The sequence below is a fragment of the Vibrio sp. QJM3NY_35 genome, assembly GCF_057785915.1.
This window is the reverse complement of the sequence record NZ_CM173507.1, coordinates 749,728-980,413: the sequence shown is the minus strand read 5'-3', so window position 1 is coordinate 980,413 and position 230,686 is coordinate 749,728. Positions and strand designations below refer to the sequence as shown.

Below are 230,686 nucleotides of genomic sequence, written 5' to 3'. Positions count from 1 at the left end.
AGGGCATCTCAATTGCATTGAGGTGCCCTTTTTATTTGTCTTCAACTTTGTCTTTTTTTTTGTAAAAAAAGAGCCCAACGAGCTTTGTCTAGTCTATGGATTAATATTCCAAAGTAACTCGCCCTTTTGTGTCTCAAGGTCGAATTCGATACAAGCTAATCCAGAAGTCGGAAACATTGGTGGTGCCATGCCTGTCGCGAACTCAGCGGTTAAGTAGCCAACTAGAGGTAAATGAGAAACAAATAAAATGGTCTCTAGTTTTTCTACTTCAGCCATTGCCAAGGTCAAATCAAACACATCGTCGGACATTCCATAAGGCGTAATGTCATCACAGGTTTCTACTTTCGTTCCAGAAAACGCCTGAGAGATCTCTAACCACGTTTCTTGTGCCCTTAAATATGGGCTCACCAGCACTTTATCGAATTGACTAATCCCCTGCTCATTTGCAGCTTGTGCCACTGCAAGAGAAGCCATTTTCCCGCGCTTGGTCAACGCTCGTTCTGCATCCGAATCCGCAAAATGTTCTGCTTCACCGTGGCGCATAATGAATATTTTCATGTTCAATCCTGTCTTCGTAACATGTCGAAAGTCGATATATCCCATATATCAGCGAAACGCTACTTAGGTTTGGCTCTCAATCCAGAGAAACCGCAGTCAATATAAATAATTATATCAAGTCACTTGCCAAAGAGTTCGACTTTCTTAACAATCTTGTTAAAAGAAAATAAATTACTGATAAAAATCGATAAAAGTGATTTAGAAATCGCCAAAAAGCACTTCATATCCCAAAATATGATTACAAGGTTTGCACGCCGAATCATCGGGTACATAATTTAAAAACCACCTTCTCTGGAGATGCTCCTGTGCACTTAAGCCCAAATGATGAACATCAATACCGTTACATAACCTTAAATAACGGGTTACGCGTACTGTTAGTTCAGGACCAAAATGCTCAAAAAGCAGCAGCCGCATTAGCCGTTAATGTGGGGCACTTTGATGACCCTACAGACCGAGAGGGTTTAGCTCACTACTTAGAGCATATGCTATTTTTGGGAACTGAAAAGTATCCAAAGGTCGGAGAGTTCCAAGGTTTTATCAGCCAACATGGCGGCAGCAACAATGCTTGGACGGGAACAGAGCACACCTGCTTCTTTTTTGACGTTGAGTTGAATGCGTTTGAAACCGCACTCGATCGCTTCAGCCAATTTTTCACTGCTCCCCTGTTCAACGAAGAAGCATTAGATAAAGAACGCCAAGCCGTTGATTCAGAATATAAGATGAAACTCAACGACGATTCTCGACGCTTGTACCAAGTTACCAAAGAACTAGTGAACCACAATCACCCATTCTCGAAGTTTTCTGTCGGTAATATCGATACGTTGGGCGACAGAAACGGCGAGACGATTAGACAAGAGATCTTATCGTTCCACCAGCAACAATATTCTGCAGACCTAATGACACTGACGCTGTCTGGCAATCAATCCTTAGATGAAATGCAAGGCTGGGTTGAGGATCGTTTTAGCTCGATTACCAATCACAACCTGCAAGGAAAAAAGGTTGAAGTACCGATTGTTGGCGAATTAAGCACCGGCGTTCAAGTGCACGTTGAGCCGATAAAAGAAGTACGTAAACTCATCTTAACCTTCCCTATGCCAAGCATGGACGAGCACTACGGCGTTAAGCCACTGTCGTTCTTTGCACACCTTTTAGGATATGAAGGGGAAGGCAGTTTGATGATGCAGTTGAAAGAGAAAGGTTGGATTACTTCTCTCTCAGCAGGTGGTGGCGCAAGTGGCAGTAACTATCGTGATTTCACAGTCAGTTGTTCATTGACCATCGAAGGTTTAACCAAAACCGATAACATCATCCAAGCGGTATTCCAATACATCAAGTTGATTGAGCAACAAGGTATTGAAGAGTGGCGTTACCTAGAAAAGCGTGCCGTTTTAGAGTCAGCTTTCCGCTTTCAAGAACCAGCAAGACCACTTGATGTAGTGAGTCACCTGGTGATCAACATGCAGCACTACCAAGAACAAGACGTGGTGTATGGCGATTACAAAATGTCGCATTTCGATGACGAATTACAGCGATCTTTGCTTCCCTACTTAACCGTCGACAACATGCGCGCAACCATTGTTGCCCAAGGTTTCGAGTATGACAGAGAAGCAAAATGGTACTTTACGCCCTACTCTGTGACACCTTTTAGCTCAGAGCAAACCCAATGCTTTATGTGCATCAACCCCGGTTGGCAGTTCGAGCTGCCAAGCAAAAATCCGTTTATTTGCTACGACTTAGATCCGGCAGAGCTCGAAGGCGACGCTAAATACCCGCAACTGTTAGAAGATCTCGATGGCTTTAAGTTATGGCATCTGCAAGACCATCAATTTCGAGTACCTAAAGGTGTGGTATATGTTGCTATCGACAGCCCACACTCGGTTGCTAGCCCGAGAAACATCGTAAAAACTCGCCTATGTGTAGAAATGTTCTTGGATTCACTTGAAAAAGATACCTATCAGGCTGAAATTGCCGGTATGGGTTACAACATGTATACCCATCAAGGCGGTGTAACACTCACTCTGTCGGGGTTTAGCGAAAAGCAGCCACAGCTACTCAATATGATCCTTGAACATTTCCAAGCTCGTAACTTTAGTCCAACACGCTTCGAAACCATCAAGCATCAACTGCTCAGAAACTGGAATAACGCATCGCAAGATCGTCCTATATCGCAGCTGTTTAATGCAATGACTGGGATACTTCAGCCAAATAACCCGCCCTATTCCGTGTTGATTGAAGCATTGGAAACGATAGAGGTCGATGAACTCTCTTCTTTTGTTCAAGCTATTTTGGCGGAACTTCATGTTGAAATGTTTGTGTATGGCGACTGGAAAAAAGCCGATGCACACAAAATGGCTGAAACGCTAAAAGATGCACTGCGTGTTCAAGATCAGGCTTACGAAGAGTCACTGCGTCCGCTAATCATGTTGGGTGAAAACGGCAGCTTCCAGCGTGAAGTGGCGTGTAACCAAGATGATTCAGCAATCGTGGTTTATTATCAATGCCCAGATATTTCGCCTAAAAATATTGCGCTGTATTCACTGGCAAACCATTTGATGTCGGCTACTTTTTTCCATGAGATACGAACCAAGCAACAGCTAGGTTACATGGTAGGCACAGGCAATATGCCGCTCAACCGACACCCAGGTATTGTGTTGTACGTGCAATCGCCTAATGCAGCCCCTGCTGACTTGTTAGCCTCAATAGATGAGTTCCTCAATGCTTTTTATATGGTGTTGTTAGAGCTAAATGACTACCAATGGCACAGCAGTAAACGCGGCCTATGGAATCAGATCTCAACGCCAGATACCACCTTGCGCGGTCGTGCTCAACGCCTATGGGTTGCAATAGGCAATAAGGATCTTGAGTTCAACCAAAGAGAGCGTGTATTGGAAGACCTTAAGGGGTTAACTCGTTCGGACATGATGCGTTTTGTGGTGAGTCAGCTAAAACCTCGTACAGCGAATCGTCTGATTATGCACGCACATGGTAATGCTCATCAGGGCGAAAAAAAGCTATCCGCAGGTGTGGAAATAGGCTCGATTGATGAGTTTCAGTTACGGCCCAAAGATACTGAACTTGGTTAGTCATTCCTAACAGAAAATCAGAAGGTTGATGTGCGAGCATCAACCTTTTTTATTGGATGCAGTTTAAAAGCAGATCTCCTATTACGCTCCTTCGTCGCTTTAGGAGATGACGGTACAGCAGAGTCGATATTCTCCCCAAGGAACTTATGTGCTACCAATGACTACCCATTCCCGACAAGAAGGAACAACTGAGTCGGGAATCTCTTTCTTTTTGCACGTCCCCATAAAAAATAAAGCCCGCATCAATCGTTTGATACGGGCTTCATAATCAATGTACTAGAAAGTTACTTCTAGAGAGAGTTACTTGTAAAAAGACTCATCCAAACCAGCACGTGTCAGTAGGCCATCACATGGCGCGAAACGATCACCGTACTTCACAGCAAAATCGTTCATCATCTCAACCAGTGACTTAATACCAATTTGGTCCATATAACGGAACGGACCACCTAAGAATGGCGGGAAACCGATACCAAAAATAGCACCAATATCGCCATCACGAGGGCTACGGATAATGCCATCATCTAGACAACGAACCGCTTCATTCAACATAGGTAACACACAACGCATTGCGATGTCGTTATCACTTAACTTAGGTTCAGGTTGCAGCTTAAGCAGCTTGTAAACTGACTTATCGACTTCCTTCTTCTTCCCTTTGTAGGTATAGAAACCCTTACCACTCTTGCGGCCTTTGCGGTTGTCGTTCAGAAGAATGTCGAACACATCAGGACCTTGGAAACGATCGCCTAACTCATTCACTAAAATAGGAATGATCTTAGCTCCGATATCAACACCCACCTCATCTAGTAATGTGATAGGGCCAACCGGGAAACCGAAGTCTAATAACGTGCTGTCGAGCTTTTCAATCGGCTCGTTTGCTAGCAGTAAATGCGCAGCTTCATTCATGTACGGAGCAAGAATACGGTTCACGTAGAAGCCAGCCGTATCTTTCACAACAATCGGCGTTTTACCTTGCTTCTTCGCTAATGCAACCACCGTCGAGATCGTCTCTTCTGACGTTGTTTCATGAGGAATAACTTCAACCAGCGGCATTTTCTCTGCTGGGCTGAAGTAGTGAAGACCGACAACGTTTTCTGGTCGCTGCGCCTTCTCTGCAATCTTATGAATTGGCAGTGAAGACGTATTCGTCGCGAAGATAGTGTCTGGCTTCGCATTTTCTTCAATGTCTGCAACCATCGACTGCTTAAGGTCAAGGTCTTCAAACACAGCTTCAATCACAACATCAGTGTGGTTAAAACTCGTAAAGTCGATACCACCAGACAGCTGAAGCATCTTACTTTCAAGGCCCGCCCTGCTCAGAATGCGACGCTTACGCTGCTTATCGAACAACTTGAAGTTGTAGTTAAGCGCGTTCAGCACACCTTCATTTGATACGTCTTTGATACGAACTGGCACTTTCGCCTTAGCAACACTGACATGGCTGATGCCTGCGCCCATAAGACCACCGCCCAGCACACCAACACGCTTAACCGCTTTGGGTTCTGCGTCTGCGCCGTGCTCTTTTTTCATTTCCGTAGTCGCAAAGAAAATCGAACGAAGGGCTTTAGATTCAGAAGTCATAACCAGTTCTGAGAAACGCTTCGCTTCATACTGAAGGCCTTTGTCAAAGCCGTTCTCAAGGCCATAACGAATGACATCTAGAATCGCATCTGCTGCTGGGTAATTTCCGCGTGTTTTCTGATTTGTCTTCTTAGAAGCTTGTTCAAAAATCACTTTACGACCAAGGCCGTTACGTGAAATCAGCTTTTCTTTGGTCGACGCTTGGCTTTTCGATGCTAGACGCTTACCTTTTTTACTGCCCGTATTCTTTTCAACAAAGCTTTTAGCGACTTTAAGCAGTATTGTTTCAGGTACACAAGCATCCACAACACCAAGCGATTTCGCTTTCTTAACGCGCAGTTGCTTGCCCGTTAGGATTAGGTCGAGAGATGGTAGTAAACCGATAAGGCGAGGCAGACGCTGTGTACCGCCAGAGCCTGGTAACAAACCTAACTGTACTTCTGGCAGACCAAGACGAGTCTTATCTGAATCGGTACATACACGGTAATCACACGCCAGTGCGAGCTCTAAACCACCACCTAAACATGGGCCATGAATCGCTGCGACCACTGGGTACGGCAGTTCAGACAGAGTTTGGAACATCTCCTGCCCTTGGCGAGCCAGAGACTGTGCTTCGTCAGCCGTTTTACACGCATCAAGCATTCGAACATCAGCGCCAGCAATAAAGTTATCAGGCTTAAGAGAATGAACAATTAGCCCTTTAACGCGGCTTTGCTTCTCTTTTAACTGCTCAAAGATCGCTTTCATCTCTTCAGCAAAAGCCGCTTGTAGCGTGTTCATTTTCTCGCCTGGTACATCAATCGCTAGCCAAGCAATGTCTTGGTCATCGATGTTAAGAGAGAATGCAGTCGCTTTCTTTTTCGGTGCTTCAGTCACTGGAGTTGAATCCACGTTAGTGACTGCTTCTTTTTCTGTTGTTGCATCAAGAGTCGTAGACATTATTCTACCTCCAAGATCATTGCTGCACCTAAACCACCAGCAGCACATGCTGTATTCAGTGCTAAGCCGCCACCGCGACGTTTTAATTCACGTAATGTTTGAGTCATCATACGCGCACCAGTTGCTGCGAACGGGTGGCCGTAAGCAATTGAACTGCCAAGCACGTTGAACTTATCCATATCAATCTCACCGATCGCTTTATCGCGGCCAAGGTTCTTCTGTGCGAACTCATCACTCGCAAACATTTTCACATTCGCTAGAACTTGGGCAGCAAATGCTTCGTGCATTTCGATCAGTGTAAGGTCTGACAACTCTAAACCGGTGTTCTTTAATACTTGAGAGGTCGCGTACGTCGGGCCCATCAACATATCCGTTTCAACACCAATCGCTGAGAATGCATAGCCACGAATATAGCCAAGCACTTCTAAGCCTAGCTCTTTCGCTTTACCTTCGCGCATCAACATCACCGCAGCGCCGCCATCGGTAAGAGGTGTTGCATTGGCTGCCGTTACACTGCCGTACTTTCTATCGAATGCCGGGCGCAGTTTAGCGTAGCCTTCAACCGTTGAGTCGTGGCGAACGTTGTTGTCTTCCGCTAGGTATTTTTTATAAGGCGCGGGGAATGCCGTCATCACTTCATCTTTAATCTTGCCTTCTTTCCATGCTTGAGAAGCCAGAGAGTGAGATCGATGAGCGAGCGCATCTTGTTCCAGACGAGTGATACCATGAGTTTTTGCCATCTGCTCTGCGGTTTGTCCCATGGATAAACCTGTCGAGTATTCTGCGACTGCCGGTGGTACTGGCATAAGATCTTTAACGGAAAGCGTTTTAAGAATCTTAAGCTTTTGACCCATTGTTTTGGTTTTGCTGAGCGCTAATAAGTTTGCCGCTAACTTTTTCGAAACACCGATTGGCAATACAGAAGAAGAATCCGCACCGCCTGCAATACCGACATCAATCGTGCCAGCCATAATGCTCTCGGTCACGTTAACTGCCGCTTGGAAGCTGGTCGCACATGCTCGTGTCACACTGTACGCATCGGTATTAATATCCATACCAGTACCCAACACGATTTCACGTGCAATGTTCGGTGCTTCTGGCATTTGCACTACTTGGCCGAACACCACTTGTTCAATAAGCGCAGGATCGACATCTGTTCTTGCAAGCATTTCGCTCACAACCATTTTGCCTAGGTCGACTGCAGGCACCTGACTAAATTCTGTGCTCTGACGAGCGAATGGGGTTCGTAATCCAGCGACAACGGCAACACGTTCTCCAGAACGGGTTTTGACTTCCTGTTTGCCCATGGTTTCTCCTTAATGTTAAGAGGTCTGACCTGAAGCATTGTAAAGAAGTTGTTAATTAAATCAAACGAGCGTTTAAATAAACGTGATACGAGTATCTCACTGTTTGAAAATATAACTGCGCATTCAGGCGAACCTTTTGGGGGGAAAGGTTGTCGTAAGAGACTAAACTATTGTAAGCAAAGACTGTTATCGCTGTGTAGGGAATGGTTTTCTTGAGGCAAAAAAAAACCACACAAAGCTGTGTGGTCGGAATGTATATAAAGCAATTAACTTAACGCCAATTGAAATAATCAGTTTCCTGATTAGGAGAAAGTAAAGTCAGCCTTCAAAAGGAAGTGTCGTCTTGCTCAACATGCTAGCCACGAATGACTAACTAGACGACAAGGTGTACTATAACGGGTTCGAGGCCTTAGATTTTGAAGTAGATCAATTTTAATGTGATTTTACGATTTCCTGCCGATGATCGTTAGCTCTAAAAATATAAAAACGAAGCACAACGTATAGAGGACAGCTATACGCAGAGCAATTATGGAGGCTCGTGTGTCAATAATAAAAATGTTTGGAAAGAAAACAGCCAAGCGTCCGGTCAACTCTGATATGGACAAACAAAGAAAATACGAAGCACTCGTGCGTGCCTATCATCGTGACCTCTTTCGCTACGCCTATTGGTTATGTAAAGACAAAAGCATTGCCGAGGATTTAGTACAAGAGACTTGCCTTCGAGCATGGAAGTCACTCGATAGCCTACAAGATGAAAAAGCCGCTAAGTCTTGGCTGATTACCATCTTGAGACGCGAGAACGCTCGACGTTTTGAACGCAAGCAGTTTGATCTGGTTGATATCGACGATCATGGTAATGATGCTAGTGTCAGTGATGACCCACACCATCAACATCTATGGTTGCAAGCTCAGATCATGAAACTTGAAATTGATTATCGTGAACCTCTTTTCTTGCAAGTGATTGGTGGGTTTAGTGGTGATGAGATCGCAGACATTCTCGACCTCAACAAAAACACGGTGATGACACGTTTATTCAGAGCTCGAAATCAGTTGAAAGAGATGCTGGATACAGAAGAGGCAGAGAGGGGGCAACATAATGGATGATTTGGAATTTCGTCGTCGTGTATTGTCGGAACCTAAACAACGCACACAAGATATTATTGATGCGGCAGCACATAGCGAAGCCAATAGTAACTTTTTAGACGATGTACTATCGCTTGATAAGAAGATCCATTCAGCAATGAACGTGGATGTGCCAGACGATCTTGCTGATCGCATTCTGTTCAATCAGACCTCAAGCGAAGAAAGCAAAGTAGTAAGGCCTACTTTTGCTCGACGAGCGATGGCAATGGCAGCCTCAGTTGCATTCGTTGCAGGTTTACTCGTTGGCCAAGTTAACTGGGGAAATGCGTTAGTCTCTCCAGCTCAAGCAAGTTTGGCTGATACGGCAATGAAACATGTGGTTAATGAAAAGAGCTTCGTCAGTGGAATTGATGAACAAGTCACATCACAACAGATCAATGCCAAGATGAATCCATTTGCTTTTCAGTTTGATAAAGCGTTTCCTTATCACGTTTACTACCTAAATCATTGTGGCTTTGGTAAGTCCAACGCAATGCACATGGTTTTCCAAGGTGAAAAAGGCAAAGTCACGCTGTTTTTAACAGGGATTCCGACTGACAAATCGATCGACTTTGATGAGAAAGGCATGTCAGGTTCGGTAACACCTATCGATAACAGCAGTCTGATCCTCGTAGGTGAAGATGGCGAGGACGTTTCTAAGATCGCCGAAAAGCTAACCAAAATGATCAAACCGATGAGCTAATTCGCTCTCAAAGCCCCGTCACAAAAGGCCCAGCAACTATACTCTTGATATTGCTGGGCTTTATTTATAGATAAACCGCAAAACCATTCACACCACCAATACCTCTAGAGTTAAAACTCTAAAAATAAGCATTTCCCACCATTTTCGTGTCAGATAGGCGTCATTTCCATAATTTTATCCTCAAAATTTCCAATGGTCGGATTTGTATATCGTATACTTCCGAATAGGATCAGCCACCATTGAGCAATTGCTCAAATTAATCGCCCTGTAGAGGCGGATATATAAAGGAATAAATGAATGACTACCAACAACACGCGTCTGTTTAAAAAGTCTCTTTTAGCAGTAACAATCACACTGGCGTCTTCGCAAGCGATGGCAGCAGGTTTCCAACTTAACGCACAATCAGCAACCGGCCTTGGTCGTGCTTTCGCTGGTGACGCAGTAATCGCAGATAACGCGTCAGTAATGGCTCGTAACCCAGCTGCAATGTCAATGTTTGATAAAACTGAGTTATCTCTAGGTTTTGAAACAATCACGACAGACATTAAAGTATCTGATGCGACTTATTCATCACCGTTCAATGCTCCACAATCATCAAACTACGATGACGCGGGCGGTACATCTGTTGCACCCAACATCCACCTTATTGTTCCAGTAAATGAAAAGTTTGCTTGGGGTGTAAACGCATACTCAAACTTCGGTACTTCTACAGACTTTGGTAGCGATTTCACCGGTTCAGAATTTGGTGGTGAGACTGACATCATGAGTCTTAACTTCGGTCTTGCTGGTTCATACCGCTTAAATGACCAATGGAGCTTTGGTGCTGGTCTTGATCTAATTTATGGTAAAGGTACGTTAAAACGAACAACAAGTACTTCAGTTACTCCCGGCGGTAATTCACCTTTTGATGGTCGAAGCCTTGTTGATATCGATGGTGCAGACGGTTGGGGCGTTGGCTTCAATATCGGTACAGTTTATGAGCTAGATGAAAATAACCGCTTCGGCCTTTCTTACCGTTACAGCCCTGAGATCACAGCTAAAGATGAAAAAGGACAAGAGATCACTCTTCCTCTACCAGATATGGCTGAGTTCTCTGGTTACCACAAACTTAAAGATACTAAGTTTGCAGTACACTACTCTTTACAGTGGGTTGGTTGGAAAGCATTTGACAAGATTGATTTTGGCGGTTCAGCAAATGCACTACCTGACGCTCCATACGAGTGGAAAAACGCTGGTCATATCTCAGTTGGTACGACTTACTACTTGAATAACGACTGGGATCTACGTGCTGGTTACATGTATGACATCGCAGCTCAAGATGACCTGAAATCAGTTTCTGTACCAGATTCTGACCGTCAATGGTTCTCTGCTGGTTTTACATACCATATCGACACTGCGTCTAACGTTGATTTCGGCTTCACTTACTTACTGGGTGAAGACGTTAAAAACGTAAACGAGAGCTCTCCTCTTGGTACGTCGATTTCTGCGACAACACGTGCTGATGCAATCCTACTGGGTCTACAGTACAGCCGCAGCTTCTAATAAAAGCTAGGTTATAAATACCCAAAGGGTCGCATTACGCGACCCTTTTTTATTTTCTAAACCACTGACCCGCATCAATTTAAGCTTACAACTGTAGCCTGCGCTAGCTACAAATGACTACAAGTGTACGCTCAAACCTCGCAACACAGCCGAAACATTCAGACTATTTACCTAATAATTAGTTACAATTGATTATTAAATCCCTAAAACACTGTTTTATTCGAATTTCATTTTTAAAGTAATGACTCTAAAAGTAGAATCACGCCACTAAATACTTATGATTCAGCGAACATAATAATGAAAATAAATAAGACTCTTCTATCTGCTGCAGTGGCAGTTGGACTACTTTCGACTTCTACCGTGACTCAAGCGGCAGGTTTTCAGCTAGCAGAATACTCAGCAACAGGCCTAGGCCGTGCATACGCGGGTGAAGCTGCAATGGCTGACGGTGCAGACGCACAATGGCGTAACCCTGCCATGCTGACTTATCTAGAAGGCACTCAGGTTTCTGTTGGTGCTATCTATGTTGACCCGAACATCGATATCGACGGTACTTCTACGTCTATGATGGGCAAAACAACTTCATCAAATTCTAGTGATTTTGCACACAGTGCAGTTATCCCAAACTTTTACGTTTCTCATAAGTACAACGAAAAATTTGCTCTAGGTTTTGCTGCTGGTACTAACTACGGTATGGAAACAGACCTAGGGAAAGACTTTGGTGGCGCTAACCATGGTAACGAAGCAAGTGTTACTACAATGGAGCTAAACCTTAATGCTGCATACCAAGTACTGGAGAGTGTTTCTCTTGGTGGTGGCATTCGTTACATTATGGCTGAAGGTAGCTTTGGTGCAGTATCTACAGCAAACTCGCTTGTTCCATTACCAGCAGGTACTCCTTTAAAATATATGGAAGGTGATGACACTGCATGGGGCTGGCAAATTGGTACAGCGTGGCAGATTAATGAAAACAACCGCCTTGGCTTTACTTACAAGTCAGAAGTTGATCTAACTCTAGAAGGTTATGCACAAGGCTTTGGTTTCAACCAAGCAAACCCGGCGGCGCACAAAAATGGTTCAATGGACCTTGCACTTCCAGCAACAGCAGAACTTGCGAGCTTCCACCAGCTAACAGAAAAAGTTGCAGTTCACGCGAGTGTTAACTGGACAAACTGGAGCAGCTTTAAAGAACTTGTAGCGGATTTCCCTGGTGAAAACAGCGTTGAGATCAAGCAAGAGAACTGGGAAGACAACTACCGCTTTGCAATTGGTACGACTTACCAAATGACACCAAAACTGGCTCTGCGTTCTGGTATTGCTTACGACACTTCGGCAGTAAGCGAAGAGCACCGCACTGCGACTATCCCAGAAACAGATCGTACTTGGCTGAGCATTGGTGCAGGCTACCAATGGTCTAAGCAGCTAACTCTAGATGCTGGTTTCACTTACATCCTAGCGAAAGACGCTAAAATGCATGAAACCGATGCTGCAGCAGATTTATTTGGTGGCAGCTTCGAAGGTGAAGTAACAGGTAGCATCTGGCTAGTAGGTATACAAGCTAACTACCGCTTCTAATCTACCTCCCTAAAAGTAGAAAGCATTAAAAAGGCTCGATGTTGCATCAACATCGAGCCTTTCTTTTATCGATTTTCTAAATCATGTTTCTAGTAATCTTCTAGATAACCATCGATCAAATCTTCTTCTTCAAGGTCGACCTCTTCAGGCTCGATCTCGGCTTTAAAGTCACGGCGTTGAATATATACATCACGCGTTAATGCGTATGGATCTGGAGAATCATCCAACAGCGCTTCTTGTGATACTAATTGAGCACGTGTTTCCATGCCTTCAAATGCCCATTTACCTAAGCTCGTCCAGAAGTTCAAGAAAGATAAAGGAACATACAAGCCATCGACGGTTTCAGTCACTTCTCGCGTTGTTAACGGCCCATAACCCGGCACCATGAAGTACGGACCATTCCCTACCCCATAATGACCAATCGCATCAGAGAACGACTTATCATCGTATTTGGTGATCCCCGCTTCGCTGGCAATATCGATTAAGCCTAACAAACCAATCGTTGAGTTGATCCAAAAACGGTTGAAATGGTCGAGTGCTTTTTCACCGTTGCCCATAATAAGGTTGTTCACCATGCTTGATGGCTCGTCTAAGTTGGCTAAAAAATTGGAGATACCAGAACGCACTGGCACAGGGGTGTAGTCAACATAAGCGAGGGAAACAGGGCGAACCAGATAAGGATCTAGATATTCGTAGTTGATATCCCACATCGCGCGGTTGAAGCCTTCAAAAGGATCATTCGGGTGGGACTCTTCGACGTATTCAGAGGTTTCGAGGTTATCATCGTTAACACTTTCGTCCGGCGCACTTGAACAACCCACCGTTAAGCTTGCGATAAAAAGTAAACTCGAGAGTCTTAAAACACTGACAGACATATCACCTTTTCCATAAGGAATAATAAAAAAGGCCAGCAATCGCTGACCTCAATTGTTTGCGTAAGTCTATACCGTTTATCAACAAATCGGAATAGCTAACGCTTATGCAAAGTGATGATTAATATTGCTTATTGATATCAATGGTCACTGGAGCACCCAGTTCTACCACTTCACTTTCACCGTACCAATCACCGTCGCGAGTTGAAACGTTACCATCTGTATCAAGCCTAGCTCTAACCATGAGAGTTTCTAGACTAGACAGTTCCTGCCCTTCCAACATGCTGTTGCCATCATCAAGCACAACAGTACGAGGGAAAGTCCCTAGTGGGTAACGAGCCGCAGCGATAGGCATTGGAGAACCATCAGCTCTGTGTACTGACACGATTAACACAGAGTTAGGATCTGCGTTCACATCAGCAGAAAGGTCTAGTGTTACAGCAACAGTCTTACCTTGGTCGACACCCATAGCGTCGCCCATTTTTTGCTGAGCACTTTCAATACTGCGCGAAAGCATTTCGTAGCGACTGTCTTGTGGACCAATCATTTGCTGCATGATACTCCAGTACTTCACTGCACCGGGATAGTCTTGACGCTCAAACGCATCAAACGCTAGCAGTGAGAACACGCGAAGGTCGACGTAGTCGTTTTGAATCAATCGGCTCAAAATCAAGCGAGCTTGGTTTTGATCAGTTTCATCAGGAGAAAGCATCAGTGCTTGCGCGAAACCTAACTGAACATCTTCATTCTTAGGTTCAAGCTTGTAAGCTCGTTCCATAGAATCTTTTGCTGTTTCAGCGTCGCGGTTAGCCAGTGCAATACGACCCAATAGCAACCAACCTGTTGAATCTTTTGGTTGGTAATGTAGACGGGTACGAAGCGCTAGAGTCAAATCTTCCAGTTCGTCATCCGTTAATGCACCGCCTTCCGATGACATTAGCTTTTTAGACAATTCAGGAAGGTTTGAGCTCACTTCTTGCCAGTGTTGAACTTTGTCCAATGCACCAAACTTAAAGTACATACCATAAGTCACAACCACGACAAGGATGATCGACGGTACAACCACACCAAGCGTTGAAATCTGAGTCTTCTTCATCTCTTGCTGAGCAGGTACATCATCCAGTAGAGACTGTTTCAAATCAGCGATCAGTTCTTGTTGATTATCAACAAGGCCTTCTTCAGCTTCTACTTCTAGCTCATCGAGACGGTCTTTATAGAATGCTTTATTCAGCTCATCACGAAGCACATCGTCATTGTTTGCCTTTTTATTAATGAAAGGCAGAACAATCAACAAGATTGCTGCTAGCGAAAGGATAATGGTAGAAATCCAAAATAGAGTCATTACTGTTTATCTCCGTCGTTCTCTTCATCGAGTAACGCTTTTAAACGTGCTTCTTTATCTGCATCCCAGTCTTGATCTGACTCTGTTGCTGCTTTCGATTTTGACTTTCTGCTTCGTAAAATGATCAAACCAAATCCAAACACAACCACTGCAAATGGGCCGACCCAAAGGATCGACGTCGCAAGTGTTAATGGCGGATTGTAAGTAACGAAGTTACCGTAGCGAGCAATCATGTAATCAATGATGTCTTGCTTCGACTTACCATCTTTGGTCATCTCATACACTTTTTGGCGCAGGTCGACCGCAAGTTCTGCATTCGAGTCACCAATCGTGTTGTTCTGACATTTAGGGCAACGCAGCGTATTGCTCAGCTCTTTAAACTGTTGCTCTTGATCTACAGTATCAAACTCATGAAATTCGATTGGCGCGGCAGAAACCGTCGCTGATATTGCAAACGTAGCGAATAGAGTAATCAGTGCCTTCTTAATCATTTCGCTTCCTCCAACAGGTCGTTGTACATCGGCTCAAGCGTCGATGCCCAGTTCGTTGGATTTACATCACCCACATGGCGATAGCGAACCACACCATTAGCGTCGATTAGGAAAGTTTCTGGAGCGCCATACACACCAAGGTCTAGACCTAACATGCCGTTGCCATCAAAAAGACTGATTAGATACGGGTTACCCAGTTCTTTTAACCAACCAACCGCTTTGTTGCGGTCATCTTTGTAGTTAAGACCAATGATCTTAACGCCTTGAGCTGCGAGCTTGTTCAGGTAAGAGTGCTCTGCGTAACAAGTAGGACACCAAGTTGCCCATACGTTAAGAAGCAGTGGCTCACCTTTAAAGATCGCTTGATCATGAAACTTACCTGGTTGTTCTAAGTCTTCTAGACCGAACTCAGGAACAGGCTTACCAATCAATACCGATTCAAGCTTAGTCGGGTCATCGCCCGACTGATTGCGCATCAATTGCGTTGCAAAGATTCCAGCGAGAACCATGAACGCAATCAAAGGAATGAATAAAATCTTCTTGTTCATTCGAATTAAGCCTCCTGCTCTTGAGCCGACTTTTTGGTTGGCTTACGGAAACGGTAACGACGGTCACTGATAGCAATAGCACCACCAATCGACATAATCAAAGAACCTGCCCAGATCCAACGTACAAATGGTTTGTAGTAGATACGTACAGCCCAAGATTTGTTGTCGTCTAAACGTTCACCCATTGCGATGTAAAGGTCGCGCGTTACGCCACGGTCAATCGCTGCTTCTGTCATCATAGACTTAGCTGTGGTGTAGAAACGTTTTTCAGCGTGAAGCGTGTTGATGTATTTGCCTTCTTTGGTAATTTCAAAGTCAGCAATATAACCATCGTAGTTAGGACCATCTTTGTCACGAACCCCTGTAAACAGGAAGCTGTATTCTTCAAGCTGGTAGCTTTCACCTGGCGCCAGACGTACATCGCGTTCGATGCTGTAGTTTTGCACCATCGCGATACCAATCACTGTCACGGCTAAACCAATGTGACCGCACATCATTGCCCAGTGGCTACGAGGTAGCTTAGTTAGACCTTTCAGGAATGTATGACGGTGAGTCGCACGCTCATGTAGCTCAAAGCCGTGCATGAAGATGATCCAGAACGCCATTACCCAACCAGCAAAAGCAGTACCACTGAAGCGGTCAGCCAGTAGAGCAACCATTAGCGCACTCAAGCCAAGTGAGAATGCACCTGAAATCAGCATTGGTTTAACAAGCTTAGATAGGTTGTCACGTTTCCAGCGGATCAGAGGACCGATACCAAGCAGGAACGAGAACGGGATCATTAACCAGAAGAACAACATGTCAAAGAATGGTGCACCGATAGATACCGAGCCCAAGCCTAACTGTTTGTGAACTAATGGCAGTAGCGTACCGACTAATACAACGACAAGCGCTGCAATCAATAAGATGTTGTTACCAAGCAATGCGTTTTCACGAGAAACCAAATCGAAGTTACCGCGAACACGAACCGATGCGCCTTTAACAGCGAACAACAGCAGTGAACCACCGATAACGAAGACTAGGAAACCTAGGATAAACATACCGCGGGCAGGATCCGACGCAAACGCGTGAACCGATACCAAGATGCCCGAACGAACTAAGAATGTACCTAGTAAGCTTAGCGAGAATGCAGAGATAGCCAGCAATACTGTCCAAGCTTTAAATGTGCCACGCTTTTCGGTTACCGCAAGTGAGTGCATTAATGCAGTACCTGCCAACCAAGGCATGAATGAAGCGTTTTCTACTGGATCCCAGAACCACCAGCCACCCCAGCCAAGTTCGTAGTAAGCCCACCATGAACCTAGTGCGATACCTACCGTTAGGAATAACCAAGCAGCGATTGTCCAAGGGCGAGACCAACGAGCCCATGCAGTATCAAGACGACCACTCATTAGAGAAGCGATTGCGAAAGAGAACGCAACAGAGAAACCTACATAACCCATGTAAAGCATTGGCGGGTGAATAATCAAACCCGGGTCTTGCAGTAGTGGGTTCAAGTCACGACCATCAACGGGGAAGAAAGGCAATGTACGTAGGAACGGGTTAGACGTTACGATAATGAACAGCAAGAAGCCGACAGTGATCAACCCCATGATAGCCAGCACGCGAGCCACAGACTCTTGAGGCATACCACGGCTAAACGTCGCTACAGCAACCGTCCAACCCGCTTGGATAAGCACCCAAAGCAGTAATGAACCTTCGTGAGCGCCCCAAACCGCAGTAATTCGGTAGTACCAAGGCAGCTGGCTATTCGAGTTACTCGCTACATATTGAATCGTAAAATCATTTGTGTAGAACGCGTAACACAAGATAAAGAACGAAATCGCTAAGAATCCGAACATACCCCACGACAACGGTCGTGCGCTGTTCATCAATAATGTGTTATTTCGAGCGGCTCCATACAGTGGGAGCACGCTGAGCAGCAATGCAAGTCCCAAGGACAGGATCATCGCAAAATGGCCGATCTCGGCTATCATTGAGCATTTCCTTCTTTTTGTTCAGTCGTGTATTGCAAAGGCTCATGGGTTTTCTTCATTGCTTCCGCAACTTCAGAAGGCATGTACTCTTCATCGTGCTTTGCCAACACCTCAAACGCTTCGATTGTCGTTGCATTTTTAAGAACACCCTGAGCAACAATACCTTGGCCTTCACGGAAAAGATCAGGAAGGATACCATCGTATAGAATTGTTACTTTAGGGCCTACATCTTGCAAATCAAAGCTTACACGTAGTGATTCATTGTCACGGCTTACAGAGCCGACTACGACCATGCCACCAATACGTAGGCGTTGACCAACTTCAGGTTTCTTACCATCTTTGCCGTTGACCAGCTCAGTTGGTGTGTAGAACAGATCCATGTTCTGGTTAAGTGCGTAAACCATCAATCCAACAGTCGCACTGATACCAAAAAAGATCGCTAAGACAATGCCCAGCCTCTTTTTACGTCTTGGGTTCATAGAGTGTTCTCCATATTTTTTGCTGCATCGATACGAGCTTGACGATCAATCTTAGCTTGTACTTCATTTAGTAATTGCTTACCACGACGAACGCTTACGACCAGTAAAATGATCATCGCGAGAAATGTGATTCCAAATGCACTCCAGACATACGAGGCATAACCTCCCATGGCAAAGAAATCACTCAAAGATTCAAAATACATAATTACCTACCCTACTACGCTTTTTCAGCCGCAAGCTTGCGAACCCATGGACGGTGACTTTCTTTACTGATGATTTCGTTACGGAAACGAACCATAGTCACCGCACCAAAGAAAAAGGCGAAGCCGAAGATGTTAAGAAGAAGCGGCCATAACATGTCACTTGAAATAGAAGGCTTGTCGAACTTAGTGATCGTCGCGCCTTGGTGAAGTGTGTTCCACCACTCTACTGAAAAGTGAATGATAGGTAGGTTGATGACACCAACGATAGCTAAAATGCCGGCCGCTTTCGCTGCTGTTTTTTGGTCGTCAAAAGCGTGGTGTAGTGCAATCACACCCAAGTATAGGAATAGAAGAATCAGCTCTGAGGTTAAACGCGCATCCCAAACCCACCAAGCACCCCACATTGGTTTACCCCAAACAGCGCCGGTTAGTAACGCAATGAAGGTAAATACAGCACCAATAGGTGCCATCGCCAGTGCAGCCATATCTGATAGCCTTACCTGCCATACCAAACCGATAAAGGCAGCAATTGCCATCGACATGTAAACGCCCATAGACCAAATTGCAGACGGAACATGGATGTAGATGATACGGAAGCTATCGCCTTGTTGGTAATCAGAAGGCGCAAATGCAAGCCCCCACACGGTACCGACGGATAGACACAATAGCGCTAGGATCGAAAACCATGGCAAAAGTTTACCAGCAAGCTGATAAGAGGTTTCTGCTTTGGCATAGGGATGGAGCCATTTCCACATGTTGTAATCTCACTCTTACTTCATATTGCTTATAGCGATTAAAGCTATAATTATAATAATTTTATTTGTCTTGCTTTCAGTTTTACTGACTCTATGAGTCCAATCGACACGTTTGGTTCATATTAGGTATACGATAACGGAACCCTAATCAGTTCACACTCACTCTAAGTGCGGCACTGATCGCAAAAGGCGTCATAGTCATCGCACCCATTAACATTGCCCCAAGCACAGCCAATTGGCCGTTGTACGCAACGCCTAAAGCCGCAGCGTCAATCGCTGACGTCGCGAAAATCAAAATGGGGATGTAAAGCGGCAGAATTAACAGGCTTAACAGGACTCCGCCCTTCTGTAACCCAACGGTTAACGCAACACCAATCGCACCAATAAAACTCAATGCGGGTGTACCAACCAGCAAGGTCAACACAACTGAGAGCCATGTATCAAAATCTAAAGACAACAAAACAGCCAACAATGGGCTGATTAAAATCAATGGTAACCCGGTCAACAACCAGTGTGCTATGACCTTGGACAATACTACCAACTGCAACGGGATGGGCATCAGCATCATCTGCTCAAGGGCGCCATCTTGAAAATCATCGCGGAAAAGACGCTCTAAAGAAAGCAATGCAGAGAGCAAAGCTGCCACCCAAACAATACCTGCAGCAATGCGTGCAAGTAGATTTGGCTCAGGGCCAATACTCAAAGGGAATAGAGTTATAACAATGATAAAGAACCACAAAGGGTTAAAGATATCTGCTTGACGTCGAAACGCGATCAGCAGTTCGCGTCGGATAATCGTGGTCATTGAAGAGATCATATTACTCACCCAACTTTATTTTTCTTAGTTTCGGGCTATCAGCAAACATGTCTTGGTGTGTGGTTAATAACACAATGCCACCGTTGTCTGCATGCTGAGAAAAAAGAGATTCGAGAACTTTCACGCCCTGCTTATCAATCGCAGTCAGCGGCTCATCGAGAATCCACAACATTTGCTTGCTCAACCAAAGGCGAGCCAACGCAACTCGGCGCTGTTGACCTGCTGAAAGTTGCCCTGCAGGTACATCTTCTCTACCCGCAAGCCCAACTTGAGCCAGCGCGTGGTAAAGCTCTTCTTTGCTTGTACCTCCACTGTGAATCGACTGATAAAAGCTCAGATTCTCATAAGCACTAAGCTCGCGCTTTACACCTGTTTGGTGACCAAGAAAAAGTAAATTTTGATGATAAACATCTCGACTCGATTCAATAGACTCACCGTCCCAGCAGATAGTACCGTCATCGCGATCGCCCAAGCCAGTAATAATCCTAAGGAGTGTCGTTTTCCCGGTACCGTTACGACCTTCAACCTGAACCAGTTCACCTGGTTTCAATTGAAAAGACAACGATTCAAACAGAACCCTGTCGTCACGAATAGCAGTTAAATTTGAGACTTCTAGCATAGGTAAATTTAGTCGAGTAATGAGAGCGCTATAGTAGCACACCAACATGGTGACAAAACAGGACTAGGCGTTTTCGATAGAACAAACTACGTAAGAAACTGTTACCACCGCATCACAATTTACACATTTTAATCAACAAACAAGATATTGTCGTAGATACAAGCACTTATAAACATCGTTCTATATAGAGCTGTCAGGTATAAAAAAAGAAGCCGAAGCTTCTTTTAAGAGGAATGCGTGATAAACATCAAGTGCTCGATACACAATTAGCGCTCAATTTATCGACGTCGAGGTGGTTCTCTACGATCACGAGAAGACGCAGGTTGTTCATCAAATGATGAAGGATTACTTCTTAGCGAAGGAATTTTCTCTTTACCAGCAAGCTTATTCTGCAGAGACATCATTAGCTCAGCTTCCGCTTTTGGCAATTCGCATTCTTCGATCAGTTCGTTAATCCCAGCTCCAAGCTGAACCATTTTCGTTGCACGCGTGTACAAACGTCCATCGGTATCCGCATGTTCCAACTCAACAATACGTTCGTTCAAGTGCTTGATCAGATCTTGTTGCTCAGTCACTTTCTGACCAAGACCAACCACAACAGAGCGAACTTCAAGTAATTGCTTACTCGATTTCTGAAGCTCTTTGTCCAAGTTACGAACTTGAAGGCGTGACTGATCAAGCTGCTTTTGAATCGCACGTTTTACTTTGCTGACCAAAATCAGGATGAATAACGTAAAAACCCCTACTCCAGCAATCAGAGCAACAGGGGTTAAAGGAAGCGCTTCAAACATTACAGGTGAGCCATCTCATCCCATTCGTCTTCGCTTAGTAGTTTGTTTAGATCTACTAAGATAAGCAGCTTGCCATCTCGGTTACTTACACCTTGGATGAACTTAGCACTTTCATCAGTACCAACACTTGGCGTTGTGTCGATTTCAGAAGAACGTAGGTAAACCACTTCAGCAACGCTATCCACTAGAATGCCAATTACTTGACGCTCAGATTCAATAACGATGATACGAGTGTTATCTGTGATTTCACCTTGCATCAAACCAAAGCGAGAACGAGTGTCGATAACAGTAACAACGTTACCACGTAGGTTGATAATACCTAGAACGTAATCTGGAGCACCCGGTACTGGAGCAATTTCGCTGTAACGCAGTACTTCACGTACTTGCATTACGTTGATGCCGTAAGTTTCTTCTTCTAGCTGGAAAGTCACCCATTGAAGTACTTCATCATTCGTTTGCTCTTTTCTTACTTCAACTTCACTCATATGAGACATAGATAATCCTCTTGCCGTCGTTACCGACCACTATTATTAACTTGATGCTTTTGTTGTACCAATCGTAGTACTAGCTCAATGCTTTTACATCTAGCCCTGCGTTTAGCATGGCGATTAATGCTTCGACATGGATCAAAGCACACATTTTTTCTTTTACCATCCCAGCGAGCCAAGGGCGTTTTCCCGCCGTTTCTCGCCAGCGTACTTTATCTGTATTCAGCAACTCGGTGCCTTTGAGCTCAGTGCCCGCAAGGCCCCACAAGCTTTCTCCAAGCATCACTATATATTGATAGTTTTCTTTGTATTCGTCACCCGATAGTTTCTCAGACATCACCCATTTTGCGGTATCGACCACATCTAGCTGACTATCACGGTTGGTTTGTAACCCCAAATACCAAGTCGGTTTACCAATAATGTGATTGACCTCTTCTAGGCGATGGATACCACCGAGTTCATCAAGCGGCACCGCAAAGGTCACACCGTTCACATCGAAATACAGTACTTGAAAATCTTCTGTTCGAGTTTGGCTTTCCCAAGAAGTAAATTGGTCTGCACCTCCAGTTTGAGTTTCAAGTTCAACAACTGGCTCGATTGAAGGAGCTTCAAGCTCAGGTTCTATCACCTCGGCTTGTTCAGTTTTTACTAACTCAGCTTGAGCGGGAAACTCAACTTCAACTTGTTGCTCTTCAATTGACGGTGATTCAACCAAAGGCTCGACAGCAGTTGATAAATCGGGTTCTGGAAGATTCCAATCCTGAACCTCTGGCTCTTCGAACACTTGAACAGACTCAACCGCGGCGTCAAACATTTGCATGTCTGCTTGCTGGGCGATTTTCTGGGTATTCTGATCCATCAACTCATCAAGATTCAGTTCATCAACCACATTGGTTGCTTCTAAGCGACTGAGTAGCTTTTGAACATCCTCAAGATTAGGCACTTCGAACTCAGCTGCGCGTATTTCCGCATAGCTTGAATGATGACTCGCCAATTGGCGCTCTGGCTCTGGCTCTGGCTCTGGCTCTGGCTCTGGCTCTGGCTCTGGCTCTGGCTCTGGCTCTGGCTCTGGCTCTGGCTCTGGCTCTGGCTCTGGCTCTTCAGATTGTGATTCGTCGCTCGACTCGTCAACAAAAAAGTCGTCAGATTCATAGCTTTCATCGCCTAACAGCGCAGTAAAGTAGTCATCCAGAGCTTGTTCACTGGAAAGACTTGCCTGCGCCAATGTTGATTCTTTATTCGCGCTCATTTATCGCCAACCTTTCGAGATAAATAAGCAACTGTTTATAAGCAAATACACCACGGCTACCCGATGCAAAATGAGAGGCTGGCAAGCGCTTTAGGCTCGCATCTCGAAACTTAGTATCAATCGGCACCGCAGATGTCCAAACTTGGTTTGGATAATCATCTTTGAGCTGCGTTAATGTTTGCAGTGAGGCTTTGGTTCGCTTGTCATACATCGTTGGGACAATCGTCACCTTAAACGGTGTTTTGCGAGACTTCTGCATGATGGTCAAAGTGCGAATCATACGCTCTAAGCCCTTCATCGCCAAAAATTCCGTCTGTACCGGAATCAAAATACGATCACTCGCAGCCAATGCATTGACCATCATCACACCCAGAATTGGCGGGCAATCGATCAACACATAGTCGTAATCGTCTTTCAAAGCGGCCAAAGCGCGTTTCAAGATCAACCCCATGCCGCTTCGATTTCCCATTACACGGTCTAATGTCGCCAAAGACATGTGCGCAGGAATAATATCGATACCTTCGACTTCCGTTTGTAACAGTAAAGGTCTTACCGTCTGCGCGTTAAACTCACGCAACTGGAACAGATCAAACAGGCTCGATTCCACCGTATCTGAGTCGTAACCCAGATAGGTGGTCAGTGATGCATGTGGGTCAGTATCAACCAACAGAACACGGTGCCCCTTCAACGCAAGTAAACCTGCTAGAGTCACGGTCGTGGTCGTTTTACCAACACCACCTTTTTGATTTGCAACACTCCAAACAATCATTTCGATTTACCTAAGCTAACCCAACTTCAACCAAGATCCTTTCCGCGATGCGGTCTAGAGGTAGGTCTTCAGTAGAAATGCCAGCTTTTGCTACAGCTTGAGGCATACCATATACAACACAACTATCTTCGTCTTGTGCCCAAATCGTCGAGCCCGCAGTTTTCAACATACGCGAACCTTCTCGACCATCTGCGCCCATACCGGTCAGTATCATAGACAATACTTTGTCGCCGTAGATCTTCGCTGCAGAGCCGAATGTGACATCCACACAAGGCTTGTAGTTCATGCGGTCGCCGCCATCGATAATTCTTAGACGTGCAGACCCTGCGCGGCCATCCACCATCATCTGTTTACCACCCGGAGCAAGATACGCCACTCCAGGTTTTAACACATCACCGTCTTGCGCTTCACGAACTTCAATCTTGCACAAGGTGTTCAATCGACTAGCAAAAGCAGCAGTGAATGTTGCTGGCATATGCTGAACTAACACAATGGGATGTGGATAGTTGGCAGGGATGCGAGTCAAAATCTTCTGTAGAGCAACTGGGCCGCCAGTCGACGTACCAATTGCTGTTAATTGATACTTCTTACCTGACGCTCTGAATTTCGCCGTTGATGCAACTGCAGGCTTCGCTGTGGAAGTCGCAGCTGCTGTTGAAATCGGCTGGCGCAATGGCGTAGATGTTGAAGTCGTTGTTGTCGCTCTCGGCGCAATAGGAGCACGACGCATAAATGCACGCTTTGCAGCAATCTGAATCACACGCTGTTGAAGCAATGCAACTGCATCGTCGCGGTTACGTGCAATGTCTTCAAACTTCTTAGGTAGGAAGTCGAGAGCACCTGCATCTAACGCATCTAACGTTGCTCTCGCTCCATCATGCGTTAACGATGAGAACATCAAAATAGGCGTTGGAGACGCGGCCATGATCTCACGAACGGCAGTGATGCCGTCCATGACAGGCATTTCAATGTCCATCGTGATTACGTCAGGTCTTAGCTGTTTCGCTTTTTCAACGGCTTCTTTACCGTTTACTGCAACATCAATGACTTCTAGGCGAGCCTCTGAGTTGATGATCTCGCTAACGCGACGACGAAAAAAACTCGAATCATCAACGACTAATACTTTAATCGCCATATTTATCCTTAAATTAAATTCTTGACGCAGCTGCGTACTGCTTCAACAAGTCCGGCACATCTAGAATCAATGCAATGTGTCCGTCACTTGTAATTGTCGCGCCTGCCATTCCTGGTGTGCCTTGCAGAAGCTTATCAAGCGGCTTGATCACGACTTCTTCTTGACCGATAAGCGTATCGACAACAAAACCAACACGTTGGCTACCAAGTTGTACGATAACAACATGGCCGTGTCCTTTGCGCAGTTCAACAATACCCGCTTTAGGTGCAAGCCAGTTTTGCAAGTAGAACAACGGAATAGACTTATCGCGAACGATGATCGTCAGCTGACCATCAACCACGTTTGTGCGGCTTAAATCTAGGTGGAAGATCTCGTTAACCGATGCCAATGGCAACGCAAATGGGTGACCCGCAACACCGACCATTAAGGTTGGTAGAATCGCTAGGGTTAGTGGAACCTTGATAGTGATCTTGGTGCCCTGTCCCATTTCTGAATCAATATCAATAGAGCCGTTCAGTGTGTTGATCGCTGTTTTCACAACGTCCATACCCACACCACGACCAGATATATCCGAGATCTGCTCTTTGCTTGAGAAGCCAGGAGCAAAAATCAAGTTGAAACACTCTTTATTCGATAAACGAGACGCTGCATCTTCATCCATCAGGCCACGTTTAACCGCGATAGCACGAAGCTTATCAGGGTCCATACCGCCACCGTCATCAACGATAGCCAGTTCAATGTGGTCACCTTCTTGAGAGGCAGACAGAATCACTTTACCCGTTCTAGATTTACCTGCTGCAACACGGTCGTCTGGCATTTCGATACCATGATCGACAGAGTTTCTCACCAAGTGAATCAGGGGATCAGCAAGTGCTTCTACTAAGTTTTTATCAAGATCCGTTTCTTCGCCACGCATTTCAAGAACGATGTCTTTCTTCAAGCTACGAGCAAGGTCACGGACAACTCGTGGGAAGCGACCAAATACTTTCTTGATCGGCTGCATACGAGTCTTCATTACCGCACCTTGTAGGTCTGCAGTAACAACATCTAAGTTAGAGACAGCTTTCGACATTTCTTCGTCGTTGCTGTTAAGGCCAAGGCTGACGAGTCGGTTACGCACCAATACCAGTTCACCTACCATGTTCATGATGGTGTCCAGTGTTGATGTATCAACGCGAACTGTTGCTTCAGCTTGCTGCTTCTTAGCCGGTGCTTTAACTTCAGCTTTTGCTGGAGCGCTCGGTTTCGGCTCAGCTTTAACGGCAACTGGCGCAGCAGGTTTAGGCATAGCTTGAGGTGCTACTGCCTTAACTTCTGCTGGCTTAGTCGCGGCATCCAATTCTTCAATCGAAGGTCCATTACCTGAGCCATGTAGTTGGTCAAGTAACTTCTCGAACTCTTCGTCAGTCATCAGATCATCGCCTTCAGACATCGCCGAAACAGGTGCTGCTGGCGGTGGAGGAGGCGTTGAACTTGCCGCTGTCGGGCTCTTACCCGCACCGTGCAATTCATCTAATAACTTTTCAAATTCGTCATCAGTAATATCACCACTGTCAGCAACAGACTGAGGTGCAGCGGGTGCTGGCGGCGGTGTTGGTGCAGAAGGCGCTGTTGGTGAACCACCTTTACCGTGAAGCTCATCAAGCAAGCGTTCAAACTCATCTTCAGAGATATCATCGACTGAAGATGCATTGATGTTTGAGCTTTCAGCAGTAGGTTCCGGAGCAATAACAGGCTCAGGCGCTGCAACAACAGGTTCAGGGATAATAGGTGCAGGCGCTTCTACTGGTGCCACTTCATCCGCAGACTCTGGTTTACAGAGACGGTGAAGTTCATCCAATAAAGATTGGTCGGCTGGCACTAAAGGTTCCTGATCTTGCACGGCGCGAAACTGTACATTGACTGTATCTAGCGCCTGCAGCATGGTATCCATCAAACCTGATGTTACGCTGCGTTGGCCGTTTCGCAGAATGTCGAACACATTCTCAGCACCATGACAAGTATCCACCAGCTCAGTTAATGCTAGGAAACCAGCACCACCTTTTACTGTATGGAAACCACGGAAAATAGCATTTAATAGGTCTTTGTCGTCAGGGTTATTCTCAAGCTCTACCAGTTGTTCTGATAGGAGTTCAAGGATCTCTCCTGCTTCGACTAAAAAGTCCTGAAGAATATCTTCGTCTAAATCGTAGCTCATACGTTACCTTTAAAATCCAAGACTGGATAACAAATCGTCGACTTCATCTTGAGATGCGACAGCGTCTTCGCGCTCTTCTGGGTTCATAATTGGACCTTCAGGCGCAATCGATGCTTTCTTCTCTGACTCTGGAGTTGGCTCTTTTTGATTCGCACCGAATACCGTGAGAATCTCGACCAAACGTCCTTCCACCTCATTCACCAAGGTAATAACTTTGCTGATTATCTGCCCAGTTAAGTCTTGGAAATCCTGAGCCATCAAGATTTCAGTCAATTGTCCGCGTAGTTCAGTACTATCGCCTTCTACTTGGACAAGCAATCCATCAATGCGGTGACATAAAGCTTTAAATTGTGCCAGCTCAATGCGGCCATGCATCAGTTCATTCCATTGAGGCCTTACTTGAAGTAAACACTCGTGTAGGTTGTCTGCGATTGGCATACAGCGATCGACAGCGTCCATCGTCTTATTTGCCGCAACTTCCGTTTTATCAATGACATACTGAAGGCGATCCCTTGCATCAGGGATTTCGTCATTTGCGATAACGCTGATGCGTTCATCGAAATTGAATTGAGTCAAAGAGTCGTGGAGGTCGCGTGTCAGACTTCCTATTTCTTGAAGCATTGGATTGTCTTGAAGACTAAAGTTATCTTCATAAATGCTTCTCACAAGAGAATCAGCATTTTGCTGCTCATCGTTCTCAAGCAGCTCTACTAATTTTTTTGCTTGTTCTAATGAAATCATCCTGAATTCGGCCTTACTCCGCATACTTTGTGCGCTTAGGCTATCGAGATAAACAGATAACTTATCAGTCAGTGTTTACCTAGAAGTGCCTAAATTTATTGATGCTTATAAGCGATCAAAAATCTTATCAAGTTTCTCTTTCAGCGTTGCAGCAGTGAAAGGCTTCACAATGTAACCATTAACACCCGCTTGCGCAGCTTCGATGATCTGCTCACGCTTCGCTTCAGCTGTGATCATAAGCACTGGAAGGTGCTTAAGTTCTGCGTCTGCGCGAATGTGTTTAAGCAGGTCAATCCCTTGCATGCCTGGCATGTTCCAGTCAGTTACCACGAAATCAAATTCGCCTTTTTTCAGCATAGGTAACGCGGTCAAGCCATCATCTGCTTCTTGAGTGTTGTTGAAACCTAAATCGCGAAGTAGGTTTTTAACAATTCGGCGCATCGTTGAAAAATCATCAACAATGAGAATTTTCATGTTTTTGTTCAAATTAGCCTCCACTGAATAGGATCAGTGTTGTTAGTCGTTCTGTGTCCAAGCACTTAACTTAGTGCGTAAACGCTGCATAGATTGGCTCAGTATTTGGCTGACACGAGATTCGCTGACACCTAACACTTCCCCAATCTCTTTTAAATTGAGTTCTTCGTCGTAATAAAGCGAAAGCACAAGGCCTTCCCTTTCCGGAAGTTGTTTTATCGAACCGATCAAAGCTTGGCGGAATGACTCATCAGCAACCCCTTGAAAAGGCGTATTATCTTGAGAGTCTTCATTCGGAGATATTACATCATCTGAGACGCCTAAATCTTCGATTCCAACCAGTCTTGAGCAATTAATGTCAGTTAAAGCACTGTGATATTGCTCTAAGCTGAGCCCCATGTGTTTTGCCACTTCGGCATCACTCGGGTCGCGGTTGAGGATACCCTCTAATTCCGCGATTGCACTGCTGATTTCTCGATTGTTTTTATGAACCGATCTCGGTACCCAATCCCCACGGCGAATGTCATCCAACATTGCCCCGCGAATTCGAATACCAGCATACGTCTCAAAGCTTGCACCTTTGGTACCATCATAGTTTTGTTGCGCTTCAATCAAGCCGATCATGCCAGCTTGAATTAAGTCATCAACCAATACATTAGGCGGTAATCGCCCCAACAAGTGATGAGCGATACGTTTAACCAACACAGAGTACTTCTCAAAAAAAGCCTGTTGGCTATTGTGATTAGCGTGTTGATCGTAAGTAAGCGCTTTATTCACCAAATGGTTCCTCTATAAATTCAGTACGATTCAGCAGCCTTTCAACAAAGAACTCCAAGTGTCCGCTCGGTGTTTTTGGTATTGGCCAGGTCAATGCTTTGTTAGCCAAAGAACTGATTGCCAATGCAGCTGGAGAGCGAGGAAACGCATCGACTACGATTTTCTGTCTCTTGACTGATTGACGTACTTTATCATCTAAAGGAATACATGCTACGAGTTCGAGGCTCACATTCAAGAAGCGCTCTGTGACCAAAGTCAACTTTGCAAATAATTCTCGGCCTTCGCGGTAGCTTCTGACCATATTTGCAACAACTTTGAATCGCTGAACTTGGTGCTCTCTGCTCAAAAGCTTAATCAAAGCATATGCATCTGTGATTGAGGTAGGTTCATCACATACCACAACAACCACGTCTTGCGCCGCTCTTGAGAAGCTGATCACCATGTCCGAAATACCGGCTGCGGTATCAACCAACAAGATGTCCATCTCGTCTTCAAGCGAACCGAATGCGCGAATCAAACCAGCATGCTGAGCGTGTGAAAGTTCTGTCATGCTTTGTGTGCCCGATGTCGCTGGAATAATTTTAATTCCGTGCGGACCTTCGACAATCGCATCCTTAAGTTCACATTCTCCAGCCAACACATGCCCAAGGTTTCGTTTAGAACGAATACCTAGCATGATATCGACGTTCGCTAGCCCTAAATCGGCATCTAGCACCATGACTTTTTTGCCTTGGCGCGCCATGCAAATAGCCATACCTAACGTCACATTAGATTTACCAACGCCTCCCTTACCACCGGTTACCGCGATAACTTTTGTGAGTGAAGGCTTGGTTAAGCGACGGAGGCCGCTAGCTTGATCATGTATCATATTTTCATTCATATTTATCCGCCGCCTAGAGCCCTTCAGAATCGCTATTCCAGTAATGAGGTTCATTCTCTGTAGATTTTTCTAATAACTCATTGGCCTTAGCAATCATGTACTTTGGCTGAGCTATAACGATATCTTCAGGAACTCGTTGACCATTTGCTATGTAAGCAACTGGTAATGCATTTTGTATTACGACACTGATGAATTCACCTAGACTTAGGGATTCATCCAGCTTAGTCATGATGCATCCCGACAACGGGATTCTTCTAAAGTGTTCAATTGTTTCTTGCAGCACTTTGCGTTGCGCGGTTGCAGGCAACACAAGGTAGCTATTGATAACGGAACCACTCTCTTGCATCAGTGTGTCTAACTGCTCAGATAGGCGAACATCTCGTTGTCCCATGCCTGCAGTATCGACCAGAATCAGGCGACGATTACGTAACTGATATATTACATCGGCCAGTTCGCTAGAATCTTTAGCAACTCTTACAGGACAACCCATAATTCGACCGTAGATCGATAACTGCTCATGTGCACCTATACGATATGTGTCAGTTGTCACTAGTGCGACGTTATCAGCGCCATATTCCATGGCGGCACGTGCAGCTAGCTTTGCAACAGTCGTTGTTTTACCCACGCCGGTTGGGCCAAGTAGAGCCACAATACCGCCGCGTTTTAAAATATCTTTTTGTGTAACAGAGATTTGGTCTGCAACCAGAGCTAACAGAGCCTTCCACGCACGTGCAGGTTTAGTATCTTCAGGAATGTAACACGCCATTTGATCGGCAAGCTCTGCAGATACACCCATACGCTCAAGGCGCTTAATAAGCATCGCTCTGAGCGGTTCACGACGCTCAACTTCTTGCCACATTAACCCGGAAACTTGATGCTCTAACAGACGACGAATTGAGGTCATCTCTTCACGCATCGTTTCCATTTCAGTATCAGAACCTTTGGATTGAGTATTCTCTCGACCACGATCATAACGGGTCGGATCCAAGCGAGGTGCCGGGCGCTCTACTCTGCGGTCTTCAGCAATTAACTTAGACAACCCCGTTTCACGAGCAAATGCAGAATCAAGATTTCCGTGAGACTGTTGGTTACCGTGAGATTGCTGATGGCCATGAGACTGCAAATTGCTTTGACTCTGATGACTATGAGGCTTATGACCCGTGCTTGATTGGCGATTGAGCAATGCTGACAATGAATCTTCATTTTCAGCACGATGCTGTGGCTCATCATCGGCGCCATGACTGTATTGCTTTAGCATGTTCGCAAAGCGTTTGGTCATTGAGCGTCCACCTTCAGCATTCGACTGTAGGCTAACCTTGTCATCGTCTAATTGACGTCGCCCTGCAGGAGCTGCGGGCGCGGCCATTTGCGTATATTGGCTTTGGGCAGGCTGCTGAGGTTTATTTAGTCTCTGGCTTGCTGTTGAAGGGCTAGATTCGCCATCAATAGCGGCAACAATTTCCACGCCACCTGCGACCTTTTTGTTAGACATGATCACCGCCTCTGAGCCAAGTTCTTCTTTAACTTGGAGCAGAGCCGTTCGCATATCTTTTGCAAAAAATCGTTTAATTTTCAATTCGATCGTCCGTTCTAATTAGGCGGCTTAATTACCAACAGCTTGTACGATACGTATCTGCTTTTCGTCCGGTATTTCTTGGTAAGACAAGACTCGTAAGCTTGGGATCGTGTTCTTCACGAACTTAGCCAGAGTCGAACGCAACACGCCAGAGGTCAATAGTACCGCGGGCTCACCTTTCAGCTCTTGCTCTTGTGTAGCGTGGCTGAGGGAGGTCTGTAAACGTTCGGCTAAACCAGGTTCAATACCAGCAGATTCTCCGCCGGATGCCTGCATGGTTTGATGCAAGATTTGTTCCAGTTCAGGAATCAAGGTTATCACTGGTAATTCTGGCTCTATACCATTGATTTCTTGAACAATTAATCGTTTCAATGAGATACGAACCGCCGCAGTAAGTATGTCAGGTTCTTGACTCTTACCTGAATACTCCGACAAAGTTTGGACTATGGTTCGAATGTCACGAATTGGAATCGCTTCATTCAGCAGGTTCTGTAGCACTTTCACAACCACACCCAACTGCAATTGATCCGGTACAAAGCCTTCCACCAGCTTAGGTGTTGAGCGACTGAGCATCTCAAGCAAGTTCTGAACTTCTTCATGGCCAATGAGCTGTGATGCATTGTTGGTTAGCAGCTGGCTAAGGTGTGTCGCCAGTACGGTAGAAGAATCGACAACGGTATAACCTAGAGCTTGTGCGTGTTCACGCTGCTCTTCACGAATCCAAACCGCTTCAAGGCCAAAGGCAGGGTCAATCGTCGGCTCGCCATCGATCATCCCATAGACTTGACCTGGGTTAATCGCGAGCTCCATGTCTGGCTTAATCTCAGCTTCACCCACAGCAACACCCATAAGGGTAATTCGGTAACTGTTTGGTGTCAGTTCTAGGTTATCGCGAATGTGTACTGCTGGGATCAAGAAACCAAAGTCTTGAGACAGCTTTTTACGCACACCTTTAACGCGTTCAAGCAATTCCCCGCCTTGGTCTCTGTCAACCAAAGGAATTAAACGGTAACCCACTTCTAAACCAATAATATCGACAGGTTGAACATCATCCCAAGAGAGCTCCTTCTGAGAGCCCGCTTCTCCATTCGCTTCAACCGTCGCCGGAAGGTTGGGTTGTTCAGCCTTCTTCTTGTTCTTTTTATCGATGTAATACGCCCCCGCTCCTGCAACGATGGCAAGGCTCAAGAATGAGAAGTGCGGCATGCCAGGAACAATACCCATAATGCCAAGGATGGCGGCAGTGATCATAAGGGCTTTAGGGTTGTCGAACATTTGGAAGACAAGTTGCTCACCCATATCTTCATCAGTATTTTGGCGCGTTACCATCATTGCAGCTGCGATCGACAATAATAGAGACGGAATTTGTGCTACCAGACCATCACCGATAGTCAGTAGTGTATAGATTTCGATTGCTTCGCCAAAACCAAGGTCAAACTGAGCCATACCAATGCTCAAGCCACCAATGATGTTGATGAATAAGATTAAGATACCAGCGATCGCATCGCCTTTAACAAACTTAGAAGCACCGTCCATCGAACCGTAGAAGTCAGCTTCTTTGGTTACTTCAAAACGTCTCAGACGCGCCTGGTCTTGGTCGATCAAACCTGCGTTCAAGTCGGCATCGATTGCCATCTGTTTACCCGGTAAGGCGTCTAACGTGAAACGCGCGCTTACTTCCGAGATACGACCCGCACCTTTTGTTACAACCATGAAGTTGATGATCATAAGAATCAAGAACACCACTAGACCTACCGCATAGTTACCACCGATAACCACGTTACCGAAGGCTTCAATCACATTACCGGCTGCGTCGCCACCTTCATGACCATGGAGCAATACCACACGTGTCGAAGCAACGTTCAAGGCCAACCGAAGTAGAGTCGCAATCAGCAGGACGGTTGGGAATGCAGCGAAGTCTAAAGGCCTGCGGGTATATACCGAGACCAGTAGCACAACCATAGACAGTGCAATGTTGAAGGTGAAGAACATATCCAACAAGAAAGCTGGAATGGGCAACACCACCATAGCAAGCGTTGCAAGTACCATAACAGGTGCACCAATCGCAGGCATGGCACGGTTAGGGATTTTAGGTAGCTTGTCCGCAAAAGGCAGGGAGAATTTCATAAATCTAGACAGTTTCGCTATGTTGTAGCTCTCTGAACAAGTGGATTAGGTCTTAGTCAGGGCTGTTTGCTATGGGCTTATAATGTTCAGGCTACTACAGCAAACACTGTACCAACATCTCACGTCAAATTATCGCCATCACCTCTATAAAAGGAAGATTAGCTAGCTCGCTATTATCAGGGTTCATCACGCAGAGCTCAAGCAATTGATCTAATGACGTAAATCAGGTGGGATCGGCATATTAGAATCTTGCAGTTTTGGTCGCTCACCACCTCGTTTTCGGTACTGTTTAAGCTGGAAAACATATGCAAGCACTTGTGCAACTGCCGTAAACAGACCGTCAGGAATTTGTTGTTCTAGCTCAGTGGTGTGATAAAGCGCCCTCGCCAATGGCGGCGCTGGAACGATATAGATGTCGTTTGCACGCGCAATCTCACGGATCTTCATCGCCATGTGGTCGACACCTTTAGCAACCACAATTGGTGCTTTGTCTTGATTCTGCTTGTAGCGCAGCGCCACTGAAAAGTGTTCCGGGTTGGTCACAATCACATCCGCTTGAGGGACATCAGCCATCATGCGACGCTGAGCCGCTTCCCTTTGAAGCATACGAATTCGGCCTTTCACTTCCGGCTTACCTTCAGTGTCTTTGAATTCGTCTTTGACTTCTTGTTTGGTCATCTTCAATTGATCGGCGTGTTGCCAGATCTGGAACGGAATATCAATCGCCACCACAATCAGCAGTGAGCAGCTGATCAACAGGATGAAGTTGAGCAAGATATCCAAGGCATGAAAGATGTTCTGTGGGTACACATCCATACTCAGCTGCATTAAATCATGCTGAGAGGCTTGAATCAGATAAATCGCCATCCCCGATACGAGCGCTACTTTAAGAATAGACTTGAGCAGTTCAACCCAACTTTGCAGGCCAAACATACGCTTGATCCCACTCAGTGGGTTGAGCTTAGACGCCTTTGGCATCGCCGCTTGCATTGAGAAGTTAATCCCACCGACACCCGCAGCGCCGATGACGGCAGCAACAAACAAGGTTATCAGTATCAAAAACAGCGGAAAAAGCAGGTTCACCAGTGCGCCACCAGCGATTTCAAGCAGCTTATTGGTGTCAAAGATTTCGTCGCGACTCAAAGAGAACAGACGTTGCATCGCCTCGAACAAAGCCTTCGCCATCGATTCGCCAAACCACATTAATGCAATCGCACCGACAATTAGTACCGATGCTGACGCTAGCTCTTTTGACCTTGCAATCTGCCCTTTCTCTTTGGCCTGTTGCAAGCGTTTGGGCGTTGCGTCTTCTGTGCGTTCTTGACCATCTGACTCTGCCATTTCAGTCTCCTAGCAATCTAACCGGATTAGACGACATATCTGTTGTTCGCCCTGCATCCAGAATAGCTCATAGTGACTATACAAGCCGCCAAGGATGTACCAACAAAGTAACAGGCCCACGAGTAGCGCAAATGCAAAACCCAAAGAAAAGATGTTTAATTGAGGTGCCGCACGCGTCATTACACCAAACGACAAGTTAATTGTTAACAGCGCGATAATGCCCGACAAGGACATCGCCAATGCCGTTTTGAACATGATACCGAGCCACAACGCGAGCTCTCGAAAATCAACAGAGGTCAACGATCCACTGCCAATCGGCAAGGTCTTAAAGCTAAACACCACCAGCTGCAGCATTTTCAAGTGACCATCGGTCGCCAAGAAAAACATGGTCGCAAGCAGCATGAACAGTTGACCAAGTACCGGCGTGTTTTGCCCGTTAGCCGGGTCGACCATTGATGCAAAACCCAAACTCGATTGCATACCGAGGATCTGACCCAGCATAACAAAGGTTTGAATCATGAACTGGGTAACAAAACCCATGGCCACGCCAATCACAATTTGCTCGAAGACGGTTAGGAAACCTTGGAAAGAGAGCAGTTCAATCTCTTTGGGAACAGCAGGAATCGCAGGCATCACCGCAAAAGTAATCGCCAAGCCTAAATACAGACGAATACGCGGCGACACGAAGCGTGCCCCTGTTACTGTCATCACCATCAGCATCGCTGAGATGCGAGTGTATGGCCAAAAATAATTGGCTAACCACTCTAGTACAAGGCTCGTTGGGTATTCCATATCTGTTTAATACAGAACTTGCGGCAAGCGTTCGATGAGCTCAAAAAAGAACTCCATCATCATCTGAGTCATCCAGTGAGCAAACATCATCAACGCCAATAACGTCACGATCAAACGCGGCAGGAAACTCAGTGTTTGTTCGTTGATTGAGGTCGCAGCTTGGAAAACAGCCACAACCAAACCAATCAGCAGGCTAGGAATAATGATGGCGCAAACCATGATTAATACCATCCAAAGGGCATCTCGGAACAACTCTACGAATATTTCAGGATTCATTATTCCCCCAGCTACAAGGCAAAACTGCCGGCGAGTGTGGAGAGTATCAAGTTCCAGCCATCAACAAGAACAAACAGCATCAACTTAAACGGCAGCGATACAATCATCGGTGACAACATCATCATACCCATGGCCATCAATACCGATGCCACCACCAAGTCGATGATTAGGAACGGCAAGAACAGCATAAAGCCGATTTGGAAAGCCGTTTTCAATTCCGACGTGATAAATGCTGGAATCAGAACCGCCATCGAAACATCTTCAGGGTTGGTCACTTCCGCACCAGAAATCTCAACAAAGGTTTCAAGATCTTTGATTCGAGTCTGTTTAAGCATGAAAGATTTAATCGGTTCTTGGGCAACATCAAATGCCTGTCGCGCCGATATCTGTTCATTTAGATAAGGCTGAACTGCTTGTTCGTTAACTTGATTAATGACTGGCGACATGATGAAGAAGGTCAAGAATATCGCGATACCAATAATGACTTGGTTAGACGGTGTTTGTTGTAGACCCATCGCCTGACGCAAGATAGACATCACGACCACAATACGAGTGAACGACGTCATCAAAATCACCATCGCCGGCAAGAAGCCAAGCATGGTCATTAACGCAAGAATTTGCAGGTTTATCGAGTAGTCTTCACCACCATTAGCATTGGTTGTCATGGTAAAGGCAGGTATGCCGCCACCATTGCCATTTAAGCTGCCCGTGGTCATGGTTGTCGATTTGGCTTGGTCTTGTTCCATCGTGCTGATGGTGACCGACTCTGAACTAGCCGTATTCGCCGGAATTACAGTGCCGTCTTCAGCCTGTGCGAATACCGACACACTGAATACTAGGGTACAGAGAAGAGTAAGCTGAACCAGCAGCACTTTCACCGCGCGGAAAGATCCGGCTTGGTGAAAGTAAGAGGAGTTCAAAAGTCCGTTATTTGTTTGCATCTTTTTTCATGAGCTGGGAAAGCTGACTTGAGAATGTACTTTTTTCCAGCATCTCCTGAGTAAGAGGTTTATCAAGCTTAGAGATCAACTGAATAGATTGTGTGGTAATGCCCACCAAGAACTGCTCATCACCCGCTTGCACGATAGCGATACGCTCTTTTGTGCCCACTGGGATTTGCCTAACAATAGCCAAACCTTGTTGATTGGACATCGCTGGTACTTGCATTCGTTTCAGTAGCCAAGCAATAAATAGGATGAAGGCTATAACGAAAATTAGCGACCCAAAAGTGGTCGCTAAATCAAGAGAAGGCGGCGTTGCTGCAAAGGCAATGGAAGGAGCCGTTAATAGCCCTACTCCCAAGATTCCTCGTAACAAACCTGTCATTCCGAGAAAAGAGCCCGCCAGTATTTGAGACAAGAAGCTCATTAACGCAGCTTCTTAATTCGTTCTGTCTGGCTAATAACGTCAGTCAAACGAATACCAAACTTGTCGTTCACCACAACCACTTCACCGTGAGCAATCAGAGTTCCGTTGACCATCACGTCTAGTGACTCACCAGCGATTCGATCAAGCTCAACAACCGAGCCTTGGTTCAATTGAAGTAAGTTACGGATACTGATCTGAGAGCGGCCAACTTCCATCGAAATAGTCACTGGAATATCCATAATGGTATCCAGCTTACGACGCTCATCTTCAGAAATCGGAGATGATGAATCGGTTAGCTCATCAAGTGGTGCCGCAAGCACATCATCAACATCAATTGACGGCGCTGAAGGGTCTTCACCAAGTGCTGCAGCCCATTCGTCTGCTAGCTTTTGATCTTCACTAGGTTCCATTACCAATTCCTATACTTTTATCTATTTTTCTATTCGTCATCATCGCTGTTTTCGAGTTCAGACATTAAGTCTTTACCTAGAAAAGCGAGATCAGTTTTAACCACATGTGGTCTTTGAATTTTTTCCGAAATCTGTACTGCAAGCTTCTCACCAGAACGTCCCATTTTCACACGATAAGTCGGCAGTTCTTCGACAAACATCGTTGCGTGCTCAGGCATGTTCATTGGGATAACGTCACCAGGGCGCAGCTCCATTAAGTCGCGCAGGGAGATGTCTTGCTCTAGAAGGTTGACGCGGAAGTTAACAGGCACGTCCATGATTTCATCACGCAGTGCGGTACTCCAACGAACATCGGTTTCCATCTTGTCTGATTGAACACCCGCATCAAGCAGTTCACGGATCGGCTCAACCATGGAATAAGGCATGACAACGTGGAAGTCACCACCACCACCATCCACTTCAATGTGGAACGAACTCACAACAATCACTTCGGTTGGGCTCACAATGTTCGCCATACTTGGGTTCACTTCAGAATCCAAGTATTCAAACTCAACCCCCATCACCGGAGACCATGCTTCTTTGTAATCTTCAAAAACAATTTTCAACAGTAACTGAATGATTCGTCTTTCAGTAGGCGTGAATTCACGACCTTCAATCTTGGCGTGGAAACGACCATCACCGCCAAAAAAGTTCTCTACGAGAATGAAAACCAGACGAGCTTCCATGGTGATGAGTGCCGTACCTTTCAGTGGACGGAAACGAACCATGTTTAAACTGGTGGGTACATACAATGTGTTTTGGTACTCACCAAACTTCATCATTTGTACGCCGTTGATCGACACTTCAGCCGTTTTACGTAACATATTAAACAAGCTGATACGCATATGACGTGCGAAACGCTCGTTAATAAGTTCAAGGGTCGGCATTCGACCACGGACGATTCGATCTTGAGATGAGAAGTCGAAATTGACCGCATTGTCATTTTCGGTTTCTAAGACATCTTCAACTTCTTCAACATCATCAACGCCATGTAACAGCGCATCAATTTCGTCTTGGCTTAATAAATCGGTCACAAATTACCTATTGAATTACGAAGTCAGTGAATAACACTTTTTCAATCACAGGCTGGCCAACAGCTTGAGCCAGGCTTGCTTTAATATCTTCTGTTGCCTTATTACGCAGTTCCACGCGGCCTGTTGGTGAGCGCAATTGATCAACCGTTGCCGAAGCGAACGTGGCCAGTAGCGTACTTTCTACAAGTGGAGAGTGGTAACGAGCCAGGTCTTCATTCTTACTGCCACGTACCATGAGCTGTGCTTTTATCTGAACTAGGCGATCTTTTTTGTCACCTGTCACATTAAACAAGAAGGGCTGAGGAATATTAACATACATAACCGGCTCTGCAGCGACCACAGCCGTTGCTGGCTGAGACTGAGATTCAGAGGCGCTATCGTCAGAACCTAAGAAAAAGTACAGCGCACCACCTATACCAAGCAGTAACACAACTACGGCAATAATAATTATAAGGAGCTTGCTCTTCCCTTTAGGTGCATCTTGTTCTTCGGCCATATCTTACTCTAACTTCCTGTTCTTGCGATTAACTGATGGTTCTTTTTATTAACTGGTTTTTTCTATTAACCAAGCGTTCTTAGCCTGATATTAGGCATAATAACTAATTCCATCACGCTTTGACGCGACATTCAATTCAAGATTGCTGCCACTATCAAGGTTTTCATCACCTTGCGTATCATTTGTGCGGTTAGCGCCGGATTGTTGCTCACCATTGTTGTATCTATCTTGTCCCTGACCGGAGTTCTGTTGTTGAACAGACGAATCGGCAAGCTGCAGACCTTGCTGAGCAAGCATCTCTCTCAAGCGAGGTAAGGTTTGTTCAATCACATCTCTCGCTTGCTGATTACTCACCGTAAAGTGCACGTTTGCCACGTCATTATTCATGGTCATGCGAATTTTCATTTGGCCCAGTTCTGGTGGGTCGAGACGAATGTCCAAGTTCTTAAGGTTCTTAGACATCATCATTTGTACTTTTTCAGCCACTTGCTCATTAGCTAGCTCTTTGGTGAGTTGTAAAGGCGCTTGTTGAGCAGCTTGAATTTCAGCTCGCGTAGGTGCTGAACCCACCGCGGCTGCACCTTGTGCACCAGCCGCAGAAGCGATCTGCTGAGCAAAGGTCGAATCTTTAGAATCTTCTTTAGCTCCCGCTTTACCCAAACCAGACAGTGCTGCGGCACCGGCGCCCGCTTTAAGAAGCGTATCAGTCGAACCTGCTTTTGTGGCAGCTGGCGTTGCGTTCATCGCCATTCCTTGCGCGGTTAAAGCTGGATCCAACGTTGCTTGCTGCAGAGGTGAAGCCACATTAGCTTGTTGAGCAGCTGCCTGTTGGGCTGTATGTGCATTATTGGCGTGCAGCATTGCCGCCTTATCCGTAAGAGCATTGTTTGCTGATTGAGAAGCGGCCTGCGCTGTCACTTGTTGTGCCGCCGTCGCTACAGCTGCTGTTGATGCTACCGCAGCTAAAGCTTTAGTTTCGCTTGAATCCGTATTATCCCAATCAATAGCAGCGGGGTCACCGGACGCGCTGTTCACAGCCGGAACTTGACTTAACAAAGCCGTTGCTTGTTGTTGAACGTTAGTGAGTTGTTGATTCAACAGGTCTAGGTTAGAGGTCGCTTTAGCCAAAGCGGCTTGCTCATCAACCGTCAACTTAGCGCCACTTTGTTGCTTCTCAAGCAAGCTATCGACAACAGACTGCTCTGATTCGATTTGTCCATTCAATTGGTTTAGCGCTTTGGTATGGGCATCTACTTGCTTTGCCAGTTCAATATCCACGGCTGACAATGCTTGGCTCTGCTCGGCAGCAACCGCACTAGCTGCATTCTTTTGGCTCAGCTCTCGGCTCATACTGGCTTCAATTTGTTCTGGAGTGACGCCTTTATCCATCAACTGTCGAATTTCAGCATCAGTTAGCTGAGAAACACCCTTACCTCCGGTAAGTACAGCGATTTCAGAATCGACTTCAAGGCTCTTCTCCTGATTTGCAGCCTTAGCTTGTTGTGTCGCCTTATCCGTAACGGAAACTCCTACAACAGAAGCACCAGTTACATTACCTTGGTCTACCTGACCTTGCTGAGGCAAGCTCTTGCCGTTTGGCGCTTGATTTAGAGTTTTGTTTGCCTCATCCAATTGACCAAGCAATTTATTGCCTTCACTCATCGCTGCATTGGCTTGCGATGCCTGCGTAGCACCATCTACAGCTGATGGACCCTGAGTTTGGGATTGAGCAATATGTACTTTAGATTCGTTAGTTGTAGCCTGCGCATCTTTACCATCTGCCTTATCTGCGACAGTCTTATCTGCAACAGTGCTATCAGTGCCCGAATTGGCTTTGAGCTTAGCCTCAGATCCAGACGCAGCCTCTGCTGATGTTTTATCAGAAGCTTTCTCGCTTTCTACTTCTGAAGCTGCTTGCTTGCTTTGCGCTTCGCTCACTTCGTCAGTAGCCTTTGATTCAGCTGAATCACCTTTGTTCGTTTCGGCTGACGCTTCACCTTCGGTAGATGCCTGTTTAGTATCAGATTTCGCGGTGCTTTCTGTATCTTTTGCTGCTTTACTGCCACTTTCTTCAAAGCCAAGCGCTTCTTTAAAGGACTCAAAGAAACCTTTAGAGTCGCCGGTTTCTTCTACCTTGGAAGAGGCAGAACCGGTGTCCAACAACGATGACGTTTTGTTGGTCGCTGAATTTGAGGAAAGACTAACATTCATATATACAAGCTCTATCTACTAGCTTTGCTGCCATGAATCAGGCAACAAAAAGAAAGTCGGATGCTTTTCATGCCTTTGGTGGGCATAACGCGCAATTTTATATAAAGCGGAGCAAGAAACATGCCTATAAGTTCAGTTCTCACAATATCGAGAACAACGCTTACGTCATTCGTGGCTTAGGATCACATCTTCTTTCGGCTGTATAACAGAGTCGAGAACTCATCCATCTGCTTTTGTTCTCTTTGATCTTGCCGCTTTGCTTTCTCTTTCTGCTTTTTCTCCATCAACCACTCGTAGGATTTACGTTTTTTGCGTAACTCCATCCAGTAGCTTTGGCAGTTGTCGACTTGATTTTTAAAGTGGTGCTCGGCTTCTCTCTGTTTGGATAATGTCTCATCCAACTGAGTTAAGAAGCGGTTCAAGTGACCATATTGGCTCGCCGTTAAACCAGCCTTGCCGCGGTCAACGAGCTGCTGACAGTAATCCAGTCGATACTTTTCAATCTGCGCAACTTGCTCATAGTAACCTTGCAGCTCAGAGTTCGCTTTGTTGAGCGCAAGTACCGCTTGGTTCTCTTGATCTTTGGCTTGATCGAGCAAAAATTCTAATGCGTTATCCATGACTAACCTTATTCACCCGTTAGCCACCCAATACATGTTTCAACATGTTGACACACATGTCATATGGGACAGTTTCTTTCATCTTCTGCTGCAAGTACTCATCCAGTTTTGGTTTCAACGTGAAGGCACTATCGATTGCTGGATCCGTTCCTGGCTTGTAAGCACCAATCGACACCAAATCTTGGTTTTTACGGCAGATAGACAGCACTTGCCTTACCGCTTTCGACATCAAGACATGTTCTTCAGTGGTGATTTGCGGCATAACACGACTGACGGATTTCTCAACGTCAATCGCTGGGTAGTGACCGGCATCGGCCATCTCACGAGATAGCACAACGTGACCATCGAGAATTGCTCGCGACGCATCCGCAATCGGATCTTGTAAGTCATCGCCTTCGGTTAACACGGTAAAGAAAGCCGTGATAGAACCTTGTTCATCATTGCCGTTACCTGCTCGTTCCACCAGCGCAGGAAGCTTAGCGAAGACTGATGGCGGATAGCCCTTGGTTGCTGGCGGCTCACCCACAGACAGAGCAATTTCACGCTGAGCTTGAGCAAAACGGGTCAATGAATCCATGAGTAGCAGAACATCTAAGCCTTGGTCGCGGAAGTACTCGGCGACAGCCAACGCGGTTTGACAGCCTTTTAAGCGCATCAATGGTGATGAGTCGGCAGGAGCGGCAACAACAACCGAGCGCTTACGGCCATCTTCACCAAGAATCTCTTCAATAAACTCTTTTACTTCTCGTCCACGCTCACCAATTAGACCGACTACCACCACTTGCGCGGTTGTGCCTCGAGTCATCATCCCCAGCGTGACCGACTTACCCACACCAGAACCAGCGAACAGGCCTATACGTTGCCCTTTGCCCACGGTTAGCAAACCATTAATGGCCTTCAAGCCGACATCGAGTGGCTCAGAAATCGGTTTACGTGCTAACGGGTTGATTGGTTCCGCATTAAAGGAAGCGCGTTGCTCGGTATAGATTGGACCTAATCCGTCGAGTGGATTACCGACGCCGTCGATCACTCGACCGAGCAGTTCCATTCCAACAGGGATACCACTTTCGGTGGTCATTGGTGTGACGCGAGCGCCCGGTAAGATCCCAGTGATTTGCTCACTCGGCATCAAAAATAGGTTATCGCCAGAGAAACCGACGACTTCGGCTTCCATCTGACCAGACATGGTTTCGACTAAACACAAACTGCCGATTGGCGCTTTACAGCCGGTCGCTTCAAGCGTTAAGCCAACAACGCGTACTAATTTACCAGAGGCAATTGGTCGCGATTTTAGCCCCTCGACTTTGTACTGACTGAGACGATTCGCTAACTCAAGCATTACTCATGACCTTGGTGACGATTTGCGCCGCAGAAGTTTTGAATGACGTTCTTTACACGATCTTCCATGCGGTAGTTAACGCTCGACTCACCCGCTTCAATTTGTACATCACCACGGTTGAGTGCAGGCTCTGCGACCAGCGTCCAATTACGGCAGTCCAATTCAGTCTCGCCATACGCAGAGCGAATGATCGCCACATCTTCCGGATTGAGTTTCAATGTGATTGCGTGACCAGAGATCGGCAACGACTCTACCGATTCTTTAACGGTATCTAATATGATTTGTGGGTTGGTTTGTACTTCAACATGAACCACTTCTTTGACCATGGTAAGCACCATGTCGACCAATTGCTTCTCCACCTGAGCGTTCATCAACTCTAATGGTTGAGCGAACTGGTTTGCCAGCCCCATGAAAACGGCCACTTGTTGTTGAATGTATTCTTGACCCGCGGTTACACCTTCAAGCTTGCCGGCTTCGTTGCCTTCTTCGTGACCTGCGGCAAAACCTTCTTCTTTGCCTTTTTCATAGCCTTGCTTAAAGCCCGCCTCTTGACCTTGATGCAGCCCTTCCTGATAAGCGCCTTGTTTAATCAGCTCGATTTGCTCTTCAGTCAGAACCAGCTCTTCATCTTCAATGGCTTCTTCAACCGTTGGCATCCAACTAGGGTCGTAGTTAAAAGCAGTTTCTTTGGCTTGCTTGCTCACGTCAGAGGTGTAGTCAGGCAGCCCCCATTTCTGAGGTTGGGCAACCGTATTATCTTCTTCAGGGCGAAGGAAGCCGCGTTTTCTATCACCTGACATATCAAGTACCTATCTATGAGTGGCTTAACTGTATAGTGAATTCAAGCAGTTAAACTGAGTTAATCTGTGGTTCGAGATTGGATAAAGAAAAGCCCCAACAGTGTGGGGCTTTTGAGATTTCTGTATTAAAGGAACTCGTCGGCGCCACCAGACAGCATAATTTCGCCAGTGTCTGCCATCTTCCTCGCGATACCCAAAATCTCTTTCTGAGCCGCTTCAACATCAGAGACTTTGACTGGCGGCATCGCCTCAATATCGTCTCTCATCATATCGGCAGCACGTTTAGACATGTTCTTGAAGATCTTCTCACGTAGACCTTCATCTGCACCTTTAAGTGCTTTCTGTAGAATATCTTGTGGAACATCACGTAGTAGTCGTTGAACACCTTGGTCATCAACTTCAATAAGGTTTTCAAAGACAAACATCAGATCTTGAATCTGCGTTGCCATGTCTTCGTCTTGGTCACGGATTTGATCCATCAAGACGCCTTCTACATTGTTGTCCATGTAGTTCATGATCTCAGCCGCGGCTTTCAGGCCACCAATTTTGGCTGCTTGAGCACCCGCTTGACCCGCGAACTGTTTCTCCATGATTTCGTTCAATTCAGCAAGCGCCGAAGGTTGAACTTCTTCAAGGTTGGCAATACGCATCATCAGATCCAGACGAACTCGCTCTGGGAACTGAGACAGGATCTCAGCCGATTGATCGGCATCGAGGTAAGACAACACAATGGTTTGAATTTGAGGGTGCTCGTTGATGATAATGCTCGCCACCTGACGAGGATCCATCCACTTAAGCGAATCCAAACCTTTCGAACCTGTGCCGAGAAGGATTTGGTCAACAAGGTTATTCGCCTTGTCTTCACCCAGAGCAGCAACTAACGCATTACGCATGAAGTCTTCGCTGCCCATACCAATGTTGGTGTACTTCTGAATATCATCTAAGAAAGCACGGTGCACAGCGCCTACTTTTTCTTGGGATAGGTCTGTAGCTCGCGCCATCGCACTACCCACACGCTGAACCTGCTTTGGCTCTAGGTGACGAATAATACCAGCAGCATCTTCTTCATTTAAACTGAGCAACAAGATCGCAGCGCGCTCATCGCCTGAGATAGAGCCGATATCCACGCTAGAGACATCAAGCACTTCACCGCCTTCAGTTTGTTGTGGAACTATTTCGTTAGCCATCTACCATCCAATTCTTAACTACTTGAGCTGCTAGCTCTGGTTCATTCGCTACAAGTGCACGTACTGCTTTCAGCACGTCCTCGTCTTTATGAAGGTTTGGTAAGTCGATACTTGAACCAAATTCAAACAGCTCACCACCTTCAATATCACCACCAATTAAGCTGGTTTCGCCGTCGGCACCAATTGGCATGCCATCAGGTCCGTACATCTGTTCATCGTTGTCTGCTGCTGGGTTAAGCAGTTTCTTCATTGCAGGGCGAACAAGTACTAACACCACCACAATGATAACCAAGGCACTTGCAAACCAACGAACCCAATCATTGAAGTTTGGATGCTCCCAGATTGGCACATCAGCAACAACATCTGTTACTTGAGGTGCAAACTGCATGCTTAATACGTTGAGCAAATCACCACGAGTTTCATCAAAGCCCACCGTACCAATCAGTACTTGGCGAATCGCATTGATTTCGCTCGCCGGGATTGGCGTATGAACCACTTCACCCGTATCTGGGTTCAAGGATTGGCGGTCTTTGATCGCAACAGAAACCGTCTGACGATTAACCGTGCCGCTCTGTTTACGTTCATGACTGATGGTGGTGTCTAGCTCAAAGTTTCGAGTCGCTTCTTTGTGAACAGAGCCTTGACCTGTCATCGCGCCGTCTTTCATCTGAGCCACATCTTGCGGGATTGAGGCATCAACGGGAGGCTGGTTACTCAACGCACCCGGAATACCCGCCACCGTATTTCCATTGTTGTAATCTTCTAAGGTGTATTCACTTCGAGTCGCCGGTGTATTCGGATCAAAACGTTTTCTGGTTTGCTCCACAGCACTGAAATCGAGCTGGATATCAACCTGAGCGGTGTAGTTACCAAACCCAAGAATAGGAATCAGGATGGAGTCAATTTTTTCACGCAGCGCTTGTTCTTGATTGCGCTCTAACTCGTGTTCTTTACGACGCGCCGCTGACATAGGGTCTTGAGAGCCTGAGCTCAACAATCGGCCATGCTGATCGGTCACCGTAATACGTGAGGTTTTCATTCCCGGAACGGCACTTGCCACCATATCCACAACAGAATCAACTTCTTGCTGTTTGAGGTTAGTACCTGTTTTTAGAGTTAGGAATACAGAAGCAGAGGCTTCTTGATTATGACGTACAAAAACACTCTGCTTCGGCAAGGCCAATAAAACCTGAGCTTTACGCACCTGTTTCATCTGCTCAATGGCTTTGGCAAGTTGTCTTTCGCGGCTTAATTTAAGGCGTTCTTGTTCTAAACGTTGTGATACACCAAAACCCATGTCTTGCATGAGGATGTCATCACCCGCGTTTCGCTCTTGATTCAAACCCGCTCGTACCATATTAAGCTTTAATGAGTTGTACTCACTCGCCGGTACTGAGATGGTATTGCCTTCAAGCGTGTAATCGATCTTTTGCAGATCTAAGTAATCAAGAACGGGGATCAATTCTTCTGTTTCGTAAGCCCCTAATGGACGCATTTCTGGCTCTTTTACCCAGAAAAACAGCATCACAATCAGCGCTACACAGATAGAGATAGAAAGGACTAACACGACCTGACGAAGTAAATCAAGATCACCGACAGCCATATCGAACTTCGATGAACTGCGTTCACCTAAATCGGGATTTTGCCCTTCTCCGTCTAGCTCAGAGCCTGCAATAAGTGCATGGTCGTTGCTATCGCTTACGGTTAAATCTGTTGTTTGACTATTATCTGCCACTATTTAACTACCTAACTTATACCGGCATATTCATCAGCTCTTTGTACGATTCGACCAATTTATTTCTAATTTGGATCGTCGCCTCAAAAGCCACACTAGATTTATTACGAGCAATCATCACGTCCGATAGGGATACGCTTTGGTCGCCACTATCAAAACGAGCTTGAAGATCACCTGAGGTCTTTTGTAATGAGTTCACATTATTGATGGCATTAGTCAGCATGTTACCAAAATCTGCACCGACCGCTTGCCCCGTTGCTGCGGGACGCGCGCTGGCAGCTTCGACCATCATCGCCTGCATTTCGCCTTGTAAACCATCTATTCTCATCTACTACCTCAGGAGTCAAAATTATGACCATCTATTTAGCTATATTATTGACATAGCAATTAGCGTGCCACACATTTAATTGACTAGATATCGTATTACACTAGTCAGAAAGCTGACACTACTAATCTATCCTCAGTTTGGGATATCTATTCCAGCATCGCGCATTTTAGCCAACTTGTAACGCAGTGTACGAGGGCTAATGCCCAGTTTTTCAGCCATATCTTTGCGTCGGCCATTACATGCAATCAGGGTTTCAAGAATGATCGCATGCTCTTGATCTCTAAGCTCATTACCTAACCCTTCGCTGCTAGCCGCGATTTTATTGATTGGATTTGCTTCGGCAATCGGCTTGATTTCTGGCGCAGCTACGTCAGTGCCTTCGACGATTTGTTGTAGGCTGCTTGCGTCTTGCCAATCGACACCTTCAAGAAGAATGTGCTCACCAGAGATGTTCTCTTGTTCGCTCAATATTAACGCACGCTGTACCACATTGTCTAATTCGCGAACATTGCCCGGCCACGGATAATTGACGAGTTTGCTGATCGCTTGCGCTGACATAACCGGTACAGGCATACCAAGTTTGGTGCAATGACGCTCAACTAAGTGCTTGGCTAAAGGCTCAATATCACCTTTTCGCTCACACAGTGGTGGCCAAGAAATTGGGAATACATTCAAACGGTAGTATAAATCCTCACGGAAATTCCCTTCAGAAACATACTGTTTAAGGTCACGGTTACTGGTCGCTAATACACGAACATCCAATTTGATGCTCTTACGACTACCTAATCGCTCAACTTCGCGCTCTTGCAAAACACGCAGTAGTTTGGCTTGTAGGCTAAGATCCATCTCACTGATCTCATCCAACAGAATCGTACCGCCCTGCGCTTGCTCGAATTTCCCCGGGCAAGCTTGAATAGCGCCAGTAAATGCGCCTTTTTCATAACCAAACAGGGTCGCTTCTAACATGTTGTCTGGGATCGCCGCGCAGTTAATTGCGACAAACGGGCCATCTTTTCGGCTAGAAGCATTGTGAATGTAGCGAGACATCACCTCTTTACCAGAACCACTTGGGCCTAACACCATGACGTTGGCATCAGTTTTCGCAACTTTATCAGCCAGCATCATTAGCTTAATACTTTTCTCATCGGCAACGATGGCATCACCATTGTCGTCAGATTTTACGGGAGCGTAGCGGCTCACCATGTTTAACAATACTTCAGGCGCAAATGGCTTCGCCATGTAATCGATCGCGCCCTCTTTCATTGCTGCAACGGCGTCTTCAATGTTGGCGTAAGCTGTCATCAACAGCACAGGTAAGTTTGGCCAATGCTGCTTGATGTTTCTCAGTAGCGCCAAACCGCCCATGCCCGCCATCTGCACGTCAGATACGACAATATCAACGGAGTTCGATTTTAATTTGACCAGAGCATCTTCCGCACAATCCGCTTCCAGCCATTCATAGCCAGCAAGCGCGAGCGTGTCGACAAGGGCTTCACGTAGGCCTTCATCATCTTCGACAATTAACACTTTGCTTTGAGCCATAGGATTCTCCAGTGTAAATTCAGTTAAAACTTATTAGTCTTCAGAAGAAGCACTTCTTTCAAGCGGTAGACACATGGTAAAGCATGCGCCGTCGCCTTCTTCTGATATCAATTCCAGTCGGCCTTCATGTGCTCGACAGACCATTTGTACAACCGCTAAGCCCAGACCTGTACCTTGCGAACGAGTGGTAAAGAAGGGTTCCATAATTTTACCTTGAAGCTCTTTCGGTACGCCGGGGCCACTGTCTTGCACTGATATCTTAAGCTCGCCGTTTACGGGCCTAAAAAACACATCAATCTGCGATTCCTTGCCCGCAATTTGAACCGCATTCAACACTAGGTTGCTTAACGCTGAGGCGATAGCATTGGCGTTGCCGAACATTTGAGTCTGTTCGCCCTCAACTTCTTGGCAATAATCAATCTGGTTAGTTTTCAATGCCGCTTCCACCATAGGGTGAAATTCGGTGATCAATTCAGCCACAGTAAATGGCTTAACGACTTTGTTGTCACCACCTTTGGCAAACAACAGCATGTCGTTCACTTGCTTCTCTAAGTCATGCAATCTATCCATAAGCTTAGATTGAAAACGTGTTTTTGTTGCCGGCGGCAGATTTGGCGCGGCAAGGTTTGATGCATACAGCATCGCACTTGAAAGTGGCGTACGAACCTGATGGGCAAGCGAGGCCACCATTCTGCCCAATGAAGACAGACGCTGAAGATCACTTACGCGAGACTGCAATAGTCGGGTCTCGGTCAAATCGGTAATCAAAATCAGCTGACCCGTGGTAGAGGCTGAAATCGCCAAACGTACTTTGCGCCCGTTCTTCAATGAGATCTCATGACCGTCATCGTCTTTTGGGTCGAAGGCACTTTGAATCACTGAAAACCACTTCTCGCCAACCAACTCAACACCAAGAATACGGTGCGCTTCAGGGTTCGCCTCTCTCACTTCGCCATGTGTATCTAACAAGATGACCCCTGCTGGCATCACGTCGAGTACTTGCTTATAGCGCTCAACCTGCTGTTCAACAGAATCTAGGTGTGATTGATTTTCTGGTTCGTTAGATACGTGCATGTCAAAAATTTGCCTCAAATACTAAAACAGCCTGAGACGTACAACACGAGTCAGGCTATTTGCTATATTTATCACATAGTTAAGCAAGCAACAACTCGACTATGGTTTATCTGTTCACTTAGCTAAAGTTACCAAATAGCTAAAAAGTGTGTGCTAGTTTTTCGTTTTGATCGAAAACTGGACACTAGCGCTGCAAGTTATATTTACGCATTTTTTCAACCAGAGTGGTTCTACGCATTCCAAGCATGTCAGCAGCACGAGCAACAATGCCACCCTGCGCTTCCAACGCTTGATTGATCATATTCACTTCCATATCCGCGAGGAGCTCTTTCAAGTTAACCCCTTCTGGCGGTAACTCTTGAGGCGCATTGGCATTGTCGGCAATATCATCCTGCTGATCAAAGCTGAAATCTTCTGAGAATAAGTCAGCAAGTGCATCACGCTCTTGTTCCTCTTCAGACCCAAAGCTATTAAACTCTGGCTGGAACTCAGGGATATCACTGTATCGATATTTAGTTGGCAGATGATTCACATCAACCAAGCTATTTGGATACAAGATAACCATTCGCTCAACCAAATTCGCTAGTTCACGAACGTTACCTGGCCAGTAATGCTCCATCAAAGAGTTGATAGCACGAGCCGTGAAACAGATAGGCATGCTGCCTTCCGCTTCCATTCGAGTCATCAGCTCTTGAAGCAATAGTGGGATATCTTCTTTGCGATCTTGAAGCGCCGGCATTTCAATCGGGAATACATTCAAGCGGTAGTAAAGGTCTTCACGGAACGAATCATCGTCGATCATATCTTCAAGGTTGCGGTGGGTTGCCGCAATCACTCGAACGTCAGCTTTGATGGTGCTGTTGCCACCTACGCGTTCGAAACAGCGCTCTTGCAGTACACGCAACAACTTTACTTGCATTGCCATCGGCATATCGCCAATTTCATCAAGAAACAGTGTGCCACCTTCTGCCAATTCAAAGCGGCCTTTTCGTGCGGTAATCGCACCAGTAAACGCACCCTTCTCATGGCCAAACAACTCACTTTCGAGTAAGTCTGGTGGAATAGCACCACAATTCACAGGAACGAAAGGCCCTGAACGACGTTTAGAGTGATAGTGAATGTTACGCGCTACGACTTCTTTGCCGGTACCAGATTCACCAAGAATCAGCACGTTCGCTTCCGTAGAGGAGACTTGTTCAATTAAGTGACGTACTTCTTGAATGCCCGCACTTTGTCCTACGAGGCTGCGAAACAGTGTGTTCTTGCGTGCCGAAGACACAACTTGAACACCTTTGCGGCCTAAGAAATCTTTACAGTGTCTTAATGCATCACTTAATTGCGGGTAGTTAAGAGGAAGTTCAAGCTCACCAACATAGTTAGTTAACTCGTCAACCGGGTGATTGTTTTTGCCAATCACCAGTAAAGGGATGTGATTGGCGTGAACAAGCTGCTCATTCAGTAATGCGTTGAAGCCTTTACCTTTAATGGTACCAATAATGCAGCCAGCCCACTGCAGTGACCAGTCAACTTTACGTGCTTGTTCAGAGCTGATTACTTCGCAGCTCTCTCCTACAAACTCTAATATTGTGCTTAAATTGTGACGATCTTGAGCGTTATCGTCGACGACAAGCAGTTTTGCCAAACCTTGCATAAGTAGGAATTATTGCCTTTATTTTGGTGCGATGCGGAAAAACGGTGAGCAACGCAGTCGATAAAACAGTGAGAAGTATCAATGATTATGGTCTACGAGGACAAATTTAGGAAATCAGCAACGAAAAAAGCCATTAGGCTATCTAATGGCTTCTATTTTATTTGATTAAAAAAATAAGGCAACCAACCAATTAAGGGATATGAGATTGGTTAAAACTGCAATTTTTCTTTAAATACCTACGTCAGCGGACGTCAAGTTGTGATACTCGTTCGGAATTTGGTCCCAAGCGCTCTTAATTTCACGAATAATATCGATAACATCATCAATAGGCTGTGGGTCATTTTTGTGATTTGCCGCAGAAATTTGCGTGATCATGAACTCATAAAGTTGATCTAGGTTTCTCGCAATATCGCCACCATCGTCCATAGATAGGCAACTACGTAGGCTAATAATGATATCTAGAGCTTTACCAAGTCGCTCACCTTTCACTGGGATGTTGCCTGCTTGCATTGCCGCTTTGCCTTGAATCAAACGCTCGATAGCACCGGCCATTAGCATTTGTACAATCTTATGCGGTGAGGCAGCCGTTAGCTGACTATCCACTGATACCTTTTTATATGCCTGTAAAGAACCGCGCATAGTAAACCTCTTCTATAAAAACTTTTTGTATTGTTGAACTGATTTAGCGCCGTGACGGTATTTATGTAGGGTCTTACCTACTCGACTCGTCTCAGACTGCATCAATTCGACTAATTTTCTGGTTCTGGTAATGGCTTCAAACCATTCAGAACTTTGCTTAACGTCGGGATGTGAGTCGATTATTTGAAGCACGTTTTGCAATAACTGTTCTCTGTTATCGACAAGCTGCGTTATTTCTTCAGCATTAATTTCACTAAATTCCAGTTTAGAGATAATTAGTTGATCGAGTTCACAAAGCTCTTGTAGCTGGCTATTCATCTATTAGCCCAACGCATTCATCATACTGCCCAGCTGAGATTGCATCTTACTGGTCGCATCTTGCATGGCCGTGAACTTAGAGTGGGTTCGGCTCTCTAGGCTGTCCATGCGGCGGTCGAGCGCGCTTTGGTCATCAACCAAACGGTAGTTTTGCTCGACCAAGCTCTTTTCTCTAGTACGGATTGAACCCGTGATACCTGTGATACCTTGAATCGCATCTTCCACTTTTTTGGCGAAACCGTTGTTGCCACCAAAGAACTCACCCAACTTATCGAAATTGTTGTTGAGTTGACGATCAAGCATGTCGTAGTTGATTTCTAGCGAGCCTTGCCTTGTGGTGGTGATACCGAATTCAGTCAAAGACTTTAGATTGTCTGGCGCACCTTCGATACTTGATGAGAACACCCCTTTCAATCGGGAGTCGGCGTTACGCACTGTACTGTCACCAGAAAGCGGGCCTTTTTGACCAGTCGTTGGATCAACACCCGCGAGGTCTTTCGACACTTGATAGAACTGGTTATAAGAGCTCACAAAGGATTCGATATCTTGGCGAACACTGTTACGGTCGTACTCCACACCAATTTCTGCCGGCGGCTTATCTTTTGGCGTTTTTCCTTTCACCGTAATATCAATACCTTCAATGGCATCTTCAATCACATTGTTATTACTAGAGAGTTGAGCAACACCATCTAGGACAACCATAGAATCTTGGCCAGCCTGAACTTCAGTCATTCCACTATAGGTATCAAAAGATTGCTGTGCTTGTTCAAGGTCTGCTTGCGCTTTATCAACCTTCTCTAAGAGCTCGCGCTCTTCGGGTTCTAATTTGGCACGCTCAATTTTCTTGGCTTGCTCTGCGGTGAGTTCGCCTTTTTGAACTTTCTCAGCCAACTCCGCTTTTTCTTGTGAAATCTTCTCTTCGATACGCGCTTGCTCAGCCTCAAGCTTTTGTTGGGCTTCTTTCGGTGTCACGTATGAATCGGTCAGAGTACCTGAGGCAGCATTTGACCACCCCGGCACATCGGGTGCCTTCTCTATCGCTTTTTCATCAAGCTCAAGTTCTGGTGTGTAGTAAGAATCTAAAAGCGTACCTGACGCGGTTTCAGTCCAGCCAGGGATATTATCTTCAGGCATCACAGACTTTGCCGCTTGAGCTGCGTCTAGGGCAGCTTGGCCGTCGGCGGCTGCTTGCTCACCGTAGCTGAGACTTTTAGAGTCTCCGTCAACATCTGAAGTAGAATCGGTTTGGGCTGCTGGGATGATATTGCCATCTTTATCGAGTGTTTCATTCGCATTTGGGTCATCGCTAGCGATCACTTCATCGATGAGTTCAACGGCTTTTCCTGCAGGGGTTAGAGCTAGAATATCTTGAGCAGCAACGCGCGCTTTCTCTAGCGCTTTAACACGTTCTTCAAGCGTTTTGTATTCGAGTTTTTTTAAGGGATTGGCAGCATCTGACTCAACATTAATGCTGATCTGCTGATCTGAACCAGACTGGTTCGAGGCAATAATAAGTCTTGGACCTTGGACATCGTTGATAATAGATGCACGAACGCCTGGGTTGCTATCTGCACCGTTGATACCACGAACAACTTCGATAAGTCTCGATCTGTCGCCAACTTGCACGTCAAAGCTGTCATCACCAAGCGAAACCTGCAGCTTACCTGGGCCAAATTTCATGTCCTCTGACAGTACATCAGAAGCCACTTTATGGCTTTGGGCAAGCTGCAACACATCGATGGCATATTTGCCAGCGATCGCTTCGGTAGTCGCGGTTGCAGAGACAAGACCTTCATCGGTACTTTCGACTGTTCGCACAGCAAAAGCTTTTTCCTGACGAAAGTTTGTCATCAGGTTTTTCATCGAATCAAGGGATTCTCTGAGTCTTCCATAGGCACTAATGCTGGTATCGATTCGCGTTCGTTCATTGTCGATTCGTAGCTGTTTAGGTACACGCTCCGAATCAACAATTTTGCTGACCATGGAATTGATATCCATGCCAGACGAAATCCCCATTGGGCCAAAACTCATTAAATCACCTCAATAATACGACTTAAACCTTCACCTCAAATATTCGACTATTCGAGTTTTGGGCTGCTAGGCGTCTTAGAATTTCAAGCATTTCTTCATCAGGGATCTGGCGAATAATATCACCGGTTGTGGTCTCATAAATGGTAACCACATCTCTCCCAGATTCTTCATCGACCTTAAAAGCCACACCTTTATTGAGAGAGGAGATAAACTCGTTTACCTTCTCCACCATTTTGACTCGCTCTTCATCATTTAACTCTTGTCGATGTTGAGCTAATTGAATCGCAGCTTCGGTAGCCTCCTCTTTCGATTTCTCTACCTTGTCATAAGATGTTGCTTCTTTTAGTCGTGAAATGCTCGACGCACTACTACCTTCATCGCTTGCAAATTTAATGCCATTAGGTGAGCCATAAGGCTGGATGTTCGATGCGTTGGATGGAATTTCCATAACACTCTCCCTCCCTCCTTTATGAGCCAAACAGTAAAACTCTACTTGGGTAGAGTTTACCGCTACTTACCTAAGTAAGTTTAGCCCAATAAGCTTAGAGCTGCTGATGGTGATTGCTTCGCTTGAGCTAGGATGGAAGTACTCGCCTGTTGTAGGATTTGAGACTTCGTCATAGCCGTTGTTTCTTTCGCGTAATCGGTATCTTTGATACGGCTCTTCGATGCATTAACATTTTCGTTGATGTTATCTAAGTTGCTGATCGCGTGATCAAAACGGTTTTGGAAAGCACCAAGAGAAGCTCGGTTACTATCAACAGATTTTAGTGCGCCATCAATGATAGATACTGCTTCGTTTGCACCAGCAACCGAGGTTACATCGATGTCGTTAACGGTAACGTCTTTACCAGCACCGATACCAAGTTCACCCGCAAGGCTGCCGCCGAACTCAACATCACCATCAACTTTTTGGCTAGAAGCGAAAAGTTGCAGTTTGCCGCCTTCACCAACAGACGCTTTAACGTCTTGGCTTTGACCGTTGATGTAAGTTGCTAGCTCTTCCATATCGTTGCCTTCTTTCGCAGAAATAGACAACTCTTGTGCTTCGCCAAACTTATCGTTGTATTTGATCGTTAAGTCAGCGCCAGCACCTACACGCCAAGAAGCATCTTTGCCTTCTTCTACGCCGTAGCTCTTGCCACCCATGTCTTGAGTGTCGGTACGCATGTTATTCATAGTTAGCATTACTGCTTCACCTGAGTCTGCGCCGATTTGGAAAGATTGGCTACCGTAAGTACCGTTCAGTAACTTGTTACCACCAAAAGAGGTCGTTTCAGCAATACGGTTAAGTTCTGTGTTTAGAGCAGAGACTTCTTCTTGGATCGCAACACGTTCAGATTTGCTGTTTGAACCATTTGAAGATTGAAGAGAAAGGTCACGCATACGTTGCAGAATGTTGGTTGACTCATTCATTGCACCTTCAGCTGTCTGTGCAATAGAGATACCGTCATTCGCGTTTTTCACAGCCATATCTAGGCCACGGCTTTGCGACGTTAAGCGGTTAGAGATTTGTAGGCCTGCAGCATCATCTTTTGCGCTATTGATTTTATAGCCAGAAGACAAACGCTCCATTGATTTTTGAGTACCTTCAGCCGCGCTATTCAGGTAGCGCTGAGCCGTCATTGCAGACACATTAGTGCTTACATTAATCGCCATAGTTGATCTCCTTTAGGCATTTTTTAATGCACTTATGTGACTCTCACCTCACACAAATACATGTCAATTTGTTTATGTACCAGTGTCTCTCTCACCTTACATTGGTACATATCATTTCTCTCAATCCCTTTAACGGCCCCTTAATTAGAAGCTTTAATAAAAAATGCGATTTTTTTCGTATTCTTTTCAACAACAAAGAAAAGTGTGATCGGCCTTCAATTAATAGAGCAGCATTCGTTAAAGTTTCTTATCCTCGCTCATTTATAAGTGTCGCCTTGCATACAAAAACCAAAGTAGATCCCTGATATCTCGTTCTACTCAATTCTGGGATGACGAAAGACTGCTTCGATGTAGTAATCGATGAAACCATCGTTTCCCAGTTCCGTCATTCCCTACAGTGAGAAACGAACGTGATAGGGAATCTCGCTTTTACTCTCGTTTACCAACATTGCACTTTCCCAAATACGCCTTTGCCAAATTGCAGGCAATAAAAAACCCAGCCGAAGCTGGGTCTGTTTAGCGCTCATCTCTCACCACGAGCTAATTTGTGGAAGCCTAACGTTAACGCTTATGATCAACCATGATTATAGTCAACGTGGCCTTTCAATCGATTAACCTAGTAGGCTAAGTGCCGAGTTCGGCGCTTGCTTCGCTTGAGCAAGAATCGAGCTTGAAGCTTGAGAAAGGATCTGAGACTTAGTCATCTGAGTCGTTTCTTTCGCGAAATCGGTATCTTTAATACGGCTTTTAGATGCGTTAACGTTCTCGTTAATGTTGTCTAAGTTGCTGATAGCGTGATCGAAACGGTTTTGGAAAGCACCTAGCTCAGCACGGTGGCTGTCTACGTATTTAAGTGCCGCATCGATGACTGCTACAGACTCTTGTGCGCCGCCAACTGATGTTACGTCAATAGTATCAACGGTTACGTCTTTACCAGGTTGCATGCCTAGTTCGCCAGCCAAGCTGCCAGAGAATGCTACTTCGCCTTCAACCTTGTTGTTACCAGTAAACATTTGTAGCTTGCCATCTTCAGTTACAGACGCTTTCACAGAATCTTGTTGACCGTTGATGTACGTTGCTAGCTCTTCGATGTCGTCACCCGCTTTTGCGTTGATGTCGATTTCTTGGGCTTGACCGAAGTTATCAGTGAATGAAAGTTTTAGGTCGTTAGAGCCAGCTTGCACATTCCAGTCTTTGTCTTTCGCGTTCTCAGTTTGGTAGCTCTTACCACCCATTTGAGCGTTATCAGAGCGCATGTCTTTCAGTTGAAGCATTACCGCTTCACCGTTATCCGCACCGATTTGGAATGATTTAGTACCATGAGTACCGTTAAGCAGCTTGTTACCACCAAAAGACGTCGTTTCCGCGATACGGTTTAGTTCGTCGTTCAGTGCTGTTACTTCTTCTTGAATCGCTACACGCTCAGATTTTGAGTTTGAGCCGTTTGAAGATTGTAGAGACAAATCACGCATACGTTGCAGGATGTTAGTCGTCTCGTTCATTGCACCTTCAGCAGTTTGTGCAATAGAGATACCGTCGTTCGCGTTACGTACAGCAACATCAAGACCACGACTCTGAACGTTCAAACGGTTCGAGATTTGTAGGCCTGCAGCGTCATCTTTTGCGCTGTTGATTTTAGAACCTGAAGCTAGGCGCTCCATTGATGTTTGTTGTGCGCTGTTTGCGTTGTTTAGGTAACGTTGCGCTGTCATCGCTGAAACGTTTGTATTTACATTCACTGCCATGGTGATTTCTCCAATTGATTTTCCGGTATAGCGGTTTCCGACGTCTCGGAAAACCAAAGTAGTTCTCTCAAAGTTACTTTTAATAACGGCGCGAAATTCAGAAGCTTTAGAAAAACTTTTAAAAAACCACAAAAAAATTATTAAGTTAATATTTTTCAGACACTTAAAAATTACATTTTTCAATAACAACTGCAGACTTCAATTGATAAAAGATCCCAACCTGTTCAAAAAACAGACTAATAACCGTAGAAATGGATCAACGTATAGAAATGATCGATCATCAAAGATCCTCTATGCGGACAGATTTAGTACATTGAGGTGGGCTATTTTCCGCGGTAGCAGGTGAAGTTAATTCAAGGTTGAGAACTAGAGTAGAGGGCTGGAGTTGAGAAGCGGCTAAGTAAAACTAAGTAGATAGCGAAGAAACAGAAAGGTAAAGGTCAGAAAGGAAAAAGCCCCTTTTCCTTTGAGAGAACCGGGGCTAGTTGGCGCGTCAGAGCCTGTGTGGAGATCATCGAGAAATGAACACATTTCCGACTTGCCGTTGCATTCTTACTGTAAAAATGGATAGCAGGTGAGAGATGAGAGAGCTAAACATTCAATAGTAAGTATGCTTGCCAGTTTCCCTTGCTGCATGGCTCACGTCTGAACACGAGCAGCAAGTTCAACCAATAACTATTGCAATAATGACATTGCAGAGTTAGGCAACTGTTTTGCTTGAGCAAGTATTGAAGTACCTGCTTGTTGCAGAATTTGTGATTTGGTCATTTGCGTCGTCTCTTTCGCAAAGTCCGTATCTTTGATTCGGCTGTTTGAAGCGTCTACGTTCTCTTGTACATTTGCCAAGTTATTAATACTGTGGCTTAGACGGTTCTGTTTTGCACCCAAATCAGCACGCTGTGAATCCACGTACTTCATTGCAGAATCAATCACGCTGATTGCGTTCTGTGAACCCGCAACGCTGGTTAAGCTAACATCTTGAACAGAGGTTGCGCGGCCTTCACTCTTAATACCTAGCTCAGACGCTAGACCACCAGAGATAGACATTGGGCCGTCAAGGTCAGGTTCAGCAACGAACAGTTGAATGCGACCATCATCAGTAACCGATGCGTTCACAAGATCAGACTGACCATTAATGTAAGTCGCCAGTTCTTCAATATCGTCACCCGCTTTGGTGTTGATATCTAGAATGATGTCTTCGCCCGCTTTAGTCTTAAATTCAAACTTAAGATCGCTTGCGGTTGGCGGCACTTGCCAATCTTTATCTTTCGCGTTTTCTGAATCAAACGTAGTACCACCCATACGGAAATCATCTGCACGAATGCTAGTCAACGCCATGATCATCGCTTCACCAGAGTTAGAACCAATCTGGAATGAAGCTTCACCGAATGAACCGTTCAGTAGACGACGACCACCAAACGATGTGGTTTCCGCGATACGGTTAAGCTCATCTTGAAGTGCCATTGACTCTTCGTTCAGTGCCGTACGCTCCGCCGGAGAGTTAGTGCCGTTTGATGATTGAATCGCTAGGTCACGCATACGTTGTAATACGTTGGTTGATTCGTTCATCGCGCCTTCAGCGGTTTGAGCAATTGAAATACCGTCATTGGCATTACGCATTGCTACATCAAGACCACGAGATTGAGCCGTTAAACGGTTCGAGATTTGCAGACCCGCTGCATCATCTTTTGCGCTGTTGATCTTGTGACCCGATGACAAACGCTCCATAGAAGTCGCTAAGTCATTAGATGCTTTATTCAGGTAACGCTGTGCTGTCATAGCAGATACGTTAGTGCTTACATTGATAGCCATTTTGCTCTCCTTATGAGTTCGCAAAGTTTCTGCGAAGCGGCCAGCTTTACTCTCATATGGATAAGCACTGACCGTGTATTACTCGATAAACCCTATACAAGGTTTAAGATCTGTATTAATCATTTATAACCAACACAGATACAAGTTGTATGCCAAGTTTAATATCATATAAATAATTTTTTAATTATCTAAAAATCAAAAGCTTACAAACAACGCTGCGCAATTATGATTTTCTACTATTAAAAGATGAAAAACATTCACCTTCCTTATTGCCGTTTTTTGCCGCTATTCTAGAAACATCATGCTTCGAACAAAAAAGCGGCAAATTGTGGCGTCATTCGCACGTATGGCATAGCACATACGGCAAGGAATCAACGCCATGGTGATCGACAAGCCACCATTAAATACCGATTTATCACTAAATATAGTTAAACAAGGTCAGGTCTTTGGTTTTGCCAAACGCTTGTTGAGAAGCTTGTAGTGCTCGAGAGTTTTCATTGAACTCAATGATCGCTTTCGAGTAATCCAAGTCTTCAAAGTTGCTTTTTGCTTTTGCTAAAGACAACTTAAAATCTTCATGTTGTTGCTCTTGAATATCCAAAGTACTCAAGCGTGCACCAACATCGGTTCTTGCCTTGGTCAAATGGATAAACGCAGCGTGGAACTCTTCAGTTACTTGGTGCAGTTTCGCTGTTGCTGATGCATCCGATACCGGGTTTTCAGCCTGCTCAGCAGCCTCTTTGAACGTATCAAAGATAGAGAAAGTCTCTCGTGGTTCTAAGGTGATCGAATCACCTTTAGTGATTTGGCCTTTGATTTGAATATTCAGCCCTTCATAAACAATACCTGTCGAAGGATCAAAATCTTCTGCGGCAACCACTGCGCCGTCTTTTTCAAGCTGATAAGCGAAATTACCCGTCTGCATGTCGACAAAAGTCACTTTATAAGTAGACCCATCTTCATCGCTGTTGGTCGCACGTCCAAGCAGCAACTCAGAGGCAGGTTCAAGCTCGTATTGAGGTTCGTAATCACCGAACGGATTGTCTATTTCCATAAACATCTTGCTACCCGGATCATTCATTGCCATTTCAAAGCTGCTTGCCACACGCATCTTGCGTTGGTAGTCATCACCTTGATATGTCACATTCCCTTCGTTATCTCGAAAGAAAGGCTGATTTTTCGGCTTAGTGCCTGCAAACGTGTAGTTACCCGACTCATCTTGAGAGTTGGCCAAGTGCAAGAAGTTATTCGCTAGCTCTTGGATCTCACGCTTTTTCGCTAAACGGTCTTCAGGGGAAAGCGCACCGTTGATCATTTCCATCACGGTTCGTTTTGCTTCATCAGCAAAGCCTTCTGTGTTAGAAACCAATACTTCATGATGCTCAAGACGGTTTCTGACTAGAGTAATCGCATCGACATACTGTTTAAGCTGTTCTGACTGCTGACCAATGTTCTGTAAATAGTGCGTCGCTAATGGGTCATCACTTGGCGACTGTAACTTCTTACCCGAAGCAAGTTGTGCTTGGTTGTGATGCACCTTGTTCTCTTGACGGCGCAAGTCGTTTTGTACTGACTGATAATTATGGAAGCTAGAGATACGATTCAACATTTATACCTTCCTATCTCAGAGCCAAAATAGTGTTAAACGTATCGTTGGCTGCTTGCATGATGCGTGAAGAAGCCATATACGCTTGCTGAAATTTCATCATGTTTGCCGCTTCTTCATCGAGGTTTACTCCCGAGATAGAAGCAATACGTTCTTGAGCCGACTGTTTCTCTAATGTCGCAATATCACTCAGGCGATTTGCCGTTGAAGACTTCAAGCCCGTATTAGTATTCAAGTTGTGGTAAAGGTCTAAAATCGTAGACTCACCATCATTCAACAGCTTTCCTGTTTGAAGATCTTGTAGCTTACGCAGGTTACCGTTGTCACCTTCTGATGGGACAAGGTTTGCCGTAAACTTATCATTTGCCACCGCACCGGGTGTAAGCTCAAACGTTGTACCGTTGATGGTCACTGGCCCTTGTGGCGGATACGGTTGAGGCTGCATTAAAATGTTGCCCTTCGGATCCGTCACAGCAAACTGCTCACCTTTTGGTGAGACAATCACTTCAAACTCACGCAGTTGACCTGCTTCTAGGATTTTAAATCCCGCTGTACCCTTGGCAAACGTGGTCGATGCCTCATAACTTTGCGCAGCAATGTCTTTCGGGTCTTTGGTTTCCATATGAATCTGCGCAGCAAAATTACGCGTTGGACGCAGTAACAGTTTCTCTCCTAGTTCAGGAGGGTTACGTACTTCCACTCGCATGCCATCAAGATAAAAAGCACTACCGCTAGAGTCGGTCGCCATCTTAACGGTCTCACCGTTCGGCTTAGTCACGACATAATCACTGCCATCGTATTTCAGTCCATACTCACCGCCTTTTAAGGCAGAAGTATCATCAATGTATACCGCAACATCTGCTTTCGATTGTCCGCTAGCCGTGACACGAGATTTTGCCACCAGCTCTGAGTTCACGTCGGTAAACAAGTCCCTACCTACGTTGCCGTTAAGATCCAAACCTTGTTCTTGAAGACTATTGACCTCATATGAAAACGCGGTCGCCAAACGACCAAGCTCATCCATGATTGCTGGGATATGTTCGTCACGCATGTCTAGCATGGCGCCGATTTTTCCGTCGATATCACTGCTGGTGATCGGTTTTAAAGACTTACCTTCAACAATCGCTAGGCGGCGCTGATGTGCATCGGGTAAGCCATCAACCATCTTCAGCTGACTCGCTTCACTACCAGAGACCAAGGTATGGCCATTACCAATATGGACATTAAACCCTTCGGCATTTGAGCGTGGTGTCACCGTAACTTTGGTGTAACCAGAAAGCTCATTAATCAACTTTTCATGCTGATCTCGTAGGTCATTATGAGGCCCAGGAGTTCGCATCATTAAGCGCTGAACATCACGGATCTCGTACGCAAGTTGGTTAACTCGCTCGATACCCATATCTAATTTTTTATTCGTAGAATCAGACTGTTGACGCACCGTTTCATGGAATTCATTTAACGTCTTGCTGAGTAGTCCAGCCTTCTCTAGTACAACTTTTCGAGCACCGACATCATTCGGTGTATCGGCTAATGTTTTAACCGAATCAAACCATTCATTGAGGTTTTCTGGAATCTTCTTCGAAGCAACCGATGACAACATACTCGACAGCATATCGAGGTTAGCTTCGGTGTCGCCTTTATTGGCGGCATTGGTTGTCGATAAGTTAAGTTCGTTGACGGCAAATTGGTCCCAAGAGCGGCGAACATTTTCCACATGCACACCCATACCGTAGCTTTGGCCACCGTACTGACGAGGGTCATTCACACCTTGAATCACAGATTGGCGGCTATAGCCCTCTGTGTTGGCGTTAGAAATGTTATGACCTGTGGTGTTTAACTGTCTCTGAGCGGTAAGAACACTTTGTGCCCCTACATTCAGAAGATCCGACGCCATAATGCCCCCAAAAAACTTAACAAAATCAGGATAAACTGATTAACTACCAGTTTAAAAAGCAATATATGTGCCAATAGAGATAGCCGAGAGATAAAAGACAATAATTTATTGAAGTGTAAGGAGATAACGACAGACTTTGTAGCAAACATTGAGGTGATAGATAAGAAAAGAGCCTGCCAATGGCAAGCTCCCGAGTACATTCAATAACGCTAGTTCATCTCGTCAATCTTGGCTTTCACTCGCAAAACCTTGTCTGCATAGTTAGGGTCAGTTGCATAACCTGCTTGGTGAATACCTTTGATGAAACTCTCTGAGTTACCTTGATGCTGCAATGCCGTTTCGTATCTTGGGTTTTCGTTCAAGAACTTCACATAGTCGTTAAAGCTATCTTCAAAGTTTGAGTAAGAACGGAAAGAAGCCGACTCTTTAACGGCAGTTTTGCCATGGAACTCTAGAGTCTGCGTAGCAACCTTATCGCCCTTCCAACTTCTGTCTGCTTTGATGTTGAATAGGTTGTTACTGTTGCCCAGAGAGTTCTTAACCATTTTAGAACCCCAACCCGTTTCCAGGGCTGCTTGTGCCAACAGTAGAGACGAGTCCACACCAAGCGCACTTGCCGCTTTTTCAGCGTAAGGCTTCATTGAAGTCACAAACGATTCTGGAGAATCAAAGGATATTGGTTGTTTTACCGCTGACGCAGGTTGCACTTCAGATGCTCTATCTTCTGAGCGGCCTGAGTATTGCGGTCGTTGCAATGAAGTATCAAAACCTTCACTGCGAACCTTATCTTCTGTCGCGTCGCTTGCTTGACCAGCGCTTAACTGAGCTACAATCATGTCCGCAAGGCCTAATGAACCTGAAGCACTCAACTCACTCGCCATTTGGTCATCTTGCATCTGACGATAAAACTGCTCGTTCTGGCTGTTCAGCATATCCGACTTAAAGCTTGAGTTAGCATCGCGCATTGACTTAAACAACATCGATGTGAAAATCGATTCAAACTGTTTTGCCGCCGCGGTTAGTGCTTCTTTCTCGCTGCCTTCTTCACCGTTTACGGCTTGTTGACGAAGACGGTCTAAACTACCGATGTCGTGAATAAAGCCGATGTCATTGTTATTCTTAATCATGCTTTATTCCTTAGATAATGATCAATTGGCCTTCAATCGCACCCGCTTGTTTCAGTGCTTGAAGAATTGCCATTAAATCAGAAGGTGCAGCGCCCACTTCATTGACTGCGCGTACCAAATCGTCCAGCGTTAGGCCAGGTTCAAATTTGAACATCTTACCATCGCCTTCCGTGATTTCGATATCAGAATCAGGGACCACTACCGTTTGGCCACCAGAGAATGCATTCGGTTGGCTTACGTTTAGATTTTCTTTAATTGCAACCGTCATACCACCGTGGGTGACCGCCGCCGCTTTTAGGCGAACGTGCTTACCAACCACAATCGTACCTGTACGAGAGTTGACGATGATTTTTGCAGAGCCTTCAGCAGGGTCGAACTCGATGTTTTCGATAGCCGACAAGAATGCTACACGCTGGCTGATTTCACGCGGTGCACGAACTTTTACTGAAGTTGCGTCTACCGCTGAAGCCATTTGTGGGCCTAGGAAATTGTTAACCGCATCAGCCATACGCTGAGCCGTTGTGAAATCTGATTGGATTAGGTTGAAGGTGATGTAGTCACCACGACCGAATGGCGTTGGGATCTCTTGTTCAACCGTCGCACCGCTAGAGATGATACCAACGTTAGGGTTGTTACCGACAATCTTAGAACCGTCGTTACCTTGTGCACTAAAGCCACTTACCACCAAGTTACCCTGCGCTACGGCATACACTTGACCATCAAGACCTTTTAGGAAGGTTTGTAGCAGCGTGCCACCACGTAGGCTTTTTGCCGAACCGATAGAAGATACGGTTACGTCAACTTCCTGACCTTGCTTAGAGAAGGCTGGCAGTTCAGCAGTCACAATAACAGCCGCGACGTTTTTGGTTTTTGGCTTAGTGCCGGGCGGCAATTGGATGCCAAAATTTTGCAGCATTGCGTTAAATGTTTGATCGGTAAAGGGAGTTGTCTCACCAGTACCCGGCAAGCCCGTGACCAAACCATAACCGACAAGTTGGTTACTACGAACACCCGCCACTTTTGCCACGTCTTTGATTCGCGCAGCATGGGCACTGGTGGCAAGAAATAGCATGCCGAATAGTACGAGTGTCAGTTTTTTCATTGAGTAACCTGTCTGTATTGCTTTAATTTATAATAGCTTAGCTAAATGTGGCTGAGTGATAGAGGCTGTCAGTATGTCGTCGTCCTATCAAGCTCTACAGAGATACATTAAAGAATCGTGCCAAGAATCCAGGCTCTTGCATATCTTTCTGCACGCCCGTGCCCGAGTACTGAATTCGTGCGTTAGAAACACGGTTTGAAGCGATGGTATTTTCAAAATCAATATCATCAGGACGGATGGTGCCGCTTAGGCGGATATACTCATCGCCTGTGTTCAGTGTCATCCACTTCTCACCACGAACCACTAGGTTGCCATTGGCTAATACTTCGATCACTTCTACGGTGATATAGCCGCTGATGCTGTTACTTTGGTTGGCTGATGCATCACCAGCGAAGGTATTGGTGTTGCTCAGATCGTAAGAGAAGTTGTACTTGTCGATCGTCAGCTCTTGACCACCAACAGCCAGCGGCTCCATCGATGCATCATTCGACTTAGACATGTCTGCGTTGGCTTTTTTGGTCGCTCGAGTATTCTCATCTAGCGCTACAGTGATGATGTCACCAATACCACGAGGCTTTGAGTCGTCATACATGCTGCCAATGTGGTTCACATTAAACAGTGAGCCCGTTGCCGCTGCGTAATGCTCTGGCTTCTGCTTGGGGTTGATTGGCGCCCATGCAGGGTCACCAGCAATTGGATCGGTTCGCCCACGAAGCGTGTCAATAATGCCAGAGCTCTCTTGGGCCGACTTATCACCTTCCACAGCATCAACCACTGTGGTTGCATTTTCTTCTGCCGGAGTCTCGATCGGGTCAAGAACAGCACACCCCGACATAGACATAAACAAAGCTAAACAAAAAATACGTTTCATGGCGATATAATCTCAGCAGGCAGTGGTAAATGGGTCAATTAGTAAAAACAGATCGATTAATTAAAAAAGTAAACGGCGAATAAACCAATTACAGCTGTTGGTTAACAAAGCTCATCATCTTGTCTACCGACGAGATAACTTTCGAATTCATTTCGTATACACGCTGAGCTTCAATCATGTTTACCAGCTCTTCGGTTACGTTTACGTTCGATGTTTCTAGCATCGATTGGCGGATGTTACCTAGGCCATCAAAACCCGGAACCCCCTCTTGTGGGTCGCCACTCGCGCCAGTTGGCAAGTAAAGGTTTTGACCTACTGGCTCTAGACCACCTGGGTTTACAAAGTCAGTAATGGTAATTTGACCAACCACGACGTTGTTTTGCTCGCCACGTAGACGAACCGATACTTCACCGTCGTTACCAACCGTTACCGAGATCGCGTCTTCAGGAATCACAATTTCTGGTTGTAGAGGATAACCTTGGCCCGACGTTACGATCGCGCCTTCACCGTTCAGTGTGAACTGACCATTGCGGCTGTAACCTGTTTCACCGTCTGGCATTTCAACTTGGAAGAAACCGTCGCCTTCAATCATCATGTCTAGGCTGTTAGATGTCGTTTGTGCGTTACCGTGAGTGTGCACTTTTTGAGTCGCGACGACCTTAGAACCGGCACCCAGCATCAAACCACTTGGCAGCTCAGTATTCTGAGACGATTGACCACCCGGTTGATTAATATTCTGGTAGAACAGATCTTCAAATACCGCGCGGCTCTTTTTAAAACCAATGGTCGAGGCGTTGGCAAGGTTGTTCGAAATCGTTGAGATATTGGTTTGTTGGGCGTCTAAACCCGTTTTACTTACCCATAATGCTGGATGCATAGCAATGTCCTTTAAATTCTATTAGCTCATACGAAGCAGTGAATCAGACGACTTGTCCATTTCCTCTGCTGTGCTCATCATTTTGACCTGCATTTCAAACTGACGTTGTAAGTCAATTAGGCTGGTCATTTCACCTACGGCATTTACGTTACTGCCTTCGATAGCACCTTTTAGCAACGTTACCGCTGCATCTGCTTCGTATGCCTGATCTGGGTTTTTCGAACGGAATAGACCATTCGTGTCTTTAAACAAGCTTTGGTTGTCTGGACGCACAAGCTTAATACGATCAACGACGGCTAATTCTTCAGCTGGAGCGCCTTGAGGAATCACCGAAATCGTACCGTCAGTACCAATTTCTACTTTACTGATTGGGATAGGAAGTGTGATTGGCGCATCGTTCTCACCTAGCACCAAATGGCCACTTGCATTAGTTAGCAGACCGTTTTGATCAACCTTAAGGTTACCGTTACGCGTTAAACCTTCGCGGCCGGTGTTATCCATCACTGAAATCCAGCCATCACCTTGAACGGTAACATCGAGATCTCGGCCAGTGGTAACCACACTACCTTGCGCAAAATTATGACCAGGACGCTCTGTCATGCTGAAAACACGAGTAGGCATGCCTTCACCATACGCTTGCATTGAACGTGCTTGTGCTAAATCAGCACGGAAACCCGTTGTACTCACGTTGGCAAGGTTGTTTGCACGTAGCTGCAAAGCCTGCATATTTTGCTTTGCGCCACTCATGGCAAGAAACAGTGCGCGATCCATAATTTTGCTCCAAAAAATCATCTTCTAGAGTTTATAAAGCAAACACTGTGCCAATATTTTTAACTTTTATTTATCAACAATTTAAATAGAAAACAAACAAAGAGGGGTGATCATTAAAGGATCATTGAGGAAGAATTGTTGCCAGTGGCATTACCGTGCGGCAATAAGGGCGGCAAATAAGAAGACAAACAACAATACCCAATTCAATAACATTGAATTGGGTATTCGCAGATGATTCAAACGCTCGAAACGATTAACGAATCTGAAGAATATTCTGTTGCAGTTGGTTGTGTACTTCTAGAGAACGCGAGTTCGCTTGGAAGTTACGTTGAGCAGAAATCAAATCAACCAGTTCTTGAGTCATATCGATGTTCGACTGCTCTAGCGAGCCGTTGTTGATGCTACCAAATGAACCTTTGTTCGATTCACCCCAGATCTTGTCACCAGAGTCGTTGGTAGAATCCCATTGAGTACCGCCTTTCTTATCCAGACCTTGCTCATTTGGTACACGAACCAAGCCTACACGGCCAAGCATCACGTTTTCACCATTTGAGTAAGTACCTAGAACACTGCCGTACTCATCGAAATCGATTTTTGTTAAGAAACCTGTTGTCGCGCCATCTTCATCAAACTTAGTCAATTCAAACGGAGCGGCAAACTGAGTTGAAGAATCTAAACCAAACTTAAGCACTTGAGTTGGATCAGCACCGTTCAAGTCAATAGGGTTCGCACCAGCACCCAGTGGTTCCGAGTTAATCGGCTGGCCATTGTTCAGGCTTGCTAACGTACCGTCATTGTTGAACTTCATTGTGTGACCAACATGACCTTGTGCATTCGTCGCATCACCACCAGTAATGTTGACCGGCTTTTCACCGTTCTCATCTGACATGGTGTAGTACGTTTGCCAAGTGTTTGGTTGAGTCTGATCTTTGAGGTAGTAAGTCGTTAACTTGTAAGACTGACCCATAGAATCGTATACCGTCGAAGACGTTGCACGGTTATAAGTATCAGCATCTTTGAAGTTAAATGCAGCCGGGTCTTTAAGATCACCGTTTGCAGGAAGGTTAACCCCTACTTCAATGTTTTCTGTCTGTTTTGGCTTACCAAACTCAGCTGGTATGTCTAGAGGCTTTGGCGCGTAAGAAAGAACTTCACCCGAGTTTGGATCAACATCGTAACCTAAAAGAAACTCATCGTTAGCGGTAACCATGTAGTTGTCTTTGTTTAGGTGAAATGCACCATTACGCGTTAATTCGTTAATCTCTGGCACCATGCGGTCTTTCGATACTGCAAAGAAACCTGTACCACTTACACGTAAGTCCATTGGGTTGTTCGTATAAATACTTGAACCTTCGTGGAACTGTTGCGCCACTTGGCTAGCTTGCGCACCGCCACCTGCCGTCGTTTTTGCGTTAGTGAACAACGAGCTTGAGTAAACATCACCGAACTCGGCACGAGACTCTTTAAAGCCAAATGTGTTCGCGTTCGCAATGTTGTTACTGGTTGTATTCAGGTCTAATTGTGCAGCGGATAGGCCGCTTAAAGCTACATATGACATTCCATTATTCTCCTAATCTATCTAGCTAGCATAGTCACTCAATAAAGAGCTACGCTTTACCAACTTCTAGTACTTCAGCAAGTCGTACTGGCGATGTGAAACCAGCCAGATTGAGTAGTACGTTGCCATCGCCCTTACCAAGAAGCACACTGTTCACGTTCGCATAACTGGAAACTTGGAACTCTGTGTTCTCGCCATCCAGCAAACCTGACGCTTTCACGTTGTATTTACCGGCCGGCAATGGGTTACCGTCTTCGTCTTTTCCGTCCCATTCAACACGTGTATCACCAGATGGTTTAGAGCCGATATCAAATGTGCGAACCAATTGGCCAACTTCGTTCTCAACACGGACCATTACATTGTCCATTGCCTGAGGAAGCTTAACCATTGCCGCCATACCGCCATCACCGGGTTTTACACCTGCCGCACCAGGAACCAATACATCACGGCCAACCAAAGAGGATGCCTGAAGTGCTTGGTTAGAGGTCATTGATGAATTCAAGCTTTCAAACTGTGTATTCATTTTGCCAATGCCATCTACGGTCGCAAATGAAGCCATTTGCGCAATCATCTGGTCATTGCTAACCGGCTTGAAAGGGTCTTGTTGTGCTAGTTGCTTAGTCAACAAAGATAAGAAGTCTTCTTGTTTAAGATCCTGCTTACCTGTTGTTTCGTCGGGCTTCTTAGCGCCATCTTGAAGACTCTTCAGCTGGTCAACATAGGACAAGCCGCTTTGACCAACATTGTTGTTGATTCCAGCCATGTGCTACCTCCTTATCCTTATTGACCCATCTGCAGCGTACGCAGCAGCATTTGTTTACTCGAGTCAGCAACCTGTACGTTCGTTTGGTACGCACGTGATGCCGAAATCATGTTTGCCATCTCTTCCATAACGTTCACGTTAGGCTTGTAGATATAGCCTTCGTTGTTCGCTAATGGATGATCCGGGTTGTACTCCGCGCTCAGCGGTTTATCGCTTTCTACAATACCTAGTACTTTCACAGGCACAGTGTGGTCACTGTTGCGTGCTTTATTTAACTCAGCGCCGAACACTGCGTGGCGAGCCTTGTAAGTTTCTTCAGCAGAACTACTTACACTGTCCGCGTTTGCAAGGTTGCTCGAGGTCGTATTTAGACGAACAGATTCAGCACTCATCGCAGAACCAGTCACATTGAATACATTAAATAAGCTCATCTAATTATTCCCCTTTAATCGCTTTAGTTAAATTCTTGAACTTACTTCCTAGGAAGTCGAGAGAGGCTTGATGCCTAATTTGGTTTTGCATGAAAAGGTTTCTTTCCAAATCCAAATCAACCGTGTTGCCATCTCCTGTATCAGGTTGGGTAGGAATGCGATACTTCGTTTCCCCGTTCACCGTTGTTGAGGCAGAAATGTGCCGACCATCTGTACGGCTAAGACCAATGCTTGCCCCAGAACTTGCCGCTTGCAGTGATTTCTTAAAGTCTAATCCCTTTGCTTTATACCCAGGCGTGTTTGCTTGCGCGATATTGGTGGAAAGCACCTCAGCGTTACGCTCACGTACACCAACTGTGTGCTGGTGAATGCCCAAAGCATTGTCAAAAGAAATAGCCATGTAAACCTCAACTCAAGAACTGACTGTTATGAAATAACCAAAGCAATATATATACCAACTTTTAAAATAAGGCGGTCTATCAATACTTTTACAGGTTACTCGTGGGTAAACTTGCAATATACAAGCCAAAAAATAGAGTAAATTGGAATGTCACTCCGACTTAAAGATATAGCTTAAGCAGGAAAAAGAAAACCCAGCACTTGGCTGGGTTTTAAATTTAGACGGTAACCTTACACCTAATATCGGTGCCGCTCGTTACTTTAATTTGTAGATGATGCCTGGATTACAGCGAACCATTTCAAAACGATCGGTTAAGCCTGTTAACGATTCAGACGCACCCAACAGTAAGTAACCACCAGGGTTCAGGCTATTTGCCATCTGGTTAAGTACCTTTGATTTCATATCAGGTGAGAAGTAAATCAGCACGTTACGACAGAAAATAATGTCGAACTTGCCTAACAATGCATAGCTGTCCATCAGGTTCTGAGGGCGGAAGTTCACCATGCGCTTGACGTTATCTTTCACTTTCATACGGCCATCGCCCACATCTTCAAAGAAAGTACGACGGCGCTCTGGAGAAAGTCCACGTCCCAATGCAAGGTTGTCATAAGCGCCAGTACGGCACATATCCAACATACTTGCTGAGATGTCAGTTGCGGTAATCGATACATTTGGCAGCATACCTGGCTTACGAGCTTGAGTTTCAAGAATCGTCATTGCCATTGAGTATGCTTCTTGGCCTGAAGAGCTTGCCGCAGACCAAATCTTAATAGGACGTTTATTTGCCGCTATTTCCGGTAGAAGCTTATCCGCAAGCACAGCAAACGGGTAAGTATCACGGAACCAAAGTGTCTCGTTCGTCGTCATGGCATCGACAGCAGCCACACGCAGCTCACGGTTTCGACCTGTTACTACGTCTCTCAACAAATCAGACAACGAAGCTAACTTAAACTTCGTTACTAATGGGCTTAGACGACTGCGCACTAAATACTGCTTGCTGTCACCTAATACAATGCCACATTGAGATTCTAAGAAACGGCTGAAATCGCGATACTCTTGATCACTTATTGTTATAGCAGTCATTAATGTCTCTTTTAGTTAGTTAACGCAGCTTTTACCGCTGCACCAAGCTCATCCGGGTTGAATTTAGCGATGAAGGAGTTAGCTCCAACACGCTCAACCATGGCTTGGTTAAATACACCACTCAACGATGAGTGTAAAATTACGTATAAATCTTTAAGTTCGGCGTGACGACGAATCTCAGCAGTCAGCGTGTATCCATCCATTTCTGGCATTTCGATATCAGAAATCACCAATGAAATCTGATCGTAAATACTGCCTTCTGATGACATCTGCATCAGCTTCTCGTAGGCTTCTTTACCATCCTTCACCGAGATAACTTCAAAACCAATCGACTCAATAGCACGTTGAACCTGCTTACGAGCAACGGTCGAGTCATCAGCAATCAAGATGCGGCGAACCAGTTCTTTCTCTTGTTCTACTTTCGCAATATCTTCAGCAATCTTGCTGTCCATTGTTTCATCAACAGGAGAAATTTCTGCAAGGATCTTCTCAACATCAAGAATTTCGACCAATTCATTATCAATGTTGGTTACCGCTGTCAGGTAGTTAGCTCTACCTGCGCCATCTGGCGGCGGAAGAATCGATTCCCAGTGCATGTTAATAATGCGCTCTACTGAACTTACCAAGAAACCTTGAATGGTTCGGTTAAACTCAGAGATAACCACAAAACACTTTTCAACATCCGTTGTAGGACGGCCACCAATCGCTAAGCTCAAGTCGATCACAGAGATCGTTTGGCCACGAATGTGTGCTACACCTTTAACCAGTGGGTTCAAGTTTGGCATCTTTGTCAGCTTAGGGCATTGAAGCACTTCTTTTACTTTAAAGACATTAATGCCGTAACGCTGACGCCCCATTAGGCGAAAGGTTAGTAATTCTAATCGGTTTTGACCGACGAGTTGCGTACGCTGATTCACCGAATCAAGAATACCCGTCATGAGCTCATCTCCATATCAAACTTTTTTGTATAAAAAGTGTTAGTCTACTGCAGGCTACGAACCACCAGAGAAACGGAATGACGTATTATAAATCAAATTTGCCACCTCTTTCTATAGCAATGTGTAGAGCTACTTTTAAAACTGTCGCTAAGTTTATCGGCATTTTATCAATATTGTTTAGTTTTTTTGTGCAAGCTGCGACCCCAGAACAAATTGAGATGATTCAGTCTGCAGCGGAGCAACATATCCTTGATACGGTTGAGCAGCCACAAGGTGGCGAACTCTTTGTTAATTCAGCAAATGTTGACTCAAGAATCAAAGCGACAGACTGCCCAGTGCCTTTAGAGACCAGCGCTTCAACGACCACCAATACACGCAGCAGTATTACGGTTTTAGTGCAATGTGTTCCTGATGAGTGGCGAGTTTATGTACCGGTGCGCCTTTCGATGTCGGTGCCCCTTGTCACCACCACTCGCTCACTCGCGAGAGGCGAAATCGTCGGCCAATACGATGTCACCACCGCTATGATTTCTCTTAACAAGTTTCGTCGCCAAGGTTTCACAGCTCCACATCAAGTCATCGGCGCTAAGGTAAAAAAGAACCTAAGACCGGGTGATGTTGTAGAAAGAGGTGATATCTGTGTCGTGTGCCGAAACGAGAAGGTTATCATACAGGCAGTAAAAGGTGGCATGACCATTACCACCAAAGGAACTGCGCTTACCGATGGCTCTATGGGTGATCAAGTAAGAGTGAAAAATGATAAATCACAGCGTATAATTGAAGGGATTGTTACCAGCATGTCTGAAGTCACGGTTTACTTTTAACTCTTTACTTCTAAATTGACGGTATCGTTAGCGATTTCAGCCTCAACTCTAACGCCAAATATAACGGCTGCGGTGTTTGGTCCCTTTTCGACTATTGAGCTAAAAATTGCTAAAGTATTCGAACCCTTGGTCGATATTGACTGTACAGGTTCCCATTTTTGAAGAAAAAGGCTTAACTATGGCAGGCATTGATAATATTCGTTCAGGGCAAACCCTAACGACCACTAACCGATCAGCAGTACGCTCTGATTCTAGTTCTGAGGCATCACGCTCTGATGTATCAACTAAATCACCAGCAAGCAAAGATGCGGTTTCACTGAGCCAACAAGGCAAAGCGATTGGTCAGCTCCACCAAGATATGGCAGCACAGCCAAGCTTTGATTCTGTGAAAGTAGCAGCGATCAAAGAAGCAATTGCGAACGGTTCATACACTGTCGATCCAGAAAAACTGGCAGACAACATGATCAAGTTCGAAGATGAATTAAAAGGCCTTTAAGCCAACACTCACTTTTGATTGAAGTGATTGTCTTAAAGCACACGAGGTTATAAATAGGTTTACGTTATGGCGGCACTAGCAGATTTAGTTAATTTCCAACTTCAAAATGCCAAAGCCTTATCTGAATTATTAAGTTCAGAGAAAACCGCTATTACGAGCCGACAATCAAACGATATTGAGCGAATCGCCAAAGAAAAAGTGGTCCTAGTTGAACAACTAAGATCAACCGATCAGCGAATCGCAGCCCATACCAATATCTCAGAACTGACCGAGAACCCTGAACTTGCTCAGTTAGTCACAAAAATCCAGTCTATAGTGCACGATTGCCAGCAAGCGAACCTTGTGAATGGCGAAGCCTTGAATCGAGCGCACCTTAGCTTCAAAAAACTCAGCAATATGATGCAGCAAAGCCACGGAAAAATTGGCATGACCTACAATGCCGGTGGTCAAACGCATACGATCTCTACGCTGGGAACCAACGTAAAAGCATAGTTAAACCCCCTCTATTCAATAACACCCTTAGTCACCTTCCTACTCGTATCTGTATCTGTATCTGTATCTCAGCCTATCCTTAACATGACATCCGTCAAAGCTCCCACTAGATCGGTAAATGCGCCGAACAAATCGACAGACACAAAAAAGCGGCAAGTATTTTCATACTTGCCGCTTATGATTCATATCAGTTATTGGTTGCCGATACGCTATCTGGAAAACGAGAGCAGCCAATATAACTGGATAATCCTATCGCTAGACGCCCGTTAGGCTAGAACAACGTTTGTTGTCTCTTTTCAGGTACAGGTTGAACTTCACCGTAATTACGTAGCTGTTCCATCTTACGGATATCAAGCTGAAGCTCAGTAACATAGCTATCGCCCACAGGGTAGCTGCGTACCACTTCTGCACCGCGGATTACGCCATCAACCGCACCAGAAGTTCGCTCTGTACCAAGGCGTTGATCTTCCAACTCTGCTCTACCACTCACTCGCATACCATAGACTTGCTCAGCAAGTTCACGATAGGCGTCGATCTTAGAAGCTCTCATCGCACGGATACGTTTTTCTTCATCGTTACGTCCTTTCTGCTCACTGATACTCGCGTAGCCAACGGCAACTAAGTAGTCATCTGGCCTCATGTTTTGCAGTGGCTGACAGCCAACAAGCAGTAAAGCGGCAACAACAAATATTAACTTCTTCATCTCGAACTCCTAAGGGCGAAGAATAACAGTATAAGGCTGGCTGATCGTTGGGTCAGAACGAATGATAACGCCATCTTGAGTTCGAATACTGTTTAGAGTATCTAGGTCACGACCAATACGGTCTGCAGGCAAGAAGCCTTGTGCCGTCGCCACGACAATGCGAGTTTGCATGCCAACAACACGAGCATTGACTAACACACCACCTTCTTGGCGAAGCATAGTGCCTGTCAGTACGTACTGTACGTCTTGTTCTTGAGCTAAGTCTTTCCAATCGCGGCTTAACGCGAAGTCACCTTGGTGAGTCACTTGAATAGAACCTGTTGTTTTGAAATCAACAACCTTGAAGCCACGACGCTGAAACTGATGAATGAAACCTTCTGATACCGAGTTTCCTAGCCAGTTCGTTGTGTCCATGTGTTGCAGGTCAACAAACGACGTAATCGCTATCGGAGTTCTTGCTGAGATACTCGTATTCGAAATGATCAGATCTTCGGTCATACTTTCCACGAAGAAATCCATGGTATGACGAGGGCTATCCATCAACATAAACTGACTGCCTGAATATTCAGACTTGCCGTTATAGATTGGCGAATAAGCGCATGAGGTCAACAACATGACACTCATTACTACGAGCCATTTTTTCATTCTCTTATCTCCAGATAGGTTTAGTGCTCCCTGTTCCAATATGTTCTCACCATTATTCTTTTCAATGGATTACAATGTTGGAACAGTCTTTGCTTTTCATTAATGGTTCAGATTAAGAAAAACGCACTTAAGTCAGCTTCAAGCTTATAGTTATTTGTTAAGCAATATTTATACCCAACTGGTAACGAATAGATGAAAAAAATAATTTCTTACTTATTTTCAATAAGTTCACTGATAACCATAAGCTTCAGTGCTCATGCCTCTTGGTATGAAGTTACCGGTACCGCAGCCATCGTATCCTCAGAGGAAACGGCAAGGGTTCATGCTCTGGAAGACGCGGTATATAAAGCGATCCAGTTCTCAGGTGCTGATATTGGTAGTATCTCCAACCTCACGCCGTACCTCGACGCAAACAAGAAAGAGTTTCAATTTACCAATCATGAAGTGCGCTACATCTTGGTAGAGAAAGAGAAAAAACGCAGTGGCAATATAATGATCACCGCAAGGATCGATATCTATCCTTCGGCAAATGCTTGCCATGAGAGCCAATACAAGAAGACATTTTTAGTCGGCAACATTGATGTGACCTCCCCTCAGCAAGCTGTAATGGGCAGAATCTATAACATTGGTGATGATTTTGGCCATGTCGTGGACCGACAGCTGGCGCAAGAGTCTCGCAGCTTTGTTTCCGTTGGCACGACCAATTACGATATCGACAAGCGTCGACCAGAGGTAATCAAGATGATCGCCCAAGACACTGGCGCGCAGTACATCATTGGTGGCGACATTACCGATTTAACCGCGACCATCGAATCCAAGCTTTTGAAAGACGACATCATCAATCGTCAGTTTGCGTTAGAGATGCAAGTCTTCGATGGCAAAACAGGACATCAGGTTTACAACCGTAGCTATCGTGAAGTGGCAAAGTGGCCATTTGCTAAGACCAGTGAAGTGGACACCCGCAGTGCTCGTTTCTGGGCATCAACCTACGGCAGTATGATGCTGCGTGTTAGCCGCAATATTATGTTGGACTTGGAATCTGAAGTGTCATGTAAGATCACACTTCCAGAGGTGGCTGCAGTATTTGGTAACACGGTGACCATTGATTTAGGTCGAATGCATGGTGTTCAACAAGGTGACAAGCTGCAGCTATGGCACACCGGTTCGTTTATCGACCAACGCGGTTTACCACGTAATAAGGTATCTCAAAGCGATATCACGCTGACGGTTTCTCGCGTTTATGAAAACGAAGCAGAACTAACTATCGACCAACCAAGCCTTGCAGGAAGCATTCAAATTGGTGATGTGATGCAGAAAATCATGTAGTTAGCGACACGCCCGTCTCATAGTTTCTAATAAAGCCTTAGCACTTTTGTTAAGGCTTTATTTTTTTCATGGGTATTAGTTTCGGTTTTGCAGTATTTGGCGTAATCTTATTAATAACATAATCATCACTTAGCAAACTATGAGTCAGAATAATCTAATTGGTGCTACCGGTTACCGCTTTATCTCGAAAGGTAAAACCGCTTTTAAGATCCACATCCATACTCCCGAAGATACGGTGTTGCATCGGTCGGTAGGTTTTGTTCGTATGGGTGAAGACAAAGCACTGAAGAAAACCATTAAATTAAGAGATGAACTAGGCAGACAGCTTTGGGGTAAGTTTTGGCCCAAAGTCCTCAAAGAGCCCTACCTGATGACGCGTCTACCTCATAGTCTAGAACCCAAAATTGTATTTAAGCCAAATCCAACTCAGAGTGATCCTGAACACCGCGACGAGTGTTACATCGCTAAGTGGCGTGTATTCTCAGAAAACGGCGACTACAAATACAAAACCAAGGTGTGCTCCATTAGAAAGCACGGCAGACTTGCCGCTTATAGCCAAACCAAACGCGCTCTGCTTGATGCCCACAAAGACGTGATTGATCTGCTTGTCTTTATGGGACGATTGAACAGCATCGATCTGAAGTAGCCTAGAATGCAATTAGGTTGATTACCTGTATTGTTCACATACAAAAACAGCCGCACATTGCGGCTGTTTTTCTTTTTAGGTTAGGCATCTTGGCGCTTTAGCGTGTTGTCCACACACTAAATAGACAATCTAGCTTCGGCATATCTCTGCCAATGTCGTGAGGCGGCGCTTAGATTCCTTAACATAAGGGTTGGCTTGATCCCATGCGTAACCCGCCAGAATTGAGCACACCATCTGCTTAATCTTTGGGTTTGGATCTTGATAAAAAATCACATCCTGCAAAGTACCTGAGTACCACCCCTCAACATACGTTCTAAAGGTGTTTACGCCAACCATCAACGGATCGGCATAATCGCGCTCCCAATCGACGTGTTGACCGTTAAGCTGCTTTTCAACACATTCAACCGCAAACTGAGCCGACTTCATGGCAATTGTCACACCTGATGAAAACACAGGGTCAAGGAACTCACCGGCATTGCCCAAGAGCGCATACTTGTCTGTTGCAAGGTGTTTTACGTTGGCAGAATAACCACCGATTTCGCCCGCAGGGTTCGGATACTCTGCATTTGCCAGTATCTCAGCCAAACCCGGCTCTTCTGCCGCTAGCTGTTTAATGGCAGCTATCTTGTCTTGTGGATAGGATTCAAAAAACTTAGGCTCACCTATCACACCAAACGAAGAGACACCGTTGCTAAACGGGATCAACCAATACCAAACATCAGGGTTGGTTGGGTGCACAGAGATCAAGATTTTATTGCGGTCATATTCAAGGTCGTTATCAACCTCTGCAATATGATCGTTAATGTGCGTAAAAATAGCTTTGCGTGGAGGAAGCGATGATGGCTCTTCTAAATCAAGCATCTTCGGTAACACGCGACCAAAGCCACTGCCATCCAGCACGAATTGCGCTTCGAGCTGATAGCGTTCTCCATCAAGCACTTGTACGTCTAAAATGGTGCTGTCTTCAGTGAAGTTAATGCCCATCAACTCATGTTGATAATCAATGCAGACCCCCTGCTCCTCAGCCGTATCTGCCAAAACCTTATCAAAGGCGCCTCGTTGAACCTGAAACGTCGTTCCCGGCCCAGCAGAGAACTTGTCTTCAAAATTGAACGCCGTATAAACGCCATTTTTGCGAAAGGCTGCGCCATCTTTGTATTGGAAGTTGGCGTTGATCACTGCGTCAGTCATCCCAGCCTGTTCAATCATTTCCATGCAAGCTGGTAATAGGCTTTCACCAATAGAAAAGCGAGGGAATACGCTCTTTTCAATCACTCGAACATCGATGCCTTTTTTATGAAGCAAAGACGCAGCAATAGACCCTGACGGTCCAGCTCCGATGATCACCACTTGAGTTGATAGTTTTTTCATTATTTAAGCCATGTTTGTTATTTTTATTGCGCGCCAGCTTTCAATTCTAGAAGCGTGTGACCAAGACCGATATCGTCGGTACGAGTTACCACTTCAAAGCCCGCTTCTTCAACAATCTCTAAGAAATCTTCACTGCGGTAAAAACGGCTGTTGCCATTTGCCAAGCAGGTAAAGTAGAGAGACGTCGCGTTTAAGCTATAAGAAGCCGCATCGTATTTCTGTGCATCCCAGAACAGTTCAAGGATATAGACCGTCGCTTCTTCTGACATATGAGAGCGAACACGCTTTAATATACTCAGAATCTCCATTGGCGAGAAGCAATCAAGGAACTGGCTCATCCACCACACATCGGCGCCCGTTGGCAGAGCTTGCTGTTTATCCAACATATTCGCTGGGAATGGCGTTACTCGGTCTTGATGACCATGCTGTGTTGCGTTTGCCATTGCCATCTCTAACTGCTGTGGCAAATCAACAATCGTAACTTCAACGTCCGAGTCGTGATTGCAACACTGCATCGCCCACTTACCGGTGTTACCACCAATATCCACCAGCGACTTAGGTTTCTTGCTGAAGACTTTCTCAAGTAACGCAGGGAACGAACGATCTGAATAGAAGTGATCAAACTTGAACCAGCTCTCTTTTGCTTTCTCTGGCAGTTGAGACAAGCCTTGGTAAATGGTTTCCCAATCTCCAAGCTCTTTCAAGCCAGCAGGTGTGCCCTCTTCAATCGCTTCGGTTAGATGCATCATCGCGGCGTAACAAACATCGGCCGTAAAATCCATGTTTGCGTTGGTCATGCCATCGTGCAGAAGGTAGAAGCCAAGATTGGCCATTTTATAGTGAGGTTTGTCCCAAGTAACAATATGCGCACTTAACGCCATATCGAGCAGGACTTTCACGCCGTACTCAGAGACACCAGTTGATTCATAGATCGACTCTGCTGCCAAACCCTCATTACCCGCGTCATCTAACGCTTTCAAGATACCTAAATCACGAAGTGTACGAGCAGTATGAAAAACAATAGGAGCGAACGACAATTTCTGCGCTTCTGTTTTTGCTTCTAATGCGTTGAATGGATCTAATTTATATTCCGACACGAAAAACCTAACTTTAAATAATAGAGAGTTACTCAGCTGCCATTTGTGCAAGCTTACGTTTAATATCAACGTTTAAGTTATTAACCCAACGGTTGTAATTACGGTGTATTTCACCATCGTCGTACTTCAAATTCTCTGACTCAACGTAAAGAATAGAGTAAAACTTATCACTATAAGGAATTTCAACCACAGCGTGGTGCGAACGAACATACAACTCAGCACGTATCAAGCCAGGCTTTATTTCTGAAACCAACCAGCCTCGATTTTCAGCCGATTCATAAATAGCTGATTTAACCTGTTTACTTTGAAGATTCAGTGCAACTGGAGTATCCTCAACATTCATTACAGGTTGGACGCGTCCACATCCTGCAAGAACGAATATGAATAACATTGAAACCGCTATTTTTAGTAATTTCATTTAAATTCCTTATCTGTGTTTATTTATAAGCGCGCTTAGTATTTAGTTAGACCCAAAGCAAATCAATACTCTATGTCAAATCAATCCCAATTAATGTCGTTTAATATTGAGAAATGGTCTGCAAATTCGGCTGGTCTCAATTCTGTTACCCAATGGCAAGCGTGGAGCACTAATTTAGATTGGCCACAAGATGGCTCAACTGAATTTAAAGCTATCCCTCCAATGATGCGCCGTCGAATGAGTGTGCAAAGCAAACTTGCCGTCCAAACCGCGTTAACCTTATTAAAAGACACCTCGATTGATTATCTTGTCTTTGCTAGCCGACATGGTGAGCTGCACCGAACTGCCACTTTGATTCAGTCGATATTAGAAGGTGACGATGCCTCGCCGATGGCGTTCTCACAATCGGTACATAATACCGCTGCCGGTCTAACCACTATTGCCGCCAAAGCGCCGATTCCACTGACTTCAATCGCCGCAGGGCAAGATACCTTCCATAACGCTCTGATTGAAGCTTATCTTTACCTTCATCAGTATCCGTCACATCGTGTACTCGTCATTGACTTCGACCAGCCTTTGCCTGAGCTTTACCAAGAATACGAAACACAACACTATGCGGATTACGCTCTGGGCTTCGTGCTCACCGCTGGCAGTGAGTACTCTATTGCTAGAGCAGTAGAAGCCAACCAAGCACCTTCCCAGTTACCACAAGGGCTACAAACGCTCCAACATATCTTATTGGGTACAAATAAGTGGGCTATTGCTGGCAAGCACCAAACTTGGTCTTGGGTAAATAACACCGAGCCAGGCCCACAGTCATGAGCAAAGTCGACCAATATTGGCGAGTATTCGCGACAGGGCTGTGCTTTACCATCTTTGGTCTAGGCGGCTTAGTATTAAGCTTCTTAATCTTACCCACTATCGCGCTAACGACTCCCAATACCATTAAAAGAGAGCTTAAAGCGCAGCGATTGATTCGTTTCTCATTCAACGCCTTTTGCCAAATCATGAAGTTAACCGGCGCGATTGATTACCGAATTGATGGCGCGGATCTATTACGTGAAGATCGTAACTGCATCATCGTCGCCAATCACCCTAGCTTAATCGACTATGTGCTGATCGCTTCTCAACTTCCTCAATGTGATTGCCTCGTTAAGGCCGCTATTTGGGAAAACCCTTTTATGAAAAGGATTGTCAAAGCCGCAGGTTATATCCCAAACCAAGCTCCTGACGATCTTTTAGAGCGCTGTGAAGAACGTTTCTCACGTGGCAATGTGCTGCTGGTTTTTCCCGAAGGCACTCGCACAACGCCCGGAATTGAACCATCATTACAACGTGGGGCGGCACAAATCGCGACTCGAACACAAACCGATTTACGCGTGATTCATATTACGGTTTCTCCGACATTCTTAACGAAAGAGAAAAAATGGTATCAAGTTCCTGCGACGAAACCCTTTTTTCATATCGCGGTGAAAGGTAAAATAGAAGTCGCACCATTTATTGAGAATTCAAATAACTTAACTTCGGCAGCAAGGCGCCTTAATCATCACCTTGCACACTCGATTTTCCCTTCCGAAGAAAGCATTTAGCTCATCAATAAAGCAACTGGCGATATCAGCATTTCGAAAATACATCGCATAATGTAGAATCGCCCCCTTAAAGCAGCATTCAGATAAAGCATTAAGTAGGCCAAAGTGGAAACATTACACAACGAACTGAAACAACTGATCATCGACGCATTGAACCTTGAAGACATGAGTATTGATGAGATTGAAACGGAAGCTCCACTATTTGGTGATGGACTTGGATTAGACTCTATTGATGCGCTAGAGCTTGGTCTTGCTATCAAGAAGAAGTACAACATCGTTATCGATGCCGACGATTCAAACACTCGCCAGCACTTTGCATCCGTTGAAAACCTAGCAAATTACATCTCATCTCAAACGAACAACTAGACAGATCTTTATGACACAAGCTAACCAACAAGAAGTATACAACCAGGTTAAAGATGCGCTGATTGAGCTGTTCGAGCTTGATGCTGAAGATATCACGCCTGAAGCACACCTTTATCTTGATCTAGACCTAGACAGCATTGATGCGGTTGATTTGGTCGTTCACCTACAGAACGTAACAGGTAAGAAGATCAAACCTGAAGAGTTCAAAGCAGTACGCACCGTTAATGACGTTGTAGAGTCTGTGGTTGAACTATTGAAGGACGCATAATGCGTCCTCTGCTGACTTTACTGTCGGCAATCATACTTTTCACTTATCCAATAGCGGTTTACTTTGGACTCAACAAGTTTGGCCTACAAACCGTTGGTATCGTCTTGGCCGTTATCTTTGCTGTCCGTATTTTCACTGGCGGTCAGGCTAAAATCAAAGAGCTAAAACACCTAGCTTGGATCAGTGGTAGTGCTGGGATTTTTCTGCTGGCATTAGGATTAACCTTCAAGCAGCATGGCTGGTTAACCTATTACCCGGTCATCGTTAACGTTTGTATGTTGGTTGTGTTCGCTTCAAGCCTTTGGCAACCGCAAACGATTATCGAGCGTCTTGCTCGACTCCAAGAGCCTAAACTTCCGCAAAGTGGCATTGATTACACACGAAAAGTCACCAAAGTTTGGTGTTTGTTCTTTGTTATCAATGGCTCTCTTGCTCTTTACACCTGCTTCCAACCTCTTGAAATATGGACCCTATACAATGGCTTACTCAGCTATTTGTTCGCAGGGTTACTCTTTGCAGGAGAGTGGGTAGTAAGACAGCGCATTCGTCAGAGTTAAATTGTTATGACCCAAACCGTATCTTACATCTCATTGTCTGAACTCCTCAGTCAAAACCGAGCCCCTGAATCTATTGTCTGCTTTGACGACAATAGTGAGATTACTTGGCAAACATTTAACGACGACTTATCTCAACTCGTACACCTTTTATCTTCATCCCCTTTTCAACGAGTTGCGATTTGTACCCAAGACAGCTACCTATTTTCGGTGGCCTTTTTGGCATGTGCTGTCAGCAAAAAACACATCATCTTACCGGGTAACTATCAACCTTGTGCGCTTGCCGAGCTGAGTGAGCATTTTGATTGCCTGTTAGTTGATGACTCGATTGGTGAAGTTGAGGTTAGTGAAGTTAGCAATATCCAAAACTTATTGGACTCAAACCCTAAAGCACAACAACCTCTAATCGATAATCTTTCGCCCATTGATTTGGCAGCTATCCACTTGACCCTGTTTACTTCAGGTTCAAGTGGTACGCCCAAAGCTATAGACAAAACCTTAGAGCACCTAGATATTGAAATCGCTCAGCTAGATAAAAACTGGAGCGATTTACTTAAGGGCAACCGAGTCCACAGCACGGTCTCACACCAACATATCTATGGTCTGTTGTTCCGAATTTTATGGCCACTTTGTTCTGGTGTTCCATTTGCTCGACACAATCTTGAGTACCCTGAACAAATCCTATCTCACGCTAACAAACAGAGCGTGCTGATCAGTAGTCCTGCGCTACTCAAACGATTAAAACACGAGACAGAGTTTGCACAGCTAGCTGGTGTGTTTTCTTCTGGTGGCCCTTTACCAACCGAATCGGCTCACCAAGCACTTAATTTGTTAGGACATTTTCCCATCGAGGTATTTGGCAGCACAGAAACCGGTGGCATCGCATTTCGTCAGCAAGAGAGCGCTCAAACGCCTTGGCAGCTTTTTGACTGTATTGAGGCTAGTCTCAACAGTGAGAATTGCATTAAGTTATTGTCGCCGTACATCGACAAAAACAACTGGTATCAAACCGCCGATGAGTGCGAAATGGTTTCGGATAATCAATTTATATTGAAAGGCCGAACCGACCGAGTGATCAAGATAGAAGAGAAACGAGTATCACTGGTAGAAGTGGAAAAACGATTAGAACAACTACCCTGGATAACCGAATGCGTGGTAATTCCGTTTGAAGAACCTGAGCGCTTAATCTTAGCTTCAGTTTTAGTATTATCAGAGGAAGGCCAAGCAACTCTCGCCACCATGAGTAAAGGTAAATTCTGGTTGATGCTGCGTTCAGAACTTAGAAAGTGGTTAGAACCGATCGCTATCCCAAGAAAGTATCGTATTGTTGATGAGATTCCACTCAACAGCCAAGGTAAGCGATTAACGTCTCACATCGAACAGCTAATAAAATCATAGAAACCGCTGATCGTATTTTACACTGAGACTGTCTTTTTATATTTTTGTCAGAACACCCATTTTCAGCCCAAGGATTCTAAGCACGCGCTATGGATAAGAGAAAACCAAACGTAATTGCTGTTGACACTGCAGAGAAAGAATCGACCCTGACACTCCAAATTACTGGAGACATCACCGATTTTAAGGGGCACTTCAAGAGCTTTCCTATTCTTCCTGGCGTTACACAGATTGATTGGGCACTTCACTATGCAGTCCAAGAGCTGAGTGTCCCTGGTTACTTTAAAGGCATGGAGGTCATCAAATTCCAAGAGCCTATCTTGCCTGACTCAACTATCCAGCTTTCACTGAAATGGGAAGCCGATAAAGATAAATTAATCTTCAGTTACACATCGAATAACGGCGAACAAACCCACTCTTCAGGAAAAATGAAGCTGGGAGAGAAAAGTGAATAGCGCTCCTGCCGAGGCGGCTTTTCAACAAACGCTAAAAGAAAGTAGCTACAACGCTTGCTTCCTAATCCCGTGCTTTAACCACGGTGCCACCATGCCAACTGTGGTCTCATCACTTCTTAAGTTCGAACTGCCGATTATTATTGTTGATGATGGAAGTGAACTCGCAACGAAACAGTTTTTGACTCCCCTTGCTGATAATCCAAACGTAACTCTGGTGACACTTGAGCAGAACCAAGGTAAAGGTGGTGCAGTAAAGGCTGGCATCAAGCGAGCGCAAGAGATCGGCTTTAGCCACACCATCCAAATTGATGCAGACGGCCAACACGACTTAGATGCCCTGCCCGCATTAATCCAAGCTTCACAAACTAAGCCCCAGCGCCTTATCTCTGGTCAACCGGTCTATGACGATAGCGTGCCTAAAGCCAGGCTGTACGGACGCTACGCGACACACATCTGGGTATGGATAGAGACCCTGTCTCTATCGATTAAAGACAGCATGTGCGGCTTTAGAGCGTATCCAATAAACCAAACTCAAGCAGTGCTCAACAAGTATGATGTCGGCTCAAGAATGGACTTCGATATCGAGATACTGGTTCGCCTGTATTGGGAAGGCTGCGACATCGACTTTATTGAGACGCGAGTTATTTATCCTGAAAATGGTGTTTCTCATTTCGACGCGCTGTGGGATAACGTAAAAATCAGTTGGATGCACACAAGACTGTTCTTCGGCATGCTGCCGAGAGCACCAAAATTGATTGCTCGTCATTTCAAATCAGATTCCGCCGAGAGTTTATCTGCTGCCGAGAATTTATCTGCAGCTAAGAGTTTGCCAGCTGAAAATAGCCAAGGTTCCTCGGCAGATTCAAAACAGGTACATTCAAAACAAGTACATTCAGAACAGATAGTTTCAGAGCAACCACACTGGTCACGCACTCAAGAACGCGGAACAGTACTTGGCATCAAACTGTTATTGGCCGTTTATACCTTGTTAGGCCGAGGCGTATTTAATCTGATTTTGCGCGGTGTGATGCGTTACTACCATCTAACGGGCAAACGTGCACGAAACGCCTCAGAACAGTACCTATTTCAGCTTAAGGCATACGCTGAGCAACAAAACATTGAGTTACCCACTGAATTAACCAGCTATAACCACCTGCTCTCATTTGGCCATACAATGCTAGACAAGTTAGCCGCGTGGAAAGGCGATTTCTCAGCCGATAACCTCACCATACATGGTCAAGAGCAATTCGAGAGCATGGTCGCCAACCAACAAGGTGTGCTAATTCTGGGATCTCACCTTGGCAATATCGAACTGTGCCGAGCTTTGGGTCGCAGACACTCGAACATCAAAATCAATGCGCTAGTTTTCACCGAACACGCTGAGCGTTTTAATTCGGTAATGAAAGCGGTCAACCCGCAGTCTGATTTAAACCTAATCCAAGTAACCTCAATGGGGCCTGATACTGCTATCTTGTTGCAACAGAAACTGGAACAAGGCGAGTGGATTGTGATTGTTGGTGATAGAACCTCCACCAGCAAAGAAAGTCGCTCGGTGTGGGCTGAGTTCTTAGGTAAAGAAGCCCCCTTTCCTCAAGGGCCATTTATGTTAGCCTCTATACTTAAAGCGCCCGTGTTTCTATTGTTTGGTCTACGTGATGACACTCAATCAAAACCGCACTTTAATGTTTATTTCGAGCATTTTAGCGACAAGATCGAGCTACCAAGAAAGACTCGCGAACAATCTTTACAGCAATTCGTGCAAAAATACGCAAACCGACTTGAGCACTACACACTGAAAGCACCGCTTCAGTGGTACAACTTTTTTAACTTTTGGACATTGAGCAACCAGCACCATGACGAAAAAGAATCCAAATAGCATCACTTTTGGTGCCGAACGCCTCACTATCGAGGACGTTGTCGCTATCTCACAAGGCGCAAAAGCCTCGATGAACTCAAGTGACGAGTTCACATCAAAAATCGACCGCGGTGTTGCTTTCTTAGAACGCCTTCTAAAAGAAGAAGGCGTAATCTATGGCGTGACAACGGGCTACGGTGACTCATGTACCGTTGCGATCCCGCCGAACCTTGTCGATGAATTACCACTGCATTTAACGCGTTTTCACGGCTGTGGTTTAGGCGAAATTTTGTCTCACGAGCAAGCGCGCGCAGTGTTAGCAACGCGTCTTTGTTCGTTGTCACAAGGTGTGTCTGGTGTGACTCACGATTTGCTCAACCAGATCGTTACTCTGATCAACCAAGATATCTCACCGCGTATTCCTCAAGAAGGATCGGTTGGTGCTAGTGGCGATTTAACGCCGCTGTCTTACTTAGCGGCAGCACTGATTGGTGAGCGCGATGTTATCTACAAAGGCGAAGTTCGCCCTACGAGTGACGTCTACAAAGAGCTAGGGCTTAACCCTATTAAGCTTAAGCCAAAAGAAGGCTTAGCATTGATGAATGGCACGTCAGTAATGACGGCTCTGGCTTGTATCGCCTACAAGCGCGCAGAATACCTAGCTCAACTATCGACTAAGATCACGGCAATGGTGTCTGTGGGCATGCAAGGCAACGATTTCCACTTCGATGAAGCCTTGTTCGCAGTGAAACCTCACCCTGGTCAACAACAAGTTGCAGCATGGCTGCGCGATGACCTGCAAGCAGATCGCCCGCCACGCAACAGTGATCGCCTACAAGATCGTTATTCACTACGTTGTGCTCCACATGTTATTGGTGTGGTTCAAGACTCTCTACCTTGGCTACGCCAAATGATTGAGAACGAACTAAACAGCGCTAACGATAACCCAATTATCGATGGCGACAATGAACGCGTTTTGCACGGTGGACACTTCTACGGTGGTCATATCGCAATGGCAATGGATACCCTAAAAACAGCGGTAGCCAATCTTGCAGACCTACTTGACCGTCAAATGGCGCAGTTGATGGACTACAAGTTCAATAACGGTCTGCCATTTAACCTAACAGGCGCAGAAGGCGAACGTAAGCCAATCAACCACGGCTTCAAGGCGGTGCAGATTGGCGTTTCAGCTTGGACAGCAGAGGCATTGAAACACACCATGCCAGCAAGCGTGTTCTCTCGTTCAACCGAGTGTCACAACCAAGACAAAGTCAGCATGGGCACCATTGCGGCTCGTGATTGTCTACGTGTTCTTGAACTGACTGAACAAGTTGCGGCAGCATCTCTTCTGGCGGGTACACAAGCGCTTGAGCTTCGTAAGCGACACAATGAGCTTGATGAGCACCACATGAGTGAAAACCTAAAGTACATTCGCGACGAAGTGCTTAAAGAGTTTGAATTTATCGTAGAAGATCGACCACTTGAAGGAGATCTACGCCATTTCATTGCTCGTATTCAAAGTCAGCACTGGTCACTTTACTCATAGAGTAGCTAACCTCATAAAGTAGCCAACCCTTTACGCAATATTGTTGAGAGCGATTTATGTCTGAAATCCTTCATCCATTACAATCTGAGGTGACTCTGATTACCTCATTCCAAGATGCCGACCCAATGGGCGTGATCTATCACGGCAACTACTTCCGGTTTTTTGAAGAAGTTAGGCGCATCATGATGGATAAGATTGAGTACAACTACCATGAGATGAAGGACTCAGGCTACATGTGGCCGATCATCGACACGCGTGTAAAGTACATTAAGGCGATACCGTTCAATCATCAGATCAAGGTCACGGCTAAGTTGACTGAGTGGGAAAACCGCCTGCGCGTCGATTATGAAATTCATGATGCCCTAACCGGTGCTCGCATGACTCGAGCACACACAATGCAGGTCGCGGTGACTATTGAAGAGCAAGAGATGTGCTTCGCTTCGCCGAACGTGTTTACCGACAAGGTAGAACACTGGCATCAATTTGGCTGCTTATCCCAATCAACTGAGCAGCAGCCAAGCGACCAACAATCAGACCCATCTCAAGTATCTAATACACAGCAGCAGGTGAAACATGAGTCTGTTTAAGCGTGGCCGTAAGCAAATCAGCATCGCACTGCTAGGGCTTGCCTCAATGATGGCTAGTCACTTTGCTGGCGCTAGCGAGAACACGATTGCTGTCGGTTCTATTTCAGAGCTACAAACCGTGTTAAGCGAAAATAGTATCGTTCGTGGTGAGTTCACTCAAACACGTAACATGGAAATGTTCGCTCAGCCTCTAATATCACAAGGTACTTTCCTGTTAGACAAGTCGAGTGGTTTGCTTTGGACACAAGCTACCCCCTTTCCTGTGAGCTTGGTGCTCACGGATAACAAACTGAGCCAAAGGTTTGCCGATCAACCCGCTAAAATCATCACCGATAAAGAAAACCCAATGGCGTTTTATTTCAGCCATATATTCTTGTCAGTGTTTAATGGGGATACGCAAAAACTTCAGGAACAGTTCGCACTCGATTTTGAGCCTGAAACTGCCACAAGCTCTGATGAAAATACAGAGAATAAGTCATGGACGCTCACTCTCAAGCCTAAAAGTCCGCCGATGAACGCGGTATTTGAAGCCATTACTCTGCAAGGTCAAAATGATATTGAACGCATTGAGCTGAAAGAGATTCGTGGAGACAGCACAGTGATCGAATTTAGCCAGCTAAGCCATCAACCGGAAGTATTGTCAGATGCCGAAGCGCAACAATTTCAACTCTAAGCTCGCCCTTGTCTGGCTAGTGATTGTGGCACTTTTCAGCGGACTGTTGATTAAACAGTTCGCTTTTTCTTCTTCAGTGCCTATCGAAAGCAACATCATGAAATTGCTGCCTGAAAATCAGCAAGATCCTATGGTTGAACAAGCTTTCCAGCAGATTTCCAACTCGATGAGTGAACAAGTGGTGTTTATCATCAGCGCCCCCGACGTCGACCAAGCCATGATTGCGACCGACGCTTTTGAAAAAGCTCTCAACCAAAGAGCCTTTTCAAATCAGCCAACTCTGTTTCAGCAAGTTCAAGGCAAGATCAACGCCAGCACCCAAAGCCAGTGGAGTGATTTCTACTTTCGTCACCGTGCTCAACTACTGACTCAACAACAAAAAGAGACGCTGACCCACTCGCCTGATTCACGAGCTCAATACGTCATTCAGTCTCTGTACAATCCGTTCTCAGGCGTCACTGCAGCCGAACTATCGATGGATCCATTTCTACTATTTCGCGACTACATCAGTGCTATTGGCGTTCAATCAAGTAATTTTGTTTTGAAAGAGGGCTACCTAACCGCTCAATCTAATGACCAAACTCATATTTTGGTGACGGCGACTCTGGCGGGTTCACCTTATAGCTTGGCGATTCAAGAACAACTTCCTGATCTTGATTCAATTGAGCGCGAAGTCGAAAAACAGTTTGGCGTCAAAGTGCAGCATACTGGTGTGGTGTTCTACGCCAATTACGGTACCGAAAGTGCGAAATCAGAAATCAGTACCATTGGCTTGGGCTCATTGGCCGGTGTTATTTTATTGGTGTGGCTGACGTTTCGTAGTGCCCTACCTCTTGCCTTGTCTTTGCTTTCAATCAGTACCGGATTATTGGTTGCGCTGGCAAGCACCGTCGCTATCTTCGGCAAGGTTCACCTGTTTAGTTTGGTGTTCGGTGCCAGCTTGATTGGCGTGTCCATCGATTACTCCTTTCACTACCTGACTGACCGCTTGGCAGCTGGAAGTAAATGGCAAAGTGACAAAGGCTTGAAGCACATTCTCATTGCGATCACCTTGGGTCTGATTACTAGCTTGATTGGCTACTTAGGTTTGTTGGTCGCGCCTTTCCCGGGATTGCAGCAACTTGCTCTTTTTTCGTCGATTGGGCTGATCGCAGCTTACGCCTGTGTGGTGTGTTGGTATCCGGTTTTAGCGGCAAAACCTAGTCAAGAACGCCCTCTCCCCCTGTCGAAACTTTGGCATACTTGGTTAAGCCTCTGGAGCAACCAAAAATTTAAAATTGGCTTACCGTTAACTGTGACAGTCTTGAGCCTGATGTCACTCAGTCAAATTCGTTACGACGACGATATTCGCCAACTTCAGGCAATGCCAGAGCAACTCAAACAGCAAGAGCAAGCCATTACTGAAATCTCAGGATTAGGCAGTGGCCAAAATATGCTTTTGGTGACTGCCGACAGCGATCAAAAGCTACTCAAAAAACTGGCAGAAATCACCACAAGCTTAGATTCTCTAGTCGATAGCCAAGGTATCTCAGGGTATCGCAGCATCAATCAACAGTTGCTAAGCGAACAAGAGCAACATGATAACTATCAGTTAGTTGAACAACTCTATAGCCAACAAAGCCATATATTACAAAGCACGCTAGGTTGGTCTAGTTTTCCACAACTACCAAAATTCGAACCCATCACGGTATCTGGATTTTTAGATTCACCGGTGTCAGAACCCGTTCGACCACTTTGGTTAAAACCGATCGACGGACAAGCGGCGTCAGTCATTTTGATCAAAGACGTCACAAATTCAGAACTGTTCTCTCAATGGCTCGATTCAAGCTTTGCTCAGCAACAAGGTGTTAAATACCTCAATAAAGCCGATGAAATCTCTGCTCTCTTTGCGGAATACAGAGTCAAAATTACCGAGCTATTATTGATAGCGTTAGCCGCTATTGGAATGGTGTTAGGCTGGCGTTACGGTGTGAAGCAAAGCCTGTTAATGCTGTTGCCGTCATTGATTGCAGGCGTGGCAGGCTTAGCGGTTACGGGTATTTTAGGTTCCACGTTGAACCTGTTTAATCTGTTGGGCTTGATTCTGATTTTAGGGATTGGCATCGACTACACCCTGTTCTTTGCTGAGCAGAAGAAGTCGCTGAGCACCTTATTAGCGATCACCTTGTCTGGTCTCACGACATTGCTGTCATTCGGCTTATTATCGTTGAGTCAGACTCATGCCATTCATAGCTTTGGGATAACGGTTCTGACAGGGATCTTTGTCGCGTGGTTACTTTCTCCGCTCGCGATCAACAGTAGTAAAAACGTAGAACGACCAACCTCTCGAGAGGCTTTTAGATGAATAAGACGTTAAAGGTAACCTTCGCCACACTAGTGGGTATTTTACTCACTGCCTGCTCGATGGTTTCTCAGCAACCGAGTGGTGCCAGTGTGTCTATCAACAATGACACCGAGCTAGCACTGCCATTGCCAGCCGAACTGGGGTACTCCCTCACGGCTAGTCAGCTGATTAGCGCTACGTGGGAAACCGACACACAGCAGCTTCCTGTTCAAGTCGAAGTCACACCAGATAAAGTCGTGCTAGCGGGTTTTTCCTCTTGGGGAACGCGCATCTTATCGCTGCAATACCAGGATCAAGAGATCGATACACAAGTTCTATCTGGCCTTGGCGCGACTTTACCGCAACCCGAACAGGTGCTTTTTAATTTAATGCTGACCTTATGGCCGGCAGACGCATGGGCGCAGCCTTTACAGAGCATAGGTTGGCATCTGGTCGATACCGACAAAACAAGAACCGTTTTTGACGACAACCAACAAGCCATCATTCGTATTGAATACCAAGCAAACGTCGGCGAACCAAATACATCTGGAGAGATTGTTTTCAAGCATCTAATCCAAGGCTACACCATCACCATACAAACGTTGAACTCAACGATTGTCGATAACCCAAGTAAGAGCTGAATACTATGCCTATTTATATCCAAGACTGTGGTTTCCACTCAGCGTTAGGCTCAAGTCTTTCAGACATTCATGGTTGTCTGAAAGACGAGCGTGAACCAAACATGGTTGAAGTGAGCGATATGCTGAACGACGGCAAACACACTGTCGTTGGAAAAATCGCAGGTGAGCTACCAGAGGTTCCATCCACCCTCGTGAAGTATGCCACTCGCAACAATCAGCTGGCGTTATCAGCTCTCAACCAAATCAAAGATTCTATTGAACTTGCCAAGGCACAGTTTGGCGCAGACCGTATTGCTGTTGTTATAGGCACCAGCACCTCTGGTATCTCCGATGGTGAAGCGGCTTTCAAACATCAATTGGCACACGGTGAATTTCCTGAGCATTACCACTACTCGAAACAAGAGTTAGGCAATACCTCTGAATTCGTTAGCCAGTATTTATCATTAACCGGACCAAGCTACGCGATCTCAACCGCCTGCTCATCGAGTGGTCGTGTGTTTCTCACTGCGCAACGTTTGCTAGATTCAGGCATGGCTGATGCTGTGTTAGTCGGTGGTGTAGACACCTTATGTAAACTGACACTCAACGGTTTTCATGGCCTAGAAGCACTATCAACGACACATTGTAAGCCGTTTAGCGCCTCTCGTGATGGTATCAATATCGGCGAAGCGGCGGCATTTATGTTGCTCAGCAGAACAAAACTAGTCGGTGTTAATGCAGCACAAGACACGTCAAACATTGCCTTATTAGGCTGTGGTGATAGCTCTGATGCACACCATATTTCAGCGCCCCACCCTGAAGGAAATGGCGCCGAGCAAGCGATGAGAAAAGCTTTATATTCTGCACAGTTACAAGCAGAAGACATCGGATACATCAATGCCCATGGCACCGCAACGCCCCTCAACGATTCAATGGAAAGCAAAGCCATCCATCGTATTTTTGCAAACAAGGTTCCCGTTAGCTCAACCAAGCCGCTTACCGGGCATACTCTAGGAGCTGCAAGTGCGATTGAGGCGGCAATTGCATGGCATATTTTAAAATATGACTTACCGCTTCCCTTACAAAAATGTCAGGATAAAGCTGAAGATATTGAGATTGATTTGGTAAACTGTACCCAGAAACTTAAAGTAAAGAACATCTTAAGCAACTCGTTTGCTTTTGGTGGTAACAACATTAGCCTGATTTTTGGTGTAGTAAATGACTGATATCCCTTCTGTAGACCAACTCCTCCCTCACGATGATCCGATGATATTAATCGATCGTGCTATCAACGTAGAGGCGTTGTCGATCCACTGCCAGGTCGATATTGGTGACCATAATCTGTTCCTTGACGCCGAATCTCAAACGGTACCCGCTTATGTAGGTATCGAGTTTATGGCGCAGTCTGTTGCTGCTTGGTCTGGATACCACGCACTGAAAAACGGCACCACTCCCCCGATCGGTTTCTTACTCGGTTCTCGCCGTTACAAGTCACTGTGTGATGAATTTACTCAAGGTCAGACCCTTGATATCTACGCCGAACAGCTTATGGAAGACAGCGGTATGGCCGTGTTTAGCGCAAGAGTCGAAGACCAAGGCGAGTTGGTGGCTCAATGCCAACTCAACGTTTACGTGCCGACCGAACAAAAATTACAAGAAATGAAAACTAGGAGCCCATCATGACCCGTCAGGTTTTAGTCACTGGTGCCAGCAAAGGCATTGGTAAAGCGATCGCTATTCAACTCGCGAAAGACGGATTTGAAATCGCCGTTCATTACATGGGTGACAAACAGGGTGCTGAAGAGACTCTACAATCGATCACCGAGCAAGGTGGCGCTGGACGTCTTATCCAATTTGATATCAGCAACCGCAGCGAATGTCGTGAAAAGCTAGAGTCAGATATTGCTGAACATGGCGCTTACTACGGTGTGGTAAACAACGCAGGCATTACTCGCGACACTGCATTCCCTGCCATGACGGAAGAAGAGTGGGATGGCGTGATCCACACCAACCTAGACAGCTTCTACAACGTACTTCACCCTTGTGTTATGCCTATGGTTCAAAAGCGTAAAGGTGGCCGTATCGTCACTCTAGCGTCTGTATCAGGCATTATGGGTAACCGTGGGCAAACTAACTATGCAGCGGCAAAAGCGGGGGTGATTGGCGCAACTAAGTCTCTTGCTCTAGAGCTCGCAAAACGCAAGATCACGGTAAACTGTGTCGCTCCGGGCTTAATTGACACAGGTATGGTTGACGAGCACGTGAAAGATCATGCACTTCCTCAAGTACCACTGCGCCGTATGGGTGAGCCGGAAGAAGTGGCTGGTCTAGTCAGCTACCTAATGTCTGATATTGCAGGCTACGTAACTCGCCAAGTGATTTCAGTAAATGGAGGTTTAGTATGACCCGCCGCGTTGTTGTAACTGGCATGTCTGGTGTTACTGCTTTTGGTAACGACTGGCAACAGATAGAGCCTAAGCTAAAGGCCTGTGAAAATGCGACTCAATATATGCCAAGCTTCGAGCAATATGACGGTCTCAACACTAAGCTTGCAGCGCCTATTGATGACTTCCAACTGCCTAAACACTACAAGCGTAAGCAAGTGCGTGGCATGGGCCGTGTATCACGCCTAGCAACGGTTGCTACTGAGAATGCATTGGAGCAAGCCGGCTTAATTGGTCACGATGTGTTGACCAATGGTGAAACGGGTATCGCTTACGGCTCTTCAACCGGCAGTACTGATGCGGTTGGTGCGTTTGGTGTGATGCTGAATGAGAAGTCGACACGAGCAATCACAGCAACCACTTACGTTCAAATGATGCCGCACACAGCAGCGGTAAACGTAGGTCTATTCTTTGGTCTACGTGGTCGCGTGATTCCCACCAGCAGCGCATGTACTTCAGGAAGCCAAGCCATTGGCTACGCCTATGAAGCAATTAAGCACGGCTACCAAACCGTGATGGTTGCCGGTGGTGGTGAAGAACTATGCCCAACTGAGTCTGCCGTTTTCGATACCCTTTTTGCTACCAGTTTAAAAAACGACACACCCAAGAAATCCCCTAGTCCTTACGACAACGAGCGTGATGGCTTAGTTATCGGTGAAGGCGCAGGTACACTTGTTCTTGAAGAGTATGAACATGCTGTTGCTCGTGGCGCAAAAATCTACGCTGAGATCATCGGTTTTGCCAGCAACTGCGATGCCGCTCATGTGACCCAACCTCAGATGGAAACCATGCAAATCTGTATGGAAAAAGCTCTGAAAGATGCGCAACTTCCGGCAGAAAAAATCGGCTATGTTTCTGCACACGGAACCGCGACGGAAAAAGGCGACATTGCAGAGAGTAACGCGACAGCGAATATCTTTGGTGAAGTGCCAATCAGCTCTCTTAAGAGTTACTTTGGGCATACGCTTGGCGCGTGTGGTGCAATTGAAGCGTGGCTCAGCCTTGAGATGATGCACAGCGGCTGGTTCAGCCCAACCCTAAACCTTGAGAATATCGACGAACAGTGCGGCAAGCTCGATTACATCACAGGTTCAGGTCGCGAATTGGATGTTGAATATCTGATGAGCAACAACTTTGCCTTTGGCGGTATTAACACTTCAATCATCTTCAAAAAGATTTAAGCTTATTCCCTAGACAAAGCTCAAAACAAATAAAAAGGGTCAGTAACCAAGTTACTGACCCTTTTTTGAATCTAACAACTGCTCAGTTAAGCGTTAGCTTCACGCTCTGCAATGAACTCAAGAGCCATCTTGATGCGAGCGATTACGCGCTCTTTACCAACAAGCTCCATCACTGCATCAACAGAAGGAGACTGACCGCCACCTGTTACTGCTACGCGAAGTGGCATACCGATTTTACCCATGCCGATCTCTAACTCTTCACATACTGCTGCAATCACACCATCTTTGATGTTTGCTGTCGTGAACTCTTCAAGAGCTTCAACCTTAGCAAGCGCAAGCTCTAGTGGACCTTTAGCTACACCACGTAGGTGCTTCTTCGCTGCGCCCGCTTCAAACTCAGAGAAATCTTCGTAGAAGTAACGAGACTGCTCAGCAAGTTCGATAAGCGTGTTACAACGCTCGCCAACTAGCTTGATCACTTCAGTGATTGCAGGGCCGTTTGTTGTATCGATCTTCTGTGCGTCTAGGTGCCATTGCAGGTATTTTGCCACGTACTCAGGCTCAGAAGTTTTGATGTAGTGGTTGTTCAACCAAAGTAGCTTGTCAGTGTTGAATGCAGAAGCAGACTTGCTGATTGCTTTAAGGCTAAAGAACTCAATCATCTCTTCTTGAGAGAAGATCTCTTGGTCACCGTGAGACCAACCTAAACGAACTAGGTAGTTGTTTAGTGCATTTGGTAGGTAACCTTCGTCGCGGTATTGCATTACAGATACAGCACCGTGACGCTTAGAAAGTTTCGCACCGTCATCACCTAGGATCATTGCACAGTGAGCGAACGTTGGAACTGGCGCGCCTAGTGCTTCATAGATGTTGATTTGACGAGGTGTGTTGTTGATGTGGTCTTCACCACGAACAACGTGTGTAATACCCATGTCCCAGTCATCTACTACTACTACGAAGTTGTAAGTAGGAGCGCCGTCTGTACGACGAATGATTAGGTCATCAAATTGGCTGTTAGCGATTTCGATGCGACCACGGATTTGGTCATCAAATACTACACTGCCTTCTTTAGGGTTACGGAAACGGATAACGCACGCATCGCCTTCTTTTGCTGCTTCGTTTGCTGCAACAATTTTAGGGTGGTTAGCATCGTAGCGAGCCATTTCTTTGTTTTCTTCTTGCTCTGCACGAATTTCATCAAGCAGTTCTTTAGACGCATAGCATTTGAATGCTTTGTCTTCAGCAAGTAGCTTATCAACCATTTCGTTGTAACGGTCAAAACGCTTAGATTGGTAATAAGGACCTTCATCCCATTCCATACCCATCCATTGCATGCCTTCTAGAATTGCATCAACCGCTTCTTGAGAGTTACGCTCAAGGTCCGTGTCTTCGATACGTAGAACGAATTCACCGCCTTGGTTTTTAGCGAATAGCCAAGAGTAAAGTGCAGTACGTGCACCACCAACGTGAAGATAGCCAGTTGGGCTAGGAGCAAAACGAGTTTTAACCGTCATTTAAATACCTTGATTATGTAGGTGATTCTTTTAGTGCTCGCCATTACAAAGCCTGTAACGGACAAATATCACTAAATTTTGGGCGCTATTTTATCACCACCGCTTAAATCTACAATCAGTAGTGAATGATTAATGTGCTGTTGTTGCGCGAAAGCGATTATAGAAAGCCGAATTCCGCCTTCGAAATAGCAAATCTATTGCCTTAGCCAGTAGATTATAGCTGCGGATCCTTTATTCCCTTCTCCCATTCCCAAATTGGATCCACCAGCTAACGCACCACTAAGATCAAATTCTTGAATTTATGTTTGACCTTACCCTTACGGGAAGGTTTATGTTAGGCGTAGATGAGAATTGGAGTATCGATATGAACCACTACACAACCGCACTCAACGGCCTAAATTGCATGGGTTGTGCGAAGAAAGTCCGCACACTGTTTTCTGATCTCGACAATACGACGATTAATGATATATCGCCGACCTATATCGATATTTCGACACCATCGAATTACGTTCAACTCAACGAACAGTTAGCGACACTTGGCTATAGCATGGGTAACAAGCTGCACCTTTCGCTATCCGGCCTCAACTGCGGCAAGTGTGTGAACAAACTGACTCAAGCGCTTGAACAAACCGAGCAAGTCTCAAATCTAAACGTCACCAAACATGAATTGTCGTTGGTTACTCTGCTTGCAGAATCCGAGGTTATTGAGCTAGTCGAGAGTGTGGGTTATCACGCAGCTCCCTACTCTGAAGCCAATAACCTTTTATCTAGTTCAGATTCAGAAAACGAACAAACAGATAAAAAGATTGAAGATACTGAAGATAAAACCACGGCTAGCCAATATACCTATCACCTTGTTCTTGAAGGTATGACGTGTGCGAGTTGTGTTTCTTCGGTAGAGAAAGCGCTGAAAAAGAATGAATTCGTCGACCAAGCGCAGATCAACCTAGCTGAACAGACAGCCTTGGTTTTCACCTCTCAAACAAGAGACATCATTGAAAACGCTCTAATAGAATCGGTGAAAGCCGCTGGTTATGGCGCCGAGTTTGTTGATGATGCGGCAACACAACAACAAAAGCAGCAAGAACACCAACTTCGCACTCAACAGGCCTTCCTGAAAAACTCAGTAAGTGCGCTGGTGATCGGTGCTCCGCTGATGGCATGGGGCGTGTTCGGTGGCAGCATGACCATTGCCACATTTAACGATCAACTGGCTTGGGGCTTGGTTGGTGTCGTTTGTTTGGTACTGCTAGCCACTTCAGGACGCAGCTTCTTCACTAATGCTTGGCAGTCGCTTATGCATAAGCGTGCGACCATGGATACCTTAGTCGCTCTAGGTACAGGTGCGGCATGGTTCTATTCTATGCTGGTTGTCTTGATTCCATCATGGTTCCCAGAACCATCGCGCCATGTCTACTTTGAAGCAAGCGCAATGATCGTTGGCTTAATTTCTTTGGGTCACTACATCGAAGCCAAAGCCAAAGCACGTACTACAAAATCGCTGCAAGCACTGATTAATTTACAGCCTCAAAAAGCGGTCGTTATCGTCGATGGCAAAGAACAAACCATCGCAGTAGAAGCCATTCAGGTAGGCATGCAAGTACGAGTAAAACCCGGAGAAAAAGTGCCGGTTGATGGTGTCGTAGTCTCAGGTGAATCTTATATCGATGAGTCGATGTTGACCGGTGAACCACTTCCCAACGTTAAATCAACTAATGATGGCGTTTCTGCGGGCACTATTAATGGTGATGGTAGTTTAATTATTGAAGCGACTGGGATTGGAGCAAGCACCATGCTGGCTAGAATCATTCAAATGGTTCGCCAAGCTCAAAGCAGTAAACCAGCAATCGCCAAGCTTGCCGACTCTATCTCAGCCGTTTTTGTTCCGGTTGTGGTCGCAATCGCAGCGGTTGCCGCCCTAATTTGGTTTTTTGTAGGTCCACAACCAAGCGCCAGTTACATGTTAGTGGTATCAACCACAGTGCTGATCATCGCTTGTCCATGTGCATTAGGCCTAGCAACACCGCTTTCGATTACTGTTGGCGTCGGTAAAGCGGCTGAGTTTGGCGTTCTTATTAAAGATGCGGATGTATTGCAGTCTGCCAGCAAGATCGATGCTGTTGTGTTTGACAAAACAGGGACATTGACCCAAGGCAAACCAACCGTTCAACAGGCCTTTTACGCTAATCTAACGGAGCAAGAGTTACTGGCTTATGCTTATTCAGTAGAAGTAGGATCTGAGCACCCACTTGCCAAAGCCGTTTGCCAATATGCAGAGAGCTTGGAAGTTTCAGTACTCCCACACAGCGAATTTGAAAACCAACGCGGGCTTGGGGTTCAAGCAACAATTAACGGCAAGAACGTGCAAGTTGGCTCGCTTAAGTACCTCACCCAATTAGGTATCAATACAGAGATTGGCGCGGATTTCATCGAGCTTTGCCGCTCGCAAGCGTGGACGCCTATTTTCATTGTGATTGACCAAAAACTGGAAGGCATATTGGGCATTTCAGACGCGTTAAAAATAGATAGCAAACAGGCGATAGCTCAACTAAAATCCGCCGGAATTCACACTGTGCTATTAACGGGCGACAACGACTCTGTGGCTCAAGCAATAGGTAAAAGCGTCGGTATCGACGAGGTTATCTCGGAAGTGCTTCCAGAGCAGAAAGCTCAACATATTGTTCAGCTTCAACAGCAATATAAGAGTGTTGCCATGGTCGGAGACGGTATTAACGACGCACCCGCTCTTGCTCAAGCGGATATAGGAATCGCAATGGGTAGTGGCAGTGATGTCGCGATTGAAAGTGCGCAAATGACGCTACTCAACTCATCGCCATTATCAGTAAGCAACGCGATCGAGCTATCTCAAGCGACCGTGAGAAATATGAAGCAAAACCTATTTGGTGCCTTCATCTACAACTCGCTTGGTATTCCTATCGCGGCCGGTGTGCTTTACCCATTTTTCGGATTTCTGCTTAGCCCTGTCGTTGCAGGGGCAGCGATGGCGATGTCGTCAATTACGGTAGTAAGCAATGCCAACAGGCTGAGATTGTTCAAACCAACTCATTCTAATATTAATAAAAACCATATTCATGAGGTTAACCATGATTCGTAAAATTATGACTCTTACTGCACTCGCTGCAATCTCAGGACAAGCTTTAGCTACTGATGTTCTAAACCACAAATCTCCATACTGCGGCTGCTGCACAGAATGGACTGAACATATGCGAGATGCTGGGTTCGATGTTACTGAGAAGCTCCACGATGATATGAACCCAATCAAGCAGAAACTAGGGGTAACACAAGAGCTAGCCTCTTGCCACACTGCAGAGATCGACGGTTACGTATTTGAAGGACACATTCCAGCAGATGACATTAAAGCCTTTCTAGAAAACCCACCACGTAATGCGATTGGTTTAGCGGTTCCGGGTATGCCAATGGGTTCGCCAGGCATGGAGTATGGCGATAAGAAAGACGAGTATTCTGTGTATGCGTTTAACGAGAAAGGTCAGGTGTTTGAATACCGTCATTACAACGGAAAATAGAGCGTAAATAGACCTGCGAACAGCAATAAAAATAGAGCCTAGCATTAAGTAAACCCAAGACTGTGGTTTACTTAATGCTAGGCTCTTTGCTTTTGGACAGTAAAGCAAATCTTGTCGCGACACTAACCGGGCTGTTAGTGCCGCTTAATCCCCTCGCTCATTAGCTAGCAAGCTATTGAACAAAGAAGTTCACTCAGCTAATAATCTAATCGACTAAGTAGCCAAGCAAATCAGTTTAGAAGCCGTAAGAAGCACCGAATACGAATGCGTTGTTAGCATTGTCAGCTTGGTTACGGTACTCAAAGTAAGGTTGAACACCTTGACGAGTCCATGTAGCACGAAGCTCGTGGTCCATTGTGTTATCAGCATCGCTGATTACGTATACGTTGTTGTAGCTAAGCGCTAGTTCAGCATTTACTGCGTAACCGATACGGTTGTCAAAACGAGTTTGGTCATCAGCTTTGCTGTCTTCCATTGCGTGGTAACGAGTACGGTTACTAATAGAGATACCGTTATCGAAGTTGTAGCCGATCTTAACCAATGGACGGTACTGAACCGTTTCACCGTTGTTTAGTAAGTGGTGGTAACCCGCAGCAACCCATAGGTTGTCATTGATGTTGTACATCTGCTCAACACCTAGAGTGATGTATGGAGAGTTACCTAGACCGCTGTCTTGGATTGCATCATTGTCGTACTTACCAATAGAGATACCATCGAACTCTGTTAGTAGCGTTGTACCAGAGTCAAACGTGTGGCCCGCTTCTAGAGTTGACGTCGCGTTTGGTTGGAAATCAGAGTGAAATTGAACGTTACCTGTAACGTAAGAAGAACCAGCAAAAGCACTAGAAGCGAAAGCAAGAGAAAGAGCACTTAGAGCGATAATTTTTTTCATAGTAAACTGCCTTAGTTTGATTTTTTCAGCGGCATATCTTCGGTATATCATTCACCTTCACCGCTTGAGTAATTGGTCGCCTCCCTGGCATGAAATCTATGTTGCTCGAATTAATTTGCGTTTCAAAATAAAAGGAACAACAGAGTGATCCCTCTCACTATCAAAAAAAGACAAGTTATTTAACACATTAAAATCAATAACTTAAAAACATAAAAATTGATAAAAAACTCAAGATGAAAAAACGTACAGATCCAGATCACATTATTTCACGCTACGAAATTAGAATGAGTTAGTTCAATCACACTTGATTTAGAGTTTTTTATGGAGGACTTATTTTTTGAAGAGAATAATGAGAAGCGCGTCACTTTGCGATGGAACTCACCTTATGTGCATTGTTGACGATATAAACAAAGACGGTTTCTATATGTTTCAGCTTAAGAGAAGTGTCTAACTTAGTTTGGACGAAAAAAAAGCTCCCACTTTTATCTGAATAAGACAATAGCTAGGGAGCTTTTCTATTAATGTTGCTTATCGATTATTTTACCGAAGTCACTCGACTTACTTTCTCGCCACTTTCAGAGATAGAGCGGATGTAAGTTTCACCAGAAACCGATGGACGTTGTTGCTCATCATACGTTAGCCAGTTTTCACCATCAGCTGAGTATTGAAGCTCTACGCCTGGGAATTGAACGTTCATTGCAAGCTTACCATCAACAACCTGAGCGCCCGGAACTGGCAGTCGGTAATCAATACCCGCTTTTTCAAGCTTAGCCAGCTCACGTTGGCCAACAATATTCGCGAAACGATTAAAGTCACTGTTTAGAGCCTGCTTATTCACTAGGTTAGTTTCTTGAGAATATTCAACGCCCACTTTGTAGTCGTTTTCCCAATCAGCTCTGTGCCATGCGCGCTCTGCTGCTGCCAATACGCGAGGGAACACCATGTATTCATATTGTTCGTCAGTACGTACTGTTTCAGACCAAAGCTGCGCAGATAAACCGTAGAAAGGTTTCGCTTCAATCTCACCTTTACCACTGAAACCATTGCCGTCACGGTCTAATGACGTTTCTGCGTTTTGTGGCATGTTCTCTGGAGCAAAGCCAAACATCTTACGAGTATCCGTTGCACGCGTTGCCCAGTAGTAACCACGTTCTGCTGCGTCTACTTCGTATGGCATATCCATGTATACGTAATCTGGGTTAGAAACAATTACGTCATAACCTTTCGCTGACCAGTCGTAAACTGATGAAGTACCGCCCCAGTAAAGAACATCCCAGAAGTTAACGCGCGTACTTTCTGTTGCAAATGCTTCTTCACCTTCGCTGTATTTCAGGCCATCTTGCCACGCTTGGAAGTGTGGAATGCCCTTCTCAGCAACAATCTTAGACACTTCTTCTGCAAAATGGCTTGGCAGGTGACCGAAATCGCTTACTGTACCGTCAGCAATTAATTTCTGACATTGTGGAGACTGTTGGAACGGCTTATCTTGCTTAGATAAATCAATGTTACCTTTCCATGTCACTTTGTCTTCTGCATTAATATCTTGTAAGCCAGCGCCTAACTTAATGTTTTTCGCTTCATCGCCACCAAAGTGCCAAGTCGTTAGCGGAACACCCGCTTCTTGGTGCATTGCTGCCACTTCAGAGATCACTTTATCAACAAAGTGAGTCGACGATTCCATACATGGGTTAATGAAACTTTGCTTATCGTAGAACTGAACAGTCGTCACGTTCGATGTATCTTGTGGATCCATCAAACGGTATTCGTTCGCTTCCGCTTCTTTACCTTCCGCCATTAGGCGAGTGTAACGTGCTTCCATTGATACCACAGCAGAACGAGCGTGTGCTGGCATATCAATCTCTGGGATAACTTCGATGCTGCGCGCTTTTGCGTAGCTTAAGATCTCGACGTAATCCGCTTTACTAAAGAAACCAGAGCCGAAGTTGTCTGTTGTTGGACCTGAACCTAACTGAGGCAGTAAACAGCTTTGCTCTTCCAAATCGAAGCAACGATTAGACCCTACATCCGTTAGCTCTGGTAAACCCGGGATTTCTAAACGCCAACCTTCATCATCTGTTAAGTGAAGGTGCAGTTTGTTCATCTTGTAGGCTGCCATTTGATCTAGCGTTGCTAGGATGGCATCTTTTGAGTGGAAGTTTCGAGCAACGTCCACCATCACACCACGATAATCAAAGCGCGGCGCATCTTTAATTGACAGTTGTGGTAATGATTCAGCGTTCTGACTATCTATTAGGCCAAAAATAGACTGAACTGCGTAGAAAGCACCCGTTTTATCAAACGCTTTAATCGCAATCCCCTCTTCCGAGATGCTTAGTTCATAAGCGCCAGATTTTGCTAAATCACCCGTAAACTGAGTAGGAACAACGGCAACACTTACAGGAAGGTCACCACTCACATCTACGTTTACCACATCTGCACGTTCTTCAATTGCAGCGAACTGATCAGCGTCGAATGCGTCTTTTGGTAAAGCAATACCACCAGTAATACTTACTGAACCTTCACCCGCTTCTACCGACATTGGCGTTGGTAGTAAAGTAGTTGATACGTCTTGCGTTGCTAGATCCGCATTCTTTTCGAAACGCGTAACAGCAGTCGCCATTACGTTGTTGTCATCAGGCGTACGCTTTAGGTTGTTTCCTTCTAAACCGGTTACGAACGACGCGACATCTTCCGTATTCAATGAAGCAATCATCTTAGGTTCTGCATTTGGTGCCGTTACAAATGCACCCGGCATAAAGTCGGTTTCAAACAGTTGCCAGTATTCACTGGTTAATGGAAGAATCACTTCTTCACCCGCTGCAAAACCATCAAATTTTTCTGTTGGTTCTAGCTTGTGTAAGTCGCCGGTTACGCGAGTGATTTTAAACTGCTCATTATCAACATCTAAGATAAGGCGAATACTGTGGAAGTAGATGGTCCAATCTTTTGAATCAATCGCTTCACCATCGTTAGTTAGCGTCATGTTTACTTTATTACATGATGCCCACTCTGCGCCTAAGTCCTGACAAGCCATGCCTTCGTTTGCACCGTGGTTCGTCAAGATTTCATATTGCACATCAAGGTTATCAGCCAGTGCATTAACCACCTTTTGTTCTGGTGCTTGTGTCACAGCACAACCCGCCAAACCAGCCAGTACCGCTACAGATAGTAAGTTTCTCTTCAACATCGTATTCACCCATTAATTTAAAAATTGAGTCAGAAGCAAAGTGGAGCGCTTCGAAAGTTAGATAAACTATATGGGCTTATTTTTTGCCGTGAATTAAATCAGGCCAATTCAGTGACCAGCTTCAAATCTAAAAAATATTGATAAATTTAATTTTAATAAAATCATCAAGTTACGATTAACGACACTTCCGTCACTTTTATTTTGACGTAATAACTGAGAATTAAATCACAATCTTTTCAAAGGATTTCATAAAATCATGTCGTTGATAGAGAGAAAGGTTTAACAGTTTGTTGGTGTTGTTATACTTTTCGTACAAACAACGTGACATCGTTCTCAAAAAAAACCGTTAAAAAACTCCGTCAAAACCCTTTTTAACGAGTTTATTTCTTTCTAAAGGAGCTCTCTTTGCGCACATTCTTGTACTTTACGTTACTCACTCTCGCCTTTTCCGCAAAGCAAGCGGTCGCCGAACCTCTTTATTGGCAAGCAAAAAAGGATGATTTGACGCTCACTATCCTAGGATCGATACATGTAGGTAACGAGAGCATGTACCCGCTTCCCACACAGATCACTGACACGTTGAAAAAGAGTGACGGGCTAATTGTCGAAACGGATGTCAGAAAGTCAGAGGGCGTTGTATATCCCACGCCTAAAGTGACTACGAGTGATGTATTAAACGAAGAGCAAGAACAAATGCTGGTCGACATAACAAAGTCATTAGACATGCCAACTCAGCAACTACTTAATGCCCCACCTTGGGCGACAGCGATATCGATACAAATGCAACAGTTGAAGAATCTTGGCTACGCATCGGCCGGCGGTGTTGATGCTACTTTGGCTTACAAGGCGACGATTCAAGATGTGCCTGTTATCAGCTTAGAGCCTCTACAATTTCAAATAGATCTAATTTCAGGACAAAAAGATTCTGGTAAAGAATGGTTAACGACTAGCCTCGAACAATTCGATCATATTGATGACGACACTCACTGCTTAATCGAGAGTTGGAAAGCGGGAGATATAGCGAAACTAGAGCAGTTTGCGAAACTGTCGGAAATGCCACATGACCTAGAAAAAGCATTCCTAACCGATCGAAATATCGACTGGGCAAACAAGCTCTTCGCTAATGATTGGAAACTGGATTCAAAGGGACACTACTTGCTCGTCGTTGGTACTTTACACCTCATCGGAGAAGGCAACCTTTTACAGTTATTAGAAGAGAAAGGTTTCATTGTCACTCAACAATCACAAAGCCAACAAGCCGAGTGTCAATTTGAGGTAGATGCAAAAAACTAGCGAGGTTCAAACCCCATTTTCAATGCTCTGAAACGACGAAAGCCTGCTCAATGAGCAGGCTTTCTAAATGTGGTCGGTGAAGAGGGATTCGAACCCCCGACCCTCTGGTCCCAAACCAGATGCGCTACCAAGCTGCGCTATTCACCGAGATATCTAACTGGCTGATTGCCTGTCGATGGAGCGTATAATACGGATTCTGAATTTATCCGCAAGCGCTTTTTCTCATATTTATTGTGAATTCGAATCGTTCGAACAAAAGACATACAACAACACGCTTGATGTGACGAAAAACACACAGTTACCAACAAGTATTTAACTTATGAAACAGGATTGATCCAGATCAGTGAATTGATAACACCAGTTAATACACTAACCCGTGTCATATAACTTTGAGGTATACACATGGACTTTTGGTTAGATCTCCTATTTGGTAATGCGGTGGGACTATCTTCAATGATAGTAATCTTCGGGGCTCTGGGTCTCATGATGTTTTATGGAGGCTTCTTCATCTACAAAGTTATGACTGAAAAATCTCCTCACTAGAATCGCTCAGCCTACATCATTTACTTTTAAGTATTCTTTTATTGTATAAGTAAGTGTCAAAACGCTTTGCACCGGAGCAGACTTATTGTCTTCTCCGGTTTTTTCATTTTTAAACCCAGCCTCAACTTAGGTATACTTATCCTATCCTTCTCCAACTTGAGATACACACTATGTCTCATGATGACGACTTAGATCTATTCCAAGAAATGATGGGCGATGTTAAACGTATCGACCATGACACCGCTGAACACCAGAAAGTACACCGAGTAACAGGATCTCACCTTGCTAAGCGTGAAGCCGCTATGTGGCTGTCTGACGACGAGAAAGACTACTTATCATTAGACTATTCGCCAATGATCAAGCCAGATGATGTCGTTGCTTATAAAAAAGACGGTGTACAAGAAGGTGTATACAAAAAGCTGCGCCTAGGCAAATACCCTATTCAAGCCAAGCTCGACCTTCATAGGAAAACACTGAAAGACGCACGTAACGAAGTACTTTCATTTTTGCGTCAGTGTTTAAGAATGGATGTTCGTACCGTCATCATTGTTCACGGTAAGGGTGAGCGTTCGAATCCACCAGCAATGATGAAAAGCTACGTGGCGAATTGGCTCACGCAAATTAACGACGTTCAATGTGTTCATTCTGCTCAGCAATTTCATGGTGGTACTGGCGCAGTCTACATTATGCTCAGAAAGAGTAATGAGAAAAAGCTAGAGAACAGAGAGCGCCATCAAAAGCGCACCAGTTAATAGGTTGAGGTAGATAAACGGGCGAATAACGATTTTGCATCAAGACCGATATTTCGTGCCTAGACTCACACCAAGTGCTAAAATCGCCTCAGTTAACGAATTCCAACTCAAAGCAACTATCCAAAAGTTGCTTTTTGTTTATCTATATTTCCGTTGTGAAACGCTAAGAGAATATCATGTCACAAGAATCCCAAGCTAAACGCCTTAATAAATACATCAGTGAAACTGGTTTTTGCTCACGCCGCGAAGCCGATAAGCTCATTGATGCAGGCCGAGTTACTATTAACGGTAAGATCCCTGAAATGGGTACTAAAGTCTTGCCAGGTGATGATGTTGAGATCGACAATAAGCCTGTTCGCTCAAAAGAGAAGCCGATTTACATTGCTCTTAATAAACCAACAGGTATCACCTGTACGACTGAGCGTGATATTCCTGGCAACATCGTCGACTTTATCGGCCACCACAAACGTATTTTCCCGATTGGTCGTCTAGATAAGCCTTCTGATGGCCTTATCTTCCTAACCAATGACGGCGACATCGTAAACAAGATCCTACGTGCAGGTAACAACCACGAGAAAGAATACGTGGTGCGTGTAGATAAGCCGATTACGACGGAATTCTTGAAGCAAATGGGCGCTGGCGTTCACATTCTCGATACAGTCACCTTGCCATGTAAGGTTGAGAAAGAGACTAAGTTCTCATTCCGAATTACGCTAACACAAGGCCTTAACCGCCAAATTCGCCGTATGTGTGAAGCGCTCGGTTATGAAGTATTTAAGCTACGCCGTGTTCGTATTATGAACATCTCATTAGACGGTATTCCTAACGGAAAATGGCGCTACCTGAGCGAAGAAGAGATAACTGAGATCTTAGCGATGTGTGAAGGCTCAGTAAGTACGGAAGATGCGTCAAAAATGAATGCGAAAGGTCAACGCATTCGTAAAGCGACTGACGCGAAACTTTTTGACAGCCGTGAAGAGAACCAAGCTTCAACAGCGCGCCGTAATCAAAACGAGAACCGTACTCGCACTTACCGCGGTAACAATGCGGATGAATTCCGTCATGCGCCTAACTCAAAGCGTGGCCGCAATTCATCGAACGTTGAAAGCGGTGGTAATACCGAAAACTGGAAGTCGAACTCTCGTTCAGAGCGTTCAAATTCAGATAGAAACCGTTCGGATCGCAATCGCACAGATCGCGACAATAACGATCGTCGAAGCGGTAAGCCGGCAAACCGCAGCCAAGATTCAAACAGACCGAATAAACCTGCACCGAAGCGTGTTGGTGGTACTTTAGGTCTGAAGAAGTAGTCATAATTCGTTCTCAATGTACAAGCACATTTCAGGATAGACACTCAATATAAAAGCGCCCGCTAGGTTAATCTAGCGGGCGTTTTTGTTTGTCATTCGGTAGTTGTATCATCATGACGACGACAATCTATAAACATAGATCAGCAAACTGACCGCGAGTCAGTAGCGCTAAGTCTTTCGGGTCGAGCTCAATTTCTAGCCCGCGCTTCCCTGCACTCACGCATATCGTTTCAAAATCGGTAGCGCTGGAATGAACAAAGGTAGGCAAGGCTTTTTTCTGACCAAGAGGGCTGATCCCACCCACCACATAACCCGTGGTTTTCTGAGCAATATCAGGATTCGCCATCTCTGCTTTTTTGCCTTTTGCCGCTTTTGCCGCAAGCTTCAGGTTTAGCTTCTGATCAACGGGAATAACGGCAACCGCTAAATCTTTAGCGACGCCATTCAAACAGAACAAAAGCGTTTTAAATACACGTTTGGGATCTTGACCAAGCGCTTCGACAGCCTCTAATCCATAATTCGTGTTATTCGCATCGTGGTGATATTGATGCACGCTATGAGCGATTTTCTTTTTCTTGGCGAGATTGATTGCAGGGGTCATAACAAATCCAAACGATAGATAAACAAAAAGCGACGCCGAGGCGTCGCTTTAGTTAAATTTATCATGGTGCTAGAGTCAATCTAATTTAGCACCTATTGATTCAATTAACTGGGTTCAGTTACTTGTAAACCATTTGGCCTGAAGGCGCGTACTTGTTCACATCAACCGGGCTGTTTGCTTCTAGGTACTCTTTCAGTACTTCAGCATCAACAAAACCAGTATTTACGTAACCTGGGTGGTCAGACAGTTTAGGGTAACCGTCACCACCAGCAGCGTTAAAGCTTGGAACCGTGAAACGGTATGTTTCGTCTAAACGAAGCTGCTTGCCACCGATGAAGACATTCGATACTTCACCGTTCGCTACTGTCATTGAAATGCCAGCGAATTGAGCGTAAGCACCAGAATCGATTGGTTTAGTCGCCACTACATTTAGGTAATCTAGAACTTCTTTACCCGTCATGTCTGTGTAAGTCAGGATGTTCGCAAAAGGTTGTACTGTTAGCACGTCTTTGTAAGTAACATTACCGGCCTCAATTGAGTCACGTACACCACCAGAGTTCATCACTGCGAAGTCTGCTTTTGCACGCTCCATGTGAGAAGTCGCAATTAAACGACCTAGGTTGGTCTGTTGGAAGCGAACGACGTTACGATCGCCTTCAAGCTTGCCATTTGTCTCTGCGATTTGAACTTCTAGCTGTGCCTGACCTTGCTCTTGGAAAGGACGTAAGAATTCAAGTAGCTCTGGGTCTTGTGCGATTTCATCTTGAATAAGAACACGTTGCTTCTTACCGTCAATCTTAACTTTCTTCTTAAGGTTAACTGGAACCAGATCGTAGCTCACCATCTCTAGTTCGCCGTTACGGAATTCGTAATCAGCACGACCTACGTACTTGCCCCACTCGTGAGCTTGAACGATGTAAGTACCGTTCTGTACGTCTGGTTTACACTCATCACCCGGCTTGAAGTTTTTCTTCGCAACGTTAGGGCCTTCCATACATACAGGCTCTTGAGAGTGACCACCAACGATCATGTCTAGGTCGCCTTCGTTTAGGTAACGAGCAAGTGCGACATCACCCGGAGCGTTAACACCACGCTGGCCATTTTCGTAGTGACCCATGTGAGTCACAGCGAAGATTAAGTCTGGCTTCTCTGTTTCTTTAAGTTCAGCGATCAGCTTCTTCGCTTCTTCTTTAGGGTCACGGAAGTCAATGCTCGCGATGAACTCAGGGTTACCGATTTTTGCCGTATCTTCAGTTGTTAGACCGATAACCGCAATCTTGATACCTTGCTTTTCAAACATCTCGTAAGCTTGGAACTTGCGCTCGCCTGTTGCTTTGTCGTAGATGTTTGCAGATAGCATTGGGAAGTTAGCCCAGTCGATCTGCTTTTGTAGTACGTCTAATGAGTTGTCAAACTCGTGGTTACCCAATGCCATTGCATCGTAACCAATTTTATTCATACCTTTGAAATCAGGTTCTGCATCTTGAAGATCTGACTCTGGCACACCCGTGTTGATGTCACCACCAGATAGAAGCAACACGCTACCGCCTTCTGCTTCAACTTCAGCACGAAGTTGATCAACAAGCGTTTTACGCGCAGACATGCCGTATTCACCGTATTTGTTCTGCCAAAAACGACCATGGTTGTCGTTAGTGTGTAGAACCGTTAGCTTATAAGTTTCGTCTTGGTTCCAATCTTGAGTTGATTGAGACGCACACCCAGCTAGAGTAGCTAGGATTGCAGCACTTAGTGCTGTCTTTAGAATAAGGCGTTGCTTCATTGTCATACCTTTGAACTTTTAGGGGAATCCACTGCTTTTTATAATCTATTGCGACCCCTTTCCTGGAGTTCGAACAATAAGACTTCAACATGACTAATCTTAAATTAACATTCTAGATGTAACACGACGATTTCATATTTATGTCGAATTGGTCACGCATAGGTCAACAGTTAAGTGTAACAAAATTATGAGATTACACTCAAACTTCCCCTGCATCACAAGCAATCGTTTACTTACAAAGTGTGATGAACATCAGTAATTTACTGCAAACAGGACTGACCTCACACTCATATACGAGTTTCTTAGGTAATAACCCGACACGTTAACAACTCTTTAAATGAACGGTTTATATTCGGCTGCTTTTACGAGATTAAAAAAAAGCCCAATTCAGAGAACTGGGCTTTCTTAGATCAACTTTGTTAAATAACGTTTCCGTTACTTCACATCCATCTCAATTATTTAATATCAATATGCTCAAAGCCTTTGATAAGGTCATCAAGTGCTTTCATCTGCTTCAAGAACGGCTCTAGTTTGTCTAGAGGTAGCGCAGATGGGCCATCACAACGAGCTTGGTCTGGATTCGGGTGAGCTTCAATGAACAGACCCGCAATACCTGTAGCCAGGCCAGCTTTAGCAAGTTCAACCGTTTGCTCACGGCGACCGCCAGATGCAGCACCCGATGGGTCACGCATTTGTAGAGAGTGCGTCACGTCGAAGATGATTGGGCTACCGTTTGAAGACTTCTTCATTACGCCAAAGCCAAGCATATCAACGACTAGGTTATCGTAACCCATGCAAGCGCCACGCTCACAAAGGATGATGTTGTCGTTACCGCACTCAGCGAACTTATCAACGATGTTGCCAACTTGGTTCGGGCTCATGAACTGAGGCTTCTTCACGTTGATTACTGCGCCAGTCTTAGCCATTGCTTCAACAAGATCAGTTTGACGAGCTAGGAATGCAGGTAGTTGGATTACATCAACCACATCCGCAACAGGCTGAGCTTGAGCTTCTGTGTGGATATCAGTAATGATCTTCACGCCGAAAGTATCTTTCAGCTCTTGGAAGATTTTAAGACCTTCTTCCATTCCTGGACCACGGTATGAATGAACTGAGCTGCGGTTCGCTTTATCAAAAGACGCCTTAAATACGTAAGGGATGCCCAGCTTCTCGGTTACTTTTACATAGTGCTCACAGATCTGCATAGCAAGATCACGAGATTCAAGAACGTTCATGCCTGCAAATAGCGTAAATGGCTTGTCGTTTGCAATTGGCATATCGCCAATGTGAACTGTTTTTTGTTCCATCATATTCTCTCTAAATAATTATTAATTAGTGAACTACCACTGTCTTTTCGTTCATGACGTTCACTTGAGATTTCAGTAACTCAGATGCAGGGTCATCTGGGCATTGGTCGATAAAGTATTGATAATCGGTTGCGGCTACTTGGTGACAGTCTAGCTGCTGATAGATAAAACCGCGGTCACGGATTTCATATGGGTCATCAGGTACAAACGTCAAAGCAAGGTCAGTACACTTCAATGCAAGTGTATAACGCTCTTCTCGCAGCAGTGCACTCTTGAGCAAGGCTAACCACTTACCAATAATTGTTGGGTGGTCGGCAACTTCCAAGTGCTCAGGTTTCACCTTAGCTAATGGGCCATCATGGCCAATTAACCATGCTCGCAGCGTTTGTTCTCCAACGTACTCACCGTTATAAGGATTAATATAGGCTGCAGCTTGCCCATACCAGCTTACTTTAAGTAAGAATTGAGTAGGGAAAGAGACGCCCTCTACAGGAAAGCCTAGCTTGCGACCTAGAAAAAGAAAGATCGCCCCCAGACTCACTGGAATGCCTTTCTTTCTCTCAAGCACTTTATCGATGAACGCGTTTTCCGAAGAGAAATACGCATCTTTATCGCCAGCAAAGCCCCATTCATAAAAGAATAGTCGAATAAAAGATTCAAACTTCTGCTGTTCATCGGTTTCATTAACCAAAGCAAACTCGGCGTCTTTTAACAATCTCGCCAGCTCTTGCTCTGCCCAACTGTCTTGAGTTTCTGGGTTAATCGCTTTATTTAAGATCAATGCACCTTCAGCTAACTCTAGCTGGTCAAAGTCTTCATCAAAAAATTCGTACATAGATAGTTAACCGAAATAAGGAGAGAATTAACCGAAAAATGTTGGTGTCTTGGTCATTGCGATTTTGCCAGCCATCGCTAACCAGCCAAGCGCACCAAAGAAAGAGAATACTCTCAGTAGCTTGTTTTTACCTAGCTTAAGCGCAAAGAAACCTAATGCGATGTAAGCCATAACACAAGTTAGTTTTTCGGTTAACCATGGTGCTGCTGGTGTGAATGGAATAAAGCCAGTGATGAAAATCAAACCAATACCCGATAGCAATAGCAACGAGTCATTGATATGAGGGAAACGCTGCAAGAAAGGGTGCTTAAGCTTAGGTGAGTTAGCCATCATAAGAGCGAAACGAATCGAAAGAAGTAGCGCACTTATAGCAATCGTTAATAGGTGAAAATGTTTTAGACCTTCGTACATGGTATTCCTTTATATTTTTATATGTGCTTTCGTTAACACGAGCCTCACAATACCCGTTAATGCTCTGTAGTTCCGCATAAAATCTCTGTATTTCTGCGTTAAATGCATTACCGAGTTAAATGTATTGTCGAGTTAAAGGTATCAATTTAGCAAGTTCATCATCCATTGCTCACAAGACGATTAACAATCACTAACTATGAACAGTAACGACCCAATGTCACTCGGTCATTACCACCGTAATCTTTCTCTGTGACAACATCGAGATAACCGAGCGCCTGCATAATCTCACGAACTGCCAAACCTTGGTCATAGCCGTGTTCAAATGCTAACCAACCTTCATTTTCCAAAAAGCCGCGAGCGTTTTCAGAAATGTATCGGATATCTGCAAGCCCTTTCTCCTCAGCAACCAGTGCTGTGATTGGCTCAAAACGCACATCGCCTTGAGACAAATGAGGATCATTCTTCTCAATGTATGGCGGGTTAGAAACAATCAGAGAGAACTTCACAGTTTCTTCAGAGCTCAAAGGCTCAAACCAACTGCCGTGCAAAAAAGTCGCATTGGTGATATTGAGACGTTGTGCATTCTCTGTAGCAAGCTGCTGCGCTTCAGGGCGAAGATCAATACCCGTTACCTGTCGATTCGGCATCTCAGACGCCAATGCTAACGCGATAGCACCTGTACCTGTCCCTAAATCGAGAATCGCGCCTTGCTTGCCATAGGTTTTATCCAACGCTACTTCAACCAAACGCTCGGTATCTGGGCGTGGGATTAATGTAGAAGGGGAAACTTTTAACGGCAGTGACCAAAACTCACGCTCACCGATAATGTAAGCCACAGGCTCACCTGTTAAGCGACGTTTTAGAAGGGCGTTGAATTCAGACTCTTGCTCTGAGGTGAGGTGCTTCTCAGGCCAAGTCAGTAGGTAAGATCTTGGTTTATCTAAGGCGTGACAAAGCAGTACCGCTGCATCAATGGAGGGTGATGTGTTATCACCCTCTTGAAGCTTTACGATTGCTGCTTTTAAAGCACTTTCAACCGTATATGCTGACTGCATACGGGTTAGTTGTTCTCTGCAAGTGCAGCAAGCTGATCGGCTTGGTGCTCTTGAAGTACAGGATCAAGCAAGCTTTGCATGTCACCTTCAAGTACTTCGTTAAGACGGTAAATTGTAAGGTTGATACGATGATCAGAAACACGACCTTGTGGGTAGTTGTACGTGCGAATACGGTCACTACGGTCACCCGAACCTAGTAGGTTACGACGTGTATCAGAAACCGCTGCTGCACGGCGCTCTTCTTCTGCTTGAACAATACGAGCAGCAAGAACAGCCATCGCTTTCGCTTTATTTTTATGCTGAGAACGCTCGTCCTGACACTCTACTACTGTACCCGTTGGTAAGTGAGTAATACGGATTGCTGAATCCGTGGTGTTAACGTGCTGACCACCTGCGCCTGATGCACGGAAAGTATCAATTTTAAGGTCGCCCGCTTTGATTTCAGGAAGATCCGCTTCTGGGATTTCAGGCATAACAGCAACCGTACATGCTGACGTGTGAACACGGCCTTGAGATTCAGTTTCAGGTACACGTTGTACACGGTGACCGCCTGACTCAAACTTCATTGTGCCGTAAACAGCATCACCACTAACTTTAGCGATCATCTCTTTGTAGCCGCCTTGTTCAGAAGCATTGCTGCTCATGATTTCAACGCGCCAACCTTTCTTCTCGGCAAACTTAGAGTACATACGGAACAAGTTGCCCGCGAAAATACCCGCTTCATCACCGCCCGCGCCTGCACGGATTTCAAGGAAACAGTTACGCTCATCGTTTGGATCTTTTGGAATCAGAAGAATCTGTAGCTCATCAGTCAAACGTTCAATTGCCGCTTTTGCGTCTTTGATTTCGTCTTGAGCCATTTCACGCATTTCAGCGTCATCTTCGTTTGCCATCTCTTCAGCAGCTTCTAGATCTTCTTGAGCTTGCTGGTATGACTGGAAGCAAGCCGTCACTTCTTCTAATTGAGAGTACTCTTTAGAAAGTGCACGGAATTTGTCTTGATTCCCGATTACATCTGGATCACCAAGTAGATGTTGAACTTCTTCATAGCGTTCAACAAGTGTTTCAAGCTTTACTAGAATCGAGGCTTTCATAATGTCTTATTCTGTTGGAGGTCTAATATTATTGAGGGTTTTCTAAGCCCAAACTCTGTCTAATGACCATTAATTTTGCAGGTTCTCCTTGCTCAGCTGCACTTTGAAGTGCGCGCGTTGGAGCATGGATCAATTTGTTTGTGAGCTTATTACTTAGCTCAAGTAAGACTTTTTCAGGGTCACCGCCAGCGGCAAGTGATTGTAAACTCTTACTTAATAATTCTTCTCGGATTTCGTTGGCCGATTTACGATAGTCACGAATACTGTCTACAGCTTGCAGTGAACGCATCCAACTCATGAATGCCGCACTTTCTTCGCTAACGATTGCTTCCGCTTGAATCGCTTCCACTTTGCGTTGTTCAATGTTGCCATCAACAATCGACTGCAGATCATCCACTGAATAAAGGTAGGCGTCATTCAATTCACCAACCTGAGATTCCACATCACGCGGAACCGCAATATCAACCAGCAACATAGGTTGATGTTTTCTTGTTTTCAGTGCAGTTTCCACCATGCCTTTACCAATGATAGGTAACGGACTTGCGGTTGAGCTGATCACGATATCCGCTCGATGCAGGTGATCAGGGATCTCATTGAGGCTGATCACTTCAGCACCAAACTCTTCAGCCAGCCCTAAAGCACGCTCACGTGTTCGGTTAGCCACAATCATCTTGGTACAGCCATTCGCTGAAAGATGCTTAGCCACCAACTCAATGGTTTCACCCGCACCCACCAATAACACAGTTGAATCGGCAATCGACTCAAAGATGTGCTTGGCTAACGTGCAAGCTGCGTAAGCAACCGAAACCGCGCTTCCGCCGATCTCCGTTTCAGTTCGAACACGCTTCGCGACAGAGAATGATTTCTGGAACAGCTTTTCCATTGAAGCATCAACAGATTTGTTCTCTCGCGAGTCTGTATAAGCTTGCTTCACCTGACCTAAGATCTGTGGTTCACCCAATACCAAAGAGTCCAAGCCACAAGCTACGCGCATTAAATGTTTAATCGCCGCCTGCTCTTCATGGACATAAATGCTCGGTTTTAGCTCTTCAGGGCTCACTTGATGGAAAACGGACAACCAATCGATGAGCTTGTTTTTTGCCACGCCTTTGACGTCACAATACAATTCAGTTCGATTACAGGTAGAAAGTATGACACTTCCATTTACGTTTGCATTCGCGTTAAGTTGCTTGAGTGCCTCAGATAATTTATCTGGACCAAAAGCGACTTTTTCTCGCAATTCAACCGACGCTGTATTGTGATTGATACCTACGGCAAGCAAAGACATGTATCAGAAGTTCTCGATCAGGGAATGGAAACAAGGGGCGAATTTTACTTGATGCATGGCTCTATTTAAAGAGCAAGCGGGATTTGTTTTCCTGACTTCGTGAATTCAATGCTATAGTTGAAGCGTTTTTTAGATAAATTTGAACAAGTTGTGAGCAAATATGAGCAAGCTTCTCAAAATCACGTCTCTTATTTTTATGGCCATAATTATGGTGGGTTGCTCGTCTACCCCAGAACAACCGACCAGCGTTGAATGGCAAAGTCATCAAGATCGGCTTTTACAGATAGAAAACTATCAAGCCTCAGGCAAGCTCGCTTACATTTCCCCGGAGCAACGCCAAAGCCTAAATTTCATTTGGAAGCATTCACCAAATCAAAGTCAATTAAGGCTTACGACTTTTCTCGGTCAAACTGCATTGAACCTAACCATAGATCCATCGGGTGCAAAAGTCGTGACGTATGATGATCAAGTATTTACTCATGCGAGTGCTTCAGTCTTGGTTGAGCAGCTGACAGGCTTACAGATCCCTATTGATCATTTACCACAATGGTTCCTTGGCATTCCAGACCAAGCCGATAACTACCAATTGAACACCACCAACACGCTTGAATCTCTCACCAAACAAGTCAGCAACCAACTATGGACACTGAGTTTTGCTAACTATCGCAATACAGAGATTCCGAATAAGCAACTATCGGATGAAGACAACACTAAGGTAGAGACAATCCCACTCCCTACTCGATTGTCATTCAAGCAAGACAATAACAAAATCAACATTGTAGTTTCGAAGTGGACACTGAAAAAATGATAACAACGCCAACCCATTGGCCTTCTCCGGCTAAACTGAATTTATTTCTCTATATCACTGGTCGACGTGACAATGGCTATCACGAACTTCAAACTTTATTTCAGTTTGTCGATTTTGGTGATGAACTGACGGTGACCGCAAACTCAGAAACTAACTCAATAACAATCACACCAGAAATTCCTGGGGTAGCACTTGAAGACAACCTGATCTGGAAAGCCGCTACTGCGCTACAGCAATATACCTCAACCTGTTTCGGTGCCGATATTGAACTCAAGAAAGTACTGCCTATGGGTGGCGGTATTGGCGGAGGCTCTTCAAATGCAGCAACCGTATTGGTCGCTCTGAATTATTTATGGCAACTCAACCTGTCAGACGATCAACTCGCCGAGATCGGTTTGAAGCTTGGTGCTGACGTTCCTGTCTTCGTTCGAGGCCACGCCGCCTTTGCTGAAGGGGTTGGAGAACAGCTACAGCCCGCTAATCCGGATGAAAAATGGTATCTTGTGGTTAAGCCTCAAGTGAGCATAGCAACTGTAGACATATTCACACATTCAGAATTAACTCGAAACACGCCAAAGCGAGCGCTATCAACGCTTCTAGAGCAAGAATACGTAAACGATTGCGAAAAAATTGTGCGAATGCTGTACCCAGAGGTTGATAAGCAACTTTCATGGCTGCTACAATACGCGCCGTCGAGATTGACTGGCACAGGTTCGTGCGTTTTTGCTGAATTTAACAGCAAAAAAGAAGCCGAATTGGTGCGAGAACAACTGCCTGACACAGTTTCCGCTTTCGTAGCGAAAGGAAGAAACATTTCTCCTTTAAAAGAAACTCTGGCTGAATACCAATCAGCCCACCCACAATCTATTTAAAACTGGACGCAACCCGAGGTTTCCACCGTGCCTGATATGAAGCTATTTGCTGGTAACGCAACACCTGAACTAGCCCAACGTATTGCTGATCGTCTATACATCTCTCTTGGCGATGCTACTGTAGACCGTTTTTCTGATGGCGAAGTCGCTGTTCAAATCAATGAAAACGTTCGTGGTAGCGATGTATTCCTGATTCAATCAACTTGTGCACCAACCAATGACAACCTTATGGAATTGGTGGTAATGATTGACGCAATGCGCCGTGCTTCTGCTGGCCGTATTACTGCTGTAATCCCTTACTTCGGTTATGCCCGTCAAGATCGTCGTGTACGTTCTGCTCGTGTGCCAATTACTGCAAAAGTTGTTGCAGACTTCCTTTCTAACGTTGGCGTTGACCGCGTTCTTACTATCGACCTACACGCAGAGCAAATCCAAGGCTTCTTCGATGTACCTGTTGATAACATCTTCGGCACTCCAGTTCTTCTAGAAGACATGGCTAACCGTGGCCTAGAAAACCCAGTTGTGGTTTCTCCAGACCTTGGTGGTGTTGTACGTGCTCGTGCAACGGCTAAAGCGCTAGGTGATGTTGACATCGCTATCGTTGATAAGCGTCGTCCACGTGCTAACGTTTCTGAAGTAATGAACCTAATCGGTGATGTTGAAGGCCGTGACTGTGTTATCGTTGATGACATGATCGATACGGGTGGCACACTATGTAAAGCAGCTGAAGCGCTTAAAGAGCGCGGTGCTAAGCGTGTATTCGCTTACGCAACTCACGCTGTTTTCTCTGGTACTGCTGCGAACAACATCAAGAACTCTGTTCTAGACCAAGTTATCGTAACGGATTCTATTTCTCTATCTCCAGAGATGGCTGCGACTGGTAAAGTGACAACACTTAGCCTTTCTCGCATGCTTGCTGAAGCGATTCGTCGTATCAGCAACGAAGAATCAATCTCAGCGATGTTCAACTAATCAAAGCCCAATAGCTTTTTTTACAAAAGCTTGGTTTTAGAAACACGCGAGAGAAAGATATTAAGCACTTCAGTCAATGAAGTGCTTTTTTTATGTCTGAGTAATATTGCACTTCTAGTTATCACAAACAGGAATAATCGCGCAGCTATCAGCTAGCTCGCACCTTTTTCATAAACTGTGATATCATACGGCGCTTTTTGAAATCCCAAGAGAGATCCATACCTTGAGCCAACAAATAAAACTTCTCGTTGGACTGGCTAATCCAGGTCCAGAATACGCCAAAACTCGCCACAACGCGGGCGCTTGGGTAGTTGAAGAATTAGCGCGTGTACATAACGTGACACTAAAGAGCGAACCAAAGTTCTTTGGCCTAACGGGTCGTATCATGGTTCACGGTGAAGATCTTCGTTTGCTGATCCCAACGACTTTTATGAACTTGTCAGGCAAAGCAGTTGCAGCCTTAGCAAAGTTCTACCAAATTAAACCAGAAGAGATCATGGTCGCTCACGATGAGTTAGATCTGCCTCCTGGTATTGGAAAGTTTAAAAAAGGTGGTGGTCATGGTGGACACAATGGTCTGAAAGACATCATCAGCAAGCAGGGTAACAATAAAGAATTCTATCGTCTTAGATTAGGCATTGGCCATCCAGGACACAAAGATAAAGTTGCAGGTTATGTATTAGGCAAAGCTCCTCAAAAAGAGCAAGAGTGTATCGAGGCCGTCGTTGACGAATCGGTTCGCAGCCTAGACATCTTATTAAAAGATGGCCTACCAAAAGCACAAAATCGCTTACATACGTTCAAAGCAGAATAAGGTTTATATCATGGGTTTTAAATGTGGCATCGTTGGTCTACCAAACGTTGGTAAGTCAACTCTGTTTAACGCACTGACTAAAGCAGGCATCGAAGCAGCAAACTTTCCATTTTGTACGATCGAACCAAACACAGGTATCGTTCCGGTTCCAGATCTACGCTTAGATGCATTAGCAAAAATTGTTAATCCACAGAAGATCCTTCCAACGACAATGGAATTCGTAGATATCGCGGGCCTAGTTGCTGGCGCATCTAAAGGTGAAGGTCTTGGTAACAAATTCCTAGCTAACATCCGTGAAACTGACGCTATCGGTCACGTTGTACGCTGCTTTGAAAATGAAAACATTGTTCACGTTGCTGGCAAAGTATCTCCAATCGAAGATATCGAAGTGATCAACCTTGAACTTGCACTGGCTGACTTAGACAGCTGTGAGCGTGCAATTCAACGTAACGCGAAGAAAGCGAAAGGCGGCGACAAAGACGCTAAATTCGAAATCACTGTACTAGAAAAGCTACTTCCAGTTCTAACTGAAGGTGGTATGGCGCGTACTGTTGAACTTGGCAAAGAAGAAGCGGCAGCAATCGGCTACCTAAACTTCCTAACACTTAAGCCAACAATGTACATCGCAAACGTCGCGGAAGATGGTTTTGAAAATAACCCATACCTAGACGCTGTTCGTGAATACGCAGAAAACGAAAACAACGTTGTTGTTGCTGTTTGTGCAGCAATCGAATCTGAGCTTTCTGAGCTTGATGACGAAGATCGCGAAGAGTTCCTTGCGGATATGGGTATCGAAGAACCAGGTCTTAACCGAGTGATCCGCTCTGGTTACGAACTACTGACTCTTCAAACTTACTTCACAGCTGGCGTTAAAGAAGTTCGCGCTTGGACAATCCCTGTAGGTGCAACTGCACCACAAGCAGCGGGTAAGATCCACACAGACTTCGAGAAAGGTTTCATCCGAGCTGAAGTTGTTGGATTCGATCACTTCATCGAATTTAACGGTGAGAGCGGTGCGAAAGACGCAGGTAAATGGCGCCTTGAAGGTAAAGAATACATCGTTAAAGATGGTGACGTAGTTCACTTCCGCTTCAACGTATAATTCTGATTAAACATCTAAAAAAAGGCCAGTGAATTCACTGGCCTTTTTGTTTTTCCCCTTTCTAAATTGCCCCTCATCAGAAACTTAACTTCCTATATATATCGCGTTTTAGACCTGTTTTTTGTCGACAAATACGCCTCTTTGCCTAAAAAGAAACCGAACAGATGTTTATTCGCGATTTATTCAAAAAAAAAGTTGACGGGTTTCGCTCAACTACGCATAATGCGCCCCGTTCACAACGAAGCGGCAACGTCTCGAAATGAACGACAATTTGGAAATGGCTACTTAGCTCAGTTGGTTAGAGCACATCACTCATAATGATGGGGTCGCAGGTTCAAATCCCGCAGTAGCCACCATTTCCTAAGCACTCTGTTTGTTATTAAACACATGTTTATTAACGACAAGAGTTTTTAGGAAAGTAAAGCGGTCGTGGCGGAATTGGTAGACGCACCAGATTTAGGTTCTGGCGCCGAGAGGTGTGAGAGTTCAAGTCTCTCCGACCGCACCATATTGAGATATCTTAATTGATATCATTGTTGGGCTATCGCCAAGCGGTAAGGCACTGGCTTTTGATGCCAGCATTCCCTGGTTCGAATCCAGGTAGCCCAGCCACAATTTAAAGTGTAATTATCTTTAAAAAGATAATGGCATTGGAAGCGAGATTATATTATATTACTTCGCTCTCAGATGGCTACTTAGCTCAGTTGGTTAGAGCACATCACTCATAATGATGGGGTCGCAGGTTCAAATCCCGCAGTAGCCACCATTCTTTCTTTATGAAAGAAGAACAAACAACGTTATATTGAATTACCAATGTCGATATAACTATAAAGATTTGCTGCGGTCGTGGCGGAATTGGTAGACGCACCAGATTTAGGTTCTGGCGCCGAGAGGTGTGAGAGTTCAAGTCTCTCCGACCGCACCATTATTTAGATATCTTAAGTGATATCATTGTTGGGCTATCGCCAAGCGGTAAGGCACTGGCTTTTGATGCCAGCATTCCCTGGTTCGAATCCAGGTAGCCCAGCCACTATTTAAAACTCTTTGTTTTTACTTAGCTTGTTTTTAAGTTAAATAGAAAACTAAGAGCACAACGTTACATCGAATCACCAATGTCGATATAACTATAAAGATTTGCTGCGGTCGTGGCGGAATTGGTAGACGCACCAGATTTAGGTTCTGGCGCCGAGAGGTGTGAGAGTTCAAGTCTCTCCGACCGCACCATTATTTAGATATCTTAAGTGATATCATTGTTGGGCTATCGCCAAGCGGTAAGGCACTGGCTTTTGATGCCAGCATTCCCTGGTTCGAATCCAGGTAGCCCAGCCACTATTTAAAACTCTTTGTTTTTACTTAGCTTGTTTTTAAGTTAAATAGAAAACTAAGAGCACAACGTTACATCGAATCACCAATGTCGATATAACTATAAAGATTTGCTGCGGTCGTGGCGGAATTGGTAGACGCACCAGATTTAGGTTCTGGCGCCGAGAGGTGTGAGAGTTCAAGTCTCTCCGACCGCACCATTATTTAGATATCTTAAGTGATATCATTGTTGGGCTATCGCCAAGCGGTAAGGCACTGGCTTTTGATGCCAGCATTCCCTGGTTCGAATCCAGGTAGCCCAGCCACTATTTAAAACTCTTTGTTTTTACTTAGCTTGTTTTTAAGTTAAATAGAAAACTAAGAGCACAACGTTACATCGAATCACCAATGTCGATATAACTATAAAGATTTGCTGCGGTCGTGGCGGAATTGGTAGACGCACCAGATTTAGGTTCTGGCGCCGAGAGGTGTGAGAGTTCAAGTCTCTCCGACCGCACCATTATTTAGATATCTTAAGTGATATCATTGTTGGGCTATCGCCAAGCGGTAAGGCACTGGCTTTTGATGCCAGCATTCCCTGGTTCGAATCCAGGTAGCCCAGCCACTATTTAAACTCTTTGTTTTATTACTTAAGTAGTTAACTAAGAGCACAACGTTACATCGAATCACCAATGTCGATATAACTATAAAGCTTTGCTGCGGTCGTGGCGGAATTGGTAGACGCACCAGATTTAGGTTCTGGCGCCGAGAGGTGTGAGAGTTCAAGTCTCTCCGACCGCACCATTATTTCTCTTTAATTAGAGAACAAATAATGAATCTATTAGATTTATTATGGCTACTTAGCTCAGTTGGTTAGAGCACATCACTCATAATGATGGGGTCGCAGGTTCAAATCCCGCAGTAGCCACCACTTATACAATGTCTTATTGAAGCACCAATATTCGATATGACTACAAAGATTTGCTGCGGTCGTGGCGGAATTGGTAGACGCACCAGATTTAGGTTCTGGCGCCGAGAGGTGTGAGAGTTCAAGTCTCTCCGACCGCACCATTATTTAGATATCTTAAGTGATATCATTGTTGGGCTATCGCCAAGCGGTAAGGCACTGGCTTTTGATGCCAGCATTCCCTGGTTCGAATCCAGGTAGCCCAGCCACTATTTAAACTCTTTGTTTTATTACTTAAGTAGTTAACTAAGAGCACAACGTTACATCGAATCACCAATGTCGATATAACTATAAAGCTTTGCTGCGGTCGTGGCGGAATTGGTAGACGCACCAGATTTAGGTTCTGGCGCCGAGAGGTGTGAGAGTTCAAGTCTCTCCGACCGCACCATTATTTCTCTTTAATTAGAGAACAAATAATGAATCTATTAGATTTATTATGGCTACTTAGCTCAGTTGGTTAGAGCACATCACTCATAATGATGGGGTCGCAGGTTCAAATCCCGCAGTAGCCACCACTTATACAATGTCTTATTGAAGCACCAATATTCGATATGACTACAAAGATTTGCTGCGGTCGTGGCGGAATTGGTAGACGCACCAGATTTAGGTTCTGGCGCCGAGAGGTGTGAGAGTTCAAGTCTCTCCGACCGCACCATCATTGAATGAAACCCAGCTTTTTAGCTGGGTTTTGTTTTATCTGGAATATGTAAATCTGATAACTCCGTCACCAAGTATTTCTCCCTATCTAATCACTTCATGACTTTTTTATAAGACAATGTATGCTCCATTTTCTAATTGAGTATGACTGCCCTATGAAAAACCTCACTCTAACGATCGGTTGCTACACAGACACTCCCAGTAAAAGCCAAGGCGTATATCAGGCTCAATTAGACTTGGAAAACGGAAAGCTATTACCTTTAGATCTCGTTGCAGAGTGCACTAACCCGTCTTTTGTCGTAGCGACAAAACTTGGCATCTATACCGCGTCTGAAATTGATCAGCCAAAACAGCCGCAGCTGATTCATATTCCTAGCCCTAACTCAAAGACGGTTAAGAACTCCGGTACTATCGCTGGCGGTCACCCCTGTCACATCGCGATAGATCCACACAATAAGTTTGCTATCACGTCGCAATACTCATCAGGCACATTCGATATCTTTAGCTTAAGTATCAATGGCAACATCGATAAGCGCCTCAAAACAATCAAGATGGTTGGTTCCGGACCAAACAAAGAGAGACAAACTAGCCCGCACGCCCACCAATGCCTGTTCTTACAAAACTCGCCACAGTTTGTGACTGTCGATCTCGGCACCGATCGAATCAACTTCTATTGCTTCGATGAAGAACAGGAAGAGTTTCTAGACGAGCCTATGCAGTCTATTAAAGTGCCAGCCGGCAATGGACCTCGCCATTTAATCTTTAACAAAGCAGAAGACAGAGCCTATGTGATCTGCGAGCTCTCTGAATCGATACTTATGTTGGAAAAGGTTTTGGGTGTATGGAATATCGTAGAAGAAATTGATGCGCTTCCCAATATGGAGAAAGGAGAAGCTACGGCTGCGATAAAACTATCGCCGGATGAGCAATTCCTCTATGTATCTTGTCGACACCAATCAAGGATCAGTTGCTTCAGAATCGAGCCTACAACGAAAATGCCTATTTTTATTGATAACTATAATACTGAAGGCAACTTCCCTCGCGATTTTCATATTACTGACTGCGGACGATGGCTTATCGCAGCAAACCAACACTCCAATAGCATCACCTCATTCAAACGAAATAGTGAGGATGGGTCTTTGGTTTATACAGGATACTCTTTAGAGATCGACGCACCGGTTTGCGTTACAAAGCAGTTATAGCACTCAGCACCAAACAAAAAAGGAGAGCATCTGCTCTCCTTCTCTATATAGATAATCTGAACTAATAAATTAAAGGCCTAAGGCGTATTTCAATACTTGGGTTTTAATCGGCCCAGAGTTCTCTGCTAATTTTAGCGCAGCATTACGTGCAAACTTGAGCGGACCAATGTCGTTGCTGAATGTCTTGTAGAAAAAATCCATGCCACTCTGCATCATTAGGTTGTCGCCTCTTCTCATCACTTCATAACGTCTTGCTACAAACTGATTCAATTCACCCTTTTCTTTGGTGACATCCAACAGGACTGATACATCTTTGAAGCCTAAGTTAACACCCTGCCCTGCCAATGGGTTGATCGTATGTGCAGAGTCCCCGACTAAAATACAGTTATTCTTCGAATATGATTGAGCATGACGTCGTGTCAGAGGAAAAGAACCCGAATTCAAGACTTTGATATCACCTAACTCTTTAGGAAAGTGAGTAAGTACTTCGTTACGTAGTTTTTCAGGGGTCATTGCTGACAGTTGCTTAATACGCAGCGGAGAATCATACCAAACTAACGAGCCCTGCCCGACTTGTTGATCGTCAGAGGTTAGAGAACACAAAGGCAGAAACGAACGAGGACCACTTGGTAGAAATTGCTGCCAAGTAATATCTTGCTGAGGTTGTTCTGTTTCTACATTGATAAGCATACAGTGTTGTCGATAATCCCAAGCCGTGATGCCAATTCCAGCTTGTTGTCGAACGGCTGAATTCGCACCATCAGCACCAACCACCCACTTCGCAGATAACTCAGCCCCTGATTGAAGCTTTACGATATTGGTTTCACCAAACTCAATCTTATCGAGCTTTTCTGGACATAACAGTTCGAGATTGTCGTAGGCATCAAATTGAGACCATAAACCTAATTGAATGAGTCTGTTCTCAACGATATAGCCCAAACGAGGAAGGTCCAGTGATCCAGCATCAAACCGAGTACGACACTCTGGGTGCTCCCACGTCTCTAAACGCTTATAAGAACACACTCGCATTGCTGCAATACCTTGCCATGCGCCAAGATCTTCAAGCAAATCGACCGATGCTTGAGAAATCGCTGACACACGAATGTCCATCGCTTGCGACTCATCAAAAGCTTGTGGGGCAAAACCTTCGATCACCGCAACACTCAGACCTTGCTTTGCAAAACCGATTGCTGTTGCTGCGCCAACCATGCCACCACCGACTACTACAATATCGTAACTGTTCATATTTTGTACTTATCAGTTTGATTCTTTGACTGTTTTTGATTGTACTTTTTCATAACTAACTTGTAACCAAAAACCTTATTCGAAAAAAGGGTTATCCCTTATGGCATATGGCGTTAAGGATAATAAAAACCACTACATAAGAGATTTGTTCAGACTACTAGTCAGTCGGTTTTGAAACCAGTACAATACGCCGCTTGCCGCTAGAGCCTGTCATAAAATTGAATACCGAATTATGATAAACGGGGCTAGCGGATGAATAATGGGCGATTTGCTCCCTTAAATTAAACTAACGATCGAGCGAACATATAATGAGTAAGAAACTGCTAATTAAAACTTGGGGCTGTCAGATGAATGAATATGATTCATCAAAAATGGCCGACCTGCTTAACGCTGCAAATGGCTATGAGCTAACTGAAGTACCTGAGGAAGCAGACGTACTACTATTGAATACTTGTTCTATCCGCGAAAAAGCGCAAGAAAAAGTATTCCACCAGCTTGGTCGTTGGAAAACGCTTAAAGATAAAAAAGAAGGTGTGGTGATCGGTGTGGGTGGCTGTGTAGCGACTCAAGAAGGTGATCACATTCGTCAACGTGCACCATACGTAGACGTTATCTTTGGCCCACAAACATTGCACCGTTTGCCAGAGATGATTAAGTCATCACTGTCTAACGAAAAGCCAGTAATGGACATCTCTTTCCCAGAGATCGAAAAGTTCGATAACCTGCCCGAGCCAAAAGCTGAAGGCGCGACGGCGTTCGTTTCTATCATGGAAGGTTGTTCTAAATACTGTACTTACTGCGTTGTACCATACACACGTGGTGAAGAAGTTAGCCGTCCAATGGATGATGTACTTTTCGAAGTTGCTCAACTTGCAGAGCAAGGCGTACGTGAAGTTAACCTGCTAGGTCAAAACGTAAACGCATACCGCGGTCCAACTCACGAAGGTGATATCTGTTCATTCGCAGAACTGCTTCGTCTTGTTGCTTCTATCGACGGTATCGACCGTATTCGTTTCACAACAAGCCACCCGCTTGAGTTTGGTGACGACATCATTGAAGTTTACAAAGATACACCAGAACTAGTGAGCTTCCTTCACCTACCAGTACAAAGTGGTAGTGACCGTATTCTTACGATGATGAAGCGTCCGCATACGGCTATCGAGTACAAATCTATTATCCGTAAACTGCGTAAAGCTCGTCCTGACATTCAAATCAGCTCTGACTTTATTGTTGGTTTCCCTGGTGAGTCTAAGCAAGACTTCCAAGATACAATGAAGCTAATTAAAGAAGTTGATTTCGATATGAGCTTCAGCTTTGTTTTCTCTCCTCGTCCGGGTACGCCAGCGGCAGATTACCCATGTGACGTACCAGCACAAGAGAAGAAAGATCGTTTGTACGAACTGCAACAAACGGTAAACACACAAGCTATGCGCTTCTCTCGTCTAATGCTAGGCACAGAGCAACGTATCCTTGTTGAAGGTCCATCAAGAAAGAACCTAATGGAACTTCGCGGCCGTACAGAAAACAGCCGTGTTGTGAACTTCGAAGGTTCTGCAGACCTAATCGGCCAGTTCGTAGATGTGAAGATCACTGAGGTTTACACCAACTCACTACGTGGTGAGCTAGTTCGCACAGAAAAAGACATGGGTCTACGCGTTGTTATGACTCCAGCAGAAATGATGGAAAAAACAAAACGTGAAGACGAGCTAGGTGTAGCGACATTTACGCCGTAGGCAATACAACTGTTTTAGCACAAAGCGCAAACACAAAGCTTGAAATTACCTAACTAAGTGACCATCTTAGAAATAGGGATATCACAATCAAAAGCCCGGTCTAAATCGGGCTTTTTGCTCTTTGTTTTATTTAAGAGCGATTGGCACAAAATGAGAGGCTAATTTGAGCAATAAAATCGTTACCTTAGAGATAAATCTAGAGCCAGCCGACAACAAGCGCTTGGCTAGCTTATGCGGACCATTCGATGACAACATCAAGCACCTTGAGCGTCGTCTTGGCGTTGAGATTAATTACCGAAGCAACTTCTTCACCATCGTTGGTAAGCCTCACACAGCAGCCGCTGCTTTAAACATCATCAAACACCTCTATGTTGAAACGGCTCCAGTTAAAGGCAACATAATCGATATCGAACCAGAGCAAGTGCATCTGGCGGTCACCGAATCTGGCATTTTGGAACAACACGTCGAGTCTGAAATCGACTACGGCAAAGAAGTGACCATTAAGACTAAAAAAGGCGTCATCAAACCTCGTACGCCAAACCAAGCACAGTACCTAATGAACATGGTCACCCATGACATCACCTTTGGTATTGGGCCAGCAGGTACAGGTAAAACCTATTTAGCCGTTGCAGCAGCAGTTGATGCACTTGAACGCCAAGAGGTTCGCCGGATCCTACTGACTCGCCCTGCTGTAGAAGCCGGTGAGAAGCTTGGTTTCCTACCGGGTGATTTAAGCCAGAAAGTCGACCCATATTTGCGCCCACTTTACGATGCACTGTTTGAGATGCTCGGTTTTGAGCGTGTTGAAAAGCTGATTGAACGTAACGTGATTGAAGTCGCTCCACTGGCTTACATGCGTGGCCGTACACTAAATGATGCATTTATCATTCTTGATGAGAGCCAAAACACCACGGTAGAACAGATGAAAATGTTCTTAACCCGTATCGGTTTTAATTCGCGTGCAGTTATCACAGGTGACATTACGCAAATCGATTTACCTCGTGGAGCGAAGTCTGGTCTACGTCATGCAACTGAAGTGCTGAGTGAAGTGGATGACATCAGCTTTAATTTCTTCATGTCTGAAGATGTGGTTCGTCACCCTGTTGTTGCTCGTATCGTCAACGCCTACGAGAAATGGGAAGCGAAAGACCAGAAAGAGCGCAAAGAGTTTGAAAAGCGTAAACGTGAAGAGCGCGAAGCCAAACTTCTTGAGGCTCAGCAGGCAGTTACGACACAATTAGCAACACAAAATAGTTCTGTGATTACAGAACAAGGTGATAAATAGATGTCTATTGAACTAGACCTGCAAATAGCAGTCGAAAATGAGCAAGGTCTTCCAACTGAGCAAGATATTCAGCTTTGGTTGGACAAGACAATTCCTCAGTTTCAAGAGAACGCTGAGTTGACGGTTCGTATCGTTGATACGCAAGAAAGCCACCAGCTCAATCATGAATACCGTGGCAAAGACAAGCCAACTAACGTGCTGTCTTTTCCATTCGAGGCTCCTCCAGGGATCGAGCTAGATCTGCTAGGCGACCTCATTATCTGCCGTCAAGTTGTCGAAAAAGAAGCAGAAGAGCAAAGTAAGCCTCTGCTAGCACACTGGGCTCATATGGTTGTACATGGCAGTCTGCATCTGCTAGGTTATGATCATATCGAAGATGATGAAGCTGAAGAGATGGAATCACTCGAGACAGAAATCATGCAAACTATGGGGTTTGAAGACCCGTATATTCTAGAAAAGTAAATTGATTCTAGTAAAGTAGGTTGCAGAGAAACAATAACTCATCGAACCTGTGATTTCCGCAGGAATCTGAGTTGTAACGTGTGCTATCACACTTCTGATAGCGTTATTTTTTGAGAAATCATGAACGAAGGTAACCCCCCCACTTCTGAGGGAAGTAAAAAATCTGAAGGTCCGAGTAGAAAGTCCTTCTTTGAACGCCTAGGCCAACTATTTCAAGGTGAAGTAAAAGATCGCCAAGAGCTCGTGGATGTAATCCGCGACTCAGAAATTAATGACCTAATTGACCACGACACGCGCGACATGCTCGAGGGTGTAATGGAAATTTCAGAGATGCGAGTACGCGATATCATGCTGCCTCGCTCTCAAATGGTTACAGTTGAACGCACCGATGATTTAGATACATTGATTGCGCTTATTACTGATGCTCAACACTCTCGCTACCCAGTGATCAGTGAAGATAAAGACCATGTTGAAGGCATTCTATTAGCGAAGGACCTACTTAAGTATTTGGGTTCAGAAAGTGCCCCATTTGATATCGAACAAGTGATTCGCCCTGTCGTAGTTGTTCCTGAAAGTAAGCGAGTTGATCGCCTGCTTAAGGAGTTCCAAGAAGAGCGTTACCACATGTCTATCGTTGTCGATGAGTTTGGCGGAGTTTCTGGCCTGGTAACCATTGAAGATATCCTCGAAGAAATCGTTGGTGAAATTGAAGACGAGTTCGACGATGAAGAAGAGCTAGATATTCGTAAGCTGAGTAAGCATACCTTCTCTGTAAAAGCTTTAACCACTATTGAAGAGTTCAACGATACGTTTAACACTGCCTTTAGTGACGATGAAGTGGATACGGTAGGCGGCATGGTTATGACAGCACTCGGTCACCTGCCGGTTCGTGGCGAAATTGTAGAAATCGAAAACTACCATTTCAAAATAACATCAGCAGATAACCGTCGTGTGATTCAGCTACAGGTAACCATTCCTGACGAACAGCCTCTTCCGACTATCGAAGAATAACAACTTCTCTCTAAAGAGATGACAGAAATTAGATGACTAAGACATTTATTCATCGCCTATTACGGCCGCTTGCGGCCGTTTTTGTTGGCGCTATAACCACCCTTTCATTCGCTCCATACTCTATATGGCCTCTTGCTATTCTCAGCCCAGCTTTGTTGCTGTTACTGATCCACAACCGCTCTCCTAAAAGTGCGCTTTGGATTGGCTACGCATGGGGTTTAGGTCAATTCACCACAGGTATCAGCTGGGTATACGTCAGCATTGATGGTTTTGGCGGCATGCCACTGGCAGCCAACCTATTTTTGATGGCATTGCTTGTTGGCTACCTAGCCGTTTATTCAGGGCTATTTACCTGGGGTTTGAATAAATTCTTCCCTGCCAATAACCTAAGCCGCTTTTTCCTTGCAGCTCCTGCATTCTGGCTAGTCTGTGATTGGCTGCGTGGCTGGGTAATGACGGGCTTCCCTTGGCTTTGGTTAGGCTACAGCCAAATCGATTCGCCATTAGGTTCATTTGCACCGATTGGCGGCGTAGAGCTAGTAACTTTAGCGATCATTGTTTCAGCCTCTGCATTCACTTATGCGATTGTTAACCGGGCTTGGAGCATCGCTATCATTCCCGCTGTCGTATTTAGCGCAGGCTTTGGTATTCGCAACATCGACTGGGTCACGCCGACCCCTGAAAAAACCACGTCAGTCGTCTTGATACAAGGCAACGTCGATCAAGACAGTAAATGGCTACCGAGTCATCGCTGGCCAACTATGATGAAGTACACCGACCTAAGCAGAGAAAACTGGGGAGCGGATATCATCATCTGGCCTGAAGCGGCTATTCCAGCATTCGAAGTTGAGATCCCATCTTTCCTACGTAACTTGGATAGCGCAGCGAAGATGAACAACAGTTCGATCATTACCGGTGTGCTGAATCAGTCTGAAGATAAGAAATACTACAACAGTGTTCTTTCTCTCGGTGTGAATCCATACGGTGAGTACAGCTACGATCCAGACGAACGCTACCATAAACACCACCTGTTACCATTTGGTGAGTTTGTGCCGTTTGAAGATATCTTGCGTCCATTAGCACCTTTATTTAACTTGCCAATGTCATCATTTAGCCGTGGCGACTTTGTTCAACCAAACATAGTGGCAAATGGTCGTCACTTAGCGCCGGCACTGTGTTATGAGATCATCTTTAATGATCAAGTTAGACAGAACGTAACCGACGAGACTGACTTTATTTTAACGCTCTCTAACGATGCGTGGTTTGGTCGTTCGATTGGCCCTCTGCAACATATGGAAATTGCACAGATGCGTGCTCTGGAGCTTGGTAAGCCGGTTATTCGCTCGACCAACAACGGTGTGACGGCAGTTACTGATTACAAAGGCAATATAATCAAGCAAGTGCCTCAGTTTGAAACGGCAGTGTTAAAAGCTGAACTCATTTCAACGGATGGTCAAACGCCTTATCACACAGTAGGTACTTGGCCACTGTATATCTGGGCGATGCTCAGCTTGGTGATTGGTTGGGTAATTAGAAAGCCAAAAAGCTAGATTCGACGAAAAGTGATTTGAGGGTTGACTGATTGGGTCAACCCTTTTTCATTGCTGTGGTTTTGCGTTGATACGCTATGGTTCAGAAGCTTACGGTTTAAGGGCTTTACGACTAAACCCTTTAGAACCACATTTAATGCATGGAATGATATTGGTTGGGTGGTTATATTCGGTTTGGTGACCACACTCGTCACATACTAAGGTTCCCAAGCCAATGACTTCACCCGCTTGATACAACCCCTGATGTTCTAAGTCTTGGAACAGTTCAACCCATTCCACCTTAGTACGATCAGTAATATCCAACAGCCCTTGCCAAATAGAGTCCGCAATCATCAAATAGAATGGACCGCTTTTACTCTCTTCATAGCTTTCGGAAAACTCTTTTAAGTCCGACTTCACGTAGGCAGAGATCAATGAAAGCTCATCTTTAGTCATATCATTAGCTGCTTTCGCAAACTTGCCCGACGTTTCGATTTTGTTGTTGAGCTCTTCAGGGCTATGCTTCAGCGTTTCAATCACCTCTTCGACGACTTCTTCATAGAGCGCTTTTTTCTTCGGCATAACAACCTCCTTAAGATAACCAACCTTTTAGTGAGCAAACGGATGCGCTGCAATGCACTCCCGCTTACAAACAAATGCAATTCATACTCTTAAGTATAGTTGCCCTGCGAAATTCAGTGAAAATTACACAATCTACTAGGCAGCAACTGCAAGTATGAAGGGTATAACTATTGTTGTACTCAGCTCCTTTAGGTATTCTATGACGATCTGTAAGATTCTGTTCTAACCGAACTCACAAATTCCAAGATAACCGGATACCATCGATGCAAGAACAATATAACCCGCAAGAGATTGAACAAAAGGTTCAACAACACTGGGATAACAGCGAGACTTTCGTTGTAAGTGAAGACCCAAACAAAGAAAAATTCTACTGTCTTTCTATGTTCCCTTACCCAAGTGGCCGACTGCACATGGGTCACGTGCGTAACTACACCATCGGTGATGTGGTATCTCGTTTCCAACGTCTACAAGGCAAAAACGTAATGCAGCCCATTGGTTGGGATGCATTCGGCCTACCAGCAGAAAACGCCGCTGTTAAAAACAACACAGCGCCTGCACCATGGACTTACGAAAACATTGAGTACATGAAGAACCAACTGAAGCTTCTAGGCTTTGGTTACGACTGGAACCGTGAATTCGCAACCTGTACTCCAGAGTACTACCGTTGGGAACAAGAGTTCTTCACTAAGCTTTACGAAAAAGGCCTGGTTTACAAGAAGACTTCTTCAGTGAACTGGTGTCCAAACGACCAAACAGTACTGGCAAACGAGCAAGTAGAAGACGGTTGTTGCTGGCGTTGTGACACTCCAGTAGAGCAAAAGAAAATTCCACAGTGGTTTATTAAAATCACTGAGTACGCTCAAGAGCTACTCGACGATCTAGACAACCTTGAAGGTTGGCCTGAAATGGTTAAGACCATGCAGCGCAACTGGATCGGCCGCTCTGAAGGTGTTGAGCTATCTTTCGCTGTTAACGGCGAACAAGCACCATTAGAAGTGTACACAACACGTCCAGATACACTAATGGGTGTTTCTTACGTTGGTATCGCTGCAGGTCACCCTCTTGCAGAGAAAGCATCGAAAAACAACCCAGAGCTTGCTGCATTCGTTGAAGAGTGTCGTAACACTAAAGTTGCTGAGGCTGAACTGGCAACGATGGAAAAGAAAGGTATGGATACTGGCCTAACGGCTATCCACCCTCTTAACGGTCGTGTTGTTCCTGTATACGTAGCAAACTTCGTACTTATGGATTACGGCACAGGTGCGGTAATGGCGGTTCCTGCTCACGATCAACGTGACTACGAATTCGCAACTAAGTACGGCATCGACATCATCCCAGTAATCAAGCCTGAAGACGGTTCTGAGCTAGACGTGTCTGAAGCAGCTTACACTGAGAAAGGTGTACTGTTCGATTCTGGTGAGTTCGATGGTCTTGCTTTCCAAGAAGCATTCGACGCAATCGCTGCGAAGCTTGAAGTTGAAGGCAAAGGTAAGAAGACAGTAAACTTCCGTCTACGTGACTGGGGTGTATCTCGTCAACGTTACTGGGGTGCGCCAATCCCAATGGTAACCACTGAAGACGGTGAAGTTCACCCAGTACCTGCAGACCAGCTACCCGTTATTCTTCCAGAAGATGTGGTAATGGATGGTGTGACTAGCCCAATCAAGGCTGACAAGTCTTGGGCTGAGACAACATTCAACGGCGAACCTGCTCTACGTGAGACAGATACATTCGATACGTTCATGGAATCTTCTTGGTACTACGCTCGTTACTGTTCACCACAAGCTGACGACATCCTAGATCCAGAAAAAGCGAACTACTGGCTACCAGTAGACCAGTATATCGGTGGTATCGAGCACGCTTGTATGCACCTGCTTTACTCTCGTTTCTTCCATAAATTGCTACGCGATGCAGGTTACGTAACGTCTGATGAACCGTTCAAGCAACTACTATGTCAAGGCATGGTTCTAGCTGACGCGTTCTATCACGAAAACGAAAAAGGCACCAAAGAGTGGATTGCACCGACTGATGTAACGGTTGAACGTGACGGTAAAGGTCGCATCGAAAAAGCAGTCGACGATCAAGGCCGTGAAGTTGAACACTCAGGCATGATCAAAATGTCTAAGTCTAAGAACAACGGTATCGACCCACAAGAGATGGTAGACAAGTACGGCGCAGATACAGTACGTCTATTCATGATGTTTGCATCACCTGCAGACATGACGCTTGAGTGGCAAGAGTCTGGCGTTGAAGGTGCTAACCGCTTCCTTAAACGTGTTTGGAAACTGGTTCATGCTCACTCTTCTAAGGGTGCTGCTGAATCTGTTGATGCTTCTGCGCTATCTGGCGACCAAAAAGCACTTCGTCGTGATATCCACAAGACTATCGCGAAAGTAACGGACGATATTGGCCGCCGCCAAACGTTCAACACGGCAATCGCTGCAATCATGGAACTGATGAACAAGCTAGCGAAAGCACCTCAAGAATCTGTACAAGATCGTGCAATCCTTGATGAAGCGCTAAAAGCTGTCGTTCGCATGCTTTACCCAATGACGCCACACATCTCTTACGAAATGTGGATTGCACTGGGTGAATCAAACGTAGACTCAGCAACATGGCCAACTTTCGATGAGAAAGCGCTAGTTGAAGACGAGAAGACTATCGTTGTCATGATCAACGGTAAGCTACGTGCGAAACTGACTGTTGCTGCTGACGCAACCGAAGAGCAAGTTCGTGAACTTGGTCTAAACGATGAGAACGCTAAGAAGTTCCTAGATGGCCTAACGATCCGTAAGGTTATCTTCGTACCTGGTAAGCTTCTAAACATCGTTGCTAACTAATTTCGTTAGCACAATGCAATTGCTAAAGAATTAACGAACTTAATTCATCAAAAGCAGTCTGTAGACAGGGTAGCTAATTACCCTGTCTACTTATTTAAGCGCTTTACTTTCAGTGACTAACTTCACACCAACAAACTAAAGCCTTTAAATAAGTATTCTACCTTCATGAGAGCCATCAAATAATGCGCCTGATTTCACTATCTTCATTGAAAGTTACTATTGTTGTTCTAACCGTTAGCCTATTAAGTGCCTGTGGTTTTCACCTGCGTGGTGATTACTCAGTGCCAGAAGAACTTAACAAGATCTCTGTGACCAGTTACGACCAATACAACACGTTTACACGTATGATGAAAGGTCAACTGCGCATGAACGATGTAGAAATTGTGCCGCCTGCGCAGAATACGCCTAACCTGCACATCATTAGCGAAAGCGTAGGTGAGCGTACTCTGTCTCTTTATCAAAATACTCGTGCAGCAGAAAAAGAACTAACATTCCGCTCTTCTTATCGCGTGACTATTCCTGAGATTGGTTCAAAAACGTTCTCGACTAGCGTTACCCGTAGCTACCTAGATAACCCGTTGACTGCTCTTGCGAAATCGGTTGAGCGCGACATGATCGAAGATGAAATGCGTAAACTGGCAACCAGTCAGATCCTTCGTCAGATGGCTCGCCTTAAAGCGACTATTGCCGCTGGTAACATGAACCTAGAAGAACTAGAGCACGTTCAAGTAAAAGAACTTGAAAAGCAATACAACATCAAGAATGTTGAAATTGACGACGTTGAGACCGTACCAGCTTCAGAAGAACAACCAACACTTAGTGATTCGGCTGAGTAATAGGTTTATTTGATGCGTATTTTTGCTGACCGCTTATCAGAGCAACTGGCTAAACAGTTGAGTAATGTTTACCTAATTTTTGGTAACGAACCGCTACTGTTGCAAGAGAGCCGAGAAGCGATTCAAAAGGCTGCAAAACAGCAAGGCTTTGAAGAGCGTCATCGCTTTGCGATTGATAGCAGTCTCGACTGGAATCAAGTCTACGACTGCACTCAAGCACTGAGCCTATTCTCTAGCCGTCAGATCATCGAGCTTGAGCTGCCAGAGTCAGGCGTCAATGCCGCAATCGCAAAAGAGCTACTCGCAATCTCAGAGCATATCCACAGTGATATCTTGTTGATTTTGGTAGGCACTAAGCTCACTAAAGCTCAAGAAAGCGCTAAGTGGTTTAAGGCACTTTCGAATCAGGGTCACTGGGTCAGCTGCCTAACGCCAGATGTCAGCCGATTACCTCAGTTTGTCCAAGCACGCTGCCGTCAAATCGGTTTAACACCAGATCCTGAAGCTATACAAATGCTGGCGCAATGGCATGAGGGGAATCTATTTGCTCTCACCCAAAGCCTAGAAAAGCTGGCTCTCCAATACCCAGATGGAAAGCTCACATTAGTACGCTTAGAAGAATCGCTGAGTCGACACAACCATTTTACTCCATTCCATTGGAGTGATGCGTTATTGGCAGGCAAAGGAAACCGTGCACAACGAATCCTACGTCAACTAGAAGCCGAAGGTATCGAACCCGTCATTTTATTGCGTAGCATACAACGTGAGCTTGCTCTGCTGTTACAGATGCAGCAACAAATGAAACAAATGCCGATTGGCCAGGTCTTCGAGAAACACCGTATCTGGCAATCTAAAAAGCCTCTTTATAACGCCGCGCTAACAAGAGTTTCGATTTCTCAATTACACTCTTTGTTCGCGTTGCTCACTCAAGCTGAATTGATGACAAAAACTCAATATGAGCAGTCGCCTTGGCCACTAATTCATCAGTTAAGCGTAGAGTTTTGTATCCCTTCAGCTTCAATACCATTTCACGCATAAAAGCGTGGTATATTCTAGGGTCGACAGCCCCTAAAAAGCTAAATTCAGATTAAAGGAACACCCCGTGTTACGTGAAGAACTAAAAGATTTTCTTGCAGACAAAGCCGACGACATGAAAGCAGAATCGATTGTGACTATCGATGTAGAAGGCAAATCAAGCGTTACTGATTACATGATTGTTTGTACTGGTACCTCTAAGCGCCATGTTGCTTCTATTGCACAGCATGTTGCTGATGAAGTACGTAAAGCAGGTATGCAGCCACTAGGCATGGACGGCCAGCAAGAAGGTGAATGGGTTGTTCTAGATATGGGCACAAGCATGCTTCACGTTATGCAAGAAGAACACCGTGAACTGTACCAACTAGAAAAACTTTGGGGCTAAGCTTTGAAGATCCAATTAATCGCAGTTGGCACAAAAATGCCGAAGTGGGTTGAAGAAGGCTTTAAAGAATATAAACGCCGCTTCCCTCATGATATGCCATTAGAGCTCATTGAAATTACTGCGGGAAAGCGCGGTAAAAATGCGGATATTGCACGCATTCTTCAAAAAGAAGGCGAAGCGATGTTGGCCGCGGTTCCAAAAGGCAACCGCATTGTCACGCTTGATATCCCAGGTAAAAAGTGGGACACCCCACAACTGGCAGAGCAATTGGAAAGTTGGAAGTTGGATGGACGCGACGTTTCTATCCTTATCGGCGGGCCTGAAGGATTAGCACCTGCATGTAAAGCGGCTGCAGACCAAAGCTGGTCTCTGTCTGCGCTTACTCTCCCTCACCCATTAGTACGCGTTATCATGGCTGAAAGCTTGTATCGAGCTTGGAGCATCACTGCTAACCACCCTTATCATCGAGAATAAGCGTTAATGTTACGTAAACGTAGCCAAATCCGTGATTACAAAGCAGAAGCACGACTATTTACTAATCGTGCTTTTGTTGCGTTTGCGGGGATCATAGTCATGATATCAATGTTGGTTGTTAACCTGTACAACATTCAGGTCAATCAATATCAAGACTATAAAACCCGTTCTAACGATAACCGCATCAAGGTCGTTCCAATCGCCCCTAACCGTGGTTTGATTTACGATCGCAACGGTGTACTTCTTGCCGAAAATCGCCCGGTTTTCAACCTAGAAATCACACCGGAAAAAATCAAAGATATGGATGACACGCTCGTCCGTCTACAAGAATTAATCGAAATTCCGCCAGAGCGTATTGAACGATTTGATCGTGATCGTCGCAATTCACGACGCTTCAAGTCAGTACCTATCCTGAATCAGCTTACCGAAGAACAAGTTGCGATCTTCTCTGTAAATCAGCATAAGTTCCCAGGTGTTGAAGTTACAGGTACGCTAAAACGTTTCTACCCTTATGGTGATGTGTTAACTCACGTGATTGGCTACGTATCGCGCATCAATGACCGTGATATGCAGCGCCTAGCACGAGAAGAGAAAGACGCCAATTACCAAGCCACTCGCGACATCGGTAAACTTGGTATTGAGCGCTACTACGAAGACATGCTTCACGGTACCGCGGGCTATCAAGAAGTCGAAGTTAACAGCCGTGGACGAGTGATCCGTACTCTAAAATTTGTACCGTCGGTTCCGGGTAAAGATATCGTGCTCAACTTGGATATCAAGCTACAACTATACGTACATAAGTTACTTGATGGCCGCCGTGGTTCAGCTATCGTTCTCGACCCGAAAGACAATGGCGTGTTAGCAATGGTATCTAGCCCAAGCTACGACCCAAATGCATTCGTACATGGTATTTCGTCTAAAGGTTATAACGCCCTACTTCAAGACAAAGACCGCCCTTTGGTTAACCGTGCAACGCTAGGTATTTATCCTCCAGCATCGACGATCAAGCCATTCATTGCTGTTGCAGCTCTGCAAGAAGGTGTGATTACACCCAACACAACGCGTAATGACCCAGGTTATTGGAAGATCCCTAATTCAAAAACAAGACCATTCCGTGACTGGTTGCGTTGGGGACACGGGGTCGTTGATATCGAGAAAGCGATTGAAGAGTCAGTGGATACTTTCTTTTACCAAATTGCTTATGATCTCGGCATTGATCGCATATCCAAATGGATGATGATGTTCGGCTTTGGTGATTATACTGGCATCGATATTTATGAAGAAAGCAAAGCCAATATGCCAACTCGTGATTGGAAGATGGCCAGACACCGTGTGCCTTGGTACCAAGGTGACACCATCCCAGTTGGTATTGGCCAAGGCTACTGGACTGCAACACCAATGCAGATTGCAAAAGCCACATCAGTTTTGGTCAATGAAGGTGAAGTAACCGCACCTCACCTACTTCGTTCAACCATTGATAACGGTCGTCCATTCGATGAGCAAATCATGTCGGACATTGAAACTTACCCACCGCTAACCGGGGTTAAGAAGAAGTATTGGGATATCGCTCAGGAAGGTATGAGGTTGGCTAATCACGGTAAGAAAGGTACGGCAAGACGTTCATTCCAGAAGATGTCTTACCAAACCGCGGGTAAATCGGGTACCGCGCAGGTATTCGGCTTAAAAGAAGATGAAGAGTACAATGCGGATGAAATCGCAGAGCACTTACGCGATCACGCCCTCTTTACGGGTTACGCGCCTTTTGAAGATCCTGAAGCCGTAGTAACTATCGTTCTAGAGAACGCAGGTGGCGGTTCGTCTAACGGCGGCCCAGTAGTAAGAAGGATTTTAGACCATATTATCCTTGCAGAAGATTATCAAAGTGAGCCAATTAAATAATGAAACTTGATCCTTCAACTGGACGAAATAGAGCCCTATTCGAAAGGCTGCATATCGACCTACCGCTATTGCTTGGCATTCTGGTTTTAATGGGCTTTGCCCTACTGATCATGTACAGCGCAAGCGGACAAAGCCTTGCGATGATGGATCGCCAAGCGATGCGTATGGCTCTGTCTTTAGGTGTGATGATCTTCCTAGCGCAAATCTCACCTCGTACTTATGAAACCTTGGCACCACTACTGTTTGTAGGTGGTGTCATCTTGCTATTAGGCGTGTTGTTCTTTGGTGAAGCCTCTAAAGGTGCACAACGTTGGTTAAACTTCGGCTTTGTTCGCTTCCAACCCTCAGAGCTGTTAAAGCTGGCGGTGCCTTTGATGCTGGCACGATTTATCGGTAAGCGCTCACTTCCGCCCACCTTCCAAACATTAGCGATCTCGCTAGTGATGGTGTTTGTACCGACAATTCTAATCGCAAAGCAACCCGACTTAGGTACATCTATCCTTATCGCCGCATCCGGTATCTTCGTGATATTCCTGGCAGGTATCAGTTGGAAAATCATTGCTAGCGCGGCAATCGCGTTAGGGGCATTTATTCCAATCTTATGGTTCTTCCTGATGCGTGAATATCAAAAAGTACGCGTAAGAACCCTTTTTGATCCTGAATCAGATCCATTAGGTGCGGGTTACCACATAATCCAAAGTAAGATTGCGATAGGCTCGGGTGGTATATCAGGAAAAGGCTGGCTGCAAGGCACTCAATCTCAACTGGAGTTTATTCCAGAGCGTCATACCGATTTCATTTTTGCGGTCATTGCCGAAGAGTGGGGCATGATTGGTATTTTGTTCTTGCTTGCGATCTACCTGTTTATTATTGGACGTGGCTTAGTGCTTGCGAGCCAAGCTCAAACCGCATTCGGTCGAATGATGGGCGGCAGTATTGTCCTGAGCTTCTTCGTTTATATTTTTGTAAACATTGGCATGGTAAGTGGCATTCTACCTGTGGTTGGTGTTCCTCTTCCTCTAGTCAGTTATGGCGGTACTTCAATGGTTACCCTTATGGCTGGTTTTGGTATTTTAATGTCGATCCATACACACAGAAAAGCATTCTCAAAGGCGACCTAATCGATGTCTATTACAACGTTTCCAAAAAAAGCATCCTTGGTTGAAGAGCTGCCAATCAAAAAAATAGTCTCTATCTTAGGGCTAGCGATTTTAATCAATGGTTGTTCTTCAAAGCAGCCAACAGGCCGCTACGATATTGATTCAGATATAGCACCAGACGCACCGATCTCAGTAGAGCATCTCGAGGATGCTCACCCTCAGTATGAACCTTATAGTTTAGGTGGTAACACGGATTACACTTTACGTGGCGAAGACTACAAGATCGTAAAGAAGACCGAAGGGTTTACTGAGAAAGGCAAAGCCTCTTGGTACGGTAAGAAATTTCATGGTCACTTAACGTCTAATGGCGAGATCTACGACATGTATTCGATGTCAGCGGCGCACAAAACATTGCCAATTCCAAGCTACGTAAAAGTGACGAATACCGACAATAACAAAACGACGATTGTGCGTATCAATGACCGCGGTCCATTCCATGAAGGCCGAATCATTGACCTTAGTTATGCAGCAGCTTACAAGCTCGATGTGTTGAGAACCGGCACAGCAAATGTTGAGATTGAAGTCATTACTGTGGCTATGCCAACCGACGCAAATAAAAAGGCAGCTTTACCGCAATTTATTATTCAAGTCGCGACATCTCCACATGAAGATAGAACAGAGAAGTTAGCGAAAGATCTAGCCGAAAAGCTAGAAGTAGCAACGTTCTTGCAGCCAAATGATGACAACTACCGTCTGATGATTGGGCCATTTCATGACTATGCTCTGACTCAAGAGAAATTAGAACAAGTTAAGCTAATGGGTTACCCGTCAGCTTATATAAAAAAACACACCCTAACTCGCTAATTAATCTAACAGTTACTTCTGGTAATCAGCGCTCTGGTGTGACAGAGTGATTCTGTTAATATATGAATAGTTCACCAAATAATTGCATTCAAAATGATTAAATCTAATAAACTTGTTAAATCGATTTTTGCTACTTCTGTTGCTCTTTCTGCAACGATAGCTACATCGTCATTCGCCGCTCCTATTGTTGTTCCTGATGCACCTCAAATCGCCGCTAAAGGTTTTGTTCTGATGGATTACCATTCAGGCAAAGTACTAGCAGAGAAAGAGATGAATACTCAGCTTTCTCCAGCAAGTTTAACCAAGATGATGACGAGCTACGTGATCGGCCAAGAGCTCGATCGTGGCAACATCAACCTAAACGACGATGTTGTAATCAGTGAAAATGCTTGGGCTAAAAACTTCCCAGATTCATCTAAGATGTTTGTTGAAGTTGGCACTACGGTTAAAGTTGAAGAACTGAACCGCGGTATCATCATTCAATCAGGTAACGATGCATGTGTTGCTATGGCTGAACACATCGCTGGCTCTGAAGATGCATTCGTTGACCTAATGAACGCTTGGGCAAGCTCTATCGGCATGAAAGACACGCACTTTGCTAACGTGCACGGTCTAGACAACCCGAACCTATACTCAACGCCTTACGATATGGCGCTACTTGGTCAGGCACTGATTCGCGACGTACCAGACGAGTACCGTATCTACTCACAGAAGAAATTCACATACAACGGCATCACCCAATACAACCGCAACGGTCTGTTATGGGATAAGAGCATGAACGTTGATGGCATCAAAACGGGCCACACAAGCAATGCAGGTTACAGCCTAGTAAGCTCAGCGACAGAAGGCAAAATGCGCCTAGTTGCTGTAGTTATGGGCACCAAGAATGCGAATGCTCGTAAAACAGAAAGCAAAAAACTGCTTAGCTACGGCTTCCGCTTCTTTGAAACAGTGGCACCACACACAGCCGGTGAAACCTTCGTAGAAGAGAAGATCTGGATGGGTAGCAAGGACACAGTTGCACTAGGTGTCGACGAAGATACGTTCGTGACGCTACCTCGTGGTCAAGCTAAGAACCTGAAGGCAAGCTTCGTTCTTGAGAAAGAGCTAGAAGCGCCAATCAGCAAAGGCGATGTGGTTGGTAAACTATTCTACCAAGTAGACGGTGAAGACGTTGCTGAATACCCACTACTAGCACTTGAAGATGTAGACCAAGGCAGCCTATTCAGCCGTCTATGGGACTACCTAGTTCTTCTGTTCAAGGGTTTATTCTAAACAAGCCAAAGGTTTGTTCTAGGTAAAACCTAAGCTTGTTGTATAGCTAACCTAATGAGTAAGTTCATGATTTACTCATTAGCGAACCAAAAGCCGCCATGTGCGGCTTTTGTTGATCTTGAGTTCGGTGATATTTACACGTAATATTCCGCCTTATTACTCGTGTCTGTTGACCGAACACGCTTTTTATCGACATTTCGCCAATTTGCGAGAGTCTAGCCTTTTGGAGCTAATCATGAACATCAATTCTGATGCAAAACTAAAAGACCTCTTAGAGTTCCCTTGTTCATTCACTTACAAAGTAATGGGCCACGCTAAGCCAGAACTGACTGAGCTAGTACTAGAAGTGATCCAGCGTCATGCTCCTGGTGACTACAGCCCAACGATAAAACCGAGTGCAAAAGGTAACTACCACTCTGTTTCTATCAACATTACAGCGACATCAATTGAGCAAGTAGAAACGCTATATAAAGAACTGGGCGAGATCGAAATCGTTCGTATGGTTCTGTAATCTCCGATTACACATGAAAAACAGCGGCTTATTGCCGCTGTTTTTGTTTAAAGCGACCTATCAGCACCCAAAACATTCAACTTAATTTTCAATAAATACAAAGAAAGTTGAAAAACCTTGCAGTCCGTCTGTAGTTAGAATCATGTTTCGCGTTTATAATGCGTTCACTTTATTAATCCTTGAGGGAGTGCTGCTTTGCAAAATAAGCTAATCGTAAAAAAATTAGGCCGTCAGGATTACGAACCTGTGTGGAAAGCCATGCATAAGTTCACAGACGAACGCACGGAAGAAGACGTAGACCAAATTTGGTTAGTTGAACACAACCCTGTCTTCACTCAAGGACAAGCAGGTAAAGCTGAGCATGTATTAAATGCTGGTGATATCCCTGTGATACAAAGCGATCGCGGTGGCCAAGTGACTTATCATGGTCCAGGTCAGTTAGTCGCTTACTTTCTGATTAACATCCGCCGCAAGAAATTTGGAGTTCGCGATTTGGTGACTCATATCGAGAACCTCGTAATCAATACTCTGAAAGCTTACAATATAGATTCATCTGCCCGACCTGACGCTCCTGGTGTTTATGTCGATGGCAAGAAAATCTGTTCACTTGGATTGCGTATTCGACGTGGCTGTTCGTTCCATGGGCTAGCACTCAACGTCGATATGGACCTGTCTCCATTTCTTCGTATTAACCCGTGTGGTTACCAAGGGATGGAAATGGCGCAGGTAAGCCAACTCGGCGGGCCAAGTGAACTAGAAAACGTTGAGCAACAGTTAATACAAGAGCTCGTAGAGCTACTCGGCTATGACCAAGTAGACATTCAGGCCACCAGTAACATTACAGCAGAAGCATAAAATCATGAGCAAACCAATCCAAATGGAAAAAGGCGTTAAATATCGTGACGCTGACAAAATGGCATTAATTCCCGTAAAGAATATGCCTGCTGAACAGAAAGAAGTTTTACGTAAGCCAGAATGGATGAAGATTAAACTTCCTTCAGACAGCCATCGTATCCAAGAAATCAAATCAGCAATGCGTAAAAACAACCTGCACTCAGTTTGTGAAGAAGCGTCTTGCCCTAACCTAGCCGAGTGTTTTAACCACGGTACGGCAACGTTTATGATTCTTGGCGCTATCTGTACTCGTCGCTGCCCTTTCTGTGATGTTGCCCATGGTCGTCCTGTTGCTCCTGAAACAGAAGAGCCGAAGAAACTGGCTAAGACGATTAAAGATATGAAACTGAAGTATGTAGTAATCACCTCGGTTGACCGTGATGACCTGCGTGATGGTGGTGCTCAGCACTTTGCTGACTGTAACCGTGAAATTCGCGAACAGAATCCAAACATTCGCATTGAAACACTGGTTCCAGATTTCCGTGGTCGTATGGACGTTGCACTTGATCTAATGAAAGACAACCCGCCAGATGTTTTTAACCACAATCTAGAGACAGCGCCGCGCTTATACCGTAAAGCTCGTCCAGGCGCGAACTACAAGTGGTCTCTCGATCTGTTGAGAAAATTCAAAGAGCAGCACCCAGACATTCCAACGAAGTCAGGTGTGATGATGGGGCTTGGTGAGACGAAAGAAGAGATCGTTCAAGTGCTGAAAGACCTTCGTGAACATGGTGTAACGATGCTAACACTTGGCCAATATCTTGCGCCAAGCCGTCACCACTTACCCGTTGAACGTTACGTGCCACCTTCAGAGTTTGATGAGCTGAAAGAAATTGCTCTAGAACTAGGCTTCACTCACGCAGCTTGTGGCCCGTTTGTACGTTCTTCTTACCATGCAGACTTACAAGCACAAGGTATGGAAATTAAGTAGTCACGATTACTTAACTAAAAATACAAAGGCGCTGACTATTATGTTCAGCGCCTTTTTTCTATCTTGCAAATTCAGCTATACCTTCATATCGAAACAACAAAGCCACTCCCTATGAGTGGCTTTGTGCTTAACATTTCAAGTTCTGAGTGTTTAGGTTCAGATGAGCTCTGCGTTAACCAAATGAAGCCCAGATAACCGTCGCCACTAAGATTGGGCACACGAACTTCACATACATTGGCCAAACCTTACCAAACCAACCCAATTGGAAGTCAGGGCAACCTTGCTCAAGCTCTTTCACTTTTGAAGCTCGGCTCCATACCCAACCACCAAATAGGCAAAACATCAGTGCAGCAACCGGTTGAAGGTACTGAGTCGCTATCATCGCAACCATTCCAAACATCGCGGCAAAGTTGTAAACAATCACCACACTGAACAGTGCAATAACACCACCAATCACCCAACTCGTTGGTGTTCGTCTGGTATTGAAACGCTCACTCACTAGCGCTACAGGCCCTTCCAGCATCGAAATCGATGAAGTCAGCGCGGCAATCGTTAGCAACAAAAAGAAGACAATCGCGAAGATCTGACCAAGTACGCCTAAACTGTCAAACATCAAAGGCAGAACCGTGAATACTAGCGTATCAGAGCTTAATAATGAGCCATCTTCAGCGTAGATTTGAACACCTTTTTGCATCGCAACAAACATTGCTGGCATCACAACTAAACCCGCAATAAAAGCAACAGCTGTATCAACTAAAGTAACGTTCATTGCCATTTTTGGTAAATTCTCTTTCTTGCTTAAGTAAGAGCCATAAACCAACATTGAACAACCACCAATGGTGAGCGAGAAGAACCCCTGTCCCATTGCCGCCAGAATCAGTTTTCTATCCCACACTTTCTCAAAGTCTGGAACTAGATAATGTTTTAGACCTTCCATCGCGCCAGATTGCGTCATGATGTAAATAAACAATAAACCAAACAAAACAAACAGCGCAGGCATCAAACGAGTCGACCATTTCTCGATACCTTGCTTAACACCGCCCTGAACAATCAAAATAGTCAGCACATAGAATGCGACCGTACCAAATACATTTCGCTCAACACTGAAGCCTTTAAACCAATCCGCAGCAGCCTCCAGACCAATCAGATCAGCGACAGCACCAATTAGGAAGCAGATCAACCAGCCACCAACAATACTATAAAATGCCAACACGGCGCTTGGCACACTCAATCCGACCCAACCGACAAACTCACCGACTTTCTTACCCAAAGGGCTAGTGGTCAACGAGCGCATACTATCGACAGGATTTGCTTGACCATGACGGCCAATCGCCATCTCAACCACCAGCATAGGGAAGGCAACTACGAAGATCATGATCAAATAGACAAGAAGAAAGGCACCACCACCGTTACTGGCAACTTGAGTTGGGAACCCCCAAATATTACCCAAACCAACAGCTGCCCCCGCCGCTGCCAAAATAAAACCTAAACGAGAGCTGAAATGCTCTCTTGAAGAGGAAGATTGTTGATCCATATTGCCCGCACAAAAATCAGTGAACTAGTTGAGGAGTACAGTAATAAAAAGCAATGATAGGCACAACTAATAAATGAACAATTCTCTAATTTTTACAATCAATACGCTATTTATAACCACATAGTTAACAAATAACTGGTCTTATCGTTTACTGGATAACGACAAAACGAGATGCGGGCTAAGAAAAATAGAGTATCTCGAGTTAGTTGCTCGTGCGGCTGAACCCATAGCTCCATAAACACCTACATCCATAAAGACACACATACAAAAAGAGCACCAACCGGTGCTCTTATTCTTCATCGTTAAATTCAGATTAAATAGTGAATACTTGATAGTCTTTTAGGTTAGGGATGATTTCATGCAATTCTTTCTCTTGTTCTGCCATCTCATCAAGAGAATCACAGAACTCAGTGCCTTCCTCTTCCATTTGTTGAGCATGCTCTTTCATCCGCTCTTCAACTTTAAGCTTTAATTCAGCCATACTATCAGCCAATTCGGTAAGGTTTAAACCACCGTCTTGCTTCATCTTTTCAGACATCGCATTAAAGGCACTTGAGATAAACTCTTGGTTAAAGATCTCCTTAGCCTTTTCGAAATCTTCAGACCAGCCATTGGCCATAGAATCGAAACTGTCAGCCGGCAGGACTAACTCGCCATCTTTATAGTAACGAGACTCTAATTCAGCAAAGTACGTTTTCATTGATTCTTTTACATTATCAAACGACTCTGGAGAATCTAGGCTGGCAGCGATGTCATCAATAACATCATTCGCCAAGGCTAAGCTGTCATTCGCCATTTGTTTTGCACGAGGCAAATACTCATTCATGCTGTCGCGGTATTTTTCAATCGCCGCTTGTTGAACGGCATCAAGTGCCACCTTTTCACCATGAATATAAAGATCGTTGTTGCCATCGAGAATCGCTGTATCACCGTTTACTTGATGGATTTCGACTTTTTGATCATCAATTCGTAATTCATTCTTCAAATCAACTCGACACTGGGAAGCAAAAGTTGGCAGGCTCACAAAAGAGATTACCGCTGTTAACGATGCGATTAATACATTGTTTTTCGTAAATACACGGTTTTTCGTAAATACATTGCTTTTCATAACATCCTCTCATTAATCTGACTAATGACTATACCCTTGGTTTATGCTTCTTTGTCAGAGAAACGTTTATATTTATTGGTCTAATATTCAGTCAATCGATACCACTTCATAGAAAAATAGCTTATCAGCAACCATGAACTCAACCTCATCACCGATTTCTTTACCCATTAGAGCCTGACCAAAAGGTGCGTTCACCGTTACGATAGCAACCTCATTATCATTCCACGCGACAGAAAGTCCTCCGACTCTTGGCCCAATGAAAAAGTGTTTACATTCATCATTTTCGTCAATAACCACAACATAGCTGCTTACTGCAATCTTTTCACTGTGTCGTAAGACGAGATTTCGGTAGCACTGGATATCATCTTCACACTCCTGCACTCGCATCGCTTGACCATGGGCAAGATATGAAGCTTCTAGTGCCAATGTATCGTACTTATGCTCAGGTACTGTCTCTTCATCTGTCGCAGCGTCAATGGCGCGTTGAGTCGCAGATTGTGCGATACGTAATCGGGATTCAAGTTGCTCTATGATTATTTGTAGAAGCTCAGACTTATTCATACTTTTGAAGTGCTTTTCTATAGGAGCTACAGAATAGAATTAGGTACAATCAGGTGCAAGACATTTGATTCATAAAGCAGCGCTATCATCGAGAGGTGACCGCTTTAGCATCAATACGACACTTAATAACTCAGGTAGAACATAAATGATTGAGCAGAAGTTAAAACAAGTATTCGGATTCGACTCACTGCGTAATGGGCAAAAGCAAGTCATTGATAATGTTCTATCTGGACACTCTACTGCCGCGATATTCCCTACAGGCTCAGGCAAGTCGCTTTGCTATCAATTACCAGCACTAGAGCTACCACACTTAACCTTAGTGATATCTCCACTGTTAGCCTTAATGAAAGACCAGCTCAACTTCTTGCACAGCAAAGGCATAAGCGCGGCCGCCATCGAATCAAGCCAAGACAGGCAAACCGCCCAACAAGTGATGCAGTCGGTACGTAACGGAGACACTAAGATCCTGATGATCTCGGTCGAACGCCTGAAGAATGAACGCTTTCGTCAGTTTATTTCCCAAGTACCGATCTCGTTACTCGTGGTCGACGAAGCGCACTGTATTTCAGAATGGGGGCACAACTTCAGACCAGACTACTTGAAGCTGCCTCAATACCAAAAACAGCTCAATATTCCTCAAGTATTGCTGCTCACAGCAACCGCAACAACATCTGTTATCCAAGATATGAAATCTAAGTTTGAGATCGCTGAAGAGCGTGTTGTGGTCACGGGTTTCTATCGTCAAAACCTCGACCTATCGATTCAACCTTGTGAGCAAACTAATAAGCTAGAAACCTTGTGTAATGTCGTTAACCAGGTATCTCAAGCGCCAACCATTGTTTATGTCACTCTTCAGCAAACGGCAGAAATGGTAGCTCAACAGCTTCGTAATGCTGGCATTAACGCCGTAGCTTATCATGCGGGTCTTAAGCCAGAAAATAGAGATACGATTCAACAACAATTCATGAATAACGAAGTGAACTGTATTGTGGCGACGATTGCTTTTGGAATGGGTGTCGACAAATCAAATATTCGACGAGTCATTCACTTCGACCTACCAAAATCGATAGAAAATTACTCGCAAGAGATTGGACGGGCAGGACGAGATGGTCAGCCATCTGAATGTATTTTACTCGCCAACAAGTATGGCCTAAGTACTCTAGAGAACTTTGTCTTTGGCGACACGCCAGACAACATATCCATTCAAGCGGTCTTAAAAGAGATATACGAAAACCAGAACATTGGTGCTTCTGGCACGAACCAATGGGAAATCATGCTCAACCAACTATCGCGAGAGTCCAACATTCGTCAGTTACCGCTAAAAACACTACTGGTGTATCTCGAAATTGAAGGTGTGATTGAGCCTAAATACAGCTACTTTGCTGATTATAAATTTAAGTTCATTCGCCCTAAGCAGCAGATCACGGAGCAGTTTCAAGGAGAACGTCGACACTTCGTAGAAGCAATTTTCCAATGTTCTCCTCAAGCGAGAGTTTGGTGCCAAGTTGATTTCGATGCGTTGTGGACACACTTCCAGGCCGATCGTCAGCGTGTTGTTGCGGCTATCGATTACTTTAATGAACAAGGCTGGATTGAGCTAGAAAGTAAGCAGATCACGGATGTGTATACAATCCACAATACCTCTGAAGATATGATGCAACTGTCGGAACGTCTAACTGAGCTATTTAAGGCGAAAGAAAACAGTGAAATCAACCGTCTTAACCAAATGCTGAGTTTCTTTGAAGGCGATACTTGCCTAAGCTCTCGTCTTGCGAGCTATTTTGCCGATGACAAAGCGCCAACAAACTGTGGTCACTGCTCTGTATGTCGAGGAGAAATTGCAATACTACCAACTGTCGATGTTGAATCGGTTGACGATGAGACTGTGATGACATGGATTCATGAGTTCGTATCTAAGAGTCAACAATTGATTACCGACGAAGCCATTACTCGTTTTCTATGCGGAATCGCCACCCCGCTTTCAACCAAGCTTAAAGCCAATAAAATGGTGGGTTACGGAAAATTAGAACAACAGCCATTCAGTGATACCTTAGCGCGAGTTAAACAGCTTCCTAGGTAAGCCAACTTCCATATTTAGATAAACCGATTAGGCTGTGAAGTCTAGTCGGTATTCAAACACCAGCACTTCTAAACTCAAGCTCTCAACGCCTTCCCCTAAAAGAAACTCAACTGACGCATTTGGTCTTTGGGTTGCAGCATTACGCTTAAACCAAGCAGGCGTATTTCTCGCCCCTGTTGTCTTTTCAGTATTTCACTTAGCAGTTCTTTGAAGTGTTCACGATCGAGAGAGGCTTGGATGTGCTCAATCGTGGTTTGTTGAAAGTCGGCGAACTTGAGCTTAATGCCCTGCTTGATGATCGCTTTACTTGGGCTAGCCTTTTCTAAGCGAGTCTCGAGTTCAGGAAATAGCTTGTCTTCGATTACCTGCCAACATTCTGCGTAGGTTGAAATATTTTGGGTAAAGGTGCGCTCTACGCCTACCGATTTTCGCTCGCGCTCGATGATAACTTCTCGATCATCAATGCCATGACTGCGCTTCCAGAGTGATGCACCTTGGCGGCCAAACTTGAGTAGCAGGTCTCGATAATCAGACTCTTTGATATCCTTGCAAGTAAAGAAACCCGCTTGATGCAACTTTTCAATACTCACCTTGCCGACACCGGGAATCTTTTCAAGTGGTAGCTCATCAATCACTGATTGCACGTCCTGTGGAGGGATAACAAACTGACCATTTGGCTTATTCAGATCCGAGGCCACTTTCGCCAAGAATTTAATCGGCGCAATTCCTGCAGAAGCGGTCAGGTTAAGCTCATTCCAGATATCACGGCGAATCGACTCGGCAATCAGAGTGGCCGAACCATGGCACTGCTTAGAATCGGTGACATCAAGGAAAGCTTCATCCAAGGAAAGAGGTTCAATGATTGATGTGTATCGAGAGAAGATTTCACGGATCTTTTTAGATATCTCGACATAGACCGACATTCTTCCCGGCACAACCAATAGATTAGGACAAAGTTGTAGGGCCTTTCCGGTAGGCATTGCAGAGCGAACACCAAACTTGCGGGCTTCATAATTACAGGTGCTCAAAACGCCGCGTTGCTTTTCATGCCCACCAACAGCTAACGGGCGATTTCGGTAAGCAGGGTTATCACGCATTTCTACAGCCGCGTAAAAACAATCCATATCAACATGAATTATTTTTCTTACTTTTTCTTCACCCGCGCTACACATCTAGGAATTACTCAACCTTACAACTGTATCTATAAACAGTATAATCCAATTATTATCAGATTTAAAACGATCTCGAGTCCAGCTAAAGAGGTTTCGCTTCAATAGCCATGAGCTCTTCTGATACTATTGTTAACGAGTATTTAGTCTATAAGTAGGGACCGCTTGTGAGTGAAAAAATACTAGTAGTGGAAGATAGCCGAGCATTCCGCAACTACCTGTACCAACAGCTTAAAAATAGCGGTTATGAGGTAACAGTTGCTGAATCGATTGCAGAAGCAAAAAACATCTTGGAACAAGAGACGGATTTCTTGTGTGCCGTATTGGATTACTGCTTACCTGACGGGCAAGACGGTGAGATCATAGATCTCGTCTTAGGCTATCAACAGAAAATAATTGTTCTGACCGGGATGTTCGACAATCAACTGCGAGAGCAAGTCCTAGCCAAAGGCGTTATCGATTACATACTTAAAGACAGTATGTCATCAGTAAGCTACCTACTCCCTCTGGTTCAAAGAATTTCGAATAATCGCCACCACAAAGCATTGGTAGTCGATGATTCAGCGGTCGTTCGCCGTTACATAGCTCAACTTCTAGAACACCAATATATCCAAACAATCCAAGCCGAAGATGGCGAACAAGCATTAAAGCTTCTTCATAACGACCCCGATATTACATTCGTTGTTACAGACCATGATATGCCGAAGAAAGACGGTATAGCGATGATCCGTGAGATTCGACGCGATCACGACAGAAACCAGTTGGCCATTCTAGGATTATCGGGCAGTGATGATCGTACTATGACAGCGCGATTCCTTAAAGCCGGTGCCAACGATTTCCTTTACAAGCCTTTTAACCAAGAAGAGTTTTTCTGTCGAATCCATCAACTGCTTGATATGAAAGAAGCGGCCAATGAGCTGTTTCGACATGCCAACGAGGATGCTCTTACTGGCTTATGGAATCGTCGCTACCTGTTCAATCATCCTTGTAAAGGCTGCGATCAACGAAACATCGCGATGATGGATATCGACTTCTTTAAGAAAGTGAATGATACCTTTGGCCACGATGGTGGTGATGCCGTGCTGATCGATGTAGGGAAAATTATCAAAGATCATTTCAAAGACGATGTCGCTGTGCGCTTTGGTGGCGAAGAGTTTTGTATTCAGTCATGCGGTGCATTTGAGAGCTTTGTTGACAACTTAGAGTCCATGAGAGAAGCAATTGAAAGCCACGTTGTTGAGCATGACTCTCAAAAAATCAAGGTAAGTATCAGTATCGGCGTAACCGATTTAGACGCGAAGTTAGATGAACAGATCAAAGCCGCTGATGAGCTTCTTTATACGGCAAAAGAGCAAGGTAGAAACCAACTAGTGTTTGCGCGCAACAGCATGCAAATCGAACAATAGTCATTCGGTTTTGTTTCCATCGTTAATCAGCCAAGGTAAATGACTAAGCCTTAAAACCAAAAAAGCTCAAGACGATAATCTTGAGCTTTTCAATTTAAGGGCATAGATAACTCTACCCCTTATGACTGTCACCAATTAAGCGATACGGTCTTTACTCCAAGCCGCTTCTTTTTGTTGACGCTCAGCCAGCTTCTCTTCACGGTAAGCTTCACGTGCTTCACGCTTCTTACGCGCGTCACAAGGTTCAGGGCAGTTACATACTTTATCAATACCAACAGCACCCAAACCGCCACAGCTACCTTTCACAACTTTCTTTTGGATAATGTAGCCAATTGACATCGCTGCGATTACTGCAAGAAAAACACCAAATGTAATCAGAAATGTATTCATAATTATCTCGCTTACCTTATTTACCTAAGTATGGCTTAAATGCTTCAGAAGCAATTTCTTTAAAGCCATCTGCTGTTTTTACCACCATGAACACTGGAATGTTATGTTGGTTTGCGACTTCCATTCCTTTTTCCTCACCTAAGACCATAAGGCCAGTAGATAAGCCGTCTGCAGTCATTGAAGACGGGTTTAAAACAGTCACAGAAACCACTTTATGATGAAGGGGCTTTCCTGTTTCTGGGTTGATGATGTGTGAGTAACGAACACCATCACGCTCAAAATAGTTGCGGTAGTCACCAGACGTTGCGATCGCCATATCACCAGGTTCGATGATCTCTTGGATGTTGCGCTCGTCAATACTTGGCTTTTCGATGGCAATACGCCAGCCTACACTTTCGCGGTTAAGGCCTTTTAAACGGATTTCACCGCCGACTTCTACCATGTAGTTGTGAATACCAATTGAATCAAGGTAATCAGCAACAACATCAACGCCCCAACCTTTTGCAATGGTTGACAGGTCAACATACAAATTAGGCAAATCTTTAGTTAGCTTGTTGCCTTCAACGCTCAAGTGGTGAATACCGACTTTAGCTTTACGAGCAGCAAGCTCTTCATCTGATGGAACTACTTCCGGACGCGCTTCAGGACCAAAACCCCAAAGATTAACTAATGGACCAACCGTAACGTCCAACGCTCCTTCAGTAAGACCGTTCAAACGAATGGCTTCTTTCACAACAATAGCGGTTTGTTCAGAGACTTCGAATGCGTCCGCGCCTTTGTGTTGGTTGAAACGGCTCAGCTCTGAATCTTCACGGTAAGTCGACATTTGATCATTCACTTCTTCAAGTAGACGATCGATCTCAGTATGAACTTCATTAGACTCAGGAAATTCATCACCATTGATGTATTTAATATTGTAACTGGTACCCATAGTCGGGCCACTTAAATGCACTTGCTCTCTTGCCTGCTCGCAGCCCGCAAGAAAAATCAAAGAAGTTAATGCAACAAGCCAAATTCTCACTTGCTTACTCCTGTCTAATGTTGAGGATTTATATAAGGAAAAATAAGAGTAAAAAATAGGTATTTTGAATGCCTTACTCTTTCTTATATAAGCCAGTATGTTGTCAAAAATAGTCTTAGAAAAACAAATGGCTGACTCGTGAGAGTCAGCCATAATATCAATCACTTAAATGGATTAACCACCGAAGTCATCTAGTAGGATGTTTTCATCTTCTACACCAAGATCTTTCAGCATGCCGATAACAGCCGCGTTCATCATTGGTGGACCACACATGTAGTACTCACAGTCTTCAGGAGCTTCGTGATCCTTCAGGTAGTTTTCGTACAATACGTTGTGGATGAAGCCTGTGTAACCGTCCCAGTTGTCCTCTGGTTGAGGATCAGACAGAGCACAGTGCCACACGAAGTTCTCGTTTGCAGCCGCTAGGCCATCGAAATCTTCAATGTAGAACATCTCACGCTTAGAACGTGCACCGTACCAGTAAGACATTTTACGAGTAGAGTTAAGACGCTTAAGTTGGTCGAAGATATGTGAACGCATTGGCGCCATACCTGCACCACCACCGATGAATACCATTTCATTGTCTGTGTCTTTAGCAAAGAACTCACCAAATGGACCAGAAATAGTACATTTGTCGCCTTCTTTAAGAGACCAGATGTATGAAGACATCACACCAGGAGCTACATCAGGGTTATTTGGCGGCGGAGTTGCGATACGCACGTTAAGCTTGATGATGCCTTTCTCTTCTGGGTATGAAGCCATAGAGTAAGCACGGATCGAATGCTCTTTAACGATAGACTCGTAACGGAACAAGTTGAACTTATCCCAGTCACCACGGTATTCCTCAGGAATATCGTAATCTGCGTATTTCACGTGATGTGGTTCAGCTTCAATCTGAATGTAACCACCCGCGCGGAACGGAACTTCTTCACCTTCAGGGATAGCTAGAGCCAGTTCTTTGATGAAAGTAGCTTCGTTGTTATTCGAGATAACAGTACATTCCCACTTTTTAACACCAAAGATATCTTCGTCTAGTTCAATCTCCATGTCAGTTTTCATAGCAACTTGACATGCAAGACGTTCGCCTTCGCGAGCTTCGCCTTTTGTGATGTGATCAAGTTCAGTTGGAAGGATGTCGCCACCACCAGACTTAACTTTTACACGACACTGACCACAAGAGCCACCGCCACCACAAGCAGAAGATACGAAGATACCAGCGCCAGCTAGGGCACCAAGTAGCTTGCTACCAGGTTGAGTAACGATCGCCTTTTCAGGGTCGCCGTTTACTGAAATAGTGATGTCACCTGATGGTACCAGCTTAGACTTAGCGAAAAGAATCACTAGTACTAGAGCCAATACAATAATGGTAAACATCGCTACGCCAAGAATAATGCTTTGCATTTGTTATTCCTTATTACCGGGTGCTTACCCTACAGTTGAACACCAGAGAAAGACATAAAGCCTAACGCCATCAGACCAACAGTAATGAACGTGATACCAAGGCCACGTAGACCTGGAGGAACGTCAGAGTACTTCATCTTCTCACGGATACCCGCAAGAGCAACGATAGCTAACATCCAACCCACACCAGAACCGAAGCCGTAAACAACAGATTCAGCAAAGTTATAGTCACGAGTTACCATGAAAGATACACCACCAAAGATTGCACAGTTAACTGTGATCAGTGGAAGGAAGATACCTAGTGCGTTGTACAAAGGTGGGAAGAAACGGTCTAGAACCATCTCTAGGATTTGCACAAGTGCCGCGATAACACCGATGAATGCGATGAAGTTAAGGAAACTTAAATCGACACCTTCAACAAGCGCGTTTTCTTTTAGGATGTGTGTGTAAACAAGGTTGTTTACAGGAACAGCGATTGTAAGTACTACAACTACCGCAACACCAAGACCAAAAGAAGTTTTAACTTTCTTAGATACCGCTAGGAATGTACACATACCTAGGAAGAAAGAAAGCGCCATGTTTTCGATGAAAATCGATTTAACTAGCAGACTAATATAATGTTCCATGACTACCTTACCCCTTCGCTTCTACTTGTTCTGGTTTGAACACACGAATTGCCCAAATCAAGAAACCAATTAGGAAGAATGCAGAAGGTGCTAGAAGCATCAAGCCGTTTGGCTGATACCAACCACCGTTGCTCACTAGAGGTAGTACTTCCATACCAAATAGTTTGCCAGAGCCTAGAAGCTCACGGAAGAAACCAACAGTGATAAGAACGAAACCGTAACCAAGACCGTTACCAAGACCATCGATTAGAGATGGGATTGGTGCAGACTTCATTGCGAATGCTTCAGCACGACCCATTACAATACAGTTAGTAATGATTAGGCCAACGAATACAGATAGCTGCTTAGAGATATCGTATAGGTATGCTTTAAGCACTTGGTCTACCACGATTACTAGTGATGCGATAATTGCCATCTGAACGATGATACGCACACTGTTAGGAATGTGGTTACGGATCAAAGAAACGAAGAAGTTAGACAGAGCAGTAACAAACATTACCGCGATAGTCATAACAAATGCTGTTTCTAGCTTAGTGGTTACCGCAAGAGCAGAACACACACCAAGAACCTGTAGCGCAATTGGGTTGTTGTCCAACACCGGCGCTAAGATGCTCTTTTTAATTTCTTTTGCACTAGACATTAGTTCAGACCTCCGTCACGAACTTTTGCTAGGAACGGACCAAAGCCCATATCACCTAACCAGAAGTCAAATGTATGTTGAACACCAACGCTAGTCAGTGTTGCACCAGAAAGGCCATCTACACCGTGCTCAGAACCTTGAGGAGCGCCACCTTTAACAACCTGAATAGCAGGCTTGTGGTTTTCGTCGAATAATTTCTTACCAACGAATTGAGCACGCCAAGTTGGGTTCTCAACTTCACCACCAAGTCCAGGAGTTTCACCTTGCTCGTAGTAAGTGATACCAGAAACTGTGTTGCCATCAGTTTCTACCGCAACGAATGCGTACATCATTGACCATAGACCGTTACCGTGAACAGGGATGATAACTTTAGAAGTTTCAGCGCCATCTTTCACTAGGTATACAGTACCCGTGTTAGCACGACGAATGATCTTAGCGATGTCATCTTCAGCTGAAAGCTTGATTGACTGAGCTGGATCTTTTGCCGCTTTACGTTGGTCGTATGCAGCAGCGTCGCCGTCAACGAAATCGCCAGTAGCGAAATCAACTAGACGAGGTTCAATGTTCTCTGCGTACAGTGCTGGAATATTACCCGCAAGTTCAATGCCCGCAACTTCAAGGATCTTAGTTTGCTGATCCAGAACTGCGTTAGCTTGTTGCTTAGGTTTAAGAACAACTGCAGCTGTTGAAACGATGATTGAGCACACTAAGCTCAATGCGATAACAACAAACAGCGTCTTTTTAATGCTATCGTTATTACTTGCCATAGCGCGCTAGTCTCCGCTTAATGTTCTTCTCGATTACAACGTGGTCAAACAGAGGAGCAAATAGGTTTGCGAATAGGATCGCAAGCATCATGCCTTCTGGGTATGCAGGGTTAACTACACGAATCATTACACACATTGCGCCGATTAGGATGCCGTACCACCACTTACCACCATTGGTAAATGACGCTGATACAGGGTCTGTTGCCATGAAGAACATACCAAATGCGAAGCCACCTAGAACTAGGTGCCAGTGCCAAGGCATGCTGAACATTGCGTTAGTGTCAGAACCGATCACATTAAACAATGTTGATACAGCAATCATACCGATCATAACACCAGCAATGATGCGCCATGAAGCAATGCCCATGTATACGATCATTGCAGCACCGATCATAAGTGCAAGCGTTGATACTTCACCGATAGAACCTGGAATGTTACCAATGAATGCGTCCATCCAAGTGATCGTCTCACCAGATACCGTGTTCATTAGCGCGCTACCACCGCCTTGAGCCCATTGGCTAAGCGCTGTTGCACCAGAGAAACCGTCAGCTGCAGTCCAAACTACGTCACCAGAAATCTGAGCAGGGTATGCAAAGAATAGGAACGCACGGCCAGCAAGTGCAGGGTTTAGGAAGTTACGACCCGTACCACCAAAGATCTCTTTAGCAACAACAACACCGAAGGTAATACCTAGTGCAGCTTGCCATAGAGGAAGTGTTGGCGGAACAATAAGCGCGAACAAGATAGAAGTAACAAAGAAACCTTCGTTAACTTCGTGCTTACGCACCATACAGAACAGTACTTCCCAGAAACCACCAACGATAAAGACCGTCGCGTAGATAGGTAAGAAGTAAGTCGCACCCAAGAGCATCTTACTGCCCCAACCTGCATCGGCTCCTAAGGAGGCTCCAAGCATTTCGGTTAGCCAGTAGTGCCAGTTACCATCAATGATAGAAACTAGTTCTGCACCTGAATACATGTGGTTTAGTGCTGCAATAGCTTGACCACCTGCGTTGTACATACCCCAGAACATTGCTGGGAATACCGCAAGCCAAACCATGATCATGATACGTTTTAAGTCAACGCTATCACGGACATGCGAGCTTTTCTTTGTAACTGTACCTGGTGTGTAGAAAAGTGTTGCTGCAGCTTCGTAAAGCGCAAACCACGTTTCGTGTTTACCACCTGGTTCAAAATGATGCTCGATGTCTTCAATAAACTTTTTAAGGCCCATGAAAATTACCCTTCCTTCACAATTGTATCTAGGCATTCACGAAGTAACTGACCGTACTCGTACTTACCAGGACATACAAAGGTACACAGTGCTAAATCTTCTTCATCTAGCTCTAGCGCACCAAGTGCTTGTGCACTATCAACGTCGCCAGCACATAGATCGCGAAGCAGCAAAGTAGGCTCCATATCTAATGGCATTACTTTCTCGTAGTTACCAATTGGAACCATAGAGCGATCACTACCGTTTGTTGTCGTTGTCATGTTGAACAACTGACCTTTAAACACATGACCAAGGAATGAACGAGTAACAGAGAACTTGTTCTTACCAGGCATAGCCCAGCCAAATAGCTCTTTATCACGACCTTCACGAAGAACCGAAACCTGTTGATGGTAACGGCCAAGGTAAGCATGTGGACCTGAAGCGTGAACACCAGATAATACTGAACCTGAGATCAGGCGAACTTCACCTGGCATCAACTCGCTGTCCGTCAACTCTTCAAGGTTAGCACCAATTTGAGTACGAACTAGGCGTGGGTTATTAACTACTGGACCAGCCAGAGAAACAACACGCTCAGAGTAAATCTCACCAGTAAGGAACAACTTACCGAATGCGATAACGTCTTGGTAGTTAATGCTCCACGCTACATTTTGTGCATTTACCGGGTATAGGTAATGCATATGCGTGCCTGCAAGACCTGCAGGGTGTGGGCCATCAAAAACATGTTCTTCAACGTTAGACTGAGCTGAACGAGGCAAGCTAGTACCTTTTTTACAAACGTACACTTTACCGTTAGTCAGAGTTGAAAGAAGATCTAAACCAGCAACGAAAGCATCAGACTGCTCGTTAATGATTAATTCTGGCTCAGCTGCTAGCGGATTAGTATCCATAGCAGTAACGAAAATAGCCGGAGTTTCAGAATCAACTGCTGGAACCTTGCTGAACGGACGAGTTCGCAAAGCGGTCCATGCGCCAGACTCAACTAACTGAGCTTTAACCGTTTCACGGTCAAGACTTGCTAGTTGGTTAGCTTCATAGCTATTGAACGTGATTTGCTCATTGCCTGCTACTTCAATCACTACTGATTGAAGTACACGCTTAGCACCACGGTTCACTTCAATAACTTTACCGCTTGCTGGAGAAGTAAATACAACACCTGGGTTCTTTTTATCTGCAAAAAGAACTTGGCCTTTCTTCACTTCATCACCAACGCGAGCATGCATCGTAGGACGCATACCAACGTACTCTTCGCCAAGCAAGGCGACTTTAGTGATGGACTTACCATCATTAATCACCTGGGATGGAGTTCCTGCGATAGGAAGATCCAAACCCTTCTTTATTGTAATCATACGCACTTGCACTACTTTATCGGGAAAAAGATTCTTTTAATTGCGTAAATTCAGGACGTTTTAAAATCGCCCTTAGACACGACATTACAGTGTCCGGTTTTGGTAAATTTGAGATACCAAAATCGCAACATTACATTAATAAATTCACCATAAAGATTATGTGAGATTTATCAGGTGCCGTATTCTAGCATTTTTTGACAACTTGATGCCATGACCAATAACTTGAATACGGCCTATATTTGGTGAGATTTGAAGCATATGGACTCTAAAATATGTATAAATTTGACGAGCCGCACAGATAAAATGGCTTTTGAATCGTGTTTTAAACAAGAGATTAATACTCTGTCACAAACTCATATTTTTCGAGTTATGTTGAAACACTGTTAATAAAAACACTACTCGTTGTGGGTATTTTCAACCGCTCGATTTACCATCAGTTTGAGTGATATAACAACGAAAAACAGATGTATTTGGCAACAAAAAAGGTGGCATCGCCACCTCTTCTATATTCGATTACTCTACTATTTCCCACCGCCCATACACATCGGGCTATCTGGCACGTTATCTAGCTGCTTCAACCATTCATCTTTTGTATAAGTGTGAATGGACAGTGCGTGAATATTGTTCGCAAGCTCTTCTGAAAGAGCTTTATTTACCGCTCGATGACGAGCAATAAGGCGTAAACCTTCAAACGCATCGCTGACAACAATCACTTTAAAATGACTCTCAGAACCGGCCGGAACATTGTGCATATAGCTCTCATTGATCACGTTTAAATGACTTGGTGAAAACTCATTGTGCAATTTTGTTTCGATAACTTCTTGGATCATTGTGATTCCTTTATAACGTATTGGCATTATCCGTGGGGTGAGTATAAACCCTAATAGGTCGAGTGTCCGAGTATTTAATAGCGAATGGCATAGGTTTGGTTGAGTTTTATCTATCTTGTTCAGGCCGCATTTGAGACAATATCTTTGTTATTTCTTACATAAGTATCTCAAGCAATGAAAACCGAACTTACCTTTCACGACAGAACTTTGACCTTACATCGTTTCCCAAAACGTTCAAATGAAACCCTTCAAGCTTGGGATGCGGGCGACGAATACCTGATCAGTCATGTTGAAGAGATGAATCTTGAACCTGGCAAACACATCCTGATCATGAACGACAGCTTTGGTGCCCTATCCGCTTGGTTCTCGAAAGATCATGATGTCACCATGATGAGCGACTCATTTATTTCTCATCGCGGTGCGCTAAAAAACTTACAGCGTAATCAATGTAATCGAGTCAACTTTTTAAACACCATGGATGATATCCCGCACGGTATCGACCTTGTGATCATGCAACTACCAAAGACCAACCGCCACCTTGTATGGCAGTTAAGTCAGTTACGCCAAGCATTGCCTGAAGGCTGCCAAGTGATCGGTGTCAACAAAGTCAAAGAGATCCACACCTCTACACTTAACCTTTTCGAGAAGTACCTAGGCGAGACCAAAACCTCGTTAGCGAAGAAAAAGCACCGCTTGGTTTTCTCTTCTCCAAATTGCCAACCTGTTCAAACGGTAGAGCCTTTTGTGGAGTGGGATGTAGACGGTGAAGATATCCGCCTGAAAAATTTACCAAATGTTTACTCAGGGGAAGCACTCGATCAAGGCGCTCGCTATATGCTAGAGCATATCCCTCAAGATCCAGAGCTGCGTCATATCATCGACCTAGGCTGTGGCAACGGTGTATTGAGCGTAAAAGCAGGGCAATTGAACCCACAAGCTCGTATTACCTGTGTGGATGAAAGCTTTATGGCTGTGGAGTCAGCACGCCAAAACGTCAAGGATAACCTTGGTGAAGACGGCAACTTCCAGTTCATCGCCAACAACTGTTTAGATGGCTTTAAGAAAAACAGCACCTACTTAGTGATGTGTAATCCTCCGTTCCATCAGCAACAAGCGATTACTGATCACATTGCATGGCAAATGTTCTGTGATGCAAAGCATGTTCTTAGCAATGGAGGCAAATTAATTGTTATTGGCAACCGACACCTCGGATACGATGTCAAACTAGCGAGACTATTTGGTGAAGCTAACGTTGAAACGCTTGAACTAAACCAAAAATTTGAGATATTACAAGCAACAAGAGAGCCTGCGAATTTTAATAAATAAGCAGAAACGACTTCACAAGAATTTAAGATACCGAGCTTCTGGTGTGAATTTAGAAAGGATAAAGGAATGAAAAAACTGATTTTGGCTGCTTCTATTATGGCTTTGACAGCATGTTCAGCCCCTCAGCAAGAACAAATCAATGTAATGCCAGAAGCTTCACTAAGCTCAAGCAACCTTGTACAAGGCAAAACATACACACTAACCAGTAAAGATGTTCGTGCCGCTCAATATGTTGCATTGGTTGATAGTGGCCGTTCAAACATTCAACCAATTCATGCTAAGCAAAACATGCGTATTTCTCTAGAAAACGCTATTGCTCAGCAGTTAGAGTCTCAAGGTTTTCGTGCAAGCGTAAACAGTGAAAACTCAATTGTTTTGGAGATTCAAGAAGCGCTTGTTACCGTAGAACACACCATTATGGAAAACAAAATGGACGGTAAAGTGACGCTTGAAGTTACGGCTGAAACGCCTGAAGGCAAGTTAGTGAAAACATTCAACGGTACTGCAACGCGCACTGGTGCTTTGAGTGCCTCAAATGACGACATCTCTATGCTTCTTAATGACGTAATTAACTTGGTTCTTACGGAAATCGCTAACGACCAAGAGCTACAAACTTACATGAAGGAACGTTTCTAATGGTTCGTATTTTATCTTCTATCGCATTAATGCTGGTGAGCGTGAGCGTTTGGGCTGGTCCTAAAGTGAACGTAGAAACAACATTAGGCGACTTCACAATTGAGCTAAACCAAGAACAAGCACCGGTTAGCGCGGAGAACTTCCTAAAATACGTTGCAGACGGCAGCTACGAAGGCACTATCTTCCACCGTGTTATCCCTGGTTTTATGGCGCAAGGTGGCGGCTTCGATCAAGATATGAATCAACAAGCGACTTATGCTCCTATCAAAAATGAAGGCAGTAACGGCCTAAAGAATGATACAGCAACGATCGCAATGGCTCGTACCAATGCGCCTGATTCTGCAACTCGCCAGTTCTTCATTAACTTTTCAGATAACGACTTCTTAAACGCTAAAGGTGGCAACCCAGGTTACGCTGTATTCGGCAAAGTAACCGAAGGCTTTGACGTTGTTCAAAAAATGGCAACGATCCCAACTAAGCGAATGGGCCGCATGTCAGACATTCCAGTCGACCCAATCGTCATCACTAAAGTGACCCTTCTTAAGTAATCCAATGTAGCGCCCTTATTTCTTAAGGGCGTTTTTCTATACAAGGACGCCCTATGTCATCAGGCACTCCCTCTCTTTCTTGGATGCAGACTTTCCGCAGCTACCTAGATAAACGCCTACTTTGGGTGTTTATGCTCGGCTGTTCGAGTGGCTTCCCATGGGTTCTTATTGGATCCAATATGTCTGGTTGGCTAAAAGATGCAGGTTTAACGCGTGCTGCCATCGGCTACTTTGGTAGTGTGTTTGCCGTGTATGCGATTAACTTTCTATGGGCACCATTGGTAGACCGAGTAAAACTGCCGGTGCTTCACGCAATACTCGGCCAGCGCCGCAGTTGGATCTTTTTCTGCCAAACCATTGTTTTAATTGGCACCTTATTCATCGCAGGCGTCAATCCCGCAGAGAATTTAGCGTTTACCTCAATGTTGGCGCTCGCTATTGCCATTGCCTCAGCCACGCAAGACATCGCGATTGATGCATTTCGTATTGATACCTTCCCAAAATCCGAAGCATCAAAACTGCCGCAAGCTTCCGCAATGGCCGTAATTGGGTGGTGGACGGGTTATTCACTACCAGGCTACCTTGCCTTTATTAATGCAGACTCAATCGGTTGGAATGGCGTGTATTACGGAATGGCAGGTGTCGTTGTTGTATTAATGCTGTTTACTCTTTTTGTCGGAGAGCCAAATACACAACGTGAAGCCCTACAAGAACGAGCACAACAGCGACACAATAAAGTGGTCGGCTCAAAGCTTGTCGCTTGGTTCAGTGTGACGGTAATTGAACCATTTTATGATTTCTTCAAAAGAAACGGCGTTCAAGTTGCCATTACTCTATTGCTGTTTGTGTTCCTATTTAAGATAGGTGAAGCCTTCCTAGGTCGCATGTCGATCACCTTCTATAAAGAGATAGGTTTCAGTAATGAACAGATCGGTCATTACTCCAAGTTAATTGGCTGGGGCGCGACGATATTCTTCACTTTGGTAGGCAGTGTCTTCAATGTGAAATTCGGTATTGTACGCGGACTGATGATCGGCGGTGTGGCAATGGCGGCCAGTAATCTAATGTTTGCGTGGATCGCTCACACTGGCCCGAGTGAAACCTTGTTTTTGGCAACCATCATTGTCGATAACTTCACAACTGCGTTTTCAACCGTAGCGTTTGTCTCTTTCTTAACACTATTAACCGGGCAAGCTTTCTCAGCGACACAGTATGCCTTGTTAGCATCGTTGGGGAATTTCGGTCGAACAACGCTGGCTTCATTCAGTGGTGAGTTGGTTGATTACCTCAATGATTGGTCAACCTTCTTTATACTAACCGCACTTATGGTGATTCCAAGTTTGATCATGCTCTATTCGTTGCGCCACTTTTTCACAGATTTACTGGAAAAAGCAAAAACCAACCAAGAGTAGTTGAACAAAAAAGCAAAAGAAAAGAAGGTAGCATCACGCTACCCTCTTTTTCTTTGTCACTAGTAACCTGTAAGAACTAGTCTGTTGTATCACTCACAATAAGGTTGAAGCCTGTGCCAGCCGAGTCATCGAACGCCACCACTTGATACACTACACCATCAGCTAAGGTTGCGGGCGCAGAGTCGATAGCCACAACCGACGGCTGACCCGCTACAGTAATCGTCACAAAGTAAGACCCCGCCGCAACATAAATGCCATTCGCATAATCTTTGAACTTCACATCACTTAGCGCTGGAGTGCTACCAGAGATCCCCGCGTTTTCTGTTAAGTAAATATCCACCGATGCCGCTATTGGGTTAGCAGCGGCGTGGGTAATGTTTAGCACCGCGCTGGTCGCAACCGGACGACGGTTTTCAGGAATAACCAATGGTTCCAAACTCAGTGGAGTTACCGTCCCTACTGCATATATGCTGTAATCCATACCAGCAAATACCGCGACTCCATCTGCATCAATCAGTGCATTGGTTGTAGTGCCATCAGCAAAGATGTCAATGTCATAACTTCCTGCAGCTAAATCTAAGAAGCCACGAACTTCTTTAAACATCAAAGCATTAAGAGGAGTAAACTGAGCTGAATTGACATATACATCCACATTTGGCGCACCATCGACAAGATGCCCCACCCTTACCTCAGCAGTTTCTGCCATATCGTAAATTAAAGACGATCCTTTCCCATCCATCACCATCAATTTCACCGGAGATGCACTGTTTGAATCAGCTCTTGGCACCGCCGCAATAGTTAGCTCGCTACCGCCAGACAAAGTGATTTCTCCAGAGTCAAAAGCAATAGCACTTCCGCCCACTGTTTCTAATCTTACTCGGTACTGACCAGCTGGAATATTCAGCACATCAGTAAAATCTTTATAAGCTAAAGTCCCTAACGGTGCGCCCAATGGATCACTAGGACCAGTGACATACAGGTTCACATCACCAACTCCTGTTGCTGCATGTACAACTTGTACATCTAGACTTGAACTTGTTGCGGTTCCCTCAGCGGGGCGTGTCACGACTAAAGCCTCTACAGGGTTATTGGAACCATCAGCATCGCCGACCACCATAACGGTGTAATCTAAATCACCGCTCAAATCGAATTGGCTTTGAGGGATAACAGTGGCCACTTCGTCACCTGGGAGTTGGACATCGACTTGAAGAGTTGTCTGTCCTTGTCCTACGGAAGCGTATCCGGATGCTTGAGCATAATCGACATCGCTCCAACGAGCCTGACTATTGACTAGAACGTTAGCTAAAGGAGCATCTGGCGATGCATGTACAGCTTGTAGTTGAGTTGTTGATTCATCGTCGTCATCACACCCAACAATAAATAGGGCTGAAATTGCTACAGCGAGTATAGGTGAATATTTCATCAGTCTTCTCTCCAAAAAAGTTAGACCAGTTCGTCACACAAATGATTAGTCCAATAACTAACCTTTAAAAATTGTTTCAAAATCTAGTGCAGTGAACTGTCATTGGTTCTCCGTGATTCAAAAAGTAGCTAGGTTCAAATCCCTAGGCAGTCATCACATGAGTTGTCCATCAATTGATTCCAACTCCATTACGCTGTTGGTCAAAAATAGATCAAAGACAAGATTGAGAGGTGATTTGAATGAGTCATTTTTTAAGAGAAAATGCTTAGAAAAGAATACTGTTGATTTTGATATGCATATCACTCTAATTAGTAGAATCGTTTGCTTAGAGCAGTATTTCACCTATTTATCCATAAAATAATCGAATTTCACAAAATCAATAGAATTAGAGGTGCATCGAGATGCATTACTATCTTAAAGTTCCATCATTTAGCTCAGTAGTGTGATCGATCTCACCTTAATAATTGTAGTTTTCACTCTGTCTCACTTTTATTTGAGAACAAAATCGCTATTATGCTCGGCATTCGGACATCATAAACACGCACGGATTAGCGGGTTACTTATTTCAAACATAGAGAGTTCCATTATGCGTAAATCACTTTTAACTCTTGGCCTACTTGCAGCAGTATCTGCTCCAGTAATGGCAGCTGATTATTCTGACGGCGACATCCATAAGAACGATTACAAATGGATGCAGTTCAACCTTATGGGTGCATTCAATGAGAAAGGCGTTACTGAGTCTACTCATGATTACCTAGAGATGGAATTTGGTGGTCGCTCTGGAATCTTTGATCTTTACGGTTACGTTGACGTGTTCAACCTAACTTCTGATCCAGGTAGTGATAAAAATGGCCAAGAAAAAATCTTCATGAAATTTGCTCCTCGTATGTCTCTTGACGGGCTAACAGGTAAAGATCTTTCTTTCGGTCCAGTTCAAGAGCTTTACGTATCTACGCTTATGGAATGGGGTGGTAACTCTGGCGTTAACACTCAAAAAGTTGGTCTTGGTTCTGATGTAATGGTTCCATGGTTTGGCAAAATGGGTCTAAACCTTTACGGTACATACGATTCAAACAACAAAGACTGGAACGGTTTCCAAATCTCGACTAACTGGTTCAAGCCATTCTACTTCTTCGAGAACGGTTCATTCATCTCTTACCAAGGTTACATCGATTACCAATTCGGTATGCAAGATGAGTACTCTCAAGTAAGCAACGGCGGCGCGATGTTTAACGGTCTTTACTGGCACTCAGATCGCTTTGCAGTTGGTTACGGCTTGAAACTATACAGCGATGTATACGGCTTTAAAGATGGCGCAAACCTTCCATGGGATGCATCTACACAAGCTGAATCTTCTGGCGTAGGTCACTACGTTGCAGTAACTTACAAGTTCTAATCAAACTTCCAAGAAAGTTTCCTAAATGGCACCCTCGGGTGCCATTTTTTATTGCTTTCATTTAATGCCTCGCTATCCTTGCAGCATCACTTTCTTATCTCGGTATTGCTGTGAACATTACTATTGTTGGACCTGGAGCAATTGGCTCTTTATGGGCAATAAAACTACTTCAAGCTGGTCATAATGTCTCTTTGTGGAGCCGCTCCCCAGAAACCTCAATGGACCTATCACTTGATGAGCAAGCTTCACTTTCCTTCAGTAATAACAATATCGAAAAGCTATCTGCGAGTGACTTAGTGATCTCCACAGTCAAAGCTTGGCAAGTAGAAGAAGCTACCACTCCGTTACTTCAATATCTCGACTCTGATACCATTCTCATGTTCATGCATAACGGAATGGGCGCAGTTGATCAGATAGCGGCTCAAATTAATGACCACCCGGTAGTACTAGCAACCACCACCCAAGCCGCATTCAAGCCCGACAAGAATAATGTTTGTCACACAGGGTTAGGACAAACTCAACTGGGTGCTTTTAATCAAACGGGTCAGCAGTGCACGTTTTTAGTTGATGTATTGGAACATGCTCTCCCCGCTGTGAGTTGGAACCCACAAATAAAAACCGCGCTTTGGACCAAACTCGCCATCAATTGTGCTATCAATCCACTGACTGGGTTGGAACAAATCAAGAATGGCGAACTTGCAGACCAAAAGTTTGGGGATACTTTAAGCTCTATCGTTGAAGAGCTCACAAAAGTTATGCAAGCCGAAGAGATCGCTTGTTCATTCGACGAATTAGAAGCCAGCGTCAAACAGGTAATCCAAGCCACAGCGCAGAACAACTCATCCATGAAGCAGGATATGTTTTACCAACGCAAGACAGAGATCGACTTCATCACTGGGCACCTAATAAAAACAGCGCTTAAGCATCAGATAAAAGTTCCCGTTAACCAAAAGCTGTTCGATCAGGTCGAAGAGCAAGAAAATAGCTGGAATCATCAAGATTAGTCAGCAACGGTTAACAAGTCGCGATAAAATAACAATACCGCTAAGCACAACGCTAGCACCAATTTCCAAGATTTTAGGTAAGAATAGATGTTTGATATCAATCACATCCGAGAGCAGTTTCCTGCGCTATCACAAACCATCAATCAACAACCATTGATTTACTTAGACAGCGCGGCAACAACACAAAAACCTCAGGTAGTTATTGATGCCATTAGCCAATATTACTCCAAACAAAATGCCAATGTTCACCGTGGTAGTCATAGCTTAACAGCGAACGCGACCAGTCAGTTTGAAGCTGCTAGAGATAAGGTCGCTCAGTTCATTGGCGCAGCCTCATCAAAAGAGATCATCTGGACTCGTGGTGCCACCGAAGCACTCAATTTAATTGCTCAAACTTACGCAAGAAGTACCCTTCAACCTGGCGATGAGATCTTAGTGAGTGAAATGGAACATCACGCCAACATAGTGACTTGGCAAATTGTTGCAGAACAAACCGGCGCTAAAGTCGTTAAAGTACCAATGACATCGGATTGCGAATTTGACCTCACTGCGTTTGATGCACTTTTAAATGAACAAACCAAAATTGTTGCATTAGCTCAGATAACCAACGTAACAGGTTCTCGTCAGCCGATTGAAGTCGTCATCGAGAAAGCACACAAAATGAATGCGATTGTTGTGGTCGATGGCGCACAAGGCATCGTTCATGAGCCTGTTGATGTTTCATCTTTAGGTGCGGATTTCTACGTATTCTCTGGGCACAAACTCTATGCCCCTGCGGGTATCGGCGCGCTTTATGGCAAGCTTGAATTACTCGAAGCGATGCCCCCTTGGCATGGCGGTGGCAAAATGGTCGAGCGAGTTGCGTTCTCTGGCACTACTTTTTCTGAACTGCCAGGGAAGTTCGAAGCGGGCACACCAAATGTTGCCGGTGCTATAGCATTAAGCACCGCAATTGAGTGGTTAAGTGGTTTTGCACAACAAGATGTCGAAAATCATATCCACCAGCTACAGCACGAGACTTATCTTGCACTCAGCAAACTGGATGACATTCAGATTTTGGGTTATCAACCTAACGCGAGTGTGATTACTTTTGTGATGGATGGTGTTCACCATCAGGATATAGCGACGCTTTTGGATCAGCAAGGTATTGCGGTACGAGCAGGACATCATTGTGCTCACCCATTAATGGATGCACTTGGAGTGAAAGGAACGGTTCGAATTTCATTTGGTATTTACAACAACATGGATGATGTTGAAAAACTCATAGCGGCGATAGAAAAAGCCGTTGAGATGCTTTAGCGAGTAGCTAAATTATTTAGGGTTGGCGTTTAGCGTCAACCCTTTTTGTTTCTGTATATCTAAGAGATGTTAAGCACTGAACTCTTGGATTTGAGCAACTATCGCTTTTAATCCATTACCGCGAGATGGGCTTAGATGGGTAATTAAACCGATTTGTTCAAAATATCCATCGATATCGAACGCTTGAACCTGCTCTGATGTTTTACCATCATACGCAGCCATCACTAATGCAATCAGACCGCGAACGATGCGAGCATCAGAATCAGCACAAAAGTGCCAAACACCATCGATATTCTGAGAAACCAACCACACTTGGCTTTCACAGCCAGAGACAATCACCTGTTCACTTTTCAGTTCATCAGGCATAGTTGGCAGTTTCTTACCCCATTGAATCACTTGGCGATAACGGTCTTCCCAGCCGCTGAATGTCTGCATCTTCGCGACGATATCATCACTGGTAATTTCAGTGCCGAATGGAGAGCTTGGGAATGTGGTCATTTTAATATCCAGTCGATTATTAATTGAATAGAGACGTTACTTAGCGTGCTTTTGAATCAGCTTTTCTACAATACGTGAAACAGCCACAAAACCAAAAGTCGCCGTTACTACGGTTGCCGCACCAAAGCCCGTCGCACAATCCATGCGCTTTGGACCTTCAGCTGTTGCTTTCGCAGCACATACACTACCGTCAGCTTGAGGGTATTTCAGCTGTTCAGTCGAGAACACACAATCGATACCAAACTTACGTGCTGGATTCTTAGGGAAATTATGATGACGACGAAGGGTATCTTTAAGCTTCTTCGCTAGCGGATCTTGAATCGTCTTGGTCAAATCAGCCACTTTGATTTGCGTTGGGTCGATTTGCCCCCCCGCACCACCAGTGGTGATTACTTTGATTTTGTTACTGCGGCAATACGCCAATAGCGAAGCCTTAGCCTTCATGCTATCGATCGCATCCAACACAAAATCGAACTCTTTCGATAAGTATTCCGCCTGATTATCAGGATCGATGAAATCGTCAATCAGGTTAACTTTACACTCAGGGTTAATCAGCTTAACACGCTCGGCCATCACTTCGATTTTGCTCTTACCAACCGTGCCCGACATTGCATGAATTTGACGGTTGATGTTAGTCACACACACATCATCCATATCGATCAAAGTAAGCTCACCTAAACCAGTACGAGCAAGTGCTTCAACAGCCCATGAACCTACACCGCCAATACCGATAACACACACGTGTGCAGCTCTAAGTATGTCGACTTCACTATTGCCATACAGACGACGAGTGCCACCAAATCGTTGGTCATAGTTTTCTGAAGCTGGAGTGGTCAATTCACGCATTGTTGCCGCCAATTTATTTCTGAGAAAAAGAAAAGAGTGCGTTTTATACGCACTCTTGAATAAAAAGTCTAGGGGATTAGCGATTCGCTTTCAATGCCCTATTTTATTGTCGCTTACTCAACCTTTTCAGGAGGCAAAGCCCAAGGCGCTTCGGTTGCGCTGCCATCTAAGCCGAGCTTCCACACGCGACCAAAATGCTTGTAGTGACCCGCTTCAGTGCCTGCTCGCGGCCCCATACCATGGTAGAGATCCAAATGGTTCTGCTTAACCGCGCCGCCCGTATCCAAAACCAATAACAATCTTAATTGGTGCGCACCGCTCCAAGTACCATCCGCATTCAATAAAGGAACCTCAGCCAAAATTGGAGTTCCCATAGGCAAGATAGAGCGATCGCCTGCTACTGCAGCCATTGGCAATAGAGGAATCCCAGCACTGCCCATTACTGACAAGTCGTCTCTCGCTTCAAAAAACACGAAAGATGGATTTTGCTCAAGCAACTCTTTGACCACTTCAGGATCGTTTGCCAACACCCACTCTTTGATTGCTTTTAGTGACATTTTTTCGCGTGGAACTAAGCCTCGCTCAATCAAAACACGGCCAATGCTTACATAAGCTTTATTGTTCTTACCTGCGTATGCGAAATACTGCAGCGTATCATCATCACCGAAGTGCACGAACCCACTGCCCTGCACTTCCATCATAAATGGGTCGATACGGTTTGCTGAGTAACCTAACTCAAGGCCTTGACCTTCTAATGCGCCGTTGTAAATCTCTTCGCGTGTTGGACACTCTTTACCACACTCAGGAAGCCCGTAAACTGGGTAACGGTATTCTTCATTCGCTTCGTGGCGCAGTTCCATAACAGGAGAAAAGTAGCCTGTAAACAAAACATTGCCTTGTTTATCACCACCACCTAGTTGAGCAGTTTGAACGCCAAAATTAGCGAGCTCGCTTGGATCTCCACTCAGCATCGCCCACTCATTGAGTTGTTGATAAAGCGGCTCATAGATTTTAGCCATTGAAGGGGATTTAGAAACCACCATCTCAGCTTGTTCTGCAAATGCGGTATAGTCTCTTGGTTTATTGGATTCAACCTGATCGACCTTATTCAAGGTACGAGGAAATTCGTCATCAAGGTGTTGTTGAGCAAGATCAGTGGGTTGAGCACAGCCAAATAACAAAGAGGCCGCGACTAGGGGAAGCCATTTTTTAATCACAAGAGTCATCCTAAAAATTCTATGCATCGAGGATGACAAAAACAGTCAGATAACACAATCGTAGATTGTAAGAGTTTACAATAAGATAACCTATCGGACGGAGTTATCGATGTGACCTTTAAGACGGAAGATGGGATTGTAGTGACTGTCAGAATCGAGCACCATTTCTGTATTGTCAGAGTTGGTCATGCGGAAGCGATAGGTTTTATCACCCGCCTTGTATTCAAAGTAATTACCGTCAAAATCAAAGGTCGTCGAAACAACAGATCCACGAACTGACACACCATTAGCATTCAGTACAAACTCATCTGTCGCATAATGTGCAACATCCTGCTCTATCCAAGTGCCATATATTAGATGATCAGGCGTCGCCGCATCTTGCACTCGGGAAAGCACATCACCAAATAAAGAAACCACAGCAAATGAACCCACCAAGGCTAAAACCATTAAGCAGCGCTCAATGATCTTACGCTTCAACTTAGATTGATTGCGCTGATCTGCTTCACTATAGAGGCCTTTAGTGATCTCATCGATCTTGTTCTTTGTAGCTGGAGCTTGCTGCATTCGTTTACGACTCATAAGGATGCTATGCGCATTCTACACTGAGACAGTTTATATATTGAAGCCTACATAAGAATAGTTTGCGCTTTATTCCAAAAAGGTGTTGTTTAGATTTGAATTTAAATGCTAAATTAACGAATAAATAAACACAAATGGACTTGTTCTGTGAAATTAAGAAGTACAGCGCTAGTAAAAGGTTTCAGACAATCAACCCCTTACGTGAATGCTCACCGTGGCAAAACCATGGTCATTATGCTGGGAGGCGAAGCTGTTGCCGATAGAAACTTTGGTAACATTATTAGCGACATTGCCCTACTCCACAGCCTTGGCGTGAAGATTGTTCTCGTTCACGGGGCAAGGCCACAGATCAACCAACTGCTAGCAAAACAAGATTGCCATACGCCTTATCATAAGAACATTAGGGTCACTGATGAATATTCTCTGGGTGTAGCAATGCAAGCTGCTGGACAGCTGCAACTTGCTATCACCGCGCGCCTTTCGATGAGCTTGAACAACACTCCGATGGCAGGTACTCAACTCAATGTGATGAGTGGTAACTTCATTACGGCTCAGCCGCTAGGTGTGGATGACGGTACGGATTATTGCCACAGCGGGCGTATTCGTCGAATCGATATCGAAGGAATAAATCGCACACTCGACCAAGGATCCATCGTACTGCTGGGCCCTATCGCTAGTTCCGTGACAGGCGAAAGCTTTAATCTGCTTTCTGAAGAAGTCGCCACCCAAGTTGCGATTCGTTTAAAAGCCGACAAACTGATTGGTTTCTGCTCCGAACAAGGGGTAACAGATGAAAGCGGCACTGTACTCGCCGAACTCTTCCCTAAAGACGCCAAGCAAATTCTAGAACGCTTAACGGAATCTCAAAAGCCTGCCGAAGACATGAGCACAGGAACACTGCGCTTCTTGAAAGGAGCGATCTCTGCTTGTCGTGCCGGAGTCCCTCGTTGTCACCTCATCAGCTACAAAGTCGATGGCGCATTAATCCAAGAGCTGTTCTCTTTTGATGGTATTGGCACGCAAGTGGTCATGGCGAGTGCCGAGCAAGTAAGACAAGCTCAGATTGATGATATCGGTGGTATCTTTGATCTCATTCGCCCTTTAGAAGAACAAGGCATCTTGGTTCGCCGATCAAGAGAACAATTAGAGCAAGAGATCCATCGATTTACCATTATCGAAAAAGACGGGCTAATTATTGGTTGCGCAGCGCTATACGCCTACCCGGAAGATCACATGGCAGAGATGGCGTGTGTTGCAATTCATCCTGATTATCGTGATGGAAATCGTGGGCAATTACTGCTGGATTACATGCGCCACCAATCAAAATCTCGCGATATCGACCAAATATTTGTCCTAACGACACACAGCCTTCATTGGTTCCGTGAACAAGGTTTTTACGAGATAGCAGTTGATGAATTACCGATGGAAAAACAAGGGCTATACAACTATCAACGTAACTCAAAGATCCTAGCACTTAACGTATAAATAAAGTTTTGGAGCAAAATCTCACTTCAACATAAAAATAATTGTAAACGTAATCGTTTTCTATATGAGATTTATTAACTATGCACTTTAACTCACACGTAAAATTGTATAGAATTTGGTCGCTTTAACAAAATAACAAATGTTTTTATTGGAATTACCATCTCGGTTGTCATATCACATGCATTGAGGTGGTCACTGCACGGATTGCTATACCCGTTGACGGTCAGCACGCTAACATTAGCTCTGCTCGTTAATATAAACAGCAAAAAGAGCAACATTGATATGAGAACCATTGTTTGTAACTCGCTGCAAAGTTTTTGGGATATGGCTGATAACCAATTCTTAGAAGGGCTAGACGTACACTGCGTGTTCCCTGTGAGCGAGAATCTAAAAGAGTTTATTTTGAATTGCCAAGCAAAATACAAGATAAACCACATATCGTTTACTCGAGCGTTTTTAAGCAAAGAGTCTTAATAACGTTCAAAGCAACCAGGGATGGTTGCTTTGTGTTTATCTAGCTTAAGTTCAAGTCCTTTCTAGCAGTAATTAACAACTAATTCGTTAAGCGACTGCCTAAACCACTCACTCGCTCTGTTTTCACCTTAATCCCACGCTTCAACACATTTGTGTCGCTGAACATCATCAGTCGTTTCTTGGCACGTGTAATACCGGTATAGATAAGCTCTCGCGTTAAAATAGGGCTGAAATCCGGCGGCAAGATCATTAAGGTCAGATCAAATTCACTACCCTGAGATTTATGTATCGTCATCGCATAAGCTGTTTCATGATCGGGCACTCGGCTTGGTAGCACAGCTTTCACGCTGCCATCAGGCAACTCAAAATAGACCTTCAAGCGAGGAGTTGAATCAGGTTGGCTAGAATCCGCCTCAAGCATACAAATACCAATATCACCATTGTATAATCCCAAGCCATGATCATTTCGCGTCACCATGACAGGTCGCCCGTGATACCACAGCTCGTCGTTGTGTGGGTTCACTAAACGTCTTGCGGCAAGCGCCCTTTCGATTCTGTGGTTGAGGCCTTTAACACCAAAGTCACCTTCACGAATAGAACACAGTAATCGACACTGGCTGAACAAGTCGAGCACCGATTTGGCTCTCGCTTCTTGAGTTTCTAACTCTTCCAACGGCACATTCATTCTATTGAGATACGCACCATATTCATTGACTAACGTACGCAGCATCAAGTTATAGCTATCGCTCGATAGAGGATGATTTTCAATATCGCCAAATCCTTTGGCAAACACTTGATCTACTTGATTCGCAGAGCCGTTGTTAATTGCTTTTGCTAACTGCCCGATACCTGAACGTGCATCGAAACGATAGCTCTTCTGCAGCATACACAGACTATCTGCAATCGCCGGAGAATTAACGGCTCCCGCTTTTGCCTGCTGTGTATTGGCTATCGCATCAAAACCAGTCATCTCCGCAATCAAGTTGCCTTGTGCACTGCTGTAACCCGCAGAGTTGAATGAACAGATATCACCTAACACCGCACCGGCTTCAACGGAAGCGAGTTGGTCTTTATCCCCCAGCAAGATAAGCCTTGCATTCTCAGGAAGCGCATCCACCAGCTTATACATCATCGACAGATCGACCATCGATGCTTCATCCACCACCAAGATATCAAGGTGAAGTGGATTGCGTCGGTTGTGTCTAAACTCAGCCCGGTTAGGAATCGCACCAAGCAATCGGTGCAAAGTGCTCGATTCCGTTGGTATGTTGGCTTTTACTTCAGGCGCTAAAGGCAGTTGCTCAATCGCTTTACCAATCGACTCAGTTAAACGCGCCGCCGCTTTACCCGTTGGTGCCACTAGCTTAATCGTTGGGGTTTTACCTTGGCTGAGTGATTGCTCGACCATCGCCGACAATAACTTGGTTACCGTGGTTGTTTTACCAGTACCCGGTCCACCAGAAATCACCGCAAAGCGACGACTCAGAGCTACTGCTGCTGCCACTTTTTGCCAGTTCAAACATGCCGATATCGGTACCAAACTGTCTAGAACACCTAAGTCCGCTACCTGCTTAGCTTGGACGATCGCTTGATCGATTGCGCCCCAATTCAGAGATTGCTCATCGACGATATCAAGATGATCACATACCAGCTGTTGACGCAGTACCTGAGACGTTTGTTGGTTTGCTTCAGCCTTGGCTAAAGCGTTAAACAGAAAGTGATAACTACGTGCAAAGAGCTGATTGAGTGTTTCCGTCAGCGCCTTTTTCTGTTCAGTATTAAACTCTACCGGCTTACTTAAACGGTTTAACGTGTTTGCCAGTACCACCTCGTAGTTCCAATAACGCTGTAAGTAGACACGCTGTCCATCAAACATCAGCGGCTTAACACAGTCATTGGTTGCTCCAACTAAATTGGACGATTGAAGTACCGCCAACCAATCAATACCTAACAACTTTTGGTTCAATTGCAGAGCCGTTTCACCGTACAACCCAAGTAACTGGGCTAGATCTGCCGTTTGTTCATGGCCTGTCGTATGCTGCTGTATCAGCTGAGTACAAATGTGTCCTTTGCCTAATTCATGGCTCACTACCCCAGCAAGAAAGCCGATCTCTTGAGAGTAACTCGTGGCTTGCTGAGCAATAAAACGAGCAAATTGATAATCCAACTGACGAATAGAACCCTTATCCGCAAGAAACTGGTGTACATCCACAAGTTGCTCAGGGATAAGTGAAACTGGCTTTGCTGTGTTCGCAGTCTCTATGCTGGTATTAGTGGTCGTTGTTGTCATTATAAAAGCCCCATCTGTCCAGTTTCATCGTCATTCAATTGCGCCGAACGTCTGTCTATCACTTTACCGTCAATCAATTGATCCATTTCATCAAGTAAAGCCAGTGTTGGTTTGGCCGAGAAAATACCTTGCTGAGATTGGCCGTCCATTCCTCGTAAGAACAAGTAGTACACGCCACCAAAATGTTGTTCGTAGCTGTAATTGGCAACGCGGCTGCGTAAGAAACGGTGCAACGCCAATGCATAAATTTGATATTGCAAATCATAGCGATGGTCGGCCATCGCCGATTTCAATGCCTCGCCATGGTAGACAGCAACATCATCTCCTAAGTGATTCGATTTCCAGTCGAGTACATAGTATTTACCTTGGTGCTCAAACACCAAATCGATGAAGCCTTTCAACATACCTTGCACGGTTTGAAAACCTAGGTCGCCCGCTTTAGCCGATAACGGATCGTGATATTGAATGGTTTGATTCAGTTCAGATGCAGCGAGCACTTCGATCGGTAGTAAGAATTCCATCTCAACTAAGCGTTGCGTTGAGTCTTTCTCGCTTAGCTTTAAGTTCTTACCATCCAGCGCGGTGTTCAGCACCGTATCGACCAGTTGTTGAAGCACAGGTAACCACTCTAGTTCGTATTGCTCCGACTCTAATAAGTGAGTGATTACTTGCGTGTTATGTTCGCTGGTTGCTGGCTCGGTAAATTCAACGTCCTCAAACAAGGTGTGTAAGAAAGTACCCGGACGAGCACCACGAGGGAACGTAAAGATAGAGCGTTCAGGTTCAATTAACTCAGACTCACCCTGCTCATCAGCCGAATCAATATCGAAGCCAGACACCTCAATGGTCGCGTCATGGCTCGCGCTGTGACTGCCTTGTTTTACAAGCCCCGAATAACTGGTGATTCGCCAGGCTCGGTCAATTGAAGCCTTGAGTTCATTAGCATGTAAGTCTTCACTCACTTGCTCTGTTTGTACAAACACTTGCTCATGAGCGGTTGGCGTTTCGGCTAACAGCACACTTGAATTTTTTCCTTCAATGGCCGCTAGAGCTTGGTGCAATTCGGCAATACCTTGCTCTTGTCCGTTTTGAACCAAATAGCCCATCGCACTCAAATGCACGCCGGTCGGTTCTTTGGTTGAACGCCCTTTACGCAGTGGCGCCATGCCAATGAAACAGCCATAAACCGCACGAGTCAGTGCTACATAAATCAAACGTAAATCTTCCGCCAATCGCTCTTTATCGGCTTGCGCTAAAGCACTATCACTACCAGTAATATCCAGTACTGTGGTATCAGAATCATGGTCGTAGAATTTGCCTTCACTCGCTTCTCGATAACTCGTAACAAATGGCAGGAATACTAAGTCATATTCCAAACCTTTCGACTTATGAATGGTAACGATTTGAACCAAGTTTCTCTCTGATTCAAGACGTTGAATGTCGTCCTCACTGCCGCCTAAACCATTTTGAGTATCGGAGATCGCTTCTGCTAGCCAACGTAGCAAGCCATAATCGCTATCGAGCTCCTGCCTTGCTTGTTGTAGCAATTCGCCAATGTGCATCAAATCGGTAAGTGAGCGCTCACCATTTTCTTCTTCCAGTAAGCGTTCCGCGAGATGTCGCTTGCTGATAACGCTACGCAGCATTGGTAGCACTCCGCGCTGTAGCCACAACTTACGATATTCTCGAAATTCGTTAACGACGTTCTCCCACACCACTTCATCGTTGTTGAGTTCATCCAATGATGCGGCATCCAGAGCAAACAACTCAGAGGCCAAGCTCGCGCGTAATGCACGATCATTTTCTGGCGTCAGCACCGCTTGCAGTAAGCGTTGAATATCTTGCGCGACTAGGCTGGTGAACACACTGTCTCGGTTCGACAAATACACGCTCGCAATGCCTTGTTCCGACAACGCGTTCTTAATCAAGCGACCTTCACTACCGGTTCGAACCAAAACAGCAATATCACCCGCATTCACGGCATGTTGTTTTTTGCCGTTATCAAAATAGGCTTGCTGGTTTTGAGAAGCGGTCAGAATGGTTTGAATTTGACTCGCCGTCGCCTCAGCCATCGCCTTGTGATATTCGCCTTTTGGTAGTGGCTTGTCTTCAGCCTCTTGCAGCCAAAAGGTGAGTGCGTGCTGAATTTCTCCGTTCATCACCCATTGGCGTTTGTCGGCTGATGGACTGGCGGCAACGGGTAAGAATGGGATGTCTTGGTCATAGATAAACGGACTGTCTGAATTCATAAACACTTGGTTTACTGCGCTGACCATATCCGCACTTGAGCGCCAGTTAGTGCCTAAGGTGTAGTGAGCACTAACTTGGTTTCTCGCCTTGATATAGGTAAAGATATCTGCGCCACGAAAGCCATAAATCGCCTGCTTCGGGTCACCGATCATAAACAAGCCGCACTGCGGATTATCGAGATAGATTCGGCTAAAAATACTGTATTGCAGCGGATCGGTATCTTGGAATTCATCGATCATCGCAACCGGGTATAAGGTGCGGATTCTCTCCACCAGCAGTGATTGCTCATCCACATCAATCGATGCAGATAACTGAGTAAGCAAATCATCAAACGATAACCACTGTTTCTGCTGTTTAGCCTTAGCTAACATGGTTCGACAATGAGTAATCGCATGTGCCAACAATGGAGCTTTTAGATCTGCTGGAGAATTTAAGAAGTCCTCAATCGCCTCAAACACCGCGTGTTGAGGGGCTGTACCTTTTGGTGTTTTTTCAATTAACGTTGCTTGTGAGAACTTCTCTAACTTGTCTGGAAACTGGTAATCATGAGTGTCGATCTGTGCCCATGCTGTGACGGCTTCTAACCAAGTAGGCAAAGACTTCTTGGTGTAGCTGCGCTTGTTCACATCTGAACCTGAGATCAAAGCCAAAAAGTCCGCTTCGGATTCGCACCACAACGCCTTAAGTTGCTTAACTTTATCTAGGTTTTGGTCGTGTAGAGTTTGCAAGTCACTCGACATTGCTTCGACGGTTAGCTTTAGTGGAGAGCCCGTCAGGTAGCGATTTACGTCAGCTAATAGCGAAGCGGGAGAACCCCAGATATTACGAACCTCACCAGCCAATTGAATCGGCAACGGGTAAAACTGCTTACGCCAATAGTCGGCTACTACTTGCGCTTTAAGATGGCTTTCATCTGTCACAAACTCATTATCAAATCGGCTGCCAGACTCGAAGGCATTTTGAGTCAACATTCGCTGACAAAAGCCGTGAATGGTGTAGACAGCCGCTTCATCCATTTGCCTTTCCGCATTAAGCAGTGTTTTCGCAGCGCCAGCGTGGTCTTCGATCTCTTGCAACAAAGGAGCAATCACTGGGTCATCACTTTGCCCGCGAGCAAACGCTATGCGTGCATCATGGATTCGGGCACGAATACGATCCCGCAGCTCTGCGGTTGCCGCTTCGGTAAAGGTCACTACCAGGATTTGATCTACGGTCAGTGGCTCATGGTGTCGGGTAGCTTCTGTAAGCTCACCTTGTGGTGCTGCCGTGCCGTGCCCGAGCAGTAGGCGTAAGTACAGGCCGGCGATGGTAAATGTTTTACCCGTACCCGCCGATGCTTCAATTAAACGCGCGCCATGAAGTGGAAACGTCATGGTATTGAGTGTCTGTGGAGCAATTACCTGAACACTGCTTGTGGTCGTCATGCCTTACTGCCTTCTGATAAATATGTTGTTACAAATGTGACCTAGCGTGGAAAACGTCATTCAATTTACGTCCTACGCTGATTTGTTAATAGTTAGTGCGATCTCTCTCACGGATCAATTCAGATCGCCTCGCTACTATGCGCCCACGAGTTCAGGAGCGCGTACGAGTTTTGTACTTTACGGCGTTACTTTGAACCACAGAATAATGGTCCCTCTGACCTGTGGCCGTACAGCGAACGCCCTACACTAATAATGATTTACTGGCGGCCACTTTATTTCCTGTACCTTGCTTCCCTTCACCTGGAAAGTAAGCACCCCAAATGCTTACCAGCGACTCTCTTTCGTTTTTCATTAATTCAGCGCACACGCTACTGAGCTTGTCGATCACAGCCACTTACTCCTGATCTTCCAGATCGGCAGCAGCCAACCTTGCCGCCTGTAACACAAGCGTTGAATACATACGCGACTCAGCCGCCAGCTCCTCGTCCCACTTAGGCCAAATACGCGAGATGTAGGTATCTCGACCCTCGCCCGTGAAAGCGAAGCTATCATTAAAAGTATCGGCCATTTTCTTGAGCGACTTCTCTTCATCATCGACCCATTTACCACGGCTAAAGCCCGCTTCAACGCCGGCCAAGGCGGTTTTCGGGAAATACGGCAGTGGTGCAGTCATACCTTGATAGAACAGTCGCACTAACTCAGCTAATAAACTCTTCGCCTGCTGCGCATCGCCGATAGGTTGTAGCGTTTGGTGAACCACGCCTTCTTTTCTGTCATAGCCAATAATATGAGTCGTTTTGCCGTGCCCCATCACCGCACAACACAAGTGATCGACCCACGCAGCCAAGTAATCTTGCGAGCGAATTTTGCCACTACGGAAACGCACTAAACCCGATTGATAGTTTTGAGTCAGCCAACCCATCAAACGAACCGGTTTGCCCTCATCTAGTACGTCAAATTCAATATTTACCTCCAGATCTTGTTGTGGCTGCCCACTTACAAATCTAATCTCTTTGGCTAAGTCTTCCGCTTGAACACGGTTGGTTTCAAATTCGATATCACCAAAGGCGCCAACCGGTAATCTGCCCTGTGCTTTTTGCTCAGAGACAAACAATCGAACGGCTTCGTCTGCGCCTTCAGGGTGGTCCAGTAACACTTGCAGCAAAGCATCCTTAAGTTGGAAACTCTCTAAACCATTAAGTACAAATGGCTCATCGTCTTCCATCACAGGAAGTGGCGGCTCAAACACCACTTTTAGACGGCGATTAAAGAAGTACTGCACTGGCAAACGCCAGAAACGCTGTAACTCAACCAAATCGAGTTCTAACGGGTACGTCGCACCCAACAAATAGTCATCCAATGCGCGATTAAATTCACCACTGCGTTCACCGGAACGGTTAGCAGCTGGAAGCCACTCTTTGGCGTAACTCAGCACATGGCTTACATCACCTTGAGTAAACGCAGCGGGGCTGAACGGTGTCATAGTGTGTTCAAAGCTGATCGCTTGAGTCAGGTTGATGCCTGAATCATCACTTGGTAACGCTTGGTCTTCACTTAGGCAGTAATTCTGTTGGCAGTACTCTATCAACTCAGAAACCAATACCGACGGCACTCGCTCAGTATTATCTTGAATCGAGCGGCCGACATAACTGATGTATAAACACTCTTGCGCCGACAACATTGCTTCTAAGAATAGGTAGCGGTCATCATCACGACGAGAACGATCACCCGGTCGTGTGCGCCCGTTCATTAGGTCAAAACCTTCTGGCGGCATTGATCGAGGGTAAACACCATCATTCATGCCTAATAGACAAACGGTTTTGAACGGGATGGAACGCATCGGCATCAGGGTACAGAAGTTAACTTGCCCCGCTAAGAAACGCTGGCTTATACGCGCGCCCGACAGTTTATTATTCAAATATTGGTAGATGATGCTTGGCGATAACTCTTGTTCGTACAGGGCATCATCAAGCTGTTCATTCAGTTGAGAAAGTGCATCGCGAATCGACTTAAGCACCACCTCGCCCTCTAGCTCAACGGCGAAGAAATCATCAATCATTTGCAGCAAGGTTTCACGCCACATGTCGATAGATTGGGTTTCAGTTAAGCGTTGACGGTAATGAGCAATACGGTCAATAAAGTGCGCTAATTTACCCGCTAGTTCGGCGTTAATACCTTGAACTTCGTTATAAGCAGCAATTGGAGAGTGTTCAGTTTCAAACAAACCTGCGGAATCCGACATCGCATAACCCAGTAACATACGCTGGATACCAAATAGCCAAGTATTTTGCTCGGTGGCAGGCAAATCAAACTCTGTTGCCGTAGAAGAATCGACGCCCCAGCGGATACCCGCTTCTTCAACCCACTGCTTAGCTTGCTCAAATTGAAATTCATCAATACCAAAGCGTGCCATCATCGCAGGAATTTCTAATAGCTCTAACAACTCAGAAGCTAAACAACGCGTATTCGGCAACGCGACCAGCTGCATGAACGCGGTCAAAATTGGGCTCTCTTGGTCTGCCGTTCTATCAGAGATCGAGTAAGGGATATAACGCTCACCCGGAGCATTACCAAATACCGCCTGAATCGCTGGGCTATAGGCATTGATGTCAGACACCATCACGATGATATCGCGTGGCTTTAATGTTGGGTCAGCGTCAAACATTGCTAACAACTGATCATGAAAAACTTCAACCTCGCGCATTGGACTGTGACAAGCGTGTACCGTCAACGAACGATCGCCCAGCTCAACCACTTGTTTATGGTTGCTGGAGTCTAAGATGTGATCGTCTTGGTGCTCTTCTAACTCAAGAATATCGGCTTGCAGTTGATGCAGCAGACTGTCTCTCTCGACATCAATAAAGAACTCATGCTCTTCGCAGTCTGATTGAGATAGCAAGAACAGGTTATCTCTGCCCAGTTTACCCATAGACGCAAGTAAGCTATTACCGATCGCTTGGCTGGTATGCAGTTCATCTTCAATATTGGCTTCAATGCCATCTTTTAATGGTGAGACTTCGCCTTCTAGCTGAGGTAAACCATCAACCAGAGCAAACTGCTTACGACGCTGCGCTTCCACTCTCGCCAAGTATTTACGGTCACGAATATCGCCCCAGTAATGTTGGCAAGGATTGGTAAACATCAGGTGGACATCAATCTGCTCGCCAAGCGCTTTCAAGGCATCCATGTAGCGAGGAGGCAGTGACGAAATACCAAACACAAACAGACGTTTCGGCAGGTGTTGTAATTGGCCTTGTTGATTAGCTAACGCTTCAATGAAATCGTGATACAAGTTACCACGGTGATATTTCGATTGGCCTTGAGAGAGCGTTTGCTCGTAGAGTGCCTTCCACAAAATCGGCTGCCAAGGGTGCTCTTGTTGCCCTTCACTATCAATCAATTCTGCAACGGGTTCTCCCGCTTCCCACATCGCCATCCACTCAGGGCGATATACCAAGTAACCATCGAAGATATCGGCAATTTTCTCGGCTAATTGATACAACTTAGAGCCGTCTTCGTCGTTTTCAAGATAGCGCTGTAGGGGTAAGAAATCAGGGTGGTCAAGTTTCGCGGGTAGCAAACTCATCAGCTTCCACGTCATCGCTTCTTTGTTAAAAGCACTGCGTTTCGGTACGTCAGGAAGCACTTGGGTAAACATATCCCAAATGAAGGTTGCTGGAAGAGGAAAATCGATATTTGCTGCTACACCAAACTCTTTGGCGAGTTCTATCTTAAGCCATTGAGACATACCCGGGCTCTGAACCAAGATCTGCTCTTTTTCGAAAGGATTGGCTAAAGGGTCACTTTTGATTAAGTGAACGAGAAGAATTTTTAAAGTATCAACTTTATTGGAATGATAAACAGTAAACAAAGTGCACTCACGCTAATCTTGCAACAATATACTGCCAGATTAGCATAAGTGCTGAGTTTGGATGAGGAATATAAGCTTATGAAATACCGAAAGCTTAAGGTCCGTTTATCTTTTGAACTATTGCCCTTTACAATCTGCCCGCTACCGCACTTAAAACACGGTGAGGTTTGTAGTTCATGTAGTAACGAACAGCGACATAACCTACCACCAACGTCGCAACAATCAGCTCTAAATAAGCTAGGCCAAACACTTGGTTGATATAATGTGCTTCAATACCTTGTGCTTGCATCCACGCAGCCAATTTAAACAAGGCTGTTGCACCAATCACAATTGGGAAGGTAAACGCTGCATAGCCAGGGCTGAATGGCAGACGAAGTAGTTTGAAAAACGCCATGTAGATAATGAACGTCATCAACACTGCAATACCAAATAACAAACCAATGATCACTGGTGAAGGGCTTGCTGTCACTGTTAGGTATCCCGCCAAAGATAGGCTTGCTGGTGCAGCCATAATCGCAATGGTTGGTTTTGCAGCATCTGGCACTTCGTGAGAGAAGATCAAACGGTAAACCATCAGTGGTAGCATCACAGCGTAAACCAATAAGCCGAATACCAAAGTCGCGTTCGCTACAGGCTCTAAAACTGGATTACCCGAGAAAGATACATCTGCCACAATGATACCGATTGGCGGTACGAACCAGCTTGGCACCATATGGTGAATCTCAAAGTTTTTAGCTCTGTGGTACAAAAAGCTCACTAAGAACACAACGTGTAGAGCAACCGCTGCAAGCCACATCGCTTCTTGTAAAAATTGAGAAATCGGCGCTAAAGATGCTGACACCACCATGCTGCCCATCGCAAATGTTGGTACTACACTGCCGACAACAGGGTGAGCAAGATCTTCACGCAATAAATGGCCATGAATCAAAAATTTCACAGCTAAAACAAGAAGTAATACCGCCGCGATACCCGCACTGGTCCACTGCACTAAACCAGGAGTGTGTAAAATACCTTGTGCGACTAAAACGCCATCCCAGCACCAGCCTAAACTTGCGATTGCTAGTGCTAACCCTGCCATGGGTGTTGGAGCTCCTGTTAATCTATATTTAATACGTTGAATCATGTGAGCCTCTCTTGAACTTAATTCACAAAACTTGTGAACTCATCAGCTTGTTGAAGCCATAATACGCTTGCACTTCGTTAAGTTATATCCAATTATATATAACAAGCGTTCACCAATACTGAACAACCAATTCCACCAGCAGCGTAAAAGTAGGAACCTGATGGCTAATATCTCAATCAAACAGCTCAAAGTGTTTGTCACCATTACCCAGCATTCGACACTTACCGCCGCATCGGAAGCTCTGTTTCTCTCTAAAGCCGCGGTTAGCATGGCACTCGGTGAAATGGAAAAACAGCTAGGGCACTCTCTATTTGACCGGGTCAACAACCGATTAATTCTCAATCAAGAAGGACATAAACTGCTTCCTTTAGCTGATGAGATTCTTCACCGGGCAGCAGGCATCGATGTTCTGTTCCGTGACGACCAGCCCTTAAGTGGCAATCTCAAGGTTGGCGCGAGTGACACGATCGGTAATCAGGTTGCACCTTTTATTTTGTCTGGCTTTCGAGCAAAAACTCAGCACCAAGACCAAAGCTTGTTCATCTCAAACAGTGCCCTGATCTGTCAAAAGTTGGTGGATTATGAACTGGATATCGCGTTAATTGAAGGAAAAACACTCCATCCGGAGTTGATCTCTAGCCAGTTTAGTAGCGATGAAATGTGTATTATCGTTAGTAATCAACATCCTTTAGTGGCAAAAGACAAAATCGCGTTGCGAGATTTAGAAGACAGCCATTGGATATTGCGCGAATCCGGTTCAGGAACGCGTGAGTTTTTCCTACGAGCCGTCGCACCGCGCATCGAACACTGGTATGAATCTTTCGAGCTCAACACGACCGAGGCGATCATCAACTCTGTTTCTGCCAATCTTGGATTCGCGTGTTTATCACGACTGGCCGCACAGCGAGCGATCGATTCAGGCCGAGTAAAAGCGCTTAATGTGCCACTAGATATGAAACGTCGGTTCTGGATGCTGGTCCACAAAGACAAGTACCAAAGCCCGTTGCTGAAATCTTTCATGAGTTATTGTGAAGACTGGGCGACATATCAAGATTGAGGCCGCATAGTTCGGGCTCCAACTGGACTTTTAACATCAGAAACTGTATAAAAAGCCAGTAAAATTTATCAAACTTAGAGGATTAACCATGGCTGTTATCGTCAAGTACGTGGTGGAACGCAACGGAGAAGAGAAAATGACTTTTACCTCTAAAGCCGAAGCTGACGCATACGACAAAATGCTGGATATGGCTGATGAGCTTTTTGAACTGTTAGGCAAAAGCGATTTAGTTGAAGATGAAGGCAAGCAAGAAGAACTTGCAATGTACCTAGCGAAGAACAAAGAAGAAGTTCTTTACGCATTAGGTGCGAAGCGTAAGCCAGCTCCGAAAAAAGCGAAGAAGCTTGAAGCTGTTGAAGACGCTGAAGAAGATGCAGCTTAATTAGCTGAAGCTTTCTAAAAAACGCCAATGACACCTCTAATCAGAGTCAGTTATTGGCGTTTTTTTATACTTATCGAAATATAATGATGCTTGTTTATAGTCGAAATCGCTCTAAACATTCGCTTGCACAAAAGTGTGATAAAGATCTAATCTATAGCCGTCAGGTGATGGGGTTCCACCTAAGCTTTTGCTTCAACCGCCCGTTCTTTTGAACCGTGCTAATGACTCCTACAGAATCGAAAACAGGTAATACTGTTGGATGTATCGCTACTCCTCCATTTTGAAATGGGCTGTGTCTATTAAGACCAAATCCCATGACTCCTTTGGATTATCGATACTCAAGATCTGTAGTGAATTAGCCGCACCTCTTCCAACACGTCCTGTTTTTTCAACGCCCTAGGTCATTACGACTTTATTAGTGAGAAAACATTATGCATTACTCTTCAGAAATTCAATCCATGTGCCCTATTCAAAGAGGTGATCTTCACAACTCGGCTCCAATTCCAGTTGAAGGCGCAATGGTTAGCCCAAAAGATGTCATCGCTATTTCTGGCTTAAGCCATGGCGTAGGCACTTGTGCACCACAACAAGGTGCAGCCAAACTGACTCTTAACGTAAAAAACGGCATCATCGAAGAAGCACTCATCGAAACGATTGGTTGTTCAGGCATGACGCAATCAGCTGCGATGGCCGCTGAAATTCTGACAGGAAAAACCATTCTAGAAGCACTCAATACTGACTTGGTATGTGACGCGATTAACGTCGCGATGCGCGAGATCTTCCTGCAGTTTGTTTACGGTCGAACCCAGTCTGCTTTCTCTGAAGGTGGCCTAGAGATCGGCGCAGCATTAGAAGACTTAGGTCAAACACAGCGCAGCCAAGTCGGCACCAGTTATTCAACCTCAGCGAAAGGCGTTCGTTACCTAGAGCTTGCAGAAGGTTACGTAACCAAGCTAGCACTTGATGATCACAGCGAAGTGATTGGCTACGAATATCTCAACCTCGGCAAAATGATGAAGGCGATTAATCAAGGCGTGCCAGCCAATGAAGCGGCCGACCTTGCGACAGGGACTTATGGTCGCTTCGACGAAGCCGTGACCACCATTAACCCACGCCAACAATAATTTTTGCCAATTAAGAGGAAAGATATGATGAACACTCAATTTAATGAATCAGTAACTCGCGCATTGGCAGAAATGAACTTCGACTCTTTGGCGCAAGCAGAGCAATACTGTAAAGCACACAATATAGACCCAAAAACGTTGGTGATGGACACTCAACCAATTGCTTTTGAAAGCGCTGCCGATGCTTATATCCTTGGCTCAGCACTGGCGCTATTTCGCAAAGCCACCAGCGTAGAACAAGCAGCAAATATCATTGGTGAAGGCCTTCAAGCATTCACCAAACCTGGCAGTGTTGCTGAGCAACGCCAAGTTGGTATTGGGCATGGCGCGCTAGCTGCGCGTCTTCTAAATAAAGAAAGTCACTGTTTTGCTTTCCTTGCGGGCCATGAATCTTTTGCTGCTGCAGAAGGGGCGATTAAAATTGCACTCAACGTCAACAAATCACGTCAAAACCCATTGAAAGTGATCTTAAATGGTCTAGGTAAAGATGCGGCTTACTTAATCTCTCGCATCAATGGTTTTACCTATGTTCGCACTCAATACGATTACCAAACAGGCGAGCTTGTTGAAACAGAACGTCGCCGCTTCTCACAAGGCCCTCGCGGAGAGATCTTGTGTTACGGCGCTGATGATGTACGAGAAGGCGTGGCAATTATGCACAGAGAAGAAGTGGATGTAAGTATTACGGGTAACTCAACTAACCCAACTCGCTTCCAACACCCTGTTGCAGGTATCTACAAAGCAGAACGTACTCGCCAAGGTTTACCTTACTTCTCAGTTGCTTCAGGCGGCGGTACCGGCCGTACATTGCACTCAGATAACGTAGCAGCAGGCCCAGCGTCTTACGGCATGACAGATACCATGGGCAGAATGCACGCTGATGCTCAGTTCGCCGGTAGCTCTTCTGTTCCGGCTCACGTGGCAATGATGGGCTTCATCGGTATGGGTAACAACCCAATGGTCGGTGCGACAGTTGCATTAGCTGTGGCAGTAAGCGAATCTCAAAACGCATAACGGCAACATCAAGCACCACGATCTATTCATAGAATAGAATCCGTTAACTGAGAAACAAGCAGTAACAGACGACCAAAACTCTACACCTATCACTAAAACCAAACAGCCAGCCTTATGCTGGCTGTTTTTTATTCACACTTCATCTACTATCTATTTCTAATAATTATTTGTATCTAAGATTAAAGACATTCAGCTGTCGCATTTAACTGCATATTTTCAAAGGATTAATATGAAAGAGCTCATCATTCATACCATTACCGTGTTCATGGGCTTTTTTGCCATAATGAACCCTATCGCCAACACTCCGATCTTTCTTGGATTAACCGGTGACAATGACAGAGAAACGGTCAAATCCATCGCCTTCCGTTCAGTGTTTATCGCATTCATCATCGTCAGTACTTTTGCGCTCTCTGGCAAACTGATCTTTGATCTCTTTGGTATCACACTGTATGCACTGCGCATCACAGGCGGTATTCTGGTCTTTTTGATTGGCTTTCACATGCTGCAAGGTGACTCAACGCACTCTAAAGCAAAAGAGAAGGTCAACTCAGAAGCCCAACAAAATGCAGCGCTCAGTATCGCAGTTTCGCCATTGGCAATGCCAATATTGGCTGGCCCGGGTACCATTGCCACCGCGATGAACTTTGCCAGCACCGAAGGCATCTACGAAACCATCATCACCATCGTCGCCTTTGGCCTACTATGCGCCTTAACCTACGTATTGTTTGTATTCGGCGAGCGCTTCGTTAAAGCCGTTGGACCAAGTGCATTGAATGTAATTACCCGAATGATGGGTTTGATACTCGCCGTTATCGGTATGCAGATGCTGATTGAAGGGATTGAGCAGGCTTATAAAGCACTGTTTATCTAGTTAACACCTCGAAATTCCAATACAAAAATAGCCAGCAACTTGCTGGCTATTTTCTTTATCGTTTTTGTTTACGGATTATAAATTAGTTCGCAGGGCAGCCTTTTACGTCTACTCCATTACTCCTATAGATTAGCTTGCCAGCAGCAGGAGCGTAATCAGCAGCAGTGACATCCGGGTTCTTAACAAAGAAATCACGAAGAACTGAGGCATCCGTTAACTGCGTAGATTCAACATCAATCACTGGGTAGTCATCACCACCAGCCGCACTGAAACTGATCACGGAGAACGTGTAAGTATCTGCTAAATCAAAACCTTTGCCATTGATGTCTCGAATAGTCACATCACTCAAATCACAGTCGACAGTTAAGCTAATATTATCCAGTTGTGCGTAAGCGCCAGACCCTGCAGTCTTAGTCGCAACAACGTCTAAATACGCTTTTACTTCAGCACCCGTCATTGTTGCTTTGGTTACAAAGTTGCCAAAAGGTTGGACTGTAAGTACATCACGATAAGCGATGTCACCTACCGCAATTGAGTCACGAACACCACCGGAATTCATCACACCGAAGTCAGCGTCCACTAAATCGTAAGTACGGTAAGCGTGACCTAATAAATGACCAAGGTTGGTTTGCTCTGCGCGTACAACATCACGGTCACCTTCAAGCTTCGCATCGGTTTTCGATATGATGACATCCAACAACTCTTGACCTTGTTGCTGATAGGCGGAAAGAGTAGCAATTACTGTTGAATTAGGTTCAATTTCAGATTGGATAAATTGGTAATCACCATTTTCATCTTTTTCTTTTAAGTTCACAGGTATCAGGTCGTACTTCGCTAAATGCAGCTTTCCGTCATAAAACTCAAAATCAGCTCTACCGACATACTTGCCCCACTCATGAGCTTGCATGATATAAGTACCATTTTGTTGATCCGGCTTGCAATCATCTCCTGGGTTGAAATCAGCATATTCGTTGCCTTCCATACAAACCGGGTTTTGGGAGTGCCCGCCAATAATGGCATCCAATTGCCCTTCCTCCAGTGAACGAGCAAGTAACACATCACCAGGAGCTTCACTACCATGTTGACCATCGGCGTAGTGCCCCATATGCGTGGTAGCAAAAATCAGGTCAACCGTTTCATTGGCCTCGATTTCTTTTATGGCTTTTTTAATTTCAACTTGTGGGTCGGCAAAGTGAATTGTCGCGACGTTGTCAGGATTAACTAATTTCGCCGTATCTTTGGTTGTCAGGCCAATAACCGCAACCTTTAACCCATTAATAGTGAATACTTTGTATGGAGAGAAAAGGCGTTCATCAGTAACTGTGTCTCCATCTTTGATATAAATATTCGCCGCTAGCATTGGGAAATCAGCCAGTTCAGCCTGCATCTCTAGCACATCTAAGCTATTGTCGAACTCATGATTACCTAATGCCATTGCGTCGTAACCAAGAAGGTTCATACCAACAAAATCTGGTACCGCGTCCTGCATATCAGACTCAGGCACACCGGTATTAATATCACCACCAGACAATAGAATGGTTTCACCACCGTTTTGAGTGACTTCTGCACGAATGCTATCGATCAAAGTCTTACGAGCCGCCATTCCGTACTCACCCTTACTATTCTCCCAAAAACGACCGTGGTTATCATTGGTATGCAAAATGGTAAACTTGGTACAAGATTCCGCGGTATCACATGTCACTGTGATATCGTCACTATCCGAGCCACAGCCAGCCATCGCTACGCCGATAGAGAGCACCAGTAAAGACTTAGTAAAATTCATAGAAGATCCTTTATTAATCGTTTTAATGTCGTTATGGCAGGCAATATACTGACATCTTGCAGGGTTTTAGTGATCGTTCTCTTAATTACATGTCTGGAAAGTTGAGTATTTATCCTAACTGTAGGCACAAGCGATTAATCAACAGAAGTCGAATAATTCTGATAATAAACATGGATTTATAAAGAAAGTGTGACTCACTCTATTGATACGGCTAACAAGAGGATGGACTAAAGATAAGTGTCAGGCATGGAAATGAAATGGCACCGCGCTACTTAAGTAAGAACGCCCATATTTAAGAGCGAGGTATAATATCCGGATAATGAAAACTATCTCTCAAAAGACAAGCAATATCATTTTACAGACTTTATCCCGATACGCCCTTTCATAACGAGGGCGCTCTCTTTATGATGAACGCAATTAAATTAACTTTGCTAACGGCAGCGCTAGTTATTCGAGCCGCTGTTATGGAATAGCAAAATCAAGACTCAACACATGGAGATTCAACATGGCTTACTTTTCACTAGCCTTCGGTACGGCAACCAAAAATCGCGACAATAAAATCATTGAAGCGTTCTTCCCTAACCCACTTCTAAACCCAAGCGACGCTCTTGTAGCGGCTGTGGCAGAAGTATCAGGTTACTCTGAAGGCAACCAAGCTATCGAAATCTCTGCTGCACAAAGCGCAGAACTGGCGAAGGCATTCGCAGCAAACGATGATGCAGCTAACGCATCTTTCGCAGAAAAAGCGGCAGCATCTGAGCAACCACTTGTTCTTGTTGTTCTTGCGACTGACGAGAAGCCAGCATCGGTTGCTGAAGGCTTCCTTAAGCTACAACTTATCTCTAACCGCCTAGTTCAACCGCACGGTACAGTACTAGACGGTATCTTCGGTCTACTACACAACATCGCATGGACTAACGAAGGTCCAATCGATCTTCCTGAGCTGGCTGAGCGTCAAATCGAAGCTCGCCTAGCTGGTCGCGCTCTATCTGTAGATTGCGTAGACAAGTTCCCTAAAATGGTGGATTACGTAGTACCAACAGGTATTCGTATTGCTGATACTTCTCGTGTTCGTCTTGGCGCACATGTGGGTGAAGGCACAACAGTAATGCACGAAGGTTTCATCAACTTCAATGCTGGTACAACTGGCGTGAGCATGGTTGAAGGTCGTATCTCTGCGGGTGTTGTTGTAGGTAACGGTTCAGACATCGGCGGCGGCGCTTCTATCATGGGTACTCTGTCTGGTGGCGGTACTATGGTTATCTCTATCGGCGAAAACTGCCTACTAGGTGCAAACGCGGGTCTTGGCTTCCCAATGGGCGATCGCTGTACTGTTGAGTCTGGTCTATATGTAACGGCTGGTACGAAAGTTCTCATGCTAGATAAAGAAGGCAACGAAGTAGAAATCATTAAAGCTCGCGATCTAGCTGGCGTTTCTGATCTTCTGTTCCGTCGCAACTCGATCACTGGTCAAATTGAATGTCTAGCGAACAAGTCTGCTGTTGAACTAAACAGCGAGCTACACAGCAACAACTAATCTAAGCGCTAGATGCTAGATGCTAGATGCTAGATGCTAGAAAATACGAAGCCGCTGGAGTTGAATCCAGCGGCTTTTATTTTATTGGTATATTACTAGAAGGATTACGCTTTCTCTGCGGCTAGCTGTTCAAGCGCTTGAATAGAGGTTTCTGATACTAACGTACCATCCATGTAGTAGCTGACCTTGTCGCCATCACGAACACCAGTCAGAACGGCTTTCTGACCATCGTTGTAAGTGATGTCCATACGAATCGTGTTCTCATCAATTTGCTGCATCTCACCCCATTCGATCTGACGATTATTGAAACTAAGTGGGGCTTCTTTTAGTGAATCATCAAGGCTGTCATTCACATCAATCATGGTATCGACTTTGCTATCAAAGATGTGAGGTGCGCCTGTGAGTGGGTTTTTACCCGCCCAGAATTCGATTGAGTTAAAGACAATGTAATCGGCTGCGGTGGTGAGTGCGTAAACCGGAGCAAGCAAGAAGTTGACACCCGCACGAGCGTAGCGGTTGTCTACAACCTCAACGTTGAACTTCATTAATTTACCAGTAACGGCGTTGCTACCGACACATCCAGCTAACGACATGACAATCGCTGCCACTGCTACTGCTTTTGTGATTGTTGTTTTCATAGTTCCCTCTTATGCCACGATGATTGATTCAATTTTTTGCATAGCCAAACGATACTCTCTGCATAAATGCAGAATTTGATGGCCTAACAAATTGATTCCATAACATTTAGCGTAGTGGAGATTTTTAGAACAGCAAACTGCAACCATTAATTTCTTCGCTCTGGTTCCTAAATTTTGAGAAATAAAAAAGCGCAGACCTTTCGATCTGCGCTTTTCATTTTTGCTTAACCTAGCCTAGATTAATGCGGCCTGTAAGAGAGTGGTTAACCCACATTCTTACGTGCGTTTTGGAACATACGCATCCAAGCGCCATTCTCGCCCCAACCTTCCGGAGACCAAGAGTTTGCAACCGTACGGAATACACGCTCTGGGTGCGGCATCATGATAGTCACACGGCCGTCTGTAGTCGTTAAACCAGTGATAGCGTTTGGCGAACCATTCGGGTTGTTCGGGTATTGCTGCGTTTGGTTACCGTTGTTATCAACGTAACGTAGTGCAACCGTACCTGAGTTCTCAATCGCGTTTAGGTGGTCGTTGTCACGCACTTCTACGCGGCCCTCACCGTGAGAAACTGCGATTGGCATACGAGAACCTTCCATGCCGTTGAAGAATACAGAATCTGACTTCTGAACTTCAACGAGGCTGAAACGTGCTTCAAAACGCTCAGACTCATTGCGAACGAAACGTGGCCAGTATTCAGCTCCAGGGATAAGTTCACGCAGGTTAGACAACATCTGACAACCGTTACATACACCTAAAGAGAAAGTATCTTCACGTTTGAAGAAGTTTTCAAATTGGTCACGAGTAGAATCGTTAAACAGAACTGATTTAGCCCAACCTTCACCAGCGCCCAGTACATCACCGTAAGAGAAACCACCACAAGCCACAAGGCCGTTGTACTCTTCGAGTACCGCTTGACCCGTTAGGATGTCGCTCATGTGAATATCAGTCGCTTCGAAGCCTGCACGGTCGAATGCTGCTGCCATTTCAACGTGAGAGTTAACACCCTGCTCACGTAGAATTGCCATCTTAGGCTTAGCGCCCGTGTTGATGTAAGGAGCAGCAATATCTTCGTTTACGTCAAAGCTTAGTTTCACGTTCAGACCTGGGTCTGAGTTGTCTTTCTTCGCTTCATGTTCTTGGTCAGCACAAACTGGGTTATCACGTAGACCTTGCATCTTATGCGTCGTCTCAGCCCAGATAGTACGCAGTTCAGTACGGTTACGTTGAATCACAACGTCTGCACCAGACTTAATCACCAACTCATCAGAATCTTGAACCGAACCAATAACATGTGAGCATGCTTCTAGGCCATTGGCTGCAAGCGTAGAAAGTACTGCGTCTAGGTCGTCGTTACGAACCTGGATTACCGCACCTAGCTCTTCGTTAAATAGTGCTGCTAGTGTGTCTTCACCTAACGCTTCGATATTAGCTTGAACACCACAGTGACCTGCGAACGCCATTTCAGCTAGAGTAACGAATAGACCGCCGTCGCCTTTATCGTGGTAAGCCACAACTTGGTCTTTAGCAACCAGAGCCTGAACGCCTTCGTAGAAACCTTTTAGCTGTGCTGCATTGTCTACGTCTGCTGGCTTATCACCAAGCTGCTTGTAAACTTGCGCTAGTGCTGTTGCGCCCATGCGGTTTTGGCCGTTACCAAGGTCGATAAGTACCAGTGACGTGTTGCCTTTGTCTGTACGAAGTTGTGGCGTAATCGTCTTACGAACATCTTCAACACGTGCAAACGCAGTGATAACAAGAGATAGCGGAGATGTGACTTCTTTCTGCTCGCCGTTCTCTTCCCACTTAGTCTTCATCGACATAGAATCTTTACCCACAGGGATAGTTAGACCCAGTGCCGGACATAGTTCTTCACCCACGGCTTTAACCGCTTCGTAAAGGCCTGCATCTTCACCAGGGTGACCTGCTGGAGACATCCAGTTAGCTGACAATTTAATGTGTTTGATATCACCGATGTTCGTCGCTGCGATGTTAGTGATTGCTTCACCAACCGCTAGACGAGCCGATGCGCCGAAGTCTAGTAGTGCCACTGGCGTACGCTCACCAAGAGACATTGCCTCACCGTGGTAAGAGTCGTAACTTGCTGCAGTTACCGCACAGTTAGCAACAGGAACCTGCCATGGGCCAACCATTTGATCACGAGCCACAAGGCCAGTTACCGAGCGGTCACCGATAGTGATTAGGAATGTTTTCTCTGCCACTGTTGGTAAGCGAAGAATACGGTCAACCGCTTCGTTTAGTTCGATACAAGAACGGTCAATCGCAGGATTGTTTGCTTTTAGCGTCTTCGCGTCACGGTGCATCTTAGGTGTTTTACCTAATAGGATGTCCATAGGCATGTCGATTGGCGTGTTGTCGAAGTGTGAATCTTCTAGTTTCAGATCACGCTCTTCTGTTGCTTTACCCACCACTGCATATGGTGCGCGTTCACGTTTACAAATCGCGTCGAACGTTGCCATGTCTTTATCAGCAACCGCCATAACGTAACGCTCTTGAGATTCGTTACACCAGATCTCAAGTGGGCTCATGCCCGGCTCATCGTTTGGTACGTCACGTAGATTAAAGATACCGCCACGCTCGCCGTCGTCGACTAGCTCAGGAAGAGCATTCGAGATACCGCCCGCGCCCACATCGTGGATGAATGCGATTGGGTTCGCATCACCAAGCTGCCAACAACGGTCGATAACTTCCTGACAACGACGTTCCATCTCTGGGTTTTCACGTTGTACAGAAGCGAAATCTAGGTCTTCAGAAGATGAACCCGAATCCATTGAAGATGCAGCACCTCCACCAAGGCCGATGTTCATTGCTGGACCACCAAGAACGATTAGGCTTGCGCCTACTGGGATCTCTTTCTTCTGAACATGATCATCACGGATGTTACCTAGGCCGCCAGCAAGCATGATTGGTTTATGGTACCCACGCACTTCTTCGCCTGCGTGAGAGTTTACTTTCTCTTCGTATGTACGGAAGTAACCTAATAGGTTTGGACGACCAAATTCGTTGTTGAATGCTGCGCCACCAAGAGGACCTTCAAGCATGATATCCAAAGCAGTAACGATACGGCTCGGCTTACCAAAGTCAGTTTCCCAAGGTTGAACGAAGTTCGGGATCTTAAGGTTAGATACAGAGAAAGCAACAAGGCCAGCTTTTGGCTTACCACCAATACCGGTTGCGCCTTCATCACGGATTTCGCCGCCTGAACCTGTTGATGCGCCCGGCCATGGAGAGATTGCCGTTGGATGGTTATGCGTTTCAACTTTCATCAAGATGTGTGTTTTTTCTTGGTGGTAGTTGTATTGGCGAGTTTCTGGATCTGGGAAGAAACGACCCACTTCAGAACCGGTCATTACCGCTGCGTTATCTTTATAAGCAGACAGAACGTGTTCTGGTGTCGTTTCAAAGGTGTTCTTAATCATCTTGAACAATGATTTTTCTTGCTTAACGCCATCGATAGTCCAATCAGCGTTAAAGATCTTGTGACGACAGTGCTCTGAGTTCGCTTGTGCAAACATCATTAGCTCGATGTCAGCCGGGTTACGACCTAGCTTCTCAGTAAAGCTTTCAAGAAGGTAATCAATCTCATCTTCTGCAAGTGCTAGACCTAGGGTAACGTTTGCTTCTTCAAGCGCTTTACGTCCACCAGTTAATAGGTCAACTTCCGCATAAGGAGCAGGCTCAGCAACTCTAAATAGTGCCACCGCTGATTCGAAGTCAGTGAAAACCACTTCCATCATACGGTCGTGTAGGATTGCTTTCAGCTCAACAAGTTGAAGCTCAGAAAGTTCAGTAGAGGTTTCAATGTAGAAAGCAGTACCGCGCTCTAGACGTGACACTTTAGCCAGTCCGCAGTTGTGTGCGATATCTGTTGATTTTGAAGACCAAGGCGAGATAGTGCCCGGGCGTGGCGTTGCAAGCAGCAGTAAACCTTCAGGTTCATGCTCTTCAATCGTTGGACCGTAAGTCAGTAGCTTCTCTAGCTTCTCAACTTCAGACTCATCTAGGTCTGCCGTTAGATCAGCAAAGTGGGCAAACTCAGCGTAAATACCTGTTACAGGTAAGCTTAATTCACGACAAAGCTCTAAAAGCTTGTTAACACGAAACTCAGATAGAGCTGGGGAGCCACGCAAAATTCTCATGTGCTTACGTCTCTTATGCAGTTGATTAAGGTAGTATTGGAATAAATTCAGTGGGTTATAGGGACAACCTAACTGTTTTCTTCGAAGCTATTCCCGAAGGTTGCCAAACCTATGCCGATTCCACCTCTTCAATGCGAGCGCATTATAAAGCATTTCTTTTTGTGACGTAACACCAAAAGCAACCGTTTGCGTGATTTTTTTTATCTTTCTGCGTAAATGGTACTTTTGCTGCATTTATCACCACTTTTACAACTGTTTAATTAAACCTGCTTTGCCAGCCTTGCGGGGTTTGGTATAAAGGGGCTTCCACTTTTCGAGATTTCATTTTGATTCCTAAATTTACGCTCATCTTTTCGTCTAAGTTCCTTCTGCTGGCCATCGCCCTATTTGGGTTGGCTGGATGTCAGATTGAATCTGAACCTAAAAGTGTCCTTGAGCAGATACGAGATCGTGGCGTTCTTCGTGTCGGCACCCTAAATAACCAACTCTCTTATTACATCGGTCCTGATGGCCCTGCTGGCTTAGATTACGAGTTAGCTCGTGAATTTGCGCAGGAGCTTGGTGTAAAGCTTGAGGTTAAACCTGCTTACCGTTTGTCTGGCTTGTTCCCTGCACTGCAGAAAGGTGAGATCGATCTTATCGCGACCGGCTTAACGCAGAACAACAAACTGACACGCGCTTATCGCGCTGCGCCTGCTTATTACTATGTAAGCCAACAGGTCGTATACAAAAAAGGCCAGTGGCGACCAAGAAACCTTGAACAACTGATCAATTTTGAGAATGAGCGTCAGGCTGACTTTGTTAAAGCGCAAACTGAATCAGAAGAGGCGGCGTCTACTGACACATTAACGCCATCTTTGGTTGTAGTAAAAGACTCACACTTTGAGCCAACACTAAAACAGCTGCAGAAAACACACGATGACTTCATCTATGATGCGGTCGGCAATGCTGATATCAACGACCTGCTTAAAGAAGTCTCGACTGGCGAGCGCTTATTTACGGTTGCAGACTCAATTGAGCTATCACTGGCACAACGTTTATACCCAGACGTAGCTTTGGCTTTTGAACTGACAGAAGACCAACCTATCTCTTGGTATTTACAGAAGTCTGAAGATGAACGCCTTTATGCTCTGTTGATTGAGTTCTTCGGTAACCTAAAACAGTCTGGTGAACTGGCTTCACTAGAAGAGAAATACATCGGCCATATCGGCACTTTTGACTACGTTGATACTCGCGCCTTTATCCGCGCACTGGACAGCAAGTTGCCAAAATGGTCACCGCTATTTCAAAAGTACTCTCAAGAATTTGATTGGCGCTTGATTGCCGCTTTGGCCTACCAAGAATCACACTGGAACCCTGTTGCGCGCTCACCAACGGGGGTTCGTGGCATGATGATGTTGACACTGCCCACCGCGAAGAGTGTTGGGGTAACCAACCGTCTCGACCCGAAACAGTCGGTACAAGGCGGTGTTGAGTACCTGCGTCGTATCGTGAACCGAGTACCAGATTCAATCACTCAACACGAAAAGATCTGGTTTGCACTTGCTTCATACAATGTCGGTTACGGGCACATGATGGACGCGCGTCGCCTCACGAAGGCACAAGGAGGAGATCCTGATGCTTGGGGCGATGTGAAAGACAGATTACCTCTATTGAGACAGAAGAAATACTACAGCCAAACTCGATATGGGTATGCGCGTGGTGATGAAGCGAGAAACTACGTTGAAAACATTCGCCGTTATTACCAAAGCATTATTGGCCATGTAAATAAGCGCAATAAAGAACAAGAAGCGACCCTTGAAGGTTTAGTGGTGATCCCACCTTTAGAAACCTCAGGTGCTGAATCGAGTATCAGCGCAGCTCAGTCGACAGTAAGCAGTTCTGAGCCTTCACAGTAAAACCCAAAAGAGCAATGCCATCTAGCATTGCTCTTTTTTATTGTCTTTTTTCGACTCTTCTTTCGTCACTAAGGGGGATAAGGGAAGCAGGCAAGAAGATGATGATGAGATCTCGAGTGTCATATTGCAGTAACAATCGAACCTTATAACGGCACACCACAATCAAGATTATGCTCTGTTGCACAACGAGCTTGGCTTTAGACTAGAACAGCTCTTCTAAGTAAGCCAAGTGTGCGACAGGCCAAACAAACGAATAACACTATAATTAAATCGTTAGTCCAAACTAAAAAGTCAGACGACACATAGGAAATCATTGAAATGATGAAGAAACTGAAATCGAAACGCCTTGATAAGACCGTTGCTGCAAACCGTCGTAAGCGTATGCTTTCAAATAATAAGAAGAAGATCATTTGGCGCAATCGCGCTTTCATGCAGATGATTGCTGAGTAAATGTAATTACCAAGTCAGTTTGCTTGGCACTCGTGCGATTGAGAGTGCCGATAGCTCGCTGCTACTTCTTGTTACCAGCCTTCATATCTGCTTCTACACGCTGCTCTTCCAGCAGACGTTCTTGCTTGCGCTTCTCTTTTATCTCTTTTCTACGACGCTTGAAAAACGATTGTAATTGCTCACGGCACTCTTCCTCTAACAAGCCATGTTCAACGTCGGCATAGTGGTATGAGGCCTGACTTTCAAACAAATTCAACACTGTACCTGCAGCGCCCGCTTTTAAGTCTGGAGCGCCAAACACAATGCGCTTTACTCGGCTGTGTAGCAAAGCACCTGCACACATTGGGCAAGGCTCGAGCGTGACGTATAAAGTGGTATCGAGCAGGCGATAGTTTTCTAAGGTTTGACCCGCTTTACGCAGAGTTTCAATTTCTGCGTGTGCCGTTGCATCGTGGCTGCCAATCGAACGGTTCCACCCTTCAGAGATAATCTCCCCATCTTTCACTAATATGGCACCCACAGGAACCTCTCCCTCACTCTCTGCTTGCTTCGCTACCTCGATGGCGCGTCGCATGAAGATTTCATCTTGAGGGGTGAATTGATGGTCTGACAAAGGGAACTCCAGAAAACAAAGGATTAAAACGAAATTAGGTATGCGGTGAAGCATACCTAATCTTCGTGATAATGAACAATAAAGAGATAATAGACAACAAGAGACAATGAACGATTGCCGCTTGCTAGTTGGTCGAACTGCTAGCTATTAGCGTCTTCTATGCTATCGGCTATTGGCGTCGTTTTGATGCTCACAATGCGATTGTTCTCAACAGAGATAATTTCAAACTGCCACTGTTGGTATTGAACAACCTCGCCTGCATCAGGTAATCGTCCTATTAGCCAAGTCACAAGGCCATTCAACGTTTGGAAGCTCTCGCTTTCACCCTCAGAATCCGACAGCTCTAAACGGTTTTTCAGTTCACTGATCGGAATCAATCCATCCACCAGCAAACCGTCTTCCACTTGCTCAGTCCAAAGATCGTTCGGGTTATTCGATAGTTCGCCAGCAATCGCCTCAAGAATATCGTAATGAGTCACAAGACCTTGAACATCGCCATACTCGTCGACAATGAATGCCATCTCAGTACCCGACTCTTTAAAGTAGCCAAGTAAACGCAGAGCTTTCATCGATTTTGGAACATAGATCGGTGAGCGAGACAGCCCCATGATCACTTGAATGCTTAGATTGCCGGCCTGATTCAGCAAGGCTTTGGCTGACACCGTACCCACCACTTTATTGAGGTGATCTTGGCACAATGGAAACACACTGTGCTTTGATGAACGTAGTTTCTTTAAGATTTGCTCTACTGGTTGGTCGACATCCAGAAAATCGATGTCTCGACGCGGAGTCATTAAAGAGCTCACAAGGCGATCATCAAGCTGCAAGATATTACGAATCATTTCTTGTTCGCCGCGTTCAATCACACCCGATTCAGAGCCCTCTTTCACAAGTGCATGGATATCATCTTCAGTAACGCTATCTTCTTCACCGACTCGGCCCATCAACTTAAGAATACCTTCGGTTGAAGCCGACAATGCAAACACAAACGGCGTTGCAATTTTAGATAACCAGAAGATTGGTAGCGCGACTAACACAGCAATGTTTTCAGCTTGGGACTGAGCAAAACGCTTTGGTACCAACTCACCGACAACGATAGCGAAATAAGTAATACCCACCACCACAACCGCAGTAGACAAGATATTCGCTTGTGTTGGGTCTAATCCCCACAGTTCAAGTTGAACGGCCAGTGGAGCCGATAGCGTCGCCTCACCCACAATACCGCTGAGTAGGCCGATTACCGTGATACCGATTTGGATTGTCGAGAGGAAGCGGGTTGGGTTTTCTTTGAGCTCAAGAGCAATCTGAGCGGAACGGTGTTTTTCGGCTAAGCGTTTCAGCCGACTATTTTTTGCTGCTACCAATGCAATCTCTGACATGGCAAACAGACCATTTAAAACAATTAACCCTACTAAAAGCAGAATCTTCATGTGGCTTGGATTTCCTAAATTTACCGGCCAACAATTAGCCGTAATCCGGAGTATAAGCTGAGTGCCTTTATTTTGAATATAAAAAGTTTTGGATATAGAAAGTTTTGGATATAAAAAATAGCGAAAAAAAGCCCGCACATTTCGGTGCGGGCTTCGATGATTTTTATGTTACTTACTTTTGCTTTTCTTACTTCGCTTACATTGTGTAAGTGTAAGGAGCTTGGATACCTAGTGGGATACCAAGAGCCCAGTAAGCTAGCAAGAAGATAGACCAACCGATTAGCATAGCAATCGAGAATGGCATCATTAGAGAAGCTAGAGTACCGATACCTGTCGACTTAACGTAGCGCTGACAGTAAACAACAACCAGTGGGAAGAACACCATTAGTGGAGAGATGATGTTAGACACTGAGTCACCTACACGGTAAGCCGCTTGAGATAGCTCAGGAGAGATACCCACAACCATTAGCATTGGAACTAGGATAGGACCAATCAGTGCCCACTTAGCTGAAGCAGAACCAACAAGAAGGTTAACTGCAGCCGTTAGTAGAATCATACCAACAACCGTTGCTTCACCTGGAAGGTCCATCGCTTTCAAGCCTTCAGCACCGTAAAGTGCCAGCATAGTACCGATGTTTGATTGAGCGAATGCAGATAGGAACTGAGCACAGAAGAACGACATTACAATGTATGCGCCCATCGTTGCCATCGTCTCAGACATTGCTTTGATAACATCATTACTATTCTTGAATGTACCCGCTACACGGCCGTAGACGATACCCGGAATAATAAACAGGATGAAGATCAGAGGAACAATAGACTTCATCACTGGTGCTGAGAACGCCGTTAGTTCGCCTTCAGGTGAACGAAGTGCTGAGTTTTCAGGCATTAGAGCCGCGATAAGCAGACCAATACCGGCAACCATTGCCCAACCAGCGAATTTGAATGCTTTAGATTCAATGGCTGTGAACGTACCTAGATCAGGTGCTTGTTCTGCATCTTCATCTACAGGCGTATTAGCAAGACGAGGCTCGATGATTTTCTCTGTAACGTACCAACCAATTGCCACAATTAGAATTGAAGACAAACCAGTAAAGAAGATGTTCGCTAGAGGGTTGATCACATATGCAGGGTCAAGAACGTTTGCCGCTGTTTGAGTAAAACCAGCTAGTAGCGGGTCAATACCTGAAGGGATGAAGTTTGCAGAGAAACCACCTGATACACCAGCAAACGCTGCTGCAATCCCCGCAAGAGGGTGACGACCCGCAGCGTGGAAGATGATACCGCCAAGAGGGATTACTAGAACGTAACCTGCATCTGCTGCTGTGTGAGACACGATAGCAACGAGGATTAGCATTGGCGTTAGTAGCTTAGCTGGCGTGAAGTTAAGCATCTTCTTAAGGCCAGTCGTAATGAAGCCTGAAGAGTCAGCAACGCCTACACCTAGCATAGCAACAAGTACGATGCCTAGAGGTGCGAAGCCTGTGAACGTGGTAACCATATTCGCTAGGAAGCTAGCAAGCGCTTCACCAGTTAGTAGGTTGTTTACTTCAAGAGCAGCACCCGTTTGAGGGTTGATTAAGTCGAATGAAAGATTCGATAAAAGTGCAGATGCTACCCATACAATAACTAGAGCCCAGAAGAACAGGATTGCTGGATCTGGAATTTTGTTGCCAGCGCGTTCAATGAAGTTTAGAAAACGGTCCATACCACTGATCTTGTCAGTCGATGGTGCTTTTTTTACGGCTTGGTTACTCATTGTAACTCCATATGTGATGTTGTTTTGTTTAGGCCTAATATAAGTTTTGACCACGGCCTATTGGTACAGCGCATATTCTATTAAAGTCGTTGTTAAAAAGCACAAGATTCCACCTAATTTTCCATAAATGGAGACATATTTTGCAAAAATACCATACAACCACAACAATATAAAAACACAAAAAACACCATTCCATATACAGAGTTTTAACTAGCACATAAACAATGTCCGAGGAGTGAAAATTATCAGTAAAAGGAGTGGCATGAGCCTTGGCATGCAGTAAACGTTTGCTTGAGGGTCAATCAAACTCACTGTATTTGGAGAGCATAGTTTCGAGGTAAATACGTTGTGCGTGGTTCATACGATCTTGCCATGCAATTGTGACAGTAATGCTTTTTAACGCACTAGACAAAGCACCGTTTGCATCAGTCACTTCACAAGTCATGGCATAGGCAGAACCCGACAAACCAGATAAAGGGTCTGAACTTGCTGTGTTGAGACAATGACTCGCCTGATTTAGTTCCGAAAAAGGAATTAAACCTACCGCCCCACTCGCATTAGACGCCCGAGTTCGATAATACTCCATCTGCCTTTCTGCAAAATGCAGCGCTTCGATACTCTGAATCGCATAGTCGGCTTTCTGCTCAGTGTAGGTCTGCAGCTTGACCATGCCTAACGCGGCCACGCCCACCAGTAGAAAAGAAATAAGTACTTCAAGTAAACTAAAACCACGCTGGTTAGAAATCACTCCATGAGCCCTTTTTCCACTGTATTTCGACAGGTTCATCATGCGGATTGTATTCTCCTCGATAATCTAGATTCATCGAGCCTTTAATCGTAGAAAGCCCCCCGATTGAATCCAAAAATATGCCTCCTTTAGGGAAGAAGGAAGCGTTAGCTATATAGGTACTATTTTCTTTAACCAATGAAGAGTAATCCATCGTTGCTGGTAACTTATCCCAACTATCAGCAAGAAAGTCCGTGTTGTTTTCAGCACCTGAAGCATCCTTGAAGACACTCATGTCATTCAAGTGATAAAAAGCACCATCAAGTACACTGGCGTTTCCATTTGCGAAAATCCCATTTTCGACCACTAAAGATCGTGGTGTGATCGTTCCTGCACTATCCACAATATTAATGGCTGGGTGCCAAACTACACAGTCCCCAATGACCCACACCTTAGTTTTACCAGCTGAAAAGGCATCATTGATTCGAGTACTGCACTCCTTGCCCACGTATTTATTTGTGTTTGAATCGAAATCTACATGCACGGTATTCCCGTGAGAATCCGTCTCTAATAGGTTTATTACCTCATATTCATTACTTTTAAGGGCGTTGATATTGTCCGTTGTTTTCTTTACCCCGAAGTAGTTTTCGAAACCATTTAGATTGGTGTCATGAACGTAATCACTCATAAAAGCACCGCTAGGATCACTACCCGATGCGGTAATCGTTGCGCTCTCACTCAAGTCAGTTACCGCATCTTTACAAGCGCTAAAATCTGCAGGTGCATTCTCAGGATGAGAAACGGTGGTTAAGCTCCCCCCTGTACCTTTGGTGTGTATAACAGAGTCGAAAAACCGAACTGCCACACACTCATATACACCGTTGTTACTGGTTTCACTGAGTTCAGGGTCGATATCCATGATGTCCTCGGAAATAATTTCGAGAGCCGATATTGCTTGTATGGCCCCCAAACCCGAATCATTAGAAAATCGAACTTCTTTATTAATCGATGTTCTGTTGGCGGTTGAGACAAGGATATTGGCGTTATCGGATGATTTATCTAATGAAGAAAGCTTGTTGCTACAGGAATCCAGGAGATCACCTGGGATCGCGGTACTGCTGTTTTCAATAATAACGCTTAGACCACACTCCAATCCCCCCTCGGCGGCCCAATGTTCTTTGCGAGCTTGAACCTCGTTTTGAGCACGCTTTATTTGGTAAAAAGTGGTTTTAAAGCTACCAAGAGAAACGATCAGCACACCAATCAATAGAATACTGACTAGAAGTAGTGTTACCGCTCCATTTTGCTTTAATCGCATCATTGCCAATTCCTTTGTACCACTGAAGTCACTACTCTCTGACTTTCATCTGCATTCACAAGAGAAGCTTCTAGAGCGATATCGACTCTTTGCGAGGTTGCCAGACTGTTAGATAACTCAGTTACAGAAACCAAAAAAAGTTCTACTTCTATTTGCTTTTCGAAAAACAAACTTTCACATGTCATTGCTCCCAAACCAGATGACGTAATCTGAGTGATATCTAATAAATAAGAAGATTCTTCTTGGCAATAGTTCAGCTTATTACCCTTAAATTGATAGACAATGTTTCGATAGGCCGAAGATGCGCTGTTTTGTCGATAAACAAAACCAACGTAAGATTCACTGGCACTGGATTGAAAGGTATAAATCGTATTGGCAGCGCCCGATAGCTTCACTGATTGTCCAGAGTCTGCATCATAACCGGCTCGCCAGAGCTCCTCTTTCATCATTTGAGTAGTAGCGAATAGGTTCTGAGATAAGAGCAGCTCCAAGCTCTTTTCTGAACTCAAACGTTGGTTGGTAACAAATACCGAGCCGATAGTACCGATAACAATCACACCGATCACAGAGGCCACTAACATTTCGACCAAGGTACTACCTTGAACACTCCTAGCCACAGATCTCATAACCATAATGACCTATGCTATTGCGCCCATCGCTGTTTGGGTCACTGCTGCAAATTCGGATCCGCCCTGTCGTTTTCGATGCGATGATTGAAAGTACATCCGACAGCGCATTCGTGGAGGCGAGTGAAACATTACCGTCTCGAAAACGTCCCCTGACGTTATCGATCGCAATTGAAGTACTATTGGAGAAATTAAAGTCTACTTTTATACCTCTATATGCCGAACCATCAAGATGCATAAGTACATTATCAGAAACGTAAGATGTTGAACTGCTCAACACCATATCCCAATCACCATCAGAACTTTCGGTTCCACCTAAGGCACCTGAAACCAAGAACAAAACATAAAGCTCTTGGTTACGAGTGACCGCTTCTGATCGGGCAGTAATAAGAAAACTATGAACCTCAGGGGCTAAGCGCTGCAGTTTAGAAGAAGCCAACAAAGAACTAAAACTAGGGGCAGCCGCAGCCAGTAGCACTGAAAGCACCACTATAGTAATCAGCAGCTCTAATAGCGTAAACCCGCGAGTCATTTCCCAAATTCCTATGTAATAACTTGAGCAATCGTACTCAATCTTGCGCATATGCTAACACTAAGGAAAAATAGCCAGATAAGTGAAAAGGAAGTCCTCGTGATGATTCGAAAAAATATATGCAACAGCAACAACACGCGCGTAAAAGGGATGACATTGATCGAGTTATTGATTGTGGTTGCCATCATTGGGATTTTGGGGGCTGTCGCCTATCCGAGCTATACCAACCACGTAATGACTGGACATCGAACTAGCGCACTCGCTGACATAGCTCGAATTCAATTAGAACTAGAAGCAGCCTATGACAGCGGTTATGACTGGAGTGGTATTGTTTCGGGAAGCGATTGTTTGATCTGCGATACCGAAGCGAGTCGTTTTGTTTTCAGTGTCACCAGTTCTGCTTCTGCTGCCTATACGATTACAGCAACACCTCAGTCGGGAGTAGGTCAAGATAAAGACAACTGCTTCGATGGACAAAACCAGAAAGTGCTCACTCTCGACAGTGCTAATGTCGAATACCCAGAAGCCTGCTGGATGTAGTGTGATGAGGGTTTCAGGTGAAGAGAAAGAACCAGATTTGAGATACAAAAAAACCTGCTACATGAGCAGGTTTTTTTTAATCTTATCAATAACCGAAGACATCAATAAATTGATTACTTAGTTAGGTCATCGAAGAAGTTTTTAACACCGCTGAAGAAACCTTCAGACTTTGGCTTGTGCTTGCTTGCCGCTTCGCCACAACATGTTTCTTCAAATTCACGCAGTAGTTCTTTCTGACGAGAGCTTAGCTTAACCGGTGTCTCAACCACTAGCTTAACGATTAGGTCACCCACGCCGCCGCCACGAACGCCTTTCACGCCTTTGCCACGCATACGGAACATACGGCCCGTTTGTGTCTCTTCTGGCACCTTAAGGTTTACACGGCCATCCAATGTCGGAACTTCAACTTCACCACCTAATGCTGCCATGGTGAAACTAACTGGTACTTCGCAGTAAAGGTTGTTGCCGTCACGCTCAAAGATGTTGTGCTCTTTTACGTGAACTTGTACGTACAGGTCGCCAGCTGGAGCGCCCTGCTCTCCCGCTTCACCTTCGCCAGATAGACGAATACGGTCGCCAGTATCAACACCAGCAGGGATCTTAACGTTAAGCGTTTTAGTCTTCTGTTTGCGACCTTGGCCATGACATGAGTTACATGGATCCTTGATGATCTTGCCTTTACCATTACAAGTAGGACAAGTCTGTTGAACCGCAAAGAAGCCTTGACGCATTTGTACTTGGCCATGGCCATGACAAGTGCCACATGTTTGTGCTGAAGAGCCCGCTTTAGCGCCGCTACCATCACAAATATCACACTCAACAAGTGTTGGTACTTCGATTTCTTTAGAAACACCACGAACCGCTTCTTCTAGAGAAAGCTCCATGTTGTAACGTAAATCTGAACCACGTTGTGCACGCGCTTGACCACCACCACGACGACCACCGCCGAAGATATCGCCAAATACGTCACCGAAAATATCGCCGAAATCACCTTGACCACCGCCGCCGAAACCGCCGCCGCCGCCCATACCGCCTTGTTCAAAAGCGGCATGACCGTATTGGTCATAAGCTGCTTTCTTTTGTGGATCGGTCAGGATCTCGTACGCTACTTTTACTTCTTTAAACTTCTCTGGCGCAGTATCGTCACCTTGGTTACGATCCGGGTGAAACTTCATCGCTAAGCGTTTGTACGCTTTTTTAATATCGCGCTCTGATGCATCGCGGCTTACGCCTAATACTTCGTAAAAATCACGTTTTGACATGTTCTAGGTCACCAAAATAATTGCTACTACCGAATGATCACTTCAGTAGTCTGTGTATCAATCTAGATAAAAGTTCTGCCGGCTGAAACGCCGAATAAAGCTATTATCTAGATCGACAAGTCTAAATACAAATTTACGGGCGTGAGAGTTACCTCTGACGCCCGTATTAATAAGTCTTCGAGACAAATTTCTAAGCAGATAGCTTGAGTTCTAGGAGGAAGCGCGGAGCCTACGCTAGTAGGTGAGCACTTCCGACAACGAAATCAGGCTACTCTGTGACGAAATTATTTTTTGTCGTCTTTAACTTCTTCAAACTCTGCGTCTACCACATCGTCGTCTTGCTTAGGTTGTTCACCAGCGTCAGCACCAGCTTGTTCAGCTTGAGCTTTCTGTTGAGCAATTTCCATTAGCTTCTGAGCTGCTTGCATAAGTTCTTGAACTTTAGCGTCGATAGCTTCTTTGTCGTTACCAGACTTAACTTCTTCTAGTGCCGTGATAGCCGCTTCGATCTTCTCTTTCTCGTCAGCAGGTAGAGCTTCACCAGCTTCTTCTACTTGCTTCTTAGTGCCGTGGATCATTTGGTCAGCTTGGTTACGTGTAGTAACTAACTCTTCGAACTTTTTGTCCGCTTCTTTGTTAGCTTCTGCTTCTTGTACCATCGCTTCGATCTCTTCCTCAGACAAACCGCCTGATGCTTGGATAGTGATCTTTTGCTCTTTACCTGTTGCTTTATCTTTAGCAGATACGTTCAGGATACCATCAGCATCTAGGTCGAATGTTACTTCGATTTGTGGCATGCCACGTGGTGCTGGTTGGATACCTTCTAGGTTGAACTGACCAAGAGACTTGTTGTAAGTCGCTTGTTTACGCTCACCTTGAAGAACGTGAATAGTTACTGCGTTTTGGTTGTCTTCAGCTGTAGAGAACACTTGATCCGCTTTAGTAGGGATAGTTGTGTTTTTCTCGATAAGCTTAGTCATTACACCACCCATCGTTTCGATACCGAAAGATAGAGGAGTAACGTCTAGTAGTAGAACGTCTTTAACGTCACCAGCTAGTACACCACCTTGAACAGCAGCACCCATTGCAACAGCTTCGTCAGGGTTCACGTCTTTACGTGGCTCTTTACCGAAGAATTCAGTTACTTTAGCTTGAACCATAGGCATACGAGTCTGACCACCAACTAGGATAACGTCAGTGATTTCGCCTACAGATAGGTCAGCATCTGCTAGAGCTACTTTTAGTGGCTCTAGAGAACGTTGAACTAGGTCTTCAACTAGAGACTCAAGCTTCGCACGAGTCACTTTGATGTTCATGTGCTTAGGACCAGTCGCATCAGCAGTAACGTAAGGTAGGTTTACGTCAGTTTGAGTAGTAGAAGAAAGCTCGATTTTCGCTTTTTCTGCTGCTTCTTTAACACGCTGCATTGCTAGTGGATCAGCTTTAAGGTCGATACCTTGCTCTTTCTTGAACTCATCTACTAGGTAGTTGATCATGCGGTTATCGAAATCTTCACCACCAAGGTGAGTATCACCGTTAGTTGAAAGAACTTCGAAAGTCTTCTCGCCTTCTACTTCATCGATTTCGATGATAGAGATATCGAATGTACCACCACCAAGGTCGTATACAGCGATAGTGCGATCACCACCTTGCTTGTCTAGGCCGTAAGCCAGAGCAGCAGCAGTAGGTTCGTTGATAATACGTTTAACATCTAGACCAGCGATACGACCAGCATCTTTCGTTGCTTGACGTTGAGCATCGTTGAAGTAAGCAGGAACAGTTACAACTGCACCAGTTACTTCTTCACCTAGGAAGTCTTCAGCTGTTTTCTTCATTTTCTTAAGAACTTCAGCAGATACTTGAGGAGCAGCCATTTTTTGGCCTTGCGCTTCAACCCATGCATCACCGTTGTCAGCCTTAACAATGTTGAAAGGCATGATTTCGATATCGCGTTGAACTTCTTCATCTTCAAAACGACGACCGATTAGACGCTTAATAGCGAACAGTGTGTTTTGAGGGTTAGTAACAGCTTGACGTTTTGCAGGTTGACCAACTAGCGTCTCGCCTTCAGTGTATGCGATTACCGATGCTGTTGTGCGTTCGCCTTCAGCATTCTCTAGTACGCGTGGTTTGTCGCCGTCAAGAACAGCAACACAAGAGTTAGTAGTACCTAAATCAATACCAATGATTTTACCCATCAGGCCATCTCCGAATATATATTATTTAGTTTTTTGCTATACCCACATATGTGGGGGTGGTAATCAGGGAATCAACCCTAATACACAAAATTAAAGTGCAAATGTAATTTGCTTTCGTATGCACCATAGATAAGGGCTGCAAACTGGTTTTCAAGGGAAAAAGTAAAAAAAATCTGATTTTTTCCCGTATCTTTTTACATAAAGGTAAAAAGTGACCGATCCCTTGCCAATTAAGGCTCCAATGTTGAGAAACTCTCGCATTTGTCGCCACATTGAAACCTCAACCCTATTCCAGATGCCATAAAAAAAGACCTTCATGTAGAAGGTCTTTTTCAAATATATATTAATCAGTTAAATATTGTTCAAATGGTGACTGATTCAGCCATATTATTGGTTGAGCACTAACTGGTAGAAGCTCGCTTGAGTGTAATCACCCGCTTCCATACCACGCCATTCACAGGCTGAGCTCGACTTCTTAGTGTTGCATTGATTGTATGCGCCCGCCTTGAAGTACATCCAGTCCTGTCCATAACCAAGGTCGATATCATGCCCCTGATACTTACCCTTAGCCAAATCAACATCATACGTCTTCACAATAGGATCGGCTGAGTTTGGATTCTTAGTAAAGGTTAAGTACATGATGTTATCTTTGATGTTCACATCGTATGAGAACACTTCACCTAGCTTGATGCCAGCAGCAGGATCCGAGCTGCCTTTTTTCAGATTGTATTGACCAAATACATCATGGCGAATGTCTTTACGAAGTTTCTTTCCGTTTTCATCCTTCGCGTTTTTCATCTCTGTCGGCGGGTTTAACTCATAGTTCCACGTTAACGAACCATGCTCATGTTCTGGCAACTTGCGGTAAACAATTTTCAGTGGCTCATTGTCTGAACCATGAATTTGGCCGATCACTACCGAGAATGCGCCTGTTTTTTTGTAGCTACCGCTGGTACTCACCTGATCAACAGAAAGTGTTGCCGTCATTTGACCACCGATAGAACCAAACTCTTCTGCATTCTCATGGCTTGAAATCGCGAAATTGTTGCTCGGCGCCGAGTAGCTATCTGCCAGCATCGCTCTCAGCTCACTGCGCGTATTCTTACTGTTTGGTGTCGTTGGTGCTGTATTCGGAGCCACAAATACCATCGCGCCAGATTCGGCATCGGTGTAAAACCACTTAGGATGAACGTAAGGCGTGTCTACATTCGACAATTCTTGCTTACCGATCTCCAATGTTTTGCCTTTTCTAGAGCCTTCTGTCGTTAGCTCCGGTAGGTTAATTTTCCATTTAGATAAATCGAAGTTTTGTGCAGGTGCTTTTGCTGGATCAAGATTGAACTGTTGACCAATATCGTGATTAGAAGCAAGAACGGGAGCCGCTAAGAGGCTAGCAGTCAGTAAGCTAAGGTAAGACAACTTCATTATTTGGTTTCCTTTATGTCGTCATAATGTAGGTTGCCAGAACAATAAAATAATATTGTATTATTATATGTGAGCTATATTAAAGATTGAAAACTGATGGCCAATTCGGCACGAGTAAAAAGAAAAAATGAGACTTAACACCAATCAGAGATCTTTTTAGCCAAGTTATCAGATAGCCCAAAGCACTTATCATCAGAAACAAAAAAGCCCCGCTCTCATTGAGCGGGGCTTCTAACTATCGAATCTTAATTAAGAATTATGCTTCTGCTTTCTGTAGTTCAGCTTCTTCGTTTATTTCAACGCCGATTTCGCCTTCAGACTTAGCAACGATAGTGTTAACCGCTGTATCACCTACTACGTTTGAAGAAGTACAGAACATGTCACAGATACGGTCAACAGCAGCAACAATCGCTAGACCTTCTGGTGGCAAACCTAGTTGGTGCAATAGAACACCTACCATTACTACACCGCCACCTGGAACACCACCAGCACCGATAGAAAGAAGCAGGATTGTTAGACCTAGAGTGAAGATATCAGCAGTGTTGATTGGCTGACCAAATGCGTTTGCTACGAACATAGTTGCCAGTGCGATGTAGATAGATACACCAGACATGTTCATCGTTGCACCTAGCGGTACACCGAAGCCCGCAACTGACTTAGATACGTTTAGTTTGTCAGTTAGAGTACGCATTGTTACTGGGATTGTTGCATTCGAACTTGCTGTAGATAGTGAGAATAGAACTTGTTCACGAGTTGCACGTAGGAACTGCTTTGGAGAAATGCCAGTGAATGAACCAACCATCATCGGGTAGAAGAAGAAAATCCAGAACACAAGCATTGCAACCACAAGTGCCACATAGCCAGCAACTGACATTAGCGTGTCTGCATCCAGTGTTGCGCCCAGCTGAATCATCAGAGCAAATACACCGTAAGGCGCCAAGCTCATTACTAGACCGATAAGCTTCATCATGATTTCGTTAGCCATCTTGAATGTCTTGATAGCTGGGCCACCACGAGAATCAAGAGCTTGAATAGCAAGACCTGTCAAAATTGCCATGAAGATGATTTGTAGCATATCGCCGCTTGCGAACGCTTCTACAGGGTTGCTAGGAACAATGTTAACAACAAGAGAGAAGATGTCTGGTGTTTCAGTTGTTGTAAGCGCGATTGTCTCAGAAACCGTACCTGCTAGGTTTGCACCAGCACCAGGTTGGAAAATAAGACCAATAGTTAGAGCAGCAGAGATCGCGATGATGGTGTTAATAATGTAAAGACCAAAGGTTTTACCACCAAGACGACCAAATGAACGGATATCTTTTAGTTCAACGATACCGCAAACAATAGATACATATACAAGAGGCACTACCAGCAACTTGATAAGTGATACGAACATACCACCAGCACCTTCGGCAGCACCAAGTAGGTAAGTGTCAAAAATAGCAATACCGCTGAATAGGTACTGAATAGCAGTACCAATAAGTAGGCCGGCAAACAAGCCTACAAAAATCTTACTTGAGAGCGATTTATCCATCGTTCTTCTCCAGTCTGTTGTGTTTAAAATTTTTACTTTTATAGTTATATATGCGACTAAAATCGCTATATGGCAGTGGATTTTACATACAAAGATAACAATTAAAAGTGTTTATTTACAAAAACATTACAAATGTGACATCAAAACATTTCTTAATTAACAACCAGTTTCATAATATAAAACTCTAAACCGTTGATATGGATAAAATAAAAAGAACGGCATTCTTAATGCGGTTTTGATGACTATTTACGTGGATTCTCAAGTTATAGGCACAAAAAAAGAGAGGCCTATGCCTCTCTTTTCATTTTACGGTAGCCAGTGAATTATGTTGCAGCCCCTACTTATTCAGTAAGTACGCCAGTCAATCACTTAGCGACTTAATTACTTAGCAACCATAACCATTGCCGGACGAACTACACGACCGTTTAGTTCGTAGCCTTTTTGCATCACGAACATAACCGTGTTTGATTCATGATCTGGGCTTTCTTGGATAGACATTGCTTGGTGGAATTCAGGGTTGAACACTTCACCTTCAGGGTTGATCTCTTTAAGACCAAACTTAGCCACTGTATCTACAAACGTTTTGTGCGTTAGCTCAACACCTTCGAACAAAGGCTTAACCACTTCGTTTTCAGCATCTGCCGCTTGCATTGCACGCTCTAGGTTGTCGATTACAGGAAGTAGACCTTCAGCAAACTTGTTCAAAGCGAATTTACGCGCTTTATCAATTTCTTGTTCGCTACGGCGACGCATGTTTTCAACTTCAGCTTTCGCGCGAAGAACAGAATCTTGTTGCTCTTTCACTTTAGATTCGCTAGAAAGCAGTGCAGCTTCCAGTTGAGCGATTTTTGCTTCCTGCTCATCAGCAGCGTCTTCATTCAGCTCAGCTTCTTCAACTTTCTCAGCTTCAGCGATGATCTGATCTAGCTCTTCTTCGGTTACTTTGTTTTCTTCGTTGCTCATGATATCTCCAGAATTCGTTTTCAATGCAAGTGACAGGCGTGTTTGCGCCCCAAATTGATATAAAACACTCGCATAGACGTTCAACTTGCCTTTATTATGGGGATGAAGAATTTTGATTCAAGCCTAATTCGTTTGGAAACGTTATGAAAAAGCCATTTGAAGTCATCGCCATTATTGGTAAACCTCGAGATCAGCAAGCAATTCAGACTCATAGAGAGCTCTATCAGTGGTTAAGTGCTGAGGGTTATCAAGTGTTTGTTGATGACAGACTCGCCACTATTTTAGACGACATCCCAAAAGAACATTTTTCTAGCCTGATTGAATTAGGTAAACGCGCCGATCTCGCCATTGTGGTCGGCGGCGACGGAAATATGCTCGGTGCCGCTCGAATCTTGTCACGTTTCGACATTTCAGTGATTGGTGTTAACCGAGGCAACCTTGGTTTCCTAACCGATCTCAACCCTGAAAACTTCCAGAGTGCGCTTACTGATGTTCTCAAAGGCGAGTTCATGGAAGAGGAACGCTTCCTGCTTGAAACGGAAATTCACCGTCACGGCCAAATAAAAAGCCATAATGCAGCACTAAACGAAGCGGTACTTCACCCAGGTCAAGTTGCACACATGATCGAGTTTGAAGTGTATATCGACGACAGCTTTGCCTTCTCGCAGCGTTCTGATGGCTTGATCGTTTCTACGCCAACAGGTTCTACCGCTTACTCGCTTTCTGGCGGCGGCCCTATCCTGTCATCAAGCCTAAATGCGATCTCACTAGTACCAATGTTCCCACACACCCTTTCAAGTCGCCCACTTGTGGTGGATGGCAAGCGTCGTATCAAGCTGATCGTATCGCCTGATAACCGCGGAACTCAGGAAGTGAGCTGTGATGGTCAAATCTCGCTGCCTGTTTCCCCTGGCGATGAGATCCACATTTACCAAAGCCCAAATGTACTCAAACTGATCCATCCTAAGGACTACAATTACTACCACGTTCTACGTAACAAACTAGGTTGGTCGAGTAAGCTGTTCTGACTAAACAGCTCTAGCAATAACCGAAAATTTCAAAGGCTGACGACATTCGTCAGCCTTTTTTATTACCGATTAAAAGCCCACCATCTCTGTCTTTACGCCAATCCACCACATCGTCATTCCCAAGAGGAAGGAACGACCGAGTTGGGAATCTATAGCGGTTTCAGTGATCTACAGACAAGCTTAATTCTGAGAGCTGTCGCAAAAAATTTTAACCTGCCGACTTTACTGTATAAAGAAACAGTATATACTGAGCTTATATACAGTATTGTTCAGTTATACAGGTAAATAAAAATGCTGGCTCATTTAAGTGTTAATAATTTCGCTATTGTTAAGTCTTTACAGCTAGAACTCTCTAAAGGCATGACAACAATCACCGGTGAAACTGGTGCGGGTAAATCTATCGCTATCGATGCTTTAGGCTTGTGCCTTGGAGGAAGATCCGATGCAGGAATGGTTCGACAAGGTGAAGAAAAAACCGAAGTCAGTGCCGCTTTTTTACTTGAGAACAATCTGCATGCTACCCGCTGGTTAGAAGACAACGAATTGCTTGATGGCAGTGAGTGTATCCTGCGCAGAACCATCTCAAAAGAAGGTCGTTCTCGTGCATTCATCAATGGTAGCCCTGTCCCTCTTTCACAATTGAAATCACTTGGACAACTGTTGATCAACATCCATGGCCAACACGCGCATCACCAGTTGATGAAAAACGATTACCAAATGGCCATGCTTGATCAATATGCAGGTCACTTGAACCTATTGAAATCGACACGTAATGCTTACCAAGCGTGGCGACAAGCGGATAACCACTTAAAAGAGTTACGTGAAAATAGCCAGCAAAACCAAGCTCAAAAACAACTACTTGAGTACCAAATCAAAGAGTTAAATGAGCTGTCTATTGGGGAGGAAGAATATGAAGACCTCGAACAAGAGCATAAGCGCCTCTCCAATAGCGGAGAACTGGCCACAACCTGTCAGCAAGCTATCGAGCTTATTTATGAAGGCGAAGAAGTTAATGCGCTTGGTATTCTGCAATCGGCCAATAACTCCTTAATTCAGCTAGCTGAGCTAGATGAAAGATTGGCCGAGTTACCGAACTTGCTTTCTGAAGCCATTATTCAGATCGAAGAGACCAACAACGAGCTAAGAACATACCTAGACTGCATTGATGTTGATCCCGGTCGTATGGCTTACGTTGAGGAACGTTTCTCTAAAGTGATGTCGATGTCTCGTAAACACCACGTGCTGCCTGAAGAGCTTTATAAGCATCATCAAGACTTATTACAACAAGTAGAAGCGCTGGATTGCTCTGATGAAAAGTTAGAAGAATTAGCCAACGAGGTAGAAAACCAATACCAATCGTTCGTTGCAAAATCCGAGAAGCTTCATAAATCTCGAACTCGTTACGCAAAAGAGCTCAACAAGCTGATCACGCAAAGCATGCACGAACTGAGCATGGAAAAAGCGCAGTTTGCCATTGAAGTGAACAATACCAACACACACCCTTCCCCACTAGGGATGGATAACGTGACCTTCATTGTGTCGACCAACCCAGGTCAGCCAATGCAGCCGATTGCGAAAGTGGCCTCTGGTGGTGAGTTATCACGAATCTCACTAGCGATTCAAGTAATCACAGCGCAAAAAGTGGACACACCAAGCCTGATTTTCGATGAAGTCGATGTGGGTATCAGTGGACCAACCGCTGCGGTTGTCGGAAAAATGCTTCGCAAGCTGGGCGAATCTACACAGGTGATGTGTGTGACTCACTTACCTCAAGTGGCAGGTTGCGGTCACCAACAGCTGTTTGTAGCGAAGAACACGAAATCGGGCAAAACAGAGACTCAAATGCACACTCTTGATGAGCAACAACGTGTTTCAGAGCTTGCTCGACTGCTTGGTGGCAGCCAAATTACCGAATCGACGCTTGCCAACGCAAAAGAGCTATTAATCGCAGCTTAGGTTACATATTCAGCAATTTTCTGATAATTTACCGAAAATTCTTGGCAATTTTGCAACTTAATTCAAAATTGCCAGTCATAACAAGCTCAAAGCGCAAGGAGCTTTTTACTTCTTGCTGGAGCTTGTTTATTATCAGGCAGTATTTTAGCGAAGAAAGATCTCAAACTATGCGAATTAAAAAGTGGTTAGTTGCAGTTCCACTTGCACTAACAATGTTGACCGGTTGCTCTCTATTAGAGAAGTTGGTTTATCGAATTGACATCAATCAGGGTAACTATGTTGAACAAGAAGCTGTCGACCAGCTCAAGTTTGGCATGACAAAAACACAAGTTCGTTACGTTATGGGCTCACCTATGCTTATCGAAAATGGCTACCCAGATACGTGGTACTACATTTACCACCATCAGAAAGGTCACAACGACCCTATTCAGAAAAACCTTGTCGTAAACTTTGATGCTACGGGCACTCTAGTAACGATCAATGGTGATTTTGAAGCCAGTGATGAGTTCTTCGAAAGCCTTCGCTAGCTTTCCAGTCAACAAAACTCTCAGCCGATAAAGCTATCAGTCGACAAAGCAAGAATCGCAAAAGCCTGCTCATATGAGCTAACACTGATCATTTAAGCATTTTCCTGATCAGTTGAACGATCCTACAGATGGTTAACAATACCCTTAAGCACTTTTGTTTAAGGGTATTTTTTTATGCTGTCACACTGGTTAATCGATGTTGACGATTTTGCTAATCCAGAATCTCTTTCTTTGTTCCAAAAAGACCTTCCGCTAGATTGGATAAACCAAGCTTTATCTGAAACGAATAAAGCGAGTATGCGCCGTAGAAAGCTACCCGCAGAACTCGTTGTATGGTTAGTCGTTGGTATTGGTCTATATCGAGATAGACCGATTACCGATGTACTCGATAAGCTCGACCTCAAATTGTCTAATTCATTGGGTGAAACGATTGCACCTAGTGCAATTCCTCAGGCAAGAAAACGCCTCACCGCTAAGCCTTTAAAGTCATTATTCTCAATCACAGCAAAGCACTGGACACAGTCGGAAGATGCGGGTGATAAATGGAATGGTTTGAGCCTATTTTCAATCGATGGCACACAGTTTAGAACTCACGATAACCCAAGCTTAGCTGAGCATTATCAATATGTTTACTACCGAAAAGACAGGCACACTGAGTACCCAATCGTTCGAATGTGCGCACTCACATCACTACGGAGTCGCCTTATTCATGATGTGGCTTTTGGGGATAGTTCTAAAGGTGAAATCAGCTATGCAAAAGATTTAATTTCATCAGCAGTTCCGAATTCATTGACCATTTTTGACCGTTGCTACTTGAGCGCAGAACTAATGCTTAACTGGCAACAAGAGCATGGAACAAGCCACTGGATGACGCCAATAAAGTCAAATGTGAAATATGAAATCATCGAGCAGCTCGATGATGATGGGCGAGATCTGATTGTGGAGATGAAAGTCTCTCCCCAGGCTAGAAAACAAGCCCCGAGTCTCCCTGAAACGTGGAAAGCTAGGCTAACTCTATATCCCGATGACGTTGAACAGCAACCCAATCATATACAAGGGCTGCTAACTTCTCTAACAGATAGAAAATACAGTTTAAAATCATTATTAGATGTGTACTTCGAAAGGTGGGAAATCGAGAATAGCTATGGCGAGATTAAGCATGACATGCTTGGAGATGAAATCCTGCTCCGCAGTCAATCTGTAGAGGGTGTAGAGCAAGAGATATGGGGTATCCTTATCGCGTATAACTTAATCCGTCTGGAGATTAGCCGAATAGCAAAAGAGGCTGAAGTCTCGCCACTTAGGATAAGCTTTACGATGGCACTTCGAGATATTCAAGATGAGCTAATGTGGTGTGCTATCGCCTCCCCAGGTTCGGTTCCCAAAAAGCTGCGAGCAATGAGAGAGCGAGTGAAACGTTATATTTTGCCCGAAAAACAAAAACGGCCCAAAGATAGGACCGTTCGTTTTAGTAAGACTCGCTACACTGTGCTATCTAAACACCTTAAATGATAGGTGTTGGCTCATATGAGCAGGCTTTTTAACATCTGCTAACAAATTAGCTGCTGTGTCTAACTAACAGGCACAAAAAAGCTCGCAGATGCGAGCTCTCTTCTAACTTAAATTTGTTTAGCATTACGATTTAGCTGCGGCCGCTTTTGCTTGTTCAGCACGCTTGCGACGAATCTCTTTTGGATCTGCCAATAGCGCACGGTAGATTTCGATACGGTCTTTATCACGAACCGTCGCATCAAGCTTCACGTTACGGCTGAATACACCAACCTTATTTTTCGCTAAGTCGATCTCTGGATACAATTCCAAAACACCAGACTGCGCAATGATCTCTTCAACGGTCGCGTGCTTGTTCACTACCAAAGTAAACACACGCTGTTCATGCGGAAGTGCAAACACAACCTCTACGTGGATCATATCCGATTCAATAGTCATGGCTTAGTAAACCTGTTTCGCGCGTTGAGTAAAAGCACTGACCATATTGCTCGTCAGCTCATTGAAAATCTTACCAAATGCCATTTCAATCATTCGGCTAGAGAACTCAAACTCTAGCTTAAGTTCAACCTTACAAGCTTGCTCATCAAGCGGAGTAAAGTACCAACCACCCTGCAGCTTCTTGAACGGGCCGTCCACCAGCTCCATCAAGATCTCAGCACCATCAGCTAAACGGTTCGATGTGGTAAATGTTTTGCTGATACCCGCTTTAGAGACATCAACCGAAGCCACCATAGTTGAATCTGAAGATTCGATCACACGTGAACCAGAACACCCTGGCAAAAACTCGTGATAACGAGCAACATCATTGACCAAGCTGAACATCTGGTCGGCACTAAACGACACTAATGCTGAACGAGTAACCTTTGGCATATAGACTCCTGTTAAAGACAGCGTTACATTAACACAAACTGCAATTTTAATTGTATTGGGCCAGAGCGCAAATAAAAAGGATTCCCCAACTAGGGTGCAATCCGTATAATGAGGCCATTATGGCAAAGAATAAATCAAAATCAAAAGCCGGTAGCAATACCATTGCGCTTAATAAGAAAGCTCGCCACGAATATTTCATCGATGATGAGATAGAAGCGGGGCTTGAGCTACAAGGCTGGGAAGTAAAATCCCTACGTGAAGGCAAAACCAATATCGCAGAAAGCTACGTGTACATCCGAGATGGCGAAGCATTCATCAGTGGTATGACGATCACTCCGCTGACTCAGGCGAGTACTCATATCGTGGCGAACCCAACACGTATCCGTAAACTCCTTATGTCGAGAAAAGAACTCGACAACCTTATCGGTCGTATTAACCGTGAAGGCATGACACTTGTTGCAACCGCACTTTACTGGTCTCGCTCTTGGGCGAAGATTAAAGTTGGCGTAGCGAAAGGTAAAAAGCTGCACGATAAACGTACTGATATGAAAGAAAAAGATTGGGCGAGAGATAAAGCACGAATTATGAAGAGTAATTTGCGTTAATTTTAAGCACTTAAACGCACAGTGCTAGACAGGTTAAGCTTTTCTGGTACTATGCAAATAACACTTGGGGCTGATTTAGGATTCGACAGGAATTTTGAAGTCTGAGGTGCATGCCGTGGGGCGGTTGGCCACGTTAAAAGCCGCAAAAAAATAGTCGCAAACGACGAAAACTACGCACTAGCAGCTTAATAACCTGCTCAGAGCTCTCTTACCCTAGCTTCCGCTCGTAAGACGGGGACCAATAAGAGATCAAACCCAAACTAGCTAGCGTGGCTTCTCCCACCTGAGAGGAAAAGCGCGAATTATAATTCAGGTTAGCCTTTAACTAGCGTGTCGGTTCGCAGGTTGCTGGTGAAATTAAAGATCGACTAAGCATGTAGTACCAATGATGAATGATTTTTGGACGCGGGTTCAACTCCCGCCAGCTCCACCAAACGTTTGGAAAGGGCGGTAAGTCACTGATTTACCGCCCTTTTTGTATTTATAACTTCGATATTAGGCTGTTTGTACTACATTTTGGTACTAAGACATGCACTATTTATCTATCTCGAAATCCGGTATTTGGCAGTTCCGATATCAGAGCCCCTCTGAGCATCGACATCGGTTTAATGGATTCCATGAGATCAAGCGCTCGCTGAAAACATCCAACAAAGACAAAGCTATTCTTTTGGCGTTAGAGCTAGAGATACAGGTTCGTCGTACCATTTTAGCGCCAACTACTAACGCAACATCACCTCAAGTAAAACCTCTAAACCAAGATAAAACACATACCGCAACCAAAGCCAAACAAACTAAAACGCTATCGCCTGAAAAGATACTGGAACGCTTTTGTCTCTACAAAGCCCAACATATATCGCCAAAGGCCGTCGGAATGCTGAAAGCTAAGTGCCAAAGCGTTCTAGGGTTAATAGGAAAGACAAGCCTTACCGATATACGGAGAGGTAACGCCGAGGATGCCGTGCGCCTCTTACGAATGTATCCCGTCAATATGAGAAAGCACTCCCAATTTAAGGGTCTAACGGCAAAGGGAGCGATTGAACTCAATAAGAATCTTGATATGCCGACACTGAGCGAAGAGTCCGTAAAAGATTACTGCCAGAAAATGTCAGGCTTCTTCGAGTGGTGTCTCTTAAACGAACTCACCGATATCAACCCATTCAAAGCAATCCGCTTTCGCAAACAGCGCAAAGACAGTGACGCCAAAAACGCATATACGAAAACAGACTTACAAAAAATCTTTAGTTCCGAGATTCATACTAAGCGACAGTTCAAACATCCGCAATGGACAGCATCAATCCTTATGTAATTTCAGTCTCACTCAACTACTCGGATGCAGTATCTACAGGCAAGTCTAATGAAGGCTGATGCCCACGTCCTTGGAATTCCTCTTCAAAACCAAGGGCTTTATAACCTTTCTCTCGCTTCTTAAACATTCGTTGTAACATTGGCAATTTAGTATCTACGTAGTCAATCACCTTCACTTCCATTTTACCTTGATATTGCCTTTGAATTCGCCCTACATACTGTATTAGCGAGCCTTTCCACGATACAGGTAACGCTAAGATCAATGTATCCAGTCTCGGTAAATCAAACCCTTCACCGATAAACTTTCCTGTGGCAACAAGTACCTGAGCTGAGTCGAGCTGATCCATCACTTGTTTCAGAGACTTCTTTTTCATAGCTCCAACAAGTAGCTGAACTTGAACCCCCTCTTCAACCAAAGCATTATAAATAGTGGCTGCATGCTCTCTTCTCTCAGTCAAAATGATAGGAACTCGACCTTTCAATATTTCAGATTGAGTATCAGATAAGATTTGCTTGTTTCTCTCAGGATGTTCCATAAGCCAACGATAGACTTCTGATATATGTGGCTTTGATTCATCATTAGTCAGAACAAGCGGTGGTACATACGCGAGTTTTCTGCAATGCAGTATCTGTTGGAATTGAGATGTTTTATCAATCTTGATCGTGTGTCTCACCCTACCTAATTGCATAAAAATAATGGGTTGATGCCCATCTCTACGTTCTAAAGTCGCACTTACCCCATAGACATATTTCGCATGAGCCTCTGACAACACACGTTCATATTGCGGTGCAGATAAATGATGACATTCATCAACAATGATCTGACCATACTCCTGAATCATTGGGTTTACAGTATTATCACCTCGGTTTATCAGGCTTTGATAGGTAGCAATATCGACTTGAGCTGTTGGGTTTTTCCTTGCCCCAGTATAAATACCGATATCAATGCCGTCAGAGAAGGCTGTTAGACGTTCCTTCCATTGGTCTGCGAGTTGCTTGCTATGCACTAAAATCAGCGTATTAACTTTGCGTTGAGCTATCAGACCGATAGCCGTCACCGTCTTACCGAAAGCAGTTGGAGCATGTAGCACACCACAATCAAACTTAAGCAAGGAATCCACTGCTTTTTGCTGTGATTGTCGTAACTCACCCTGAAAGTTAACTAACTCCAATTTCTGCCCAAGCGTTCTTTTATCAACGAGATCTACCTTGATATGCAGATCCGCCAAGATTTCCTGTACATCATCAAGGCAGCCTCTAGGTAAGCTTAAATAGCCATTATCTAACTCCGCTAAGCATATAAAGCGAGCTATACCATTAGTTGAAAGACGCATGCCCTGCGCTTTAAAAAACTTGGGGTTAGAAAATGATGCTAACTTTTTGAGCCTAGCGACTAATGGATTTGGAAGCTCAGAGAGAGTTAAATAAATTCGGTTTGCCAATACTACGGTTACGTTTGACGGACACCCATCAATGCCCGATGTTGGCAATACGTTACGTTCCCAAGGTTTCAAATCGCTAACGTCTGGTTGTTTAGCTTTTTTCTCTATAGCCGATATCAGATTTTCAAGTTTAGATACAGCTACTTTCTGAACTGATTTTAATGCCAACCATTGGTCGCTATAGGGCTGACCAAAACGATCCAAAAACACTGAATTTTGATTAGCCCTTGCTTGTTTTTGTAAGGGTAAGGCTATTAGATTGCCGATACCGCCAGTGGGTAAAACATCTTGATTAGGGAAGAGTCGGTCATAAGAATCAAAAGCTAATGCACTATGGATTTGCATCGCTTTGTCTAAGAGAAGAAAGCCTAATTCTCTTGCGTCCTTTGCTGTTGTTGCGGATTCAAAGAAAATCCAGACATGCGCTCCTTTACCTGAACGAGAGCGCTCCCACAAACAATCCAGATCATAAAACTCACACGCTTCAACATAAGCTTGAGATGCCTGAAGCCAGTCGCTTTTATCAAAATCTATGGCTAATAAGAAACACGAATTGTCAGGCTGTATAGGATATAAGCCAATGACTTCAGCGCCAGTTAAGTGACGATAGATCGCATCTCTATCCAGAGGTCTAAAAGCTTGATTCAAGCACTCTAAACACTTTACCTTCGGCTTTTCACATACCCCTTTCTGCCACTCATTGGAGCAAGCTATTGAGTAACCATTTCGACCTGCCGAGTTTTGCCAACGATTAGCGTAACAGTGATGATTTCCTCGGAAGTAACTTTGAAATAGTTCAATTTTCTGTCCTGGAGTTAACAGAGTTTGCTCTGGATTCACAGTACTAGACAGTAACTCATTTCGTCTTTTCTCAAGCTGAGATAGCTCGGATTTCAACTGTTCAATTCTTTGATTTACTGACTCAAGCTCATCCATGCTAAATATCATCCTGTATATAGATAAGTCAAAGCCAAGGGCTTTGATTGTTCTACTTTATTCCCTACTTGGTTTTATCCCAACAAAGGTATAATGTTAATAATATACCCTAGTAGGGATAGTGCTGCTTGAATCCCTTGTGAAAAGTAAGCATCAATAACCGTAAGGAATGACGAATTGTGATTTATAGTCCACAGCAACTCGCTAATAGTTTACTGCTAATACGACAAAAAAATAAATGGACTCAGTCCGAAGTGGCAAAGAGAGTCGGCATAAAGCAAGCTACCATTTCTAACTTTGAAAATAGACCAGATAAAGCCACGCTCTCTACCATGTTTAAAATCATTCAAGCCTTAGATCTGACAGTAAAGATTGAAACAAGAAATGAGAGCAACGGCATTCTTGATGAGGAAGATTGGTAATATCGCAAATTCCCTGTATCAAATCATAAATCAACATTTTAATGCGCATATAAAAGAGAATTTACCACACTTTTATGCGCATAAAAGTGTAAAATCAATACACAAACAAGCGCATTAATATGATAATGTGAGATTAAGCGTAACCAAAATACGAGCAACATGGTATGAAACGATCAATCTTAGACAAACTGCTGAGCTGGAAAAATAAACTATCAAGAAAACCACTCTTGATCGATGGTGCCAGACAGACGGGTAAAACTTATCTGTTACAGGAACTACTAGGTCAAAATTTTAACAAAGTTATAAGAATTGATTTCTTAGAAGAGCCGCAGTTCAGAGAAGCATTTTCTAACTCTCTAAATCCTGACGATATCATTACCAATATTGAACTATTAACGGGAGAGGTATTTGACCTCGCCACTGATCTACTGATCCTCGATGAGATAGGTGAGTGTCCAAAAGCAGTCACTGCCTTGAAGTATTTTGCCGAAAAAGCACCACAAGCTTATATTGCAGCAAGTGGCTCTAACATTGGTTTACTTACATCCTTTCCTGTCGGTAAGGTTGAACAACACAACTTAAGAC

Annotated in this window: 205 protein-coding genes, 20 tRNA genes, 1 other RNA gene and 1 riboswitch (1 of these 227 cut by a window edge); of the genes, 104 read left to right on the top strand and 122 right to left on the bottom strand. The window is 44.9% G+C overall.

Annotated features, from left to right (window positions below):
- Positions 1-93: 93 nt before the first annotated feature.
- Entirely contained in the window at positions 94-558 is a 465-nt protein-coding gene (gene sixA / locus AC3CH3_RS04480; RefSeq protein WP_488537811.1) for a phosphohistidine phosphatase SixA, read from the bottom strand.
- Positions 559-863: 305 nt separating this feature from the next.
- On the opposite strand from sixA, the gene AC3CH3_RS04475 reads away from it, so the two are divergent.
- Positions 864-3,641, top strand: a complete 2,778-nt coding sequence (locus AC3CH3_RS04475) for an insulinase family protein (protein ID WP_488537810.1) — start codon at positions 864-866, stop codon at positions 3,639-3,641.
- Positions 3,642-3,941: 300 nt separating this feature from the next.
- Here the strand turns inward: AC3CH3_RS04475 and fadJ are convergent, their stop codons facing one another.
- Positions 3,942-6,158 (bottom strand): fatty acid oxidation complex subunit alpha FadJ, encoded by a 2,217-nt coding sequence (gene fadJ / locus AC3CH3_RS04470; RefSeq protein ID WP_488537809.1) that lies wholly within the window; start codon positions 6,156-6,158, stop codon positions 3,942-3,944.
- Positions 6,158-7,465: an acetyl-CoA C-acyltransferase FadI gene (fadI, locus tag AC3CH3_RS04465; protein ID WP_488537808.1), complete on the bottom strand. Its 1,308-nt coding sequence runs from the start codon at positions 7,463-7,465 to the stop codon at positions 6,158-6,160. Before fadI ends, fadJ begins: the two co-directional genes overlap by 1 nt.
- A gap of 555 nt (positions 7,466-8,020) precedes the next feature.
- On the opposite strand from fadI, the gene AC3CH3_RS04460 reads away from it, so the two are divergent.
- The 4 genes from AC3CH3_RS04460 to AC3CH3_RS04445 all read left to right on the top strand — a co-directional run bounded on the left by AC3CH3_RS04460 (position 8,021) and on the right by AC3CH3_RS04445 (position 12,407).
- Complete coding sequence (locus tag AC3CH3_RS04460) at positions 8,021-8,569, top strand: sigma-70 family RNA polymerase sigma factor (RefSeq protein WP_004736042.1); 549 nt, start codon at positions 8,021-8,023, stop codon at positions 8,567-8,569.
- Positions 8,562-9,290: a DUF3379 domain-containing protein gene (locus tag AC3CH3_RS04455; RefSeq protein ID WP_102351304.1), complete on the top strand. Its 729-nt coding sequence runs from the start codon at positions 8,562-8,564 to the stop codon at positions 9,288-9,290. The genes AC3CH3_RS04460 and AC3CH3_RS04455 overlap by 8 nt, the downstream gene beginning before the upstream one ends.
- A 297-nt stretch (positions 9,291-9,587) precedes the next feature.
- The gene (locus AC3CH3_RS04450) at positions 9,588-10,832 is read left to right on the top strand and encodes an outer membrane protein transport protein (protein WP_488537807.1); all 1,245 of its coding nucleotides are present in this window, start codon (positions 9,588-9,590) and stop codon (positions 10,830-10,832) included.
- 297 nt (positions 10,833-11,129) lie between these two features.
- Positions 11,130-12,407 carry an outer membrane protein transport protein gene (locus AC3CH3_RS04445; protein ID WP_019824839.1) on the top strand — a complete coding sequence of 426 codons (1,278 nt, stop codon included), beginning with the start codon at positions 11,130-11,132 and terminating at the stop codon, positions 12,405-12,407.
- A gap of 89 nt (positions 12,408-12,496) precedes the next feature.
- Here AC3CH3_RS04445 and AC3CH3_RS04440 read toward each other — a convergent pair whose 3' ends face one another.
- The 60 genes from AC3CH3_RS04440 to AC3CH3_RS04145 form a co-directional block, all read right to left on the bottom strand.
- Entirely contained in the window at positions 12,497-13,282 is a 786-nt protein-coding gene (locus AC3CH3_RS04440) for an MlaA family lipoprotein (protein ID WP_019824841.1), read from the bottom strand.
- Between the two features lie 118 nt (positions 13,283-13,400).
- Positions 13,401-14,621 carry a c-type cytochrome biogenesis protein CcmI gene (gene ccmI / locus AC3CH3_RS04435; protein ID WP_488537806.1) on the bottom strand — a complete coding sequence of 407 codons (1,221 nt, stop codon included), beginning with the start codon at positions 14,619-14,621 and terminating at the stop codon, positions 13,401-13,403.
- The gene (locus AC3CH3_RS04430) at positions 14,621-15,112 is read right to left on the bottom strand and encodes a cytochrome c-type biogenesis protein (RefSeq protein ID WP_105059172.1); all 492 of its coding nucleotides are present in this window, start codon (positions 15,110-15,112) and stop codon (positions 14,621-14,623) included. The genes ccmI and AC3CH3_RS04430 overlap by 1 nt, the downstream gene beginning before the upstream one ends.
- Positions 15,109-15,660: a DsbE family thiol:disulfide interchange protein gene (locus AC3CH3_RS04425; RefSeq protein ID WP_488537805.1), complete on the bottom strand. Its 552-nt coding sequence runs from the start codon at positions 15,658-15,660 to the stop codon at positions 15,109-15,111. The genes AC3CH3_RS04430 and AC3CH3_RS04425 overlap by 4 nt, the downstream gene beginning before the upstream one ends.
- Before the next feature lie 5 nt (positions 15,661-15,665).
- The gene (locus tag AC3CH3_RS04420; protein WP_019824848.1) at positions 15,666-17,636 is read right to left on the bottom strand and encodes a heme lyase CcmF/NrfE family subunit; all 1,971 of its coding nucleotides are present in this window, start codon (positions 17,634-17,636) and stop codon (positions 15,666-15,668) included.
- Positions 17,633-18,115, bottom strand: coding sequence for a cytochrome c maturation protein CcmE (ccmE, locus tag AC3CH3_RS04415; RefSeq protein ID WP_017064106.1), 483 nt, complete (start codon positions 18,113-18,115; stop codon positions 17,633-17,635). Before ccmE ends, AC3CH3_RS04420 begins: the two co-directional genes overlap by 4 nt.
- Positions 18,112-18,318: a heme exporter protein CcmD gene (gene ccmD / locus AC3CH3_RS04410; protein WP_009848525.1), complete on the bottom strand. Its 207-nt coding sequence runs from the start codon at positions 18,316-18,318 to the stop codon at positions 18,112-18,114. The genes ccmE and ccmD overlap by 4 nt, the downstream gene beginning before the upstream one ends.
- Positions 18,319-18,332: 14 nt before the next feature.
- Positions 18,333-19,073, bottom strand: coding sequence for a heme ABC transporter permease (locus AC3CH3_RS04405; RefSeq protein ID WP_017064107.1), 741 nt, complete (start codon positions 19,071-19,073; stop codon positions 18,333-18,335).
- A gap of 148 nt (positions 19,074-19,221) precedes the next feature.
- Positions 19,222-19,890, bottom strand: a complete 669-nt coding sequence (gene ccmB, locus AC3CH3_RS04400) for a heme exporter protein CcmB (protein WP_017060658.1) — start codon at positions 19,888-19,890, stop codon at positions 19,222-19,224.
- 1 nt (position 19,891) lies between these two features.
- A complete protein-coding gene (ccmA, locus tag AC3CH3_RS04395) occupies positions 19,892-20,509 on the bottom strand; it encodes a cytochrome c biogenesis heme-transporting ATPase CcmA (RefSeq protein ID WP_488537804.1) in 618 nt (205 codons plus the stop codon).
- Positions 20,510-20,787: 278 nt separating this feature from the next.
- A complete protein-coding gene (locus AC3CH3_RS04390) occupies positions 20,788-21,300 on the bottom strand; it encodes a DUF2802 domain-containing protein (RefSeq protein WP_019821414.1) in 513 nt (170 codons plus the stop codon).
- Complete coding sequence (locus tag AC3CH3_RS04385; protein WP_017064109.1) at positions 21,300-21,794, bottom strand: chemotaxis protein CheW; 495 nt, start codon at positions 21,792-21,794, stop codon at positions 21,300-21,302. The genes AC3CH3_RS04390 and AC3CH3_RS04385 overlap by 1 nt, the downstream gene beginning before the upstream one ends.
- A 70-nt stretch (positions 21,795-21,864) precedes the next feature.
- The gene (locus tag AC3CH3_RS04380; protein WP_488537803.1) at positions 21,865-23,037 is read right to left on the bottom strand and encodes a chemotaxis protein CheW; all 1,173 of its coding nucleotides are present in this window, start codon (positions 23,035-23,037) and stop codon (positions 21,865-21,867) included.
- Positions 23,024-23,806 carry a ParA family protein gene (locus AC3CH3_RS04375; protein WP_017064111.1) on the bottom strand — a complete coding sequence of 261 codons (783 nt, stop codon included), beginning with the start codon at positions 23,804-23,806 and terminating at the stop codon, positions 23,024-23,026. Before AC3CH3_RS04375 ends, AC3CH3_RS04380 begins: the two co-directional genes overlap by 14 nt.
- 10 nt (positions 23,807-23,816) lie before the next feature.
- Positions 23,817-24,941 carry a protein-glutamate methylesterase/protein-glutamine glutaminase gene (locus AC3CH3_RS04370; RefSeq protein ID WP_488537802.1) on the bottom strand — a complete coding sequence of 375 codons (1,125 nt, stop codon included), beginning with the start codon at positions 24,939-24,941 and terminating at the stop codon, positions 23,817-23,819.
- Positions 24,942-24,954: 13 nt separating this feature from the next.
- Positions 24,955-27,138 carry a chemotaxis protein CheA gene (locus AC3CH3_RS04365; RefSeq protein ID WP_488537801.1) on the bottom strand — a complete coding sequence of 728 codons (2,184 nt, stop codon included), beginning with the start codon at positions 27,136-27,138 and terminating at the stop codon, positions 24,955-24,957.
- Between the two features lie 9 nt (positions 27,139-27,147).
- Positions 27,148-27,879 carry a protein phosphatase CheZ gene (locus tag AC3CH3_RS04360; protein WP_017064113.1) on the bottom strand — a complete coding sequence of 244 codons (732 nt, stop codon included), beginning with the start codon at positions 27,877-27,879 and terminating at the stop codon, positions 27,148-27,150.
- Positions 27,880-27,984: 105 nt separating this feature from the next.
- Positions 27,985-28,353, bottom strand: a complete 369-nt coding sequence (cheY, locus tag AC3CH3_RS04355; RefSeq protein ID WP_016767062.1) for a chemotaxis response regulator CheY — start codon at positions 28,351-28,353, stop codon at positions 27,985-27,987.
- Positions 28,354-28,395: 42 nt separating this feature from the next.
- The gene (locus AC3CH3_RS04350; RefSeq protein WP_019820733.1) at positions 28,396-29,130 is read right to left on the bottom strand and encodes an RNA polymerase sigma factor FliA; all 735 of its coding nucleotides are present in this window, start codon (positions 29,128-29,130) and stop codon (positions 28,396-28,398) included.
- Positions 29,123-30,010: a MinD/ParA family protein gene (locus AC3CH3_RS04345; RefSeq protein ID WP_017060668.1), complete on the bottom strand. Its 888-nt coding sequence runs from the start codon at positions 30,008-30,010 to the stop codon at positions 29,123-29,125. The genes AC3CH3_RS04350 and AC3CH3_RS04345 overlap by 8 nt, the downstream gene beginning before the upstream one ends.
- A 13-nt stretch (positions 30,011-30,023) precedes the next feature.
- Positions 30,024-31,586, bottom strand: a complete 1,563-nt coding sequence (gene flhF, locus AC3CH3_RS04340; RefSeq protein ID WP_048607835.1) for a flagellar biosynthesis GTPase FlhF — start codon at positions 31,584-31,586, stop codon at positions 30,024-30,026.
- Between the two features lie 27 nt (positions 31,587-31,613).
- Positions 31,614-33,713: a flagellar biosynthesis protein FlhA gene (gene flhA / locus AC3CH3_RS04335; protein ID WP_019820735.1), complete on the bottom strand. Its 2,100-nt coding sequence runs from the start codon at positions 33,711-33,713 to the stop codon at positions 31,614-31,616.
- A gap of 210 nt (positions 33,714-33,923) precedes the next feature.
- Entirely contained in the window at positions 33,924-35,054 is a 1,131-nt protein-coding gene (gene flhB / locus AC3CH3_RS04330) for a flagellar biosynthesis protein FlhB (protein ID WP_488537800.1), read from the bottom strand.
- Between the two features lie 9 nt (positions 35,055-35,063).
- The gene (gene fliR, locus AC3CH3_RS04325) at positions 35,064-35,846 is read right to left on the bottom strand and encodes a flagellar biosynthetic protein FliR (protein ID WP_017060672.1); all 783 of its coding nucleotides are present in this window, start codon (positions 35,844-35,846) and stop codon (positions 35,064-35,066) included.
- A gap of 6 nt (positions 35,847-35,852) precedes the next feature.
- Entirely contained in the window at positions 35,853-36,122 is a 270-nt protein-coding gene (gene fliQ, locus AC3CH3_RS04320) for a flagellar biosynthesis protein FliQ (RefSeq protein WP_004736211.1), read from the bottom strand.
- 11 nt (positions 36,123-36,133) lie between these two features.
- Positions 36,134-37,063: a flagellar type III secretion system pore protein FliP gene (gene fliP / locus AC3CH3_RS04315; RefSeq protein WP_488537799.1), complete on the bottom strand. Its 930-nt coding sequence runs from the start codon at positions 37,061-37,063 to the stop codon at positions 36,134-36,136.
- Positions 37,050-37,490, bottom strand: a complete 441-nt coding sequence (fliO, locus tag AC3CH3_RS04310) for a flagellar biosynthetic protein FliO (protein WP_488537798.1) — start codon at positions 37,488-37,490, stop codon at positions 37,050-37,052. Before fliO ends, fliP begins: the two co-directional genes overlap by 14 nt.
- Positions 37,490-37,900: a flagellar motor switch protein FliN gene (fliN, locus tag AC3CH3_RS04305; RefSeq protein ID WP_004739851.1), complete on the bottom strand. Its 411-nt coding sequence runs from the start codon at positions 37,898-37,900 to the stop codon at positions 37,490-37,492. The genes fliO and fliN overlap by 1 nt, the downstream gene beginning before the upstream one ends.
- A gap of 29 nt (positions 37,901-37,929) precedes the next feature.
- Positions 37,930-38,973, bottom strand: coding sequence for a flagellar motor switch protein FliM (gene fliM, locus AC3CH3_RS04300; RefSeq protein ID WP_017631770.1), 1,044 nt, complete (start codon positions 38,971-38,973; stop codon positions 37,930-37,932).
- A gap of 7 nt (positions 38,974-38,980) precedes the next feature.
- On the bottom strand, positions 38,981-39,469 hold the full coding sequence (fliL, locus tag AC3CH3_RS04295) for a flagellar basal body-associated protein FliL (protein ID WP_017060677.1): 489 nt from the start codon (positions 39,467-39,469) through the stop codon (positions 38,981-38,983).
- Positions 39,470-39,559: 90 nt separating this feature from the next.
- Positions 39,560-41,680: a flagellar hook-length control protein FliK gene (locus AC3CH3_RS04290; RefSeq protein ID WP_488537797.1), complete on the bottom strand. Its 2,121-nt coding sequence runs from the start codon at positions 41,678-41,680 to the stop codon at positions 39,560-39,562.
- A 182-nt stretch (positions 41,681-41,862) separates the two neighbouring features.
- Positions 41,863-42,300: a flagellar export protein FliJ gene (gene fliJ / locus AC3CH3_RS04285; RefSeq protein ID WP_488537796.1), complete on the bottom strand. Its 438-nt coding sequence runs from the start codon at positions 42,298-42,300 to the stop codon at positions 41,863-41,865.
- 19 nt (positions 42,301-42,319) lie between these two features.
- Positions 42,320-43,639, bottom strand: coding sequence for a flagellar protein export ATPase FliI (gene fliI / locus AC3CH3_RS04280; RefSeq protein WP_017060680.1), 1,320 nt, complete (start codon positions 43,637-43,639; stop codon positions 42,320-42,322).
- Positions 43,639-44,439: a flagellar assembly protein FliH gene (gene fliH / locus AC3CH3_RS04275; RefSeq protein ID WP_017060681.1), complete on the bottom strand. Its 801-nt coding sequence runs from the start codon at positions 44,437-44,439 to the stop codon at positions 43,639-43,641. The genes fliI and fliH overlap by 1 nt, the downstream gene beginning before the upstream one ends.
- 125 nt (positions 44,440-44,564) lie before the next feature.
- Entirely contained in the window at positions 44,565-45,626 is a 1,062-nt protein-coding gene (gene fliG / locus AC3CH3_RS04270) for a flagellar motor switch protein FliG (RefSeq protein ID WP_488537795.1), read from the bottom strand.
- Complete coding sequence (fliF, locus tag AC3CH3_RS04265; protein ID WP_019820741.1) at positions 45,619-47,361, bottom strand: flagellar basal-body MS-ring/collar protein FliF; 1,743 nt, start codon at positions 47,359-47,361, stop codon at positions 45,619-45,621. The genes fliG and fliF overlap by 8 nt, the downstream gene beginning before the upstream one ends.
- Positions 47,362-47,377: 16 nt before the next feature.
- Entirely contained in the window at positions 47,378-47,689 is a 312-nt protein-coding gene (fliE, locus tag AC3CH3_RS04260; RefSeq protein WP_017060684.1) for a flagellar hook-basal body complex protein FliE, read from the bottom strand.
- Positions 47,690-47,821: 132 nt separating this feature from the next.
- Entirely contained in the window at positions 47,822-49,231 is a 1,410-nt protein-coding gene (locus AC3CH3_RS04255; protein ID WP_019820742.1) for a sigma-54-dependent transcriptional regulator, read from the bottom strand.
- Between the two features lie 33 nt (positions 49,232-49,264).
- Positions 49,265-50,305: a sensor histidine kinase gene (locus AC3CH3_RS04250; protein ID WP_019820743.1), complete on the bottom strand. Its 1,041-nt coding sequence runs from the start codon at positions 50,303-50,305 to the stop codon at positions 49,265-49,267.
- A 184-nt stretch (positions 50,306-50,489) separates the two neighbouring features.
- Complete coding sequence (locus AC3CH3_RS04245; RefSeq protein WP_019820744.1) at positions 50,490-51,956, bottom strand: sigma-54 dependent transcriptional regulator; 1,467 nt, start codon at positions 51,954-51,956, stop codon at positions 50,490-50,492.
- A 228-nt stretch (positions 51,957-52,184) separates the two neighbouring features.
- A complete protein-coding gene (fliS, locus tag AC3CH3_RS04240; protein ID WP_019820745.1) occupies positions 52,185-52,595 on the bottom strand; it encodes a flagellar export chaperone FliS in 411 nt (136 codons plus the stop codon).
- Positions 52,596-52,607: 12 nt separating this feature from the next.
- Positions 52,608-52,913: a flagellar protein FliT gene (locus tag AC3CH3_RS04235; RefSeq protein ID WP_017060688.1), complete on the bottom strand. Its 306-nt coding sequence runs from the start codon at positions 52,911-52,913 to the stop codon at positions 52,608-52,610.
- A gap of 3 nt (positions 52,914-52,916) precedes the next feature.
- On the bottom strand, positions 52,917-54,944 hold the full coding sequence (fliD, locus tag AC3CH3_RS04230; protein WP_488537794.1) for a flagellar filament capping protein FliD: 2,028 nt from the start codon (positions 54,942-54,944) through the stop codon (positions 52,917-52,919).
- A 22-nt stretch (positions 54,945-54,966) separates the two neighbouring features.
- Complete coding sequence (flaG, locus tag AC3CH3_RS04225; RefSeq protein WP_488537793.1) at positions 54,967-55,392, bottom strand: flagellar protein FlaG; 426 nt, start codon at positions 55,390-55,392, stop codon at positions 54,967-54,969.
- An 80-nt stretch (positions 55,393-55,472) separates the two neighbouring features.
- Positions 55,473-56,603: a flagellin gene (locus tag AC3CH3_RS04220; protein ID WP_019820748.1), complete on the bottom strand. Its 1,131-nt coding sequence runs from the start codon at positions 56,601-56,603 to the stop codon at positions 55,473-55,475.
- A gap of 611 nt (positions 56,604-57,214) precedes the next feature.
- Positions 57,215-58,348 (bottom strand): flagellin, encoded by a 1,134-nt coding sequence (locus AC3CH3_RS04215; protein ID WP_010436625.1) that lies wholly within the window; start codon positions 58,346-58,348, stop codon positions 57,215-57,217.
- A 675-nt stretch (positions 58,349-59,023) separates the two neighbouring features.
- Entirely contained in the window at positions 59,024-60,160 is a 1,137-nt protein-coding gene (locus tag AC3CH3_RS04210) for a flagellin (protein ID WP_488537792.1), read from the bottom strand.
- Positions 60,161-60,578: 418 nt separating this feature from the next.
- On the bottom strand, positions 60,579-61,769 hold the full coding sequence (gene flgL, locus AC3CH3_RS04205) for a flagellar hook-associated protein FlgL (RefSeq protein WP_017064129.1): 1,191 nt from the start codon (positions 61,767-61,769) through the stop codon (positions 60,579-60,581).
- 10 nt (positions 61,770-61,779) lie between these two features.
- Positions 61,780-63,660, bottom strand: a complete 1,881-nt coding sequence (flgK, locus tag AC3CH3_RS04200) for a flagellar hook-associated protein FlgK (RefSeq protein WP_488537791.1) — start codon at positions 63,658-63,660, stop codon at positions 61,780-61,782.
- A gap of 209 nt (positions 63,661-63,869) precedes the next feature.
- A complete protein-coding gene (gene flgJ, locus AC3CH3_RS04195) occupies positions 63,870-64,787 on the bottom strand; it encodes a flagellar assembly peptidoglycan hydrolase FlgJ (RefSeq protein WP_019825273.1) in 918 nt (305 codons plus the stop codon).
- A gap of 10 nt (positions 64,788-64,797) precedes the next feature.
- Complete coding sequence (locus tag AC3CH3_RS04190) at positions 64,798-65,889, bottom strand: flagellar basal body P-ring protein FlgI (RefSeq protein ID WP_017062257.1); 1,092 nt, start codon at positions 65,887-65,889, stop codon at positions 64,798-64,800.
- A 94-nt stretch (positions 65,890-65,983) separates the two neighbouring features.
- On the bottom strand, positions 65,984-66,760 hold the full coding sequence (flgH, locus tag AC3CH3_RS04185) for a flagellar basal body L-ring protein FlgH (RefSeq protein WP_017064132.1): 777 nt from the start codon (positions 66,758-66,760) through the stop codon (positions 65,984-65,986).
- Between the two features lie 88 nt (positions 66,761-66,848).
- Entirely contained in the window at positions 66,849-67,637 is a 789-nt protein-coding gene (flgG, locus tag AC3CH3_RS04180) for a flagellar basal-body rod protein FlgG (RefSeq protein ID WP_017062259.1), read from the bottom strand.
- A 21-nt stretch (positions 67,638-67,658) separates the two neighbouring features.
- The gene (locus tag AC3CH3_RS04175) at positions 67,659-68,408 is read right to left on the bottom strand and encodes a flagellar basal body rod protein FlgF (protein ID WP_019825277.1); all 750 of its coding nucleotides are present in this window, start codon (positions 68,406-68,408) and stop codon (positions 67,659-67,661) included.
- A 253-nt stretch (positions 68,409-68,661) separates the two neighbouring features.
- The gene (gene flgE, locus AC3CH3_RS04170) at positions 68,662-69,966 is read right to left on the bottom strand and encodes a flagellar hook protein FlgE (RefSeq protein ID WP_017062260.1); all 1,305 of its coding nucleotides are present in this window, start codon (positions 69,964-69,966) and stop codon (positions 68,662-68,664) included.
- Between the two features lie 49 nt (positions 69,967-70,015).
- A complete protein-coding gene (flgD, locus tag AC3CH3_RS04165) occupies positions 70,016-70,729 on the bottom strand; it encodes a flagellar hook assembly protein FlgD (protein ID WP_010439286.1) in 714 nt (237 codons plus the stop codon).
- Between the two features lie 17 nt (positions 70,730-70,746).
- Positions 70,747-71,160, bottom strand: coding sequence for a flagellar basal body rod protein FlgC (gene flgC / locus AC3CH3_RS04160; protein ID WP_019825280.1), 414 nt, complete (start codon positions 71,158-71,160; stop codon positions 70,747-70,749).
- Positions 71,161-71,164: 4 nt separating this feature from the next.
- Complete coding sequence (flgB, locus tag AC3CH3_RS04155; RefSeq protein ID WP_004736175.1) at positions 71,165-71,560, bottom strand: flagellar basal body rod protein FlgB; 396 nt, start codon at positions 71,558-71,560, stop codon at positions 71,165-71,167.
- A gap of 255 nt (positions 71,561-71,815) precedes the next feature.
- The gene (locus tag AC3CH3_RS04150; protein WP_019825283.1) at positions 71,816-72,643 is read right to left on the bottom strand and encodes a protein-glutamate O-methyltransferase; all 828 of its coding nucleotides are present in this window, start codon (positions 72,641-72,643) and stop codon (positions 71,816-71,818) included.
- An 11-nt stretch (positions 72,644-72,654) separates the two neighbouring features.
- Positions 72,655-73,581 carry a chemotaxis protein CheV gene (locus AC3CH3_RS04145; RefSeq protein WP_019825285.1) on the bottom strand — a complete coding sequence of 309 codons (927 nt, stop codon included), beginning with the start codon at positions 73,579-73,581 and terminating at the stop codon, positions 72,655-72,657.
- Positions 73,582-73,658: 77 nt separating this feature from the next.
- On the opposite strand from AC3CH3_RS04145, the gene flgA reads away from it, so the two are divergent.
- From flgA to AC3CH3_RS04130, 3 genes are all read left to right on the top strand, one after another.
- Positions 73,659-74,405: a flagellar basal body P-ring formation chaperone FlgA gene (gene flgA / locus AC3CH3_RS04140; protein WP_019825287.1), complete on the top strand. Its 747-nt coding sequence runs from the start codon at positions 73,659-73,661 to the stop codon at positions 74,403-74,405.
- Positions 74,406-74,583: 178 nt separating this feature from the next.
- Positions 74,584-74,901 (top strand): flagellar biosynthesis anti-sigma factor FlgM, encoded by a 318-nt coding sequence (gene flgM / locus AC3CH3_RS04135; protein ID WP_017062263.1) that lies wholly within the window; start codon positions 74,584-74,586, stop codon positions 74,899-74,901.
- 66 nt (positions 74,902-74,967) lie between these two features.
- Entirely contained in the window at positions 74,968-75,393 is a 426-nt protein-coding gene (locus AC3CH3_RS04130; RefSeq protein WP_017064136.1) for a flagella synthesis protein FlgN, read from the top strand.
- 271 nt (positions 75,394-75,664) lie between these two features.
- Here AC3CH3_RS04130 and flgP read toward each other — a convergent pair whose 3' ends face one another.
- Entirely contained in the window at positions 75,665-76,096 is a 432-nt protein-coding gene (gene flgP, locus AC3CH3_RS04125; RefSeq protein WP_488537790.1) for a flagellar assembly lipoprotein FlgP, read from the bottom strand.
- A 9-nt stretch (positions 76,097-76,105) separates the two neighbouring features.
- A complete protein-coding gene (locus AC3CH3_RS04120) occupies positions 76,106-76,741 on the bottom strand; it encodes a FlgO family outer membrane protein (protein WP_017064137.1) in 636 nt (211 codons plus the stop codon).
- Between the two features lie 192 nt (positions 76,742-76,933).
- Here AC3CH3_RS04120 and AC3CH3_RS04115 point away from each other — a divergent pair, with 192 nt between their 5' ends.
- Positions 76,934-78,067, top strand: coding sequence for a flagellar assembly protein FlgT (locus AC3CH3_RS04115; RefSeq protein WP_017064138.1), 1,134 nt, complete (start codon positions 76,934-76,936; stop codon positions 78,065-78,067).
- Positions 78,068-78,206: 139 nt separating this feature from the next.
- Positions 78,207-78,713 carry a hypothetical protein gene (locus tag AC3CH3_RS04110; protein ID WP_048611319.1) on the top strand — a complete coding sequence of 169 codons (507 nt, stop codon included), beginning with the start codon at positions 78,207-78,209 and terminating at the stop codon, positions 78,711-78,713.
- A 129-nt stretch (positions 78,714-78,842) separates the two neighbouring features.
- Here AC3CH3_RS04110 and AC3CH3_RS04105 read toward each other — a convergent pair whose 3' ends face one another.
- The 3 genes from AC3CH3_RS04105 to AC3CH3_RS04095 are packed head-to-tail and all read right to left on the bottom strand — an operon-like array spanning position 78,843 to position 81,599.
- Entirely contained in the window at positions 78,843-80,084 is a 1,242-nt protein-coding gene (locus AC3CH3_RS04105; protein WP_488537789.1) for an NAD(P)/FAD-dependent oxidoreductase, read from the bottom strand.
- A 23-nt stretch (positions 80,085-80,107) separates the two neighbouring features.
- Complete coding sequence (locus tag AC3CH3_RS04100; RefSeq protein WP_488537788.1) at positions 80,108-81,181, bottom strand: methyltransferase; 1,074 nt, start codon at positions 81,179-81,181, stop codon at positions 80,108-80,110.
- A 28-nt stretch (positions 81,182-81,209) separates the two neighbouring features.
- Positions 81,210-81,599, bottom strand: a complete 390-nt coding sequence (locus AC3CH3_RS04095; protein WP_019824137.1) for a hypothetical protein — start codon at positions 81,597-81,599, stop codon at positions 81,210-81,212.
- A 72-nt stretch (positions 81,600-81,671) separates the two neighbouring features.
- Here AC3CH3_RS04095 and AC3CH3_RS04090 point away from each other — a divergent pair, with 72 nt between their 5' ends.
- From AC3CH3_RS04090 to AC3CH3_RS04010, 17 genes are all read left to right on the top strand, one after another.
- On the top strand, positions 81,672-82,421 hold the full coding sequence (locus AC3CH3_RS04090; protein WP_488537787.1) for a beta-ketoacyl synthase chain length factor: 750 nt from the start codon (positions 81,672-81,674) through the stop codon (positions 82,419-82,421).
- Complete coding sequence (locus AC3CH3_RS04085) at positions 82,418-83,188, top strand: lysophospholipid acyltransferase family protein (protein WP_019824139.1); 771 nt, start codon at positions 82,418-82,420, stop codon at positions 83,186-83,188. The genes AC3CH3_RS04090 and AC3CH3_RS04085 overlap by 4 nt, the downstream gene beginning before the upstream one ends.
- A 105-nt stretch (positions 83,189-83,293) precedes the next feature.
- Complete coding sequence (locus AC3CH3_RS04080; protein WP_004736154.1) at positions 83,294-83,554, top strand: phosphopantetheine-binding protein; 261 nt, start codon at positions 83,294-83,296, stop codon at positions 83,552-83,554.
- Positions 83,555-83,564: 10 nt separating this feature from the next.
- Complete coding sequence (locus AC3CH3_RS04075) at positions 83,565-83,822, top strand: acyl carrier protein (protein ID WP_004739745.1); 258 nt, start codon at positions 83,565-83,567, stop codon at positions 83,820-83,822.
- Positions 83,822-84,379, top strand: a complete 558-nt coding sequence (locus AC3CH3_RS04070; RefSeq protein ID WP_019824141.1) for a COG4648 family protein — start codon at positions 83,822-83,824, stop codon at positions 84,377-84,379. Before AC3CH3_RS04075 ends, AC3CH3_RS04070 begins: the two co-directional genes overlap by 1 nt.
- Before the next feature lie 6 nt (positions 84,380-84,385).
- Positions 84,386-85,774 carry an AMP-binding protein gene (locus AC3CH3_RS04065; protein ID WP_488537786.1) on the top strand — a complete coding sequence of 463 codons (1,389 nt, stop codon included), beginning with the start codon at positions 84,386-84,388 and terminating at the stop codon, positions 85,772-85,774.
- Positions 85,775-85,863: 89 nt separating this feature from the next.
- Complete coding sequence (locus tag AC3CH3_RS04060; RefSeq protein ID WP_171311913.1) at positions 85,864-86,226, top strand: ApeI family dehydratase; 363 nt, start codon at positions 85,864-85,866, stop codon at positions 86,224-86,226.
- Positions 86,219-88,102 carry a glycosyltransferase family 2 protein gene (locus AC3CH3_RS04055; protein WP_488537785.1) on the top strand — a complete coding sequence of 628 codons (1,884 nt, stop codon included), beginning with the start codon at positions 86,219-86,221 and terminating at the stop codon, positions 88,100-88,102. The genes AC3CH3_RS04060 and AC3CH3_RS04055 overlap by 8 nt, the downstream gene beginning before the upstream one ends.
- The gene (locus tag AC3CH3_RS04050) at positions 88,080-89,627 is read left to right on the top strand and encodes an HAL/PAL/TAL family ammonia-lyase (protein ID WP_488537784.1); all 1,548 of its coding nucleotides are present in this window, start codon (positions 88,080-88,082) and stop codon (positions 89,625-89,627) included. Before AC3CH3_RS04055 ends, AC3CH3_RS04050 begins: the two co-directional genes overlap by 23 nt.
- 56 nt (positions 89,628-89,683) lie before the next feature.
- A complete protein-coding gene (locus AC3CH3_RS04045; RefSeq protein ID WP_488537783.1) occupies positions 89,684-90,214 on the top strand; it encodes an acyl-CoA thioesterase in 531 nt (176 codons plus the stop codon).
- Positions 90,201-90,887, top strand: coding sequence for a LolA family protein (locus AC3CH3_RS04040; RefSeq protein ID WP_488537782.1), 687 nt, complete (start codon positions 90,201-90,203; stop codon positions 90,885-90,887). Before AC3CH3_RS04045 ends, AC3CH3_RS04040 begins: the two co-directional genes overlap by 14 nt.
- Complete coding sequence (locus AC3CH3_RS04035) at positions 90,859-93,231, top strand: MMPL family transporter (RefSeq protein ID WP_488537781.1); 2,373 nt, start codon at positions 90,859-90,861, stop codon at positions 93,229-93,231. Before AC3CH3_RS04040 ends, AC3CH3_RS04035 begins: the two co-directional genes overlap by 29 nt.
- Entirely contained in the window at positions 93,228-93,851 is a 624-nt protein-coding gene (locus AC3CH3_RS04030) for a DUF3261 domain-containing protein (RefSeq protein WP_019824150.1), read from the top strand. The genes AC3CH3_RS04035 and AC3CH3_RS04030 overlap by 4 nt, the downstream gene beginning before the upstream one ends.
- Before the next feature lie 5 nt (positions 93,852-93,856).
- Positions 93,857-95,056 (top strand): beta-ketoacyl-[acyl-carrier-protein] synthase family protein, encoded by a 1,200-nt coding sequence (locus AC3CH3_RS04025; protein ID WP_019824151.1) that lies wholly within the window; start codon positions 93,857-93,859, stop codon positions 95,054-95,056.
- Positions 95,049-95,513 carry a hotdog family protein gene (locus AC3CH3_RS04020; RefSeq protein ID WP_019824152.1) on the top strand — a complete coding sequence of 155 codons (465 nt, stop codon included), beginning with the start codon at positions 95,049-95,051 and terminating at the stop codon, positions 95,511-95,513. Before AC3CH3_RS04025 ends, AC3CH3_RS04020 begins: the two co-directional genes overlap by 8 nt.
- The gene (locus AC3CH3_RS04015) at positions 95,510-96,235 is read left to right on the top strand and encodes a 3-ketoacyl-ACP reductase FabG2 (protein ID WP_019824153.1); all 726 of its coding nucleotides are present in this window, start codon (positions 95,510-95,512) and stop codon (positions 96,233-96,235) included. The genes AC3CH3_RS04020 and AC3CH3_RS04015 overlap by 4 nt, the downstream gene beginning before the upstream one ends.
- Positions 96,232-97,455: a beta-ketoacyl-ACP synthase gene (locus tag AC3CH3_RS04010; protein ID WP_019824155.1), complete on the top strand. Its 1,224-nt coding sequence runs from the start codon at positions 96,232-96,234 to the stop codon at positions 97,453-97,455. The genes AC3CH3_RS04015 and AC3CH3_RS04010 overlap by 4 nt, the downstream gene beginning before the upstream one ends.
- Positions 97,456-97,541: 86 nt before the next feature.
- Here AC3CH3_RS04010 and gltX read toward each other — a convergent pair whose 3' ends face one another.
- Entirely contained in the window at positions 97,542-98,969 is a 1,428-nt protein-coding gene (gltX, locus tag AC3CH3_RS04005) for a glutamate--tRNA ligase (protein WP_488537780.1), read from the bottom strand.
- Positions 98,970-99,270: 301 nt separating this feature from the next.
- Here gltX and AC3CH3_RS04000 point away from each other — a divergent pair, with 301 nt between their 5' ends.
- Positions 99,271-102,084, top strand: coding sequence for a heavy metal translocating P-type ATPase (locus AC3CH3_RS04000; RefSeq protein WP_488537779.1), 2,814 nt, complete (start codon positions 99,271-99,273; stop codon positions 102,082-102,084).
- Positions 102,074-102,514 carry a DUF411 domain-containing protein gene (locus AC3CH3_RS03995; protein WP_017060536.1) on the top strand — a complete coding sequence of 147 codons (441 nt, stop codon included), beginning with the start codon at positions 102,074-102,076 and terminating at the stop codon, positions 102,512-102,514. Before AC3CH3_RS04000 ends, AC3CH3_RS03995 begins: the two co-directional genes overlap by 11 nt.
- Before the next feature lie 235 nt (positions 102,515-102,749).
- Here the strand turns inward: AC3CH3_RS03995 and AC3CH3_RS03990 are convergent, their stop codons facing one another.
- Together AC3CH3_RS03990 and AC3CH3_RS03985 are read right to left on the bottom strand one after the other, a co-directional pair.
- A complete protein-coding gene (locus tag AC3CH3_RS03990) occupies positions 102,750-103,406 on the bottom strand; it encodes an oligogalacturonate-specific porin KdgM family protein (protein ID WP_488537778.1) in 657 nt (218 codons plus the stop codon).
- Positions 103,407-103,941: 535 nt separating this feature from the next.
- On the bottom strand, positions 103,942-106,593 hold the full coding sequence (locus tag AC3CH3_RS03985; protein ID WP_488537777.1) for a beta-N-acetylhexosaminidase: 2,652 nt from the start codon (positions 106,591-106,593) through the stop codon (positions 103,942-103,944).
- Between the two features lie 405 nt (positions 106,594-106,998).
- Between AC3CH3_RS03985 and AC3CH3_RS03980 the strand changes: the two genes are divergently transcribed.
- Positions 106,999-107,886: a TraB/GumN family protein gene (locus tag AC3CH3_RS03980; protein WP_010439194.1), complete on the top strand. Its 888-nt coding sequence runs from the start codon at positions 106,999-107,001 to the stop codon at positions 107,884-107,886.
- A gap of 70 nt (positions 107,887-107,956) precedes the next feature.
- Here the strand turns inward: AC3CH3_RS03980 and AC3CH3_RS03975 are convergent.
- Positions 107,957-108,033: transfer RNA gene (locus AC3CH3_RS03975), tRNA-Pro, on the bottom strand.
- Between the two features lie 255 nt (positions 108,034-108,288).
- On the opposite strand from AC3CH3_RS03975, the gene AC3CH3_RS03970 reads away from it, so the two are divergent.
- The 3 genes from AC3CH3_RS03970 to rluF all read left to right on the top strand — a co-directional run bounded on the left by AC3CH3_RS03970 (position 108,289) and on the right by rluF (position 110,491).
- Entirely contained in the window at positions 108,289-108,429 is a 141-nt protein-coding gene (locus AC3CH3_RS03970; RefSeq protein ID WP_017062321.1) for a DUF3149 domain-containing protein, read from the top strand.
- Positions 108,430-108,599: 170 nt separating this feature from the next.
- A complete protein-coding gene (gene smrA, locus AC3CH3_RS03965; protein ID WP_488537776.1) occupies positions 108,600-109,181 on the top strand; it encodes a DNA endonuclease SmrA in 582 nt (193 codons plus the stop codon).
- A 176-nt stretch (positions 109,182-109,357) separates the two neighbouring features.
- The gene (gene rluF / locus AC3CH3_RS03960; protein WP_488537775.1) at positions 109,358-110,491 is read left to right on the top strand and encodes a 23S rRNA pseudouridine(2604) synthase RluF; all 1,134 of its coding nucleotides are present in this window, start codon (positions 109,358-109,360) and stop codon (positions 110,489-110,491) included.
- 127 nt (positions 110,492-110,618) lie between these two features.
- Here the strand turns inward: rluF and ybaK are convergent, their stop codons facing one another.
- From ybaK to hemA, 8 genes are all read right to left on the bottom strand, one after another.
- Complete coding sequence (gene ybaK / locus AC3CH3_RS03955) at positions 110,619-111,092, bottom strand: Cys-tRNA(Pro) deacylase (RefSeq protein WP_017076861.1); 474 nt, start codon at positions 111,090-111,092, stop codon at positions 110,619-110,621.
- A gap of 118 nt (positions 111,093-111,210) precedes the next feature.
- Positions 111,211-112,872: a bifunctional UDP-sugar hydrolase/5'-nucleotidase UshA gene (gene ushA, locus AC3CH3_RS03950; protein WP_488537774.1), complete on the bottom strand. Its 1,662-nt coding sequence runs from the start codon at positions 112,870-112,872 to the stop codon at positions 111,211-111,213.
- A 455-nt stretch (positions 112,873-113,327) separates the two neighbouring features.
- A complete protein-coding gene (gene kdsA, locus AC3CH3_RS03945) occupies positions 113,328-114,182 on the bottom strand; it encodes a 3-deoxy-8-phosphooctulonate synthase (protein ID WP_017069619.1) in 855 nt (284 codons plus the stop codon).
- 22 nt (positions 114,183-114,204) lie between these two features.
- On the bottom strand, positions 114,205-115,014 hold the full coding sequence (locus tag AC3CH3_RS03940) for a SirB1 family protein (protein ID WP_017064164.1): 810 nt from the start codon (positions 115,012-115,014) through the stop codon (positions 114,205-114,207).
- A 27-nt stretch (positions 115,015-115,041) separates the two neighbouring features.
- On the bottom strand, positions 115,042-115,425 hold the full coding sequence (locus AC3CH3_RS03935; RefSeq protein WP_009848726.1) for a SirB2 family protein: 384 nt from the start codon (positions 115,423-115,425) through the stop codon (positions 115,042-115,044).
- A gap of 194 nt (positions 115,426-115,619) precedes the next feature.
- Positions 115,620-116,480, bottom strand: coding sequence for a peptide chain release factor N(5)-glutamine methyltransferase (prmC, locus tag AC3CH3_RS03930; protein WP_065675631.1), 861 nt, complete (start codon positions 116,478-116,480; stop codon positions 115,620-115,622).
- Positions 116,481-116,485: 5 nt separating this feature from the next.
- Positions 116,486-117,574, bottom strand: a complete 1,089-nt coding sequence (gene prfA, locus AC3CH3_RS03925; protein ID WP_019821589.1) for a peptide chain release factor 1 — start codon at positions 117,572-117,574, stop codon at positions 116,486-116,488.
- A gap of 28 nt (positions 117,575-117,602) precedes the next feature.
- Positions 117,603-118,862, bottom strand: a complete 1,260-nt coding sequence (hemA, locus tag AC3CH3_RS03920; RefSeq protein WP_488537773.1) for a glutamyl-tRNA reductase — start codon at positions 118,860-118,862, stop codon at positions 117,603-117,605.
- 160 nt (positions 118,863-119,022) lie between these two features.
- On the opposite strand from hemA, the gene lolB reads away from it, so the two are divergent.
- The 25 genes from lolB to AC3CH3_RS03795 all read left to right on the top strand — a co-directional run bounded on the left by lolB (position 119,023) and on the right by AC3CH3_RS03795 (position 127,558).
- On the top strand, positions 119,023-119,670 hold the full coding sequence (gene lolB, locus AC3CH3_RS03915) for a lipoprotein insertase outer membrane protein LolB (protein WP_019821587.1): 648 nt from the start codon (positions 119,023-119,025) through the stop codon (positions 119,668-119,670).
- Entirely contained in the window at positions 119,667-120,542 is an 876-nt protein-coding gene (ispE, locus tag AC3CH3_RS03910; protein ID WP_032545398.1) for a 4-(cytidine 5'-diphospho)-2-C-methyl-D-erythritol kinase, read from the top strand. The genes lolB and ispE overlap by 4 nt, the downstream gene beginning before the upstream one ends.
- 27 nt (positions 120,543-120,569) lie before the next feature.
- Positions 120,570-121,514 (top strand): ribose-phosphate pyrophosphokinase, encoded by a 945-nt coding sequence (locus AC3CH3_RS03905; RefSeq protein WP_004739814.1) that lies wholly within the window; start codon positions 120,570-120,572, stop codon positions 121,512-121,514.
- A 223-nt stretch (positions 121,515-121,737) separates the two neighbouring features.
- A complete protein-coding gene (gene pth, locus AC3CH3_RS03900; RefSeq protein ID WP_488537772.1) occupies positions 121,738-122,328 on the top strand; it encodes an aminoacyl-tRNA hydrolase in 591 nt (196 codons plus the stop codon).
- 10 nt (positions 122,329-122,338) lie between these two features.
- The gene (gene ychF / locus AC3CH3_RS03895) at positions 122,339-123,430 is read left to right on the top strand and encodes a redox-regulated ATPase YchF (protein WP_010439159.1); all 1,092 of its coding nucleotides are present in this window, start codon (positions 122,339-122,341) and stop codon (positions 123,428-123,430) included.
- A gap of 279 nt (positions 123,431-123,709) precedes the next feature.
- Positions 123,710-123,786: transfer RNA gene (locus AC3CH3_RS03890), tRNA-Met, on the top strand.
- Between the two features lie 67 nt (positions 123,787-123,853).
- A tRNA-Leu gene (locus AC3CH3_RS03885) sits at positions 123,854-123,938 on the top strand.
- Positions 123,939-123,967: 29 nt separating this feature from the next.
- Positions 123,968-124,042, top strand: a tRNA-Gln gene (locus tag AC3CH3_RS03880).
- 77 nt (positions 124,043-124,119) lie between these two features.
- Positions 124,120-124,196: transfer RNA gene (locus tag AC3CH3_RS03875), tRNA-Met, on the top strand.
- A 74-nt stretch (positions 124,197-124,270) separates the two neighbouring features.
- Positions 124,271-124,355 (top strand) — tRNA-Leu (locus tag AC3CH3_RS03870).
- A gap of 30 nt (positions 124,356-124,385) precedes the next feature.
- Positions 124,386-124,460 (top strand) — tRNA-Gln (locus AC3CH3_RS03865).
- 109 nt (positions 124,461-124,569) lie between these two features.
- Positions 124,570-124,654: transfer RNA gene (locus tag AC3CH3_RS03860), tRNA-Leu, on the top strand.
- A 30-nt stretch (positions 124,655-124,684) separates the two neighbouring features.
- A tRNA-Gln gene (locus AC3CH3_RS03855) sits at positions 124,685-124,759 on the top strand.
- A gap of 109 nt (positions 124,760-124,868) precedes the next feature.
- Positions 124,869-124,953: transfer RNA gene (locus AC3CH3_RS03850), tRNA-Leu, on the top strand.
- A 30-nt stretch (positions 124,954-124,983) separates the two neighbouring features.
- Positions 124,984-125,058, top strand: a tRNA-Gln gene (locus AC3CH3_RS03845).
- Between the two features lie 109 nt (positions 125,059-125,167).
- A tRNA-Leu gene (locus tag AC3CH3_RS03840) sits at positions 125,168-125,252 on the top strand.
- A 30-nt stretch (positions 125,253-125,282) separates the two neighbouring features.
- A tRNA-Gln gene (locus AC3CH3_RS03835) sits at positions 125,283-125,357 on the top strand.
- 94 nt (positions 125,358-125,451) lie between these two features.
- Positions 125,452-125,536 (top strand) — tRNA-Leu (locus tag AC3CH3_RS03830).
- A gap of 50 nt (positions 125,537-125,586) precedes the next feature.
- Positions 125,587-125,663 (top strand) — tRNA-Met (locus AC3CH3_RS03825).
- Positions 125,664-125,718: 55 nt separating this feature from the next.
- A tRNA-Leu gene (locus AC3CH3_RS03820) sits at positions 125,719-125,803 on the top strand.
- 30 nt (positions 125,804-125,833) lie between these two features.
- Positions 125,834-125,908 (top strand) — tRNA-Gln (locus tag AC3CH3_RS03815).
- A 94-nt stretch (positions 125,909-126,002) separates the two neighbouring features.
- Positions 126,003-126,087 (top strand) — tRNA-Leu (locus tag AC3CH3_RS03810).
- A 50-nt stretch (positions 126,088-126,137) separates the two neighbouring features.
- A tRNA-Met gene (locus AC3CH3_RS03805) sits at positions 126,138-126,214 on the top strand.
- 55 nt (positions 126,215-126,269) lie between these two features.
- Positions 126,270-126,354 (top strand) — tRNA-Leu (locus tag AC3CH3_RS03800).
- A gap of 157 nt (positions 126,355-126,511) precedes the next feature.
- Positions 126,512-127,558, top strand: a complete 1,047-nt coding sequence (locus AC3CH3_RS03795) for a lactonase family protein (protein ID WP_488537771.1) — start codon at positions 126,512-126,514, stop codon at positions 127,556-127,558.
- 69 nt (positions 127,559-127,627) lie between these two features.
- On the opposite strand, the gene AC3CH3_RS03790 is transcribed toward AC3CH3_RS03795, so the two are convergent.
- Positions 127,628-128,803 (bottom strand): 2-octaprenyl-3-methyl-6-methoxy-1,4-benzoquinol hydroxylase, encoded by a 1,176-nt coding sequence (locus tag AC3CH3_RS03790; RefSeq protein ID WP_019820814.1) that lies wholly within the window; start codon positions 128,801-128,803, stop codon positions 127,628-127,630.
- Positions 128,804-129,111: 308 nt separating this feature from the next.
- On the opposite strand from AC3CH3_RS03790, the gene miaB reads away from it, so the two are divergent.
- The 5 genes from miaB to lnt all read left to right on the top strand — a co-directional run bounded on the left by miaB (position 129,112) and on the right by lnt (position 134,844).
- Positions 129,112-130,536: a tRNA (N6-isopentenyl adenosine(37)-C2)-methylthiotransferase MiaB gene (gene miaB / locus AC3CH3_RS03785; protein ID WP_012603385.1), complete on the top strand. Its 1,425-nt coding sequence runs from the start codon at positions 129,112-129,114 to the stop codon at positions 130,534-130,536.
- Between the two features lie 163 nt (positions 130,537-130,699).
- Positions 130,700-131,821, top strand: coding sequence for a PhoH family protein (locus AC3CH3_RS03780; protein ID WP_488537770.1), 1,122 nt, complete (start codon positions 130,700-130,702; stop codon positions 131,819-131,821).
- On the top strand, positions 131,822-132,283 hold the full coding sequence (gene ybeY / locus AC3CH3_RS03775; RefSeq protein WP_048657923.1) for an rRNA maturation RNase YbeY: 462 nt from the start codon (positions 131,822-131,824) through the stop codon (positions 132,281-132,283).
- Between the two features lie 120 nt (positions 132,284-132,403).
- Positions 132,404-133,294: a CNNM family magnesium/cobalt transport protein CorC gene (gene corC, locus AC3CH3_RS03770; protein ID WP_012603382.1), complete on the top strand. Its 891-nt coding sequence runs from the start codon at positions 132,404-132,406 to the stop codon at positions 133,292-133,294.
- 32 nt (positions 133,295-133,326) lie between these two features.
- Positions 133,327-134,844: an apolipoprotein N-acyltransferase gene (gene lnt / locus AC3CH3_RS03765; protein ID WP_488537769.1), complete on the top strand. Its 1,518-nt coding sequence runs from the start codon at positions 133,327-133,329 to the stop codon at positions 134,842-134,844.
- Positions 134,845-134,934: 90 nt separating this feature from the next.
- Here the strand turns inward: lnt and AC3CH3_RS03760 are convergent, their stop codons facing one another.
- Positions 134,935-135,405 carry a zinc ribbon-containing protein gene (locus tag AC3CH3_RS03760; RefSeq protein WP_017062329.1) on the bottom strand — a complete coding sequence of 157 codons (471 nt, stop codon included), beginning with the start codon at positions 135,403-135,405 and terminating at the stop codon, positions 134,935-134,937.
- A 263-nt stretch (positions 135,406-135,668) separates the two neighbouring features.
- Between AC3CH3_RS03760 and leuS the strand changes: the two genes are divergently transcribed.
- From leuS to lipA, 12 genes are all read left to right on the top strand, one after another.
- Complete coding sequence (gene leuS / locus AC3CH3_RS03755) at positions 135,669-138,245, top strand: leucine--tRNA ligase (RefSeq protein WP_488537768.1); 2,577 nt, start codon at positions 135,669-135,671, stop codon at positions 138,243-138,245.
- 182 nt (positions 138,246-138,427) lie between these two features.
- The gene (locus AC3CH3_RS03750) at positions 138,428-139,081 is read left to right on the top strand and encodes an LPS-assembly lipoprotein LptE (RefSeq protein ID WP_488537767.1); all 654 of its coding nucleotides are present in this window, start codon (positions 138,428-138,430) and stop codon (positions 139,079-139,081) included.
- 12 nt (positions 139,082-139,093) lie between these two features.
- A complete protein-coding gene (gene holA / locus AC3CH3_RS03745; RefSeq protein ID WP_019820807.1) occupies positions 139,094-140,119 on the top strand; it encodes a DNA polymerase III subunit delta in 1,026 nt (341 codons plus the stop codon).
- 64 nt (positions 140,120-140,183) lie between these two features.
- Positions 140,184-140,501 (top strand): ribosome silencing factor, encoded by a 318-nt coding sequence (rsfS, locus tag AC3CH3_RS03740; RefSeq protein WP_004735247.1) that lies wholly within the window; start codon positions 140,184-140,186, stop codon positions 140,499-140,501.
- Positions 140,502-140,504: 3 nt separating this feature from the next.
- The gene (gene rlmH, locus AC3CH3_RS03735; RefSeq protein WP_004735246.1) at positions 140,505-140,975 is read left to right on the top strand and encodes a 23S rRNA (pseudouridine(1915)-N(3))-methyltransferase RlmH; all 471 of its coding nucleotides are present in this window, start codon (positions 140,505-140,507) and stop codon (positions 140,973-140,975) included.
- Positions 140,976-140,981: 6 nt separating this feature from the next.
- On the top strand, positions 140,982-142,874 hold the full coding sequence (gene mrdA / locus AC3CH3_RS03730) for a penicillin-binding protein 2 (RefSeq protein WP_488537766.1): 1,893 nt from the start codon (positions 140,982-140,984) through the stop codon (positions 142,872-142,874).
- Positions 142,874-143,995 carry a rod shape-determining protein RodA gene (gene rodA, locus AC3CH3_RS03725; protein ID WP_017062334.1) on the top strand — a complete coding sequence of 374 codons (1,122 nt, stop codon included), beginning with the start codon at positions 142,874-142,876 and terminating at the stop codon, positions 143,993-143,995. The genes mrdA and rodA overlap by 1 nt, the downstream gene beginning before the upstream one ends.
- A gap of 3 nt (positions 143,996-143,998) precedes the next feature.
- Positions 143,999-144,838 (top strand): septal ring lytic transglycosylase RlpA family protein, encoded by an 840-nt coding sequence (locus AC3CH3_RS03720; protein WP_019820805.1) that lies wholly within the window; start codon positions 143,999-144,001, stop codon positions 144,836-144,838.
- A gap of 93 nt (positions 144,839-144,931) precedes the next feature.
- On the top strand, positions 144,932-146,113 hold the full coding sequence (locus AC3CH3_RS03715) for a serine hydrolase (RefSeq protein WP_017062336.1): 1,182 nt from the start codon (positions 144,932-144,934) through the stop codon (positions 146,111-146,113).
- 232 nt (positions 146,114-146,345) lie between these two features.
- Entirely contained in the window at positions 146,346-146,624 is a 279-nt protein-coding gene (gene ybeD, locus AC3CH3_RS03710) for a DUF493 family protein YbeD (RefSeq protein WP_488538151.1), read from the top strand.
- 195 nt (positions 146,625-146,819) lie between these two features.
- A complete protein-coding gene (gene lipB / locus AC3CH3_RS03705) occupies positions 146,820-147,479 on the top strand; it encodes a lipoyl(octanoyl) transferase LipB (RefSeq protein WP_010439081.1) in 660 nt (219 codons plus the stop codon).
- A 4-nt stretch (positions 147,480-147,483) separates the two neighbouring features.
- Positions 147,484-148,449 carry a lipoyl synthase gene (gene lipA, locus AC3CH3_RS03700; protein WP_010439078.1) on the top strand — a complete coding sequence of 322 codons (966 nt, stop codon included), beginning with the start codon at positions 147,484-147,486 and terminating at the stop codon, positions 148,447-148,449.
- A gap of 172 nt (positions 148,450-148,621) precedes the next feature.
- Here the strand turns inward: lipA and AC3CH3_RS03695 are convergent, their stop codons facing one another.
- From AC3CH3_RS03695 to AC3CH3_RS03685, 3 genes are all read right to left on the bottom strand, one after another.
- The gene (locus AC3CH3_RS03695) at positions 148,622-149,983 is read right to left on the bottom strand and encodes a sodium-dependent transporter (RefSeq protein ID WP_016768331.1); all 1,362 of its coding nucleotides are present in this window, start codon (positions 149,981-149,983) and stop codon (positions 148,622-148,624) included.
- Positions 149,984-150,296: 313 nt separating this feature from the next.
- Entirely contained in the window at positions 150,297-151,091 is a 795-nt protein-coding gene (locus AC3CH3_RS03690) for a YggN family protein (RefSeq protein WP_016787615.1), read from the bottom strand.
- A gap of 87 nt (positions 151,092-151,178) precedes the next feature.
- Positions 151,179-151,652, bottom strand: a complete 474-nt coding sequence (locus AC3CH3_RS03685) for a GreA/GreB family elongation factor (RefSeq protein ID WP_488537765.1) — start codon at positions 151,650-151,652, stop codon at positions 151,179-151,181.
- Between the two features lie 145 nt (positions 151,653-151,797).
- On the opposite strand from AC3CH3_RS03685, the gene AC3CH3_RS03680 reads away from it, so the two are divergent.
- Entirely contained in the window at positions 151,798-153,732 is a 1,935-nt protein-coding gene (locus AC3CH3_RS03680) for a RecQ family ATP-dependent DNA helicase (RefSeq protein ID WP_010439066.1), read from the top strand.
- 95 nt (positions 153,733-153,827) lie between these two features.
- On the opposite strand, the gene dinB is transcribed toward AC3CH3_RS03680, so the two are convergent.
- Positions 153,828-154,904, bottom strand: a complete 1,077-nt coding sequence (dinB, locus tag AC3CH3_RS03675; protein ID WP_488537764.1) for a DNA polymerase IV — start codon at positions 154,902-154,904, stop codon at positions 153,828-153,830.
- 164 nt (positions 154,905-155,068) lie between these two features.
- Between dinB and AC3CH3_RS03670 the strand changes: the two genes are divergently transcribed.
- Positions 155,069-156,307 carry a GGDEF domain-containing response regulator gene (locus AC3CH3_RS03670; protein ID WP_488537763.1) on the top strand — a complete coding sequence of 413 codons (1,239 nt, stop codon included), beginning with the start codon at positions 155,069-155,071 and terminating at the stop codon, positions 156,305-156,307.
- 135 nt (positions 156,308-156,442) lie between these two features.
- Here AC3CH3_RS03670 and nqrM read toward each other — a convergent pair whose 3' ends face one another.
- The 9 genes from nqrM to bolA form a co-directional block, all read right to left on the bottom strand.
- Entirely contained in the window at positions 156,443-156,697 is a 255-nt protein-coding gene (nqrM, locus tag AC3CH3_RS03665) for a (Na+)-NQR maturation NqrM (RefSeq protein WP_009848378.1), read from the bottom strand.
- Positions 156,698-156,713: 16 nt separating this feature from the next.
- The gene (locus AC3CH3_RS03660; protein ID WP_048607978.1) at positions 156,714-157,718 is read right to left on the bottom strand and encodes an FAD:protein FMN transferase; all 1,005 of its coding nucleotides are present in this window, start codon (positions 157,716-157,718) and stop codon (positions 156,714-156,716) included.
- A gap of 174 nt (positions 157,719-157,892) precedes the next feature.
- The gene (gene nqrF / locus AC3CH3_RS03655) at positions 157,893-159,119 is read right to left on the bottom strand and encodes an NADH:ubiquinone reductase (Na(+)-transporting) subunit F (protein ID WP_010439056.1); all 1,227 of its coding nucleotides are present in this window, start codon (positions 159,117-159,119) and stop codon (positions 157,893-157,895) included.
- Between the two features lie 29 nt (positions 159,120-159,148).
- Positions 159,149-159,745 carry an NADH:ubiquinone reductase (Na(+)-transporting) subunit E gene (gene nqrE / locus AC3CH3_RS03650; protein WP_009848375.1) on the bottom strand — a complete coding sequence of 199 codons (597 nt, stop codon included), beginning with the start codon at positions 159,743-159,745 and terminating at the stop codon, positions 159,149-159,151.
- Positions 159,746-159,752: 7 nt separating this feature from the next.
- The gene (locus AC3CH3_RS03645; RefSeq protein ID WP_008223083.1) at positions 159,753-160,385 is read right to left on the bottom strand and encodes an NADH:ubiquinone reductase (Na(+)-transporting) subunit D; all 633 of its coding nucleotides are present in this window, start codon (positions 160,383-160,385) and stop codon (positions 159,753-159,755) included.
- A complete protein-coding gene (locus tag AC3CH3_RS03640; protein ID WP_004735209.1) occupies positions 160,385-161,152 on the bottom strand; it encodes a Na(+)-translocating NADH-quinone reductase subunit C in 768 nt (255 codons plus the stop codon). Before AC3CH3_RS03640 ends, AC3CH3_RS03645 begins: the two co-directional genes overlap by 1 nt.
- Positions 161,142-162,386 (bottom strand): NADH:ubiquinone reductase (Na(+)-transporting) subunit B, encoded by a 1,245-nt coding sequence (locus AC3CH3_RS03635; protein ID WP_010439046.1) that lies wholly within the window; start codon positions 162,384-162,386, stop codon positions 161,142-161,144. The genes AC3CH3_RS03640 and AC3CH3_RS03635 overlap by 11 nt, the downstream gene beginning before the upstream one ends.
- A 5-nt stretch (positions 162,387-162,391) precedes the next feature.
- Complete coding sequence (locus AC3CH3_RS03630; protein WP_488537762.1) at positions 162,392-163,732, bottom strand: Na(+)-translocating NADH-quinone reductase subunit A; 1,341 nt, start codon at positions 163,730-163,732, stop codon at positions 162,392-162,394.
- Between the two features lie 521 nt (positions 163,733-164,253).
- The gene (bolA, locus tag AC3CH3_RS03625) at positions 164,254-164,562 is read right to left on the bottom strand and encodes a transcriptional regulator BolA (protein ID WP_004737616.1); all 309 of its coding nucleotides are present in this window, start codon (positions 164,560-164,562) and stop codon (positions 164,254-164,256) included.
- 174 nt (positions 164,563-164,736) lie between these two features.
- On the opposite strand from bolA, the gene AC3CH3_RS03620 reads away from it, so the two are divergent.
- The 4 genes from AC3CH3_RS03620 to AC3CH3_RS03605 all read left to right on the top strand — a co-directional run bounded on the left by AC3CH3_RS03620 (position 164,737) and on the right by AC3CH3_RS03605 (position 168,484).
- On the top strand, positions 164,737-165,888 hold the full coding sequence (locus tag AC3CH3_RS03620; protein WP_488537761.1) for a methyltransferase: 1,152 nt from the start codon (positions 164,737-164,739) through the stop codon (positions 165,886-165,888).
- 66 nt (positions 165,889-165,954) lie between these two features.
- Complete coding sequence (locus AC3CH3_RS03615; RefSeq protein WP_488537760.1) at positions 165,955-166,524, top strand: YajG family lipoprotein; 570 nt, start codon at positions 165,955-165,957, stop codon at positions 166,522-166,524.
- Complete coding sequence (locus tag AC3CH3_RS03610; RefSeq protein WP_017071274.1) at positions 166,524-167,072, top strand: peptidylprolyl isomerase; 549 nt, start codon at positions 166,524-166,526, stop codon at positions 167,070-167,072. Before AC3CH3_RS03615 ends, AC3CH3_RS03610 begins: the two co-directional genes overlap by 1 nt.
- A 53-nt stretch (positions 167,073-167,125) precedes the next feature.
- On the top strand, positions 167,126-168,484 hold the full coding sequence (locus AC3CH3_RS03605; protein ID WP_488537759.1) for an AmpG family muropeptide MFS transporter: 1,359 nt from the start codon (positions 167,126-167,128) through the stop codon (positions 168,482-168,484).
- Positions 168,485-168,560: 76 nt separating this feature from the next.
- On the opposite strand, the gene AC3CH3_RS03600 is transcribed toward AC3CH3_RS03605, so the two are convergent.
- The gene (locus AC3CH3_RS03600) at positions 168,561-169,907 is read right to left on the bottom strand and encodes a DUF4397 domain-containing protein (RefSeq protein ID WP_488537758.1); all 1,347 of its coding nucleotides are present in this window, start codon (positions 169,905-169,907) and stop codon (positions 168,561-168,563) included.
- Between the two features lie 586 nt (positions 169,908-170,493).
- Between AC3CH3_RS03600 and AC3CH3_RS03595 the strand changes: the two genes are divergently transcribed.
- The 3 genes from AC3CH3_RS03595 to csdA all read left to right on the top strand — a co-directional run bounded on the left by AC3CH3_RS03595 (position 170,494) and on the right by csdA (position 173,606).
- Positions 170,494-171,303, top strand: coding sequence for a nucleoside-specific channel-forming Tsx family protein (locus AC3CH3_RS03595; protein WP_146491379.1), 810 nt, complete (start codon positions 170,494-170,496; stop codon positions 171,301-171,303).
- A gap of 110 nt (positions 171,304-171,413) precedes the next feature.
- Positions 171,414-172,307 (top strand): 2-dehydropantoate 2-reductase, encoded by an 894-nt coding sequence (panE, locus tag AC3CH3_RS03590; protein WP_488537757.1) that lies wholly within the window; start codon positions 171,414-171,416, stop codon positions 172,305-172,307.
- Positions 172,308-172,394: 87 nt separating this feature from the next.
- Positions 172,395-173,606, top strand: coding sequence for a cysteine desulfurase CsdA (gene csdA, locus AC3CH3_RS03585; protein WP_488537756.1), 1,212 nt, complete (start codon positions 172,395-172,397; stop codon positions 173,604-173,606).
- A 69-nt stretch (positions 173,607-173,675) separates the two neighbouring features.
- Here csdA and csdE read toward each other — a convergent pair whose 3' ends face one another.
- The 4 genes from csdE to AC3CH3_RS03565 all read right to left on the bottom strand — a co-directional run bounded on the left by csdE (position 173,676) and on the right by AC3CH3_RS03565 (position 176,731).
- On the bottom strand, positions 173,676-174,104 hold the full coding sequence (gene csdE / locus AC3CH3_RS03580) for a cysteine desulfurase sulfur acceptor subunit CsdE (protein WP_488537755.1): 429 nt from the start codon (positions 174,102-174,104) through the stop codon (positions 173,676-173,678).
- Between the two features lie 36 nt (positions 174,105-174,140).
- Complete coding sequence (gene tcdA / locus AC3CH3_RS03575) at positions 174,141-174,950, bottom strand: tRNA cyclic N6-threonylcarbamoyladenosine(37) synthase TcdA (RefSeq protein WP_488537754.1); 810 nt, start codon at positions 174,948-174,950, stop codon at positions 174,141-174,143.
- 113 nt (positions 174,951-175,063) lie between these two features.
- A complete protein-coding gene (gene mltA, locus AC3CH3_RS03570; protein WP_017059898.1) occupies positions 175,064-176,176 on the bottom strand; it encodes a murein transglycosylase A in 1,113 nt (370 codons plus the stop codon).
- Between the two features lie 81 nt (positions 176,177-176,257).
- A complete protein-coding gene (locus AC3CH3_RS03565) occupies positions 176,258-176,731 on the bottom strand; it encodes a DUF2850 domain-containing protein (protein WP_060983350.1) in 474 nt (157 codons plus the stop codon).
- Between the two features lie 162 nt (positions 176,732-176,893).
- Here AC3CH3_RS03565 and argA point away from each other — a divergent pair, with 162 nt between their 5' ends.
- Complete coding sequence (gene argA, locus AC3CH3_RS03560; protein ID WP_146491375.1) at positions 176,894-178,231, top strand: amino-acid N-acetyltransferase; 1,338 nt, start codon at positions 176,894-176,896, stop codon at positions 178,229-178,231.
- 282 nt (positions 178,232-178,513) lie between these two features.
- Positions 178,514-178,705, top strand: coding sequence for a hypothetical protein (locus AC3CH3_RS03555; RefSeq protein ID WP_004735192.1), 192 nt, complete (start codon positions 178,514-178,516; stop codon positions 178,703-178,705).
- A gap of 79 nt (positions 178,706-178,784) precedes the next feature.
- On the opposite strand, the gene recD is transcribed toward AC3CH3_RS03555, so the two are convergent.
- From recD to AC3CH3_RS03535, 4 genes are all read right to left on the bottom strand, one after another.
- A complete protein-coding gene (gene recD, locus AC3CH3_RS03550; protein ID WP_488537753.1) occupies positions 178,785-180,995 on the bottom strand; it encodes an exodeoxyribonuclease V subunit alpha in 2,211 nt (736 codons plus the stop codon).
- Positions 180,995-184,669 carry an exodeoxyribonuclease V subunit beta gene (gene recB, locus AC3CH3_RS03545; RefSeq protein WP_488537752.1) on the bottom strand — a complete coding sequence of 1,225 codons (3,675 nt, stop codon included), beginning with the start codon at positions 184,667-184,669 and terminating at the stop codon, positions 180,995-180,997. Before recB ends, recD begins: the two co-directional genes overlap by 1 nt.
- A 394-nt stretch (positions 184,670-185,063) precedes the next feature.
- Positions 185,064-188,540, bottom strand: a complete 3,477-nt coding sequence (gene recC, locus AC3CH3_RS03540) for an exodeoxyribonuclease V subunit gamma (protein WP_488537751.1) — start codon at positions 188,538-188,540, stop codon at positions 185,064-185,066.
- Positions 188,541-188,667: 127 nt separating this feature from the next.
- Entirely contained in the window at positions 188,668-189,663 is a 996-nt protein-coding gene (locus tag AC3CH3_RS03535; protein ID WP_488537750.1) for a TDT family transporter, read from the bottom strand.
- A 160-nt stretch (positions 189,664-189,823) separates the two neighbouring features.
- Between AC3CH3_RS03535 and AC3CH3_RS03530 the strand changes: the two genes are divergently transcribed.
- The 5 genes from AC3CH3_RS03530 (at position 189,824) to AC3CH3_RS03510 (ending at position 194,111) form a co-directional block, all read left to right on the top strand.
- Positions 189,824-190,720 (top strand): LysR family transcriptional regulator, encoded by an 897-nt coding sequence (locus tag AC3CH3_RS03530; protein WP_488537749.1) that lies wholly within the window; start codon positions 189,824-189,826, stop codon positions 190,718-190,720.
- A gap of 88 nt (positions 190,721-190,808) precedes the next feature.
- On the top strand, positions 190,809-191,102 hold the full coding sequence (locus AC3CH3_RS03525) for a YebG family protein (protein ID WP_008223840.1): 294 nt from the start codon (positions 190,809-190,811) through the stop codon (positions 191,100-191,102).
- Between the two features lie 154 nt (positions 191,103-191,256).
- A riboswitch (Fluoride riboswitch) is annotated at positions 191,257-191,340 on the top strand.
- Positions 191,341-191,533: 193 nt separating this feature from the next.
- Positions 191,534-192,226, top strand: coding sequence for an iron-sulfur cluster assembly scaffold protein (locus AC3CH3_RS03520; RefSeq protein WP_017068533.1), 693 nt, complete (start codon positions 191,534-191,536; stop codon positions 192,224-192,226).
- A 24-nt stretch (positions 192,227-192,250) separates the two neighbouring features.
- Positions 192,251-193,240: a GGGtGRT protein gene (locus tag AC3CH3_RS03515; protein ID WP_488537748.1), complete on the top strand. Its 990-nt coding sequence runs from the start codon at positions 192,251-192,253 to the stop codon at positions 193,238-193,240.
- Between the two features lie 229 nt (positions 193,241-193,469).
- Positions 193,470-194,111 carry a MarC family protein gene (locus AC3CH3_RS03510; protein WP_488537747.1) on the top strand — a complete coding sequence of 214 codons (642 nt, stop codon included), beginning with the start codon at positions 193,470-193,472 and terminating at the stop codon, positions 194,109-194,111.
- A gap of 82 nt (positions 194,112-194,193) precedes the next feature.
- On the opposite strand, the gene ushA (AC3CH3_RS03505) is transcribed toward AC3CH3_RS03510, so the two are convergent.
- Positions 194,194-195,894, bottom strand: coding sequence for a bifunctional UDP-sugar hydrolase/5'-nucleotidase UshA (ushA, locus tag AC3CH3_RS03505; RefSeq protein ID WP_488537746.1), 1,701 nt, complete (start codon positions 195,892-195,894; stop codon positions 194,194-194,196).
- Positions 195,895-196,399: 505 nt separating this feature from the next.
- Between ushA (AC3CH3_RS03505) and dapD the strand changes: the two genes are divergently transcribed.
- Positions 196,400-197,431 carry a 2,3,4,5-tetrahydropyridine-2,6-dicarboxylate N-succinyltransferase gene (gene dapD / locus AC3CH3_RS03500; RefSeq protein WP_488537745.1) on the top strand — a complete coding sequence of 344 codons (1,032 nt, stop codon included), beginning with the start codon at positions 196,400-196,402 and terminating at the stop codon, positions 197,429-197,431.
- 104 nt (positions 197,432-197,535) lie between these two features.
- Here the strand turns inward: dapD and AC3CH3_RS03495 are convergent, their stop codons facing one another.
- Together AC3CH3_RS03495 and purL are read right to left on the bottom strand one after the other, a co-directional pair.
- On the bottom strand, positions 197,536-198,069 hold the full coding sequence (locus AC3CH3_RS03495) for a DUF3332 domain-containing protein (RefSeq protein ID WP_488537744.1): 534 nt from the start codon (positions 198,067-198,069) through the stop codon (positions 197,536-197,538).
- A 263-nt stretch (positions 198,070-198,332) separates the two neighbouring features.
- Complete coding sequence (purL, locus tag AC3CH3_RS03490) at positions 198,333-202,229, bottom strand: phosphoribosylformylglycinamidine synthase (protein WP_488537743.1); 3,897 nt, start codon at positions 202,227-202,229, stop codon at positions 198,333-198,335.
- Positions 202,230-202,558: 329 nt separating this feature from the next.
- Between purL and mltF the strand changes: the two genes are divergently transcribed.
- Positions 202,559-204,127 (top strand): membrane-bound lytic murein transglycosylase MltF, encoded by a 1,569-nt coding sequence (mltF, locus tag AC3CH3_RS03485; RefSeq protein WP_488538150.1) that lies wholly within the window; start codon positions 202,559-202,561, stop codon positions 204,125-204,127.
- A gap of 318 nt (positions 204,128-204,445) precedes the next feature.
- On the top strand, positions 204,446-204,577 hold the full coding sequence (locus AC3CH3_RS03480) for a hypothetical protein (RefSeq protein WP_017059878.1): 132 nt from the start codon (positions 204,446-204,448) through the stop codon (positions 204,575-204,577).
- Between the two features lie 61 nt (positions 204,578-204,638).
- Here AC3CH3_RS03480 and tadA read toward each other — a convergent pair whose 3' ends face one another.
- From tadA to AC3CH3_RS03445, 7 genes are all read right to left on the bottom strand, one after another.
- The gene (gene tadA, locus AC3CH3_RS03475) at positions 204,639-205,244 is read right to left on the bottom strand and encodes a tRNA adenosine(34) deaminase TadA (protein ID WP_371714501.1); all 606 of its coding nucleotides are present in this window, start codon (positions 205,242-205,244) and stop codon (positions 204,639-204,641) included.
- A gap of 86 nt (positions 205,245-205,330) precedes the next feature.
- A complete protein-coding gene (locus AC3CH3_RS03470; RefSeq protein ID WP_488537742.1) occupies positions 205,331-206,620 on the bottom strand; it encodes a hemolysin family protein in 1,290 nt (429 codons plus the stop codon).
- A 196-nt stretch (positions 206,621-206,816) separates the two neighbouring features.
- Positions 206,817-208,379, bottom strand: coding sequence for an AbgT family transporter (locus tag AC3CH3_RS03465; RefSeq protein WP_019823905.1), 1,563 nt, complete (start codon positions 208,377-208,379; stop codon positions 206,817-206,819).
- Between the two features lie 298 nt (positions 208,380-208,677).
- Positions 208,678-209,127 (bottom strand): type IV pilus modification PilV family protein, encoded by a 450-nt coding sequence (locus AC3CH3_RS03460; protein WP_172380643.1) that lies wholly within the window; start codon positions 209,125-209,127, stop codon positions 208,678-208,680.
- Positions 209,117-210,427, bottom strand: coding sequence for a hypothetical protein (locus AC3CH3_RS03455; protein ID WP_488537741.1), 1,311 nt, complete (start codon positions 210,425-210,427; stop codon positions 209,117-209,119). The genes AC3CH3_RS03460 and AC3CH3_RS03455 overlap by 11 nt, the downstream gene beginning before the upstream one ends.
- Entirely contained in the window at positions 210,424-211,050 is a 627-nt protein-coding gene (locus AC3CH3_RS03450; RefSeq protein ID WP_029236419.1) for a PilW family protein, read from the bottom strand. Before AC3CH3_RS03450 ends, AC3CH3_RS03455 begins: the two co-directional genes overlap by 4 nt.
- Positions 211,034-211,582 (bottom strand): GspH/FimT family pseudopilin, encoded by a 549-nt coding sequence (locus tag AC3CH3_RS03445; RefSeq protein ID WP_488537740.1) that lies wholly within the window; start codon positions 211,580-211,582, stop codon positions 211,034-211,036. Before AC3CH3_RS03445 ends, AC3CH3_RS03450 begins: the two co-directional genes overlap by 17 nt.
- Positions 211,583-211,684: 102 nt before the next feature.
- Here AC3CH3_RS03445 and AC3CH3_RS03440 point away from each other — a divergent pair, with 102 nt between their 5' ends.
- Positions 211,685-212,122, top strand: a complete 438-nt coding sequence (locus tag AC3CH3_RS03440) for a type IV pilin protein (protein ID WP_488538149.1) — start codon at positions 211,685-211,687, stop codon at positions 212,120-212,122.
- A 113-nt stretch (positions 212,123-212,235) separates the two neighbouring features.
- On the opposite strand, the gene dnaJ is transcribed toward AC3CH3_RS03440, so the two are convergent.
- The 5 genes from dnaJ to grpE form a co-directional block, all read right to left on the bottom strand.
- Positions 212,236-213,384 carry a molecular chaperone DnaJ gene (dnaJ, locus tag AC3CH3_RS03435; protein WP_010438932.1) on the bottom strand — a complete coding sequence of 383 codons (1,149 nt, stop codon included), beginning with the start codon at positions 213,382-213,384 and terminating at the stop codon, positions 212,236-212,238.
- Positions 213,385-213,668: 284 nt separating this feature from the next.
- Entirely contained in the window at positions 213,669-215,582 is a 1,914-nt protein-coding gene (dnaK, locus tag AC3CH3_RS03430; RefSeq protein ID WP_488537739.1) for a molecular chaperone DnaK, read from the bottom strand.
- 387 nt (positions 215,583-215,969) lie between these two features.
- The gene (locus tag AC3CH3_RS03425) at positions 215,970-217,007 is read right to left on the bottom strand and encodes a polysaccharide lyase family 7 protein (RefSeq protein ID WP_488537738.1); all 1,038 of its coding nucleotides are present in this window, start codon (positions 217,005-217,007) and stop codon (positions 215,970-215,972) included.
- 256 nt (positions 217,008-217,263) lie between these two features.
- Positions 217,264-218,538 carry a dicarboxylate/amino acid:cation symporter gene (locus tag AC3CH3_RS03420; protein WP_488537737.1) on the bottom strand — a complete coding sequence of 425 codons (1,275 nt, stop codon included), beginning with the start codon at positions 218,536-218,538 and terminating at the stop codon, positions 217,264-217,266.
- A 381-nt stretch (positions 218,539-218,919) separates the two neighbouring features.
- Positions 218,920-219,501 carry a nucleotide exchange factor GrpE gene (grpE, locus tag AC3CH3_RS03415; protein ID WP_076654663.1) on the bottom strand — a complete coding sequence of 194 codons (582 nt, stop codon included), beginning with the start codon at positions 219,499-219,501 and terminating at the stop codon, positions 218,920-218,922.
- A gap of 143 nt (positions 219,502-219,644) precedes the next feature.
- On the opposite strand from grpE, the gene nadK reads away from it, so the two are divergent.
- From nadK to AC3CH3_RS03395, 4 genes are all read left to right on the top strand, one after another.
- On the top strand, positions 219,645-220,529 hold the full coding sequence (nadK, locus tag AC3CH3_RS03410; protein WP_017066747.1) for an NAD(+) kinase: 885 nt from the start codon (positions 219,645-219,647) through the stop codon (positions 220,527-220,529).
- A gap of 291 nt (positions 220,530-220,820) precedes the next feature.
- Positions 220,821-222,485, top strand: a complete 1,665-nt coding sequence (gene recN, locus AC3CH3_RS03405) for a DNA repair protein RecN (protein ID WP_488537736.1) — start codon at positions 220,821-220,823, stop codon at positions 222,483-222,485.
- Positions 222,486-222,652: 167 nt separating this feature from the next.
- A complete protein-coding gene (bamE, locus tag AC3CH3_RS03400; protein WP_009848326.1) occupies positions 222,653-223,012 on the top strand; it encodes an outer membrane protein assembly factor BamE in 360 nt (119 codons plus the stop codon).
- A gap of 174 nt (positions 223,013-223,186) precedes the next feature.
- Positions 223,187-224,524 (top strand): IS4 family transposase, encoded by a 1,338-nt coding sequence (locus tag AC3CH3_RS03395; protein ID WP_488537130.1) that lies wholly within the window; start codon positions 223,187-223,189, stop codon positions 224,522-224,524.
- A 123-nt stretch (positions 224,525-224,647) separates the two neighbouring features.
- Here AC3CH3_RS03395 and AC3CH3_RS03390 read toward each other — a convergent pair whose 3' ends face one another.
- Both AC3CH3_RS03390 and AC3CH3_RS03385 read right to left on the bottom strand, forming a co-directional pair.
- Positions 224,648-224,959 (bottom strand): RnfH family protein, encoded by a 312-nt coding sequence (locus AC3CH3_RS03390; protein WP_009848325.1) that lies wholly within the window; start codon positions 224,957-224,959, stop codon positions 224,648-224,650.
- A gap of 3 nt (positions 224,960-224,962) precedes the next feature.
- Positions 224,963-225,391 carry an SRPBCC family protein gene (locus AC3CH3_RS03385; RefSeq protein ID WP_017106599.1) on the bottom strand — a complete coding sequence of 143 codons (429 nt, stop codon included), beginning with the start codon at positions 225,389-225,391 and terminating at the stop codon, positions 224,963-224,965.
- 119 nt (positions 225,392-225,510) lie between these two features.
- Between AC3CH3_RS03385 and smpB the strand changes: the two genes are divergently transcribed.
- From smpB to AC3CH3_RS03370, 3 genes are all read left to right on the top strand, one after another.
- Entirely contained in the window at positions 225,511-225,996 is a 486-nt protein-coding gene (gene smpB / locus AC3CH3_RS03380) for an SsrA-binding protein SmpB (protein ID WP_004735156.1), read from the top strand.
- A 66-nt stretch (positions 225,997-226,062) separates the two neighbouring features.
- Positions 226,063-226,429: a transfer-messenger RNA gene (ssrA, locus tag AC3CH3_RS03375) on the top strand.
- 96 nt (positions 226,430-226,525) lie between these two features.
- Positions 226,526-227,302 (top strand): DUF6538 domain-containing protein, encoded by a 777-nt coding sequence (locus tag AC3CH3_RS03370; protein ID WP_488537735.1) that lies wholly within the window; start codon positions 226,526-226,528, stop codon positions 227,300-227,302.
- Positions 227,303-227,318: 16 nt separating this feature from the next.
- Here the strand turns inward: AC3CH3_RS03370 and AC3CH3_RS03365 are convergent, their stop codons facing one another.
- Entirely contained in the window at positions 227,319-229,679 is a 2,361-nt protein-coding gene (locus AC3CH3_RS03365; RefSeq protein ID WP_488537734.1) for a TOTE conflict system archaeo-eukaryotic primase domain-containing protein, read from the bottom strand.
- A gap of 179 nt (positions 229,680-229,858) precedes the next feature.
- Between AC3CH3_RS03365 and hipB the strand changes: the two genes are divergently transcribed.
- Together hipB and AC3CH3_RS03355 are read left to right on the top strand one after the other, a co-directional pair.
- Positions 229,859-230,101 carry a type II toxin-antitoxin system antitoxin HipB gene (gene hipB / locus AC3CH3_RS03360; protein ID WP_019824018.1) on the top strand — a complete coding sequence of 81 codons (243 nt, stop codon included), beginning with the start codon at positions 229,859-229,861 and terminating at the stop codon, positions 230,099-230,101.
- Positions 230,102-230,265: 164 nt separating this feature from the next.
- Positions 230,266-230,686 carry the beginning of an ATP-binding protein gene (locus AC3CH3_RS03355; RefSeq protein WP_019824020.1) on the top strand. The gene runs 911 nt beyond the window's last position, so the window shows 421 of its 1,332 coding nt (coding positions 1-421); its start codon is at positions 230,266-230,268; its stop codon lies beyond the right edge, outside the window.

Bases quoted from the DNA above. Each gene is read 5' to 3' on its own strand.
- AC3CH3_RS03760 (WP_017062329.1), bottom strand. From the start codon at position 135,405: ATGCCGAAGAAAAAAGCGCTCTATGAAGAAGTCGTCGAAGAGGTGATT.
- AC3CH3_RS04030 (WP_019824150.1), top strand. From the start codon at position 93,228: ATGAATAAGACGTTAAAGGTAACCTTCGCCACACTAGTGGGTATTTTA.
- AC3CH3_RS04250 (WP_019820743.1), bottom strand. From the start codon at position 50,305: ATGCACGTATCTAACGAACCAGAAAATCAATCACACCTAGATTCTGTT.
- sixA (WP_488537811.1), bottom strand. From the start codon at position 558: ATGAAAATATTCATTATGCGCCACGGTGAAGCAGAACATTTTGCGGAT.
- ccmB (WP_017060658.1), bottom strand. From the start codon at position 19,890: ATGATCTCTTCAATGACCACGATTATCCGACGCGAACTGCTGATCGCG.
- AC3CH3_RS03940 (WP_017064164.1), bottom strand. From the start codon at position 115,014: ATGTACGAATTTTTTGATGAAGACTTTGACCAGCTAGAGTTAGCTGAA.
- fliQ (WP_004736211.1), bottom strand. From the start codon at position 36,122: ATGAATCCTGAAATATTCGTAGAGTTGTTCCGAGATGCCCTTTGGATG.
- flgM (WP_017062263.1), top strand. From the start codon at position 74,584: ATGGCAGGCATTGATAATATTCGTTCAGGGCAAACCCTAACGACCACT.
- AC3CH3_RS04015 (WP_019824153.1), top strand. From the start codon at position 95,510: ATGACCCGTCAGGTTTTAGTCACTGGTGCCAGCAAAGGCATTGGTAAA.
- AC3CH3_RS04290 (WP_488537797.1), bottom strand. From the start codon at position 41,680: ATGAATGTTAGTCTTTCCTCAAATTCAGCGACCAACAAAACGTCATCG.
- flhB (WP_488537800.1), bottom strand. From the start codon at position 35,054: ATGGCAGAGTCAGATGGTCAAGAACGCACAGAAGACGCAACGCCCAAA.
- AC3CH3_RS03510 (WP_488537747.1), top strand. From the start codon at position 193,470: ATGAAAGAGCTCATCATTCATACCATTACCGTGTTCATGGGCTTTTTT.
- AC3CH3_RS04105 (WP_488537789.1), bottom strand. From the start codon at position 80,084: ATGAAAAAACTATCAACTCAAGTGGTGATCATCGGAGCTGGACCGTCA.
- AC3CH3_RS03695 (WP_016768331.1), bottom strand. From the start codon at position 149,983: ATGGATCAACAATCTTCCTCTTCAAGAGAGCATTTCAGCTCTCGTTTA.
- flaG (WP_488537793.1), bottom strand. From the start codon at position 55,392: ATGGAAATTCCATCCAACGCATCGAACATCCAGCCTTATGGCTCACCT.
- AC3CH3_RS04000 (WP_488537779.1), top strand. From the start codon at position 99,271: ATGTTTGACCTTACCCTTACGGGAAGGTTTATGTTAGGCGTAGATGAG.
- AC3CH3_RS03750 (WP_488537767.1), top strand. From the start codon at position 138,428: ATGCGCCTGATTTCACTATCTTCATTGAAAGTTACTATTGTTGTTCTA.
- fliR (WP_017060672.1), bottom strand. From the start codon at position 35,846: ATGGAATACCCAACGAGCCTTGTACTAGAGTGGTTAGCCAATTATTTT.
- smpB (WP_004735156.1), top strand. From the start codon at position 225,511: ATGGCAAAGAATAAATCAAAATCAAAAGCCGGTAGCAATACCATTGCG.
- flgG (WP_017062259.1), bottom strand. From the start codon at position 67,637: ATGCATCCAGCATTATGGGTAAGTAAAACGGGTTTAGACGCCCAACAA.
- AC3CH3_RS04375 (WP_017064111.1), bottom strand. From the start codon at position 23,806: ATGATTGTTTGGAGTGTTGCAAATCAAAAAGGTGGTGTTGGTAAAACG.
- dinB (WP_488537764.1), bottom strand. From the start codon at position 154,904: ATGTGTAGCGCGGGTGAAGAAAAAGTAAGAAAAATAATTCATGTTGAT.
- fliI (WP_017060680.1), bottom strand. From the start codon at position 43,639: ATGCTTGAGTTAGCGAATCGTCTCAGTCAGTACAAAGTCGAGGGGCTA.
- AC3CH3_RS03365 (WP_488537734.1), bottom strand. From the start codon at position 229,679: ATGGATGAGCTTGAGTCAGTAAATCAAAGAATTGAACAGTTGAAATCC.
- flgA (WP_019825287.1), top strand. From the start codon at position 73,659: ATGACGTATTATAAATCAAATTTGCCACCTCTTTCTATAGCAATGTGT.
- AC3CH3_RS04390 (WP_019821414.1), bottom strand. From the start codon at position 21,300: ATGTTTGAAGCGCTTCCTTTAACCCCTGTTGCTCTGATTGCTGGAGTA.
- AC3CH3_RS03440 (WP_488538149.1), top strand. From the start codon at position 211,685: ATGATTCGAAAAAATATATGCAACAGCAACAACACGCGCGTAAAAGGG.
- flgL (WP_017064129.1), bottom strand. From the start codon at position 61,769: ATGTTGAATCGTATCTCTAGCTTCCATAATTATCAGTCAGTACAAAAC.
- flgJ (WP_019825273.1), bottom strand. From the start codon at position 64,787: ATGATTAAGAATAACAATGACATCGGCTTTATTCACGACATCGGTAGT.
- AC3CH3_RS04455 (WP_102351304.1), top strand. From the start codon at position 8,562: ATGGATGATTTGGAATTTCGTCGTCGTGTATTGTCGGAACCTAAACAA.
- AC3CH3_RS04035 (WP_488537781.1), top strand. From the start codon at position 90,859: ATGCCGAAGCGCAACAATTTCAACTCTAAGCTCGCCCTTGTCTGGCTA.
- AC3CH3_RS03535 (WP_488537750.1), bottom strand. From the start codon at position 189,663: ATGATTCAACGTATTAAATATAGATTAACAGGAGCTCCAACACCCATG.
- AC3CH3_RS03595 (WP_146491379.1), top strand. From the start codon at position 170,494: ATGCGTAAATCACTTTTAACTCTTGGCCTACTTGCAGCAGTATCTGCT.
- holA (WP_019820807.1), top strand. From the start codon at position 139,094: ATGCGTATTTTTGCTGACCGCTTATCAGAGCAACTGGCTAAACAGTTG.
- recB (WP_488537752.1), bottom strand. From the start codon at position 184,669: ATGACGACCACAAGCAGTGTTCAGGTAATTGCTCCACAGACACTCAAT.
- AC3CH3_RS03645 (WP_008223083.1), bottom strand. From the start codon at position 160,385: ATGTCTAGTGCAAAAGAAATTAAAAAGAGCATCTTAGCGCCGGTGTTG.
- ccmI (WP_488537806.1), bottom strand. From the start codon at position 14,621: ATGACTCTATTTTGGATTTCTACCATTATCCTTTCGCTAGCAGCAATC.
- ccmE (WP_017064106.1), bottom strand. From the start codon at position 18,115: ATGAACCCAAGACGTAAAAAGAGGCTGGGCATTGTCTTAGCGATCTTT.
- AC3CH3_RS04210 (WP_488537792.1), bottom strand. From the start codon at position 60,160: ATGGCTATCAATGTAAGCACTAACGTATCTGCTATGACAGCACAGCGT.
- tadA (WP_371714501.1), bottom strand. From the start codon at position 205,244: ATGCTTCACCGCATACCTAATTTCGTTTTAATCCTTTGTTTTCTGGAG.
- AC3CH3_RS03445 (WP_488537740.1), bottom strand. From the start codon at position 211,582: ATGACTCGCGGGTTTACGCTATTAGAGCTGCTGATTACTATAGTGGTG.
- mrdA (WP_488537766.1), top strand. From the start codon at position 140,982: ATGTTACGTAAACGTAGCCAAATCCGTGATTACAAAGCAGAAGCACGA.
- fliS (WP_019820745.1), bottom strand. From the start codon at position 52,595: ATGCGCGGTTCTTTACAGGCATATAAAAAGGTATCAGTGGATAGTCAG.
- AC3CH3_RS03385 (WP_017106599.1), bottom strand. From the start codon at position 225,391: ATGCCAAAGGTTACTCGTTCAGCATTAGTGTCGTTTAGTGCCGACCAG.
- mltA (WP_017059898.1), bottom strand. From the start codon at position 176,176: ATGACTCTTGTGATTAAAAAATGGCTTCCCCTAGTCGCGGCCTCTTTG.
- flgE (WP_017062260.1), bottom strand. From the start codon at position 69,966: ATGTCATATGTAGCTTTAAGCGGCCTATCCGCTGCACAATTAGACCTG.
- fadJ (WP_488537809.1), bottom strand. From the start codon at position 6,158: ATGTCTACGACTCTTGATGCAACAACAGAAAAAGAAGCAGTCACTAAC.
- AC3CH3_RS04440 (WP_019824841.1), bottom strand. From the start codon at position 13,282: ATGTCTGTCAGTGTTTTAAGACTCTCGAGTTTACTTTTTATCGCAAGC.
- AC3CH3_RS03970 (WP_017062321.1), top strand. From the start codon at position 108,289: ATGGACTTTTGGTTAGATCTCCTATTTGGTAATGCGGTGGGACTATCT.
- AC3CH3_RS04150 (WP_019825283.1), bottom strand. From the start codon at position 72,643: ATGACTGCTATAACAATAAGTGATCAAGAGTATCGCGATTTCAGCCGT.
- AC3CH3_RS04050 (WP_488537784.1), top strand. From the start codon at position 88,080: ATGACGAAAAAGAATCCAAATAGCATCACTTTTGGTGCCGAACGCCTC.
- AC3CH3_RS04220 (WP_019820748.1), bottom strand. From the start codon at position 56,603: ATGGCGATTAATGTAAGCACTAATGTGTCTGCAATGACGGCTCAGCGC.
- AC3CH3_RS03470 (WP_488537742.1), bottom strand. From the start codon at position 206,620: ATGAAGATTCTGCTTTTAGTAGGGTTAATTGTTTTAAATGGTCTGTTT.
- flgB (WP_004736175.1), bottom strand. From the start codon at position 71,560: ATGGCTATTTCTTTTGACAATGCTTTGGGCATTCACCAGCACACAGTT.
- AC3CH3_RS03450 (WP_029236419.1), bottom strand. From the start codon at position 211,050: ATGAGATCTGTGGCTAGGAGTGTTCAAGGTAGTACCTTGGTCGAAATG.
- AC3CH3_RS03495 (WP_488537744.1), bottom strand. From the start codon at position 198,069: ATGAAAACAACAATCACAAAAGCAGTAGCAGTGGCAGCGATTGTCATG.
- AC3CH3_RS03995 (WP_017060536.1), top strand. From the start codon at position 102,074: ATGATTCGTAAAATTATGACTCTTACTGCACTCGCTGCAATCTCAGGA.
- grpE (WP_076654663.1), bottom strand. From the start codon at position 219,501: ATGAGCAACGAAGAAAACAAAGTAACCGAAGAAGAGCTAGATCAGATC.
- AC3CH3_RS03525 (WP_008223840.1), top strand. From the start codon at position 190,809: ATGGCTGTTATCGTCAAGTACGTGGTGGAACGCAACGGAGAAGAGAAA.
- AC3CH3_RS03390 (WP_009848325.1), bottom strand. From the start codon at position 224,959: ATGACTATTGAATCGGATATGATCCACGTAGAGGTTGTGTTTGCACTT.
- AC3CH3_RS03600 (WP_488537758.1), bottom strand. From the start codon at position 169,907: ATGAAATATTCACCTATACTCGCTGTAGCAATTTCAGCCCTATTTATT.
- lnt (WP_488537769.1), top strand. From the start codon at position 133,327: ATGACTAAGACATTTATTCATCGCCTATTACGGCCGCTTGCGGCCGTT.
- kdsA (WP_017069619.1), bottom strand. From the start codon at position 114,182: ATGATGGAACAAAAAACAGTTCACATTGGCGATATGCCAATTGCAAAC.
- ccmD (WP_009848525.1), bottom strand. From the start codon at position 18,318: ATGTATTTTGAATCTTTGAGTGATTTCTTTGCCATGGGAGGTTATGCC.
- AC3CH3_RS04255 (WP_019820742.1), bottom strand. From the start codon at position 49,231: ATGGCTCAAAGCAAAGTGTTAATTGTCGAAGATGATGAAGGCCTACGT.
- AC3CH3_RS04190 (WP_017062257.1), bottom strand. From the start codon at position 65,889: ATGAAAAAACTGACACTCGTACTATTCGGCATGCTATTTCTTGCCACC.
- tcdA (WP_488537754.1), bottom strand. From the start codon at position 174,950: ATGCGTGAATTGACCACTCCAGCTTCAGAAAACTATGACCAACGATTT.
- AC3CH3_RS03790 (WP_019820814.1), bottom strand. From the start codon at position 128,803: ATGAACAGTTACGATATTGTAGTAGTCGGTGGTGGCATGGTTGGCGCA.
- AC3CH3_RS03425 (WP_488537738.1), bottom strand. From the start codon at position 217,007: ATGAAGTTGTCTTACCTTAGCTTACTGACTGCTAGCCTCTTAGCGGCT.
- AC3CH3_RS04445 (WP_019824839.1), top strand. From the start codon at position 11,130: ATGAAAATAAATAAGACTCTTCTATCTGCTGCAGTGGCAGTTGGACTA.
- AC3CH3_RS03455 (WP_488537741.1), bottom strand. From the start codon at position 210,427: ATGATGCGATTAAAGCAAAATGGAGCGGTAACACTACTTCTAGTCAGT.
- AC3CH3_RS04020 (WP_019824152.1), top strand. From the start codon at position 95,049: ATGACTGATATCCCTTCTGTAGACCAACTCCTCCCTCACGATGATCCG.
- AC3CH3_RS04065 (WP_488537786.1), top strand. From the start codon at position 84,386: ATGACCCAAACCGTATCTTACATCTCATTGTCTGAACTCCTCAGTCAA.
- dnaJ (WP_010438932.1), bottom strand. From the start codon at position 213,384: ATGTCAAAACGTGATTTTTACGAAGTATTAGGCGTAAGCCGCGATGCA.
- AC3CH3_RS03795 (WP_488537771.1), top strand. From the start codon at position 126,512: ATGAAAAACCTCACTCTAACGATCGGTTGCTACACAGACACTCCCAGT.
- fliD (WP_488537794.1), bottom strand. From the start codon at position 54,944: ATGAGTTTTGGCCCAATGGGGATTTCGTCTGGCATGGATATCAATTCC.
- flhA (WP_019820735.1), bottom strand. From the start codon at position 33,713: ATGAAATTCTCCCTGCCTTTTGCGGACAAGCTACCTAAAATCCCTAAC.
- gltX (WP_488537780.1), bottom strand. From the start codon at position 98,969: ATGACGGTTAAAACTCGTTTTGCTCCTAGCCCAACTGGCTATCTTCAC.
- AC3CH3_RS03680 (WP_010439066.1), top strand. From the start codon at position 151,798: ATGATTGAGCAGAAGTTAAAACAAGTATTCGGATTCGACTCACTGCGT.
- AC3CH3_RS03420 (WP_488537737.1), bottom strand. From the start codon at position 218,538: ATGGATAAATCGCTCTCAAGTAAGATTTTTGTAGGCTTGTTTGCCGGC.
- fliJ (WP_488537796.1), bottom strand. From the start codon at position 42,300: ATGGATAACGCATTAGAATTTTTGCTCGATCAAGCCAAAGATCAAGAG.
- AC3CH3_RS04115 (WP_017064138.1), top strand. From the start codon at position 76,934: ATGAAAAAAATAATTTCTTACTTATTTTCAATAAGTTCACTGATAACC.
- AC3CH3_RS04215 (WP_010436625.1), bottom strand. From the start codon at position 58,348: ATGGCAGTGAATGTAAATACAAACGTTTCAGCGATGACAGCGCAACGT.
- AC3CH3_RS04370 (WP_488537802.1), bottom strand. From the start codon at position 24,941: ATGGCGATTAAAGTATTAGTCGTTGATGATTCGAGTTTTTTTCGTCGT.
- AC3CH3_RS04110 (WP_048611319.1), top strand. From the start codon at position 78,207: ATGAGTCAGAATAATCTAATTGGTGCTACCGGTTACCGCTTTATCTCG.
- AC3CH3_RS04420 (WP_019824848.1), bottom strand. From the start codon at position 17,636: ATGATAGCCGAGATCGGCCATTTTGCGATGATCCTGTCCTTGGGACTT.
- AC3CH3_RS04040 (WP_488537782.1), top strand. From the start codon at position 90,201: ATGAGTCTGTTTAAGCGTGGCCGTAAGCAAATCAGCATCGCACTGCTA.
- AC3CH3_RS04060 (WP_171311913.1), top strand. From the start codon at position 85,864: ATGGATAAGAGAAAACCAAACGTAATTGCTGTTGACACTGCAGAGAAA.
- flgK (WP_488537791.1), bottom strand. From the start codon at position 63,660: ATGGCGTCGGATCTTCTGAATGTAGGGGCACAAAGTGTTCTTACCGCT.
- ychF (WP_010439159.1), top strand. From the start codon at position 122,339: ATGGGTTTTAAATGTGGCATCGTTGGTCTACCAAACGTTGGTAAGTCA.
- AC3CH3_RS03465 (WP_019823905.1), bottom strand. From the start codon at position 208,379: ATGAGTAACCAAGCCGTAAAAAAAGCACCATCGACTGACAAGATCAGT.
- AC3CH3_RS03615 (WP_488537760.1), top strand. From the start codon at position 165,955: ATGAAAAAACTGATTTTGGCTGCTTCTATTATGGCTTTGACAGCATGT.
- fadI (WP_488537808.1), bottom strand. From the start codon at position 7,465: ATGGGCAAACAGGAAGTCAAAACCCGTTCTGGAGAACGTGTTGCCGTT.
- AC3CH3_RS04385 (WP_017064109.1), bottom strand. From the start codon at position 21,794: ATGTCTCATATGAGTGAAGTTGAAGTAAGAAAAGAGCAAACGAATGAT.
- ushA (WP_488537774.1), bottom strand. From the start codon at position 112,872: ATGAAGCAACGCCTTATTCTAAAGACAGCACTAAGTGCTGCAATCCTA.
- AC3CH3_RS04430 (WP_105059172.1), bottom strand. From the start codon at position 15,112: ATGATTAAGAAGGCACTGATTACTCTATTCGCTACGTTTGCAATATCA.
- lolB (WP_019821587.1), top strand. From the start codon at position 119,023: ATGAGCAAGCTTCTCAAAATCACGTCTCTTATTTTTATGGCCATAATT.
- AC3CH3_RS03555 (WP_004735192.1), top strand. From the start codon at position 178,514: ATGAGAACCATTGTTTGTAACTCGCTGCAAAGTTTTTGGGATATGGCT.
- AC3CH3_RS04075 (WP_004739745.1), top strand. From the start codon at position 83,565: ATGACACAAGCTAACCAACAAGAAGTATACAACCAGGTTAAAGATGCG.
- miaB (WP_012603385.1), top strand. From the start codon at position 129,112: ATGAGTAAGAAACTGCTAATTAAAACTTGGGGCTGTCAGATGAATGAA.
- AC3CH3_RS04450 (WP_488537807.1), top strand. From the start codon at position 9,588: ATGACTACCAACAACACGCGTCTGTTTAAAAAGTCTCTTTTAGCAGTA.
- nqrF (WP_010439056.1), bottom strand. From the start codon at position 159,119: ATGCAAAGCATTATTCTTGGCGTAGCGATGTTTACCATTATTGTATTG.
- AC3CH3_RS03715 (WP_017062336.1), top strand. From the start codon at position 144,932: ATGATTAAATCTAATAAACTTGTTAAATCGATTTTTGCTACTTCTGTT.
- ybeY (WP_048657923.1), top strand. From the start codon at position 131,822: ATGTCTATTGAACTAGACCTGCAAATAGCAGTCGAAAATGAGCAAGGT.
- AC3CH3_RS04045 (WP_488537783.1), top strand. From the start codon at position 89,684: ATGTCTGAAATCCTTCATCCATTACAATCTGAGGTGACTCTGATTACC.
- recN (WP_488537736.1), top strand. From the start codon at position 220,821: ATGCTGGCTCATTTAAGTGTTAATAATTTCGCTATTGTTAAGTCTTTA.
- fliP (WP_488537799.1), bottom strand. From the start codon at position 37,063: ATGCAAACAAATAACGGACTTTTGAACTCCTCTTACTTTCACCAAGCC.
- lipA (WP_010439078.1), top strand. From the start codon at position 147,484: ATGAGCAAACCAATCCAAATGGAAAAAGGCGTTAAATATCGTGACGCT.
- flgD (WP_010439286.1), bottom strand. From the start codon at position 70,729: ATGGCTGGAATCAACAACAATGTTGGTCAAAGCGGCTTGTCCTATGTT.
- nadK (WP_017066747.1), top strand. From the start codon at position 219,645: ATGAAAAAGCCATTTGAAGTCATCGCCATTATTGGTAAACCTCGAGAT.
- recD (WP_488537753.1), bottom strand. From the start codon at position 180,995: ATGACAACAACGACCACTAATACCAGCATAGAGACTGCGAACACAGCA.
- fliE (WP_017060684.1), bottom strand. From the start codon at position 47,689: ATGAGAATAGATGGTTTACAAGGCGAAATGCAGGCGATGATGGTCGAA.
- AC3CH3_RS03630 (WP_488537762.1), bottom strand. From the start codon at position 163,732: ATGATTACAATAAAGAAGGGTTTGGATCTTCCTATCGCAGGAACTCCA.
- AC3CH3_RS03620 (WP_488537761.1), top strand. From the start codon at position 164,737: ATGAAAACCGAACTTACCTTTCACGACAGAACTTTGACCTTACATCGT.
- AC3CH3_RS04345 (WP_017060668.1), bottom strand. From the start codon at position 30,010: ATGAATGAAAATATGATACATGATCAAGCTAGCGGCCTCCGTCGCTTA.
- AC3CH3_RS04175 (WP_019825277.1), bottom strand. From the start codon at position 68,408: ATGGATCGCGCACTGTTTCTTGCCATGAGTGGCGCAAAGCAAAATATG.
- flgC (WP_019825280.1), bottom strand. From the start codon at position 71,160: ATGAGCTTATTTAATGTATTCAATGTGACTGGTTCTGCGATGAGTGCT.
- AC3CH3_RS04380 (WP_488537803.1), bottom strand. From the start codon at position 23,037: ATGAGCGCGAATAAAGAATCAACATTGGCGCAGGCAAGTCTTTCCAGT.
- AC3CH3_RS04460 (WP_004736042.1), top strand. From the start codon at position 8,021: ATGTTTGGAAAGAAAACAGCCAAGCGTCCGGTCAACTCTGATATGGAC.
- AC3CH3_RS03685 (WP_488537765.1), bottom strand. From the start codon at position 151,652: ATGAATAAGTCTGAGCTTCTACAAATAATCATAGAGCAACTTGAATCC.
- fliG (WP_488537795.1), bottom strand. From the start codon at position 45,626: ATGGCTAACGAAATAGTTCCACAACAAACTGAAGGCGGTGAAGTGCTT.
- AC3CH3_RS03640 (WP_004735209.1), bottom strand. From the start codon at position 161,152: ATGGCAAGTAATAACGATAGCATTAAAAAGACGCTGTTTGTTGTTATC.
- AC3CH3_RS03990 (WP_488537778.1), bottom strand. From the start codon at position 103,406: ATGAAAAAAATTATCGCTCTAAGTGCTCTTTCTCTTGCTTTCGCTTCT.
- smrA (WP_488537776.1), top strand. From the start codon at position 108,600: ATGTCTCATGATGACGACTTAGATCTATTCCAAGAAATGATGGGCGAT.
- AC3CH3_RS04085 (WP_019824139.1), top strand. From the start codon at position 82,418: ATGAGCAAAGTCGACCAATATTGGCGAGTATTCGCGACAGGGCTGTGC.
- AC3CH3_RS03635 (WP_010439046.1), bottom strand. From the start codon at position 162,386: ATGGGCCTTAAAAAGTTTATTGAAGACATCGAGCATCATTTTGAACCA.
- ybaK (WP_017076861.1), bottom strand. From the start codon at position 111,092: ATGACCCCTGCAATCAATCTCGCCAAGAAAAAGAAAATCGCTCATAGC.
- csdA (WP_488537756.1), top strand. From the start codon at position 172,395: ATGTTTGATATCAATCACATCCGAGAGCAGTTTCCTGCGCTATCACAA.
- ushA (WP_488537746.1), bottom strand. From the start codon at position 195,894: ATGAATTTTACTAAGTCTTTACTGGTGCTCTCTATCGGCGTAGCGATG.
- hemA (WP_488537773.1), bottom strand. From the start codon at position 118,862: ATGTCTTTGCTTGCCGTAGGTATCAATCACAATACAGCGTCGGTTGAA.
- rluF (WP_488537775.1), top strand. From the start codon at position 109,358: ATGTCACAAGAATCCCAAGCTAAACGCCTTAATAAATACATCAGTGAA.
- ccmA (WP_488537804.1), bottom strand. From the start codon at position 20,509: ATGCTAGAAGTCTCAAATTTAACTGCTATTCGTGACGACAGGGTTCTG.
- fliL (WP_017060677.1), bottom strand. From the start codon at position 39,469: ATGGCCGAAGAACAAGATGCACCTAAAGGGAAGAGCAAGCTCCTTATA.
- leuS (WP_488537768.1), top strand. From the start codon at position 135,669: ATGCAAGAACAATATAACCCGCAAGAGATTGAACAAAAGGTTCAACAA.
- AC3CH3_RS04145 (WP_019825285.1), bottom strand. From the start codon at position 73,581: ATGACGGGTATTCTTGATTCGGTGAATCAGCGTACGCAACTCGTCGGT.
- AC3CH3_RS03690 (WP_016787615.1), bottom strand. From the start codon at position 151,091: ATGAAAAGCAATGTATTTACGAAAAACCGTGTATTTACGAAAAACAAT.
- fliH (WP_017060681.1), bottom strand. From the start codon at position 44,439: ATGTCAGGTGATAGAAAACGCGGCTTCCTTCGCCCTGAAGAAGATAAT.
- AC3CH3_RS04095 (WP_019824137.1), bottom strand. From the start codon at position 81,599: ATGAAATTACTAAAAATAGCGGTTTCAATGTTATTCATATTCGTTCTT.
- AC3CH3_RS04425 (WP_488537805.1), bottom strand. From the start codon at position 15,660: ATGAACAAGAAGATTTTATTCATTCCTTTGATTGCGTTCATGGTTCTC.
- AC3CH3_RS03480 (WP_017059878.1), top strand. From the start codon at position 204,446: ATGATGAAGAAACTGAAATCGAAACGCCTTGATAAGACCGTTGCTGCA.
- AC3CH3_RS04360 (WP_017064113.1), bottom strand. From the start codon at position 27,879: ATGATTTCATTAGAACAAGCAAAAAAATTAGTAGAGCTGCTTGAGAAC.
- flgH (WP_017064132.1), bottom strand. From the start codon at position 66,760: ATGAAACGTATTTTTTGTTTAGCTTTGTTTATGTCTATGTCGGGGTGT.
- rodA (WP_017062334.1), top strand. From the start codon at position 142,874: ATGAAACTTGATCCTTCAACTGGACGAAATAGAGCCCTATTCGAAAGG.
- AC3CH3_RS03395 (WP_488537130.1), top strand. From the start codon at position 223,187: ATGCTGTCACACTGGTTAATCGATGTTGACGATTTTGCTAATCCAGAA.
- AC3CH3_RS03935 (WP_009848726.1), bottom strand. From the start codon at position 115,425: ATGTACGAAGGTCTAAAACATTTTCACCTATTAACGATTGCTATAAGT.
- prmC (WP_065675631.1), bottom strand. From the start codon at position 116,480: ATGCAGTCAGCATATACGGTTGAAAGTGCTTTAAAAGCAGCAATCGTA.
- bolA (WP_004737616.1), bottom strand. From the start codon at position 164,562: ATGATCCAAGAAGTTATCGAAACAAAATTGCACAATGAGTTTTCACCA.
- csdE (WP_488537755.1), bottom strand. From the start codon at position 174,104: ATGACCACATTCCCAAGCTCTCCATTCGGCACTGAAATTACCAGTGAT.
- AC3CH3_RS03720 (WP_019820805.1), top strand. From the start codon at position 143,999: ATGTCTATTACAACGTTTCCAAAAAAAGCATCCTTGGTTGAAGAGCTG.
- AC3CH3_RS04235 (WP_017060688.1), bottom strand. From the start codon at position 52,913: ATGAATAGCCAGCTACAAGAGCTTTGTGAACTCGATCAACTAATTATC.
- nqrE (WP_009848375.1), bottom strand. From the start codon at position 159,745: ATGGAACATTATATTAGTCTGCTAGTTAAATCGATTTTCATCGAAAAC.
- AC3CH3_RS03610 (WP_017071274.1), top strand. From the start codon at position 166,524: ATGGTTCGTATTTTATCTTCTATCGCATTAATGCTGGTGAGCGTGAGC.
- flgP (WP_488537790.1), bottom strand. From the start codon at position 76,096: ATGAAGAAGTTAATATTTGTTGTTGCCGCTTTACTGCTTGTTGGCTGT.
- corC (WP_012603382.1), top strand. From the start codon at position 132,404: ATGAACGAAGGTAACCCCCCCACTTCTGAGGGAAGTAAAAAATCTGAA.
- AC3CH3_RS04365 (WP_488537801.1), bottom strand. From the start codon at position 27,138: ATGAGCTACGATTTAGACGAAGATATTCTTCAGGACTTTTTAGTCGAA.
- AC3CH3_RS04025 (WP_019824151.1), top strand. From the start codon at position 93,857: ATGCCTATTTATATCCAAGACTGTGGTTTCCACTCAGCGTTAGGCTCA.
- AC3CH3_RS03530 (WP_488537749.1), top strand. From the start codon at position 189,824: ATGGCTAATATCTCAATCAAACAGCTCAAAGTGTTTGTCACCATTACC.
- fliO (WP_488537798.1), bottom strand. From the start codon at position 37,490: ATGAGCTTCTTGTCTCAAATACTGGCGGGCTCTTTTCTCGGAATGACA.
- purL (WP_488537743.1), bottom strand. From the start codon at position 202,229: ATGAGAATTTTGCGTGGCTCCCCAGCTCTATCTGAGTTTCGTGTTAAC.
- fliN (WP_004739851.1), bottom strand. From the start codon at position 37,900: ATGGAACCTAGTGAAGATCAAAAGCTAGCAGACGAATGGGCTGCAGCA.
- AC3CH3_RS03985 (WP_488537777.1), bottom strand. From the start codon at position 106,593: ATGTTGAAGAGAAACTTACTATCTGTAGCGGTACTGGCTGGTTTGGCG.
- AC3CH3_RS03520 (WP_017068533.1), top strand. From the start codon at position 191,534: ATGCATTACTCTTCAGAAATTCAATCCATGTGCCCTATTCAAAGAGGT.
- AC3CH3_RS04010 (WP_019824155.1), top strand. From the start codon at position 96,232: ATGACCCGCCGCGTTGTTGTAACTGGCATGTCTGGTGTTACTGCTTTT.
- AC3CH3_RS04405 (WP_017064107.1), bottom strand. From the start codon at position 19,073: ATGTGGAAATGGCTCCATCCCTATGCCAAAGCAGAAACCTCTTATCAG.
- AC3CH3_RS03565 (WP_060983350.1), bottom strand. From the start codon at position 176,731: ATGCAGCAAGCTCCAGCTACAAAGAACAAGATCGATGAGATCACTAAA.
- dapD (WP_488537745.1), top strand. From the start codon at position 196,400: ATGGCTTACTTTTCACTAGCCTTCGGTACGGCAACCAAAAATCGCGAC.
- AC3CH3_RS03370 (WP_488537735.1), top strand. From the start codon at position 226,526: ATGCACTATTTATCTATCTCGAAATCCGGTATTTGGCAGTTCCGATAT.
- prfA (WP_019821589.1), bottom strand. From the start codon at position 117,574: ATGAAAGCCTCGATTCTAGTAAAGCTTGAAACACTTGTTGAACGCTAT.
- cheY (WP_016767062.1), bottom strand. From the start codon at position 28,353: ATGAAAATTCTCATTGTTGATGATTTTTCAACGATGCGCCGAATTGTT.
- AC3CH3_RS04130 (WP_017064136.1), top strand. From the start codon at position 74,968: ATGGCGGCACTAGCAGATTTAGTTAATTTCCAACTTCAAAATGCCAAA.
- nqrM (WP_009848378.1), bottom strand. From the start codon at position 156,697: ATGAATACATTTCTGATTACATTTGGTGTTTTTCTTGCAGTAATCGCA.
- AC3CH3_RS03605 (WP_488537759.1), top strand. From the start codon at position 167,126: ATGTCATCAGGCACTCCCTCTCTTTCTTGGATGCAGACTTTCCGCAGC.
- AC3CH3_RS04120 (WP_017064137.1), bottom strand. From the start codon at position 76,741: ATGAAAAAATGGCTCGTAGTAATGAGTGTCATGTTGTTGACCTCATGC.
- AC3CH3_RS04070 (WP_019824141.1), top strand. From the start codon at position 83,822: ATGCGTCCTCTGCTGACTTTACTGTCGGCAATCATACTTTTCACTTAT.
- bamE (WP_009848326.1), top strand. From the start codon at position 222,653: ATGCGAATTAAAAAGTGGTTAGTTGCAGTTCCACTTGCACTAACAATG.
- AC3CH3_RS04245 (WP_019820744.1), bottom strand. From the start codon at position 51,956: ATGCAAGGTTTGGCAAAACTGCTTGTCGTCGACGATAACGCTCAAGAT.
- AC3CH3_RS03515 (WP_488537748.1), top strand. From the start codon at position 192,251: ATGATGAACACTCAATTTAATGAATCAGTAACTCGCGCATTGGCAGAA.
- dnaK (WP_488537739.1), bottom strand. From the start codon at position 215,582: ATGGGTAAAATCATTGGTATTGATTTAGGTACTACTAACTCTTGTGTT.
- AC3CH3_RS04090 (WP_488537787.1), top strand. From the start codon at position 81,672: ATGTCAAATCAATCCCAATTAATGTCGTTTAATATTGAGAAATGGTCT.
- ispE (WP_032545398.1), top strand. From the start codon at position 119,667: ATGATAACAACGCCAACCCATTGGCCTTCTCCGGCTAAACTGAATTTA.